This is a genomic window from Paracoccus lutimaris, assembly GCF_003337565.1.
Lineage (GTDB): Bacteria > Pseudomonadota > Alphaproteobacteria > Rhodobacterales > Rhodobacteraceae > Paracoccus > Paracoccus lutimaris.
The window spans coordinates 1-170204 of the sequence record NZ_QPJL01000008.1 but is presented as its reverse complement, the minus strand read 5'-3'; the positions used below and the strand labels follow the sequence as shown (position 1 = coordinate 170204).

The 170204-nt window shown below is 65.2% G+C and carries 135 protein-coding genes, 4 tRNA genes, 4 pseudogenes and 1 riboswitch; of the genes and pseudogenes, 74 read left to right on the top strand and 69 right to left on the bottom strand.

The features are described from left to right. Window positions 1-462 (top strand): integrase core domain-containing protein (locus DFP89_RS20760; protein WP_245948639.1); only part of this gene is annotated, 462 nt, incomplete at its 5' end. Window positions 463-713: 251 nt separating this feature from the next. Here DFP89_RS20760 and DFP89_RS09645 read toward each other — a convergent pair. Beyond that, window positions 714-1742: an IS110 family RNA-guided transposase gene (locus DFP89_RS09645; RefSeq protein ID WP_114349170.1), complete on the bottom strand. Its 1029-nt coding sequence runs from the start codon at window positions 1740-1742 to the stop codon at window positions 714-716. A 230-nt stretch (window positions 1743-1972) separates the two neighbouring features. Between DFP89_RS09645 and DFP89_RS09640 the strand changes: the two genes are divergently transcribed. The 3 genes and pseudogenes from DFP89_RS09640 to DFP89_RS09630 all read left to right on the top strand — a co-directional run. Then, window positions 1973-2464 carry a hypothetical protein gene (locus DFP89_RS09640; RefSeq protein ID WP_114349169.1) on the top strand — a complete coding sequence of 164 codons (492 nt, stop codon included), beginning with the start codon at window positions 1973-1975 and terminating at the stop codon, window positions 2462-2464. Window positions 2465-2574: 110 nt separating this feature from the next. After that, window positions 2575-2679 (top strand): annotated as a pseudogene (locus DFP89_RS09635) (IS5/IS1182 family transposase); the annotation flags it as partial. Between the two features lie 209 nt (window positions 2680-2888). Continuing rightward, window positions 2889-3344 (top strand): annotated as a pseudogene (locus tag DFP89_RS09630) (transposase); the annotation flags it as partial. Between the two features lie 86 nt (window positions 3345-3430). Here DFP89_RS09630 and DFP89_RS09625 read toward each other — a convergent pair. Continuing rightward, complete coding sequence (locus tag DFP89_RS09625) at window positions 3431-3928, bottom strand: GNAT family N-acetyltransferase (RefSeq protein ID WP_114349168.1); 498 nt, start codon at window positions 3926-3928, stop codon at window positions 3431-3433. 205 nt (window positions 3929-4133) lie between these two features. Between DFP89_RS09625 and DFP89_RS09620 the strand changes: the two genes are divergently transcribed. From DFP89_RS09620 to DFP89_RS09585, 8 genes are all read left to right on the top strand, one after another. Next, window positions 4134-4448 carry a hypothetical protein gene (locus DFP89_RS09620; RefSeq protein WP_114349167.1) on the top strand — a complete coding sequence of 105 codons (315 nt, stop codon included), beginning with the start codon at window positions 4134-4136 and terminating at the stop codon, window positions 4446-4448. Between the two features lie 21 nt (window positions 4449-4469). Beyond that, window positions 4470-5066: a flavin reductase family protein gene (locus tag DFP89_RS09615; RefSeq protein WP_114349166.1), complete on the top strand. Its 597-nt coding sequence runs from the start codon at window positions 4470-4472 to the stop codon at window positions 5064-5066. Next, entirely contained in the window at window positions 5063-5635 is a 573-nt protein-coding gene (locus tag DFP89_RS09610) for an adenine phosphoribosyltransferase (protein ID WP_114349165.1), read from the top strand. Before DFP89_RS09615 ends, DFP89_RS09610 begins: the two co-directional genes overlap by 4 nt. Before the next feature lie 38 nt (window positions 5636-5673). Beyond that, entirely contained in the window at window positions 5674-6624 is a 951-nt protein-coding gene (gene ispH, locus DFP89_RS09605; RefSeq protein WP_114349164.1) for a 4-hydroxy-3-methylbut-2-enyl diphosphate reductase, read from the top strand. Between the two features lie 69 nt (window positions 6625-6693). Beyond that, on the top strand, window positions 6694-7299 hold the full coding sequence (locus DFP89_RS09600) for a glutathione S-transferase family protein (RefSeq protein ID WP_114349163.1): 606 nt from the start codon (window positions 6694-6696) through the stop codon (window positions 7297-7299). Next, window positions 7296-7898, top strand: coding sequence for a LysE family translocator (locus tag DFP89_RS09595; protein ID WP_114349162.1), 603 nt, complete (start codon window positions 7296-7298; stop codon window positions 7896-7898). Before DFP89_RS09600 ends, DFP89_RS09595 begins: the two co-directional genes overlap by 4 nt. Continuing rightward, window positions 7895-8365, top strand: a complete 471-nt coding sequence (gene rnhA / locus DFP89_RS09590; protein WP_114349161.1) for a ribonuclease HI — start codon at window positions 7895-7897, stop codon at window positions 8363-8365. The genes DFP89_RS09595 and rnhA overlap by 4 nt, the downstream gene beginning before the upstream one ends. Further along, window positions 8362-8991: a trimeric intracellular cation channel family protein gene (locus DFP89_RS09585; RefSeq protein ID WP_114349160.1), complete on the top strand. Its 630-nt coding sequence runs from the start codon at window positions 8362-8364 to the stop codon at window positions 8989-8991. Before rnhA ends, DFP89_RS09585 begins: the two co-directional genes overlap by 4 nt. 6 nt (window positions 8992-8997) lie before the next feature. On the opposite strand, the gene DFP89_RS09580 is transcribed toward DFP89_RS09585, so the two are convergent. Genes DFP89_RS09580 through DFP89_RS09570 form a run of 3 tightly spaced genes read right to left on the bottom strand, consistent with a single transcriptional unit; the run spans window position 8998 to window position 11002 of the window. Next, window positions 8998-9321 (bottom strand): VOC family protein, encoded by a 324-nt coding sequence (locus DFP89_RS09580; protein WP_114349159.1) that lies wholly within the window; start codon window positions 9319-9321, stop codon window positions 8998-9000. Window positions 9322-9370: 49 nt separating this feature from the next. Further along, window positions 9371-9772, bottom strand: coding sequence for a group III truncated hemoglobin (locus DFP89_RS09575; RefSeq protein ID WP_114349181.1), 402 nt, complete (start codon window positions 9770-9772; stop codon window positions 9371-9373). Window positions 9773-9829: 57 nt separating this feature from the next. Next, a complete protein-coding gene (locus DFP89_RS09570) occupies window positions 9830-11002 on the bottom strand; it encodes an FAD-dependent oxidoreductase (RefSeq protein WP_114349180.1) in 1173 nt (390 codons plus the stop codon). A 181-nt stretch (window positions 11003-11183) separates the two neighbouring features. Here DFP89_RS09570 and ileS point away from each other — a divergent pair, with 181 nt between their 5' ends. Next, window positions 11184-14102 (top strand): isoleucine--tRNA ligase, encoded by a 2919-nt coding sequence (ileS, locus tag DFP89_RS09565; RefSeq protein ID WP_114349158.1) that lies wholly within the window; start codon window positions 11184-11186, stop codon window positions 14100-14102. Then, entirely contained in the window at window positions 14095-15150 is a 1056-nt protein-coding gene (gene mgrA, locus DFP89_RS09560; protein WP_181870299.1) for an L-glyceraldehyde 3-phosphate reductase, read from the top strand. Before ileS ends, mgrA begins: the two co-directional genes overlap by 8 nt. A 6-nt stretch (window positions 15151-15156) precedes the next feature. Here the strand turns inward: mgrA and DFP89_RS09555 are convergent, their stop codons facing one another. Both DFP89_RS09555 and DFP89_RS09550 read right to left on the bottom strand, forming a co-directional pair. Beyond that, entirely contained in the window at window positions 15157-16473 is a 1317-nt protein-coding gene (locus tag DFP89_RS09555) for a hypothetical protein (RefSeq protein ID WP_342770940.1), read from the bottom strand. A gap of 504 nt (window positions 16474-16977) precedes the next feature. Then, window positions 16978-17229, bottom strand: a complete 252-nt coding sequence (locus DFP89_RS09550; RefSeq protein ID WP_114349157.1) for a DUF2312 domain-containing protein — start codon at window positions 17227-17229, stop codon at window positions 16978-16980. Window positions 17230-17352: 123 nt separating this feature from the next. On the opposite strand from DFP89_RS09550, the gene DFP89_RS09545 reads away from it, so the two are divergent. The 5 genes from DFP89_RS09545 to DFP89_RS09525 all read left to right on the top strand — a co-directional run bounded on the left by DFP89_RS09545 (window position 17353) and on the right by DFP89_RS09525 (window position 21617). Beyond that, on the top strand, window positions 17353-17580 hold the full coding sequence (locus DFP89_RS09545; RefSeq protein ID WP_114349156.1) for a hypothetical protein: 228 nt from the start codon (window positions 17353-17355) through the stop codon (window positions 17578-17580). A gap of 1 nt (window position 17581) precedes the next feature. Then, window positions 17582-18031, top strand: a complete 450-nt coding sequence (dtd, locus tag DFP89_RS09540) for a D-aminoacyl-tRNA deacylase (protein ID WP_114349155.1) — start codon at window positions 17582-17584, stop codon at window positions 18029-18031. Window positions 18032-18280: 249 nt separating this feature from the next. Beyond that, window positions 18281-19744, top strand: coding sequence for a DEAD/DEAH box helicase (locus tag DFP89_RS09535; RefSeq protein ID WP_245948638.1), 1464 nt, complete (start codon window positions 18281-18283; stop codon window positions 19742-19744). An 83-nt stretch (window positions 19745-19827) separates the two neighbouring features. Next, window positions 19828-20406, top strand: coding sequence for a thymidine kinase (locus DFP89_RS09530; RefSeq protein ID WP_114349153.1), 579 nt, complete (start codon window positions 19828-19830; stop codon window positions 20404-20406). After that, on the top strand, window positions 20403-21617 hold the full coding sequence (locus DFP89_RS09525; protein WP_114349152.1) for a cytochrome b/b6 domain-containing protein: 1215 nt from the start codon (window positions 20403-20405) through the stop codon (window positions 21615-21617). The genes DFP89_RS09530 and DFP89_RS09525 overlap by 4 nt, the downstream gene beginning before the upstream one ends. A 61-nt stretch (window positions 21618-21678) precedes the next feature. Here the strand turns inward: DFP89_RS09525 and budC are convergent, their stop codons facing one another. Both budC and ndk read right to left on the bottom strand, forming a co-directional pair. Continuing rightward, a complete protein-coding gene (gene budC / locus DFP89_RS09520; RefSeq protein WP_114349151.1) occupies window positions 21679-22446 on the bottom strand; it encodes a meso-2,3-butanediol dehydrogenase in 768 nt (255 codons plus the stop codon). Between the two features lie 245 nt (window positions 22447-22691). Then, window positions 22692-23114, bottom strand: coding sequence for a nucleoside-diphosphate kinase (gene ndk / locus DFP89_RS09515; protein WP_114349150.1), 423 nt, complete (start codon window positions 23112-23114; stop codon window positions 22692-22694). Between the two features lie 191 nt (window positions 23115-23305). Here ndk and DFP89_RS09510 point away from each other — a divergent pair, with 191 nt between their 5' ends. From DFP89_RS09510 to DFP89_RS09500, 3 genes are all read left to right on the top strand, one after another. Further along, window positions 23306-25165, top strand: coding sequence for an ABC-F family ATP-binding cassette domain-containing protein (locus DFP89_RS09510; RefSeq protein ID WP_114349149.1), 1860 nt, complete (start codon window positions 23306-23308; stop codon window positions 25163-25165). A 103-nt stretch (window positions 25166-25268) separates the two neighbouring features. After that, on the top strand, window positions 25269-26009 hold the full coding sequence (locus tag DFP89_RS09505; RefSeq protein ID WP_114349148.1) for a MipA/OmpV family protein: 741 nt from the start codon (window positions 25269-25271) through the stop codon (window positions 26007-26009). A 135-nt stretch (window positions 26010-26144) separates the two neighbouring features. Then, window positions 26145-26504 carry an SUF system Fe-S cluster assembly protein gene (locus tag DFP89_RS09500; RefSeq protein WP_114349147.1) on the top strand — a complete coding sequence of 120 codons (360 nt, stop codon included), beginning with the start codon at window positions 26145-26147 and terminating at the stop codon, window positions 26502-26504. Window positions 26505-26528: 24 nt separating this feature from the next. On the opposite strand, the gene DFP89_RS09495 is transcribed toward DFP89_RS09500, so the two are convergent. Both DFP89_RS09495 and hemF read right to left on the bottom strand, forming a co-directional pair. Beyond that, on the bottom strand, window positions 26529-27086 hold the full coding sequence (locus DFP89_RS09495; RefSeq protein WP_245948637.1) for a histidine phosphatase family protein: 558 nt from the start codon (window positions 27084-27086) through the stop codon (window positions 26529-26531). Then, complete coding sequence (gene hemF, locus DFP89_RS09490) at window positions 27086-27946, bottom strand: oxygen-dependent coproporphyrinogen oxidase (protein ID WP_114349145.1); 861 nt, start codon at window positions 27944-27946, stop codon at window positions 27086-27088. Before hemF ends, DFP89_RS09495 begins: the two co-directional genes overlap by 1 nt. An 80-nt stretch (window positions 27947-28026) precedes the next feature. Here hemF and DFP89_RS09485 point away from each other — a divergent pair, with 80 nt between their 5' ends. Next, window positions 28027-28440, top strand: a complete 414-nt coding sequence (locus DFP89_RS09485; protein WP_114349144.1) for a hypothetical protein — start codon at window positions 28027-28029, stop codon at window positions 28438-28440. Between the two features lie 2 nt (window positions 28441-28442). Here DFP89_RS09485 and DFP89_RS09480 read toward each other — a convergent pair whose 3' ends face one another. From DFP89_RS09480 to clpS, 3 genes are read right to left on the bottom strand one after another with little or no spacing between them, the layout of a single operon-like run. After that, window positions 28443-29252, bottom strand: coding sequence for an SDR family NAD(P)-dependent oxidoreductase (locus DFP89_RS09480; protein WP_114349143.1), 810 nt, complete (start codon window positions 29250-29252; stop codon window positions 28443-28445). Further along, window positions 29249-30268, bottom strand: a complete 1020-nt coding sequence (locus DFP89_RS09475) for a class I SAM-dependent methyltransferase (protein ID WP_114349142.1) — start codon at window positions 30266-30268, stop codon at window positions 29249-29251. The genes DFP89_RS09480 and DFP89_RS09475 overlap by 4 nt, the downstream gene beginning before the upstream one ends. Window positions 30269-30271: 3 nt before the next feature. Further along, window positions 30272-30589 carry an ATP-dependent Clp protease adapter ClpS gene (gene clpS / locus DFP89_RS09470; protein WP_114349141.1) on the bottom strand — a complete coding sequence of 106 codons (318 nt, stop codon included), beginning with the start codon at window positions 30587-30589 and terminating at the stop codon, window positions 30272-30274. 303 nt (window positions 30590-30892) lie between these two features. On the opposite strand from clpS, the gene DFP89_RS09465 reads away from it, so the two are divergent. After that, window positions 30893-32533, top strand: coding sequence for a D-alanyl-D-alanine carboxypeptidase family protein (locus DFP89_RS09465; RefSeq protein WP_245948636.1), 1641 nt, complete (start codon window positions 30893-30895; stop codon window positions 32531-32533). Window positions 32534-32831: 298 nt separating this feature from the next. Here DFP89_RS09465 and ccoS read toward each other — a convergent pair whose 3' ends face one another. The 8 genes from ccoS to ccoN all read right to left on the bottom strand — a co-directional run bounded on the left by ccoS (window position 32832) and on the right by ccoN (window position 40992). Further along, a complete protein-coding gene (ccoS, locus tag DFP89_RS09460; protein ID WP_114349140.1) occupies window positions 32832-32990 on the bottom strand; it encodes a cbb3-type cytochrome oxidase assembly protein CcoS in 159 nt (52 codons plus the stop codon). Between the two features lie 11 nt (window positions 32991-33001). Then, a complete protein-coding gene (locus DFP89_RS09455; RefSeq protein ID WP_114349139.1) occupies window positions 33002-35200 on the bottom strand; it encodes a heavy metal translocating P-type ATPase in 2199 nt (732 codons plus the stop codon). 1 nt (window position 35201) lies between these two features. Then, window positions 35202-35666, bottom strand: coding sequence for a FixH family protein (locus tag DFP89_RS09450; RefSeq protein WP_114349176.1), 465 nt, complete (start codon window positions 35664-35666; stop codon window positions 35202-35204). After that, a complete protein-coding gene (ccoG, locus tag DFP89_RS09445; RefSeq protein ID WP_114349138.1) occupies window positions 35666-37123 on the bottom strand; it encodes a cytochrome c oxidase accessory protein CcoG in 1458 nt (485 codons plus the stop codon). Before ccoG ends, DFP89_RS09450 begins: the two co-directional genes overlap by 1 nt. Before the next feature lie 280 nt (window positions 37124-37403). Next, window positions 37404-38441 (bottom strand): cytochrome-c oxidase, cbb3-type subunit III, encoded by a 1038-nt coding sequence (gene ccoP / locus DFP89_RS09440; RefSeq protein WP_114349137.1) that lies wholly within the window; start codon window positions 38439-38441, stop codon window positions 37404-37406. After that, entirely contained in the window at window positions 38441-38629 is a 189-nt protein-coding gene (locus DFP89_RS09435; RefSeq protein WP_114349136.1) for a cbb3-type cytochrome c oxidase subunit 3, read from the bottom strand. The genes ccoP and DFP89_RS09435 overlap by 1 nt, the downstream gene beginning before the upstream one ends. An 8-nt stretch (window positions 38630-38637) precedes the next feature. Further along, on the bottom strand, window positions 38638-39363 hold the full coding sequence (gene ccoO, locus DFP89_RS09430) for a cytochrome-c oxidase, cbb3-type subunit II (RefSeq protein ID WP_114349135.1): 726 nt from the start codon (window positions 39361-39363) through the stop codon (window positions 38638-38640). A 9-nt stretch (window positions 39364-39372) separates the two neighbouring features. After that, the gene (gene ccoN / locus DFP89_RS09425; protein WP_114349134.1) at window positions 39373-40992 is read right to left on the bottom strand and encodes a cytochrome-c oxidase, cbb3-type subunit I; all 1620 of its coding nucleotides are present in this window, start codon (window positions 40990-40992) and stop codon (window positions 39373-39375) included. 241 nt (window positions 40993-41233) lie between these two features. Between ccoN and DFP89_RS09420 the strand changes: the two genes are divergently transcribed. Further along, window positions 41234-42070, top strand: coding sequence for a universal stress protein (locus DFP89_RS09420; protein ID WP_114349133.1), 837 nt, complete (start codon window positions 41234-41236; stop codon window positions 42068-42070). 56 nt (window positions 42071-42126) lie between these two features. Here the strand turns inward: DFP89_RS09420 and fnrL are convergent, their stop codons facing one another. After that, window positions 42127-42876, bottom strand: coding sequence for a transcriptional regulator FnrL (gene fnrL / locus DFP89_RS09415; protein WP_114349175.1), 750 nt, complete (start codon window positions 42874-42876; stop codon window positions 42127-42129). A 50-nt stretch (window positions 42877-42926) separates the two neighbouring features. On the opposite strand from fnrL, the gene hemN reads away from it, so the two are divergent. Continuing rightward, window positions 42927-44282 carry an oxygen-independent coproporphyrinogen III oxidase gene (gene hemN / locus DFP89_RS09410; protein ID WP_114349132.1) on the top strand — a complete coding sequence of 452 codons (1356 nt, stop codon included), beginning with the start codon at window positions 42927-42929 and terminating at the stop codon, window positions 44280-44282. Window positions 44283-44364: 82 nt separating this feature from the next. Here the strand turns inward: hemN and polA are convergent, their stop codons facing one another. Both polA and DFP89_RS09400 read right to left on the bottom strand, forming a co-directional pair. Beyond that, a complete protein-coding gene (polA, locus tag DFP89_RS09405; RefSeq protein WP_114349131.1) occupies window positions 44365-47181 on the bottom strand; it encodes a DNA polymerase I in 2817 nt (938 codons plus the stop codon). A 179-nt stretch (window positions 47182-47360) separates the two neighbouring features. After that, a complete protein-coding gene (locus DFP89_RS09400; RefSeq protein ID WP_114349130.1) occupies window positions 47361-47549 on the bottom strand; it encodes a zinc-finger domain-containing protein in 189 nt (62 codons plus the stop codon). 69 nt (window positions 47550-47618) lie between these two features. On the opposite strand from DFP89_RS09400, the gene DFP89_RS09395 reads away from it, so the two are divergent. After that, the gene (locus DFP89_RS09395; protein ID WP_114349129.1) at window positions 47619-48572 is read left to right on the top strand and encodes an ABC transporter ATP-binding protein; all 954 of its coding nucleotides are present in this window, start codon (window positions 47619-47621) and stop codon (window positions 48570-48572) included. 23 nt (window positions 48573-48595) lie between these two features. Here DFP89_RS09395 and DFP89_RS09390 read toward each other — a convergent pair whose 3' ends face one another. Both DFP89_RS09390 and DFP89_RS09385 read right to left on the bottom strand, forming a co-directional pair. Further along, window positions 48596-48970, bottom strand: coding sequence for a histidine triad nucleotide-binding protein (locus DFP89_RS09390; RefSeq protein WP_114349128.1), 375 nt, complete (start codon window positions 48968-48970; stop codon window positions 48596-48598). A 9-nt stretch (window positions 48971-48979) separates the two neighbouring features. Further along, entirely contained in the window at window positions 48980-50557 is a 1578-nt protein-coding gene (locus tag DFP89_RS09385) for a DUF5928 domain-containing protein (protein ID WP_114349127.1), read from the bottom strand. Window positions 50558-50696: 139 nt separating this feature from the next. On the opposite strand from DFP89_RS09385, the gene DFP89_RS09380 reads away from it, so the two are divergent. The 4 genes from DFP89_RS09380 (at window position 50697) to DFP89_RS09365 (ending at window position 54148) form a co-directional block, all read left to right on the top strand. Continuing rightward, on the top strand, window positions 50697-51515 hold the full coding sequence (locus DFP89_RS09380; RefSeq protein ID WP_114349126.1) for a sulfotransferase family protein: 819 nt from the start codon (window positions 50697-50699) through the stop codon (window positions 51513-51515). A 313-nt stretch (window positions 51516-51828) separates the two neighbouring features. Further along, on the top strand, window positions 51829-52035 hold the full coding sequence (rpmF, locus tag DFP89_RS09375) for a 50S ribosomal protein L32 (protein WP_114349125.1): 207 nt from the start codon (window positions 51829-51831) through the stop codon (window positions 52033-52035). 23 nt (window positions 52036-52058) lie between these two features. Then, complete coding sequence (plsX, locus tag DFP89_RS09370) at window positions 52059-53177, top strand: phosphate acyltransferase PlsX (protein ID WP_114349124.1); 1119 nt, start codon at window positions 52059-52061, stop codon at window positions 53175-53177. Next, window positions 53177-54148 (top strand): beta-ketoacyl-ACP synthase III, encoded by a 972-nt coding sequence (locus DFP89_RS09365; RefSeq protein WP_114349123.1) that lies wholly within the window; start codon window positions 53177-53179, stop codon window positions 54146-54148. The genes plsX and DFP89_RS09365 overlap by 1 nt, the downstream gene beginning before the upstream one ends. On the opposite strand, the gene DFP89_RS09360 is transcribed toward DFP89_RS09365, so the two are convergent. Further along, on the bottom strand, window positions 54149-54424 hold the full coding sequence (locus DFP89_RS09360; RefSeq protein ID WP_114349122.1) for a DksA/TraR family C4-type zinc finger protein: 276 nt from the start codon (window positions 54422-54424) through the stop codon (window positions 54149-54151). Window positions 54425-54633: 209 nt separating this feature from the next. Here DFP89_RS09360 and ihfA point away from each other — a divergent pair, with 209 nt between their 5' ends. From ihfA to DFP89_RS09340, 4 genes are all read left to right on the top strand, one after another. Next, window positions 54634-54936: an integration host factor subunit alpha gene (ihfA, locus tag DFP89_RS09355; protein ID WP_114349121.1), complete on the top strand. Its 303-nt coding sequence runs from the start codon at window positions 54634-54636 to the stop codon at window positions 54934-54936. A gap of 3 nt (window positions 54937-54939) precedes the next feature. Next, complete coding sequence (locus DFP89_RS09350; protein WP_114349120.1) at window positions 54940-55551, top strand: MerR family transcriptional regulator; 612 nt, start codon at window positions 54940-54942, stop codon at window positions 55549-55551. 124 nt (window positions 55552-55675) lie between these two features. Beyond that, window positions 55676-55753: transfer RNA gene (locus tag DFP89_RS09345), tRNA-Pro, on the top strand. Window positions 55754-55813: 60 nt separating this feature from the next. Further along, window positions 55814-56887 carry a 2'-deoxycytidine 5'-triphosphate deaminase gene (locus DFP89_RS09340; protein WP_114349119.1) on the top strand — a complete coding sequence of 358 codons (1074 nt, stop codon included), beginning with the start codon at window positions 55814-55816 and terminating at the stop codon, window positions 56885-56887. Window positions 56888-56934: 47 nt separating this feature from the next. Here the strand turns inward: DFP89_RS09340 and scpB are convergent, their stop codons facing one another. The 6 genes from scpB to DFP89_RS09310 form a co-directional block, all read right to left on the bottom strand. Then, on the bottom strand, window positions 56935-57618 hold the full coding sequence (gene scpB / locus DFP89_RS09335) for an SMC-Scp complex subunit ScpB (protein ID WP_114349118.1): 684 nt from the start codon (window positions 57616-57618) through the stop codon (window positions 56935-56937). Next, complete coding sequence (locus tag DFP89_RS09330) at window positions 57615-58448, bottom strand: segregation and condensation protein A (RefSeq protein WP_245948635.1); 834 nt, start codon at window positions 58446-58448, stop codon at window positions 57615-57617. Before DFP89_RS09330 ends, scpB begins: the two co-directional genes overlap by 4 nt. A gap of 72 nt (window positions 58449-58520) precedes the next feature. Then, entirely contained in the window at window positions 58521-59507 is a 987-nt protein-coding gene (gene nagZ, locus DFP89_RS09325) for a beta-N-acetylhexosaminidase (RefSeq protein ID WP_114349117.1), read from the bottom strand. Continuing rightward, a complete protein-coding gene (locus DFP89_RS09320; RefSeq protein ID WP_114349116.1) occupies window positions 59504-60634 on the bottom strand; it encodes an SPOR domain-containing protein in 1131 nt (376 codons plus the stop codon). The genes nagZ and DFP89_RS09320 overlap by 4 nt, the downstream gene beginning before the upstream one ends. Before the next feature lie 70 nt (window positions 60635-60704). Then, complete coding sequence (gene argS / locus DFP89_RS09315) at window positions 60705-62450, bottom strand: arginine--tRNA ligase (RefSeq protein WP_114349173.1); 1746 nt, start codon at window positions 62448-62450, stop codon at window positions 60705-60707. A gap of 86 nt (window positions 62451-62536) precedes the next feature. Beyond that, entirely contained in the window at window positions 62537-64462 is a 1926-nt protein-coding gene (locus DFP89_RS09310) for a cation:proton antiporter (protein WP_114349115.1), read from the bottom strand. Between the two features lie 274 nt (window positions 64463-64736). Between DFP89_RS09310 and DFP89_RS09305 the strand changes: the two are divergent. From DFP89_RS09305 to metK, 3 genes and pseudogenes are all read left to right on the top strand, one after another. Beyond that, window positions 64737-66389, top strand: a pseudogene (locus tag DFP89_RS09305) (DEAD/DEAH box helicase); the annotation flags it as partial. Window positions 66390-66775: 386 nt separating this feature from the next. Beyond that, a complete protein-coding gene (gene lnt, locus DFP89_RS09300) occupies window positions 66776-68329 on the top strand; it encodes an apolipoprotein N-acyltransferase (RefSeq protein ID WP_114349113.1) in 1554 nt (517 codons plus the stop codon). 15 nt (window positions 68330-68344) lie between these two features. Then, window positions 68345-68393, top strand: a riboswitch (SAM-SAH riboswitch). 5 nt (window positions 68394-68398) lie between these two features. Then, window positions 68399-69565 carry a methionine adenosyltransferase gene (gene metK, locus DFP89_RS09295; RefSeq protein WP_114349112.1) on the top strand — a complete coding sequence of 389 codons (1167 nt, stop codon included), beginning with the start codon at window positions 68399-68401 and terminating at the stop codon, window positions 69563-69565. 194 nt (window positions 69566-69759) lie between these two features. Here metK and DFP89_RS09290 read toward each other — a convergent pair whose 3' ends face one another. Further along, the gene (locus tag DFP89_RS09290) at window positions 69760-70386 is read right to left on the bottom strand and encodes a J domain-containing protein (protein ID WP_114349111.1); all 627 of its coding nucleotides are present in this window, start codon (window positions 70384-70386) and stop codon (window positions 69760-69762) included. Between the two features lie 70 nt (window positions 70387-70456). On the opposite strand from DFP89_RS09290, the gene DFP89_RS09285 reads away from it, so the two are divergent. The 4 genes from DFP89_RS09285 (at window position 70457) to DFP89_RS09270 (ending at window position 73737) form a co-directional block, all read left to right on the top strand. Next, window positions 70457-70711, top strand: coding sequence for a BolA family protein (locus tag DFP89_RS09285; protein ID WP_114349110.1), 255 nt, complete (start codon window positions 70457-70459; stop codon window positions 70709-70711). Between the two features lie 74 nt (window positions 70712-70785). Then, complete coding sequence (glpX, locus tag DFP89_RS09280; RefSeq protein ID WP_114349109.1) at window positions 70786-71751, top strand: class II fructose-bisphosphatase; 966 nt, start codon at window positions 70786-70788, stop codon at window positions 71749-71751. Between the two features lie 47 nt (window positions 71752-71798). Then, window positions 71799-73541, top strand: a complete 1743-nt coding sequence (recJ, locus tag DFP89_RS09275) for a single-stranded-DNA-specific exonuclease RecJ (protein ID WP_114349108.1) — start codon at window positions 71799-71801, stop codon at window positions 73539-73541. A gap of 121 nt (window positions 73542-73662) precedes the next feature. Further along, window positions 73663-73737: transfer RNA gene (locus tag DFP89_RS09270), tRNA-Glu, on the top strand. Window positions 73738-73826: 89 nt separating this feature from the next. On the opposite strand, the gene DFP89_RS09265 is transcribed toward DFP89_RS09270, so the two are convergent. Next, window positions 73827-74897: a tyrosine-type recombinase/integrase gene (locus DFP89_RS09265; protein WP_245948634.1), complete on the bottom strand. Its 1071-nt coding sequence runs from the start codon at window positions 74895-74897 to the stop codon at window positions 73827-73829. Window positions 74898-75160: 263 nt separating this feature from the next. Beyond that, the gene (locus DFP89_RS09255) at window positions 75161-75730 is read right to left on the bottom strand and encodes a hypothetical protein (RefSeq protein WP_114349107.1); all 570 of its coding nucleotides are present in this window, start codon (window positions 75728-75730) and stop codon (window positions 75161-75163) included. A 307-nt stretch (window positions 75731-76037) separates the two neighbouring features. On the opposite strand from DFP89_RS09255, the gene dcm reads away from it, so the two are divergent. Genes dcm through DFP89_RS09240 form a run of 3 tightly spaced genes read left to right on the top strand, consistent with a single transcriptional unit; the run spans window position 76038 to window position 78994 of the window. Beyond that, on the top strand, window positions 76038-77312 hold the full coding sequence (gene dcm / locus DFP89_RS09250) for a DNA (cytosine-5-)-methyltransferase (RefSeq protein WP_114349106.1): 1275 nt from the start codon (window positions 76038-76040) through the stop codon (window positions 77310-77312). A 28-nt stretch (window positions 77313-77340) separates the two neighbouring features. After that, the gene (locus tag DFP89_RS09245; RefSeq protein WP_342770941.1) at window positions 77341-77772 is read left to right on the top strand and encodes a very short patch repair endonuclease; all 432 of its coding nucleotides are present in this window, start codon (window positions 77341-77343) and stop codon (window positions 77770-77772) included. Further along, entirely contained in the window at window positions 77759-78994 is a 1236-nt protein-coding gene (locus DFP89_RS09240; protein WP_114349104.1) for a type II restriction endonuclease, read from the top strand. The genes DFP89_RS09245 and DFP89_RS09240 overlap by 14 nt, the downstream gene beginning before the upstream one ends. Here the strand turns inward: DFP89_RS09240 and DFP89_RS20130 are convergent. The 10 genes and pseudogenes from DFP89_RS20130 to DFP89_RS09195 form a co-directional block, all read right to left on the bottom strand. Continuing rightward, window positions 78991-80370 carry a hypothetical protein gene (locus tag DFP89_RS20130; RefSeq protein WP_147273301.1) on the bottom strand — a complete coding sequence of 460 codons (1380 nt, stop codon included), beginning with the start codon at window positions 80368-80370 and terminating at the stop codon, window positions 78991-78993. The genes DFP89_RS09240 and DFP89_RS20130 overlap by 4 nt on opposite strands. Before the next feature lie 3 nt (window positions 80371-80373). Further along, the gene (locus DFP89_RS09235; protein WP_114349103.1) at window positions 80374-82524 is read right to left on the bottom strand and encodes an ATP-binding protein; all 2151 of its coding nucleotides are present in this window, start codon (window positions 82522-82524) and stop codon (window positions 80374-80376) included. 141 nt (window positions 82525-82665) lie between these two features. After that, window positions 82666-83235: a recombinase family protein gene (locus DFP89_RS09230; RefSeq protein WP_114349102.1), complete on the bottom strand. Its 570-nt coding sequence runs from the start codon at window positions 83233-83235 to the stop codon at window positions 82666-82668. A 140-nt stretch (window positions 83236-83375) separates the two neighbouring features. Continuing rightward, the gene (locus DFP89_RS09225) at window positions 83376-83621 is read right to left on the bottom strand and encodes a hypothetical protein (RefSeq protein ID WP_114349101.1); all 246 of its coding nucleotides are present in this window, start codon (window positions 83619-83621) and stop codon (window positions 83376-83378) included. Between the two features lie 542 nt (window positions 83622-84163). Beyond that, the gene (locus tag DFP89_RS09220) at window positions 84164-86449 is read right to left on the bottom strand and encodes a DUF5906 domain-containing protein (protein WP_147273300.1); all 2286 of its coding nucleotides are present in this window, start codon (window positions 86447-86449) and stop codon (window positions 84164-84166) included. A gap of 212 nt (window positions 86450-86661) precedes the next feature. Further along, window positions 86662-87153 (bottom strand): tyrosine-type recombinase/integrase, encoded by a 492-nt coding sequence (locus DFP89_RS09215; RefSeq protein WP_114349099.1) that lies wholly within the window; start codon window positions 87151-87153, stop codon window positions 86662-86664. 6 nt (window positions 87154-87159) lie between these two features. Further along, a pseudogene (locus DFP89_RS09210) lies at window positions 87160-87360 on the bottom strand (transposase); the annotation flags it as partial. Between the two features lie 152 nt (window positions 87361-87512). After that, on the bottom strand, window positions 87513-87884 hold the full coding sequence (locus DFP89_RS09205; protein ID WP_114349098.1) for a response regulator: 372 nt from the start codon (window positions 87882-87884) through the stop codon (window positions 87513-87515). A 4-nt stretch (window positions 87885-87888) separates the two neighbouring features. Then, window positions 87889-88332, bottom strand: coding sequence for a MarR family winged helix-turn-helix transcriptional regulator (locus tag DFP89_RS09200; RefSeq protein WP_114349097.1), 444 nt, complete (start codon window positions 88330-88332; stop codon window positions 87889-87891). A gap of 461 nt (window positions 88333-88793) precedes the next feature. Beyond that, complete coding sequence (locus DFP89_RS09195; protein WP_147273299.1) at window positions 88794-89204, bottom strand: hypothetical protein; 411 nt, start codon at window positions 89202-89204, stop codon at window positions 88794-88796. 548 nt (window positions 89205-89752) lie between these two features. Here DFP89_RS09195 and DFP89_RS09190 point away from each other — a divergent pair. From DFP89_RS09190 to DFP89_RS09180, 3 genes are all read left to right on the top strand, one after another. Then, the gene (locus DFP89_RS09190; protein ID WP_147273298.1) at window positions 89753-90331 is read left to right on the top strand and encodes a helix-turn-helix domain-containing protein; all 579 of its coding nucleotides are present in this window, start codon (window positions 89753-89755) and stop codon (window positions 90329-90331) included. A gap of 53 nt (window positions 90332-90384) precedes the next feature. Then, on the top strand, window positions 90385-90627 hold the full coding sequence (locus tag DFP89_RS09185; protein ID WP_147273297.1) for a hypothetical protein: 243 nt from the start codon (window positions 90385-90387) through the stop codon (window positions 90625-90627). Window positions 90628-90830: 203 nt separating this feature from the next. Beyond that, window positions 90831-91973: a calcium-binding protein gene (locus DFP89_RS09180; RefSeq protein WP_114349093.1), complete on the top strand. Its 1143-nt coding sequence runs from the start codon at window positions 90831-90833 to the stop codon at window positions 91971-91973. Window positions 91974-92145: 172 nt separating this feature from the next. Here the strand turns inward: DFP89_RS09180 and DFP89_RS09175 are convergent, their stop codons facing one another. Then, window positions 92146-94770, bottom strand: coding sequence for a hybrid sensor histidine kinase/response regulator (locus DFP89_RS09175; RefSeq protein WP_114349092.1), 2625 nt, complete (start codon window positions 94768-94770; stop codon window positions 92146-92148). Then, the gene (locus DFP89_RS09170) at window positions 94770-96050 is read right to left on the bottom strand and encodes an extracellular solute-binding protein (RefSeq protein ID WP_147273296.1); all 1281 of its coding nucleotides are present in this window, start codon (window positions 96048-96050) and stop codon (window positions 94770-94772) included. The genes DFP89_RS09175 and DFP89_RS09170 overlap by 1 nt, the downstream gene beginning before the upstream one ends. 552 nt (window positions 96051-96602) lie before the next feature. Between DFP89_RS09170 and DFP89_RS09165 the strand changes: the two genes are divergently transcribed. The 14 genes from DFP89_RS09165 to DFP89_RS09100 all read left to right on the top strand — a co-directional run bounded on the left by DFP89_RS09165 (window position 96603) and on the right by DFP89_RS09100 (window position 131996). Beyond that, window positions 96603-98063, top strand: coding sequence for a ligand-binding sensor domain-containing protein (locus DFP89_RS09165; protein WP_181870297.1), 1461 nt, complete (start codon window positions 96603-96605; stop codon window positions 98061-98063). A 99-nt stretch (window positions 98064-98162) separates the two neighbouring features. Beyond that, on the top strand, window positions 98163-100619 hold the full coding sequence (locus DFP89_RS09160) for a hybrid sensor histidine kinase/response regulator (protein WP_114349089.1): 2457 nt from the start codon (window positions 98163-98165) through the stop codon (window positions 100617-100619). Further along, window positions 100603-101883: a sensor histidine kinase gene (locus DFP89_RS09155; protein ID WP_114349088.1), complete on the top strand. Its 1281-nt coding sequence runs from the start codon at window positions 100603-100605 to the stop codon at window positions 101881-101883. The genes DFP89_RS09160 and DFP89_RS09155 overlap by 17 nt, the downstream gene beginning before the upstream one ends. A gap of 722 nt (window positions 101884-102605) precedes the next feature. Then, the gene (locus DFP89_RS09150; RefSeq protein WP_114349087.1) at window positions 102606-103256 is read left to right on the top strand and encodes a hypothetical protein; all 651 of its coding nucleotides are present in this window, start codon (window positions 102606-102608) and stop codon (window positions 103254-103256) included. 66 nt (window positions 103257-103322) lie between these two features. Continuing rightward, window positions 103323-104006, top strand: a complete 684-nt coding sequence (locus DFP89_RS20310) for a hypothetical protein (RefSeq protein ID WP_181870296.1) — start codon at window positions 103323-103325, stop codon at window positions 104004-104006. 31 nt (window positions 104007-104037) lie between these two features. After that, window positions 104038-104769, top strand: a complete 732-nt coding sequence (locus DFP89_RS21020; protein WP_114349085.1) for a hypothetical protein — start codon at window positions 104038-104040, stop codon at window positions 104767-104769. Between the two features lie 143 nt (window positions 104770-104912). Then, window positions 104913-106475 (top strand): lipase family protein, encoded by a 1563-nt coding sequence (locus DFP89_RS09135; RefSeq protein ID WP_114349084.1) that lies wholly within the window; start codon window positions 104913-104915, stop codon window positions 106473-106475. Beyond that, window positions 106475-116209: a DUF6603 domain-containing protein gene (locus DFP89_RS09130; protein ID WP_114349083.1), complete on the top strand. Its 9735-nt coding sequence runs from the start codon at window positions 106475-106477 to the stop codon at window positions 116207-116209. The genes DFP89_RS09135 and DFP89_RS09130 overlap by 1 nt, the downstream gene beginning before the upstream one ends. Beyond that, on the top strand, window positions 116206-117726 hold the full coding sequence (locus DFP89_RS09125) for a hypothetical protein (RefSeq protein WP_114349082.1): 1521 nt from the start codon (window positions 116206-116208) through the stop codon (window positions 117724-117726). The genes DFP89_RS09130 and DFP89_RS09125 overlap by 4 nt, the downstream gene beginning before the upstream one ends. Further along, the gene (locus DFP89_RS09120; protein ID WP_114349081.1) at window positions 117723-118679 is read left to right on the top strand and encodes a hypothetical protein; all 957 of its coding nucleotides are present in this window, start codon (window positions 117723-117725) and stop codon (window positions 118677-118679) included. Before DFP89_RS09125 ends, DFP89_RS09120 begins: the two co-directional genes overlap by 4 nt. 16 nt (window positions 118680-118695) lie before the next feature. Then, window positions 118696-122718 carry a hypothetical protein gene (locus DFP89_RS09115; protein WP_147273295.1) on the top strand — a complete coding sequence of 1341 codons (4023 nt, stop codon included), beginning with the start codon at window positions 118696-118698 and terminating at the stop codon, window positions 122716-122718. Further along, window positions 122715-124214, top strand: a complete 1500-nt coding sequence (locus DFP89_RS09110) for a hypothetical protein (protein WP_114349079.1) — start codon at window positions 122715-122717, stop codon at window positions 124212-124214. Before DFP89_RS09115 ends, DFP89_RS09110 begins: the two co-directional genes overlap by 4 nt. A gap of 1 nt (window position 124215) precedes the next feature. Continuing rightward, on the top strand, window positions 124216-131199 hold the full coding sequence (locus tag DFP89_RS09105; RefSeq protein ID WP_181870295.1) for a type I polyketide synthase: 6984 nt from the start codon (window positions 124216-124218) through the stop codon (window positions 131197-131199). Beyond that, complete coding sequence (locus DFP89_RS09100) at window positions 131196-131996, top strand: aspartyl/asparaginyl beta-hydroxylase domain-containing protein (protein ID WP_114349077.1); 801 nt, start codon at window positions 131196-131198, stop codon at window positions 131994-131996. Before DFP89_RS09105 ends, DFP89_RS09100 begins: the two co-directional genes overlap by 4 nt. Before the next feature lie 229 nt (window positions 131997-132225). Here DFP89_RS09100 and DFP89_RS09095 read toward each other — a convergent pair whose 3' ends face one another. Then, a complete protein-coding gene (locus tag DFP89_RS09095) occupies window positions 132226-133824 on the bottom strand; it encodes a GMC family oxidoreductase (protein ID WP_114349076.1) in 1599 nt (532 codons plus the stop codon). 198 nt (window positions 133825-134022) lie between these two features. On the opposite strand from DFP89_RS09095, the gene DFP89_RS09090 reads away from it, so the two are divergent. Continuing rightward, a complete protein-coding gene (locus DFP89_RS09090) occupies window positions 134023-134967 on the top strand; it encodes a LysR family transcriptional regulator (protein ID WP_114349075.1) in 945 nt (314 codons plus the stop codon). A gap of 473 nt (window positions 134968-135440) precedes the next feature. Here DFP89_RS09090 and DFP89_RS09085 read toward each other — a convergent pair. Beyond that, a tRNA-Arg gene (locus DFP89_RS09085) sits at window positions 135441-135517 on the bottom strand. 98 nt (window positions 135518-135615) lie between these two features. Here DFP89_RS09085 and DFP89_RS09080 point away from each other — a divergent pair. Beyond that, window positions 135616-136635, top strand: coding sequence for a LacI family DNA-binding transcriptional regulator (locus tag DFP89_RS09080; RefSeq protein ID WP_114349074.1), 1020 nt, complete (start codon window positions 135616-135618; stop codon window positions 136633-136635). A gap of 80 nt (window positions 136636-136715) precedes the next feature. Here DFP89_RS09080 and map read toward each other — a convergent pair whose 3' ends face one another. Beyond that, window positions 136716-137519 (bottom strand): type I methionyl aminopeptidase, encoded by an 804-nt coding sequence (map, locus tag DFP89_RS09075; RefSeq protein ID WP_114349073.1) that lies wholly within the window; start codon window positions 137517-137519, stop codon window positions 136716-136718. Between the two features lie 108 nt (window positions 137520-137627). Between map and DFP89_RS09070 the strand changes: the two genes are divergently transcribed. Together DFP89_RS09070 and DFP89_RS09065 are read left to right on the top strand one after the other, a co-directional pair. Continuing rightward, a complete protein-coding gene (locus DFP89_RS09070) occupies window positions 137628-138368 on the top strand; it encodes a competence/damage-inducible protein A (RefSeq protein ID WP_114349072.1) in 741 nt (246 codons plus the stop codon). Next, a complete protein-coding gene (locus DFP89_RS09065; RefSeq protein WP_114349071.1) occupies window positions 138365-139087 on the top strand; it encodes a GNAT family N-acetyltransferase in 723 nt (240 codons plus the stop codon). Before DFP89_RS09070 ends, DFP89_RS09065 begins: the two co-directional genes overlap by 4 nt. A gap of 19 nt (window positions 139088-139106) precedes the next feature. Here the strand turns inward: DFP89_RS09065 and DFP89_RS09060 are convergent, their stop codons facing one another. The 5 genes from DFP89_RS09060 to cls form a co-directional block, all read right to left on the bottom strand. Further along, window positions 139107-139493: a hypothetical protein gene (locus tag DFP89_RS09060; RefSeq protein ID WP_114349070.1), complete on the bottom strand. Its 387-nt coding sequence runs from the start codon at window positions 139491-139493 to the stop codon at window positions 139107-139109. Between the two features lie 17 nt (window positions 139494-139510). After that, the gene (locus DFP89_RS09055; RefSeq protein ID WP_114349069.1) at window positions 139511-140296 is read right to left on the bottom strand and encodes a DUF6478 family protein; all 786 of its coding nucleotides are present in this window, start codon (window positions 140294-140296) and stop codon (window positions 139511-139513) included. Between the two features lie 9 nt (window positions 140297-140305). Beyond that, window positions 140306-142039: a dihydroxy-acid dehydratase gene (gene ilvD, locus DFP89_RS09050; protein ID WP_114349068.1), complete on the bottom strand. Its 1734-nt coding sequence runs from the start codon at window positions 142037-142039 to the stop codon at window positions 140306-140308. Between the two features lie 100 nt (window positions 142040-142139). After that, the gene (locus DFP89_RS09045) at window positions 142140-142463 is read right to left on the bottom strand and encodes a 4a-hydroxytetrahydrobiopterin dehydratase (protein WP_114349067.1); all 324 of its coding nucleotides are present in this window, start codon (window positions 142461-142463) and stop codon (window positions 142140-142142) included. A gap of 11 nt (window positions 142464-142474) precedes the next feature. Further along, window positions 142475-143902: a cardiolipin synthase gene (gene cls / locus DFP89_RS09040; RefSeq protein ID WP_114349066.1), complete on the bottom strand. Its 1428-nt coding sequence runs from the start codon at window positions 143900-143902 to the stop codon at window positions 142475-142477. A gap of 88 nt (window positions 143903-143990) precedes the next feature. Here cls and accD point away from each other — a divergent pair, with 88 nt between their 5' ends. The 3 genes from accD to DFP89_RS09025 all read left to right on the top strand — a co-directional run bounded on the left by accD (window position 143991) and on the right by DFP89_RS09025 (window position 147357). Next, on the top strand, window positions 143991-144962 hold the full coding sequence (gene accD, locus DFP89_RS09035; protein WP_114349065.1) for an acetyl-CoA carboxylase, carboxyltransferase subunit beta: 972 nt from the start codon (window positions 143991-143993) through the stop codon (window positions 144960-144962). A 19-nt stretch (window positions 144963-144981) separates the two neighbouring features. Next, window positions 144982-146250 (top strand): bifunctional folylpolyglutamate synthase/dihydrofolate synthase, encoded by a 1269-nt coding sequence (locus DFP89_RS09030; RefSeq protein ID WP_114349064.1) that lies wholly within the window; start codon window positions 144982-144984, stop codon window positions 146248-146250. A gap of 243 nt (window positions 146251-146493) precedes the next feature. Continuing rightward, the gene (locus tag DFP89_RS09025) at window positions 146494-147357 is read left to right on the top strand and encodes a Hint domain-containing protein (protein WP_181870294.1); all 864 of its coding nucleotides are present in this window, start codon (window positions 146494-146496) and stop codon (window positions 147355-147357) included. A 47-nt stretch (window positions 147358-147404) separates the two neighbouring features. Here DFP89_RS09025 and zapE read toward each other — a convergent pair whose 3' ends face one another. The 6 genes from zapE to DFP89_RS08995 form a co-directional block, all read right to left on the bottom strand. Next, on the bottom strand, window positions 147405-148526 hold the full coding sequence (gene zapE, locus DFP89_RS09020) for a cell division protein ZapE (RefSeq protein WP_114349062.1): 1122 nt from the start codon (window positions 148524-148526) through the stop codon (window positions 147405-147407). A 72-nt stretch (window positions 148527-148598) separates the two neighbouring features. After that, window positions 148599-149207 (bottom strand): DUF6778 family protein, encoded by a 609-nt coding sequence (locus DFP89_RS09015; RefSeq protein ID WP_114349061.1) that lies wholly within the window; start codon window positions 149205-149207, stop codon window positions 148599-148601. A gap of 250 nt (window positions 149208-149457) precedes the next feature. Then, window positions 149458-150771, bottom strand: a complete 1314-nt coding sequence (locus DFP89_RS09010) for an MFS transporter (protein ID WP_114349060.1) — start codon at window positions 150769-150771, stop codon at window positions 149458-149460. Window positions 150772-150944: 173 nt separating this feature from the next. Beyond that, window positions 150945-152207 carry a hypothetical protein gene (locus DFP89_RS09005; protein ID WP_114349059.1) on the bottom strand — a complete coding sequence of 421 codons (1263 nt, stop codon included), beginning with the start codon at window positions 152205-152207 and terminating at the stop codon, window positions 150945-150947. Beyond that, on the bottom strand, window positions 152204-153832 hold the full coding sequence (locus DFP89_RS09000) for an immunoglobulin domain-containing protein (protein ID WP_114349058.1): 1629 nt from the start codon (window positions 153830-153832) through the stop codon (window positions 152204-152206). The genes DFP89_RS09005 and DFP89_RS09000 overlap by 4 nt, the downstream gene beginning before the upstream one ends. Window position 153833: 1 nt before the next feature. After that, a complete protein-coding gene (locus tag DFP89_RS08995) occupies window positions 153834-154286 on the bottom strand; it encodes a hypothetical protein (protein WP_114349057.1) in 453 nt (150 codons plus the stop codon). A gap of 243 nt (window positions 154287-154529) precedes the next feature. Here DFP89_RS08995 and DFP89_RS08990 point away from each other — a divergent pair, with 243 nt between their 5' ends. Further along, window positions 154530-155942, top strand: coding sequence for a hypothetical protein (locus tag DFP89_RS08990; RefSeq protein WP_114349056.1), 1413 nt, complete (start codon window positions 154530-154532; stop codon window positions 155940-155942). Between the two features lie 21 nt (window positions 155943-155963). On the opposite strand, the gene DFP89_RS08985 is transcribed toward DFP89_RS08990, so the two are convergent. The 4 genes from DFP89_RS08985 to DFP89_RS08970 all read right to left on the bottom strand — a co-directional run bounded on the left by DFP89_RS08985 (window position 155964) and on the right by DFP89_RS08970 (window position 160594). Beyond that, window positions 155964-156911 carry an ATP-grasp domain-containing protein gene (locus tag DFP89_RS08985; RefSeq protein WP_114349055.1) on the bottom strand — a complete coding sequence of 316 codons (948 nt, stop codon included), beginning with the start codon at window positions 156909-156911 and terminating at the stop codon, window positions 155964-155966. 63 nt (window positions 156912-156974) lie between these two features. Beyond that, window positions 156975-158564, bottom strand: a complete 1590-nt coding sequence (locus DFP89_RS20505; protein ID WP_220269825.1) for a zinc metalloprotease — start codon at window positions 158562-158564, stop codon at window positions 156975-156977. Window positions 158565-158643: 79 nt separating this feature from the next. Further along, a complete protein-coding gene (locus DFP89_RS20125; RefSeq protein ID WP_147273293.1) occupies window positions 158644-158952 on the bottom strand; it encodes a hypothetical protein in 309 nt (102 codons plus the stop codon). Between the two features lie 97 nt (window positions 158953-159049). After that, complete coding sequence (locus DFP89_RS08970; RefSeq protein WP_181870293.1) at window positions 159050-160594, bottom strand: M28 family metallopeptidase; 1545 nt, start codon at window positions 160592-160594, stop codon at window positions 159050-159052. 161 nt (window positions 160595-160755) lie between these two features. Between DFP89_RS08970 and DFP89_RS08965 the strand changes: the two genes are divergently transcribed. From DFP89_RS08965 to DFP89_RS08950, 4 genes are all read left to right on the top strand, one after another. After that, a complete protein-coding gene (locus tag DFP89_RS08965) occupies window positions 160756-163023 on the top strand; it encodes a DNA/RNA non-specific endonuclease (protein ID WP_114349053.1) in 2268 nt (755 codons plus the stop codon). Between the two features lie 429 nt (window positions 163024-163452). Continuing rightward, window positions 163453-163542 (top strand) — tRNA-Ser (locus tag DFP89_RS08960). Window positions 163543-163893: 351 nt separating this feature from the next. Further along, window positions 163894-164157 (top strand): DUF6429 family protein, encoded by a 264-nt coding sequence (locus DFP89_RS08955; protein ID WP_114349052.1) that lies wholly within the window; start codon window positions 163894-163896, stop codon window positions 164155-164157. After that, window positions 164154-164540: a hypothetical protein gene (locus tag DFP89_RS08950; RefSeq protein ID WP_114349051.1), complete on the top strand. Its 387-nt coding sequence runs from the start codon at window positions 164154-164156 to the stop codon at window positions 164538-164540. The genes DFP89_RS08955 and DFP89_RS08950 overlap by 4 nt, the downstream gene beginning before the upstream one ends. A 46-nt stretch (window positions 164541-164586) precedes the next feature. On the opposite strand, the gene DFP89_RS08945 is transcribed toward DFP89_RS08950, so the two are convergent. Next, the gene (locus DFP89_RS08945) at window positions 164587-167379 is read right to left on the bottom strand and encodes a BPTD_3080 family restriction endonuclease (protein WP_114349050.1); all 2793 of its coding nucleotides are present in this window, start codon (window positions 167377-167379) and stop codon (window positions 164587-164589) included. A 4-nt stretch (window positions 167380-167383) separates the two neighbouring features. Continuing rightward, the gene (locus tag DFP89_RS08940; protein WP_245948632.1) at window positions 167384-170122 is read right to left on the bottom strand and encodes a site-specific DNA-methyltransferase; all 2739 of its coding nucleotides are present in this window, start codon (window positions 170120-170122) and stop codon (window positions 167384-167386) included. Window positions 170123-170204: the final 82 nt, after the last annotated feature.

Below are 170204 nucleotides of genomic sequence, written 5' to 3'. Positions count from 1 at the left end.
GACCTGAGACACGGTTATGGCCACACGCTGCGCTATTTGGGGGCTGCGCGCGCGGCCATAACCTCAAAACAGCGCTTCTTCCCGACGTGCTACGGCCCGGAATTCATCGCCCAAGCCGTTCGGGACTGGATCGCAGCTGTCGGGGCGAAGACGGCCTATATCGAACCGGGATCACCCTGGGAGAACGGGTATTGCGAGAGCTTCAACGCCCGGTTCCGCGATGAACTTCTGGACGGCGAGGTCTTCTACAGCCTCCGCGAGGCGCAGATCATCATCGAAGAATGGAGGAAGCACTACAACACCAAACGCCCGCACAGCGCATTAGGATACCGCCCACCAGGTACGTGTCGCCGTGCTCAACGGCTTCACTGCGCTCGGCGTCCCCGTCACGGAAGCCGTGGGATAACTCTGTCCGGGGAAGGGAAAACTCTGGCTCTCAGGCGATTTGTGCAACATGTGTAACCGCCCCTTGCGCAAGGGGTAATTTCAGAGCTGCTTTCCGCGCGTCACCGGGTGCTGACATGTGTCCGGCCTCTGATGCGGCCTTGGTCATGCCGCGGGCCCGTATGGTGTTCGAAGGTCGGGTCCAGATCAAAGCCGCGTGCTCAAAGGCACTCTGTTGCACACTGGTTCTCCCGATCCCGTCTCACGACTGTTGCGCCAAACTGCTCCTTGCCCTCTTCCGCTCCGACGTCCTCGCGACCGACGGCTGCTTACGCTGCCACGGCCGGAGACTGGTATACGCCACCGCGGGCCATCAAAGCCCAGACAATCCGCGCCATCTTGTTCGCCAGCGCGACACGCACCAGCATCGACGGCTTGCGCGACAGCATGTTCCCCAGCCATGTGCCGGGTTGAGCTTCACGATGGACGTGGCGCTTGATGATCACGCTGTTGGCGCCAATGATCAGCAGCCGCCTGAGAGACCGCTCGCCCATCTTCGTCGTCGCTCCGAGGCGCTGCTTGCCACCGGTCGAGTGTTGCCTGGGCACCAACCCGAGCCAGGCTGCAAAATCCCGGGCCTTCCGGAAGGTCTCGGGAGGCGGCGCAAGTGTCGCGATGGCCGTCGCGATCAGCGGGCCGATGCCCGGCACCGTCATCAGCCGTCGGGCGACCTCGTTCTCTTTGGCGCAGCGTGAGATCTCGGCATCGAGCCTCCCGATCTGCGCCTCGAGGTGCGCCAAGGATCCGATCAGAACCTGCAGGGTGGCTGTCGCCTCGGCGGGCAACCCGCTCTCTGGATCTTCGACGATGGCGATCAGCTTCGAGGCATTGGCAGCGCCCTGCGGCACAACCTGCCCGAACTCGGCAAGGTGACCGCGCAGGGCGTTGATCGCCTGGGTGCGCTGCCGGATCAGTAACTCGCGCACGCGGAACACCATCGCCGCCCCTTGGGTCTCTTCGCTCTTCACCGACACGAAGCGCATCGTCGGACGCTGTGCAGCTTCGCAAATCGCCTCGGCGTCGGCGGCGTCATTCTTCTGCCGTTTGACGAAGGGCTTCACGTAGGCCGGAGGGATCAGCCGGACCTCATGTCCAAGCTTGCCAATCTCTCGACCCCAGTAATGTGCACCACCACAGGCTTCCATCGCCACGACGCAAGGCGGCAAAGCCTCAAAGAACCCCAGCACCTGCGTGCGCCGCAGCTTCTTCCGTAGCACCGCACCGCCTGCGGCGTCCGCCACATGCACCTGGAACACATTCTTCGCCAGATCGAGCCCGACCGTGATAATCTCCGACATGACCGTCCTCCTTTGTGGATCATCGCAGACCCACCTTGGCACAGAGATGCCGTCGGGGGGCGGTCACATCATCAGAGCCGTGCAAATGCGGACTTGGTCAGCATAGCGATGAAACCTTATAATGGCCCACTCACGCGGGTCAGGCATTTCTAGGCAACCTTGAACGGCCGCAGATACTACTATTACGAGCTTTGGGATATTGGAAAATTCGTCAGTGCAGGGTTGGCGCGATGACCTCCGAGGATTACGCTAATATCGTCCTTTTTGCGGCGGCTCGCCGCAAGCAAGGAGCATTCGACAAGTTTCGCAGCTTCTTCAGGCTGTTAAGACCAGATCCGGGTACCGCATATGAGATCACCGACTGGAAATCCGGCGAGATGGTGCATGAAGAAAGCTCACTCGAGAGCGCCGTTGGATATCTCGATGCCAATCCGGAACTGTGCTTCGATTTCTACCTTAGTGATCCGGATGAAAACATCTTCACGTTCTCCTATCGCCCAGTTGGCCATCATGTGATGAGCATTCCGTATGGCCTGCTCAGCGTCGTTGAGATCAAGGCGTTCATCAAGGAGTTCGATATTCTCTATGCTTGGGGCACCGGCGAGGATAGCCCCCCGCCGGATGACATCGAAGAAATTTACGAGGCTTCCGGTTGCGTAAACTCCCCCTTCGTGCGCTATCGTGACGGAAAGCTCCTACTCGGCAGGGAACTGATCAGATAAGATGCAAGAACCGCGCTGTTGCCAAAAACCGACAAGGACCGGGCCCTATGCTCAGGATCCATTTGTTGCCTGTGAGCTTGTGATTCATCCCCCCAAAAATGAACGGTGACGTGGGTAATCTCCTCCGGCTGACTGATGCGCAGATAGCGCGTCTTCAGCTTTACTTACCAAAATCGCACGGTCGGCCCCGGGTGGATGACCGGCGCGTGCTGAGCTATCAGCCGAGACGGCAATCTGCCAGTGTGACTGGCAACCCACCACGCTCGGCAGGCGGGCAATACGAAAAAAAGCGGACCAAGACGGTCGCTGATCTGCCGCAACGATCCACAGGGCAGGTGTTGCGGGATATACGTGCAGCACTAGGCTCCGGCCCCATCGATCATCCGCTCGCGGCGTGATTCGGCCTCCGCAAGGAGACTGACCGATGGGCAACCTTTTCTGGCTGACTGACGCGCAGATGGCGCGGCTTCAACCTTTCCTCCCGAAGAGCCATGGCAAGCCGCGAGTCGATGACCGGCGGGTGTTGATCGGCATTATCTTCATCAATCGCAATGGCTTGCGATGGCGCGATGCGCCGAGGGAGTACGGCCCGCCGAAGACCCTCTACGACCTTTGGAAGCGGTGGAGCGACAAAGGTGTCTTCGCCCGAATGATGGATGGCCTGGCCGCCGAAGCCGCCGTTCCGAAGACGGTGATGATCGATGCGACTAAAATGCCGGCTGGTTCAGCGATGCTTTGAAAGACAAGGGGAATGGCATGCTTCATTGGTCGGGAAAGCCGCAAGCAGCCCGTCAGATACGACCGGCGCCGCTATAATCGCCGCGACTGCGTCGGGATCATATGCGGCAGATTCACCGATCGGAAGCGCGTCGCAACCAGATAGGACAGACGCCCCATCGCCTTCCTGTCAGTCATCGCACGCGTGGCAACGGTCTTTTCAGACCGAAAACTCTGTGAGTCCGGAGCCTAGGCTCCGGCGTCCGCGATGCGCTCGACATGGCCGCTGACACCGGCCCATGCGCCCTCGACCAGTTCCAACCCCAGCACGCGGTCGGGATTGGTGGGGGGCGGCATCTCGACATCGGCAAGTTTCACGAAACCGAACCGCGCGTAATAGGGCAGATCGCCGACCAGCATCACCCGCTGCCAGCCCATATCGGCGGCGCGGTGCAGGCTTTCGCGCATCAGATACGCGCCCAGCCCCTCTCCCTGCGCGGTCGGATGCACGGCGATCGGCCCCAAAAGCAGGACCGGCTGATCGCCGATCCGCACCGGCCAATAGCGGATGGCGCCGACCGGCACCCCGTATTCATTGCGCGTCATCAGGCACAGGCCCGCGACCGGATCGACCCCCTCGCGCAGCCTGTACGAGGACAAGGCCGTCCGTCCCGGCGCAAAGCACAGGTCCATCAGCGCCTCGACCTCGGGCGTGTCGGCAGGGGATTCGGCGCTAAGTTCGTACATCGGGCTCCGGGATGCGGGCGGGGATTCGGGCAGGTCCGGCGGTTGCGGGCCTTCGCGTAACACGCATGTGCAGCAACGAAAACCGCCTGCTGCGCCCGGATGGGCGAAAATTTCGTGAAGCCCCGCGCGGACGGCAGGAATGCTTGACGCGCAGGTCGGGGACAGTCAGTTTTGATTGCCCGAACCCCATCACGAAGGCCCCGTCATGCTGCGCGAGTTGCCGCCCGAACTTAAGCTGCTGATCCTGAATGCGGCGATCCTGCTGGTCGCCTATCTGGGGCTATATCCCAGCATGCGAAAGATCACCGTCAACCGGATGATGGTGGTCGACATGGTGCTGACCGCGCTGGCGCTGATCGTGGCGGCGGCGCTGTTTCGCGGCAGCGACACGCCGTTTTCGCTGATCCTCTTTCAGACCAACTGGGCGGTTTTCTCGATTCTGACCATGGCGGTCATGGAAATACCGCTGTTTATCTGGTTTTGTCGCAAGCACGGTATCGACATCAGCGGATCCGACTGATCCGCCTCAGGAAAGAGCGCCATGTTCTATCATCCACAGGACGGCCACGGCCTGCCGCATAACCCGCTGAACGCCATCGTGGCGCCGCGCCCGATCTGCTGGGTCTCGACGCGGGGGCGCGCGGGCGACAATCTGGCGCCCTATTCCTTCTTCAACCTGACCGCCTATGTGCCACCGCAGATCATGTTCGCCTCGACCGGGGCCAAGGCGGACCGGGACGGCACCAAGGACAGCGTCAGCCAGATCGCCGAAACCCGGGTCTTTTGCGTCAATATCGCCGATGGCCCGATGAAGGATCAGGTGAATGCCAGCTCCGCCGCCCTGCCCGCCGGCATCAGCGAGTTTCAGGCGGCGGGGATCGAGGCTGCGCCCTGCGAGACCATCGACTGCCCGCGCGTGGCCCATGCGGCGGCGGCGCTGGAATGCCGCGCCACCCGCATCCTGCGCCTTGCCGGAGAGGCGAATTACATGGTCCTTGGCGTCGTCACCGGCATCCATCTGCGCGACGATTGCGTGGTCGATGGCCGGTTCGATCTGCGCGCCACCGGCTGGCTGTCGCGGATGGGCTACAAGGATTACGCCATCACCACCGAGACTTTCGAAATGGAGCGCCCATGACCTCGCCCACTCCACCCAACGGCAAGCGCAATCGCGACACCCGCACGGTGCGCGACTATATCCGCACCATCGTCGATTTCCCGCATGAGGGGATCCTGTTTCGCGACGTGACCACGCTTTTCGCCGATGCGCGCGGTTTTCGCATGGCGGTGGACCAGTTGCTGACGCCCTATGCGGGCGAGCCGATCGACAAGGTCGTCGGCCTTGAGGCACGCGGCTTTATCCTGGGCGGCGCGGTCGCGCATCAATTGTCCTTGGGCTTCGTTCCGATCCGCAAGAAGGGCAAGCTGCCCGGCGCGGTGCTGAGCCAGCCCTATGCGCTGGAATATGGCGAGGCGGTGATGGAGATCCATGACGACGCGCTGCAGCCCGGCGAGCGGGTGCTGATCGTCGACGATCTGCTGGCCACGGGCGGCACCGCCGCCGCCGGGATCAAGCTCTGCGAAAGGCTGGGGGCCGAGGTCGTCGGCTGCGCCTTTGTCATCGACCTGCCGGAATTGGGCGGACGCAAGCTGCTCGAGGGGCTGGGATACGAGGTCCATGCCCTGACCGAATTCGACGGCGCATGATCCTTGCGAGGCGCGCGGCCTGCGGTTAGGTGAGGGCCATGGACAAGAAACCGCCTTTGACCCTTTATCTGGCCGCGCCGCGCGGCTTTTGCGCCGGCGTTGACCGTGCCATCAAGATCGTCGAAATGGCGCTGCAGAAATGGGGCGCCCCGGTCTATGTGCGCCACGAGATCGTGCATAACAAATTCGTCGTCGACAGCCTGCGCGACAAGGGCGCGGTCTTTGTCGAGGAACTGGACGAATGCCCCGCCGACCGGCCGGTGATCTTTTCCGCCCATGGCGTCCCCAAAGCTGTTCCGGCCGAGGCCCGGCGGCGCGAAATGGTCTATGTCGATGCGACCTGCCCCCTTGTGAGCAAGGTCCATGTCGAGGCCGAGCGTCACCACGCCGAGGGCCTGCAGATGATCATGATCGGCCATGAGGGCCATCCCGAGGTGCTGGGCACCATGGGGCAATTGCCCGAGGGCGAGGTCATTCTGGTCGAGACCGTCGAGGATGTGGCGGTAATTTCCCCCCGCGATCCCGCGCGTCTGGCCTTCATCACCCAGACCACGCTGTCGGTGGATGACACCGCCGCCATCGTCTCCGCGCTGAAGGCGCGCTTCCCGGCCATCGTCGGGCCGGCCAAGGAAGATATCTGCTATGCCACGACCAACCGGCAGGCCTCGGTCAAGGCGATTGCCGGGCGGATCGACGCGCTGTTCGTGATCGGGGCGCCGAACAGCTCGAATTCGCGCCGCTTGGTCGAGGTCGGCAGCGCCGCCGGCTGCGCCTATTCGCAGCTTGTCATGCGTGCCGACCAGATCGACTGGCGGGCCATCGAAGGCGTCCGCGCCGTCGGCGTCACCGCCGGGGCCAGCGCACCCGAGGTACTGGTCGACGAGGTCGTCGCGGCCTTTGCCGACCGCTATGACGTGACCGTCGAGCTGGTCGAGACGGCGCGCGAGAATGTCGAATTCAAGGTGCCGCGGGTTCTGCGCGAAGCATAGGGGGCTCTGCCCCCGGCCCGTTGCCGGGCCTCCCCCGGGATATTTGGACATGGAAGAATGGAGACAGACATGAAGCTCTGGTCGATGCCGTCCTCGGGGAACAGCTACAAGGTGCGGCTGCTGCTGGGGCTGCTGGGGCGCGATTGCAACATCATTGATGTCGAATATCTGACCGAGGCGCTGGACCGGGCCAAGGCCTCGGGGCGGCTGCCCTTTGGCAAGGCGCCAGTGCTGGAACTGGATGACGGGCGGCTGTTGCCGGAATCGAATGCGATCCTGTGCTGGCTGGGCGAGGGCAGCACCTTCGTGCCGTCGGACCCGTTCACGCGGGCCAAGATGCTGAGCTGGATGTTCTGGGAACAGAACCAGCATGAGGGTACGGTCGCGGTGCGTGCCGCCCTGCTGAACTATCCGCATCGCCGCGCGCAAGCCACGCCTGAGCGCATGGCCGCGCTGCTGGATCAGGGCCATGCGCATCTGGCGATCATGGAAAGCCGGCTCAGCGCGCATGACTGGCTGGTCGGCGATGCCGTCAGCCTCGCCGATATCTGTCTTTACGGCTATACCCATACGGCGGGCAGTCGCGGCGGATTTGACATGGCGCGTTTTCCTGCGATCAATCTGTGGCTGGGGCGCGTGGCCGCGCTGCCGGGTTACAGGGGGATCGGGAAATGAGTTGGGATTATCTGCTGACGGCCTTCATCGTCTGCGTCTCGCCGGGGATCGGGGTGGTCTATACGCTGTCGATGAGCTTGGGCGGCGGGATGCGGGCCGGGTTCTGGGCCTCGGTCGGCTGCACCATCGCCACCGTCTTTCACATGCTGGTCGCCATGGCCGGGCTGGCCGCCGTGCTCCATACCAGCGCGGTGCTGTTCCAGGTGGTGAAATTCGCCGGCGTCGCCTATCTGATCTGGATGGCCTGGGCGGTGCTGAAGGACCGGGGCAGCATGTCGGTCATGCCAGCCGCGCCGGTTCCCGCGGGCCGCATCGTCTGGCGCGGCATCCTGCTGAATGTGCTGAACCCGAAACTGCCGCTGTTCTTCATGGCCTTCCTGCCGCAATTCATGCCCACTGGCGCAGGTCTGGGGCTGCTGGCGGAACTGGGCGGGACCTTCTCGCTGATCACGTTCCTGGTGTTTCTGGGCTATGCCGGGCTGGCGGCCAGCGGGCGCGATGCGCTGCTGGCCTCGGACCGGGCGATGCGCTGGCTGCGCCGCGCCTTTGCGGCATCCTTTGCGGCGCTGGGGCTGAAACTGGCGCTGGCGCGGGCATGAGCGATCTCTTCGCCTGGACGGATGGCGCTTGCAGCGGCAATCCCGGCCCCGGCGGCTGGGGCGTTCTCATGCGCGCCATGAAGGGCGACGAGATCGTCAAGGAGCGCGAGCTGTCGGGTGGCGAACCGGACACCACCAACAACCGCATGGAGCTGATGGCCGCGATCAGCGCGCTTGAGGCGCTGACCCGCCCCAGCGAGATCACCATCACCACCGACAGCGCCTATGTGAAGAACGGCGTCACGCAATGGATCCATGGCTGGAAGCGCAACGGCTGGCGCACCGCTGACAAAAAGCCGGTGAAGAATGTCGAGCTGTGGCAACGGCTTGAGGCCGCACAGTCGCGTCACAAGGTGCGCTGGGAATGGATCAAGGGCCATGCCGGCCATGCCGAGAACGAGCGCGCCGATGAGCTCGCCCGCGCCGGCATGGCCCCCTACAAGCCCGAGCGGAAGGCGGCCTCGTGACGCTGGAAACGCTGGTTCTGGCGCTTGATTATGCCAGCGTGCTGATCTTTGCGCTGACCGGGGCGCTGGTCGCCAGCCGGGGCCAGCTTGATCTGGTCGGCTTCATCTTTTTCGCGACATTGACCGGGATCGGCGGTGGCACGCTGCGCGATCTGGTGCTGGGGCGCGATCCGGTCTTCTGGATCGACCGGCCCGAGCTTTTGCTGCTGACAGCGGGCGCGGCGAGCGTCGTCTTCCTGACGGCGCATCTGCTGGAGAGCCGCTATCGCGCCATCCTGTGGCTGGATGCCTGCGCGCTGGCCGTGGCAGTGCCGGCGGGAGTCGGCGTCGCACTGGAGATGGGCGTGAACCCGGTCGTCACGGTAATGATGGGGGTAATGACCGGCACATTCGGCGGACTGATGCGCGACGTTGTCAGCAACGAAGTGCCGCTGATCCTGAAGCAGGGCGAACTATACATCACCGCAGCCTTTGGCGGCGCGGTGGCCGCGGTCTTGCTGATGGCGCTGGGTTGCGGGCGCGGTTGGGCGCTGATTGCCTGCGCCGCCGCCGTGATGGCGCTGCGCGCGGGCAGCATGACATGCGGCTGGAAGCTGCCTGTCTATAAGGCGCGGCCGCCGCGCTAGGCGGCCTCAGGTCTCGGACCAGACCGCCATCTCGGTTCCGCCCGGCTCGCGGAACTGGAACCGCCGCCCGCCCGGAAAGCTGAAGATCGCCTTGGTGATCTGGCCGCCCGCCGCGGTCACACGCGTTTGCGCCGCCTCAAGATCGTCGGTCCGCAGGATGACCAGAGGCGGCGCCAGCGGGCCAGCGGCAATGCCGCCCGAGACACCGGCATCCGCCAGTTCCTGATATTCCGGCCCGTAATCGTTGAACCCCCAGCCGAAGGCATCGCCAAAGAACCGCTTCGTGGCCGGCAGGTCAGGAGAGGCGAATTCGATATAGTCGATCTTCATCACGAGGGTCCTTTCCGAATGATCCGGCGATGGTGCCTGCCGCTCTGGCTCAGCGCAAGACCGGCGGGCCGGGCACGCGCTCGCGCAGGTCCTCGACCCCCATGCGCAGGCCCGCGCCGATGCGATGGGCAAGCTGCGACCATGCCTGCGCGACCTCGTCGGGCAGGGTGCGGCGCAGGGTTTCGTCAAACAGCATCAGCCAGGGCGCGAAATGCTGGGCATGGACATCGCCCGCGCGCATATGCGCCTGCATCGGATTGCCGTCGTAATTGCGTTCGTAAAGGATCGCGTTCTTCCAGAAGCGGGCGATCTTTTCCTCATGCTCGGGCCAGTCGGTGACATGGCGGGCAAAGACCGGACCCAGCACCTCATGGCGGCGGATGGCGGCGTAAAAGACCGCGACGACGCGGTCGATCTGGTCGGGGGTCACTGGGAAACGCGGCGGAATCATGGCGCCGATATGGGGGCAAGCGCGGCCGGGTGCAATGCGGCAGCTTGTCATCGCGGCTTACGGCGCATCGGTGCCGGCCAAGGGCGGGATCATCGTGCCCGCGACCAGATGCGTCAACACTCCGCGCACCACGGGCCATGTCGAGAAAGGCGCGAGCAGCCGGTCGCGCAGCACCGGCAGGCGAGGGCTGCCCGACTGATACATCGGGGTGAAAAGCGCGCTCATCCCCTGATAGGCACGGACATGCCAGCGGCGCATGGCGGCGTAATCGGCCAGCGCCTGATCCTTGGGACCACGCAGGGCAAGCGCCAGCGCCAGCGCATCGAGCAGCGCCATATTCGCCCCCTGCCCCAGTTGCGGGCTGGCGCGATGGGCCGCATCGCCGATATGCACCAGCCCCGGCGCATGCGGGCGGCGCAGCGTGCCATGACCGTAGCGCGCGACAACCATCTGCGCATTGTCGCGGATCGTTCCCAGAAACGGCGCCATGTCTGGCCAGAGCGTCGCCACCTCGGCCCGCCAGCTTTCCAGCGGGGTCGTGGGCCAGGCGTCCAGTTCGGCCTGCGGCATCGACCAGAAGACGGCGGCCAGCGGTTGCACATCACCTGGCAGCCGCCCAATCGGCAGCACGCCCGCCATGCGGCTGGCGCCGCGATAGCGCTGGCGTAGCTGATCCATCGGCAGGCCGGTTTCCGGCCATGGCACCGTGCCCCAGATCGCGCCATAGCCCAAGGGCCGCGCCTTCAGCGGCGACAGGCGCGAGCCGGCGCCGCTGGCATCGACGATCAGGTCATAGGGGCCAAAATCGCGCCCATCCGCCAGCATCAGCCGCCGGCCAGCAGCGTCCTGCGGGGTGGATGCGATCTCGGCCCCGGTGACGGTCGGGATGCCCAGCGCCTGCACACGATCCCACAGCAGATGAAACAGCGCCGCGCGATGAATGCCGCGTCCCGGCGCATCGGCGGGATATGAGACATCCAGCGCCTTGCGCCCGCCCGCCTCATGCCCCAGCATCCGGGTGATCGGGCTGGAGAGGCGGCGCAGATCCTCGCCCGCGCCGATCATATCCATCACCGCCAGCCCCACCGGCTGGATCACCAGCCCCGAACCCAGGGGGCGCGGCGCGGCGAAACGCTCGAACAGGGTCAGGTCATGGCCGTCCCGCGCCAGCAGTAATGCGCTGGCAAGACCGCCGATCCCGGCACCGACAATGGCAATGCGAAAACTCATGGCCGGCTTGCTGCCCGAGCGCATGGCCAAGCGCAAGAGCTTGCAGGGACTTCTGGCGTTTCCTATAACCCGGCCCATGTTCAGCAGGTGCCGCATTCAGCGAATTACCCGCCCGGCGGCGTAGGATCCCCTCGCCGTCGGGTTAAGCATGCCTGCCCTGCCACCAGAGGATTCCCGCCAGATGAGCGACACCACCCCGACCGCGCCCGATTACCGCGACACCGTCTTTCTGCCCCAGACCGATTTCCCGATGCGCGCGGGCCTGCCCCAGCGCGAGCCGGAATGGCTGGAGCGTTGGGCCCGGCTTGGTATCTATGACCGGCTGCGCGCAAAAGCCGCGACGCAGGTGGGGGGCCGCAAGCCCTTTATCCTGCATGACGGCCCCCCCTATGCGAATGGCAACCTGCATATCGGCCACGCGCTGAACAAGGTGCTCAAGGACTTCATCACCCGCAGCCAGCAGATGATGGGTCGTGACGCGCGCTATGTGCCGGGCTGGGACTGCCACGGGCTGCCGATCGAATGGAAGATCGAGGAAGCCTATCGCAAGGCCGGCAAGGACAAGGACGCCGTCGACAAGGTCGAATTCCGTCAGGAATGCCGCCGCTTTGCAGAGGGCTGGATCGACATCCAGCGCGAGGAATTCAAGCGCCTTGGCGTGATCGGCAAATGGGACGATCCCTATCTGACCATGGACTTCCACGCCGAAGCCGTGATCGCGGCCGAGTTCATGAAACTGCTGATGAATGGCAGCCTGTATCAGGGGTCAAAGCCGGTGATGTGGTCTCCGGTCGAAAAGACCGCGCTGGCCGAGGCCGAGGTCGAATATCACGACCATACCAGCCACACGATCTGGGTGCGGTTCAAGCCGCAGGCCGACGCGCTGGATGGCGCCTCGGTGGTGATCTGGACCACGACGCCCTGGACGATCCCGCAAAACCGCGCGGTCGCCTATAACCCCGAGATCGCTTACGGCCTTTATGAGGTCACCTCGGTCGCGGAAAACGCCACTGCAAAACCGGGCGAGAAATTGGTGCTGGCCGATGCGCTGGCCGATGCGGTCATGCAGTCGGCCAAGGTCGAAAGCCACCAGCGCCTGCGCGACGTGCCAGCGACCGAATTGGAGGGGCTGATCCTTTCGCATCCCTTTCGCGGCATCGAAGGCGGCAATGGCGAATGGGATTTCGACGTCCCCCTGCTGCCCGGCGACCATGTCACCGACGACGCGGGCACGGGCTTTGTCCATACCGCCCCCAGCCATGGCGATGACGACTATCAGCTTGGCCTGAAATTCGGCCTGCCGATGACCTATAACGTCGAGCCGGACGGCAGCTACCGCAAGGACCTGCCGATCTTTGGCGGCGAGGCCATCCTGACGCCCGAGGGCAAGGAAGGACCGGCCAATGTCAGCGTCATCAAGCAACTGGCCTATGCCGGCGCGCTCCTGGCCAAGGGCAAGGTCAAGCACAGCTATCCCCATAGCTGGCGCTCCAAGGCGCCGCTGATCTATCGCAACACGCCGCAATGGTTCGCGGCCATCGACAAGCCTCTGGACGACGGCATGGGCGAATATGGCGCGACCATCCGCACCCGCGCCCTGACCAGCATCGACAAGCTGGTCAAATGGACCCCGCAGACCGGCCGCAACCGGCTCTATTCCATGGTCGAGAACCGCCCGGACTGGGTGCTGTCGCGCCAGCGGGCATGGGGCGTGCCGCTGACCTGCTTTGTCAAAAAAGGCGCGCGGCCCGACGATGCCGATTTCCTGCTGCGGGACCCGCGCCTCAATGACCGCATCATCGAAGCATTCGAGAAAGACGGCGCAGATATCTGGTATAGCCCGGATTTCAAGGCGCGTATTCTGGACGGCATCGCCAATCCGGATGATTACGAACAGGTCATGGACGTGCTGGATGTGTGGTTCGACTCTGGCTCGACCCATGCCTTCGTGATCCGCGACCGCGCCGATGGCAGCCCCGACGGCATTGCCGACCTGTATCTTGAGGGCACCGACCAGCATCGCGGCTGGTTCCATTCCTCGCTTTTGCAGGCCTGCGCGACCAAGGGCCGTGCGCCCTATCGGGGCGTGCTGACCCATGGCTTCACGCTGGACGAAAAGGGCATGAAAATGTCCAAATCGCTTGGCAATACCGTGGCGCCCGCCGATGTGATCAAGGAATACGGCGCCGATATCCTGCGGCTCTGGGTGGCGCAATCCGACTATACGGTCGACCTGCGCATCGGCAAAGAGATCCTGAAAGGCACCGCCGACAGCTATCGCCGGCTGCGCAACACGCTGCGCTTTGTGCTGGGCAATCTGGACGGTTTCTCGGATGCCGAGCGTGTCGCCGCCGAGGACATGCCCGAGCTGGAACAATGGGTCCTGCACCGGCTGGCGCAGATCGATCATCAGCTGCGCAAGGGCTATGAGGCCTATGATTTCCAAGGGGTCTTCCAGACCGTGTTCCAGTTTGCGACCGTGGACCTGTCGGCGCTGTATTTCGACATCCGCAAGGACGCGCTTTACTGCGACGCGCCCGACAGTCCGCGCCGCCGCGCCGCGCGCACGGTGCTGGACATCCTGTTCCACCGTCTGGTGACCTGGCTGGCGCCGATCCTGCCCTTTACCATGGAGGATGTCTGGCTAAGCCGCTTCCCCGGCGCGGAAAGCTCGGTCCATCTGCAGGACTTCCCCGCCACCCCCGCCGACTGGCTGAACGAGCCTCTGGCCCGCAAATGGGAGGCGATCCGCCGCACCCGCCGCGTCGTCACCGCCGCGCTGGAAATCAAGCGCACCGACAAGGTGATCGGCGCCAGCCTCGAGGCCGCGCCGGTCGTCCATATCGAGGACAAGGCCGTGCTCGAAGGACTGAAATCGGTCGATTTCGCCGATATCTGCATCACCTCGGGGATCAGCCTGACCGCCGACCCGGCCCCGGGCGAGGCCTTCCGCCTGCCCGATGTCGCGGGCGTCGGCGTGGTCTTCGAAGAGGCCGAGGGCGAGAAATGCGAACGCTGCTGGAAGATCCTTCCCGATGTCGGCAGCCACAAGCATCCGGGCACCTGCGCCCGCTGCGACGGGGTTCTGAGCCATGGCTGAGCATCCCGCGCATCTGCCCTATCGCCCGGCGTCTGATCGTTACCAGCGGATGGATTATCGCCGCTGCGGGCGCTCGGGCCTTCTGCTGCCAGCGATCAGTCTGGGGCTGTGGCACAATTTCGGCGAGGATACGCCCCATCAGACCAAGCGCGCCATCTGCCGCGCGGCCTTTGATCATGGCATCACCCATTTCGATCTGGCCAACAACTACGGCCCGCCGCCCGGCAGCGCCGAAGATGCCTTCGGCCAGATCCTGCGGACCGATTTCGCCGGGCTGCGGGACGAGCTGATCATCAGCTCCAAGGCCGGCTACCGGATGTGGGACGGGCCTTACGGCGAATGGGGCAGCCGCAAGTCGCTGATCGCCAGTTGCGACCAGTCGCTGAAGCGGATGGGGCTGGATTACGTCGATATCTTCTATTCGCACCGCGTCGATCCCGACACCCCGCTTGAGGAAACCATGGCGGCGCTGGATCATATCGTGCGCTCGGGCCGGGCGCTTTATGTCGGCATTTCCAGCTATGGCACCCAGCGCACGCATGAGGCGGCGGCGATCCTCAAGGATCTGGGCACGCCCTGCCTGATCCACCAGCCCAGCTACAACATGCTGAACCGCTGGGTGGAGCGCGACGGGCTTCTGGACGCGCTGGACGAGGAAGGCATCGGCAGCATCGCCTTTACCGCGCTGGCGCAGGGCATGCTGACCCGCAAATACCTGAACGGGATTCCGTCGGACAGCCGCGCCGCGCAGGGCAAGTCCCTCAGCCCCGACTGGCTGACCGAGAAAAGCCTTGCCGCGCTGCGCGGGCTGAACGCCATCGCCGAGGCGCGCGGCCAGAGCCTTGCACAGATGGCGATTGCCTGGGTGCTGCGGGGCGGGCAGGTGACCTCGGCACTGATCGGCGCGTCACGGCCCGAGCAGGTCGTGGAATGCGCGGGCGCAGTCGCGAATACCGCCTTCACGCCCGATGAACTGGCCCGGATCGACGCGCTGTCCGATCAGGTCGGCGATATCAACCTGTGGGCGCGATCCTCGGAAGAGGGCTGAGCGACCCTAGCGAAACCACAGCCCTTCGCGGCGCAGGCGATGACGGATCGCCTGCTCGCGCGGGAACGGGTCCTCTGCGGAAAAGAGCGGGCGAAGGACACGCCGCCCCTCGCCGCCGCGGATCAGCCGCTCGACCGCCTCGTCGCCGCGCAAAAGCGGGGCGATCTGCGGATCGGCGGCCAGATCTTCGATCAGCGCCATCACCGCCTCGGATTCGCGGGCGTAAAGCAGCGACAGGTTGCGATAGTGGCAGGTCACCACACCATCCAACCCGTCCAGTTCCGGGCCGGGCCGGCCGCCGCCAAGGCCATGAATGACCAAAGGCAGCGCCACCTGATCCAGCCAGGGGTCAAGGCTTTGACAGGCCAGCGCATCGCCCGGCTCATTGCGGATCGCCAGCGCATATTCCAGAAAGCGGCGGCCGAATTCCTTCGGATCGCCGCCCAGAAACCAGCCCGCATTGAAATACAGATAGCGTTCCCAATGCTCGTCAGGCTGGGAAAGGTCCAGCGAGGACGCGAAATCCAGCCCGAAACGGTCGTAAAGCGATTTCCAGATATCGTGGTAGCCGGGGCCGTAAAGCGGCGGCTCGGGCCAGGTCCCTTCGCGCCGCATCGAGGCCGCGGGCCGGGTGAAATCGATCTCCAGCGCCGCCAGATCGCCGGTCACCAGCGTGTCGCTGTCGAAAAACGCGAAGGGCTCGCCCGGCGGCAACAGCGCAAGCGCCTCGATCTTGTTGCCATAGGGATAGTCCCGGCCGAAATGCGTGGCGGTGAAGGGCAGGATCTCGGCGCCGTAGCCAGCCAGCGCGGCGCGGACCGGCTGCGGCAAAAGCGTGTTGACGCCGGCCCATGCCGCCTCGGGCTGCGGCTCGGCCACGATCAGTCGGCCACGCCATCCCGGCGCATTGCGCCGCAGGCTGGCGGCAAACAGCACCGCCTCAAGCCCCAGTCGCCCGTTCTGGCCAAGGATCAGGATATTGAAATGCGCTATGCCGGCAGGCTCGGGCGCGGCGGCGGCCTGCACCAGCGGGACTGGAGCGATCGGGACTGGAGCGATCGGGACTGGGGCGATCGAGGCGGTGGGGGCGGCCTCGACCGGCGCGGGCACCTCGCGCGCTGCGCGTTTTTGGGCGCGTTCGGCCTGTTTGGCGGCGCGGCGTGCCTCGCGCTCTTCGCGATTGGCGACCTGACGGGCGGCGCGTGCGGCGGCACGATCATCGGCGGTCTTGTCGCCTGCGGCACCGGCCTCTGCATCCGCCTTGCCCGCGCGTTTATCGGGATCGGGCCCTGGCTGTTTCTTGTCGTTTTTGTGTGCCGACATTCCTCCCCCCCAAGGCTTGGAAACCGGCCGGGTCCCCGTCTTGCCGAGTCGGGTCGTCATACCCGGAACGCCGCCGAAACCGCCAGCGCATTGTCACGCAAGGCGCTCAAATCGCAAGTCAACCTGTCCATGTACAGGGAAACCATGCTTTGGAAAGGGCAAACAGGCCGGAATTGGCCAGAAACCCTGGCAACCTCACTAAAAAGGCAGGTTTTCGCCACGCCGCTTTGGATGCACGGTCAAAGATGGCCGTTCAAAGATTTCCTCTTTTCGCAGGTACGGCAAGACCGGGTGGGGTTTGGGCACAGTTCTCACCCGGTCGCTCTTCTTCCAGAATGGACCGAACCGCAACGATTTGTCGAATTGTTCTGATGCGCTCGGCGCGTTCCTGCCGATGCCCCTAGGCAAAATTGCCTATATGACAGTCGTTTCGATGACGGCGGCGGCATCCGCTGCGCCCTGCCCCGGCCCGCGCAAGACGAGAACCGGGGCAAGACAGCCCGTTCAGGCCATGCCCAGGGCGGCCTTGTAGACCTCGAGGATCGCCTCTTGCTCGGCGACCTCGTTCTTGTCCTTCTTGCGCAGGCTGACGATGGTCTTCAGCGCCTTCTGGTCATAGCCGCGCGCCTTGCTTTCGGCATAGATGTCGCGGATCTGTTCCGAGATGTCCTTTTTCTCGGCCTCCAGCTGCTCGATCTGCTCGATGAACTGGCGCAGCTCGTTGGCGGTCACGTTATAGGTCGCGTCATCGGTCATGGTCGCTTTTTCCTTGCATCCTCGATACCGGTCGGGGCCGGCTGCCTGTGGGGCATGGGTCTAGGCGGTCTTGCGGGCGGGTGCAATCGCCGCTAGGGCACCAGCGGCAGACGGAGGCTGATTATGACGATCTGGGACGGGCTGATCTGGGGCGGAACCGCGCTGACCATGCTGGGGCTGGCAGCACTGCTGTGGTGCATCGTCACCGCCGCGCGCGCGAAACGCCAAAACCTGGATGACGAGGCGATGCGCGCGGTGATGCGCCGCGTGGTCGTGGTCAATATGGCGGCGCTGGCCGGCTCGGTCTTTGGGCTGATGTTCGTCGTCCTTGGCATCATGCTGGGCAAGTGACATGCGGGCATTGATCCAGCGCGTCCGGCAGGCCGAGGTCACCGTGGACGGTCGCAGCACCGGCCGCATCGGGCCGGGTCTGATGGTGCTGGTCTGCGCCATGCAGGGCGATGCCGATGACGCGCCCGAAAAGCTGGCCGCGCGCGTGGCCAAGCTGCGAATTTTCCGCGACGAGGCGGGCAAGATGAACCGCTCGGTCCTTGATACCGGCGGTGCGGCGCTGGTCGTGAGCCAGTTCACCCTGGCCGCTGATACCCGCACCGGCAACCGCCCCGGATTTTCCAGCGCCGAATCCCCGGCGCGGGGCGAGGCGCTTTATCTGCGCTTTGCCCAGGCCCTGCGCGATCTGGGCCTGAGTGTCGAGACCGGCGAATTCGGCGCCGACATGCAGGTGGCGCTGGTCAATGACGGCCCGGTGACGATCTGGATGGACAGTGCCGACCGCGCCTGACTTGCGGTATATGACTTACCGCGCTTGACTTTTCGGCTGCCATCCCCCATTTGCGACAAGTTGCCGCCCGCTGCCGCGTGAGCAGCCGACGCCCTGTTGCGTCAGGCCGGCACAAAACTTCCGGTTTCCCATTCACGCGGGGAGGCTTGCGGGCAATGCGTATCCTGCCCGCCCCTCGCAACCTGCCGCGCGATCCGCGCGGCCTCTGCCATGTGCGCCGATACGCGGGCGGCATGGATGAAAGACAGTATGACGAACGAAACTTCGCGCCCGAACCGCTCGGGCAAACCCGCTGGCAAGCCCCGCTTCCAGGGTCAGAGCCACGGCCAGAACAAGCCGCGCGGCGAGCACGGCGGCAAACCGCATTTCCGCAACGACAAACCCAATACCAACCATCGCCGGATGCGCGCCGAACCGGAGGAGAAATTCATCCGCCGCGCCATCCCCGAGATCGACACCCCCTTCACCCGCATGGGGATCGACCCGCGCGTGGCCATCAATCTGGAAGGTCTGGGGATCGAGACCCCCTCGCCCATTCAGGAAAAATCCATCCCCGGCATCGTTGCCGGCCGCGATCTGCTGGGCCTTGCCCAGACCGGCACCGGCAAGACGGCGGCCTTTGGCCTGCCGATGCTGACCCGCCTGCTGAATATCGGCCGCAAGCCCGAGCCCCGGACCTGCCGCGCGCTGATCCTGGCGCCGACCCGCGAACTGGCCACCCAGATCGCCGAAAACATCGACGCTTACGCCGTGGGCACGCCCATCCGGCAGTTCCGCGTCGTCGGCGGCGCCTCGATCAATGTGCAGGTCATGCGCATGGAACGCGGCGTGGACGTGCTGATCGCGACCCCCGGACGCCTGATCGACCTGATCGAGCGCGGCGCGGTCGATCTGTCCCAGACCCAGTATCTGGTGCTGGACGAGGCCGACCAGATGCTGGACATCGGCTTTATCCACGCGCTGCGCCGCATCGCCAAGATGCTGCCGCGCGAACGCCAGACGCTGCTGTTTTCCGCCACCATGCCCAAGCTGATGGAAGAGCTCGCCGACAGCTACCTGACCGATCCGCTGAAGGTCGCCGTGAACCCTCCGGGTCAGGCGGCTGCCAAGATCGAACAGGGCGTGCATTTCGTCAATCAGGGCGACAAGGCGACGCTGCTGGCCGAATACCTCTCCAAGCACATGAATGAGCTGGCGATCGTCTTTGGCCGCACCAAGCATGGCTCGGAAAAGCTGTCGAAGCTGCTGGAGAAATGGGGCTACAAGGTCGCCGCCATCCACGGCAACAAGTCGCAGGGCCAGCGCGAGCGCGCGCTTGCCGGCTTCCGCGCCGGGGAAACCAAGGTGCTGGTCGCGACCGATGTGGCCGCGCGCGGCATCGACATCCCCGAGGTGGCGCATGTCTATAACTACGACCTGCCCAATGTGCCGGAAAACTACGTCCACCGCATCGGCCGCACCGCCCGCGCCGGGCGTGACGGCCGCGCCATCGCCTTTTGCGCGCCCGCCGAGATCGGCGAACTTCGCGCCATCGAAAAGGCAATGAAGGCGCAGATCCCGGTCGTCGGCGGCGAGGTTCCGTTCGAGGCCAGCAAGATGCGCGAACGCGGCGGCCCCGCCGGTGGCCGTCCTGCCGCCCCGGGCGGTCAGGGCGCGCGCAAGCGCCCGGCACGCCGCCCCTCGCGCGCGCCGAAATCGACCCAGCGCGCATAAGCGCGACCTGATCGACGCAAATGTGAGCCGCCGCCCCCTCGCGGCGGCTTGCAGCCTGCGGGCCCTCGCGGCTATCTGCCGCCATGGCCAAGCTTTATTTCCACTATTCCACGATGAATGCCGGCAAGAGCACGCTTTTGCTGCAGGCATCCTACAACTATCGCGAACGCGGCATGGCGACGCTTTTGCTGACCGCCGCCCATGATGACCGCGCGGGCGCGGGCCGCATCGCCAGCCGTATCGGCATTTCCGATGACGCGCTGACCTTTACCCCGGATACCGATCTTTTCGCCCTGATCCGTGATCAGGGCCGGGGTGCGGCCTGCGTCTTTCTGGACGAGGCGCAGTTCCTGACCGAAACCCAGGTCTGGCAGCTTGCCCGCGTCGCCGACGATCTTGGCCAGCCGGTGATGTGCTACGGGCTGCGGGTCGATTTCCGCGGCCAGCTTTTCCCCGGCTCGGCGGCGCTGCTTGCGCTGGCGGACGATCTGCGCGAGGTGCGCACCATCTGCCATTGCGGCCGCAAGGCCACCATGGTCGTGCGGCAGGACGAACAGGGTCGGGCCTTGCGCGAAGGCGCGCAGGTCCAGATCGGTGGTAACGAAACCTATGTCTCGCTGTGCCGCCGCCACTGGCGGCAAGCGATGGGAGAAGAGGCATGAGCCCGATGAACACCACGCGCGCCTATGGCTGGGCGGCGCGCGCCTTTCACTGGACGGTGGCCGTCCTGATCCTTGCCGCGCTTGGGCTGGGGCTTTACGCCGACAACCTGCCGCGCGGCGACGAAAGCGCCTTGCAGGCAATCTTTGCCGCCTTCTCGATCCACAAGACCGCCGGGGTCGCGGTGCTGATCATCGCCTCGGCGCGGATCCTGTGGACGCTGAGCCAGATCCGCCCGCGCCCGCTGCATCCCGAGCGCCGACTTGAGACGCTGCTGGCCGAAACCGTGCATTGGGCGCTGTGGATCGGCATGATCATCATGCCGCTGTCGGGCTGGCTTCTGCATTCGGCGGCGCCGGGCGGGTTTTCCCGCATCCTGTGGCCCTTCGGGCAGCGCCTGCCGCTGGTCCCCGAGGATGCCGCGCTGGCCGAGGGGTTTGCCCGCTTTCACGAGGCCGGCTGGTGGGTGCTGGCGGCGCTGATCGCGCTGCATGTCGCCGGCGCGCTGAAACATGTGCTGATCGACCGCGACCATACGCTTGCGCGCATGGCCGGCAATCCCGACCGCCTGCCCGACCCGCCCGAGCATCACATGTCGCCCGGCCTGCAGCATCTGCTGGCCGCCTGCGCCGCCGTGGCGATCTGGGGCGGCGTTGCGGCCCTTACCGGACAGGGCGAGGCCGAAACCCGGCCGGAACCCGCCGCGACCGCAGCCCAGCCCGCCGCCGCATCAGGCTGGGCGGTGCAGCAAGGCACGCTGGACATTCAGGTCAAGCAGGGCGGCAATGACGTGGCCGGCCAGTTCGGGCAGTGGCAGGCCGCCATCGACTATGCCCCCGAGACGCAAACCGGCCGCGTCGAGGTCACCATCGACATCGCCTCGCTGACCTTGGGTTCGGTCACCGGCACCGCGACCGGCCCGGATTTCCTGAACGCGGGCGCCCATCCGACCGCCAGCTTCAAGGCCGAGATCCTGCCCCCCGCCACTGACGGCCAGCCCCATCTCGCCCGTGGCACGCTGACCATCGCCGGGAAAAGCATTCAGGCCGACCTGCCCTTTGATCTGGTGCTCGAGGGCGAAACCGCCAAGGCCAAGGGCAAGATGCAGGTGGACCGCCGCGATTTCGGCATCGGCGCCGGCTATGCCGATGAAAGCACCGTGGGCTTTGCGGTCGCGATCAGCTTTGATCTGACTGCGACCCTGCAAAAATGAGCCATCCGCCCGCGCGCCTCCCCGCGCGCGGGCGGATGCCCCCCTGCCGAAGCAGGACCCCCTATTGATCGGTAAAGTCCGGCTGCCCGTTCGAGGCCGAAAGCCCGCCATCGACCGGCAGGATCACCCCGTTCACGAAGCTCGCATCCGGCCCGGCCAGAAAGGCGATGACGTTGGCGACCTCGTCAGCCTCGGCCAGCCGGCCCATCGGGATGCGGCGATTGAGGGCGCCTGACAACTTGGGCGCCTGCTGGATCGGCGCGGCCAGCCGGGTATTGGTGGTGGCGGGCGCGACGGCATTCACGCGGATGCCCTCTTTGCCCAGATCCAGCGCCATGCCCTGCGTCATCAGCGAAACCGCCCCCTTCGAGGCGTTATAGCCCTGCATCGCCCAGTCGCCGCGCATGCCGGAAACCGACGAGACATTGACGATATTGCCGCGCGACTTGCGCAAGGCCGGCAGCGCCGCGATCACCATGTTCCGCACACCTCCGACATTGATGGCCATCATGCTTTCGAAATCATCGTCGCCCAGCATGTCCACGGCGCCCGGATTGACCACGCCGGCATTGTTCACCATCACGTCGATGCCGCCGAATTTCGCCAGCGCCGCATCGACGACCTGCCGCGCATCGCCGCGCTTGGCCACGTCACCGGGCGCCACCAGCACGGCAGCATGGTCGCCGATCTCTTCGGCCACCGCGTCCAGCGCGGTATGGCCGCGACCGTTCAGGACCACGTTATAGCCGTCGCGGGCGAAACGCAGGGCGGTGGCGCGGCCGATGCCGGTGCCCGCGCCGGTGACGATGACGGTTTTCTTCTGTGCCATTGGAACACTCCTCTTGCAGCTTTGTCCCTGCTCATGCCGGGGGCGCGCGATCCGCGTGCCTCGTTCCGGCATGGGGTCATGGGGGCGTGTCGGGATGAACTTCAGATGGGGCCGAAGGCGCGGATTTGAACCCGTCAGGCCATGGCGACGTCGCGTCGCCCGATGGGCGCAGGCCTCTGGGCCGGCATGCAAAAGGGGCCGCCCCGGCGGGACGGCCCCTTGCGATTTCAAAGTCCTGGAGGGGCTCAGCCGACCAGTTCAAGACCCGAGAAGAAGAAGGCGATTTCTTCCTTGGCGGTTTCGGCGGCGTCCGAGCCGTGGACCGAGTTCTCGCCGACCGACAGGGCGAATTCCTTGCGGATGGTGCCGGCATCGGCATTGGCGGGATTGGTCGCGCCCATCACTTCGCGGTTCTTGGCAATGGCGTTCTCGCCTTCCAGAACCTGAACGACGACCGGCTCCGAGGCCATGAACTCGACCAGCTCGCCATAGAAGGGGCGCTCTTTGTGGACGGCATAGAACTGGCCGGCCTGGGCGGGCGACAGGTGGATGCGCTTTTGTGCGACGATGCGCAGGCCGGCATCCTCGAACTTGGCGTTGATCTTGCCGGTCAGGTTGCGCCGGGTGGCGTCGGGTTTGATGATCGAAAGCGTGCGTTCGATGGCCATGGGATGCTCCGTCAGATAGGGCGCGGGGGTCCCCGCGCGGGAATTGTGGGCGGCTCCTAACATGCGGACAGCGGGTTGAAAAGCCGTGACGACCCCGGCCCCCGGACCCTTTGGGGAAGTTTGCCGGTCCCGGTCGGGCGCGGACACGCGGGCGATTGACAAGGCCGGTGACGCGGGCCATGCGGGGCGTCATGCTGCGCATCGACGACATATCCTATTCCATCGCCGGCCGGCCGCTCTTTGAGCAGGCCTCGGCCTCCATTCCCAGCGGCCACAAGGTCGGCCTTGTCGGTCCGAACGGCGCCGGCAAGACCACGCTGTTCCGGCTGATCCGGGGCGAGCACGCATTGGACGGCGGCGCCATCTCGCTGCCCTCGCGCGCCCGCATCGGCGGCGTCGCGCAAGAGGCGCCGGGCACCGCGACCAGCGTTCTGGACACGGTGCTGGCCGCCGATACCGAACGCGCGAGCCTTCTGGCCGAGGCCGAGCATGCGACCGACCCCGCCTGCATCGCCGAAATCCAGACCCGGCTTGCCGATATCGACGCATGGTCGGCCGAGGCCCGCGCCGCCACGATCCTCAAGGGCCTTGGCTTTTCGACCGAGGATCAGGCCCGCCCGACCTCTGACTATTCCGGCGGCTGGCGGATGCGCGTCGCGCTGGCCGGCGTGCTGTTCTCGCAGCCCGACCTGCTGCTTCTGGACGAACCGACCAACTATCTGGACCTTGAGGGCGCGCTTTGGCTGGAACGCTATCTGGCGCGCTATCCGCATACGGTCATCGTCATCAGCCATGACCGCGACCTGCTGAACCGCGCCGTCGGCCATATCCTGCATCTCGAGAACAGAAAGCTGACGCTCTATACCGGCGGCTATGACACCTTCGCGCGCACCCGCGCCGAGAAACGCGCCCTGCAGGCCGCCGAGGCCAAGAAGCAAGAGGCCCGCCGCGCCCATCTGCAAAGCTTCGTCGACCGTTTCCGCGCCAAGGCCAGCAAGGCCGTGCAGGCGCAGGCCCGCATCAAGATGCTGGCCAAAATGGAGCCGCTGACCGCCCCCGAAGAGGCGAAGTTTCACCGCTTCACCTTTCCGCAGCCTGACCAGCTCTCGCCGCCCATCGTCGCGCTGGACGGGGTCAGCGTCGGCTATGACGGGCGCGCGGTGCTGAACCGGCTGAACCTGCGCATCGATCAGGACGACCGGATCGCGCTTCTGGGCCGCAACGGTCAGGGCAAATCAACGCTGTCGAAGCTCTTGGCCGGCCGGCTCGAGCCGATGGAGGGACGCATCAACCGCTCGGGCAAGCTGCGCATCGGCTATTTCGCCCAGCATCAGGTCGATGAGCTGGAGCTGGACGAGACACCTCTGGATCACGTCCGCCGGTTACGCCCCAACGAAGCACCGGCAAGGCTGCGCGCGCGGCTGGCCGGCTTTGGGCTGATGGAGGCGCAGGCCCAGACCAGGGTCGGGCAGCTTTCGGGTGGGCAAAAGGCGCGGCTGTCGCTGCTGCTGGCGACGATCGACGCGCCGCATCTCCTGATCCTCGACGAGCCGACGAACCATCTGGACATCGAAAGCCGCGAGGCTTTGACCGAGGCCCTCAACGACTATACCGGCGCCGTGGTGCTGGTCAGCCATGACATGCATCTGCTGAACCTGGTCGCCGACCGGCTGTGGCTGGTCGATCAGGGCGGCGTGGCGCCATGGCAGGGCGATCTGGACGATTACCGCAAGATGCTCTTGCAGGGCGAAGAGAAGCCCAACGGCCGCGCGACGCCCCAGCCCGAGGCGAAAGCGGCCGCAAAGCGCCCCTCGCGCGACAAGATCCTTGAACTGCGCGCCGAGGCCCGCAAGGCCGAGGAGCGCATCGAGAAGCTGACCGCGATGCTGGAAAAGCTGGATGCGATCATGGCCGATCCCGCGACCTATGACGACGCGCAAAAGTCCGAGGCTTTCGGGCGCAAGCATGCCGAGGCCAGCGAGGCCATGCAGCGCGCCGAAAGCCTGTGGATGGAGGCCTTGGAGCGTCTTGACGAGGCCGAGCGGACCTGAATGCAACAGTCCCGGTCTTTGACCGGGAAAAGCCCGCCCGAACCCTTGTCCGGCCCGTGATTCATGTCCATTTGTGCTACGATGTTTTCAGGGGGATTCGCCGATGCGCATTGCTGCTTTCATTCTGGCCTCGACCATGACCCTTCCGGTCGCCGCCACCGCGCAATCGCTGAACATGTTCGATCAGGTGTCCTTCGATGCCGGTCTGGGCGTGAGCTATGGTCCCGAATATATGGGCGCCGAGGATAACGACGCCTCGCCCTGGTTCATCCTGCGCAACGTTCAGCTGGGCGAGGATGGCGAGGAAAAGCAGGGCTTCTCGATCATCCCGTCGCTGAACTATATCGGCAAGCGCGATTCCGACGATTCCGACCATCTGGACGGCATGGACGATATCAGCCGCGCCTATGAGGTCGGGGTGAAGCTGAGCTATGTCTCGGGGCCCTTCACCAGCTATACCCATGTCCGCAAGGGCTTTGGCGGCCATCACGGCGTGGTGGGCGAGATCGGCACCCGCTACAAGCGCGACATCAACGAGCGCCTGACCTTCTGGGCCGGGGCCGAGTTGCAGGGCGCCGACGACCGCTTTACCGACACCTATTTCGGCGTCTCGGCTGACGAGGCGGCGCGCAGCGGCCATGATGTCTATGAGCCCGGCGGCGGCTTCTACGAGGCGAACCTGAACCTTGAAGCGCGCTATATGCTGAACGACAACTGGGCCGTTCTGGGCCGCGCCAAATATGGCCGGCTGCTGGATGACGCCGCGGATTCGCCCCTGGTGCGCGACAAGAACCAGCCCGAGATCAGCGTCGGCATCGTGCGCCACCTGAACTTCAAGTTCTGAACCAGCCACCAAGCCGTCACAGCCCGCCGTGACGGTTGGGGACGCGACGACTTGTCCCGGCGAATGCGCCCCGCGCACTGGACCCGGCGGCCTCCTAGTCCTATATAAACGCTAAGCTTTGACAGGACGCGCCGCATGACCATGGAAAATCTGAAGGAAGGCGATCCGCTGATCGCCCCCTCGACCACCGAGCACCCGCTTTACGACAGCGTGGTCGAGGCCTGCAAAACCGTCTATGACCCCGAGATCCCGGTCAATATCTTTGACCTCGGCCTGATCTATACCATTGATATCAGCCCCGAAAACTCTGTCCGCGTGGTGATGACGCTGACCGCGCCGGGTTGCCCCGTCGCCGGCGAGATGCCGGGCTGGGTCGCCGATGCGGTCGAGCCGCTGCCGGGCGTGAAACAGGTCGATGTCGAGATGACCTTCCAGCCGCAATGGGGCATGGAAATGATGTCGGACGAGGCACGGCTGGAGCTGGGCTTCATCTGAAGCCCCTCCCCCGGATCTGACAACCTAAAGCACCATCCGGTGCTGGCCGTTGCTGACGACATGCAGCGCGCCCTGCATCACCGGCATCTCGCCCAGACGCGACAGCGGCAGGTCCATCGCGATCAGCCGCAGCATGCGCAGGGTGATGCCATGGGTCACGATCAGCGCCGGCCCGGTCAGTTCATGCAGAAAGGCGCGCGCGCGGGCCTCGACCCCGGCAAACAGCTCGCCCCCCGGGGCGCGATCATACCAGTCCAGCCAGCCGCCGGCGGTGACCTCGGGATGCGCGGCGCAGAGCTCGGCCCAAGCGCGTCCGGTGAATTCGCCGATGTCGATTTCGTGCAGGCGCTCGTCCTGCCCGAATGCCTGTCCCGCATAGACGATCCGCGCGGTTTCCACCGCCCGCCCGGCGGTGCTGGCATGACGCGTGGCGGAAATCCCCTGCACCAGCTGCGCCTGTCGCCGCGCCTGCGCGCGCCCCAGCGCGGTCAATGGCGAATCCATGCGCCCCTGCAGGCGGCCTTCGGCATTCCAGACCGTCTGGCCATGCCGCATCAGGTAAAGATCCGGCAAGCCGGCCATCAGACCCATTTCGCCAAGGGCGGCAGGCTCATCAACACGGCTTCGGGGTCATGGCCGGTCGCCAGCCCGAATTTGGTGCCGCGGTCATAGACAAGGTTATATTCGGCATAAAGCCCACGATGGACCAGTTGCGCGTCCTTGTCCGCGGGCGACCAGTCCTGCGCCATGCGGGCCTCGGCCAAAGGCAGGAACGCGGGCAGAAAGGCTGCACCCACCGCACGGGTAAAGGCGAAATCCGCCTGCCAGTCACCGCTATTCAGGTCGTCATAAAAGATGCCGCCGACGCCCCGCGCCCGCCCGCGATGCGGGATATAGAAATACTCGTCCGCCCAGGCCTTGAAGCGATCGTAATAGTCATCGCCATGGGCTGCGCAGGCGAGGCGCAGGGTGTCGTGGAAATGCGCGGTGTCGCCCGCATATTCGATGCAGGGGTTCAGGTCGGCCCCACCCCCGAACCACCATGCGCCCGGCGTCCAGAACATGCGCGTGTTCATATGCACGGCCGGCGCATGGGGGTTCTGCATATGGGCGACAAGGCTGATGCCGCTGGCCCAGAACCGCGGATCGGCCTCAATCCCAGGCACGCCGCGCGCGGCCATGGACTGGCGGGCGGCGGGCGACAGCTCGCCATGCACCGCCGACCAGTTCACCCCGACCTTTTCAAAGACCCGGCCGCCGCGCATCACCGACATGATGCCGCCGCCGCCATCCGCGCCGCGCTGCGTGGGCTTGACCTCGAAGCGGCCGGCAGGCCCTTCGCCCGGACCGCGATCCTCAAGCCCCTCGAAGGCGGCGACGATCCGGTCGCGCAGCGCCCGGAACCAGCTTGCGGCCTCATGGCGTTCGTCCTGCATCTCCATCGCATTGCCCTCTGGAATCGTGAATTGTCCTGCCGCAACGGCCGGCATAAGCTTCGCGCAGACAACTAGAGAACCCGGCCATGACCCGCAACATCCTGCTTGCCCTGACATCCGCGCTGATCGTCGCATCCTGCGGCACCCCGCAAGAGCGCTGCATAAGCCGCAATACCCGCGAATACCGCACCATCGCCGGCCTGCTTGCCGAGGTCGAGGGCAATCTGGCCCGCGGATACGCCTGGGAGGAACGCACCGTCAGCCGCATGGAATGGGACGATTGCGAGGTCATGGTCCGCGACAGCGAGGGACGCCGGGGGTTCATCACCCGCAGCTGCATGCGCAATGTCAGCGACACCGAACGCTATCGGGTGCCGATCGACCCCGCCGCCGAGACCCGCAAGCGCGACAACCTCATCGCCCGCAAGAAGGCGCTGACGCCCCCGGCCATGAGCGCGGTCAATGCCTGCAAGGCCGCCTATCCCGAGGCGGCGAAGTAAGCTCAGAACACCGAGGGCGCCAGCGGATCGCCAAGGCTGCGCCCGCCATCGACGCTGAGGATCTGGCCGGTGACAAAGCTGGACGCGTCGCTGGCCAGGAACTGGACCGTGGCCGCCAGCTCATCCGCGCCGGCAATCCGCCCCAAGGGCGTTGCCGCGATCATGCGCTCGCGCAGCTCACCATCCTCGCGCAGTTTCTGCTGCAGGATGTTCGACATGATGCTGGCAAAGGCCACGCCATTCACCCGGATGCGCTTGGGCGCCAGCGCCGCCGCCAGCGAGCGCGTGGCCTGAGCCTGCGCCGCGCTGGAAATCGAATAGGCCAGCATCTTGGGGTTGGGCCAGTTCGCCGCCAGCGACGAGACATTGACGATGGCGCCGTTCTGCAGCGCTTCGCTGGTATTGTCCTCGGCCTGTGCGACCATGCGCTTGGCGACCATCTGCGACAGGCGCAGCCCCGAGATCATGTTCTCGCGCAGCATGTCGCCCAGCAGGTCCTCGCCCACCGACAGCGGGTCGCAGGGCTGCACCATGCGATGCGCGTTAACCAGAATGTCGATGCGGTCAAAGGCGTCGATGGTGGCCGAGACCAGATTGGCCAGCGTCAGCTTCTGGCCCAGATCGCCGGCAAAGCCGCGCACGGGCCCCTCGCCCTTCATCTGTTCGCCCAACTCGGCCTCAAGCAGGGCCTCGTCGCTGTCGGCGAACATGACATTGGCGCCGGCCTCTTCGAAATGGCGGGCAATGGCCAAGCCGATGCCGCGCCCGGCCCCGGTCACTATGGCGGTCTTGCCCTGGATGGAAAGGCTCATCTGCGTTTCCCTTTCTGTGGGATCCGGCGCGTTCCGAGGCGCGAGGCCCCCGTCGCCGTCAATATCTTGAAGCGGCTGTCTCCGCCAAGTTCGGACACATCCGCGAAGCATTCGCGCAGCACCTGCTCATAGGGCAGATGCCGGTTCGCCACCATCCAGAGCCGCCCGGCCCCGGTCAGCAACCCTGCCGCGCTGCGGATGAAGCCCGCGCCCAGACGCGGATCGGCCGCGCGCCCCTGATGAAAGGGCGGGTTCATGACCACGCCGTTCACCGGCTCAGACAGGCGGAAATCCAGCGCATCGGCCCAGTGAAACCGCGCCCGCGGATCGGTGACATTGCGGCGCGCGCAATCCAGCGCCACAGCGTCGGCCTCGACCAGATGCAGAACCTCAAGGCCCGGACGTTTCAGCATCTCGGCCGAAAGCCAGCCCCAGCCCGCGCCCAGATCGACCATGCGCGTGGGCAGCTTTTCGGGCAGATGCGCGGCCAGCGCCACCGAGGCCGGATCCGGCCCATCGGCCGAAAACACCCCCGGCCGCGTCACCATGCCGGGCGCGACCTCGTGATCGCGCGCGGCCCAATCCTCGGGCAGCCAGCCCGGCTGCGGCATGGTCACGCGAAAGATCTTGCCATGCGCGCGGGACTGGGCCTCATCGACCGGGGCCAGCGCGCGCAGCTCTTTCATTACCGCATCGATGCCGTCGGTCTTTTGGCCATCGATCCAAAGCGAAGCGCCGGGCTTCAGCCGCAGCGCCGCCACCGCAATGCGCGCCCGCGTCGCCGCCCGCGCCCGCGACAAAAAGACGACAGCCGCATCGAACTCTCCCTCGGGCTGGGTTGAGACCTCATATCCGCGCGCCTTCAGCGCCTGATGATCGGCGAAGTTTTCCTGAACGATGGCGATGCGCGCGGCATCGAATACGCCCAGATCGGTCGAGGCATCCGCCCCGATCAATAGCGTGCGTCCCTCGGGCGGCGTTCCGCCGAAGACAAGTTCCAGCCGTGATCCAGCCAATTTCTACTCTTTTTCCATGGTGCATTGCAGCGGGTGCTGCTGCCGGCGGGCAAGTTCCATCACCTGCGCCACCTTGGTTTCAGCGATCTCGTGCGAAAAGACGCCGACCACCGCCACCCCCTTGCGATGCACGGTCAGCATGATCTCGATGGCCTGGGCATGGGTCATGTTGAACAGGCGCTCAAGCACATGCACGACGAATTCCATCGGAGTGAAATCGTCGTTCAGCAGCAAGACCTTGTACATGGGCGGACGCTGGGTCTTGGGGCGGGTTTTCACCGCCAGTTCGACCTCTTCACGGTCACCGGGTCGATTGGACATCTGCGGATTGGTCACGTAGCTTGCAACGGGATGAGAATGGTCTGAGGGCGAATATAGGGGCTTTTGTCCCGAATGATAAGCCCCGCGCCGCGACCGACGCCGTGTCGCCCCCTCTGCGCCCCGTGCCGGCCATGCAACCAAAGGCAGATTGTGGGTGAAAAGCCTGAAACTTACGGTTTCCGTGCCCAGAAAGGCGTGTTATTGTCATTATATTAACGAAGGGTCCGCATATTGAACGGGCCCTCAGAGGCAGAAGAGATCGGGACAGTGAGCAGAATCACAGAGAATGTCCGTTTAGGACTGATGATCCTATTCGCCTGGGCGATGCCTGTGGCGGTCATCGCGGCGCCTTTCGCGGCATTCGTCATGGATGCCCGAACCGGCAAGCAGATCTACAGCCAGAACGCCGATACCCGGCTGCACCCTGCCTCGCTGACCAAGATGATGACGCTTTACATGGCCTTCAACGCCATTGAGCGCGGTCAGGTCCGGCTGGACAGCAAGTTTCTGGTTTCCAGCCACGCGGCATCGCAGCCACCGTCGCGTCTGGGGCTCAAGCCCGGCCAGCGCATTGAGCTGCGCTATCTGATCCGCGCCGCGGCGGTGAAATCCGCCAATGACGCCGCCACCGTGATCGGCGAGGGACTTGCGGGTTCCGAGGCGAAATTCGCCGCCCAGATGACGCAGATGGCCCGCGCGCTTGGCATGAACGGCACGCAGTTCCGCAACGCCAATGGCCTGACCGCCTCGGGGCATTACTCGACCGCGCGCGACATGACGACCTTGGGACGGCGGCTTTTCTACGATTTCCCACAATATTATTCGATCTTTTCGCGGCGCTCGGCGGATGCGGGCATCGCGACCGTCTCCAGCACCAACAAGCGCTTCCTTGACAGCTATGAGGGCGCGGACGGGATCAAGACCGGCTATACCCGTGCCGCCGGCTTCAACCTGACGGCTTCGGCCAAGCGTGGCTCCAAGCGCATCGTCGCGACCGTGCTTGGCGGCACCTCGACCGCCCATCGCAATGCCGTCATGGCCGAACTGCTGGACGCCGGATTTGGAAAGGCCCCCACCCGTGTGCGTGAGGTCAAGCCCGCGCCGCCGCAGCTTATGGTGGAAAAGAAAGTCCGCCGTACGGTACAGGTCGCGCGGAGCCAGCCCGAGGCCAGCCCGGCGCAGGTGCAGCTTGCAAGCTCGGGCCGACCGGTCGCGCGTGCCTCGACCGTCGCCGTGGTAACCCCCGCAGCAATCAGCGCCGCAGTGTCACGCGCCCAGGCCTCGGCCCCTGCCGCTAGCCGCCAAAGCGGCGAGACACTCAGCGCCAGCACCCGTCCGTCGCGCAAACCCAATAGCGCGCGGGTCACCGCAGCGGCCGCCCCGGCGGCAGAAAGTGCCGCAAGCACGCGTCCGGAAACTCGTCCCGAGGAAGGGGATGCGACAGCCGAAACCGCAACCGCCCTGCCCAGTTCCGCAAGGCCGGCCCCTGCCCCGCGCAATGACAAGTCGGCCAGTCTGGACGCGCCGTCACAGGCCGGTTCGCCCTCGCTTTTCGTGCAGGCCGTTCAGCCGCAGCCCGACAACAGCATGGCGCTCTTGTCCTCGCCCGCGCCTGAACAGCGTTCGGAAACGATCATCCTGACCTCGCTTGACCCCGAGGCCGGCGCGCCAGCAGAGGCGACCGAGATCGTGACCCGCGACGGCTCAGGCGGTCGCAACTGGGGTGTGTCGCTGGGCCTTTTCCGTTCGCAGAACGAGGCCGAGCAGTTGCTGTTGCGCACTGCGTTGCAGGAAAGCGCCTCGCTGGACAGCGCGCTTAGCCGCGTCGCCAATACCCGACGGGGGTTTGAGGCGAATTTCGTCGGCATGACCAAGGAAACCGCCGAACTGGCCTGCAATCGGCTTGTTGCCCGCCAGCAAAGCTGCACGGTGATCGGCCCCTGATCCGCTGGATCCCGCGCGGATATCGAGACGGCGCCCTATGTAACGGGCGCCGTATTCTTTTGCGCAGTTGCGATGGCATGGCTCATATCGGGTGCCTGGGTTTGGCGCGGAGTACGGCGCCCTTCGGCCAAGACAAAGCATGACAATCCGCGCAGAGAAGTACGAGCCTCTCGTCACGACGCGTCAAGGCGATCAGCAGCGAGGATGCCGCGCAAAATCGATATGAAGAATGTGGGGGACCTTTCGACAGAAATCCCGCTGACGCGATCACAGCTCCGGTATGCGCCTTGTCACCCGGTCAGGGTTTCGGACGGTCGTCCCATTCCTTGCTGAGGATGCGTTCGGCATCGCCCTTTGGGTCTTCGTATTGCCGGCCGCGCAAGGCCCAGACGAAGGCCAGAAGCCCCAGCGCGCCAAGCCCCAGCGAGACCGGGATCAGGATACCCAGAATTTCCATGACCTCTCCCCTTATCTCAGCCGCAGCGCGTTCAGCGTCACGCAGATCGAACTCAGCGACATGGCCAGCGCGGCCATCAGCGGTGTCGCCAGACCGGCAATGGCAAAAGGCACGGCGACGATATTGTAAAGCACCGAGATGGCGAAGTTTTCCTTGATCCGCGAACGTGCGCCGCGGGCGGTTTCCAGCGCATCAGACACCGGCGACAGGTCATTGCCCATCAGCACGATATCGGACGCAACCCGCGCCGCATCCAAGGCCGAGGCCGGCGAGATCGAGACATGCGCCTCGGCCAGCGCGGCCGTATCGTTCAGCCCGTCGCCGACCATCAGCACATGCGCGCCAGCCACGCGCAATTCGCGCACGGTCGCGGCCTTTTCCGTCGGGGTCACGCCGGCATGCCATTCCGCAAGCCCCAACCGCTGCGCCAGTTCCTGGACCACCGGCGCGACATCACCCGACAGCAGCACCACGCGGCGGCCTGACGCCAGCAACTCGCGGACGCAGCTTTCAGCCCCTGGGCGCAGCCTGTCGGTGAATTCCAGCCGGATCGGCGCCCCCTCGCCCAGCGAAAGCCAGCTGGCCGAGATCTTTCCGGCGCCATGATCGGCGCCCAGCCAGTCGGCGCGGCCCAACCGAACCTCATGCCCCTGCCAGCGCCCGGAAATGCCATAGCCGGGCACCTCGCGCAGGTCCTCAAGTTCGACGGTCGTGGCCCCCGCATCGCGCAGCGCCTGCGCCAGTGCCTTGGAGAGCGGATGGCTTGAACCCTGCGCCAGAGCCAGCGCCACCGGGCGCATCCCGACGGGAATCGCCTCGATCGAGACGACCTGCGGCACGCCCATGGTCAGCGTCCCGGTCTTGTCGAAGACCACGCAATCGACATCGGCCAGACGTTCCAGCGCGGTGCCGTCCTTGATCAGCATGCCCCGCCGGAACAGCCGCCCCGAGGCCGCCGTCACCACCGCCGGCACCGCCAGCCCCAGCGCGCAGGGGCAGGTGATGATCAGCACCGCCGCCGCGACATTGACCGAATGGCGCAGATCGCCGGTCGTCCAGTACCAGCCCAGAAAGCTGGAAAAGGCCAACAGATGCACCAGTGGCGAATACAGCCGCGAGGCGCGCTCGGCCAGCGAAGTATAGTGCCCGCGCGCCGATTCCGCCGCCGCGACCAGCGCCGTCAGCCGCGCCAGCGAACTGTCCCGCCCCGCCGCCGTCACCCGCAGGATCAGCGGCCCGGTCAGGTTGACCTCGCCCGCCGACAGGACCGCGCCGGGCGCGGCGGGCACCGGAACGCTTTCGCCGGTCAGAAGCGAACGGTCGATCTCGGACGTGCCCTGCGCGATCTCGCCGTCAGCAGGGACGCGCGCGCCGGGCAGGATGCGGATCAGATCGCCCGGGACCAGTTCCGCGACCGGCACCGGCTCATCGCCCGCCGGCGTCACGCGAAAGGCGCGGGGCACCTCAAGCGCGGTCAGTTCCTCGGCTGCGGAGCGGGCGACGGCGCGGGTGCGGTAATCCAGATAGCGCCCGATCAGCAGGAAAAAGCACAGCATCACCGCCGCGTCGAAATAGGCGTGATGGCCGGAATGGATCGTCTCATAGACCGAAATCGCGCTGGCCAGGATCAGCGCCAGCGAGATCGGCACATCCATGCCCAGCCGTCCCGCCTTCAACGCCCGCCATGCGCTGGAGAAGAAGGGCTGGCCCGCGAAGACCACGGTCGGCAGGGCGATGGCGCCGGAAATCCAGTGGAACATGTCGCGCGTTGCCGCCTCGGCCCCGGACCAGACCGCGACCGACAGGATCATGATGTTCATCATCGCAAAGCCCGAGACGCCGATGCGCATCAGGATGTCGCGCCCGATCCGGTCGGCGCGGCTGGCGCTCAGCGCGGCGGGGTCCAGCTCATGTGCCTCATAGCCAGTGCGCTCGACCACGGGGATCAGGTCCTCGGCACTCAGGCCCGGGGCGTCCACGGTGACGCGGCGCAGGGTCAGGTTCACGCGCGCGGTCTTGACGCCGGGATGGGCATGCAGCGCGCGTTCCACATCCGAGATGCAGGTCGCGCAATAGATGGTCGGCAGCGACAGGATGATGTCCTCATGCGCGCCGGCACCTGCGGCGACGCGCTGCGCCAGCGGCGCGGCATCGCAGGCCGGACAGGCCGAAAGCCGGACATCATGGTCGTGCAGCGCTGCGTCGGACATCTTATTTCACCCGGTTGCCGTGATAGTGGTCGATGCGCTGGCGAAACACCGTGCCATCGGGCGCCGTGGCGGTCAGATGGATGTTCCAGACCCCGGGCGCCAGTTGCAAAGGCGCGCGGAAGGTGCCGCCGGAATAGCTGAATTCCGGGGTCTGATCCTCGCGCATATGGGTCGGGCGGCCGATGGTCACCTGCAGGTCCTTGACCGGCGCGGGATAGCCCGCCTCGTCGCGGATGGTCAGCACCATCTCGCGCCCGTCATAATCGGGGGTGACGTTCCAGCGCAGCGCGCTTTGGGCCGCGCGGTCGCGGTCAAAGCTTTGCGAGGCGACATAGCTGCTTTTCACCTCGAGCCCCGGAAAGGTGCCCACCGCCAGAAAGGCCATGACCAGATTGACCGCGATGATGGTGCCAAAGGCGGCCAAAGTGATCAGCAGCACGTGCCGGCCGGTCAGTTCGCGCGTCATCATTCCCCCTTTCCGTGAAAGACTGTGCCAATATGGGTCCTGACGCCGCCGGTTGCATCCTCGACCCACAGCGTCAGTTCGGCCTGCCCGCCCGTCGCCAGAGGCGAATCCTTGGCGGCGGTCAGGTAGAGACGCTGGGTAAAGGTGCTGTCGGCCGCGACCGAGGCGCGGTTGCCGGTCTGGCCCTCAAGCGCCAGCACGACGCCGGGCACCGCATTGCCGTCATTATCCGCGACCGAGATCACGAAATCATGCTGGGCGCCCTGCTTGTTGCGCAGCCGCAGCGCGTAGGTGTTGCGGATCGCGCCGTCGGACATGGTGACGAACAGCGGGTTCCGGACCGGCGTCACGTTCAGATCGAAAGGCGAGCGCAGGAACAGCGCCACCACCAGCGCCACGCCGATCCCCGCCCAAAGCGTGAAGTAAAGGATCGTGCGCGGGCGCAGGATATGTTTCATCAGCGGCTTGGGCTGGGCGCCGGCGCGTTCGGCGGTCTCGTCCTTCAGCGCCATATAGTCGATCAGCCCGCGCGGCTTGCCGATCTTGTCCATGATCTCGTCACAGGCATCGATGCACAGCGCGCAGGTGATGCATTCCATCTGCTGGCCGTCGCGGATGTCGATGCCCATGGGGCAGACGTTCACGCAGGCCATGCAGTCGATGCAATCGCCCTTGGTCCCGCCATCGGATTTCGTCGCCTCGCCCTTGTGGATCTTGCCGCGCGGCTCGCCGCGCCATTCGCGATAGGCGACGGTCAGCGTGTCCTCGTCCATCATCGCGGCCTGAATGCGCGGCCATGGGCAGGCATAGATGCATATCTGTTCGCGCGCGAAGCCACCAAAGACAAAGGTCGTCGCGGTCAGGATCGCCATGGTGATATAGGCGACCGGATGCGCCTGCCCGGTCACCAGATCGCGCAGCAGCGTCGGCGCATCGGTGAAATAGAAAATCCACGCGCCGCCCGTCGCCACCGCGATCAGCAGCCAGATCACCCATTTCGTCAACCGCAGCCGCAGCTTGTGGCCGCTCCAGGGCGCGTTCCACAGCCGGACGCGGGCATTGCGGTCACCCTCGACCCAGCGTTCGGTCAGGATGAAAAGATCGGTCCAGACCGTCTGCGGACAGGCATAGCCGCACCAGACCCGACCCAAGGCCGAGGTGAAGAGAAACAGCCCCAAGCCCGCCATGACCAGAAGGCCCGCGACGAAATAGAATTCATGCGGCCAGATCTCGATCCAGAAAAAGAAAAAGCGGCGGTTCGCCAGATCGACCAGCACGGCCTGATCGGGCAGGTTCGGGCCGCGATCCCAGCGGATCCAGGGGGTGATGTAATAGATCCCCAGCGTCACCGCCATGATGATCCATTTCAGGTTCCGGTACCAACCATAGACCCGGCGGGGAAAGATGGGTTCGCGGGCCGCATAGAGTTGTGGCGGGTCGATGTCGGGTTGCGACATGATTGGCTCCTGTTTCGCGTCACCGCAGACTATTTACGAGGGCAAACAGCACTATGATCTGCGTCAAATTAAGAGGCCCAGCCTATAAGGCTACCTCTCATGACGTAACATTGGCCGGATTGTCGCATGCCGACAAGCCATTTGGCGGGCTTGCTAAAGCCCGGCCCGATCGCGCATCAATTGGAACACCGGCCTCTCCTGGAAACGCGCGAACAGGACGGAGAGGCCGGTGCCTTCCGTATCCGGTTCTCCGGATACGAAACGGGTCAGTCCGGGCGGCTTATTCGCCACCGCCCAGACTGTGAACATAGGACGCGACCGCGCGGATCTCGGCCTCGGAGAGACGGCCGGACCAGGCCGGCATCACCCCGAAGGGACCGTCATGCACGATGCGGGTGATCGTGGCCGGGTCCGAACCGTAAAGCCAGACCGCGTCGGTCAGGTTCGGTGCCCCCTGCGCGCGGTCGCCGGTGCCGTCCTCGGCATGGCAGGACACGCAATTGTCGGCATAGACCGTGGCGCCTTCGGCCGCGGCGGCGGCGTCATGCGGCTGCTCGGAAAGCGACAGGACATAGTTCACGACCTGACCGATCTGAGCGTCGTCCAGCATCTGGTCGGTGCCGAAACGCGGCATTTCCGAATAGCGCGTATCGCCGTCCTTGGGGTCGCGGATACCGTGCTGGACGGTGGTATAGACATCGTCCAGCGTGCCGCCCCAGAGCCAGTCATTGTCCAGAAGCGAGGGATAGCCCGTGGCCCCGCCCGCGCCCGAACCGTGGCACTGCGCGCACCAGGTGCGGAAGATCGCGGAACCGGCATTGGCGGTATAGTTCGCCAGATCCGGGTCGGCCGCGATGCCGTCCAGCGGGGTTTCGACCAGCTTGGCCTGGATCGGGGCATTCGCCTCGTTGAAGCGCTGGATCTCGGCCGCGACATTGCTGCGCATGGTCTCGCCCAGAACGCCCTGGGTCGCGCCATGGATCAGCGGGATGGCGGGATAGGCGATCAGATAGCCCACGCCCCAGACGATGGTGGCGTAAAAGCTCCACAGCCACCAGCGCGGCAGCGGGTTGTCATATTCCTCGATCCCGTCCCAGCTATGGCCGGTCGAGGGCACTTCGACCACCTTGCGCACGCCCTTGCGGTCGCGCACCACCCGGGTCATGCCAGAGGGCTTGTGCAGCGGCTGGCCATCCGGCCCTTCGGGCGGATTGGCCGCGATCTGCGCCTCATGGGCCTTATCCGCGGCCTGGCGTTCCAACCCGATCCGGTTGTCCGGGTTCCTGGGGCTGGTGTGCTCGTCGTCGGTATCGGCCATCACTCGACCTCCTTGTCACCCGCGGGCAGCGGGCCTTTCTCGTTACGGAAGATACTTTCCGCAGCATCACGGTGCAGCACCCCGGCGCCCGGCCTGAAGACAAACAGGCAAGCGCCAAGAAAGAACAGCACCAGCGTCAGCAGGATCCAGCTGTCGGCCAGTTCGCGCAGGAAGGAATACATATCCATGGCGGGCCTCAGCGGTTCGGGTCAGGCTGGAAGGTCGAGAAATCGACCATCGTGCCCAACACCTGCAGATAGGCGATCAGCGCATCCATTTCCGAAACGCCGGAACGGCGGTCGAAATTGCGTTGCTGGGCCCCCGGATAGCGCTCTTCCAGCCCCGAGGCATCGGCATCGGGATCGGCCTGGGCGCGGAAATCCTCGATGGCGGCGGTGATGCGCACCTCATCATAGGGCACGCCCACCAGCGCGTCGGTCGAAAGCCGGTCGCCCATGTTCGAGGGGTCGATCTGCCGGTTCAGCAGGAAACCATAGCTGGGCATGATCGATTCCGGCACCACCGCCTGCGGGTTCACCAGATGGTCGATATGCCATTCGTCCGAATAGCGCCCGCCGACCCGCGCGAGATCCGGCCCGGTCCGCTTGGAGCCCCATTGGAACGGATGGTCATACATCGACTCGGCCGCAAGGCTGTAATGGCCATAGCGTTCGACCTCGTCCCGCATCGGGCGGATCATCTGGCTGTGGCAGGTATAGCAGCCCTCGCGGATATAGATGTCGCGGCCCTTCAGCTCGAGCGGCGTATAGGGACGCATCCCCTCGACCTTCTCGATGGTGTTCTGAAGATAGAACAGGGGCGCGATCTCGACGATGCCGCCGATGGTGACGACGAGGAAAGAGAAGACCAGCAGCAAAGTGGCGTTCTTCTCAAGGACCTTGTGCTTTTCAAGAATTGCCATGATCCGTCCTCACTCTGCCGGAACCGCGATGGCGGTCGTCTGCGTCTTGGGCTGTCGTGCGACCGTGGCCCAGAGGTTATAGCACATGATCAGCCCGCCGGTCAGGTAAAGCACGCCGCCAAGGGCCCGCACCACGTTCATCGGGAATTTCGCGGCCACGGGATCGGCAAAGGCGTTCACAAGATAGCCCTGCGCATCGACTTCGCGCCACATCAGCCCTTCCATGATGCCCGAGACCCACATCGAGGCCGCGTAAAGCACCAGACCGATGGTCGCGAGCCAGAAGTGCCAGCTGACCAGCGCCGAGGAGTACAGCCGCTCGCGGCCCCACAGACGCGGCGTCAGATAGTAAAGCGCGCCAAAGGTGATCATGCCGTTCCAGCCAAGGGCGCCGGAATGGACGTGGCCGATGGTCCAGTCGGTGTAATGCGACAGGCTGTTCACGGCCTTGATCGACATCATCGGGCCTTCAAACGTGGCCATGCCGTAGAAGCCGACGGCCACCACCATCATGCGGATGATCGGATCGGTGCGCAGCTTGTCCCATGCGCCCGAAAGCGTCATCAGACCGTTGATCATGCCACCCCACGAGGGCATCCACAGGATGATCGAGAAGACCATGCCCAGCGTCGCGGCCCATTCCGGCAGCGCGGTGTAATGTAGGTGGTGCGGGCCGGCCCAGATATAAAGGAAGATCAGCGCCCAGAAGTGGATGATCGACAGCTTGTAGCTATAGACGGGACGCTCGGCCTGCTTGGGGATGAAGTAATACATCATGCCCAGAAAACCGGCGGTCAGGAAGAAGCCCACCGCATTGTGGCCATACCACCATTGCGTCATCGCGTCCTGCACGCCCGAGAAGAGCGCCACCGATTTCGAGCCGAACAGGCTGACCGGAACCGACAGGTTGTTGACGATATGCAGCATCGCGATGGTCACGATGAAGGACAGATAGAACCAGTTGGCGACGTAGATATGGGGCTCCTTGCGGCGCAGGATCGTGCCCAGAAAGACGGCCAGATAGACCACCCAGACGATGGTCAGCCACCAGTCCACATACCATTCCGGCTCGGCATACTCCTTGGACTGGGTAGCGCCCAGGATATAGCCGGTCGCGGCCAGCACGATGAACAGCTGATAGCCCCAGAACACGAACCATGCGGCGTTTCCGCCCCAAAGCCGCGCCGCCGAGGTGCGCTGCACCACATAGAACGAGGTCGCGATCAGCGCGTTGCCGCCAAAGGCAAAGATCACCGCCGAAGTGTGCAGCGGGCGCAGCTTGCCGAAATTCGTATAGCCATGCATCAGCTCGCTGAAGTTCAGCGCCGGAAAGGCCAGCTGAAAGGCAATGACGACGCCGACCAGAAAGCCGACCACGCCCCAAAAGGCGGTCGCGATCACGCCCGCGCGGACGACCCCGTCCATGTATTGCAGCTCGGGGTGGGGATCGAGCGCGGGCTGCTCATTGCCCATCTGGCGCAAGACCCGGATGAACATGACAGCCGCCGTCACCATGACGATCAGCGCGTTCACAAGATAGGCGGGGTCATCGGGTCGCGCGTAATTGGCCGCGATGGCGGCCAGAACCGCAATCGTGCCAAGCGCGATCAGCTTGATGGTATCCAACATTTATAACTGTCCTTCATCCTGCGCCGGAAGGTCCGAATCGTGGGGCGATTCAGACCGCGAACGGCTTCGGTAGGTTCTTCTATAGTCACACGGTTTCGTGAAACTTTGATCTGGGTCAATCGGCCAAAGACATACAGATGTAAAATACGCTCAACTGGGGGCAGAATGTCGCAGCAAGCCGACGCCAGCCGACAGCCTCCGGTTGCCGGCGCGTCCCGCGCAAACCCGAAAGGAGAGGCCCATGGGCTACAAGACCATTCTGACCGTCCTGACCGATTTCGAGCGCCAGCAGCAGCAGCTTGATTCGGCCATCGCCATGACCCGGCGAGAGGATGGCCATCTCGACGTGTTCTGCATGGGCGTGGATCACACCCAAAGCGGATATTACTATGCTGGCGCATCGGCCTATGTATTTCAGGAATCCATCGACAAGGCCATGGCTGCCGCAGGCGCGCTTGAGGAAAAGGTGCGCGAGCGCCTGCATGCCGAGGATATCCGCTGGTCGGTCGATTCCGCCGTGGCGCAGGTGGGCGGGCTCTCGACGCTGGTCGGCATGCGTGCGCGCTATTCCGACCTCGTGGTGCTGAACCGCCCCTATGGCGATCATGCCACCCCCGATGCCGAGGCCGCGACCGAAGCCGCGCTGTTCGAGGGCGCCGCCCCGATCCTGATCGTTCCCGGCGAGTTGAAAGAGCCCTTCGGCAAGAAAATCCTGATCGCCTGGAACCAGTCGAACGAGGCCATGGCCGCCGTGCGCCGCGCCCTGCCCCTGCTGACCGCCGCCGAAAGCGTCGAGATCACCGTGGTCGACCCCTCGCCCAATGGGCCCGAACGCTCGGATCCCGGCGGCGCGCTTGGCCAGATGCTGACCCGCCACGGCGTCAAGGCCGAGATTTCGGTCCTGGCCCGCACCCAGCCGCTGATCAGTGACATCCTGAATCGCCGCGCGACCGAAATCGGTGCCGACATGGTGGTGATGGGGGCTTACGGACATTCGCGTTTCCGCCAGGCGATTCTGGGCGGCGCGACGCGCAACATGCTGGAAAAGGCCCAGGTGCCGGTGCTGATGGCGCGCTGAGGCGGGCCGGACGAAACGGGCCAGAACCGAGGGCGATTCCCGTGACGGGGATCGCCTCAGCTCAGCGGGCCGCCATCCGAATCATCGCCGCTTTCGATGACCAGCGCCCCGAACGAGGGCACGATGACCCGGCGCTTGCCGTCCAGCTCGATCACCCCCGCGCGCTTGAGCGTGCTCATCTGCCGGCTGACGGTTTCCAGCGTCAGGCCCAGATAATCGGCCATCGCCTCGCGCGTGAGCGGCAGGCTGACAACGATGCGCCCCTCGGGGCGACGGCGCAGCAGCGCCGCCTCGCGCCGGGCGAGGATGACCAGCAGCGAGGCGATCTTTTCGCGCGCCGATTTGCGCCCCAGCAGCAAAAGCCAGTCGCGCGCCGCGTCCAGCTCGTCCAGAGTCATTTCCAGCAACCGGCCGGCGACGCGCGGGCGTTCGCGCAAAAGCTTTTCAAAGGGTTTGCGGCGAAAGCAGCACAGCAGAAGGTCGCTGGTCGCGGTCACCGTATAGGCCGCGACATCGCGCCCCGGCCGGCCCAGAAAGTCGCTGGGCAGCAAAAGCCCGACCATCTGCGTGCGCCCGTCCTCAAGCTGCTGGGTCAGCCCCGCCATGCCCGACACCACCGAGGCCACGAAATCCATGCGGTCCGCGGCCCAGACGACATTCTGCCCCGCCTCATAGCGGCGATAGAATTTCATGTCCTCCAGCTCGCCGAGCTCTTCGCTTTCGCAATGCGCACAGACCGCCCGATAGCGGATCGGGCAGTTCTCGCACGGTGCCTGCGTCGCGATGATGGCGGCGTCGGTAGTCATCTTGATTTGGGTCAATGTCCTGTCGCGTATTCAGGCGATACGATACGCTCATGGAACAGCAATCGCAACTTGAGCGCCTGGGACTATTTGACGCGCGCGTGCCGCGCTATACCAGCTATCCCACGGCCCCGCATTTCACCCCCGCCATCGGCGAGGCAAGCTTTCGCGACTGGGTCGCCGCGATTCCCGCCGGCGCGGCGATCTCGCTTTACATGCATGTGCCATTCTGTCGCAGGCTGTGCTGGTTCTGCGCCTGCCGCACGCAGGGCACCCAATCGGACGATCCGGTGCGCGCCTATGCCGAGGTGCTGCTGAGCGAACTTGAGATGCTGCGCAAGGAACTCGCGCCTGGGGTGCGGCTCTCGCGCCTGCATTGGGGCGGCGGCACCCCCACGCTGATGCCGGCCGAGATGATGCGCCGTGTCGCCCGCGCCGTCCTTGACGCCTTTCCCTTGGCCGAGGGTGCCGAATTCTCGGTCGAGATCGACCCCAATGAGATCGACGACGCCCGCATGGACGCGCTGGCCGAATCCGGCCTCACCCGCGCCTCGATCGGGGTGCAGGATTTCGACCCCGAAATTCAAAAGATCATCGGCCGCGAACAAAGCTTCGAGGTGACGAAGCGCGCCGTGGACATGATCCGCGACCGCGGCATCGCCAGCCTGAATGCCGACATCCTTTACGGGTTGCCGCATCAGGACCCGTATCGCATCTCGGAATCGGTGCAGAAACTGCTGGTGCTCTCGCCCGACCGGGTGGCGCTTTACGGCTATGCGCATGTGCCGTGGATGGCCAAGCGGCAGGTGATGATCCCCTCGGACGCCCTGCCCGACCCGCATGGCCGGCTGCGCCTCTTCGAGGTTGCGCGCGAGCTTTTCCTGGCCGACGGCTATGACGAGATCGGCATCGACCATTTCGCCCGCCCCGGCGATGGTTTGGCACAGGCCCAAAAGGCCGGCGTGCTGCGGCGCAACTTCCAGGGCTATACCGACGACCGGGCCGAGGTGCTGATCGGGCTTGGCGCCTCGTCGATCTCGCGCTTCCCGCAGGGCTATGCCCAGAACGCGCCCGCGACCGGCGCCCATACCGGCAAGATCCGCGACGGCCATTTCTCGACCACGCGCGGCCATGCCTTTACCCCCGAGGATATCTGGCGCGCCCGCATGATCGAGGCGCTGATGTGCGATTTCGAGATCCGGTCCGAGGAATTCATCCGCGACCACGGCTTCACGCAAGAGCGCCTTGCCCAGATCTTCGCCCCGGCCATCGCCCGCTTCGGCGATATGGTCGAATGCGACACAAGGGGCCTGCGCATCCCGCAGCCCGGCCGCTCTCTGACGCGGATGATCGCGCAGATGTTCGACGCCTATGACATGGCGCCGTCCAGCCACAGCTCGGCGATCTAGCCCCCGGCAGGCTGTTTCTTCTTCACTCAAATATCCATGCGGCCGCGCCCAAAAGGCGCGGCCGCAGAATTTAATGCGCCATTCAATGCGCTTCGGCCCAGTTCGCGCCCTGCCCGGCATCGACGATCAGCGGCACATCCAGATGCACGGCAGGCTCCGCCGCGCCCTGCATGATGCCGCGCGCAACCCCGATCAGATCGGAAACCGCGCCCTCCTCGACCTCAAAGACCAGTTCGTCATGAACCTGCAGCAGCATCCGGGCAGGCAGATCCCGGATCGCCTCCGGCATGCGGATCATGGCGCGGCGGATGATATCGGCCGCAGCACCCTGGATCGGCGCGTTGATTGCCGCGCGCTTCGCACCGCCCGCAGCAGGGCCGGATTGGTTGATGCCCGGCGTCATGATCCGCCGCCCGAACAGCGTGCGCACAAAGCCGTTTTCCTTGGCATCGGCAACGGTGCGGTCCATATAGGCGCGGATCTCGGGGAAACGCTCGAAATAGGTGTCGATAAAGGCCTGCGCCTCGGCGCGCGGAATGCGCAGGTTGCGGGCCAGCCCGAAACCAGAAATCCCGTAGATCACGCCGAAATTGATCGCCTTGGCGCGGCGGCGGATCATCGGGTCCATCCCCTCGACCGGGACGCCGAACATCTGGCTTGCGGTCATGGCGTGAATGTCGACACCCTCGCGAAACGCCTGCTTCAGCGCCGGGATCTGCGCCACATGGGCCAGGATCCGCAGCTCGATCTGGCTGTAATCCAGACTGACCAGCCGGTGCCCCGGCGTGGCCACGAAAGCCTCGCGGATGCGCCGCCCCTCCTCGGTCCTGACCGGGATGTTCTGCAAGTTCGGATCGGTCGAGGCCAGCCGCCCGGTCTGCGCCCCGGCAATCGAATAGCTGGTATGAACGCGCCCGGTTTCCGGGTTCACAAAGGTCGGCAGCGCGTCGGTATAGGTCGATTTCAGCTTGGAAAGCTGGCGCCAGTCCAGCACGCGGGCGGGCAGGTCATGGCCTTCGGCGGCCAGATCCTCCAGCACTTCGGCGCTGGTAGAGAATGCCCCGGTCTTGCCCTGCTTGCCACCAGCGAGCCCCATCTTCTCGAACAGGATCTCGCCCAGCTGCTTGGGGCTGCCCACATTGAAGGGCCCGCCCGCCAGCCTATGGATCTCATCCTCAAGCCCGGCCATCTGCTGGGCAAAGGCATTCGACATGCGCTTGAGATGCTCGGAATCGATGCGGATGCCCGACATCTCCATCCCGGCCAGCACCGGCACCATCGGCCGTTCCAGCCGCTCATAGGCGGTGGTGACGCGGTTCGGCGCCAGTTTCGGCCGGAAATGATGCCAGAGCCGCCAGGTCACCTCGGCATCCTCGGCGGCATATTCGGCGGCCTTGTCGATGGGCACCTGGGCAAAGCCGATCTGCGCCTTGCCCGAGCCGATCAGCTCCTTGATCGGCACCGGCTTGTGGTCCAGATACAGCTCGGACAGCTCATCCATGCCATGGTTATGCGCACCCGCATTCAGCGCGTAAGACAGCAGCATGGTGTCGTCGATGGGCCCCATGCGAATGCCATGCCGGGCCAGGATCTTCCAGTCATACTTGATGTTCTGGCCGATCTTCAGCACCGCCGGATCCTCAAGCACGGGCTTGAGCATCGCCAGCGCCCGTTCCAGCGGCAGTTGCCCCGACGACAGCGCACCCGAGCCGAACAGATCCGCCGTCCCGTCGACATGGCCAAGCGGCAGATAGGCCGCCCGCCCCGGCCCGGTCGACAGCGAGACCCCGACCAGACCGGCCTGCATCTCGTCCAGTCCGGTGGTCTCGGTATCGATGGCGACGACACCCTTTTCGGTGATTTCGGCCAGCCATTCCGCCAGCACCGCCTCGTCGCGGATGGTGACGTAAAGGCTGCGGTCGATGGCGGGCAAGTCCGCCTGCAAAGGCGCCGCACCCGGCGCGGCCGGGGCCGCCGGCACCACCTCGGGGCTGGGCGGCACCTCGGCGCCGAAACGCTCGGCCACGCGGTTGGTCAGGGTGCGGAACTCCATCCGGTTCAGGAATTCCAGCAGCACCGCCGGATCGGGGTCGCGCAGCGACAGCTCCTCGTCCGAGACCTCCAGCGGGGTTTCGCAATCCAGCTGCACCAGTTGCTTCGAGATGCGGATCAGTTCGGCATTCTCGATCAGGGTCTGGCGGCGCTTGGGCTGCTTGATCTCCTCGGCGCGCTCAAGCAGCGCTTCAAGATCTCCATATTCCTCAATTAGTTGCGCGGCAGTCTTGATGCCAATTCCCGGCGCGCCCGGGACATTGTCGACCGAATCCCCGGCCAAAGCCTGCACATCGACGACCCGCTCAGGCCCGACGCCGAATTTCTCGCGCACCTCGTCGGGGCCGATGGCCTTGCCCTTGATCGGGTCCATCATGCCGACGCCGCCGCCCACCAGCTGCATCAGATCCTTGTCCGAACTGACGATGGTCACCCGCCCGCCCGCATCCCGCACCCGGCAGGACAGGGTGGCGATGATGTCGTCGGCCTCATAGCCTTCGGTCTCGATACAGGCGATGTTGAAGGCCCGCGTCGCCTCTCGGGTCAGCGGGAATTGCGGCCGCAGATCCTCGGGCAGTTCCGGGCGGTTGGCCTTGTAAAGCGGATAGATCTCGTTGCGGAATGTCTTCGAGGAATGGTCAAAGATGACCGCGACATGGGTCGGCGCATCCGCCCCCCTTGCCTCCTGCACGTATTTCCACAGCATGTTGCAGAATCCCGCGACCGCCCCGATCGGCAACCCGTCCGAGCGGCGCGTCAACGGCGGCAGCGCATGATAGGCCCGAAAGATAAAGGCCGATCCGTCGATCAGATGCAGGTGGTGGCCCTTGCCGAAACCGTCACTCATATGCGCCCCCAAGCTTCTGTCGCGTCACAAGGCCCCGTTCTGCCACAGCCGCGCCCAGGGGCCAACCCCGCCAGCCCCTGGCGTGCCCCTCTCCATCTTCCATGGAAAAATATCCCCGCCGGAGGCACAGCAACGCCTCAACCGGCGAAACGCCCGCCTTTCAGCGCCGGCCTGACGGCTCAGTGGTCGTCATGGGCGTGAGCGCGGTCGATTTCAAAGCGCTTGTCGCAATAGCCGCATTCGACCCAGCCGCTGTCCTGCGCGATGGCCAGCCAGACCCGCGGATGGCCAAGGCCCCGCGCCTCGTCGCCGTCGCAGGCGACCTTCCATGAGGTGACGGTCTGGATCTCGGGGGCCGGAAGGGTCATGGCGGTTCCTTGAGCTCGGGCGACAAAGGCGGTTAAACCAGTCGATATCATAATAACTGCAGCCAGCCGATGCCAGCCCCCCAAACCACGTCCCAGCCCACCCCGAACGCCATCGAGATCAGAGGGCTGACCAAGATCTATGCCGCAGCCGGGGGCAATCCGCCCAAACAGGCCCTGAAAGGGCTGGACCTTGCGATTCCCGCCGGCTCGATCTTTGGGCTTCTGGGGCCGAACGGGGCCGGCAAATCGACCACGATCAACATTCTGGCCGGTCTGGTGCGCAAAAGCGCGGGGCAGGTCAGGATCTGGGGCTTCGATCAGGATGTGAACCCGCGCCAGTCCCGCGCCGCCATCGGCGTCATGCCGCAAGAGCTGAACATCGACCCGTTCCTGACGCCCCGCGCCAGCCTCGAGGTGCAGGCAGGGCTATATGGCGTGCCGAAATCCGAACGCTGGACCGATGAACTGCTGGATCTCGTGGGCCTGAGCGAGCAGGCGGAAAGCTATTCGCGCCATCTCTCGGGTGGGATGAAGCGCAGGCTTTTGCTGGCCAAGGCGCTGGTCCACCGCCCGCAGATCCTGGTGCTGGACGAACCCACGGCGGGCGTCGATATCCAGCTGCGCGACATGCTCTGGCGCAATGTCCGGCGGCTGAACGATCAGGGCATGACGATCATCCTGACCACCCATTACCTCGAAGAGGCCGAGGAAATGTGCGACCGCATTGCCATCATCGACCGGGGTAAGCTGATTCTCAGCGAGGATACCCGGACGCTGCTGGGCCATGCCGATTCGAAAACCCTGATCATCGACACCGGCGAGGCCCGCGCCCTGCCCGCCCTGCCCGAAGGCACCCGGGCCGAGCGGCGCGAGGACGGGCGGCTGGCGATCAGCTATGCGCCCTCGCACATTGCGACTGACGCGCTGATCGACGCGCTGCGCGCCGCCAGCCTGCCCATTCGCGACGTCGCGGTCGAGGCCCCTGACCTCGAAGACGTCTTCCTGCGCCTGACCTCGCATTAGGCGACCAGGCGCAAAAGCCGGCCTCAGCCCGGCTGCACCATCCGGCCCATGGACCGGCCACCCAGAATATGCAGGTGGAAATGCGGCACTTCCTGCACGCCATGCTCGCCGGCATTGGTGATGGCGCGAAAGCCCTGCCCCTGATCCAGATCAACCCCCAGATCGCGGGTCACGCGGGCCACGGCGCGGTGGAAATCGACGATCTCGGCATCCGGGGCATTGGCCGCGAAATCGTCATAGCTGACATAGGCGCCCTTGGGGATCACCAGCACATGCACCGGCGCCTGCGGGCGGATATCGCGAAAGGCCAGCGTATGCGGGGTTTCCAGCACGGTGTCATTGGGGATCTCGCCGCGCAGGATGCGGGCGAAGATGTTGCTCGGATCATAGGCGGGCATGGGAACTCCTCAGTCGGTGAACAGATGGTCGGTCTTGGCCAGACTCAGCGCCGTCTCGGGCGTGACGTCAAGGAAACGCGCCAGTTCGGCGGCATTCTCCTCGGGGTGCCGCGCCGGCGCAATGGCATGGAAACCGGCGAAGCCCATGTCGCGCAGCCGCTCGCTTTCATGCTCAAGATCGGCGCGGACGGTCTGCACCAGCCGGTCCACCACCTCCTGCGAAGCCTGTGCCCCGGCCAGCCCGACGCGCCCGATATGGCCGCGGACATAGGCGTCGTCCAGCTCGGAATCGATCAGCAAAAGCCGGGTCTCGGCCTTGTCGGACATCAGATCCTCGATCAGATGCATCGCTGCCGGATCCAGACAGATGACCAGCCGGTCGGTCTCGAACTGCTCGAACAGCACCCGCAGCAGGGCGCGGCGATGGCGATGACGCTTTTCCAGCGTGGTCTCGACCCCGCCCAGATCGGGCAGATGCGCCTCGATCTCGTTGAACAGATAGTCCACCGCCGGAATCGAGGTCTGGCTGCGAATCGCCGCCGTCAGCCGCTTGGCGACATGCCATTTCTTGGCCACGACCAGCAAAAGCGTGTTGTCGCGCCCCAGGCTGCCCTCGGTTTCCCAGAAGCGCTGCACGAAGCGGCGGCCGATCCGGCCGCGCCCGGTCAGAAAGCGAAACAGCCCCGTGGCCTCGTTCGATATCGGGAAATGCACCCCCGTCGTCGCCCAGAGCGCGCCCAGCCGCTCGCGCAGGCGCAGCGCCTCGGGGCTGATCTTGCGGGCGAACAGATGATCCTGCCCCAGCAAGAGGTCGTAATGGTCGTTATAGAACGCCGCCGGCATGCCGTAATCGGTGAAGACCAGATAGGTCAGGGTGCGGTTGCGAATCTCCTTGCGGGGCACGACATGCGGCACGATCGTCTGAAAGAAGGTCTCGTCCGGGATCCAGGTGGTGGCAAAGAACCGCAGCACGTCGCCGCGCTCGTCGCAAAAGCGCAGCACCTGTTCGATGGTGTGGCGGCGCAGGCACCACCATTGCGACCCGATCCGCACCTGGATATCCGCCGGCGGCTGGCGGGTCAGGCCCAATCGCTTCTGCAGGTCATAGCTGGCATAGAACAGCCATTTCCGTGCGCGCTCGTTGAACCAGTGGCGATAGATCAGCCGTTCTTCCTTGAAGCCGGTCTTGATCCAGTCCGAGGTGAAGAAATCGACATTCTCGATATAGTCGCAATCCTGCGCATCCAGAAAGGCATGGGCATATTCGGCCGACTTGATCGGCATGCAATCGCCCGAGAGCATGTAGAAATGCGTCGCCTGCGGAAAGGCCGTGATGGCCGCGCGCACGGCCTCAAGCGTCGCCGCGACCAGCGACCATTCGCCCCAGCCGCATTTCAGCCGCCGCCCGGCAAAGACCACCGAGGGATTTTCGGCCAGCGCCTGACGGATCTCGTCGAAATCACGGGTCTTGGCGCGGGCGTCGAAATGGATCGCAACATAATCGCCGGCCGCGGTCAGCCGCTGCGCCTGTGCGATGACCCCGCTGGGATCCTTGTGACACAAGAGAATAAAGGCAATACGGGCCATCTGACTGTTTTCCTGCCCGACCGGGGCCGGAAACCTGCTGCGGCAGGTTGAATATCTGCCGGTGATTTGCTTTCTGTCCTTAACGATTTTGACAGGCCGGGCAAGTCGCCCGTCGCGCCGGTGAAGAGGATTACCGCAAATGGGCTTTCCCGGAACATGGATGACCGAAAGCGGAAGCATGGTCTATCGCGTCGTGCCCAAATGCGCCTGCTCGTCGATCGGTCAGATCATGTTCCATTCCGACCATGGCCAGTATTTCGACGGCGACATCCACGATTCGACCACCGGCCTGCACAAGTGGAACCAGCCCGAAAGCCAGCCGCTGATCGAGGCCAGCGTCAAGGCCCACCAGACGCTGACATTCACCTGCGTGCGCAATCCCTATGCGCGCATCCTGTCCTCGTTCTTCGACAAGATCGCCGGCATCCAGCGCAACGGCAACCGCTATCGCGGCAATCTGGTGCCGCAACTGCTGCAGCGCTACGGCGTCGATGTGGGCGGCCCGGAAAACGGCTTCGAATTCGACCAGATCGCCAGCTTCCGCCGCTTCCTGCTGTTCGCGCGCGACACCATCCGCTGGCGCCGCCCGATGGAGCCGGACATCCATTGGTCGGCCATGTCGGGCCATATCGCCACCTTCATCGTGAATGGCGGGCGCTATGACCAGATCTTCTTCACCGAGAAATTCAACGAAGGCATGCAGAAGGTGCTGGATGCCGCGCCAACCCCGGTCAAGCTCGACGTGAATGAGGCGCCCCGCTTCAACGAATCCGAAGGCCACGGCCCCAAGCGCGCCCATCCCGTCAGCGCCTATTTCGATGACCTGTCGCGCCACCTGATCTGGGAAATCTACAAAAAGGACTTCCAGCTCTTCAGGTACGATTTCGACAATCCCGACAACAAGCTCCCGAAAGGCGAGGTCGATCTGGACGAGGTCCACGCCAAGCTCGGCCGCTAGCCCGCCCGAGGCTTCGGAAACGGCCCGGCCCCCGGGCTTCTTTCATGTTCAAATATCCCCGCCGGAGGCCGCGGCGCCGCCGGCGCCGCGAGGTTTCCCCGCCCCCGAACTTTCCCCTTGCAAAAAGGCAATTTCCGGCTATTTTCGCGCGTTCAATTGACCGGTGGGGGGAATCCCGGACCGCGGCCCCCGCTCAGCGATGTCATTCGCGACTTGCGGCCAACGCTCCAGTGGCCTATGCCCGCCGCAGATACGAAACACCAAATCCGGGGCCGCCCCATGGCTTGCCCCCCGAACCACTTGAGGTTGAGACATGGCCGTCCCTCAGAACCGAGTTACCCGGTCCCGCCGCAACATGCGTCGTTCGCATGATGCCCTGGTTGCCGGTAACCCGAATGAATGCACCAATTGCGGCGAGCTGAAGCGCCCGCATCACGTCTGCCCGTCCTGCGGCCACTATGCCGACCGTGAGGTCATGGCCCGTGGCAATGAGGTCGATCTGGACGACGACGCGGCGTAAGCCGCCAGCGCCTCTCTGCGAATATGGCATCTTCCGTCACGTCCTCTGCCCTGGGACCCTCCAAGAGCGGTCCCATACTGGCAATTTCCGTTGACGCGATGGGCGGTGATCGCGGCCCGGCCGCGGTCGTGGCCGGGATGGCCGAAAGCGCCGAGAAGAACCCGGATATCCGCTTCATCGTGCATGGCCCCCGGGCCGAGCTCGAGGCGCTGATCTCGCGCCGCAGTGGGCTGGCCGAGCGTTGCGACATTCGCGATGCGGCCGGCGTCGTGACCATGGATGACAAGCCCAGCCAGGTGCTGCGCAAGGGCGAAGGCACCTCGATGTGGTCGGCGCTCGAATCCGTGCGCTCGGGCGAGGCGGTCGCGGCGGTCTCCTGCGGCAATACCGGCGCGCTGATGGCGTTGTCGATGCTGCGCCTGCGCAAGCTGCCAGGCGTGAACCGGCCGGCCATCGCCTGCCTCTGGCCCTCGCGCAATCCGCAGGGCTTCAATGTCATGCTCGATTGCGGCGCCGATATCCGCGCCGACGCGCAGGACCTGATCACCTATGCGCTGATGGGCATGTCCTATGCCCGCAACGGTCTGGGCCTTGCCCGGCCGCGCGTGGGCCTTCTCAATGTCGGGACCGAGGACCACAAGGGCCGGCCCGAGATGAAGCAGGCGCATGAAATGCTGCCCGCCATCGCCGAGACCGCCAATTTCGACTATGTCGGCTTTGTCGAGGGGGGCGATCTGCCCAGCTCGCGCGTCGATGTGATCGTGACTGACGGCTTTACCGGCAATGTGGCGCTGAAGACCGGCGAAGGCACCGCCAAGCTGGTCGGCGAGTTCATGCGCGAAGCCTTCGCCAATTCCATCCTGTCGAAATTCGCGGCGCTTCTGGCGATGACCTCGCTCAAGCGGCTGCAAAAACGCATGGACCCCCGCCGGGTGAATGGCGGCATCTTTCTGGGCCTGAACGGCACCGTGGTGAAATCGCATGGCTCGGCCGATGCGACCGGCAACGCGGCGGCGATCAAGCTGGCCTATGAGCTGGGCAAATCCGGGTTTCAGGATCGGCTTGCGGCGCGCGTGGCTCAGTCCATCGCGCTGGGAGCCGCGGTTAACGATAAAAAGAGTGACAGTGAGGGGGCGGCCTGATGCGGCGTGCGATCGTCCGGGGGACCGGCCATTACCTGCCCGAGCGGGTAGTGGAAAACAGCTGGTTCGAGGACAAGCTGGACACCAGTGACGAATGGATCCGTGCCCGCACCGGCATCGAGCGGCGCCATTTCGCCGCCGAGGAACAGCGCACCAGCGATCTGGGCATTCTGGCCGGCCGCGCTGCACTGGAGAATGCCGGGCTGAGTGCCGACCAGCTTGACGCCGTGATCGTCGCCACCTCGACCCCGGATCTGACCTTTCCTTCGGTCGCGACCATGGTGCAGGCCGGCCTTGGGATGCGCCGGGGCTTTGCCTATGACATCCAGGCGGTCTGCGCGGGCTTTGTCTATGCGCTGGCCAATGCCGATGCGATGATTCGCGCCGGCCTTGCCGAGCGTGTGCTGGTCATCGGCGCCGAGACCTTCAGCCGGATCATGGACTGGACCGATCGCGGCACCTGCGTGCTGTTCGGCGACGGCGCAGGCGCCGTGGTGCTGGAGGCCGCCGAGGCCGAAGGCGCGTCCTCGGATCGCGGCATCCTGGCCACGGATCTGAACAGCGACGGCCAATATCGCGATCTGCTTTATGTCGATGGCGGCGTCGCCTCGACCGGGACGGCGGGCCATCTGCGCATGCAGGGCAATCTGGTCTTCCGCCACGCGGTCGAGAAACTGGCCGATACCGCGCATCACGCCCTGGACAAGGGCGGGCTTGGGCCGGAGGACGTCGACTGGCTGGTTCCGCATCAGGCGAATCTGCGCATCATCGAGGCGACCGCCAAGCGCATGCAATTGCCGATGGACAAGGTCGTGCTGACCGTCGCCGATCACGGCAATACCTCGGCCGCCTCGATTCCGCTGGCCTTGTCGGTGGCCAATGCGCAAGGCCGCATCAAGCCGGGTCAGGTTCTGGTGGCCGAGGCCATCGGCGGTGGCCTCGCCTGGGGGGCGGTCGTCCTGCGCTGGTGATCAGCGCAGCTGCGAATCCTTTGATCCGCGCCGGTTGATTCCCGCCGATGGCCGCCAGGCCTTGTCATGTCCCGACTGGCAGGCGACACACAGCCGCACGCCGGGCATGGCCTGGCGCCGCGCCTCGGGAATCGGCTCGTCGCATTCATCGCAGAATTCCGCGCTTTCCCGTATTGTGTGCCGGGCGTTGCGCAGCCGCATCCGCTCGATCGCCTCCTGCGTCGAGACGTCGATCTGATCATTCACCGCGTCGTCGCGGGCCCATCCGCCGGCCATGGAAACCTCGTCTGCAAGGCAATATCACTTAAAGATAGGTGTGATTCTCGTGCCGTCAAACCCTGGAGTCCCGGTATTGCGCGGGGTCCTGCCAGTAAGGCGCGAATAATACGGGACAAAACCGGCTGTCTGAGGAACAGAATCGGGGGCCGGTTGTTGACACGCACCGACAAAGAAACCATCCTTTACTCGTTTAATGAGGTTCCGAGATGAGCGATACCACCCTGACCCGCATGGACCTGGCCGAGGCCGTATTCCGTGAAGTGGGTTTGTCCCGACATGAATCAGCGCAACTGGTCGAAAGCGTTCTGGGTCATGTCTCAGACGCGCTGGTGCGGGGAGAGCAGGTCAAGATATCATCCTTCGGCACATTTTCCGTGCGTGAGAAGAACGAGCGGATCGGCCGCAACCCCAAGACCGGTGAAGAGGTGCCGATCACGCCCCGGCGCGTGCTGTCGTTCCGCCCCTCGCATCTGATGAAGGATCGCGTGGCCGCAGGGAACAGGCCCTGACGCATGAGCAAGTCGCCCGACGCCTTCCGTTCGATCGGCGAGGTTTCGCGTCTCGTGGGCGTCGCGCCGCATGTCCTGCGCTATTGGGAATCGCAATTCGCGCAACTTTCGCCGGTCAAGCGGGCGGACGGGCGCCGTTACTACCGCCCAGATGACGTGCGTCTTGCCGCCGGCCTGTGTCAGGTCCTGCGCGAGGAAGGCCTCAGCATCCGCGGGGCCAAGCGGCTGATCTCGGCCGACCGGGGCGCGGCGCTGCGCAATGTCGGCGCGGCGCGTCTGGGCGATACACTGGGCGAGACGACCGAGGCGGCTGCCCCCGCCCCGGTCATCCGGCTGGCCAGCCCGGCGCCCGAGGCGCCCAAGGCCGCGCCCGCCCCCCGGCCGCAGGCGGAAAAGCCCGCAGCCGCCCCCTCCGGCGCGGCCGCGCGACGGCGCAAGCCCGCCGAGACCGCCGGCACGCTGCCGCTTTTTCCCGAATTCGACCGCAAGCCTGCGCCCTCATGGCTCGCCCGGCTAGTCAGCAGCGTCACCACGCTGCGCGCGCTTGAGCTTCATGGCAACCCCCTGCCCGAACAGGCAAAAGCGCTGCGCGACGGATTGCGCGACGCCCGCTAGACCGCATGCTCTTGCGGGCCGACACGACCCATCCGGGATTACCCACAGCAAATCCGGCAAAGGCCGATTTTTCCGCTCTTGGCCCCTTGTGCTGGCCTCGCGCTTCGCTCTATATGCCCCTCGTCGGGCCGTGGCGCAGCCTGGTTAGCGCGTCCGTCTGGGGGGCGGAAGGCCGAGAGTTCGAATCTCTCCGGCCCGACCATTCCGAAAACGCCCATCTCCATGCGGGGGTGGGCGTTTCCCTTTTCACCGGGAGGTGAGCTTGAACGGTGTCCTTCCAGACAGAAGCCTGCGGCAATTGATCGAGACCGGTGCCATCCGGGCCGAACAGCCGATCCTGCCCGAACAGATCCAGCCCGCCAGCCTTGACCTGCGGCTGGGCAACTGCGCCTGGCGGCTGCGCGCCTCGTTCCTCAGCGGGCGCGGGCGCAAGGTCAGCGAGCGGCTGGCCGACTTCGAGATGCACCGCATGGACCTGACCGGCAGCGCCGTTCTGGAAAAGGGCTGCGTCTATCTGGTCCCGCTGATGGAGCGGCTGACCCTGCCCAAGGGCCTCGATGCCGTGGCGAATGCCAAATCCTCGACCGGGCGGCTGGACCTGCTGACGCGGCTGGTGACCGACGAAGGCACCGAGTTCGACCGCCTGCCCGAGGGCTATGACGGCCCGATCTATGCCGAGATCTGCCCGCGCAGCTTTTCGGTCCTTGTGCGCCCGGGGATGCGGCTGAACCAGCTGCGGTTGCGGCAGGGACAGGCGGTGCTGTCGGATGCCGATCTGCGCGTCCTGCACGGGCGCGAGCCGCTGGTCACCGACGAGGCACTTATCGACGAGGGCTTAGGCTTTTCCGTCGATCTGCGGCCCGCGCGGGGCGATCTGGTCGGCTATCGCGCCCGCCCGCATAGCGGCGTGATCGACCTGGACCGGATCGGCGCCTATGCGGCCCGCGATTTCTGGGACGAGTTGCGCACCACCGAAGGCCAGCTGATTCTGGACCCCGGCGCCTTCTATATCCTCGTCAGCCGCGAATCGGTGGCGATCCCGCCCGATTACGCCGCCGAGATGGCCCCCTACCTGGCCATGGTCGGCGAATTCCGCGTCCATTACGCCGGTTTCTTCGATCCCGGTTTCGGCCATGGCAGTGCCGGTCACGGCGCGCGCGGCGTCCTTGAGGTGCGCTGCCACGAGGCGCCCTTTGCGCTGGAACACGGACAGGTCGTCGGCCGTCTGGTCTATGAGCGCATGGCCGAGCGGCCCGAACGGCTTTACGGCACCGGCATCGCCTCGAACTATCAGGGTCAGGGGCTGAAGCTGGCCAAGCAATTCCGTACCGGCTGATTCAAATGCGGAATACTGCATAAATTCATTGCACTATACCGCGATATTCACTCATCTTCGAACAGATCGTCGGCGGGGAGATCGACTCCCTCATCGTCCTCTTCGACCTTCTGGAACATGTCCGGGGTCGCGCCCTCGATATTCGGGCGCGATTCGAGCAGTCCCGCCGCGCGCAGCTCGGCCAGCCCCGGCAGGTCGCGGGCGCTTTCCAGCCCGAAATGATCCAGAAAGGTTTCCGTAACCACAAAGGTCACCGGCCGGCCCGGCGTCTGGCGGCGGCGACCGATGCGGACCCATTCCATTTCGATCAGCTGGTCCAGCGTGCCCCGGCTGACGGCAACGCCCCTGATCTCTTCGATCTCGGCGCGGGTGACGGGCTGGTGATAGGCGATAATGGCCAGTGTCTCGGTCGCGGCGCGCGACAGGCGGCGGCTTTCCACGACGCTTTCCTGCATCAGAAAGCCCAGATCGCCCGCCGTGCGAAAGGCCCAGGCGTCACCGACGCGGGCCAGCTCGACCCCCCGCCCCTGATAGCGGGCGCGCAGGCCCTGTAGCGCCTCGGCGGCGTCGCAGCCGGCCGGCAGGCGGGCGGCGATCTCGCGCAGGCTCATCGGGCTTGCCGAGGCAAAGATCACCGCCTCGACCATGCGTTCCTGATCGGCCATGGGCGGCGGCGGAAAGCGTTGCAGGTCGGGGGCTTCGGCCTCGGTGTCAGAGCTGTCAGAGGTCATTGCGGAGGACGCCTGCGAATGGTGATCGGTGCGAAAGTGTCAGACTGGTGCAGTTCCAGCGCGCCTTGCCGTGCCAGTTCCAGCGTCGCAGCAAAAGTGGCGGCGGTGGCCGAACGGCGGCGCGCCGGGTCGGCATGCCAACCCTCGGGCAGGAACGAGGCAAGCTCGGTCCAGTCGCCGGCAAAGCCGATCAGCCCGCGCACCCGGTCCAGCGCCTGTTCCATGGTGAAAACGTCACGGCGGTCAAAGGCATAGGGGCGGAATTCGTCACGCGTGCGCAGCCGGGCATAGGCGCGCATCAGGTCGATCAGCCCGGCCTGCCAGGCGACCTGCCGGGCGCGGGTGACGGTCTCGGGCGCGCCGCGCTGAAAGCGGTCCTGCCCCAGCCGGTCGCGCCCCATCAGCCGCGCTGCCGCCTCGCGCATGGCTTGCAGCCGCTCCAGCTGGAATGCCAGATGCGCGGCCATGTCCTCGGCCGATGGTCCCTCGGCCTCGGGGTCGGGGGGCAAGAGCAGCCGCGATTTCAGATAGGCAAGCCATGCCGCCATGACCAGATAATCGGCGGCCAGTTCGATGCGCAGCGCGCGAGCCTCTTCGACAAAGGCCAGATACTGGTCGGCCAGTTCCAGCACCGAGATCTGCATCAGATCGACCTTTTGCGTGCGCGACAGCGTCAGCAAAAGGTCCAGCGGCCCCTCGAAGCCCGAGACATCGACGACCAGCACCTCTTCGGCGCGGCGCTCCTCGACGCTTTGCGGCGCGAGGCCGGGCAGATGCGGCGCCTCGGGCGGCGTATCGGGCACCGGCGTCAGATATGGGACCTTGGTCATCAGCAACCCGGATGCGAGGGGTGGGCGGAAAGCCCGCGCAGAATCGGCCAGACGCCCGGCATAGTCAACAGATCAGGCCGCCAGCCCGCCCAAGGCGGTCAATTCGGCCCGCAGCGCCCCGGCATCGGCCAGTTGCGGTTGATGACGCAAGGCCAGCGCGGCCTCGGCGCGTTCCGTCGCGCGCACGGTCATGCTGCCGCTGGCGGCGACGATGTTGTCCATCTGGGCAAGGGTCTCGTTGCAGGACAGGACCAGATCGCAGCCGGCGGCGATGATCGCCCCGGCGCGTTCGGCCATGGTCCCGCTCAGCGCCTGCATGCCGATATCGTCCGACATCAGCAGCCCTTCAAAGCCCAGATCGCGGCGGATCAGATCGATCACCGGGCGCGAGGCCGTGGCCGGCGCGTCGTCAATGGCGGTAAAACGGATATGCGCGGTCATCGCCATCGGCAGATCGGCCAGCGCGCGGAAGGGCGCGAAATCACTGGCCATCAGCTCGTCCAGGGTCGCGTCCACGACCGGCAGGTCCTTGTGGCTGTCCACGCGCGCCCGACCGTGCCCCGGCATGTGCTTGACGACGGGCAGAACGCCCGCCGCCAGCATGGCATTGGCGGCGATACGGCCCAGCCGGGTCACGGTATCGGGGTCCGAGCCAAGGCAGCGATTGCGCAGAAAGGGATGCGTGTCGTCGCGGGCGATATCCAGAACCGGGGCGCAATCGGCGTCGATGCCCATGTCGCGCAGCTCTTGCGCCAGCAGGTGATGATGCAGCCAGATGGCGCGGTCGCCATTCGCGGCCTGATCCAGCGGCGCCGGCCAGTCGGTCCAATGCGGCGCGCGCATGCGCTGGACGCGGCCGCCCTCCTGGTCGATCAGCACCGGGGCGTCGCGGCCCACGGCATCGCGCAGATCGGCGGTCAGGCGGCGCAGGCGCTCGGGCGTGTCGATATTGCGGCCAAACAGGATGAAGCCCCAAGGATCGGCCGAGCGGAAGAAATCCCGCTCGGCCGCCGTCAGGTCGGGGCCGGCAATGCCGCCCAGAATCGTCGCGCCGGTCATTTTGCCGTCGCGGGAATGCAGTCGATGCCCTCGGCGATCAGCGCCGCGCAGAAGCGCCGCGCATCGTCCTTGGAGGCAAAGCCCGAGGCGCGCAGCCGCCAGAAGGCGCGGCCGTTGGTCTCGTGTTTCTGGATCACCATGCCCTTGCCCGAGAAGAGCGCACCGAACTTGCCCGAGACACGGTTCCATTCGCCCTTGGCCAGCTTGTCACTGTCAAAAGCGCCGATCTGGACCAGCGTCGAGCCGGAGGCGACACGCACCGGCGGGGCCTCTTCGGGGGCGGTTTCCGGGGCAGCGGCGGGGCGGCTTTCCGCAGCAGCGGGGGCGGCCGCGGCCGGTGCGACGGCGACAGCGGCGACCATGCGACGCGGACGCGGTGCCGGACGGGACGATTGCGCGACAAGGCCCGGCGGCACGGTCACCACCGCCTCGGCCAGCGCGGTATTGATCGCGACCTCGCGGGCCTCGTTGCCGGCCAGATCGGTCACGACCTCGTTCACGGCGGCCTCGGCCGCAGGCGCGTCCGAGATAGGGGCGCTGGCGACGGTATCAGGGGGAAGCGGCTCACCATCGGGGCGGGCGATGACGCGGGCGGCATCGTCCAGCAGCGGCAATTCGACCGGATGCGAGGGTTCCTGAGCGGTCGCGCCCAGCTCGCCCATGGCGACGTCCTGACCCTCCAGCGCCGTCGGCTGCGGCGCGATGGCGACGCGATCGACGGAGGCGGCCTCAGAGCCAGCGGCGACGGAGTTCACCGCCATGCCGGTGCGGTCGGTCAGCTCGCCGCCGGGATTGTCGGGCGCGGTGCGGGCCTCGCCCTCGACGGCGCGGATGACGGGCACGCCCGAGACATCGCGCACGACCAGCTTGAAGCCCCAGACGGCAAGGATGACAATCAACCCGACCGAGACCAGCGCGCCAACATAATGCGTCAGCCGCGTCAGCCGTCCCAGAAGCGAGGGCGCCTCGGCGACCGCCTCGGCATAGGCGTGATGGCGATGGTCGTCCCATCCGTCATCCTGCCAATGCTCGTCATGACCCTGATGGCCATGGGGATAGTCCTGCGCCAGCCGTTGCGGCTGCGACCCTTCAAACCCGCCCGAGGAGCGGAAATCTACTACCGTCATTCCTGCCTGCCTGCCGGTTGATCCGACGCTGCTCGTTTATCTGCTCGATCCCCGGCAGGGCACGCCTTTGTCAGCGCATTTCTTTGGCCGGAGTCACCCCCAAGATACCAAGACCGGCTGAAATGACAACGCCAACGGACCGTGCCAGCGCGATTTTCGCCGCCGTCGTGGCAGGATCGCCATCCTGCACGAAACGCAGCGAGGTCTCGTCATTGCCGCGGTTCCACAGCGAATGCAGGTCGGACGCGGTATCGTAAAGGAAAAACGCGATCCGGTGCGGCTCATGCGCACGCGCGGCGATTTCGACGATGCGTGGCCATTCTGCAACTTTCCGGGCCAGTTCCAGCTCAGCCGAATGGTCCAGACGCGAGAGATCCGCCCCCGCCAGCGCCGCATCAGAGGTGTCAACACCCATCTCGGCGGCCTTTTTCAGCACCGAATTCACCCGCGCGCTAGCATATTGCACATACCAGACCGGGTTGTCCTTGGACTGTTCCAGAACCTTGTCAAAGTCGAAATCCAGCGCCGCATCGTTCTTGCGCGTCAGCATGTGAAAACGCGTCACGTCCGCGCCGGCTTGCTCGACCACGTCGCGCAGGGTGACGAAGGTGCCGGCGCGCTTGGACATCTTGAAGGGCTCGCCGTTCTTGAAAAGCTTGACCAGTTGGATCAGCTTGATGTCCAGCGGCACGCGGCCATTCGAGAGTGCCGCGACCGCGGCATTCATGCGCTTGACGTAACCGCCATGGTCGGCGCCGAAGACGTCGATCAACTCGTCAAAGCCGCGATCGATCTTGTCCCAGTGATAGGCGATGTCGGGCGCGAAATAGGTCCATGCGCCATCCGATTTCTGGATCGGCCGGTCCACATCGTCGCCATGCGCGGTCGAGCGGAACAGCGTCTGTTCGCGCGCCTCCCAATCCTCGGGCAGCTTGCCCTTGGGCGGTTCCAGCGTGCCGCGATAGATCAGGCCGGCGCTGCGCAGCCGGTCGATGGCAGCCTCGATCCGGCCGGTGCCGTAAAGCGCCTTTTCACTGGAGTAGACGTTCATTTCGACGCCCAGCATTGCCAGATCCTCGCGGATCATGGCCATCATCGCCTCGGTGGCGAAATCGCGGATCTCGACCAGCCATTCGGATTCGGGCTTGTCGATCAGGCTGGTGCCGTATTTCGCCTTCAGCGCCTCGCCCACTGGGATCAGGTAGTCGCCGGGATAAAGCCCCTCGGCGATCTCGGGATCAAGGCCGTTTGCCTCGCGGTAGCGTTCATAGGCCGAGCGTGCCAGCACATCGACCTGCGCGCCGCCGTCATTGATGTAATATTCGCGCGTCACGTCATTGCCGGCGAATGCCAGCAGGCTGGCCAGCGCATCGCCAAAGATCGCGCCCCGGGTATGGCCGACATGCATCGGGCCGGTCGGGTTGGCCGAGACGAATTCGACATTGACCTTGCGTCCCTTGCCCATGTCAGAGCGACCGTAATCGGCGCCCTCGGTCAGCGCGGCGCGGATGACGCTTTGCCATTCGGCGGCGGCAAGGCGCAGGTTCAGAAAGCCCGGTCCCGCCACCTCGGCCGAGGTGATGCGCGGGTCGGTGGCCAGCCGCGCGGCCAGCGCCTCGGCGATGTCGCGGGGCTTCTTGCCGGCGGGCTTGGCCAGCACCATGGCCGCATTGGTCGCCATGTCGCCATGCGCCGGATCGCGCGGCGGCTCGACCGTCACCGCGGCGGTATCAAGACCGGCGGGCAGTTCCCCCGCCTGTTCCATCTGGGCAAGCGCGTCGATGACCAGCGCGCGGATATCCGAAAAGAGGTTCATGGCTTCCATCCGTAAGATCGTCCGGGGATAGCCCTTGCCATGAGGGAACGTCAACCGGGACGGATGCGGCACCGGGGGGGGCAGGTTCAGTGCCCGGGCCGCCTGCCCTTCTCTTCTGCCTCGGCCTCGGCATCGGCATCGCGAAGGATGCGGGCCTCGACGCGGGCGATCTCGCGGGCGCGATGGCTCAGCTCGGCCTCGTGGCGGATCTTCTCGACCGTCTCGGGCGGGATCATCGACACGATCCGGGTGCCGGGCCGGCCGTCGATGCGCGCTGGATCGCGGATGAATTGCAGCCTGCCGCGATTGATGACGACCAGCGGGATCACCTCGGGCCGGGCCTCGCGCCAGTCTTGCAAGGTGTATTCCTCGGTCAGGCGGGTGGTGCGAAAGATCCAGCCCTCGGCGATCAGGTCCAGATATTGCTCAAGCGTGCGGTTGCCGTTGATGTGCTGGCCGCCGAGCTGCTTGGGCAGGGCGTGGCGGGCGATCTCCTCCTTGTGGCGGGCCAGTTGCCAGATCGCGTCGCGGCCCAGTTCCGGCGCCAGATCGGTGGCCACCAGCGTGTTATAGGCGTCGTTGTCCGAGGCCGCGAGCAGGGTCGTATAGGCGATGAACTCGATGCTGTCCTCGGCCGCCTCGGACAGGATGTCGCCGTGGAAATAGGGCACGCCCACGGCGCGCGCGGTCAGAAGATGGGCGCGGTTCGGATCGGCGATCAGCACATTGACCCCGGCCTTTTCCAGCGCCTGCGCGAGGCCGGTGGCAAAGACCGAGCCACCCAGGATGACCAGCCCCGGACGCTCGCCCGCCGTCAGCTGCAGGGCGCGGGCGATGGGGGCCAGCGTGAAGCCGTTCAGCACCACCGTCGCCAGCACCAGCACGAAGGCCAAGGGCACCATCATCACCCCATCCTCGATCCCGTCCGATACCAGCCGCGCCGCGAAGACCCCCGAGACCGCGACCAGCACCACGCCGCGCGGTCCGGTCAGCGCGATCAGCAGCTTCTCCTGCCACGGCAGACCGGTGCCCGCCAGCGACAGCATCACCGTCAGCGGCCGCACCACCAGCATCACCACCAGCACGAAGGCCAGCGCCCGCCAGTCCAGCATTTGCAGCGTATGGAACTCGACCCCCGCCGCCAGCAGGATGAACACGCCCGAGACCAGCAGGATCGTGGCGCTTTCCTTGAAGCGATAGATCTCGGCATAGCTGGGCAGCTTCGCATTCGCGATCACGATGCCCATCACCGTCACCGACAGCAGGCCGCTTTCCGGCAGGACCATGTCGGCGCCCGCAAAGACCATGATCACGGTCACGAACAGGACCGGAACCTTCATGTATTCGGGCACCAGATTGTGGCGGAAGGCAGCGACGATGCCATGGCCGCCCGCCAGTCCCAGAAGGCTGGCGAAGACCACGCCCTTGACCAGCACCCAGGCCGCGACGCTGCCATCCATATGCGCATGGCGCACCAGAACCACCAGCACGGCAAAGACCGCCGCCAGCGCGCCAAGCGCGTCGTTGACGATGGCCTCCCAATGCAGGGCCTGCGCCGGGCGGGTCTGTAGCCGCGCCTGACGCAAAAGCGGCGCGATCACCGTCGGGCCAGTCACGATCATGATGCCGCCAAAGACGATCGAGGTCTCCCAGCTCAGCCCCGCGACCCAGTTCAGTGCCAGCGCCGAGAGCACCCAGCCCAGTGGCGCGCCCAGCAGAACCAGCCGCTTGACGACCGGGCGGGCATCCCCGAGGCGGTGAAAGTCCAGCGTCAGCCCGCCTTCGAACAGGATCACCGCCACCGCCAGCGAGATCATCGGGTGCAACAGCTCGCCGATGTCGCGCTCGGGGACAAAGATGCCGGTGACGGGCCCGAGAATCAGCCCCGCGACCAGCATCAGCACGATTCCCGGCATGCGGAACCGCCAGGCCAGCCATTGCGCACCCACGCCCGCGATGCCCACGATGGCAAAGGCCTCGATCGGGTTCAGCGCCCCTGCTTCAGACACCATTCGCGCCCCCATGCTCGCATCACCCAGCCATCCGACTCAACACCGCCGGGACCTCCGCCGTTCCCTTGGACCGGACAGACTTGTCGGAAATCCTGCATCAGATTGACGCAGGCGGGATTTTCCGCTAGTCCCCGCCTGTCTGCAATCCGGCAGACGACACAGGGGCGTGCGGAAATTGCGTCCCGAACCGCCGAGGTTTTCCGGGTTCCGGCACGACGGCGATGGACGCAAGAACGGCGCGGGTCAGTCCCGCGCATTGATACGAAAGCCCCCTATGACCAAATTTTCCGATCTGAAGCTTGACCCCAAGGTCCTGAAAGCCGTCTCCGAAGCCGGCTATGAAAACCCGACGCCGATCCAGGCCGGGGCGATTCCCCCCGCATTGGAAGGGCGCGACGTCCTTGGCATCGCCCAGACCGGCACCGGCAAGACCGCAAGCTTCACGCTGCCCATGATCACGCTGCTGGGCCGTGGCCGGGCGCGGGCGCGGATGCCGCGTTCGCTGGTCCTGTGCCCGACGCGCGAACTGGCGGCGCAGGTCGCGGAAAACTTCGACACCTATGCCAAGCATACCCGCCTGACCAAGGCGCTGCTGATCGGCGGCGTCAGCTTTGGCGAACAGGACAAGCTGATCGACCGCGGCGTCGACGTGCTGATCGCCACCCCGGGCCGGCTGCTCGATCATTTCGAGCGCGGCAAGCTTTTGCTGACCGGCGTGCAGATCATGGTCGTCGATGAGGCGGACCGGATGCTCGACATGGGCTTCATCCCCGATATCGAGCGCATCTTCCAGCTGACGCCCTTTACCCGCCAGACGCTGTTCTTCAGCGCCACCATGGCCCCGGAAATCGAGCGCATCACCGACACCTTCCTGCATTCGCCCGAGCGGATCGAGGTCGCGCGCCAGGCCACCACCAGCGAGACGATCACCCAGAAGCTGGTCGAGATCACCCCTACCCGCCGCGACCAGTCCGCCAAGCAAAAGCGCGAGCTGCTGCGCGCCCTGATCCGCGCCGAGGGCGAAGGGCTGAAAAACGCCATCATCTTCTGCAACCGCAAGACCGATGTGGATATCGTCGCCAAGTCGCTGAAAGCGCATGGTTTTGACGCGGCCCCCATCCATGGCGATCTGGATCAGCGCCATCGCATGGCGACGCTGGACGAATTCCGCGAGGGCAAGCTGCGCCTGCTGGTCGCCTCGGACGTGGCGGCGCGCGGTCTGGACATTCCGGCCGTGAGCCATGTCATCAATTTCGATCTGCCCAGCCATGCCGAGGATTACGTCCACCGCATCGGCCGCACCGGCCGCGCCGGGCGCGAGGGCACGGCGATCTCGATCGGGACGCCGGCGGACGAGAAATACCTGACCGCCATCGAATCGCTGGTCAAGCAGACCCTGCCCCGGGTCGAACTGCCCGAAGGCTTCACGCTGTCCGCCGCCGCGCAAGAGGCGCCGCGCGCACCCCGCGAGAACGGCCGCCGTGGCGGGCGGGATCGCGACCGGGATCGGGGCGAGCGTGGCGAGCGTGGCGAGCGTGACCGCAGCCGCCGTGGCCGCCGCGACGACAGCGAACAGCGCCCCGCGACGGACGAGACCAAGACGGAAGCCCGCGCCGAATCCCCGGATCGCCGCAATGATCAGCCCGAGCGCCGCCGCGACCGCGAGGATCAGCGCCCGGACCGCCGCGAGGACCGCAATGACGCGCGGCGTGAGGATCGGCGCGATGATCGCCGCGAGGAGCGTCGGGGCGATCGCCGTGACGATCGTCGTGATGATCGGCGGGGCGACCGCCATCAGGTGATGGGCATGGGCGATCATCTGCCCGAATTCATGACCCGCAGCTTCCGTCCCTCCTTCGTGGAGCCGGCCGAAGAAAAGCCCGCTGCTGCAGCGGCCGAAAAACCCGCCGCAGTGGCGCCCGAGGCCATCGCGACTCCGATCGAGACCGCCGTGCCGGTCGAAGCTTCAGGCGTGGTTGAAGCCGTCGAGCCGGCTGCCGAGGCGCAACCCGCCAAGGAAAAGCCCGCTCGCAAGCGCAAGCCCCGGACGACCAAGGCCAAGGCCGACGCGACCGAGACCCCCGTCGAGGCAGCAGGGACCCCCGCTGAAGCCCAGCCGCAGGCCGAGGCCGCGACCGAGGATGCCGCCGCACCGGCCGAAAAGCCCAAGCGCAAGGCGGCAAAGGCACCAGCCAAGCCGCGCGCCCCGCGCAAGACCAAGGCCAAGGCTGACGCTGCCGCTGCGGATGCCCCCGCAGCCGAGGCAGTCGCCGCCGCGCCGACCGAAACGCCCGCCGAATCCTGAGCCGACCGATGGCCGCTCTGGCCCGGCTTTCCACGCCTCCCCGGTCAGGGCGCCCTGCCCTGATCGCCCTTCTGGCCGATACCGGTCTGGGCGCGCTGGCGGCCTTGGGCCAGGCCCCCTGGGATCTGTGGTATCTGAGTGTCACCGCGCTGGCGCTGATCTTGTACCGGATGGCCCGGGCATCAGGCCCACGCGCCGCCGCATGGCATGGCTTTGCCGCAGGGCTTGGGCATTTCGCGCTGGCCATGTTCTGGATCATTGAGCCCTTCTTCGTCGAGCCCGAGGTTTACGGCTGGATGGCCCCGTTTGCGCTGGGTCTGATGGCCGCTGGCGGGGCGCTGTTCTGGACCGTGCCCGCATGGCTGGCCGCGCGCCTGATGCCCGGCTTTCCCCGGCAAGGGCTGGGCTTTGCCGCGCTGATCGTGGTTTCGGACTGGCTGCGCGGCTGGATCTTCACCGGCCTGCCATGGGCGCTGACAGGCCATATCTGGATCGACACCCCCGCCGGGCAACTGGCGGCGGGACTGGGGGCCATCGGCCTTTCCGCCCTGACCATGCTTGCCGCCGCCCTGCCGCTGGCCTTCTGGCGCGTGGCGCAACCGGCGTGGCGGGCGGCCCTGCCCGGCACGATCCTCGCGGCCCTTCTTATCGCCGCCGTCTGGACCGGCGGCATGGCGCGGCTTGCGCAGCCCCTGCCCGCCGATACCGGCCTGCATCTGCGGCTGGTCCAGCCCAATGCCGCGCAAGCGCTGAAATGGGACCCCTATTGGTCCGAGGTGTTCTTCCGCCGGCTGCTTGACCTGTCGGCCGCCCCCGACCCCGGCCGCCCCCCCCCCGATGCGGTGATCTGGCCGGAAACGGCGGTGAACTTCCTGCTGGAGCAATCGGGTACCGCCGCACAGGATATCTCCGCCTTTGCCGGCGCCCCGGTCATCCTTGGCATCCAGCGCTCCGAGGGCAGCCGTTACTTCAACAGCCTGACCGAGTTCTCGGCCCTCGGCATCGGCCCGGTCTATGACAAGTTCCACCTCGTCCCCTTTGGCGAATACACGCCATGGGGCGACGTGATGGCGCGCTTTGGCATCCGCGCCTTTGCCGCCCAGCACGGCTTTGGCTATTCGCCCGGCCCCGCCGCGCAGGTGATGCAGTTCGAAGGCCTGCCTCCGGTGCAGCCGCTGATCTGTTACGAGGCGGTCTTCTCGCGTCACCTGATCGCGGGCGCCGAGCGTCCCGGTTGGCTGTTGCAGGTCACCAATGATGCCTGGTTCGGCAAGCTTTCGGGGCCATGGCAGCATCTGGCGCAGGCGCGGCTGCGCGCCATCGAATCCGGCCTGCCGCTGATGCGGGCGGCCAATACCGGCATCTCTGCGGTGATCGATGCGCGGGGCCAGTTGCGGGCAACGCTGGGTCTGGATCTTGCCGGACGGATCGACGCGGTGCTGCCCGCCGCGCTACCGCCGACGCCCTGGTCCCGCTGGGGCGACTGGCCTGTGCTGGCGCTGATCGGCCTTGGTCTTTTTCTTGCGCGGCAACGTCGCAGGTTGACGCCGGGCGCCGGCTGATCTAACGCGGGCCGTCGACCGTCACAACGGCTTCCTGGCGTGGCGGCGTAGATTCAATGGAGCATTCCCATGGCCAGACAGAACTATGTATTTACCTCGGAATCCGTGTCCGAGGGGCATCCCGACAAATTGTGCGATCAGATTTCCGATGCGGTGCTGGATGCGCTGCTGGCCGAGGACCCTGCCGCCCGCGTCGCCTGCGAGACCTTTGCCACCACCGGCACCGTCGTCATCGGCGGCGAGATCGGCCTGAGCAACAAGGCCAAGCTGGGCGAATATATGGGCCGGATCGGCCAGATCGCCCGCGATACCATCCGCGACATCGGCTATGAGCAGGAAAAGTTCCACTGGAACACCTGCCACGTCCATAACTATCTGCACGAACAATCCGCCCATATCAGCCAGGGCGTCGACCGCGACGGCGCGGGCGATCAGGGGATCATGTTCGGCTATGCCGTGAACGAGACGCCCGAGCTGATGCCCGCCCCGATCCAGTATTCGCAGGCGATCCTGCGCCGGCTGGCCGAGGCGCGCAAATCCGGCGCCGAGCCGACCCTTGGCCCCGACGCGAAATCCCAGCTGAGCATCCGCTATGAGGACGGCAAGCCGGTCGAGATCACCAGCCTTGTCATCTCGCATCAGCACCATGACATCGCGCAGACCTCGGACGATATCCGGGCCATCGTCGAACCCTATATCCGCGAGGTCCTGCCGGCCGGCTGGCTGACCGACAAGACCGAATGGTGGGTGAACCCGACCGGGACCTTCGTGATCGGCGGTCCCGATGGCGATGCCGGCCTGACCGGGCGCAAGATCATCGTCGACACCTATGGCGGCGCGGCACCGCATGGCGGCGGCGCCTTCTCGGGCAAGGATCCGACCAAGGTCGACCGTTCGGCCGCCTATGCCGCGCGCTATCTGGCCAAGAACGTGGTCGCCGCCGGTCTGGCCGAGCGCTGCGTGATCCAGCTGAGCTATGCGATTGGCGTAGCCAAGCCGCTGTCGATCTATGCCGACACCTTCGGTACCGGCACCGTCCCCGAGGCCGAGATCGAGCGCGCCATCGCCCGCGCCATGGACCTGACCCCGCGCGGCATCCGCGAGCATCTGGACCTGTGCCGGCCGATCTATCGCCGCACCGCGGCCTATGGCCATTTCGGCCGCGCCCCCGAGGCCGATGGCGGCTTCTCGTGGGAGCGCACCGACCTGACCGAGGCGCTCAAGCGCGAGTTGTGATCGCCTGATCGGGAAGTGGGGGCTTTGCCCCCGCGCGTTCCGCGCTCCCCCAGGATATTTCGACATGAAAGAAGAAAGGGCCGAGGGTGCGAACCTTTGGCCCTTTCTTCTTTCATGAACAAATATCCTGCGGGGGAAGCCGCTCGGTCGCCAGACCGAGGGGCGGCGGGGGCGCAAAGCCCCCGTCTTTCGTCTCAATCCTTGAAGCTGCGACTATCCTTGATCTGGTCCCAGGCCCAGACCACCTCTTGCAGGCGATCTTCGTCCGAGCGGTCGCCACCGTTCATGTCGGGGTGAAGGTCCTTGACCAGAGATTTGTATTGCTTGCGAATCTCGGCACGGGTCCAGCTGTCCTTGGCCTCGAGGATTTCAAGCGCCTTGCGTTCGGTCGGCGGCAGCTTGCGCGTGCTGCGGTTGCGGACCTCGGGGTTGGTGCCGTTCGCGCCGAGGATCTCCAGCGGGTCGTCGATGCCGTGGCGCGCCCATTTCTGTTCCTGCGCGGCACGGCCAAAGGGCTTGGTCGGGCGTTCCCAGACGGTTGCATTGTCCAGAAACTCCTGAAACTCGGCCTCGGACTGGCCCTGAAAATAGTTCCAGTTGGCGTTGTACTCGCGCACATGGTCCTTGCAGAACCAGAAGTAGTCGTCGAGGTTGCGCGGATTCTTGGGGGCGCGGTACTGGCCGGGCTCGTTGCAGCCCTCTTTGTCGCAGCGCCGCGTCGAGGTCTCGAAGGCGCCGGACATGCCGCGTCGGCCCTTGGCCCGGCGCTTCTTGTCCGAGGCCGCGGAAATGTCGAATCCGAACGGGTCGCTATTGCTCATCTGCCTGCCTTGTCCTGATCGGGATAGGCAGTTTAGGCTATTTCGCAGGACATGAAAGGGGGGCACACGAATGATTGCCGATGAAATGCGTGAAAAACTGACCGGGCTCGCGCCGTCCCAGCTTGAGATCATCGACGAGAGCGAGAGCCATCGCGGCCATGGCGGCTGGCGCGAGGGCGGAGAGACGCATTTCCGGATCCGCATGAGCAGCCCGCGCTTTGAGGGCCTGAACCGCGTCGCCCGCCACCGGCTGGTGCACCAGACGCTGGGCGATATCGTGCCGCGCATCCATGCCCTTGCGCTTGAGCTCAGCGAAAGCCGTTAGCGCCGTCAGGCTTGCCGCAACCCCCGGCGCCGCGTAGAAGCCAATCTGACCCGAGAACACAAGGATATTGTCGCATGACCTCGCCCAAGGATTTCAACGACCGCATGCTGTCTCTGGGCCTCGCGCGGGTCAGCGAAGCCGCCGCCCATGCGTCAGCCCTGCTGATCGGCCGCGGCGATGAAAAGGCCGCCGATCAGGCCGCCGTCAACGCCATGCGCGAGCAGCTGAACCTTCTGGACATCAAGGGCGTCGTCGTCATCGGCGAGGGTGAGCGCGACGAGGCACCGATGCTTTACATCGGCGAAGAAGTCGGCACCGGCCAGGGCCCCGAGGTCGATATCGCGCTGGACCCGCTGGAAGGCACGACGCTGACCGCCAAGGACATGCCCAACGCCCTGACCGTCATCGCCATGGCCCCGCGCGGCACGCTGCTGCATGCGCCCGACGTCTATATGGACAAGCTGGCCATCGGGCCGAACTATCCCAAGGACGTGGTCAGCCTTGACATGACGCCGTCCGAGCGGGTGCGGGCGCTGGCCAAGGCGCGCGGCGTCAAGGAAAGCGACATCACCGTCTGCGTGCTGGAACGCCCCCGGCACGAGGATCTGGTGGCCGAAATCCGCTCGACCGGCGCCGCGATCCGCCTGATCACCGATGGCGACGTCGCCGGCGTCATCCATTGCGCCGAGGCCGAACTGACCGGCATCGACATGTATATGGGCTCGGGCGGCGCCCCCGAGGGCGTGCTGGCCGCCAGCGCGCTGAAATGCATGGGCGGGCAGATGTGGGGCAAGCTGTTGTTCCGCAACGATGACGAACGCGGCCGCGCCAAAAAGGCCGGCATCACCGATCTGGACCGCATCTATTCCCGCGACGAGCTGGTCACCGCCGACGTGATCTTTGCCGCGACCGGCGTCACCAACGGCTCGATCGTGGCCGGCGTCAAGCGCGAGCCGCATTACCTGCAAACCGAGACCATCCTGATGCGTTCGAAAACCGGCTCGGTGCGGCGCATGATCTATCGCAACCCGGTGAAGTAAACCGGCACAGGCTTGAACAGCGGGCGGTCATGGGGGATGAAGCCCTCATGACCGCCTTTCTTTCCGTCGAATCCTCCCTGACCGGCCGGCTGTGGCGCGGCCCCGACGCCGCCCTTGAGCGTGCTGCCGAGGCCCTCGCGCAGGAGAGCCGCCTGCCCCTGCCCGTGGCCCGGATCCTTGCCGCGCGCGGCGTGCCCGCGCATGAGGCGCCGGGCTTTCTTGACCCCAAGCTGCGCGACCTGCTGCCCGATCCGCTGAGCCTGCGCGACATGGCTGCGGCCGCCACCCGCATCACCGACGCTGCACGCGCCGGACAGCGCATCGCCATTTTTGCCGATTACGATGTGGATGGCGGCGCCTCGGCCGCGCTGCTGATCGACTGGCTGCGCCAGCAGGGGCGCGAGGCGACGCTTTATATCCCCGACCGCATCGACGAAGGCTATGGCCCCAACGCCCCCGCCATCGCCGCGCTGGCGCAAGAGCATGAGCTGATCATCTGCGTCGATTGCGGCACGCTCAGCCACGAGGCGCTGGCCGCCGCCGCGCCCCGCGACGTGATCGTGCTGGACCACCATCAGGGCGGCGAGACCCTGCCTCCGGCGCTGGCGGTGGTGAACCCCAACCGCGCCGATGAAGATGGTGCGCTGGGGCATCTTTGCGCGGCGGGCGTGGTCTTTCTGACGCTGGTGCAGTGCAACCGCATCCTGCGCGAGGGCGGGCAGTCCCAGCCCGACCTGATCGGCCTGCTGGATCTGGTGGCGCTGGCGACGGTTGCCGATGTGGCGCCGCTGATCGGCGTCAACCGCGCCTTTGTCCGGCAGGGACTTGCCATCATGGCCCGGCGCCAGCGACCGGGTCTGGTGGCGCTGTCGGATGTGGCGCGGCTTGATTCGGCGCCCAACGCTTTTCATCTGGGCTTTCTGCTGGGGCCGCGCATCAATGCCGGCGGGCGCGTGGGACGCGCCGATTTGGGGGCGCAATGCCTGTCCTGCACGGATGCCACGCGGGCCGCGAAATATGCCGCCGAACTGGACGAGCTGAACCGCGACCGCCGCGCCATCGAGGCCGCCGTCCGCGAAGAAGCCCTGGCGCAAGTCGAATCGCGCGAGCCCGGTCTGGTCGCCTGGGCCGCGGGTGACGGCTGGCATCCCGGCGTCGTCGGCATTGTCGCCGCCCGCGTCAAAGAGGCGACCGGCCTGCCCTCGGTGGTGATCGGAATCGAAGGGGGAATCGGCAAGGGCTCGGCCCGCTCGGTGCCCGGCGTCGATCTGGGCCGCGCCATCCAGCGCCTTGCCGCCGAGGGGTTACTGCTGAAGGGTGGCGGCCATGCCATGGCGGCCGGCCTGACCATCGAGGAAGCAAAGATCCCCGAGGCCATGGCGCGGCTGTCGCAATTGCTGGCGCGCGAGATGGCCGAGCGCTCTGGCGCGGGCGAGCTGCGCATTTCGGGGCTGATGGACCCGGCGGGGGCCACGGTCGAGCTGATGCAGATGCTGGAACGCGCCGGCCCCTTCGGACAGGCCGCCCCTGCCCCCAGATTCGCCTTTGCCGACCAGCTGATCGACAGCGCCGGAACCATGGGCGACAGCCATCTGCGCCTGCGCTTCCGCAGCCCCGGCAGCCCGGTGCTTGAAGCCGTGGCCTGGGGCGCGATGTCCGGCCCGCTTGGTCCGGCGCTGCTGGGCGCCAAGGGCCGCCGCTTCCATCTGGCCGGCAAGCTTGAGCTTTCGCAATGGGGCGGGCGTGAGCGCGTGCGGCTGCGTCTGGACGATGCCGCACCGGTGATCTGAGGGATTTTAGCGAGGCGTGGAAAAACTTTATCGCAAGATGATTTTTCCGCTTGCAGCCCCCCGATAGCTGGCCTAAACACCGCTCCACGCCGCAGGGCACAGCCTAGCGGAAACAGAAAGTGGCCCGTTCGTCTATCGGTTAGGACGTCAGGTTTTCAACCTGAAAAGAGGGGTTCGACTCCCCTACGGGCTGCCACTTCAAATTTTTTCCAAACAAAATCAGCAGCCTAGCAGTCGGTTTTGTCCCACCGCGTCAAGCGGGGGTCAAAAGTGGGACACTTTCGTTCAGCTTTTAGTCCCGGTCAGCTTTGCCAGCGCGGACTCCGCGCGAAGTTTTTGCGATGCAGCCTTAGTGTATCTCGTAACCTCCTTGCTTGTCTGGTGGCCGGTGATAGCCATGATCTCAAATTCGGTGCAGCCCAGTTCCGCCAGCCGCGATGCGGCAGCCTTCCGCAGCCCGTGAGTCGAGCAATCAGATAACCCGGCCTTGTCGCACCATTCCCGCATCCGGTTGCCGAATCCGGCAGCCGTGAAGGGCTTGCCGTATGCCGTCGCCAGAAAGGCCAGATCGCCCGTTGGGGATGCGTCAAGGATGCGTTGCAGTTCCGGGATGATCGGCAGTTCCAGCCTGACAGGCCGGTTCTCGCGCCCCTTGAACTGCGTAAAGGTCAACCAGCCGCCGCGGACGTGTTGCTTGCCGAACTGCACCAGATCGGAACGCCGTTGCCCGGTGTAGAGCGCCAGCGCCAAGGCGAGCCGGGCGGTTGTGCCGACAGGGTGAACCTTCTCGAACTTCTCGATCTCTTCCAGGGTCCAGCTATGATAGCCGTCGCCCTTGGATTTGAGCGGTTCCACGCCCGCAGCCGGGTTCGCGGCCAAATGCTCGTAAAGCACCGCGAACTTGAACACCTGCTTGAGCGCCTTCAACATCGTGTTGGCTGCCTCTGGCGTTGCCACCAGTGCATCCCGACGCATCCGCAGATGCTTGGGTTGCAGTTGATCGAACGGCAATTCCCCATCCGGGACGGTCTTGCCCTTGGGGACATTGTTGCAGAACCGTTCCAGCGTTGCGCGCCGGTCCTTCTGCGTCTTGGCCCCAAGTTGCTTGAACATCCCCGACGCGGTGTATTGGGCCACCAGCCAACGCATAGTGCCCTTCTGGATCGTGCCGGGAACGGTCTTCGGTTCGCCCTTTTTCTTGGGCGGTGCTTTCAGCGCGGCTTGATACTCGCGCCAGAAGTCAGGCGAGCCTAGCAGCCCGTGCAGGCGGATTTTCCGACCGTCTTTGCGCAGGTAAACGCGGACGTTTCCATGCCGGTCGGTATCTTCCACCACATATTTGATTCTCACTTTCATACAACTCTCCATGGGGTCAGTCCCATGGGTTCGCATTGTCGGTCGACACGTCGCTACCGGGCAAGCAGTCAATTGCAGCGTCCAGCGCCCGCACGTCCCACAGGACGCGCCCGTAGACCTTTTTCGGGCCGGGCATAAAACCGTCGCCCATCATGCGGTCAAATGTAGTCGGGGACACCCCGGCATAGGCAGCCGCTTCCGGGCGCGACAGAAGCCGCGCGACGGGAAGAGGCAAGGCCTTATGACGTGCAGTCGTGCCCAAGTTAAAACTTGCCCACGACTGGCACGATCTTTTCGAATAGTGCAGTCAGGTCGATAGAAACTATAGTTGCCGACCGAGCGCGTCCGAACAGGCGGTCGACATCTACCGAAGTCTCTCTTGGAGAAACATAGCGCGCAGCTATGCCCGCATCGCTCATGTATCCTGAGCGTTGCAGCGTCAGCTTCAACGTCCATTGTTCGCCGGATGCAACCCCTCGCACGGCGGTCGATAAACCGCCTTGATAGATGTATCCCCCGCCGCCTTCGATCCGCGCCGAGTCCGGCTGCTCGCCAATTGGATTGTAACGTTCTGCCTTCCTCAATACTTCGGTTGCGATCTTCATATCCATGGAAAGGCTAAGAAATTCGCACAGGATCGCGGCACGGTAGACTTCCGACTTCGGGAAATGCAGCGTTCCACGCCCGTCCACTTCGCGTCCGTGTTTCAAGTGTCCTTTTTTGGCGAGATAGCGAACGCGATGTTGAAGGTTGTCTCGATCGTCCGTTGCGAACTCCAGCGCATCAGCCAGGACCTCTCCAATCCTAGAGGCGGAAAACTGATCTTCGGCCATTTCTGATTCCTGAACGTAAGGTCGTGTCAAGCACATGTCTAGCACATGTGCTTGAGTATATCAAGCACATGTGCTCAATTCCGCTAACGGAACTCGGGACACCGTGCCCTGCACGCCCGGTTCGTAGCTAGAGACGCGAAAGACCAGCAAGCCATTGCGCCAAACCGTCAGTGCGAATGAGGCAAGAGGTGGGTAATCGGTTGTTTACCTTTAAGCGGCAGTCTCAGTCGGAAATTCCTCTTTTGTTCTTGCTTCTGTGTGTCGAATGCAGCAAGGATGACAAAAATCGACCCAGAGGGACCGCCATATGCTTGATGAACCCCGTTCCGACTTCTCCCGTCTGCGTGAGCGCGCAGGCTTGTCCGTAGAGGCCCTGGCCCCGCTCACCGGCTATTCCCCGGCGACCCTCTACCGTTGGGAGCGGGGCGAGGCTACGCCAAGGCAAGCCGCGCTCGTGGTGCTGGAAGACCTCGTGAACAAGCGAGGAGCGACCGAACCCGAGAAGCCTGCCTTCCGTTTCATTGACCTGTTCGCGGGGATCGGCGGGATTCGCCGAGGGTTTGAGCCTTTGGGCGGCAAGTGCGTCTTTACCTCTGAGTGGGACCGCTTTGCCCAGACCACCTATGCGGCGAACTTCCCCCATGACGATCACGAGATTTCGGGGGACATAACCAAGACCGAGGCCAAGGACATTCCCGAACATGATCTGCTGCTTGCGGGCTTCCCATGCCAGCCTTTCAGCATCGCAGGCGTGAGCAAGAAGAATGCGCTGGGCCGTGCCCACGGCTTTGCGGACGAGACTCAGGGAACGCTTTTCTTCGATGTTGCCCGGATCATTGCGGAACACCGCCCGAAGGCGTTCCTGCTAGAGAACGTGAAGAACCTTGTGAATCACGACAAGGGGCGCACATTCGAGGTGATCATGCGGACGCTGCGCGACCTGGGCTATCATGTGCCGACGCCGCGCGTGATCAACGCCAAGGGCTATGTGCCCCAGCATCGGGAGCGCATCCTGATTGCGGGGTTCCGTGAGGAGTGCGATTTCTCCTTTGACGATCTGGACGTGCCTTCCCCCCTGAACGGGCCGAAACTCGGGACGATCCTGCACCCGGAGGACGGTTCCGAGAAATCACCCGACAAGCATTACACCGATGCCAGCGGCAAGGTGAGCGACAAATACACCCTGACCGATCACCTCTGGCAGTATCTGCAAGACTACGCGGCCAAGCATCGTGCTGCCGGGAACGGCTTCGGCTTCGGGCTTGTGGGAAAGGGAGACGCGGCGCGCACCCTGTCGGCGCGGTATTACAAGGATGGATCGGAAATCCTGATTGACCGGGGCGAAGGACGGAACCCGCGCCGCCTGACCCCAAGGGAGTGCGCCCGCCTGATGGGATTCGACAAACCCGGCGAGTCCAGTTTCATCATCCCGGTTTCCGACACGCAGGCATACAAGCAATTCGGGAATTCGGTAGCGGTTCCGGTAATCGAGGCCGTGGCCCGCCACATGCTGCCTTACATCGCGGCGGAGGCGGCACAAGACCAAGAGCACCTGCAAAGGCGGTTGCCCCTCATTGGCTGACGTAGTGGACGCCGCGACCCGTTCGCGGATGATGGCAGGAATACGAGGGAAGGACACGCGGCCCGAAATGATCCTGAGACGGGGCCTCCATGCCCGGGGCTTCCGTTACAGGTTGCACGACCGGCGCTTGCCAGGTTCGCCCGATCTGGTGTTCCCCGGACGCCGCACTGTTATCTTCGTTCACGGGTGCTTCTGGCACGGGCACGGCTGCCACATGTTCCGGCTGCCCGCCACGCGGCGTGAATTCTGGGAAGCGAAGATAGGAAGCAACCGCGCCCGGGACGAAGCTGCCGAGGCCGCTCTTCTGGCCGATGGGTGGCGGGTGCTGACGATCTGGGAATGCGCCCTCAAGGGCCGGGAGCGACTGCCTGTGGACGAGGTGCTTGACCGTGCGGTGGATTGGCTGACCAATGGCCCGATAAAGGAAACGATTGCGGGAGGGGCGAATGGCAGTCTCTGATTTCACGGATTGGCTCGGGGTTTTCTGTGCGCCCGGAATCGCTCTTTTCGTGAAGCGCCTTTCGGGCAATGACACCCTCGCCAACGGCGCGCATCAGGCAGGCCCCTACATCCCGAAGGATTTCCTCTTCCGCATCTTCCCGATGATCAACCGGACGGACGAGAAGAATCCCGATCACCGCTTCGAACTTGCCGTCGACTCCCACATGGATGCCCGGGAAGTGCGGGTGATCTATTACAATTCGAAGCGCCACGAGGGCAAACCGAATGGACGCGACGAAACCCGGCTGACCAACTTCGGGGGCAGTGCATCGGCGCTGTTGGACCCGGAAAGCACGGGCGCGCTTGCGGTCTTCGCATTTCCGTTGGACGAGAACGGCACCGCCACAAGCTGCCACGTCTGGGTATGCCGCCATGAGACCGAGGAAGATATTGCAGAGGAGCGGTTCGGGCCAATCGAGCCGGGGCGCTTTCTTATGTGGTCCCCCGCACAACCCGGGCTGTTTCCGCCCTATGCCGCCGGACGCGCGAGTTGCTGGCTTGAACCCGCTGAGATTCCACCTGCGTGGCTGACGCAGTTCCCGACCGGGGTAGAGATCGTGCGCAAGACAGTAGAACTTCGCCCTGAGCATGGCACCCCGCCCGACAAGCGACTTCTGCGCCGCCGGGAGTGCGAGTTTGAAATCTTTCGCAGCGTGGAAGAGGCAACAGAGCTTCCCGCGATCATGGCGGGCTTCGCCACCCTCGACGGCTTCATTTCCCGGGCACAAACCATCCTCCAACGGCGCAAGGCGCGCTCAGGGCGCTCACTGGAACTGCATACCCGGGAAATCCTGATCGAGGAGCGGTTCCGGGAAGGTGCGGATTTCGAGCACGGGCCGCAATCGGAACCGGGGAAACGACCGGACTTCCTGTTCCCTTCGCAGGCGGCGTATCGTGATCCAAATTTCCCTGCCGCCCGCCTTCGGATGCTGGCCACCAAGACCACCTGCCGTGACCGCTGGCGGCAAGTGTTGAATGAGGCAGACCGGATTCCGGTGAAACACCTCCTGACCTTGCAAGAGGGCGTTTCCGAGGCGCAGTTCCGGGAAATGACACAGGCGAAGGTGCAGCTTGTGGTGCCTGAACCACTGATCGGCAAGTTTCCTGCAAGCATCCGGGCCGATATTCAGACGCTTGAAAGCTTCATGGGTGATCTGCGTTTACTCGCAGTCGCTTCTTAGTCGTCTGGACTCATGGTGAGAATTCCGGGCCTCGATATGTGCCGAGCAAATTCTTGGGTAAGCTTTGATGTCAACTCTTCTCTCAGCCGATAGGCCGCTTTCCAACCCGCCACTTGGGCGCGCGTCGCACTGAATGTGCAATTCAAGAAAACAGATAGCTTTCCAGGAACCAATCTTTCACCAACAAGTATAGCTGGCGTCTTCCACTCCAACCCTGACTTGGAACTCTTTCTAGCATGTAGCTTAGCGTTATTTGCTTTTGAACCGTCAACATTGTCGAACGGCCACTCAAGCCCTAGAAGGTAAAGGAGCGGCCCATCCTTCGGTTGTGCCTGATCACAAGACGCGCCGATCTGTATCAGTCTAAGTGAGCATTTCGACCAATCCTCTTTGTGCATCCCGAAAACGGTATCAAGGCATAGTTTTTCAACAGTAAGGTCAAATAGATAGAGTAGGGCTTGAGTTTCATTTTCAAAAGGAAAGGCGACTACCGCTCCCAAGTCACTGGGTAGTATTGGCGCGCTGCTAGGAGACGATGCCCTTGAAACGTGGATGGCGGTGTTGATTGCGGCTTGAACCCGAACTGCGGCGAACTTGTCCTTATGGGGCACGAGAGCGGATTTCCAAGAGTCTCCCGCGTCGCCTTGTGGATCATGCTCCGTAACTCTGTCCGCGAGGATGGGAACCAGCACATGATTTATCGCGTCTCGCGGGTTCTCCTCCGCACGATCTATTCCCGCTCCGGCCTGTGCCAATCTATAAAGCACATTCCCGAGTTCAGTCCCAAAATCGTCGGATGAACGCTTTTCGAAGGACACAAGATCAACGATAGATCGGAGAACGGCACCAGCGGCGACGGCAACATCAGTCTCCCAGCTAAGGAGAGCTTTCATCTGCGGGCTTCGCGACATCCTTTCTTGAATATCAGCCTGAAGCTTTTCAGGCTCCTTTATCGTTCCGTCATTGGTGTCGATGTAGTCACCCTTTTGAAGTGCTGCGAAGAAGACTGGCAGGTAGCGAGCATCATCACCGGTGAAGCGTTCAAAGAGGTTGGCTTTTAGGGCATCCAGATCGGGTTCTTCGGCCCAGAGCACTAGTCCATATGGACCGCTGTCCGGACAAATGACACGTGTGATAACATCTTGGATTGCCGTGAACGCCACCTTGTTGTCCGCCGTCCCGAACGTGGCCCCGGTCACTAGGTTTTGGTCAAGAAAGAGAATTCGAGTCCCAGGCAAAGGTTGCCAATCACCAACAGCCTCGTCGTCATAGAGTTTTGAGTGGCAGTCCAGTCGGAGGGTGTCCAGCGTCTGCTTTATCCCATTTAGATGGTGTTCTTTGTCATCTACGACAACAAATCTTGAATGCAAAAACATCGTTTAGACTTTCAACTCAGCAAACTGAAGCGCGATCACCGCACCTTCAAAATCGTCTGGAACATCAACCTGTGAATGATCAGGAAACAAAAGTGAACCGTCATTTAGCTCCATCACCATATTCGCATAGTATAGACCCATGCCCATCCCTTCCGGCCTCCGCGTATAGAAAGGGCGAACAAGTTCAGACGGTGCGTCACGGAAGCCCGGGCCGGTATCAGCTATGATGATAGCAGGACCTCCGTCGAAGTCTTCGTCAATTCCGATGTAGATTGCCCGCCCAGTTTCCTCTTCATTGGGCCACTTCGCTCGCATCCAATAGATTGCGTTGTCGATAATGTTGGTTATCGCACCAAGCGTAAGTCCGAAGGAACATGAGACAGTGACTTCAGGCGCGTCCTCTTCCACCGCAGGGCACTCCAATTTCACATTGTGATGCCTGAAACGTATCCGGTTCAAGTCCCTCGCTCTCTTGATTAGCTTTCGAAGATCGACGGGCTTGCGATCCTTCTTCCGCAGCAGGTCGGAAAACCCGTCCAAGAGCTTCATCATCTCTTCAACCTGAGATGTGACAGCCTCTAATTCCGGATGGCTTTCCATGTTCTTGTAGAGCGACCGAACTCCCTGCTCAATTTCGTGAAAAACGACAGCAAGGCTGGTGCCAGATATTCCCGTTGCGAGAAGCCGATTTTTCATTTCGACATACTCGTGCTCAATCCGGTCCAGAAGTGGATCAATTTTCCCTGAAAGGTTGTTCTTACTCGCGATAACGCGAATTTTCGAGACCGGCTCCATGATGCTCTGGACTTCAGGGTCTTGGGCTTCTCCAAGGAGTTCCCTGATAGCTTTTCGGTCGACTTCACGCTCTCGTTGAAGGGGATCAATTGCGCCCAAAACGAGTTGTCGGAATCTTTCGTAGGCCTCATTTTCAATGAAGCCCTCCCGGTTTGATTTCTCGACCAATCCTGGGCTGCTATCTTGGTCTATGGACACATGGCCAACAACGATGTTGCGGCTCAGTCCCCGAGTCGGATTGTTGACGCGTTTCAGGTCAAGCCCAAGCCAATCGTTGCTCCGCTCGCCGTAGTCGTAGACCCGGATGCCATCTCGATAGACGCGAATGCCGCCGTTCTCATCCAGGAAATCCTTGATGAGCTTCGTCTCGCCCATTTGCTTCGCGATCCGTGGCGTCAGGTCAAAGACATAGAACTCCCCGGAAATTGGACCTATTCCCTCGATCGACTGCAAGTCCGCAATGACCTTCCGCATTGTAGACGGCTGAGACTTTCCGCTAAAAAGTGGGTCGTCGTCATCTACCTCCAGAGGCGGCACCAAGAGTGAAACCTCGTTTTCTTCGAGGTCTCTGGCCTTTCGCTGGATTCCGGGAATGCCCCGGAAGCTGTAATGATAGCTGAAGTTCTCCCCGTCAAAATCAAATGTGTATTTCCAAGGTGCCCGTTTCAGAAGCTCTGAAGGGTCAGGCAGTCGCTCGATCCACTGTGGCACATCAGGGACTTGGAGGGTTGCTTGGAAGTCGTCACGCTCAACTTGCCCGAACGGCGAAGAAATCGATGTGATCTGGCGATATAGGCGGCGCACTTCTCCTCGGGTCCACCGCTTCTCACGCAATTCAGAGATTTGCAGTAGCGTTCCAGTTTTCTCCCCTGTGAAGACTTCAGGGTCACGCACCTCGATGTCGACTTCGGCGTCCGAAAGGAACTCATGCGCAATCATCTTGTTCCAGTCGATATCGACAACAACTTCTTGCGAATTTTCGGCTCTCGTCACCATCTGAATTTTGTTTCCGAGCTTGTGGACAGATAGTCGACCGAGTCCTTTGGAGCCAAGTGGCAAGCGTCCTTTTGCAGTTCGCTTTTTCTTCTCCAACTGTCGCTCTTTGTGGTCGTGGGCAATCACGAGCCAAATATCTCTCACAGTTTCAAGCGACATGCCGGTCCCGTCGTCCGTCACGCGGATCGTGGGCACTTCGGTTCCAATACCGGCGATTTCCACTTCAACCTTTGAAGCATCCGCATCGTAGGCGTTTTTAACTAGCTCGAACACAGCAAGCCTCGGGGTGCCGATTAACTGATCCCCCAAATGCTGAAGTAGTCGTGCTCGTGGTCGAAATCGCCTGTCAATATCTGCTTGCATCGAGTTCTCAGGTTGAACGCCTTTATGGGGCTATGTCTGTCGTTTGGCGCACTACTGCCTCATTTGCCTCTCCGGGTAGCTTTTGGCTGAAGAGGATCGCTTCAGGGGGCCAGGTGACGCAAAGCCCATTTGCCCCATGAATCAGGACGCAGCTTCAAGATATCGGTAAACACTTGAACGCGCTACCCCGAGCGCCTTGGCAATCGCTGAAGGGGTCATGCCTTTGGCTCGCATGGCGTTCACCATTTCCCCGTCTATGGTCGCGGGCCTGCCCTTGAAGGGCGAGTCCGCGCCCTTGGCCAGCGCAGCGTCTATGCCTTCCCGTTGCCGAGCCTTGCGGATTTCGGTCTCGAACTCTGCCACGGCAGACAACATGGTGAAAAACATGCGTCCCTCGGGGGTGGTCGTGTCGATAGCCTGTTCCAGCACCCGCAGCCCCACGCCCTTGCTGGTCAGCGTGTGGGCGATGTTGTGCAGGTCGCGGGTGGACCGTGCCAGCCGATCAAGGCGGGTGACAACGAGCGTGTCCCCCTTGCGAATGCCCCGCGTCAGAAGGTCGTCCAGCGCCTGCCTGCCGTCCCGCTTCGTGCCCGTGGCCTTCTCGCTGTAGAGGTGTTCGTCGCTGACGCCAGCCGCCTTCAACGCGGCAAGCTGAACGTCCAACTTTTGCCCGACCGAAGAAACTCGCGCGTAACCGATCAATTCGCCCATGATGGTTCCCTTTGTCCTAATAGGCTATCCGATAAATCGGTAGCGTCCTAAAATTGATTCCACAAGTCTATTCGGACACATTTGGGAGACTTTCGCGTGTCCCGCCCGTGTATACTCAAACGGGACACGTCAGGCTCAGGTCAGGCGAAGTAGTTCGGCGCGTTGGCCGGTCGACGCCACTTGCCAGGCTTGTTCTTCATCTTGATCGGGAAGCGCTTCTTTTCATCCAAATACTTTTCGTATTCGGACAGACGTTGCTTCTTGTGGTGCCCTTCGCTGAAATGGGCCTCGGCAACGAATTCGTCGCAGCGGCGGCAGAACCACATTTCAGGGTCGCCTTCCTTTTGGTCGCCATGCAGGTAGTGCCGTTCAGGTTCTTCGGTCATTTCTGGGTTTCCTATGCTGTGATTGAGTGTGACCCATCTTGGCTTTGGGTCCTTCCGGGGTGGCGGTGCGCTGGGCGGGAACACCGATCCGCCCTTCGCGCGCAGTTTCGATTTCGCGGCAGTGAGCCTGTCTGGTGGCCCACGCTCCCGCGAGTGCCACCGTGGCGAAAATCCGATGATCGAGTCGTGACGATCCAGCCCGGTCCAAGTGGTCCTGACGCCGGTCCCGGCAAAGCGCCGCGCAAACCATTGAAAACGCTGCGTGGTCCACGCGGTCCAAGCGGTCCACGCCCTTTGCAGTTGATCCGCGCTGTGCCATGCCGGTGCCCGCCCATGCCACACGCCGCCGTCACCCGAAGCCATACCGCACAGAGCGAGTAGAAATCTGCTTGGACCGTATGGACCGCTTGGACCAACCCCTGTTTTTGTTGGGAATTTTTTGGGCAGCGCACTTGGACCAAAGCAACCGGGCGCTTGGACCGCCTGGGCCATGATCTGGGCAGATGGGCAGGATTCAATCTGCGAAGATGGAACAGAACCGATCATCGGTCCCACTCCATTTCGCCGCCGATGAAAGCCGCAAACGCGGCCCGGCACTCGGGCAGAGGCGGCACAACGTATTGGCGTTCCCGTCCACCCGAAACCCGCGCCCGCAGGTCTTGCAGCCCGCCGCACATGGCCCGCAGTTTTTCACCGAATTGCTCGGCACTCAGCGCGTTGCCGTGCCAGCGCCGCCCTTCAAGCCAGGTCTCATATTCACGCCGCAGGGTTGCGCGGGAAATGGTGATTGCAGCGCACTCCCAATCGGGTCGGTCGTCGGTGAAATCCTCGGGTGCAAGGTTCCCTTCGCTAAGCCGGTCGTGCCACCACGCTTCCACGTTGCGTAGCCCCTCCAGCTTCTGCCGGGTCAGCCCCGCCGTCTCGGGTGGATTCCGCACATCGAATCCGGTCAAGTCATAGCTTTGCAGGAAGTGCAGCAGCGCACCCGCGCCACCGGCTGAATGCTCTTTCCAGATCGCCGCGAAATAGGCGGTGTCCTTGGCTCGGGCGGGCGACACGTCCAGCACGAAATAGCGCCGCTCGCCGGGCGTAGCTGGCACAACCCAATCCTCATTCGAGGTAATCAGCAGCCGGGCGAAGTGGTCGATTTCGTATGGGTCAATACCCTTGCGCTCGATTTGCAGGGTCGGGCAGGTGATCAGGTTCTTGAGAACCCCGCCGCCCGCCTTGTCACCGGCCCAGAACCCTTCCTCAAGGTGCAGCAGTAGCCCGTTTTCAAGGTGAGCGTTGAACCGTCCAGTGAGGTGGTCGGGCTGCGCAATTTTGACGTGGTGCCGCCGTCCGATCAGCGCCCCGAGATAGTCGCCAAAGGTATCCTTGCCCGCACCCTTGGTGCCGCGCAGGACAACAGCGGTTCCCGGTTTCTGTTCCGGACGCTGGACCAGGTGAGCCATCCAGCCCAGAAGCCAACGATATTCCCGTTTGCCGCCGTCGCAGATCAAGTCCAGGACATGGGCAAGGAAATGGTCGCAGGATGCGTCCGGGTCCGGCTTCACCGCCCAACCTCGCCAGACGTTGTAGGCACCGGCTGGCGTTTCCTTGGGGTTGAATACCAACCCGCCCTGATAGGTGCGCCGTGAAGGGTGCCGCATCCAAGCTGAGGTGACGGGTTCGGTGCGTTTCTCGCCGGGCACCTTCACGCGGTTGTTCGCGTTCAGCTTGTGAAGTTCCTCGGGCGAGTAGACCTCGACGCTGCCAGCCACCTCCCGCACGATCCTGAACTTTCCGCCCATCATCACGGCGGCATGATCCCGGTTCAGCGCGGTGATTGGGTTTGCCTTTCCCGCCTCGGGCGGGTCATCATCGAAATCGTCCATGTCGCTCAGCACGGTCGACAGGTCTTCGCCCGCGTTCCGATCCCACGCCCGCTGCACCTGCCGCGCGTCCTTGGCCCATTTGGCAAGGGTCGGGTCTTTCGCCAGTTCCGCTTTGAAGGCATCCAGGTCCAGCCCCGCGCGGCGGCACTCGCCCGCGATGCGGAAGGCGCGGCCCGAACGGGACTCGTCCTTGGGCGCGGTTGCTGGTGCATCGCCCTTGAAGCGCGGCCCTGCATCGGTGATGAGCCATTCCAGCGCCGCCCGGTCGACCGTCTCGATTGTCGCGGGCGCGGAGTCGAGGCGTTTCCCGGTGACGGTGAAATAGCGGTTGCCCAGATGCAGGGCGATTTCATGGTGACTGCCGCGCGAAAACGACTTGCCCCATTTCGTGCCCATGATCGCCCGAAACGGTTCCAGATCGGCGGCGCGGTAGGCAAAGAAGACCTTGGCCCCGGTGCCGCTCGGGCTGACTTCCGCATAGGATGCGAACCGCGCCAGCACTTCCGCTGCCCACGGTTCCAGATCGCCAAGCAACCCAAGGCAGCTATCGAGGTCAATCCCGCCGAACTGCAGATCGCCTTCCCCACCAAGGAACAGCCCGACGCCCTTGAGCCGTTCCGCTGGCAGATCGGCGGCAACCGCGTCAGCCCGCGTCCGGGTCAACCAAGTGGCAGGATCATTCGCCCGCGCCATGCGCTGAGGCGATGAATAGGGAACTTTGGTCCAGCTTTCGCCTCGCCGTTCCTCCCGCCATGCGCACCAGCATTTGGAAGCGTCCAGCGCAGGCCACGCTTGAAATTCGGGGTTGTTTTTGCTACTGTTTCCGAAGGCGATTTCGTGAGCCGCCGAAGTTTTAGCGCCGCTGCGGGGACCAGCCGCAGCGGCGTTTTCCATTGGTGAAGGGTAGTCCGCGAACAGGTCGCTGAGGTCAGTCGAAGACAGGTCTTTCATAGTGCAGTTCCTTTCAAGATTCAGGCACCGCCCCAAACCATTTGGGACGGTGGTTTTTGTGAATCCGAACTGCTAGGCCGCTGAAATGGTGGGACAAAACCCGCGAAGAACTGCGAAATTCCTTGGGAAAAGGTCAGTGTCCCACCGACCGCAACCCGTTGAATTCACGCGCTTTCCGCAGCCCCCTACGGGCTGCCATCTTTCTCGTTAAGTTATTGTTTTTCATCATGATTTCCCGCACTTCCGTCCAACGCGAAAGGGAAGTTGGACACATTTCCCAGTTTGGCAAACCCACTGTCCGCCAGCTTAGCCCTGTTTGCCTTCTTCGTATATGTATCGGCCTGCTTGGTGTCTTTGTGGGCCAGATAGGACGCGATCTCCCAGTTCGTCGCTCCTGCGTCTACTAGTCTGGTAGCCCCGGCCTTACGCAACCCGTGGAGAGAGCCGGGCACCTGTGCCTCGACGCAACGATCACGGAACCAGTTACCGAGTGTCTCGGACTTGTAGCCTATCGGCCTCGCCTCCTGGGTGATGAATAGCAGCCGATGCTTCGGGAGATTCGCCAGCTCTTCCGCGAGTTCGGGAAGGATCGGTAGGTCAGCGGCTACCGAAGTCTTGGTACGCTTGTAGGCAATCCGCGCCCTGCCGTCCTTCTGGGTAACATGTTGCCAACCTAACCGCTCTGAACTAGGCCCCAGACTCATTGATGGTCAAAGCCAGAACATGACGGTTGCGGCGAGTGCGAGGGCGGAGAGGAAGGTCTTGGCGCACCTGTCGTAGGGGGTCGCGATCCGGCGCCAGTCTTTCAGCCTGCCGAACATGATCTCGATCCGGTTGCGGCGCTTGTAGCGTCGCTTGTCGTAGCAGACGGCCTTGCGTCGTGACCTCCGACCCGGGATGCAGGGGCGTATCCACGCAAGGTCGCCGTCCGGGTTCGTTTTCGCGTTCTCGGGGCCTTGTTTCACCCTCCCCGTCCTTCCTGGATTCATCCCCGAGAGTCAGCGCGAGGGCTGGCGAAGGCGAAAGCGCATCGCTTTGAGCACGACCGGCAAAGCGGATCGCATCAACCGCAGAATTGCCGGATGATCGCCTGAATCTCGCGACGCGAAAACGGCTTTTGCAGGAATCCGTCTATCCCGTCGAGCGCGCCAAGCCATTGCGTCGTCTCGACGCTGACATCGCGGCTGCCTCCGGTAATCAGGACGACGCGCACATCAGGGCGTTTGTCATGCAGCGTCGTCAGGACAGTCTCGGCCGTACCCTGCTCCAGCCAGTAGTCGACAAGCGCAAGGTCCAGCGTTTCGTTTCTGTCGATAAACGCGATCGCGGACGCAGCATCCTGACAAACAGCGACCTTATGTCCGTCATTTTCCAGCAGTGAGCGAAGCGGGTCGCTGACCGTTGGACTATCTTCGAGCAGCAGAATGGAGGCCATTTTTCTATTGTCCTGCAATATCTTGCGGGATCAGCTGTTTCACGGCCGATGCCAGCGCCCGTTTTTCACTTTCCTCCAGCCTGTCGATACGCTCGGCCACGGACAGCAGCGGATCCGCCTTCAACTGGCTCCAGCCCGTCTCGGAAAGACTGAGGATCCTGCTGCGCCCGTCCAGGGGGTTGTCCTGCTGCACGACATATCCGCGCGCCATCAAGGTCTTGACCGCCCGGGCTACCGGCGCGTGCGTCATCCCAAGAAAGCTGGCCAGCCAGACTACCGTAGAGCGGTCTTCACGCGCATGGCCCAGATATCGCAAGATCGACCATTGCAGCGGCTGCACTTCCGATGAGCGCTTGTTTTCATAGGCGTTGCGGAAAATCTTCTCCAGCAATACCGCTGAAGCAAAGGCCCGGCTGTCCAATAGATTTACGCGCGCGTCGTTGGCCATCTTGCCGCCACCATAACATACGTCCCGTAGCTATAGCCTACCGCAAAACCTTACAACGCCAAACGCGTTCCGGATGCGTTCACACCGCGAACCGCCTTGCGGTACGGCGCCCGGGCTGACCTCTCGTGTCGCGATCCGCCTTGGCGCAGCGGGCGCGACTCCCGGCTGCTACAATTTTGACGCGGTCTGGATCAATTGTGAATCTGGCCCTGCAAGCGATTGCGGGGTTAACCTTAAGAGGCTCGTCAGTCGAGATGAGCCGAGCAAGGATCGGACTACCGTGCCCCAGATGTCGGAAAACACGGAAAACTAGAAAATCTGCCAGATATCCCTCACCCGGGCTCGTCAAGTCGGACCTGGGTTGTCTGGAAACAGATCGGAACCGTGACGTCTGTCATAACTTTGCTGCTGACTGCTACAGCAGGCGGCTGGTCGCCTCCGCAAGACGACCAGCCGGAGAATCACCCGATCATTGCGACATGACGCGAAACCATCAGGAGGGCCAACCAACGCAAATTCGCAAACATCTCATTTACATCCAGTAGCACCACCACACACTCAACAAGACTTGCAAATGACTGCCTGCCGGCGGGCTTCCCATTTTGATCCGGCTTCTCGGCGGTCTGCGGCCTAAGCTGCAGGCGGATCGTGACCGAAGCCAGGACATGACCTTTGCCGATCTCCGGGGTCAAGGAGATCAAAGACACGAAAACGCAGGAATCACCAGGCTCGAGCCAGCGTCCGTATGGCGCTGAGCGCCGCTGCTGGCCCTGCGGCATCTGGGCTGGCCGCCCGCTCGGCGCAATGGCTTCGAGCGGAAACGCGCTGGCGAATTCGCGTTCATCGTTCCGGTTCGTCATCAGGCGTGGCAAGAGCTGCTTGCTTCACGCCTTTTCTCCTGCGATCCGAAAACCCATCCCCCAGCCTTTCCCGCCCCGAATCAGCCAGATCTGGCGTCGGCGGGCGACCGCATCCGGCCAATCTCAAGCCGGGGGCAGGCCCCCACCTCGCCTGGTATGCGCTGACACCCTGACGGGGTGACGCCCCCTCCCCACCAGAAAAGCCACCGAAAAGCTCTGCCTGAACAGTGCGGTTACAAGGCGGCGAAGCACAGGAAAGGCAAGCAAGCCGACGACCGCGTGCGTCAGCAGAGAATCCGGCCCCGACCTTGAAGGAATCCGTTGCGGGTCTTGATTTTTGTCAAGTTGCGTGCTACTAGCACGTATATAGTTTAACAGTATTCGCCCGGTTATTGCGGAACGCACGCCGAAAGAAGGTTGTAGCAAAAACCATAACATCGGCGCCTCGGTTATAGGCACAGCATTCCGCTCGCGATGGACGAACAAGCTGCGTTTGCAGGGCTTCCAGAGACAGGAATGGCCTGCGACCGACGAAACCGAACATGAGGCAAACGACGATCATGAACGCGCGCCTGCATCAAAAGATAACGGAACTGATGACGAGCGAAGTTGCACCCAGTGACTGCTCCCCCGCATCGGCCTTGCCGGTTTTTGGCCAAAACCTGCGCCTCCTGACCTCGCTCAAGGGCAGTCAGGCCAAAGCGGCAATGGATCTTGATATCGGGCGCATCCAGTACCAGCGCTATCTGCGTGGCAGCAGCTTTCCAAAGCCACATATCCTGAAAAAGATCTGCGACTACTTCCGGGTCGATGCGCGGATCCTGATCGAACCGCTGACCGAGGATCTGCTGCTGGAAATGTTGCAGGCGCGAGGTGGCGCCGCCCGGTCGCCATACCGGGACGAGTGGCTCCTGGCTTCGCGGCTCGGGACCAGGAATACGCTGATGATCCGGGTGCGCTGGATGGGGGGGCTTATGCCGCGCGGCATTGGCGCGGCCTCTGCAAGGGCGCCACTCTTCACCGGCTGCTCAAGACCCCGAGGCAGGATGGTGCCCTGGTCATATGCAGCCATGCGCCGGGCACGGTCCGTGAGCCCGGAATCTCGTTCAGGAACCACGAATATCGCGGGGTCGGCCTGAAACCAAAGCGGAATGACCCTGCCCTTCCACGCTTTTCGCCAAGGTCGTCGAAAATGATATCGGCGCCCCTTGCGACACTCGTGTCAACATCGGGACATTTATCCGGAATGCTTGCCCGGTTTGCGGCGATCAACCGCGATGGATTTCCGGATATGCCCCGCCTTTCACGAGGCGCGATCGAAAGGATCGACTCGTCCAAAGGCAACCTGTGCAAACAGGCCAAGATCGGAACCTTCTTCGATATCGACGAAGTTCCCGAAGTTTTCGCCGATCTGTTGAGATTAACGGTCGCTTAGAGATTTTCCAGTACAGCGCTGATGACGCCTCCCCGTTCCCGACGGCAGCGAGCTGCCGATTGGACCGGTCCGGGTTTGCAAATTCAAGCGCCGATTTCGGCGATTAACCCCGTCGGATCCCATCCGGCGAAACGTGTTTCTCAAGTTAACGGGTCAGACGGTTCTGACCCGAAGGTAGAAAATTTCATATGAGGAGCATATAAATGCCCACCCACGGAGACGACCTGATTCGCTGGAGCTTTGCCCATGGTTCGAGATTCATCGACGGGCTCGGCGATAATTTCGACCCCAACTATTATGCCAATCAAAGCCGGGATGACGGATTTGCCTATGGCGATCTGCTGCGGCTGGATGGCGGCGCGCTAAGCGTCATAATGACTGGTTGGGATTCCGGCTATGCCTATGACCGGAGCGCCAATACCGCCACTCGCGTGACCTTCAGCGGCATCGAGCAGGTCTATGGCGGCAATGGCAACGATGTCTTCCGTGCCGGAGGCATCACCCAGGCCCTCGACGGCTGGCGCGGTGTCAGCTTTTTCGGCGGCGGCGGCAACGACAATATCGTGACGTCGCGTTTCGATGACTTCGTCGACCCCGGCGACGGCAACGATATCGTCAGCTGCGGCTATGGCAGTGACCATGTGGACGCATCCCGCGGCAATGACACGATCAACGGTGGTCCGGGCGGTGACAATATCCGCTGGGGCGGCGGCGATGCCAGCTGGCTTTCGCCCGGGGATGATGTCCTGACCGGCGGCGAGGGCTACGATCTTGTCAATCTGTGGGCCCATTACGGCTCTGCGGACGGCACGCCGGGTACGACCGTCGATATTGACGTGATCCGGGCCGACGGCGCCATGACCGGCACCGGCACCGTGCGGATCAACGCCGCCGGTGACACCGATACCGCCAGTTTCCGCGGCTTCGAGCTGGGCTGGACCCATCAGGGCAACGACACCATCGATGCCAGCGGCGCGCAGGTCCTTGGCGATCGTGGCATTCTGTGGGGCGCGCGCTGGGGCGACGACCGGCTGACAGGCAGTTCCGGCGATGACACGTTGGAGGGCGGTCCGGGCGCGGATATGTTGCGCGGCGGTGCCGGCGATGACCTGATCGTCTGCGCGGACAGCTTTTACGATCTCGGCGCGCCCGGCGATGGCGAGATGGACACGATCATCTTCCGGGCCGGCGACGGGCACGACACGGTGACCGGCTTTGATGCCGGCCTTGACACCCTTGATCTGGGGGGCGCGTCCTACAGCGCCCGAGAGACCGCGAACGGCACCCTTCTGACACTGGATTCTGCCAACACGATCCTGATCTATGGCGTGTTCGACATCCTGTGATTTCATCCGTCAGGACGCCGCCGCGTGCGGCGTCCTGACACCCCTCGCGGCAGGTTCGCTCCAGCGACGGGGTCAGGGACCTTGCCTATCGGCCGCGGATTTCCCCGCATGCGGCAATATCCCAAGTATCGGCCTGCGGATCGTCCGCTAGCCGCCGGACGCTTTGCGCCGCCTATCCCTTGCCATCCAGATCCGACATGAAGGCCTTGATTTCCTTGATCAGCTCGCTGAACGGGTAGGGTTTTTTCATGAAGCGAACATTGTCGTTTCCCGACATCAGCTGGGCAAGGTTCTCGCGCCCATAGCCGCTGGTGACGATGATCCTGGTGGCGGGCGCAATCTTCACGATCTCGGCCATCGCCTCTGCGCCGCTCATCACCGGCATGTTCAGGTCGATGATGACAAGGTCGATACTGTCCTGCCCACGTCTGAACCTGTCCAGACAATCGCGGCCATTTTCAGCAAGAATCACATGACAATTCGCGTGTTTCAGCAGCACCCGGGCCGTTTCGCGCAAGGTCGCCTCATCATCGGCAAAAAGGACGGTCAGCCCACCATTCCGCGGTAGGGTGTCATCCGAAGCGGCAACCGCCTTCTGGACGGCGTCCGCCGGCGAACAGGCTGGCAGGATCAGCGTCACCACGGTTCCCGCCTTCGGCGCGGTCGTGATCCTGATATCACCGCCGTGATTGCGGATGGTTCCATAGGCCGCCGGCAGGCCGAGGCCGACACGTTTGCCGGGCTCTTTGGTGGTAAAGAACGGCTCGAACACATGCGGCAGGTCCTTGTCGGCAATGCCCTTGCCCGAATCGCGGATGCGAATGGCGATATAGCGATCGACCCGGCCACGCTCTGGCAGGATCTCGCGGGCCGCGTCGGCGGCCAGATCCGCGATCTCGACCTGCACCAACCCGGCGCCCTCGATCGCGTCGACGGCATTCAGCAGGATGTTCATGATCGCGGCTTGCAGGACGCTGTCATCACCCAGCACGCTGGGGCCAAGGCTTTGATCGGTGATTTCGAAGGCAATCCGCTTGTCCGTGGTCCTGCGAAGCAGCTGGATGCATTCCTCGGCCAGCTGATGCAGGTTGACCGGCACCTTCTTGGGAGGTTTCATCTGCGCAAATTGCATCAGTTGGTCCGTCAGCCCCGCCCCACGGCGGACAAGACGCGCGATCTCGTCGATCTGGCCAAAGAGCCCGGGGTCACGGCCGGCCGCCTCGCTGATCGAGATCAGGTCCAGATTGCCCTGAATGCCGGCCAGCAGATTGTTGAAATCATGCGCGACGCCGCCACCCAGAAGCCCAAGCGCCTGAAGCTTTTCGGTCTGGCGCAGCGCGTTGCGCAGACGGTATTCCTCGGTGACATCACGAAAGACCAGAACCACGCCCACCGTTCGCCCATGCCGGTCGCGAATCGGGGCGCCGGAATCGGCGATCTGGTATTCCTTGCCGTCGCGCGACAGCAGCAATGTCTCATTGGCAAAGCCGATCACCGCATTTTCGCGCAGCACCCGCTCGACCGGGTCGGCGGCCTTGGCGCGGGTCCCGGCACTGACGATATGGAGCACCTCGGCAAGCGGCCGGTTTCTGGCCTCATCGGGGGACCAGCCGGTCAGTGAAGCCGCCTTGGGGTTGATTTCGACCACCCGGCCCTCGACATCGGTCGAGATGACCCCGTCGCCGATCGAATCCAGCGTGATCCTGAGCCTTTCCTCGCTGAGCCGCATCGCGTGGCGGACCTGATCCAGCTCGGTTATATCGATCACCAGCGCGACGATTTCCTCGATATCTCCGCTGAGAGATTGATGAATGTCATATGACACCAGCAACTGGCTGTGCCCGCTCCCGGTCTCGCCTTCGACCTCGAATTTCTGCGCCGATTGCAGCCGGGTCGCTTCGATCTGCCGCTGGATATTCTGCCACGCCTCCTGCCCCAGCACCTCGGATATCATCTTGCCGCGAATTTGCGACATATCCGAGAGGCCGACGAATTCCAGATAATTCCGGTTCGCCGAAAGATATGCCCCATTGGGCGAAAAACTGAAAATCGAGGCGGGCGCATTATCCAGTACGAATTGCAGTTCCTTTTGCGTGTTTGCCAGATGCCGGATTGCGGGGCGCAGAAATCTCAGCCAGATCGCAATAAGGCAGGCCGACATGATCACCACCAAAGCGGTGGTTTCAATATAAAGCAGCCGCAGCAGAAATTGCGACTGACTGTCAAGAAGGCGCATCCGCTCAAGCAGCGGCGCCAGATACCGATCCCCCTTGATGGAAATGACAACATCCGCCGGCCAATAGACAAAACCGGTGCTGAAGCCGGCATAGGGCGCGTCGCGCATTTCGATGGCGCGTTGCGCAAGCTCGGGATGGGCGCCGAGCGCGCGCAGCTGCTCGTCCTGGATGTTCTGGCCGAACTGGAAGACGCTGCGCAGCAGATGCGAGCCGTCAAGCGTGCTGCGAAAAGCCTGCTCGCTTCGCGCCCCGGCCTCGATCAGCCGGTCGAGATTGGCCTGTATGTCCGCATAGAGTGCCGGGTTGGCGATCTGGTCCCGGGGATTGCCGATCACGAACTCGATATTGCGCGAAATCTCGCGCCAGATCTGAAGCAGGTCGAAATTTATGATCTGCAGCTTGTTCATCGACAGGATGGTCGCGGACATGTTGTAGGCGATGACCACGCCCGCGACGACGATGCCATAGGCACAAAATGCCCAGATATCGGCCGGGTTCTTCGGAGGCTGCGCGCGCAGCCATCTGCGAAACCTTGCACCAGGGCTGTCGGGGCCGCGCATCAGCGATCAGCCGGGGCGGGTCTGTCCCGCTGGTTCATGAGGTCGATCGCCGTGATCAGATCGGCGGTGATCGGCGCCGCATCCGCATCGGGATCCCACCAGGCCGGCCGCAGGATGCTTGCGGCGATATCCAGCGTCTGCAGCCATTGCGAAGCCGTCAGCAGCATCTTGGTGTCCGCCATTTTCCAGCTTTCCATCGAGGCCTGCGAACAGGCATCCATCTGGCGGGCATCCGACCCGCGATAGGCGGGGATGCCGCCCTTGCGCAGGATATATTCCTGCCTGACTTCGGGGGTGATGACGGTCTCGATCAGCCGGTTCTGACCGGCAATCACCTCCGGGTCCTCGGTGGTGACGAGCGCGATCGCGTCGAATGACCAGATCACGTAATCATTGCCGGGCGCGGCCGAACAGTGGACGGCCGGATTGCGTCGCAGCATCGGCGCCACGAAATCCCCCAGAAAAGCGGCGAAGGAATCGCCGCTGGCGACATGCTCGACCACGTTCGCCCAGTTCAGATCGCGCGACAGCGGCGAGGCATAGGGACGCAAGGCAAGAAATATCTCGGTCGATCGTCGCAACTGCGGCTCATACTTCCTTGCCGAGCCGGTCCCGGCCAGAAACTCGCCCATCTCCTCAAAGGTGAATTGCTCGGCCATGATCGAGGTGATGAAGAATCGCATCTGCCATCGCTGATCCGAAAAGACGACGGCATGAACGCCATTTTTCCTGAGAGCGGGCGCCATGTTCAGCAGCTCCTGCCAGCTTTCGGGCATGGCCAGCCCCAGCCGCCTGAGGACATCGGCATTATAGAGCATCCGGTTCTGCAGATGGATCCCCAGCGGCAAAAGCCTGGTTGAATCGCCTTCCCGGACCCGCTGATAGATTTCGGGGATCAGCTCATCGGAAAATGCCCGGTTACCGACCCGGTTCGGGAAAAGCCGGAACAGTTTCTGCTCGAACAGATCCTCGGCCTGATTGCCGCCAAGCCAGAACAGGCCGCTGGGTGGAACGCCCAGCGCCAGACGCTCGGCGAACTGTTCTCTGACCCCAATGAAATTCGTCGAGACCCGGCTTTCGCTCCAGTCAACGCCGCTGGCCCTGACCGGCTCGCTCAGCGCGCGCAGGGCATATGCCTCTTCGCCGGTGGCCCAAAGATGCAAAAGCTCGAAGCGCGGCCTGACCTCATCTGCGCGAACCCGGGCCGACAGCAAGGCACTGCCAGCCAGCGCATAAAAGAGCACAGCGATCAGCAGCCGCCGCCCCGGCCCTGCCCGCAAGACGCAAAAAATCGTCCGAATGAACCAAATCAGGTGAACAGACGATTGACGCCGTTCAGTATCCCGGTCCTCGCCTGCGGTGTTCATCAAGCAGTCGCGATTCATCTGGCGTCATCTGCTTATGAGATGCGGTTGACGATTCTGGATATTATCAGATCGCTGCCATCTTGTCGGCAATACTGTGACCGCCGCCCCCCGTCCCGGCGAAAATGACCGCAGACCGGAATCCGGCCGCGTTTCAGCCGTGTCGGTGAATAAAAACAGGGGATTGCATCAAGCTTCGGTCCGATCCCCCAGCGAGCCATGGCCGCAGTCTTGACAAAGCATCCGCCGGTGACAAACTCGGACGCGTTGTAGCAAGTCTTTTCTCGACGACGACCCGAGTGCAAGTTGTGATGCCGAACTGTCGGCATCCGTCAAGCGCGGAGTTATGAGATGACGGCCGGGGGTCTATGGCGCGTTCGGCCTGTTTCAGGCGTCGGTCGCGGCTGGCTGCTTTCCGCGACCTCAGCTTATTCTTCAGGTTTATTGACCTTGCGGCCATGGGCCAGCTTGGCTTGGACGTATCTGGCCCGGGCCTGCCGGCTGGCGGTTTTCATCGCCCTAGCGACATCGACCACCGCCGGGGCCTATGAGGCCATCCGTTTCGATCGGCTCAGCGCCGATGACGGGCTGTCCAACAACGATACATTCACCATCGTGCAGGACCGGATGGGCTTTATCTGGATCGGCGCGCGCTATGGGCTGAACCGCTATGACGGCAGTTCTGTCGTCCAGTATATTCACGACGAAAAAGACGAACACAGCATCAGCGACAATTTCGTCCAGCATCTCTTGGAGGGCGCCGATGGCGCGATCTGGGCCGGCACATGGGGCGGCGGGCTGAACCGCTATGATCCGGAAACCGATCGTTTCACCCGCTTTCGCCATGACGATGACGACCCCGCCAGCCTCAGCAACGACAATGTCTGGTCCTCCTACGAGGATCGCAGCGGCACGCTATGGGTCGCGACCGAAAACGGGCTGAACCGCTTTGATCCGCAAACCGGCGGCTTCACGCATTTCCTGCACGATCCGGATGATCCAAAGAGTCTGTCGAACAATTCGGTCACGACGGTGCGGCAAGACAGCGCAGGCACCTTCTGGGTCGCGACCTATGGCGGCGGCCTGAACCGTTTCGATCCGGCACGCGGCAGCTTCACCCCGTTCCGGAACGATCCCGCCGATCCGGACAGTCTCAGCAACGACAATATCTGGAACTTCCATATAGACCAGAATGACGTGCTGTGGCTTGGCACCGAAGCTGGCCTGAACCGCTTTGACCCGCGGGACGGCCGGTTCACCGCCTATCGCTATGATGCCTCGGATCCGGACAGCCTCAGCAATGACACGGTCGCTTATGTCGCCGATGCCGGGAATGGCCGGCTGTGGGTCAGCACCACGGGCGGCGGCGGCAATCTCTTTGATCCGGCGACCGGCAAGTTCCGGCGCTTTCTGTTTGACGCGGCCGACGACCTGAGCCTCAGCTACAATCTGGCATGGTGCGCCACGCTTGACCGCAGCGGCGCGCTATGGGTTGCGACCACCAACGGGGTCAGCAAATACGATCCGGGCGCCCATCAGTTCGACACCCGCCGGCCGAACGCCGCCGATCCCAGGACCACCGCCTATAGCGACATTCAGGGCTTTTACGAGGATGCCGATGGCGTGTTGTGGATCGGCTCCGGCACCAGCGGGCTGAGCAGGCTCAATCCCGATGACAGCGTCGCGATCACCTACAAGCATGACGATGCCGACCCGACCAGCCTGTCCGGCAATGCGATTGCCGATGTCGAGGGCGACGCGAACGGATACCTGTGGGTCAGCACCGATAACGGCCTGAACCGCTTTGACCCGGCCACCGGGCGCTTCATCCGCTTCCGCAACGACCCCGATAACGCAAACTCGCCGCAGGGAAACAATGTCACGGATCTCGAGATCGACGAGACCGGCGCGGTCTGGATGGCGATCTAAGGCTACGGCTTCGCGCGGCTTGATCCGGCAACCGGAAAGTTCGACCGCTTCGACTTTGACGAACGCGAACCGGCCGGGCTGTCGACAAGATGGATCACGATGATGGAGTTGGCCGCAGATGGTTCGGTCTGGGCCGGCGGCGATGGCGGCCTGTCCCGGTTCGACCCCGCTACCCACCGCTATACGAATTTCACGGGCGGCGGCGCGGGCGGGCTGAGCAACAGCATCGTCCTTGATATCTTCGAGGATTCCCGGCAGGTGATCTGGGTCGCCACCGGCGATGGCCTGAACCGCTTCGATCCGCAGACAAACAGCTTCACCTCGTTTCACAAAAAGGACGGACTGCCAAGCAATCAGGTGATCGGCATCATCGAGGACCTGAACGGCTATCTGTGGGTCAGCACCAATAGCGGCATTTCCCGGATCGATCCCCGGACCAATACCTTCCGCAACCATGATCCGGGCGACGGGCTGGTGAATGACCAGTTCAATGCGCGTATCGCCGACAGGACCCGCGACGGCAGGCTGCTGTTTGGGCGCGAGTCAGGCTTTACCGCCTTCGATCCCGACACGCTGCAAGACAATCAGAACGTTCCCCCCGTCGTGCTGACCGACTTTCAGCTGTTCAATGAATCGGTGCGGCTTGGCGAGAACTCGGTTCTGGATGTCCAGATCGGCCTTGCCGACACGCTGACGCTGTCCCATGACGATACGGTTTTCAGCTTCGAGTTCGCGGCGCTCAATTACCGCCGCCCCGAAAAGAACCAATATGCCTACAAGATGGAGGGCTTTGACGGCGACTGGCGTTTCACCTCATCCGCCCGGCGCTTTGCCACCTATACCAACCTCGACCCCGGCAGCTATGTCTTTCGGGTCAAGGCATCGAATGATGACGGGCTTTGGAACGAAACCGGCACCGCCCTGCCGATCACCATCCTGCCGCCATGGTGGATGACGGGATGGTTCCGGGCGCTGGTTGCGATGACCCTGCTTGGCGCGACCGCCAGCGTCTTTCTATGGCAGCGGCGCGCCGGCCTGAGACGCGAGCGGGTCCTGCAAAGGCTGGTGACCAGGCGCACGCATGAGCTTGAGATCGCCCGCGACGAGGCCGACGCCGCCAACAAGGCCAAAAGCCTGTTCCTGTCCAGCATGAGCCATGAGCTGCGCACCCCCCTGAACGGCATCCTTGGCTATGCGCAGGTCCTGAAGCGGCGCGGTCTGGGCAGCGCCGTCGATAGCGGGCTCGACATCATCCATCAAAGCGCCGCGCATCTCTTGACGGTGATCAACGACATTCTGGACCTGTCAAAGATCGAGGCGGGCAAGCTGGACCTCTACCCGCGCGAGGTGAACCTGCCCGTATTCCTGCGCACCATCATCGCCATCGTCCGCGCCCGGGCCGAGGCCAAGGGCGGCGTCGATCTGTCCCTCGAGGCGCTCTCGCCGCTGCCCGAGACGGTGACGGCCGATGAAACCCGGCTGCGGCAGGTGCTGCTGAACCTGCTCGACAATGCGGTCAAGTTCACCGATGCCGGCGCGGTCACGCTGACAGTCGACAGCAAACCGGCGCATCTGCCCGGCCATGCGCGCCTGTCCTTCGAGGTGCGCGACAGCGGCAAGGGCATCCCGCCCGGGATGCAGGCGCTGATTTTTGAACCCTTCGCGCAGGTGCCCGATACCGAACGGCTGGCCGAGGGCACGGGGCTTGGCCTGCCGATCTGCCGCAAGATCCTGCAGATGATGGGATCGGATCTGGCCGTGGAAAGCCCCTCGCCCTACAGCCAGGCCAGCGAAGCCCCGGGATCGGTCTTCCGCTTCGAGGTGCTGCTGCCGGTGGTCGAACGGGCGCTTGCACCGCAGACATCAGGCGCGCGCCACATCGCGGGTTATCGCGGCACCCGGCGGCGCATTCTGGTGGTCGATGACAAGCAGCAGAACCGGCAGGTGCTGACCGACATGCTGGCGCCGCTGGGCTTTAGCATCGAAACCGCGGTGAATGGTCAGGACGCGGTCAGTGCCGTTCTGGCCGACCCGCCCGACATGGTGCTGATGGATCTGGTGATGCCGGTGATGACCGGGTTCGAGGCGATCCGGCAGATCCGCCAGAACGAGGCGCTGCGCGAGTTGCCCATCGTGGCGGTGTCGGCGAGCGTTCTGGACCTGAACGAAAGCCTCAAGGTCGGATGCCAGGATTTTCTGGCCAAGCCGGTCAGCTTCGACAAGCTCATGGAGGTGCTCGAAGAACTGCTGAAACTGGACTGGATCGTCCGGGACGCGCCGCGTGATGGCGATGCCGTGTTGCCAGCCCCCGCGGACAGCGACCGGATCGTTACCCCGCCGCCCTTGACGGATATCGCCCTTCTGCGCGGCCTTGTGGAGGATGGCGATATGCGCGGCGTCATCGCCTGCGCCGCCCGGCTTGCCGAAGACAGGCCGGACCTGTCGGCATTTTCCGAGGCCGTAACGCAGATGGCCACGCGCTTTGAAGATCGCAACCTGTTGAGCTTCATCGCGAAATTCGAGGCGGAGGGAGAGGTCGATGAATATCGGGCTTGACGAAATCGACCAGCAAGCGCGACAGGGCGCAGCCAGCGGGCGGGGCGCGCGGCCTCCGACAATCCTGCTGGTCGATGACTCTGCGGAAAACCTGAAGGTCGTGGCGACCCTGCTGGAGACCGAGGGCTACGATATCCGCATCGCCCGCGATGGCCGCATGGCGCTGGAGCGCGCTGCGCGGATCATGCCGGACCTGATCCTGATGGATGCGCTGATGCCGCTGATCGACGGGTTCGAGACCTGCCGCCGCCTCAAGGCCGATCCGCGGCTGCACCAGATCCCGGTGATCTTTCTGACCGTGCTGAACAGCCCCGGGGACCTGCGCAAGGCCTTCGATATCGGTGCCGTCGACTATATCATCAAGCCGATTCAGGAGCCCGAACTTCTGGCCCGCGTCCGCACGCATCTGACGGTTCACCGCTTTCAGCAGGATCTGGAACGAAAGGTCGAACAGCGCACCCAGGAGCTGATGGTCGCGAACCGGAAATTGCAACAGGAAATGGCCCGGCGCTGTCGGGCCGAGGAGCATCTCAGACATATCCAGCGCATGGAGGCGCTCGGGCAGCTGACCGGACGGATTTCCCATGATTTCAATAATATCCTTTCGGTGATCTCGGCGGCCAATGATCTGCTGGTCAAACGGCTGCGGCATGCGGGCCTGTGCCTTGACGAGACCGAAGTGATCGGGAATGCGGTCGATCGGGCCGCGCGGCTGATCGGCCAGTTGCGCGCTTTCAGCCGGCGCGAGACGCTGCATCCCGAGATGATCAATCTGAACGACATCATTCGCGGCATGGAGGACATGCTGCGGATCGCCGGCAGCGAAGGCATCGTCCTGCGGATATCGCTCGACCCGGATCTGCGGCCGGTTCGCGCCGATACCGCCAAGATCGAGCAGATCATCATGAATCTGGTGGTCAACGCCGTTCAGGCCATGCCCGACGGCGGCAATCTGACATTGGAGACGCATACCGCCACGGTCGGCAGGGATCGTGCCGCCACGCTGGGGGTCGAGGCCGGCGACTATGTCGAACTGGTTGTCGCGGATACCGGCATCGGCATGGACGAGGCGGTCCGCAGGCGGATCTTCGAGCCCTATTTCACCACGAAGGACCCGGAAACCGGCTCCGGGCTTGGGCTTTCCACGGTCTATGGCATCCTGCGTCAAAGCGGCGGCGGCGTGCGGGCCGAAAGCGAGCCGGGCAAGGGCGCGACCTTCCGGGTCTATCTTCCGGTCTGCGCCGTGGCCCCGCCCTCGGCCTGACTGCGGGGCCCTGCCCCGCCCGGCCGGATCCCTTGCGCCATCTGGAACAGGTCTGCACCGTGACGCCGCTCTGCCCTGCGGCCCCTGAAATCTGCTCGCCCTGCCGTTGCAGCAAATTGGGCTGCCTGAGCCTCGGCGCGATCCCCTCGAGCCCGTCTCGCCCTCGCGGCCATCTCTGGCCGCTCGCGAAACCGGGACGATCGTATCGACGCGGATCGGCCGTTTCGGAAGCGGCTGCGACGCTTCGGGCGGCGCCCGGGTGCAAGCAGATCCGCGGCAAAAATCTTTTGCGTTGCCTCGCGAATCGTGCAATCTTTGGTAGAGCATTGGCATCGTAAGGAAATGATGCTCCCCTCCCAGACCATCCCGTAGAGGTGGCGGGAAAAACCGCTAGATGGAAACAGGTGAAAGACATCGCAACGGACCGTTGGCGCGTAGCGCTTGGGATGTGACGGTGCTGACGTGGAATGACGCATGCTCTCCGATCAGGGGTGGGATGGCGATCGGTCCCGCCGCAACCTTTAGTTGCGTTGCGGCCTTATCTCATACGTTCCGCAGCAATGCGGAGTGGTGTCGTTAATAGTCGCTTTTTTTGAAAGCGCGGCACGAACGTCGCCCGCTGAGGTAGCACAATATCACAATCATGGCGCGCGCTCGTCCTCGCCTTCCGAACATTTGTCCGGGGGTCCGGGACAGGGTTGCCTGACACGAGGAATTGGCGGATGAGCGGATTTGCAGAGCTGTCGGCTTCCGACCGCATGGAATACGAGTCCACGCTGAAGCGGTTCGGTCTGACCGTGGACAATCTCAACTACAAGGGCACGCTTTCGACACAGGATTTCGGCGACAAGCTTGTGCTGTCGGCCGATCCTTCGATCTCGGCGATCGAGCCGACAATCGTGCCCTACAACTCCTTGGCCGAACTCAAGGCGATGATCGGCAGGGCTGACAGCGATTACACGGACGGGCCCTTCAGTGATCGCCTGCTGGATTACCCCGCGCCGCTGGATCGGGATCGCGTTCACGCATTGATGGCAACCCGCAACGAATGCGATTTCGACTATCAGGTCACCCGGGACGAATTGCACGCGCTCTACAGGGCCGCGCAGGCCTATATCATGGGCAACTCGCAAAAGCTCAAGACGCATGAGCCGATCCTGAACAAGCGTTTCGGCACCGGCTCGGTCGCCGTGCTCGCCGTCGAGGCGCTGGTCGTCAAGGCCGGACATCCGGTGATTTTCGCGCCCGATCCGAACGATCCCAACAAGATCTTGTGCCCCAACTTCACGTCGGTCACGGTCGAAAATGGCGGCCAGATCATTGTCAGTACAAAGATCCAGATGACGACCACCACCTTTACCGCTGCAGACTGATCGCATGGGGAAAGGGCGCACCCGTACCGGGTTCAGGCGCATGCCCGACAAGGAAGAGGTTTCGGAATGACCGACAACACAAAAACCTTCAGCTTTATCGGCGGGCCCGGCACCCCCGGCACCGACCAGGACCAACCCGGACCCACCGGCCAGAATGGCGGACAGGGCAACAGCGGCGCCAGCACCAGGGACAAGAACGGCAATTACACCTGCAGCACGCAACCCACGCAAGGCGGACCCGGTATTAACGGCGGCACCGGGCTGAATGGCGGCGATGCCGGGCCCGGGCTCGACAGCGCGCCGGCGTCAATATCACTTGGCCTCATCACCGGCATCGTCACCATCGAGACGGGCGGCGGCAATGGCGGCACGGGCGGCAAAGGCGGCCAGGGCGGCCGGGGCGGAGATGGCGGCCCACCCGGCAACAATCCGGACGGCTGCACGAACGCCACCACGGGTCCCGCCGGCATGGGCGGAAAGGGCGGCACAGGCGGTAAGGGCGGCAATGGCGGCAACGCCGCAACAGTGATGATCACGGGCCAATTGCAGATCGGTGCCGCGATTGTCTTCAACAACAATCACGGGGCTCTCGGCGGCGGCGGCGGCGCGGGCGGCGCGGGCCTGCCCGGTACGGGGACCGGCGGCGGCGGCGACCTGGGTGGGGGCAATGGCGGCCCAAAAGGCGACAAGAACGGGACGCCTGGTCAGGTGGTGTTTAACAACAAGCCGGTCCCCCCCGGCGGATCCTGAGCCGAGAACCCGCCCAAAGCGAGAGGATGACATGCAAAGCACAGACAACGATACGCCCATGCCGCAGATCCTGATCCTCGGCGCCGATGGTGCGAATGGCGAACCGGGCAGCATCGGTATGGATGGCGTGAACAGCAAGGAAACCAATACCGGCCAGAACGGTGCTGATGGCACGCCGGGCTGGTTCAGCTGCCACTGCGCTACGGATGGCACCAAGGGCGCCGACGCGGTTTCTGGCGGCGGCCCGGGCGGCAATGGCGGCAACGGCGCACGGCCCGACAGCTTTGTGCTGACCGCCTTGCGCTATATCGGGCCGATCCGCATCTACTCGCGCGGCGGGCAGGGCGGCAGGGGCGGAAATGGTGGTACGGGCGGCAGCGGTGCCGGAGGCGGCAATGGCGGCACGAACGCGTCGTCCTGCGTTTCCAATGGCGACTGTCGCCCGACCAGTGGCGGCCAGGGCGGCGATGCCGGCAATGGCGGCATGGGCGGCCGCGGCGGCAATGGCGGTCCTGGTGGCGACATCGAGATCCGCTTCAGCGGCCAGCAACCCGTCAACGTCCTTGGGCAGAGCTTCGGCGGCACGGCCGGCTGCCCCGGAACTGGCGGCATGAGCGGCACCCCCGGCCAGGGCGGCTATGGCGAGATGATCGCTGGCAAGAAGGATCTGGCCCTGCCGGGCCGTGCCGGCATCAATGGCAGCGACCTTGGCGGAGGTGAGGTCGGCCATGCCGGCACGGTGACGCTGCTACGGGTGAAATAGCGCTTCGGTTCGCTGTCCCGCCGCAGCCTTGAAAATCGTCTTGCGCCGGATGCGCGCGACATACCCGAGACCGGCGTTCTCCGATCCGCCGGCCGATCCGTCGACCCCGGGCCGCATCGCGGCCCCCAGAATGGAGCGCCGCGATGACCACCCTTAGCCCTGACGATGCCGCATCGCTGGCGCAGCTGGCGGGCGCTGCGGCACGCGACCTGTCGATCGGCGCCGCCCTGCCGCCCGGCTGGTCGGTATTCGAGACATTTCCGAATGCGCCGCCGCCGCTGGGCCCGGACACGACCGGCGCGCAGGGCTTCATTGCCAGCGGGGCGTTGCCCTCGGACCCGGGCACGCAGGTCACCGTCATCGCCCTGGCCTATCCGCTGCAAAGCTACGCGGCCTGGAGCAGTGCCACCGTGATCGGCCGCCCGGCGGGGTTGCTGCCCCTGCCTGCGGGCGTGTCCGACGTGAACGCCAATGCGATCGCCCCGGCGGTCGCGGGATACGCAGCCCTGCGCGACGAATTGTGGCAGGCCTTTGCCCGCACCGCGCCGCGCGACGTGATCGTTACCGGCACGCAGCTTGGAGCGGCGATGGCCGCGATCGGCGCCATCGACCTGCGGCCCGGCCAGATCGGCCCCGACGGCACGACCAAGGGGCCGGCCGCGAAATCGCGTTGCGTCATGCTGTCGGCCCCGGCACCGGGCGATCAGGCACTGGCGCAGCTGCTTGCCGCCCAGACGCAAGCCGCCTGGACGCTGAGCACCGCGCATCTGGGCGTGAGCATCGACACCTTTCCGGGCGCCCCCACCGATGGCGCCGTGGTCGCCGGCACGCCGATGGCTATCCCCGCGCGCACGCTGGCTGCGCCCGGGCTGATCTCGGACGCCGACACCTGGGTGCAGCGCGACAGCGATGCCTATGTCGCGGCCCTGGGCGGCGATCCGGTGGATCTGGGCACCGTCGCCGCGCAGATGGCCACGCAAGCTGCGTTCGACGTGCTTCGGGCGGCCACGCTTGCCGATCTGATCGGCCTGCCCTACCTGCTGTCCGGCTATCCCGGGCTGCGTATCGCGGCGCCGATGGTGCCCTATGCGCTATCCGCGCCCATCGCCAATGGCCCGACGATCTGGGGGGTCTCGGCGCGCGCGCCCGGTACAGCCGCGCTGCTGTTTCGGGACGCGGTCGGCTGGCAGGAATTCGACACGCTGACCTGTGACTACAACCCGGTCGCCACGCCGTTCTCGGGTCCGGAATGGACCACGGCCAAGATACATTCGGGCGCCGCCACGCTTTTCGGCACGCTGCGCGCCGCCATCGCCGCCGAGGCAGGGGCGGCGCTGAAGGCCGATGCCGCGACCGTGCTTGATTTCGCCGGCCATGGGCTGGGGGGGGCGGTGGCCGCCCTGGCCGCCATCGACACGATCCAGACGCTCAACCCGTCGCAGACGCCGCGGGTGTGGATGTTCGGCGCGCCGGTCTTCGGCACCTACGACTTTCTGACGCTCGCGGCGAAGCTGGTCGGGCCGACCACGATCAGCCTCAGCCGGCTGACCGACTTTCTGCCCCGGATCCCCTTCGCCTTCGGCAATGACGGGCTGGGTCAGCCCGTGTCCTTGCTGGGGCGGCCCCGCATCACCGATCCCGATGGGCACGGCCTGTCGGGATATGCCAGCCTGCTCAGCCCCCGCCGCGCGCCAGAGGTCATGTGATGGACGACGACGATCCCCGCCTGCGCCTGGGCTATATCCCCCCGCGCCGCCGCCGGCAGACCTCTCGGCGCGGCAAGCTGCGCCGCCCGCAGCCGACGATGCTGCCCGCCCCCCGCAACGCGGCCATGTTGCGCGGCACCCCGGCCGACAGCGTCTGCTTTACCGGGCTTGACCCGGCATTGGCCAGCCTTGGCCAGCTGATCGGTGTGCTCGAGCCGGGCGCCGAGGCGGACAGCGCTTGCCTGAACGCCGCGTGGTTCGGCGACCCGATCGGCAATCTCAGGACGGCGCTACGCCAGAACCCGGGCCAGATCGCCGGGCTGATGACCGAGCTTCTGGGTTCGGCAGCAGGTCAGGCCATGGGGCTGCCGGTCAAGGATCCGGCGCTTCTGGGCACCTGGTATCCGCTGATCACCCCGGACCCCAAGGCCGCGCGCGGGCTTTATATCGTCAATTACGAAAGCGGTGGCGATCAGGTGTTCGGCATCGGCATCCTTGGGCAGTTCAATGTGCCGTCCTCGGATCCGGTCGTGACCATCGAGGCCTGGGGACTGGTGCCGGTCCTGAAGATGGGCGCGGGTGGCGTGGCGCCGGTGCTGACCGAGGCAGGCTTCCCGATGAGTCTGGGCGTGGCGGTCGAGGGGGCCGGCGATGCCTCGGGAACACGCAAGCCGCTGTTTTCACTTGAAGGCATCTCGTTCGACGGGGTCAAGGTCAACGTCCTGATCGATGTCACGGCCCCCCAGGTGACAGCCGATGTCGTGGTGCTGCGGCTGCAGCTGCCCGGCGAGACCGCCGCCAGGAACATGTCGCTGGCGGATATTGCCGCGCTCAGCTCGTTGCAGATCCAGAACACCATCGCCGCACTTTTTGTCGGCGCGCTGTCGCAAATCTCGGCCGGGGCGGCGGACGAGGCGCGCTATCTGCTGCCGATCCTGGGCATCAACGGCACCGTGCCGGGGCAAAAGACCACCCTGCCAGAACTGGATTGGGGGCAGCTTCTGGACATCGCGATAAAGGGCACGGGCGACGTCGCGCAGCCGTTCAAGGATTGGTTCGGCGCGCTGACCGCCAGTCCCGACCTTCTGGGCACCTGGCTGACCGCCATCGGCGGTGCGATGGGTGCGGATGCGCCCAAGGCCAGCGGCTCCGGCAGCCGCGCCAGCCCGCTGGCGGTGCAGCTGACCCAGATTTCGGGCATCGGGGCACTGTCCTTTACCATGGGGTCGACGGTCGCCCAGGATGGCACAAGGCAGATCTATCCCGGCTTGCAGTTCCTGGCCGATCCCAAGGCGCTGGGGAGTTCTGACGCCGTGCTGCGCCTGACCGCCCAGGCCGAACTGGCCGAATTCTCGATCGGCCCGGCGGCGTTTTCCTTTGGTGCGCCGTCCTCGCTGGACTTCTCGCTGGGTGTGGCACTGACCAACAAGGATCTGTCCAAGCCGCTGGTCTCGGCCGAGGGCTACGGCGCGGGGGCGATCCGTGCGGGGGTGGCGCTGTCGGCGGCGACATGGCCCTTGCCGCAGATGCAGCTGCTGGATCTGGTCACCCCGGATGGAAGCCATGACAATGTCAACCTGCTCAGCCCTTCCGAGCTGGCCCGCGAGGCCGAGAAGGTGCTGCCCGGGCTGATCCTGTCGCAGCTGAAAAAGATGCTGGGGATCGGCACCGCCGATGCCATTCCCTTCGCCGATGGTCTGGCGGCGTTGATCGGGGTCACCGCGCCCGAGGTCGAGGGCGGAACCTGGCCCGCCGATCTTGCGCCGCCCTTTTCCGCGACACGGATCGCGGGTTCGATCTTTCAGCCCGTCGATGCCATCGGCAGCTATTACCGCGATATCCTGACCTCGTCCGAGACGATCAACGGGCGCAAGGCCTTTTCCTATATCGTCGAAGAGGTCGCAGGGCTTTTGCAGCAGGCGCAAAGCGGCAAGGTCAGCGTGACGGTGACCGGAGAGGGCACGCCGCAGAACCCCTGGTCGGCCGCGCTGACGCTGGATCAGACCACGCTGCCCGCGCATCTGACCGCCTTTACCGCGCCCGCGACACAAACCGGCCAGCCGGTGACGCAGCTGGTCATCGGCATGACCCTGGCGCCGCAACTGACGCTTGCGGGCACGAAAATCGAACCCGGCGTGACCTTTGATCTGGTCTGCGTCGATCTGCCCGATGCCGGGTCCAGCGCCGCGCTCAAGGGGGTGTGGGCGCCGCTGATCGCTGCCGGGCTGCGACTGCCGGACGGGTTCAGCTCGCCCGAGATGGGCGGGGCGGTCTTCAGCATCGGCCCGTCCGAGGCCACCGGCAGCTTCAGCCGCGACGACGGGCTATCGTTGCAGCTTGTCGTCAGCGACCCCGTGCTGACCATCGACGGCCAGACCATCAAGCTGGGCGAAACCCTGAACCTTGCCGATCCCGCCGCGCTGCAAGCCCTGGTGGAGAACGAAATTGCCAGCTTCCGGCAAATGATACCCGGCTTGCTGGGCGTGGCGCTGCTGAAGACGGGAACCCGGCCGGGCATGGCGGTGGCGGGCGCGATGGGGCTGTTGCCGCAGATCGACAAGGCAACGGGCTTTCCCAAGGGTCTGGCATGGCCCGCGATCGCGCCGCTGCAGCTCGACAGTTTCGCCGATCCGTGGCCGGCGCTGCGCGGCCAGCTGGGCCATGCGCTGGCCGATGATGCCACGGCTGGCGCGGTCCTATCCCTGATCGGCTGGAGCCTTGATGCCAGCCAGACCGCCGCGACCCTGCTTCCCGGCTCGCTGGCCTATGACAATCCGTTCCAGGTGGCTCTGCCCGGATCCGTGGCCGCATTGCTGATCTGGTCTGGCCAACCCGGGAAATCCGTCGGCCTGAGCCTCGGGCGCGATCTTGCGGGCAGTTTCGCACAAGGCGCTGCGCAGATCGACGCGCTGACCCGGCTGCGGCTGGACCTGCTGGATTTTGACCTGACCTCGGGCAAACCGGTGGCGGACAGCACCGTGCCGGGCTTCAGCATCACGTCGACCCTGTCATGCAAGGGCAAGCCCTTGGTGGATGCCGGCGCGGCGGGGTCTCTGGGCAGCCTGAGCCTGGGCATCCTGGTGGCTGCCGATGGTGCCGGTACGGCCAGCATCACCCCCATCGTCACCCTGACCGATGTCGTCCTGCCGGGCGCGACCACGCCATCGACACTGACATTCGACCAGATCACTGCCCCGGATTTCATGCCGCGCGCATTGTCGGCGGTCCAGACGCTGCTGAATCAGGCAGTCTCGACCGCCGCGGGCGCCGCCGCCAAAAGCGCGCTGTTTAACGATGCCTACACGTTCCTGTCCTTGCTGGGGCTGGCGCAGCCGCGCAGCGGCGACAGCGACCCCTACGGGATCAATCCCGATGGCTGGCAGGGCCTGATCGCCGACCCCGAGGGCTTTGTCACCGCGGGCTTTGAAACGCTGCTGGTCGATCCGGCCACGCGCAGCCGCTTTGCCACCCTGATCGGCGATCTGCTGGGGATCACGCTGCCGACGGTGAACCCGGCCATCCTTGAGGTGCTGAGCGCGCTTGGCATCCTCGGGGCGGGCGATCTGGGCTATCCGCTGCGTCTGGACCGGCTGGTCGCGCTGGTCCGCAACCCGGTTCAGGAACTGGTGGCGCGGCTGACCGGACTGCTGTCCGACCCGCCAGCGCTAAGCCAACTGAGCAGCCGGCTTGCGGCGGTGACAACCCCCATCGCGGCCGGGCCATTCGTGATGACGGTGGCGGGCGGCAACAAGATCAGCTTCGCGATCGCCCCCGAGCTTGCGCCGGTGCTTGCCGGCATCCTGAAGCCGCAGGGCAGCGTGACGCTAAATCTGGCCACGCCGTCGCTGAGCGTGGATCTGGGCGGGCGCATCGTCCAGCTGGGTCTGGGGCCGGAAATCACCATCGGCTTCAACCCCGCCGCGCAGGGCCCGGTTTCCGAGGCAACCCTGGCCGCGACCGCGCCCGAATTCAGCTTTGGCATCGGTTTTGGCGATGGCACCCGGCCCGCGCCCGATCCGCTGATCCTTTATGCCGCGCTGGCCGCGAACGCGCCGCCGCTGCCCGACTTGCAGGCGCAGCTGGCCCGGATCGTGCCGGCCTATGCGCTGTCGACACTGGCCACGCTGGTGCTTGAAGGTCAGGTGCTGGCGAAATCGCCTCTGGCGCAGCAGGTCTTCGCCGGTCTGGGCCTGGCCGAGAATATCGGCGGCGTCTGGCGCATGCCCTCGCTGCTGGGACTGGCCCAGAACCCCAAGGGGTGGCTGCTCTCGAACGGGATCCTGGGCGAGAACGGCCAGTTCGACGTGGCGGGTTTCGCCCGCTGGCTCAGCGGTTTGCCCAAGGTCGATGGCCCTGCCGGACTCTCGGTCGTGCCGCAGGCGGATGGCGTCGGCATCGCCGGCCTGCCCTATGGGTTCGCGATCTCGCTGACCGGCAAGGGCGATACCGCGACATTGGCGCTGGGATCGCAGAAGATCACCATCGCCGATGGTTCTGCCGCGCTTGAGGATCTGATGATCGGCGTGCAGCTTGGCGCCAACGCGGCGCCCGGCATTGTCGGCGCGCTGCGGATCGAGGCGACGCCGGGCGGCATCGACCCGATCTTTGCCGATATCGGCTATGATAACGGCTTTGCGCTGACCATCGGCCAGGGCACGCCCACCGGCACCGGGCTGATCGCGGCCCATGACGCAGCCGAGGCGCAGCTTGCGCTGCAACTGCTGCCCTTTCAGGGCTTCGGCTCGCTGGTCGAGCAGACGGCGCGGCAATTGCCGGCCAAGCTGATCGCCGAAGCGACGCCCTATCTGCTGGACGGGTTGCGCAATGCCGGCGCCAAGGATTTCGCCGATGCCCTGCAAACCGCCGGGACCGAGCTTGACGTGCTGGCTCTGGTCAAGGCCATCAGCAACGTGCCCCAATTCACCCCCGAGAATGTCGAGACGGCGGCACTGGACTGGCTCAGGGCGCGGCTGAGCGACACCGGCGCCCCCAAGACCGCGGATGCCGTCAAGACCCTGCTGGCACTGGTGCTGGGCGATGCCGTCCAGACCAGCAACGGGCTGGTGACCTATCAGCCCTCCAAGGATCTGCCGCTGATCTTTGACGCGGGGGTGGCCGGCACCGGCGACGATGCGCAGATCGGGCTGTGGGTGGAACTGGACCTGCCCGACCTGGGACGCATCCGCCCGCGGATCGGGCGTACCGGCATCGGCATTCCGCGCAGCGGCGCGATCACGCCGCAATTCAGCTTCGGCATCGACGTCACCGTCGCCTTTGAAGGCGATACCGGGCCGCAATTGGCACTGGGGCTGACCGACAGCAGCGGCGGCGGCCTGCCTGGCCTTGCCCTCAGCTTCGACCCGCTGGGATCGGCCTCCGGCGCGGCCGCCTCGCCGCTTGCCCGGCAATTGCTGCCCGAATTCTTTCCCGCCGCCAAGGGCGACGGCAGAGACCTGTCGGCGCGCTTCGAGGCCTGGGCGCTGCAGGTGCTGACCGAGGTGGTGCCGCGCTATGTCGGCGCCGTGCTGCTGAACCAGGACGCGGTCTCGGGCTGGCTGGGGGCGCCGCTGTTCGGTGCCGCCGGCGGTCCCAGCCCGGCGGATGTGTTGGAAGGCGCCAAGGTTCTGACCAAGGCGGATGGCCGCTATGCGCTGGCGCCGATCTCGACTTTCCAGAACATCGAGCCGCTGGAATTCACCGCGAATTTCCTGCGCGCGCTTCTGGCACAAGAGCTTCGCGTCCTGAGCTTTGGCCCCGACAACAAGGGTGAGCTGTGGATCGGCCCCAATTCGCAAGACAGCAGCGCCTATGGCCTGCGCGTGGTGGCTCCGGGGCTGAAGGTGCCGAAACTGGATTTCGTCACCCTGCAACTGGGGGCCGCCGATGCCGCCTGGATCGCCGCCGCAGGCGGGCCGACAGGGCTGAAACCGGGCATCGGGCTGTATCTGCCGATCCCGGACGTGAACGGCAAGCCCAAGCCGGAATTCGACAGGTTCGAATTGAATTTCGTCAATCTTGGCATGGACTTCACCGGCGCGGCCGGGCGGCCGCTGGTGGACTTCACCCGCTTCCAGCTTGGCGGCGTGTCGCCGCGCGCCTTTGTCGATCTGAACCTGAATGGCAGCGCGGCGCCAAAGGTCAGCTTCGGCGTCGCCGCCGGCCTGGACGATATCGCGATATCGGTCGCGCCCACATCCGTGGTGCAGGGCAGCGGCGGCAATGCGGTGGCGCAGAACCTGCTGGGCGCGGGCGAGGACAGCGGCGATGCCGGCAAGGACAACACCTCCGCCACAAACCCCGCCTTCACCGTCTTCGGCGCCTATGCGGGCAAGCCCTTCGTGCAACTGACCCGTGCCGGCGCGGCGGCCAACCCGATCATCATTCCCGTCCAGCGCAGCTTCGGACCGCTGAACGTGGTCGATGTGGGCTTTGGCTGGGAACAGCCCGATGCCCGGCTCGACCTGCTCTTCGATGGCGGGCTGTCGCTGGCCGGGCTGGAGGCGGAGGTTCAGGGCCTCAGCGTCGGCATCCCGGTCAAGAGCATTACCGATCTGGGCAGCTACGCGCTGTCCCTTGAGGGGCTGGGCATCTCGTTTCGCGGCGGATCCGTGGTGATCGAGGGCAGCCTCGAGAAGTTCGACGGCCCGCCGATCTCATATGAGGGTGCGCTGGTGGTGCAGGCGGCGGGCTTTGGCATCACGGCGCTGGGGGCCTATTCGCTGCTGCCGATCACGGCGGATGCGGACGGCCCGACCGCGCCCAGCCTTTTTGTCTTTGGCGCATTGCAGGCACCCCTGGGCGGCGTGCCGGCGTTTTTCGTCACCGGCGTCGCCGCAGGCTTCGGCGTCAACCGCTCGGTCACGATTCCGCCCGTGGGGCAGGTTCAGGATTTCCCGCTTTTGCCCGGCAAGTTCGGCGCCAACACCTCGCTCAAGGATGCGATGGCCAAGCTGGCCGAGGTGGTGCGGCCCGAACTGGGGCAATACTGGCTGGCCGCCGGGCTGACCTTTTCCAGTTTCGAGTTGATCGACGGCATGGCGCTGATCTTTGTGCAGTTCGGCCGCCGGTTCGAGCTGGATCTGGTCGGTCTGGCCTCGGCGCCGCTGCCCAAGGGACTGTCCAAGGGCGAAGCGCTGGCCTATGTGGAACTGGCGCTGAAGGCGACCGTGATCCCGGACCAGGGTTTTATCTCGGTCGAGGCGCAGCTGACGCCCAATTCCTATGTGCTGGCGCAGCCCTGCAAACTGACCGGCGGGTTTGCATTCATGCTGTGGCTCAAGGACATCACGGCTGCCGACGGCACGCCGATATCCGCCGGACAATTCGTGATCACGCTTGGCGGCTATCACCCGGCCTTCAAGAAACCCTCATTCTATCCCGACGTGCCGCGGCTGGGACTGGAATGGCTGATCGATGTCAGCGTCGGCAAGGTCTCGATCTCGGGCGGGACCTATTTCGCGCTGGTGCCCACGGCGATCATGGCCGGCGGCTATCTCAAGGTGCTGTTCGAGGCCGGGCCACTGCGCGCCTGGCTGAACGCGGCGGCGAACTTCATCATCCAGTGGAAGCCCTTCTACTACGAGGTCGATATCGGGGTTTCGATCGGGGTGGGATTCAGATGCAAGATCGGCGGGGTCTCGATCACGCTTTCGGTCTCGCTCGGGGCCGATCTGATCCTGGAAGGACCGCCGACCCACGGCAAGGCCCATGTCAACTGGTACATCATCAGCTTCAGCATCCCCATCGGCGAGGCGCAGAACGCCACCAGCCCGAACCTGCTGGACTGGAGCGCCTTCGAGAATGGCTTCCTGCCCGCGGCGGCGTCACCGGCCCCGGCCCCTGCGCCCGCCGCGGCCAAGCTTCTCGCCACGGCGACAAACGACACGGCGGCAAACGACACCGCGCCGCGCCAGCCGCTGAAGCTGGCAGTCGTCACCGGCCGGCTGGGCGGTTCCAATGCACAGGACAAGGATGCAAGCTGGCTCCTGAGCGCGGTGCCATTCTCGCTGCGCGTCGACACGGTGATCCCGGCCAGCGAAGTGACCTTCGCCGCGACCAAGACCGTCCTTGCCGGTCAGAGCATCGGCATCCGGCCAATGGGCCAGCAGCGGATCAGCGCGCCTCTCAATGTCAGCATCACCGGTCCCTCGGGCGCCCCCGTGGATCTTGATGCCCGCGGCGTCGGTCTGAACGCGGTAACGGGCGGTGCCCCGAATGCGATCTGGTCCACCGCCGCGCTGAACAATCAGCGCGCCCCGGACGGCAACGATCTGGTGATCCCGAATTCGGTGATGGGGCTGCTTCTGAACGCGGCCTCGTACCAGCTGACCGGCACCATCCCGGCCTTTGCGCTGACCAACCTGAAATACGATCTGGCCAAGAACACCCTGCACCTGCCGCTGGCCGACGCACCCCAATACGGTCCCGCCGCCGCAACAAGCCAGATCAGTGCGATCACCCGCATGAAGCAGACGATCATGGCGGCACCGACGATCGCGAACCGCAATGCCGCCTATGCCACCTTCCGGCTGGCCAATCTTGATGCCCCGGCCGACCCGTCGCTGGCGGTGATGGCCAGTTCGGCCGATCTGGTGGTGCAGGCGCCGCCGGTTCTTGCCCATCCCGGCATCTATCAGGCGCCGGCACCGGCGCCGACACGCAAGACGCCGCGCCCCGCAGCGGTTGCCGCAGCCCCCCGGCCTGCCGCAACCTCCGAGCGGGCGGCGGCGGCATTCGCGCCAAGACTGGTCGCCGTCATGCGCAGCCACATGCTGGACGCCCCCGCCAACAGCGCCCACCCGGCACTGACAGCACAGGCGCAGCGGATCGCCAGCCATGTCGCGCAGGTGTCCAGCGCCCATGTCGCCGAGGCGCCGGTGCTGCCCGGACACAGCGCATTGTGGCTGCTGGATGCGCGGCAGCCTTGCGAAATGGCGCTGACCGGACCCGGGCAGGCGCGGGTGCTGTGCCTCGATGCGGACGGGGCGATGCTGGCGGACCGGATCGTTCCGGCCCAAGGCGACAGCCTGTCGCTGCCCCCCGGCACCCGCAACCTGTTGCTGCATCCCGCGACCGAAGAGATGGACGGCATCGGCTGGCAGCTGGATACGCCGCTTTTCCAGATCACCCCGCATCTGGCGGTGGGCGCGGGATGCACGCTGCGCACGCAAAACGCCCTCCACCCGCCTTTGCGCAATCGCCGGGCGCCGCATCGCGCGATCGAAGCCGAGGAGCTGCTGCTTCTGAACCGCGTCACCGGCGCCGATGGCGCATTGCGGCGCGGCTGGGTGCAGACCGTCTTGCCCGGCTCGGTCGTCAGCGTGACCGTCATCACCGATCTGGACACCGACGAGGCCGCCGCCCGGCTGCAGGTCTCGGCAAGACGCGATGCGGTGCCGGGCCTCGCGGCAACCCGGATGCTGCAAGCCGCCGAGATCACCCCACGCCCCGGCGGCAGCGCCGCGCGTTTCGACATCGCGGGCACCGCCGAGGACGGCGCCAGCCTCAGCCTGATCACGCAACTGACCGGCGGCGAAACCGGCGCGCTGCTTGCGGTGATCGGTCACGTGGCCCGACCCGAAGCACCTGCCGCAGCCCCCGCGACATTGCTGGCCAGAACGCCTGGGACCGACGATCCGCAGGGGATCGCAGTCGCGCTGCGGCCCGGCAACGGCGGCATGCCACTCGCCCCCGACCTGATCCCCGGCCAGACCGAACGGAGGCAGCAACCATGAGCGATCCGATCATTTCGGCCCCGGCCACGGTCGGCCCCGGCGAGATCCAGTTCTATGACCGCATCACCCCGCCCTTCACCGCCGGATCCCATGTGCTGACGGTCACCCAGACCGTCACCGGGATCGTGGGCGAAACCACGGATCCCGTCTTTCCCGCCACCCAGCCCTTTGAAATCGCCGCGCCCCGGTTTCGCATCGATCCGAGCAGCATCCAGCAGGTCTTTCCGCCCGCCGATCAGGCCGGAAGCTATGACGGCGTGCTGCCCAGCATGGTGTTCAAGGAATTTGCGCTGCCCTGGATGCGGCTTCTGAGCCCGACCGCCACGCCCGACGACCCCTGCCCCTGGATCGGGCTGCTGACCATTGCCGAAGCCGAGATGCCCGCCCCGCCCGGCAAGTCCGGGCCAAAGGATCCCAAGCTCAGCTATCCCGCCACCATTGCCGTCTCGGCGCTGGTCAAACCGGCCGAGGCCGATGTGCTGCCGCCCGCATTGGGCACGATCCTGCCCTCGGAGGGCGATACGGTCGTGACCGTGGACATGGATCTGGACTATTTCACCGGCATCGCGCCCACGGCCGGGGATTTGGCCTATCTCGCCCATGCGCGGGTGGTGAACACCGACGGCAAGGTCATCCTCGGCATGGATGAGGACGGGGCCTTCTCGGTCGTGACCGGCAACCGGATCGCGCAGAATGGCGGCAGGAACACGGTGCTGCTGGTGTCCTATGAAGGGCATCAGGACCATCTTCCCGGCGGTCCCGCCATCGGCAAGGCCTATACGAAGATCCGGCTCGTGGTGCTGGGCAGCTGGAGCTTTTATGCCAACGAAACCCCGGGCGGCTTCCTGCAGCTGATGGAGCAGCTCTGCATGAAAGGCGGCGGCGGGGTGGATCTGCTGCGTCTGCCGCAGGCGCCCTCCGGCGATGCCTGGGCGCAAGAGGCGCTGGCCATCGGCTATGTGCCGCTGCAAAACGACCTGCGCGACGGCGAGGTGGCGACGGCGCTTTATCGCGGCCCGCTGGTGCCGGCGCCCACGCAGGTGAACGACAGTTACGGGCCGTTCTACTTTTCGGACCACGCCATCCATTACGATCCCGACTATGGCGTCTTCAACCACGCCTATGCCTGCGCCTGGCAGGTCGGGCGGTTGCTGGCACTCTCTGACGGGGCCTTTGTCCAGGGGCTGATCAACTGGCGGCGGGACTATGCCCAACGGCTTGCGGCCTCGACCAGGGCGGCAGAGGTCAGCGCCCCGCTGAGCCTGGCGCTGACTGCGCAGGCGAGCGCATCCGCCGATGCCCCCGAGGCGATCCGGCACCTGTTTTCGGACCGGTTTGCGGATCTGGCCGACGCTATTCCCCAGATGGTGCCGCGCAGCCGCGTCGCCGCCCCCGCCGCCCCCGCCGCCATCGCCCCCGCCGCCATCCTCACGCCCAAGGACGCGCTGGCCGATCCGCTGCACCTGCTGCGCGACCTTGTCCAGGCCGGCGCGACCAAGAAGGAATCCGGTCCATGAAATCGACCTTCAGCTCTGCCCGCGCCGTCAGCCTGCAGCAGCGCGACACCACGCGCGTCGCGCAAGGGGCTGCGGCAGCACAGGGTTCCACGGTCCGGACCGGCGCGGCCCCGACCGCGCCCGCCCTGCCCCGGCAACTTCTGGACTGGCTGACCCAGCTGACGCTGCTTTACGGCGTGCCCTTCGAATATCTGGTGGCGGATCCGCGCCTGCTGCCCCCCGAATCCATGCGCTTCTTCCATATCGACCGCAACTGGCTGCAGCGCAGCGTCGATGGCGCGCTGTCCACGGCCACGCTGTCCACCGCCGAGGCGATTTTCAACGAAACGCTTTTCGAAGCTGTCTATGCCGAGATCGAGGCCAATCAGCAGGCCCTGCGCGCCACGCTGCGTGGCAAGCCCCTGCCCCAGGAGGTCACGGTGCCGGCGGCCTATACCGGATTTCTGTTCCGCTCGGTCGTCGTCTCGGGCTGGCCGGGGCTGGAGGTCCTGGCCAGCCGGGAGGGCAAGACCGTCGAGCTGGTGCGTATGGACCGCTTGTCCGCGACGATCCTGCTGGTGATCTTCGCCGAACAGCCCGACTCGGTCAGCTTTATCGAACCCTCGGAGGGGCTGCATTTCGGCCTGCTGCCCGTCGCCGGCACGCCCGGCGCCTGGCAGGTAAACCTGCGCGGTCTGGGCCTTGGGGGATATGTCGCGGGCACGCAGATCGCGCAAAACAGCGAGAACCTGACAGGTCCGGTCATCATGCGCGATGGCACGGGGCAGCCCGCCGGGGTGGTGCGCGTCGCCGACACTGCCGCAAAGCTGGCGGCGGCAATGCCCAAGGCCGCGCTGCCGCCCTCGGGCAAGCTCAGCGCGGCGGGCTTTGCCCTGCAAATGGTGCGCGGGGCTGGACGGCAGGATTACACCGCCAGCGCCACGGCACTTTGCCCCGCGAATGGGGGCCAGTGATGAAGGGATACACGCCATGAGCCAAGGCCCTACCCCCGTCAAGGCTCCGGTCTGGCCCGGCCCAAGGCTGATCGTGCCGATGGCCGTCGACTGCCTGCTGGTCGGCGCGCCCGATATCCAGGGCAGCAGCTGGGCGCGGACGCTAATGAACTATCAGGCGCTCAGCCTGGGACTGGCCGATGCCGCGCCGCCGCCCTTCACCCCGGTCGAGGATGCCGCAAAGCCGCAGGTGGGCGCGCATCTGGCCTGGACCCTGCCCTATGCGCTGCGGCGCGGCGCGGCGCCCGACGACGCAGCCGCGCCAGACGCGGACGAGGCCGGCCAGCCGCGTTTTCCGCTGATCCCGAACCGGTGGCTGGTGCTGCGTGCGCAATATGACGCGGCCGGCGGACCGCCGCAGCTGAAGGCATGGGTGATCCTGGCGGACCATCTGGAAGCGGCAAGCGGCCAGATCCCGCTGACCGTCAGCCAGTACCCGCTGCCCGCCGCGCCGGGCAGCACCGGCATCCTTGGCCTTGCGCAGGACATCTCCGACTGGGACGGCACCCAGTCGAACGATCCCCCCGCCCTGACCGCCATCGCGCCCGGAAATACCTCCTGGGTGGCGGCCTATGACAATCTTCGCAACGTGCTGACCATGCATGATCCGCTGGCAACCGCGGCGGCGCGCTACGGCTATTCCGTGATCGGCTGGTATTCCGATCCAAGCCAGGATCTGTTGCATGACATCGACACCTCGTCGGTTCAGGCCTGGCGCGCGGCCGTGCAGAGCACGTTTCAATGGGCGCTCGGCCCGACGATTTCGGACGTGCGGGCGGCGCAGACCGACTGGCTGGCCTGGGCCAAGGCGCGCGGCGTCGACAATGGTGCGCCCGAGGCCGGCCTGCCACCGCAGCTTGATCAGGCAATCACCCGCTGGGAGGCCTGGCGCATGGCCAATGGCGAGGCCGGTCCGGTTCCGGACCTGCCTAGCCAGATGATGCTGGCGGGGATGTTGCTGAACGTCGACTGGCAGGGGGCCGATATCGCCTATGGCAGCGGCGCCCCGGGGGGCGGCAAGACCCCGCCGCAACTGGCCGTGGGCAATACCGCGACCGAGGCCATCGCCGCCTGGATCGCCGAAACGCTGGTGACCCAGGGCAAGGAGGCGCGCTCGACGATCCCGCTGATCGAGCGCGCCATCGAGGCATTCCAGGCCGGGCTGCTGAACGATCTGGAATCCGATCCCGGTCAGACCGAGGCCGATCTGCACGCCCGCGAATTCGCGGCCCAGGGCTCGCGCAACATCTGGACCGTTGTCCGCCCCGAGGTCGGTCAGGGGACCGACCAGAATGGCGGCAATGCGACCGTGCCGCTGACACCGGACCAGACCGACAAACTTAGCCAACTCAATATTTTGCAGCGCGAAGCTGACATTCTGCAAGAGGGTCTGGCGACCCAGCAGTCCGAGTATTTCGCGCTGCTGTGGAAAAAGCGCAATATCCCCCGCAGCGCCGCGCCCGAGGTCAAGAGCAAGCTGACCGCCGCATTGACCGCGATGGCCGCAGCCATCACCGCCACGCAGGCCGAGCTTGACAGGCGCAGCGCCCCCAAGACCGGCGAGATCGCCCTGGCCGAGGCGGCGCTGCTGGCGGCGCTGGCGGGGATGTACGAGATCCGCCGGATCAGCGGCTCATCCGCTTACCAGCCCAATGATCCGGTATTTCTGGTGGCGGGGTCCGGCGGCAGCGCGCAATTCGCCGCGCCAGGGGTCTATGACGAGGATGACAGCCTGACCTGCCGGATCACCGGCCAAAGCATCACCGGATTGGACCTCGTGCCGCTGGGTGCCGGCATCGCCTCGCTTGACGCGGGCGCGGTGCTCGACGCAGCCGTGCTGCCGGTCGGCGATGCGCTGCCCAAAGAGGTGCCCGACCTGTGGATCGAACTGCTTTTCAGCGATCCCGGCGCCGCGCCATTCCTGGCCAGCCGTGCGCTGGCGCTTGGCGGCGGCGGCTCGACCCCGGCCCAGATCGCGGCGCTGGCCGCCAAGATCGTCGGCATCCAGCAGGCCCCCTGGCTCGCCGAGCTTTCGGGTTCGGCCTCGGCCGCGGCATTGGCGCAGGCGGCGGGCCTCACCGGGCATGCGCCCAGCGCGCCGGCCGTGACCTTTCGCAACGGCCAGCCCTGGACGCCGGTCTTTGTCGACTGGCGCGTCAGCTGGGCGCCCGACGGCGACGACTTTGCCACCATGCTGGAGAAATGGGAGCTGGGACCCGAGGATTTCGTCTGGAAGGGCGGCCAGGTTCAGCCCCCCGCCAGCCCCATCATCTTCGAGGCGCGCACCGTCTTTGACCCGAAGGTGGCGCAGAACATCGCCGCCCGGCTGGCGACGTTCAAGACCGACAGCGACTATGATCAGCTGCCCAAGTTCACCCGCGATGCGCTGGAAAACATGGTCGGGTTGATGCAGCGCGCCGATCTTTTCACCCTTGCTGCCAGCGGGGTGACACAGCAGCTTCTGACCCGTCTGAGCGGCCCCAATCAGGACGAGACCGATCTGGACGCGCTGCTGGGTTCGGCGCCGGTGGGCTATCTGCCAGTCCCGGGCAGCGCAACCCCGGTGAACGGCACGCTGCCGGTCGAGCCCTATTTCGCGCTGCGATCCGGGCATATGACGCTTCTGGACGTCTGGATCGTCGACAGCTGGGGGCAGATCCTGTCGGGCAAACCGCCCAATGTCGCGCCCTCGTTGCCGATCACCGACGTCATCCGCGCGCAAAGCGTGCAGACGCCGGTCTTCATCGCGAACGGCCAGGACCAGAACCGCGCCTATATCCAGCTCGCGCCCCGGATCAGCGATGCCTGCCGGATCGACTTGCAGCTTCTGGATGCTTTCGATGACACGCTGCCCTCAAATTCCGCCGATCGGACCAGCCCGGTCTGCGGCTATGTGATCCCCAACAATCTGGACATCGCGCTTGCGGTCTTTGAACAGGACGGCGGCAGCGGCGGCTCGGTGCTCAAGATCCAGACGGAAAGCACCGCGACCCAGCCCTCGTCCACCGGCCTGCGCTGGCAATCGCCGCCCGGCTCGAACGCGGCGCTTGGCGCCGGGCCAACGCTGGGCAATCCGCATTTGCAAGCGCTGGTGACGGGGCTGCTTGACCAGGGGCTGACCGAGGGCGGAAGCGCGCTGGACGCGATGTTCGACCATATCGACAGCGTGCTTTGGGCACTGGCACCGCTGGGCATGCCGGGCAATGGCGCCGGCACGCTGCTGGGGCCGCCACTGGCGGTGGTGCGCGCAAGGATCAGCGCGGCGATCGCGGGCTTGCCGTCCTACAACCAAAGCTGGGGGATGACCGGCGACAGCTATGTGGCGCAGCAGGGCGGCAAGCCGGTCTTCGCGCCGAAACCTGTGCCGGTGATGGCGGTCACGATGCCCGCGCGGCTGGGCGATACCGGGCTCAGCAGCAACGGGGTGATGGGCTATTTCGTCAATGACGATTACACGCGCTTCTATGCGGTCTATGGCGCGGGCGGGCAGACGGCGGCGGTCTCGAGGGCGCTGCGCGGCGGCCCGGTGCCCCTTGGCGGCCTGACACGGCTTTTGGGAAATGCGGGCGCCGCAACCAGCGGCTATGTCGAAACCGGCCATCTGCTGGAACTGCCGCTTGACGGCACGCCCATCCATCTGACGATGCTGGTCGATCCGCGCGGCCGGATCCCGGTCACCAGCGGCTGGCAGCCGGGCCAGAGCCAGGGCCTGCCCCCCGGCCCCGTTGCCGCGGCGCTGGCCGCGATGGTGGTGGATTTCCGCGCCGGTCCGGTCCTGACCGATCCGCATCGCATCCGCATGCCGCTGCCTTCCGAAGTGCGCGGCAAATGGGCCTGGGCCGCGCGCGCCGATATCACCGGCTGGGCGCCGGACGAGCCGGTCACGGCCAGCACCCCCGGCGCCAGCATGGGCACCGTGCCGCTGCATCTCTCAGAAGGCTGGCTCAGTCTTTCCGGCGCGCTCACCACGCCCGGCAGCGATAAGGAGAATGACGCATGAGCACCGATCACGCGGCACCGAAATCTGCACCGGCCACGGTTTCCGGTGGCGCCACGAAACTCGAATATGCCGTGGCACCCCTTCAGGTCGTGGCGGGCAGCGAGCAGACGCTGACGCTGACGGCCACCAATCCGGCGAGCGGCAGCCGGATTACATTCGTACCCGGACCGCAAGGCGACGAGATCGTGCTTAACATTCCCGCGCCGCCAGCCAAGACCGGTGCCGCGGCGCTGACGGACAAAGTGACCTATACCGCGAAATCGCAAAGCGACGGGTTCATCGCCGGGGTGCAGCCCGGCGAGGTCAACAGCATTGCCATTCTTCCGCTGGGCCAGACGATCCTGGCGCCGGGGCAGACCATCGAGATTACGCTGAGCCCGGTCCAGATCAGCGCCGTTCCTGGTCCGGTCAGCCTGGGCATCACCGAATATATCGGCTCGGACGAGGCCAGCACGACGCTTGACCTGACCAAGAACCAGATGGGCCTGCAAATCACCGCCTGGCTGAGCAAGCAGATCGCAGGCAAGGATGAGGTGGTGACGCTGTACTGGGAATCGGCGGGCGGCACGGTCGTCGACATTGCGGGGCTGGATGGCGGTGACGGCACGCGCAGCTTTCCGGTACAGGGCGCAACGCCGCCCTATCCGGGCCAGCTCAGCTTTGCGCCCGGCGGCGCGGGCAGCATGGTGCTGACGCTGACAGTGCGCACCGGCGACGGCCAGAAGACCGCCTCGACCTCGGTCACGCTGACGGCGCGCGCGCCCTATCTGCCACGCTTTGCCGCGACGCCCGCCTCTGGCGCGACGCTGCGGGTGGACGACAAGGTGACGCTGGACTGGAGCGTTCTTTACGCCCGCGCGGTGGTGCTGACCACGCCCTCGGGGGCGGGTCCGCAGCTGGTCCCGGCGCAACCCTTGCGGCAGATGCAGCGGGTGCCGGGCGACGATGCGCAGCACGGGGCGGCGGCGATCTCGGACATTCCGGGTAGGGTGGAATATATCCTGACCGCCACCGGCTATCCGCCCCAGAGCCAGGCCCGCATCAGCTTCTCGCTGGCGCCGGTGACCTTTCTGTATTTCAAATACCTGCAACGTGACGCCACCGGCAAGCTGTTGCTGCTGTCCTTTGGCATCGACCCGATGAGCTGGGGCGGCCAGAGATTGATCCTGGGCGATATCAACAGCTTTACCCTTTACCAGCCGGGCGGCGCATCCGAGACCTACTATATCGGCGCCTCGGACATGACGCATCCGCAGATCCTGTATTTTAACACCACCGCCGCGCCCGCGGGCGGTACGGTGACGGTGGCATGGCAGACCGCCAACCTGACCAAGCTGGTGCTGGACCCCGGCGGGACTGAGATACCCGCCGCCGAAATCGCCAACGGATCACGGCAGGTGCAGGTGCCCGCCGACAATCAGGTAAAGCTGACCGGCACGGCCGCCAATGGCCAGACCGTCCCCAGCACCCTGTTCGTCCAGGCGGCGACAAGCTGAGATGAGGGACGCGGGCGACCATCCCGTTCCCGCCGCTGCGGCGCAAAGCGCCCCGCAAAGCATCGCCGCGCTTTTGCACATGCGTGCAAGCGAGACCCCGGACCGGATCGCGGTGCAGATCCTCAATGGCGACATCGCCGGCATGGAAACACTTTCCTATGCCGAACTTTGGGACCGGTCGCGCGCGGCAGCGGCCGCCCTGTCGGCGGCCTGCCCGCAGGGCGGCACGGTGCTGATGGCGCTTCCCACCTCGGCCGCCCTGGTCACGGGGTTTCTGGGCGCGATCCTGGCCGGGTTGCGCCCGGCGATCCTGCCCGCGCCCCGGCCCGGTTCCGGGCGGCATGCGGCGGCGACGGACAGGATCCTGCGCGTGGCCGCCGAACGCGGCCGGGCGCTGATCTGCCCGACGCCGGACGGTCGTGACACGCTGATCGCCGCCGGCCTGCGCGACAGCGACGCGATCCGCCTGCTGGTCCCGAGCGAGGGCTTCGACCGTCCCGGCGCCCGGTCCTGGACGCCCGAGCCTCCCCCGGCCGAGGCGCCCGCCTGCCTGCAATACACCGCCGGCTCGACCCGGAAGCCGCGTGGGATCGTGCTCAACCATGCCAATATCCTTGCCAATATGGCCGATATTCAGGGGACCTTTGACTCCGGCCCCGGGACGCGGGCGCTTGGCTGGCTGCCGCTTCACCATGACATGGGGCTGTTCGGCCATCTGATCCAGCCGATCTTTGCCGGCGGCATGACAGTGCTGGCCCCGCCCGAGTGGTTCATCCGCGACCCCCTTGACTGGCTGCGCGCGATCTCCGCGCTTGGCATCACCCATACCGGCGGTCCGCCCTTTGCCTGGCACCTGCTGAGCCGGGCGCTGGCCGAAGGCGGCGCGACCGGGCTGGATCTCGGGGCGCTGCAGGTTGCCCATGTCGGGGCCGAGCCAGTGCATCCCGGCCCGCTGTGCCGCGCGGTGACGGAACTGACCCGCCATGGCATGCGCACCGACGGCTTCCTGCCCTGCTACGGCATGGCCGAGGTCACGGTCTTTGCCGCCGGCCGCCGCTTTCCCGGCAGGCATGGCGGCGTGGTGCGCTATACGCCCGGCGCGTCGATGACCGTGCGGATCGCCGATCCCGAAAGCGGCGCCGACATTGCCCCGGGCGAGACCGGCGAGATCTGGCTGTCGGGCCCTTCGGTCGCGCGCGGCTATGACGGCAATCCCGAAGGCACCGCCGCCGCCTTTGTCCAGCATGACGGGCAGCATTGGCTGCGCAGCGGCGACCTTGGACGGATGACGCCGCAGGGCCTGAGCGTCACCGGGCGGCGCGACAACCGGATCATGTCTCGCGGCGTCACCCATCACGCCGAGGATCTGGAGGCGACGCTGCATGCCCGCCTGCCGCGTCTGGCCCATGCGCCGCTGGCGGCCGTCGCGCTGAGCAGCCCCGAGGGCGAGGGCGTGGCCGTGGTCGCCGAAATTCGCGCCACCCACACCGAAACCGAGACCCTGCGCAACGACGTCATCGCGGCGCTGGCCGAGGGGCACGCGCTCTCCCCCGTAAGGATCAGCTTCGTCCCCCCCGGCGCATTGCCCCGCACCACCAGCGGCAAGCTGCGCCACAATGAGATCGCGGAGCTGCTGAAATCGGACCGGCTGCAAGTGCCCGCCCCGGCCCCGGCCCGTCCGGTTGCCGATGCCCGGGGGACGGCGCCCGCCCCGGACGCGCTGCAATCATCCGATATCCGCCTTGCCATCACCGGCATGGCCTGCCGGTTTCCCGGCGCCGACGATCCCGAAACCTTCTGGCAGCGGCTGCTGGACGGCGACGACCTTGTCACCGACATTCCCGCCGCGCGTTGGGATGTCGAGGCCTATCACGCCGACAACCCCGCCACGCCGGGACGCATGAACACCCGCCGCGGCGGCTTCATCGACGGGGCCGATCTGTTCGATGCGGCCTTCTTTGGCCTGTCCGACCCTGAGGCGGCCGAGACGGACCCGCAGCAACGGCTGGCGCTGGAGGTATCCTGGCGCGCGCTGGAACATGCCGGCATGACCCGCGAAAGTCTGCGCGGTAGCGCCACGGGCGTGTTTCTGGGCATTTCGACCACCGATTATGCGCATCTGCAAATTCGCGCCCGCCCGGATCTCAGCGCATTCTCCGCCTGGTCGGGTCTGGGCACGGCGCAAAGCATCGCCGCCAACCGGATCAGCTTTGCCCATGACCTGCGCGGCCCCAGCATCGCGGTGGATACCGCCTGCTCGTCCTCGCTGACCGCCTTGCACATCGCCGCCGGCGCGCTTTTGCGCGGCGATTGCGAGACTGCGCTGGTGGGCGGCGTCAACCTGATGCTGTCGCCCGGCACCACGGTGGCACTGGCGCAGTTCGGCATGCTGGCCAGCGACGGCGCCTGCAAGGTCTTTGATGCGCGCGCCGATGGCTATGTCCGCTCTGAGGGCTGCGGCTTCGTCGTGCTGAAGCGACTCCAGCGCGCGCGTGCCGACGGGGATCGGATTCTGGCGCTGATCCGCGCCACCTCTGCCGCGCAGGACGGCCACAGCAAGGGCATCACCGCGCCCAATCCCGAGGCGCAAGAGGCGCTGATCCGTCAGGCGCTGGACCGGGCCCGGCTTGACCCGGGGCGCGTGAACTTTGTCGAGGCGCATGGCACTGGCACCGCCCTCGGCGACCCGGCAGAGCTGGAGGTGCTGCGCCGCACTTATGGCGTGGCCGCCGGTCCCGCATGTCGGCTGGGGTCGGTGAAGGCCAGCGCCGGGCATCTGGAGGCCGCGGCGGGCATCGCCAGCCTGATCAAGACCGTGCAGGTATTGCGTCACCGGATGGCGCCGCCGCAACTGCACTTTCACGAGCTGCCCGGCACCATCGACCTGCGCGCAAGCCGCCTGCGCATCCCGGTCCAACCCGAAGCGCTGCGCCCGGCGGCTGGCGTGCCGCTTTGCGCCGCGGTCAGTTCCTTTGGCTTTGGCGGCGCATTGGCGCATGTGATCCTGGAAGCGGCTGAAGCCGCCCCCGTAGCGCCCCAGACGACGACCGACGCGCCATTGCGGCTGCTGCCGGTCTCGGCCCGGAGCGATCGGGCGCTGGCGGGCCTGACCCGCGATCTGGCCCGCTATGCCCGCAGCTGCACCCCCGGCCCGCTGGCGCCGCTGGCCCGCACGCTCAGCCGGCACCGGTCGCATTTCCCCCGGCGCGGTTTCGTGCTGGCCCGCGACCTGCCCGGCGCGGCGCAGGCGCTTGACGCCGGCCTCTCGACCGGCAGCGGCGCGATCTCCGAGCTTCGCCCGGGGTTTCTCTTCACCGGTCAAGGCGCGCATCTGGCCGGCCAGGGCACCGGGCTCGCGCGCCGCTTCCCGGTCTTTGCCGAGGCGCTGCGGGCATCGGCCGAGGCCTTGGCCCGCGCCGACCCCTCGCTGCCCGGGCTGACGGATATCCTGTTCGGCGACGGCGCGCTGCTTGGACGGACCGATCTTGCCCAGCCGGCGTTGATCGCGCTGTCCCACGCGCTTGACCGGCTCTGGCGCAGCCTTGGCGTGGTGCCCGTGGCCATGGCCGGCCACAGTCTGGGCGAGATCGCGGCCTGCCTGTCGGCGGGTGCCCTGGACCTTGACGGCGCCATGATCCTGGCGCTGCGGCGCGGTCGGCTGATGGCCGGGCTGCCCAGCCCCGGCGCGATGGCGGGCGTGGCACTGCCCGCCGAGGCGCTCCGCGCAAGGCTGAAGGACTGGAACCTGCCCGGCCTGACGGTCGCGGCCGAAAACGGCCCCGCCGCCAGCAGTCTCGCCGGCCCCGAGGACAGCCTTGCCCGGGCGCTTGACCGCCTGTCGCAGGACCGGGTTGCGGCGCGCCGGCTGGCCACGCCGGTCGCCTTCCACTCGGCGGTGCTGGACCCGATCCTTGACCCGCTGGAACGCGCCCTCGCCGAGATCCCCGCATCCGCGCCGCAGGCGCTGGTCATCTCGACGCTGACCGGGGCGGCGCTGACCGGGGCGCCGGACGCGCGGCATTGGCGGCAGCATGCGCGCCAGCCGGTGCGCTTTGCCGCCGCCCTGACCGCCCTGCAGCAGGCCGGCTGCACCCATCTTGTCGAGATCGGGCCGGGTCAGGTGCTGACCGGTCTGGCCCGCGCGGCCCTGCCAGGCACGCCGGCCCTGGCCAGCCTGCCGGCCCTGCCCGGCGGCGATACGACCGAGGAGGCCGCGCTGCTTGGTGTCGCTGGCGCGCTTTTCGCCGATGGCGCGGCGCTGGACTGGGCCGGGCTCAACCTGCCCACGGACCCGGCCGCACGGGCCGAGGACGTGCCCGGCCACCCGTTCGAGCGCCGCCGCTATTGGTTCGACATGGATCTGTCCCGGCCCGGGACGGCCGAGGAAACCCCGCTGCATTCCGTGCTGCGCTGGCCGCTCTGGCAGGCGCCCGCCGATCCCGGGGGCACGCATCGCCCGCTGAGCGCGGACGCGTCGCGCAACTGGCTGATCGTCGGCGACGGGAACGGTCTGGCCGAGGCGCTGGCACGGCAGCTTTGCGCGCGCGGGCGCCGGGTGATCCATCTTGGCCGCGCCGGGGGGGCCAAGCCCTGGACCGTTCAGCGCGGCGACATGCGGGGCCTGCTCCGCGTCGCCTTGCCGGACCGGCCAGAACCGGAAGCCATGACCAGGGCGCTGATCGACGTGCTGGCCCGGCGCATCCCCGGCGGGGCGACCCGCTGGAGCGTGCTGGTGCCCGCAGCGCTGGACATCACCACCACGCTTTCGCCCGAACAGGACGAGGCGCAGCAGCATCGCGACGGGATCGGCCTTCTGACCACGCTGGTACAGGCATTGCGCGGCGCCGGGCTGACCGGGCAGATGTACGTACTGACCCGCGCCGGGGTGCAGACCGCGCCCGATGCCGCGCCGGAACCTGCGCAGGCCGCGCTCTGGGGCTTTGGCGCGACACTGTTTCTGGAGCATCCCGACCTGCGCGGCGGGATGCTGGATCTGGAAAGCGACACCGGGGCGGCACAGATTCTGGATGCGCTGGACCTTCCTGACCTGCCGGGCATGGTGGCCTTGCGCGCCGGCCTGCCCCATGCACCCGAACTGACCCCCGCCGATGGATTGCCCGGGGTCCCGCCGACGCTCGACCGCCATGGCAGCTATCTGGTGACGGGCGGTCTGGGCGGGCTTGGCCTCGAGATCGCCGTCTGGCTGGCGCGGCGGGGCGCGGGCCGCGTCGTGCTGATGAGCCGCAGCGCCGACGCCGGCGCCCGCGCCACCCATGCCGCGCGCATCGCCCGGATCGAGGCGGCCGGCGCCGAGGTGGCGCTGATTTCCTGCGATACCGGCGATGCCCCGGCGCTGCGGCGCTGCCTTCAGGCATTGCGCGCCGACACCCGTCCGCTGCGCGGGATCGTCCATGCCGCCGGGCAGAACTGGCTGGGCCGGATCGCCGACACCCCGCCCGAGCGCATGCTGGAAACCATGCGTCTCAAGGCGGGCGCGGCGCTTGTCCTGCATGAGGCGACGCGCGACCTGCAACTCGATCTCTTCGTGATCTGCTCGTCGGTCTCGGCGCTTTGGGGCTCGGTCGAGCTGGCGCATTATGCCGCCGCCAACCGCTTTGCCGATGCGCTGGTCGAAATGCGCCGGGCGCAGGGCCTTGTCGGCACCTCTGTCAATTGGGGGCCATGGGCCGAGGTCGGCATGAGCGCGCGCCCCCGCGAGACCGAGGTCGTCACCGCACTTGGCCTGCCGCTGATCCCGCCCGGCGACGCGCTGGCAGCGCTGGAACAGGCCCTGACCGCGCCTGACGCCGTGCAGGTCATTGCCCGGCTGGACTGGCAGCGCTTCGGCGCATTCGCGGATTACAGCCTCTGGCCGGGGCTTTTCGCCCCCCTTCGCCGCGCGGCCGAGGCCGGGCGCGGCAGCGCGACCGCCGCACGCCATCTTGCGGCCGAGCTGCGCGGCCTGCCCGAACAGGCGGCCCGCAAGCGGCTTGTCGCGGCGATCCGGCGCGAGCTGGCGGCGCTGGTCTATCTGTCGCCCGGACGCGAGATCTCGGAGGAGGAACCGTTCAACCTTCTGGGCATCGACAGCCTGACCGCGATCAGCTTCGCCTTGCGGCTGGAGGCGCAGACTGGGGTGAGCCTGCCGCCGACGCTGGCCTATACGCATCCGACCATCGCCGATGTCACGGATTTCGTGCTGGCGGGGTTGTCGCGAATGACCGAGCAGGACACCGAAGGGCCACCCGCCCCGACCGGGCGTGGTGATGCCACCCCGGCGCTTGCCGCACGGCCGGCGGGGGTCTCGATGATCTGCCTGCCCTTCGCCGGGGCCTCGGCCGCCGTCTTTGCGGACTGGCGGGTTCCGGGTGTCACGCTGCGCTGCGCCGAACTGCCCGGACGCGGCACCCGCTATCGTGAGCCCGCGGCACCGTCGATCGAGGCCTTGGCCGAGGATCTGGCGCGAGAGATCGCCCGGACCGGCGGCTCGGAGGTGATCTACGGGCACAGTTTCGGCGCGCGGCTGGCCTTTGAGACGGCGCGCAAGCTGCCCGGGACCGCGCGGCCGCGACTGCTGGTCCTGTCCTGTCTGGGGCCGCAACCGCCAGCCCCGGGCGGCGCGCCGCTGGACGGGCAGGATGCCGACGCATTGGCGCGACACGCCCGCGACTGGCATGGCGACGCCGCGGACTCGGCCGCGTGGGGGCGGTTGCTGCCCGGGTTGCGCCATGACCTGGCGTTGATGGCGGATGCCGGGCCCGTCAGCGGCCCAGCGCTGGCGGTTCCGGTTCTGGTGATCGGCGGTCGCGACGATGCGCTGGCGCCACCCGACAGCCTGATCGGCTGGCAGGCGCATGTACAAGACCGCTTCTCGCTGACGCTGCTGGCGGGCGGGCACATGCCGTTCCGCACCGATCCGCAGGGCTTTTTCGCCACGCTCGCCGCCGCCATCCGCGACCTTTCGGACAAGGAGCCGTCCAGATGACTCGTCCCGCCGCCGCCCCCGCCCCCAGCCTGCGCACCGGCGATGCGCCGCCGCCCGCCGGTGCGCTTTGGTACTCGGCCTTTGGCGGGCGCTACAATGGACCAGAGCCTGGCTGGTTCGAACGCGAGGATTTTCCCTGGGTGCGGGAGCTGGAGCGGGACTGGACGACCATCCGCGACGAGCTGCTGGCGCTGGCGCGGCGCGATGGCAGCCGGCTCGGCGTCTATTTCAACCATGCCATGGCGTTTCCGCCGAAATCCTGGCGCACCATGGGCCTGCTTTTCTGGAGCTGGCGAATGCATGGCAATATCCGCGCCTGCCCGCAGACAATGGCAGTCCTGTCGCGCCTGCCCCAGGTGACCAGCGCCTCGCTCAATGCCTTGGCGCCGGGATCGAACATCAATCCGCATCAGGGTGACACCAACGCGGTGATCCGCATCCACCTGCCGCTGATCGTGCCCGCCGGCCTGCCCGATTGCGGCTTTCAGGTGGGCGACGAGGCCCGCGCCTGGACCGAGGGCCAGGCATTGCTGTTTCTGGATGCCAAGACGCATTTTGCGTGGAATCGCAGCGATGCAATGCGCTACGTTCTGGTTCTCGATGTTTTCAGACCAGAGTTCAGCGCGCAGAAGGCGCAGGTCTGCGCCAATGTCCTGGCTTCGATCGCCATGCAGGGGATCTATCAGCGCCTTCCGGCGCTGAACCGGCTCAGCGGCGGGTTCCGGCTGGCGCTGCACGCCATGATGCGCGGCGCGCTGCGGATCATCCTGCCGGTGCAAAACCGGCTGGGCCGCTAGGATCGGCGTGCCGGTCAGATCGGAACACATCGTCCCGGCCACCGCGGCGCCCGCCGCTCGATGATCATCTCTGGCAGAGCAGGCTTGCGCGCGGCGATGCCGCCGCCGGCCCCGCTGTGCCGTGCGACGACGTCATGGCGCGCGATGCTTGCCGTGCTTTTTTCTTTCTTGCCGAAGCGCCCGAACGACCGATGCCGTCAGCCGACCCATGCCGGCCGATGGCGAAGGTCTAGGCCTTTGCATCCTCAAGGATCATCCTGGCCGCCTTTTCGGCGATCATCAGCGTCGGCGAGTTCGTGTTGCCGCTGACGATCGTCGGCATGACCGAGGCATCGGCGATCCGAAGGCGACCCAGCGCGCGCATGCGCAAGCGCGTATCGACGACCGCGCCTTCGTCGCTTCCCATCCGGCAGGTGCCGACCGGGTGAAAGATCGTGGTGCCGATGTCGCCCGCCGCACGGACCAGATCGTCGCGGCTTTCGAAGGCGTTGCCGGGCCGGTATTCCTCGGGGCGAAACTTCGCGAAGGCGGGCTGCGCGGCGATCTGCCGCGTCAACCGGATCGACCGTGCGGCAACCTCGCGGTCACCCTCGGTCGAAAGATAGTTCGGCCGGATCGCGGGCGCGGTCCGGAAATCGGCGCGCTTCACATGGATCGAACCACGGCTTTCGGGCCGCAGATTGCAGACGCTGGCCGTGATGGCGGGAAAGGGGTGAACCGCATCGCCGAACTTGTCGAGGCTGACCGGCTGGACATGCCATTCAAGATCCGCCGTGGCCTTGTCCGGTCCCGAGCGGCTGAAGATGCCGAGCTGGCTGGGCGCCATGGCCATCGGACCCGAGCGTTTAAGCAGATATTCCATGCCGATCATCGCCTTGCCGATCAGGCTCGAGGCCTTTTCATTCAAGGTCGGCACGCCGTGAACCTTGTAGATCAGGCGCAGCTGCAGGTGGTCCTGAAGGTTCTCGCCGACCCCCGCCACCTCGACCCGGGGCGCAATGCCGGCCGCGTGAAGCACATCGCCGCGCCCGACCCCCGAAAGCTCCAGGAGTTGGGGCGAGCCGACAGCTCCGGCGGCAAGAATGGTCTCGCGCATGGCGCGTACCTCCTTGCGCTGGTTCTCGTGGTGAAAGACCACCCCGCGGACTTCGCCCTCTTCGATCACCAGGCTCTCGGCCTGGGCACCGGTCATGACGCGAAGGTTGGGCCGGTTCTTCGCCGGCCGCAAGAAGGCCTTGGACGTGTTCCAGCGAATGCCGCTGCGCTGGTTGACCTCGAAATAACCGGCGCCTTCGTTGTTGCCCCGGTTGAAATCGTCATTGCGCGGGACGCCGAACTCAAGCGCCGCGTCGCGGAAGGCATCAAGCACATCCCAATGCAGCCGCGCCTTCTCGACCCGCCATTCGCCGCCCGCGCCGTGCATCTCGCTGCCGCCGAGGTGATAGTCCTCCTGCGCGCGGAAAAGCGGCAGCACGTCATCCCAGCCCCAGCCCGTGCAGCCGGCCTGCCGCCAGTTATCGTAATCCTGCGCCTGGCCACGCATATAGATCATGCCGTTGATCGAGGAACAGCCGCCCAGGACCCGCCCCCGCGGATAAAGCAGCGAACGTCCGTTCAGCCCGCGCTCTTCTTCGGTCCGGAAACCCCAGTCGGTGCGCGGATTCCCGATGCAGTAAAGATAACCGACAGGGATGTGTATCCAGGCATAATTGTCCCGTCCGCCGGCCTCGAGCAGCAGAACACGAACCTTGGGATCCGCCGAAAGGCGGTTGGCGAGAACGCAGCCCGCGCTGCCCGCCCCGATAACGATATAGTCGTAGCTTTCCATCTGGCGTGCTTTCAATATCTGAGGCAACATGCGGCAGCCGCTCAAGCAGGTGGCCTGACCGCATCCGGAACGTTGCATTTTCGATAGCTGTGCAGGTCTCTTACCCCGCCCGCAAACCAATGATGCCGAAATCGGCTTATGCATACAAGCTGGCAGCCGTGATTGATTTCTCACATCACGTGAACGAAAATGAACAGCATGGCGCAGTTCAATTGGGATGACATCCCGTTCTTTCTGGCTTTGGCGCGCAGCGGGCAGCTGACCATGGCCGCCCGGCAGCTGGGTTCGTCGCATGTGACCGTGGCACGACGTGTCGAGCGGCTGGAGAACGCCCTTCGCCAACGATTATTCGAGCGCAGTTCAAAGGGTTACAAGCTGACGGCGAGTGGACGCCGCCTGGTCGAGACCGCCCGGCACATGGAGGAGGCTTCGGCAGGCATCTCTCCGGGCGAGGCGCCTGGGCGAGGTCTGACCGGCAGCTTTCGGGTGGCGGTGCCCGAGGGGTTCGCGAGCTTTTTCACCGACCGCATGCTCAAGGCTTTTGCCGCGCGTTTTCCGGCTCTTTCGCTTGAGCTCATCACGCTCACGCAGGTCTTGTCGCTGTCGCGGCGCGAGGCCGACCTGACCATCACCCTGGATTCCGTCACGCGTGGCGCTTATCGATCGGAGCATCTGGCCGACTACAACCTTTGCATCTATGCCGCGCGGGACTTTCTCGCGGGAATGCCGCCGATCAGAAGCCGCGAGGATCTGCTGAGCCAGCGCTTTGTCGGCTATATCGAGGAAATGCTTTTCGCGTCCGGCCTCGACTATCTGGACGAGATTCATCCCGCATTGCGGCCGACATTCAAGAGCTCCAGCATCTTCAGCCAGTTGACCGCCACGCGGCGGGGCTTGGGACTGTGCGTCCTGCCCTGCTATCTGGCCAGGGATTGCGATGACCTGGTTCCGGTCCTCGCCGATCAGCTCTGCCTGCGGCGGACCTATTGGCTGACCTGCCATTCCGATGCCCGCCAGATGCAGCGCGAACGCAAGGTGATCGCATTCTTCAGCGACGAGATCGCGCGGCATTCGGACGTGCTTCTTCTGCCGGACCGGAATGCGGCCCCTGCCGCCCAGGTCAGGCATCCCGGCTTGAAATAAGATCAAGGCGCATCGCCGCCTGTGAGGCCACGAAGCCGGCCGATATCGCTGTTGGCATCCGTACGCGGCCGTCCAGAAGCAGGGGTTGCAACCATCCAATAACCCCATGGTGATCGGCGGCGACATACCGGTGGGCGTCCCGCAAGGGAAATCCCCCCTCGCGAGGGACGAATCGCCAAAGCCGATCTGGTCTCGATCATCGCCACTCGCGACGACAGGACACTCGGAGGCATGGTGCCCGGAGGCGGAGACCGGTTCGGAAACGGATGCCCGAACTTCCTCGAACGACGCGCTTGTGGAGATCGCCCGGCATCTTGGCCACAGCAACCCCAAAGTGACGCGCGGCACCTACGGTCAGTTCAGCCCGGACCACCTGCGTATGGCGGCAGGCGCGCTGGACTTCGGCCGCATCGCTCCGGTTCATCGATCCAGAGGGCGAGCCCCTAAATGAACCATACCGACTTGAATTTTCATGGTGACCCCGACAGGACTTGAACCTGTAACCTGCCCCTTAGGAGGGGGCTGCTCTATCCAGTTGAGCCACGGGGCCGCCGCAGATGCTTTTGCCAGCGGGCCAGGAAAATGGCAAGCTTGCCGCGCCGCGCCGGACACGATAACGGTAACATGATTGCGGAGCAGCATTTGCCAATGAATATGAAAAGACCTCGCCGCCCCTTGACCCTGCGTGATGTCTCGGAGGCGTCGGGCGTGTCCGAGATGACCGTCAGCCGGGTGTTGCGCAACCGGGGCGATGTTTCCGCCGCGACGCGGGAAAAGGTGCTGACCGCCGCCCGCACCCTGGGCTATGTCCCCAACAAGATCGCCGGCGGTCTGGCCAGCCAGCGCGTCAATCTGGTCGCCGTGGTCATTCCATCGCTGTCGAACATGGTCTTTCCCGATGTGCTGGGCGGGATCTCGGCGGAACTGGACGATACCGGCTTACAGCCGGTGGTGGGGGTCACGAATTATTCACCCCCGCGCGAGGATGCGGTGCTTTACGACATGCTGTCCTGGCGCCCCTCGGGGGTTATTCTGGCGGGGCTGGAACATAACAAGGCCGCCCGCGCCATGCTGGAAAACGCCGGCCTGCCGGTGGTCGAGATCATGGATGTGGACGGCACGCCCATCGATTGCGCGGTCGGCATCTCGCACAAGCGCGCCGGGGCCGAAATGGCCGAGGAAATCCTGAACGCCGGCTATCGCCGCATCGGCTTTATCGGCACCCACATGCCCGAGGATCATCGCGCCCGCAAACGTCTGGCAGGGTTCGAGGCGCGCCTGGGCGAGGCGGGCATCGCACTGGCGGCGCGGGAGTTCTATCAGGGCGGCTCGTCGCTTCTGAAGGGGCGCGAGCTGACCGAGCGCATCCTGAGCCGCGAGCCGGATCTGGATTTTCTGTATTATTCCAATGATATGATCGGCGCGGGTGGGCTGATGTGGTGCATGGAACAGGGCTATGACATTCCGGGCAAGCTGGGACTGGCCGGTTTCAACGGGGTCGAGCTGTTGGACGGGCTGCCGATGCGGCTGACCACCACCGATGCCCGGCGCATCGATATCGGGCGGCGCGCCGCGCGCATCGTCGCCGGCAAGGAGCCAAAGCCCGAGGATGGCGTCGTGGCCTTTGCCCCGACCTTCCTGCCCGGGGACACGATCCGCTCCCGTTGAACGCCAAGCGCGTCAAAGGTGACGGCGGCCCCTGTTGGCGCCGCCGCATGGATATTTGGGCATGAAAGAAGCTTTGAGCCTTAGTCCAGATCGGGGAAGAATTTTCCCGCGGGCGAAAGGGTGAAGATTTCAAAGCCGGTGGCGGTGACGCCGATCGAATGCTCGAACTGCGCCGAAAGCGACTTGTCGCGGGTGACCGCCGTCCAGTCATCGGCCAGCACCTTGGTTTCCGGACGGCCAAGGTTGACCATCGGCTCGATGGTGAAGAACATGCCTTCTTCCAGCACCGGGCCTTTGCCGGGGCGGCCGAAATGCAGGACGTTCGGCGGCGCGTGAAAGACCCGGCCCAGACCGTGGCCGCAGAAATCGCGCACCACCGACATGCGGTTGGCCTCGACATAGGACTGGATAGCCCAGCCGATATCGCCGAAAGTGGCGCCGGGGCGGACGGCTTCGATCCCCTTCATCAGGCTGTCATGGGTGACCTGGATCAGGCGCTTGGATTTCACGCTGGCCTTGCCCGCCACATACATGCGCGAGCTGTCGCCATACCAGCCATCGGCGATGACCGTCACGTCGATGTTCAGGATATCGCCATCCGACAGCACCTTGTCGCCGGGAATGCCGTGGCAGACGACATGGTTGACGCTGATGCAGCTGGCATGCTGATAGCCGCGATAGCCGATGGTGGCGCTGACGGTGCCCAGTTCCACCACCCGGTTGCGGATGAAATCGTCGATGGCGCCGGTGGTGGCGCCGGGCTGGACCAGCGGCCCGACCTCGTCAAGGATCTGTGCCGCGATCCGGCCGGCCGCGTGCATGCCGGCGAAATCTGCCGGCTCGTGAATGCGGATCCCCTCGCGGGTCTGGCGTACGTCGTTCATGGCGTCCTCATCTGGCTTGGCACAGAGATAGTCCGAAGCGGCCACTTGTTCCAGCCCTGCGGGCGGACCTATACATGCCCCAAGGTCACGTACGCGACAGGAGCCGCCATGCAATCGGACAATCCCACCGCCGCCATTCTCGTCATTGGCGACGAGATCCTTTCGGGCCGCACGCGCGAGGGCAATGCCCATCACCTGTCGCAGGTCCTGAACAGCATCGGCATCGACCTGCGCGAGGTCAGGATCGTCTCGGACGATCAGGACCAGATCGTCGAGGCGATCCGGGCGCTGGACAAGTCGCTGGGCGGGCGCTGGGACATGCTGTTCACCTCGGGCGGGATCGGGCCGACGCATGACGACGTGACCGCCGATGCGGTGGCCGCGGCGTTCGGCGTGGGCATCGAGATCAACGAAGAGGCCCGCGCCGTCATGACCGCCCGCTGGCAGGCGCGCGGCGTCGAGGTGACGGGGAACCGGCTGCGCATGGCCCGCATCCCGCTTGGCGCCAGGCTGATCGCCAATGCCCATTCCGCCGCGCCGGGTTTCCATATCGGCAATACCTATGTCATGGCCGGCGTCCCCGAGGTTTTCCGGGTCATGGTCGAGGCCATCATACCCGGACTGCCGACCGGCCGCGCCTCGGTCAGCGAGGCGGTCGAGGTGATGCGCCCGGAATCCGACGTGGCCGACGGGCTGCGCGAGGTGGCCGAACGCTATCCCGACCTGTCGCTGGGCTCATATCCGTTCCAGCGCGAGCAGCGCTATGGCACCAGTCTGGTCATCCGCGGGCTGGACGGTGCGCGCGTCGCCGCCGCCATGGCCGATTTGCATGCAAGGCTGGCGCTGTGACACCGGGCGATCCAGATCTGGCGCGGGCCTTTGAAACCACATGGCCCGCTGCCGAATATGCCGATGCCGGCGCCTTTCGCGTCGGGCGCGGCCATGGCGCGGGCGGGCGGGTCAGCTCGGCCCGGGCGCTGCGGCCCGATTGGGACGAGGCCGACATTCCGGCGGTCGAAGCGATCCATCGCCGCTGGCGGCAGCGGGCGATGTTTCGCCTGCCCGACTGCGACGACGCGCTTGCCAAGGCGCTGATCGCGCGCGGCTATCAGCGTCAGAACCCGACCGCGATCATGGCGCTGGACTGCGCGGCGCTGCGCGACCGCGACGTGCCGGGCATGACCGCATTCACGATCTGGCCACCCTTGGCGATTCAGGGCGATATCTGGGCTGCGGGCAATATCGGCGCGGCACGGCAGGCGGTGATGCCGCGGGTCGCCCTGCCCAGGACCGCGATCCTTGGCCGACACGAGGATCGCGCGGCGGGCGCGGCCTTTGTCGCCGTGGACGGGCCTGTCGCCATGATCCATGCCATCGAGGTCGCGCCGGGATTCCGCCGCAAGGGGTTGGCGGGCTGGCTGATCCGCAGGGCCGCCACCTGGGCCGATGCGCAAGGTGCCACACGGCTGGGGCTGGCCGTCAGCCGCGCCAATACCAGCGCCCGCGCGCTTTACGACCGCATGGGCTTTGCCGAGACCGGCGGTTACGCCTATTGGGCGCGGGACTGAGCCCGCCCCTGGCCCCGGCCTAGTCCCGGGCCAGCCGGCGCAGTTCCTTCTTGACCAGATCAAGCTCGCTGCGCAGCAGGTCCAGTTCGGCCCGCAGGTCATCGTCAAGCAGCGCCCCGGCCACCATGGTCAGCCTTCCCAGCGGGATCGCGCCCGGCGCCGGCGCGGGCGGCGCGTCATTCTCGGCCATATCCTCGTATAGCAGAAAGGTCTGCACCCCGTCCGACAGCCGCTCGGCGGGGATGGCGGCGGCGACGCGCCAGCGGCCCTCGCCCTCTGGCGTGACGCGGGCATTGGCGACAGGCGCGCCCAGATGGACCAGGATCAGCCGCCCGGGCGGCGTGCCGCGCATCAGCATGCCCTGCCAGATGCCGGCCTTCAGCCCCAGTGATTCAAACTCGCGCATCAAGGACCTTTCCCGGATCAGAACTCTGCCCGCAAATGCCGGGACAGGACCAGCTCATGGATTTCAACCGCGCTCATGCGGGGGGATTCAAAGATCAGGTCCAGCCAGATCTTTTCCAGCCGCCGCTCGTTCATCTCGGTATAGGCAAGGTCGAATTCGATGACCTGCCGGCTTTGCAGCCCCGCTTCGAGATCGGCGAATTTCCGGGGGATTTCCTCGGTATTGGGGCCGTGGCCGATATTGAGCCGGGCATAGATGCCGATCGGACGCTCGACCTCGATGCCGGTTTCCAGCCGGATGACATGGTCGCGGGTCAGCCCGGCCAGCGCCTCGCGCGGCAGCTCGATCGCGACCGACAGGAAGCTGCCCGAAAATCCGAAAACCTCAAGCCGCAGGCCAAAGGGCGACAGGTCGGTAACACCCGGGCTGCGCACCTGTTCAAGGATCAGCGCCCGTTGCGGGCAATCGTGCCAGACCGTCGCCTGCGCGCCAAGGCTGGCGCCGGATGCGGGTTCGGCAAGACCGCGCGGGGTGATCGGCCCGGCCATGAAGCCCGGCCGCCAGCGCCAGTCAGTGCCGCCCGGCAGACTGAGCGCATCCAGCGCCCTGCGCGAGACCTGCGCGCGGCGGTCCGTGCCCGACAGGAACCGGTTCAGGCTGCCGCGCAGGCCCAGAGCCTCGTCCCGCAGCCGGTGCAGTTGCGCTGCGCCGATCCGGTCGACATTCTCCGACAGCTCGCCCCATTGGCGATGCGCCCGCTCGCGTGCCTTTCGTTCAAGCCACTTGCGTGGACGCATCCCCATGCTGATGCCTTACTGGTCCATATAGACGTGGGTTTCCTCGGCCGCGCCCGGATGGGTCACGGCGCCGTAGCGCGCCTTGCCGACCAGCCGCGCATATTTCCACAGCGCGCCCGACGCATAGTCGGTGGCGCGCGCCCCGGTCCATTCGGCACGGCGCTGCGCCAGCTCGTCATCCGACAGCGCCACCGAGATCTCGCCCTTGACGGCATCAATGGTGATCATGTCGCCATCCTTGAGCAGCGCGATAGGGCCGCCATGCGCCGATTCCGGCCCGACATGGCCGACGCAGAAGCCGCGCGTCGCACCCGAGAAGCGGCCATCGGTGATCAGCGCCACCTTCTTGCCCATGCCCTGCCCCGAAAGCGCGGCGGTGGTGGACAGCATCTCGCGCATGCCGGGGCCGCCGGCCGGGCCCTCGTTGCGGATGACGATGACCTCGCCTTCCTTATATTCGCGCTTGGTCACGGCATCAAAGGCCTCTTCCTCGCATTCAAAGACGCGGGCCGGGCCGGTGAATACCTGCTGTTCAGCGGTCATGCCGGCGACCTTGACGATGGCGCCATCGGGGGCAAGGTTGCCTTTCAGGCCGACCACGCCACCGGTTTTCGACAGCGGCGTTGCGACCGGGTGGATGACCTTGCCGTCGATCTCGCGCTCCACAAGGTCCAGCTCCTCGCCGATGGTCTTGCCGGAGGCGGTGATGCAGTCTTCGTGGATCAGGCCGGCGCGGCGCAGCTCGCGCATGACGACCGGCACGCCGCCCGCCTCGTAAAGATCCTTTGCGACATAATCGCCGCCCGGACGCAGGTTCACGAAATAGGGCGTGTCGCGGAAGATGTCGCAGACGTCGAACAGGTCGAAATCGATCCCCGCCTCATGGGCGATGGCGGGAAGATGCAGCCCGGCATTGGTCGAGCCGCCGGTGCAGGCGACGACCCGCGCGGCGTTTTCCAGCGCCTTGCGCGTCACCACGTCACGGGCGCGGATGTTCTTTTCGATCAGGCTCATCACCGCCTCGCCCGAGGCAAGGCCGTATTGGTCGCGGCTTTCATAGGGCGCGGGCGCGCCCGAGCTGTTCATCAGCGCAAGACCGATCGCCTCGCTGACGCAGGCCATGGTATTGGCGGTATATTGCCCGCCGCAGGCCCCGGCGCTGGGACAGGCCACGCGCTCCAGAATCTCCAGTTCGGCATCCGACATATTGCCGGCGGCGTGCTGGCCCACGGCCTCGAACACGTCCTGGACGACGACATCCTTGCCGTTCAGCTTGCCCGGCAGGATCGAGCCGCCATAGATGAACACGCTGGGCACGTTCAGCCGCACCATGGCCATCATCATGCCCGGCAGCGACTTGTCGCAGCCCGCAAGCCCGACCAGCGCGTCATAGCAATGGCCGCGCATGGTCAGTTCGACCGTATCCGCGATCCAGTCGCGCGACGCGAGCGAGGAGCGCATCCCCTCATGCCCCATGGCGATGCCGTCGGTGACGGTGATGGTGGTGAATTCGCGCGGGCATCCGCCGCCTTTTTTCACACCCTGCTTGACCGATTGCGCCTGACGGGCCAGCGCGATGTTGCACGGCGCCGCCTCGTTCCAGCAGGTCGCCACACCCACCCAGGGGGAATGGATTTCTTCCTCGGAAATGCCCATCGCGTAGAAATAGCTGCGATGCGGCGCGCGCGCCGGTCCTTCGGTGACATGGCGGCTGGGAAGATGCGACTTGTCGAAGCGGGTGTTTTTCATGGCGTATCCCTCTGGCTGCGACTTGGATAGGGCCAGCCCGCCCAAGGGGCAAGGGGGCGGGGTGCCGAAAACCCCGGCAAATATGGCAGCAATCCTGCCCCTATTCGGCCAGCCGGTCCAGCCGGGCCGCCATGATCAGGTCGTTCATGGTCACGCCCCCCGCCGAATGGGTGGTGAAGGTGACGCGGGCAAAGCCCCAGCCAAAGGCAATGTCGGGATGGTGGTTGGCGGCCTCGGCCTGCCACGCGGCAAGATTGGCCAGCTGCGCGGCACGTCGGAATGTCTTGAAGCGCCAGTCGCGGCTGATCGACTTGCCGTCCGGGGCCAGCGCCCATCCCGGCAGGCCCCCCAGATGTGCGGCCAGTTCCGCCGGATCCAGCGCCGGGGCGCCGTCGACGATCTTTCCCGCAGCCAGATCGGTCATCTTGCCCCCTTTCACAGGATCGGCGCGGCCAGCGCCAGAAGGTTGTTGCGCAACCGCTTCCAGACCGACCAGTCGCGGATTTCCTCAAGATCGACGGGGTGGGCGCGGTCGATATAGGTCTGCTGGCGCTGATCCAGCGCCTCGGTCAGATCGCCGCCCAGAAACAGCATGTTCATTTCATAATTCAGCTCAAAGCTGCGGCGGTCCATGTTGGCGCTGCCCAGCATGGCCATGCAGCCATCCACGGTGATGATCTTGGCATGCAAGAGCCCGCCCGGGAACAGCATCAGCTTCACCCCCGCCGCGACCAGCCCGTAATAGAACCCCTCGGAGGTGGCCTGCACGACCAGCGAATCGTTGCGGGCGGGCAGGATCATGGTCACGTCGATGCCGCTGCGCGCGGCGGTGCGGATCGCCGAATCCAGCGCGCTGCCCGGCACATAATAGGGCGTGGTGATGGTCAGCCGGCTGCGCGCGGCATAGATCATCGTGGTCATCGAATCCGACAGCGAGCCATGGCGGTTGTCGGGCCCGGTGGCCACGACCTGCGCGATCTCGCCCGGGGCGGCGACCGGCGGGGACATGCGCAGGATGTCGCCCAGATCCTCGCCGGTATAGCTCATCCAGTCCTGCAGGAAGATCGCCTGCATCTGCCGCACGACCGGCCCCTCGATGCGCAGGAAGACGTCGATCCAGGGCGCGAAGCGCGGCTTGACCGCGAAGGCCATGTCCGAGCAGTTGCGGCTGCCGGTAAAGCCGATCTCATGGTCGATGACCACGATCTTGCGGTGATTGCGCAGGTCCATGCGCTGAAACAGCAGCCCGATGACCGGCATGCCCAAAGGCAGCGCCTCGATACATTCGCAGCCGGCGGCCTTCATCTGCGCCCATGCGTCCGAACGCCCAAAAGCGCGTGAGCCATAGGCATCGATCACCGCCCGCACCTTGACGCCGCGCCCGACAGCGCGGATCGCCGCCTCGGCCACCGACCGGCCCGAGACATCGTCCAGCCAGATATAGAACAGCATATGGACATGCTCGCGCGCCTGATCGATGGCGGTGACCAGATCGGCGATGGCGCTGTCATCCTCGGGCAGCAGGGTGGCGCGGTTGCCGGCCACGGCCTCGAACCCGCCGATGGCCCGATTCGCGGCGATGATCGGCGCGGCAAAGACCGGGGGGTTGCGCACCTGCTCGGGGCTGGGTTGCCACAGGCCCGACAGGAAACGGCGCACGCTGGCCATGGTCGAGACCTCGGCGCTGCGCATCCTGATTTCGCCAAACAGGATATAGGCCAGGATTCCGACCAGCGGCACCAGTTCGATGATCAGAATCCACGAAAGCCGTACCGTGGGTTCAAGGCGCGGGCGCAACAGCACGCGCGCGCTGACCAGCAGCGCGGCGGCGTAATGGGTAAAGGCAAGCATGTCGGTCCACATGGCCGCATGAAAGCGCGGCCCGAGCGGAATTGCAATTCGGTGTCGTTTTGCCTATCTCAGCCCCTGAACCCAGCGTTAGGACCCGTCGATGAACTGGATCACCAACTATGTTCGCCCGCGCATCAATTCGCTGTTCTCGCGCCGCGACGTGCCCGAGAACCTGTGGACCAAGTGCCCGGAATGCGGAACCATGCTGTTCCACCGCGAACTGGCCGACAATCTGAACGTCTGCAGCAATTGCGACCACCATCTGGCGATCACGCCCCGCTCGCGCTTTGCGGCGCTGTTTGACGGCGGCGTCTTCAACGAGGTCAAGGTGCCCGAGCCGGTCGCCGACCCGCTGCAGTTCCGCGACCAGAAGAAATATCCCGACCGGATGAAGGCGGCGCAGAAATCCACCGGCGAAAAAGAGGCCATGCTGGTCGCCGAGGGCGAGATCGGCCGCACCCCCATCGTCGCCGCCGCGCAGGATTTCTCGTTCATGGGCGGCTCCATGGGCATGTATGTCGGCAATGCCATCATCGCCGCCGCCGAGCGCGCGGTGAAGCTCAAGCGCCCCTTGGTGCTGTTTTCGGCCGCTGGCGGCGCGCGCATGCAGGAAGGCATCCTGTCCCTGATGCAGATGCCGCGCACCACCGTCGCGGTCGAGATGCTCAAGGAAGCCGGCCTGCCCTATATCGTCGTCCTGACCCATCCGACGACCGGCGGCGTGACCGCAAGCTACGCCATGCTGGGCGATATCCAGATCGCCGAACCCAATGCGCTGATCTGCTTTGCCGGCCCGCGCGTGATCGAGCAGACCATCCGCGAAAAGCTGCCCGAGGGCTTCCAGCGCGCCGAATACCTGCTGGATCACGGCATGCTGGACCGGGTGACCCATCGCAAGAAGCTGCGCGAGGAGCTGATCTCGATCCTGCGCATGGTCATGCGCCAGCCCGCCCCGATCGCGGGCGACCTGCCGGCGCCGGGCAATATCAAGACCGCCGCCCTGCCCGAGGCGGAACTTGCCAGCGCAGGCGCGACCCCGCCTGCCGTCGAAGCCGCCGGCAAGACGCCCTGACCCGCAGCGGCCGACAGCGATGACCACATCCGACGCCATTCTTGCACGGCTCATGGCCCTGCATCCCAAGGTCATCGACCTGTCGCTGGAGCGGATGCTGCGCATCCTTGACGCGCTGGGAAATCCGCAGGACCGCATCCCGCCGGTCATCCATATCGCCGGCACCAACGGCAAGGGTTCGACCCAGGCGATGATCCGGGCCGGGCTGGAATCGGCGGGGCTGCGGGTCCATGCCTATACCTCGCCGCATCTGGCGCAGTTTCACGAACGCATCCGGCTGGCGGGCGAGTTGATCACCGAGGCCGATCTGGCCGCCACGCTCGAGGAATGCGAGGCGGCGAATGGCGACCAGGCGATCACCTTTTTCGAGATCACCACGGCGGCGGCATTCCTGGCATTCTCACGCGTCCCGGCCGATTACACCCTGCTTGAGGTCGGGCTGGGCGGGCGGCTGGACGCCACCAACGTCATCGACGCGCCGCGCCTGACCGTGATCACCCCGGTCAGCATCGACCACACCCAATATCTGGGCGAAACCCTGGCCGAGATCGCGGGCGAGAAAGCCGGCATCCTGAAACGCCGCACCCCCTGCATCGTCGCGCCCCAGGCCCCCGTCGCCCGCGAGGTGATCGAGGCCAGGGCCGAGCGGCTCTTTGCCCCGCTCAGCATCGGGCGTCAGGACTGGGACAGCCGGCGCGAGGGCGACAGCCTGATCTATCAGGACGATCACGGGCTGATGGACCTGCCCCTGCCCGTCCTGCCCGGCCCGCATCAGATCGTGAATGCCGGCACCGCCATCGCCGCGCTGCGCGAGCTGGGCTTTGGCCGCATCGAGGCCCGCGCCGCCGTGGTCGAGGCCGAATGGCCCGCCCGCATGCAGCGCCTGACCCGTGGCCCGCTGGTCGATATCGCCCAGGGGGCCGAGCTGTGGCTGGACGGCGGCCACAACCCCGCCGGCGGCGAGGCGCTGGCCCAGACCCTGGCCGGGATGGCGAGAAAACCCACGCATCTGATCTGCGGCATGCTGAACACCAAGGATGTCGCGGGCTATATGCGCCCGCTGGCGGCGCAGGCGCAAAGCCTGACCGCCATCGACATCCCCGGAGAGCCAAACACCCTGCCCGCGACCGAGACCGCCCGCATCGCGACGGCAGCCGGCCTGCCCGCCCGGACCGCCCCCGATGCCGCGACGGCACTGCGGCAAATTGTTGCAGAATCACCCCATGCCCGGCTATTGGTCTGCGGGTCGCTGTATCTTGCGGGCCATATCCTGCGTGAGCACGGCTGAATGCCGGCCGATCGCCGCTATTGGCATCAGATAATTGTATATTTAGTCAGTTCAGAAATGATCTGGCCGAGTTTTCATTGCTCGCAGCGGTTGCAAAGATCATTCTTGCCTGCATGGCGCACCCTGCGCTAAGGAGCGACCGCGCATGCGGGATGGGAGTGCCTGAATGGTGTTTCTGGGAAGAGTATCATGCCCTCGTTAACGATTACGCTTTATGCAACGACAGTCGTCAATGGAATCGTCATGGCCGACTCGACGATCACCACCCTCACCATCCCCGAAATATCGGTGGACAGTCTGGTGGACCGTTTCGAATGGGGGGCATATCTCAACAGCCCCAATGGCCATATCGCCGGGAGTACGACACCGCCGATGCTGTTCGATGCCGGCTCGACCGGGAACGTCATGAACGGCACGCTCTATTCGCCGGTCCGCTATACGCAGGGAACCAATCTTGGCGGCAGGGATGGCGTCCTGCGACAGCTCGACAAAAGCGGCTACCAGGTTTCGCCCACCGATCTCAGCATCTGCTACCTTGCGGGAACGCTGATCGCGTCCCCCCATGGCGAGGTTCCGGTCGAGACGCTGCGGACCGGAAACCTGGTGATGACCCGCGACCGTGGTGCGCAGCCGCTGGTCTGGACCTCCTCGACCCGCGTCACCCGTGAGGTTCTTGACCAGGCCCCGAACCAGCGCCCGATCCGCATCGAGGCGGGCGCGCTGGGGAACGGACTGCCGCGCCGAAGCGTCGAGGTCTCGCCCCAGCACCGCGTGCTGGTGCGCCATGGCGGGCGCGAATACCTGATCTCGGCCCGGCATCTGATGATGGCGGGGGTGGCTGGCGTCAGCGTGCGGCAGGATGACAGCGAATTCACCCTGGTCCATATCGCCTTTGCCCAGCACGAGATCGTTCTGGCCGAAGGCGCCGAGATGGAGTCGTTTTTCACCGGTCCGATGGCGGTGCGCGCGCTGGGTCTGGCGCAGCGGCTGGGCCTGTGCATGGCCTTCCCCGAACTGGCGCAGGGCGAGAACCGGATGACCCCTGCCCGCCCCTTCATCAAGTATCGCGACTACGCCAGGATGCTGGCGGCCAGCTCGGCGGCCTGAAGAGGCGCGCAGGTCCCAAAGATCCTGATCCCGGACGGCCCCCGCCCCTAGGCGGGCCGCTCGGCCTCAGGCCGGCCCCAATCGGCATCGCGCATCTCCCGCAGGCGGCTGGCGGTGCGCTCGAACTCAAAGGCGCCCTCACCCTCGGCATATAGCCGCTCGGGCTCGTCGGCGGCGCTGGCGATCAGCCGCACGCGGGCCTCATAGAGCGCGTCGATCAGGGTCACGAAGCGCTTGGCCTCGTTATAGTTCGACATGCTCAGCCGCGGGATGGCGTCGATGAACAGCACATCCACCGCCTGGGCAATCGCCAGATAATCGGCCGGGCCCAAAGGCTTGGCGCATAGATCCCAGAAACTGGCCCGGGCCGCGCGACCGCAATGGACGGGCAGTTCGACCTTGCGGCCCTTGATGTCCAGAACCAGCGGCGCGGTCGCCGCGCAATCGGTCAGATCGTCCCAGAGCGTGTCCATGCCCACCCGCGCCGCGTGATCGGCGGGGATGAACCAGACCTGCCCGCCCTCGTCCCGGTTCTGGCGGTGGTCGGTGGCGCTGGCCAGTTCGACGACCTGCATGCGTTCGCGGATCAACCCGATAAAGGGCAGGAAAAGCTGGCGGTTCAGCCCGTTCTTGTACAGATCCTCGGGCACCCGGTTCGAGGTGGTGACGACCGTCACCCCCTCCTCGAACAGGACCTGGAACAGCCGCCCCACGATCATCGCATCGGCGATGTCGGTGATCTGCATCTCGTCAAAACACAAAAGCCGGACCTGCTGCGCCACCGCCAGCGCCACGGGACGCACCGCGTCCTGCTGGCCGGATTTGCGCACGCCCTCCAGCGCGGCCTGGATTTCCTGCATGAACTCGTGGAAATGCACCCGGCGCTTTGCGGCGATGGGGGTGGCCTCCATCAGCATGTCCATCAGCATGGACTTGCCGCGCCCGACCCCGCCCCAGAGGTAAAGCCCCTTGACCGGGGTCGCGGCAGCCGCCGGAGTATTGCCCATCAGCTTCGAGAGCCAGCCCGATTTCGGCATCGAGGCCGGAACGGCCTCGGCCAGGGCGCGGGCAACCCGGTCCAGCGCCGGCAAAACGCCGCGCTGCGCATCATCGGGGGTCAGCAGGCCCGAGGCGACCCGGGCATTGTAAAGTTCGGAAACGCTTGCCATGACCGCCCCCTGCCAAAGAAAGAACCGGCCCGCAAGGGCCGGTTCGGGTCGTATCACAGATTTCGCGGATGCTCAGCGGCCAAGACGCGAGTATTTGCCGCGCGGATCGGCACCCTTGCCCAGCCAGTTCTGGGTAACGGCGGCGACATGGTTCACAATCTGCACGCGCTGGGTATTGCGCGCCGCATCGGCATCGTCACCGGCCTTGCCGACCAGCGCCGGGAATTCGGCCTTGATGTTCTGCGGCTCGGTCAGGGCAGCGCCGCTATGGGCGTCAAAGACCTGCACGGTATACTGGATGTTGTGAACGCCCACGGTGTGCATCCGGCGCACGGTCGGGGTGATGGCGTGGAACTGGGTGATGGTGGCGACGATGCGCACGCCCTTGCGGCCATGCAGCGCGCTGCGGGCGCCCCGCTCGATCCCTTCCTTGATGATGGCGGCGGCCTGCGCGTGGCGGTCGCCGGCAGGCTCGCCATGCCAGACGATGTCGAAATCGGGCGTATAGCCGTCGACATCGCTGGTGGTCAGCGAGGCGGGGGCAGAGACATCGACCGCAGCCAGACGCCAGCTTGCCGATTGCGCGGGATCGACCTGCTCATAGGCGGTCTCCCAGTTTGAAGTGGCGCAGCCGGCCAGGCTCAGCGCCAGGCCAAGGGCCAGAAATGTCGGTTTCAGCATCAATCAGTCCTCTTTCACAACGGAAAATGGCATAAGGAAATGGCGCCCCCCCGGTTGCGCGCAAGGCGCGGAAATGACCGGATCGACGGGGTCGATAGATGGCATCCGGATCGTCCCTCCCTCACCCGCTTGTCCCATGGGATACGCCCGTTTCGCAGGGCGCAAGACAGGTCGGGTGGGGGCAGAATAATGCAGACATTCCAATGTGCAAGGGGTTAGATAAAAACTGCGGCAGCACGTCACATGGGCGTCACGAGATCGCGCGGTCCCGCGTTTCGGCCGGAATGACCAGCGTCACCAGCGCCGCCAGCAGCAGCAATGCCGCAAAAACCCCGATGGCGACGCCAAAGCCCCGCGCCACCACCATGCCCAGCAGCGAGGGCGCCAGCAGCCCGCCGACCCGCGCCACAGCACTGGCCGTGCCCATGCCGGTGCCGCGCAGCCCGGTCGGGTAAAGCTCGGGCGTATATGCGTAAAGCGCGCCCCATGTGCCCAGCAGGGCAAAGCTCATCAGCAAAAGCGAGGCCGCGACCAGCCATGGCCCCGTGGCGGTGATGAACAAAAGACAGCCCGCGGCGCTGAGGATCAGGAAGATCTGCAATGTCGGCTTGCGGCCCCAGCGCTCGACCCCATGCGCGGCCAGCGCATAGCCCGGCACCTGCGCCAGTGCCATCAGCAGCAAAAAGCCATAGCCGCGCACAAAACCAAGGCCGCCCTTGACCAGTTCCGAGGGCAGCCAGACAAAGACCCCGTAATAGGACAACGAGACCAGAAACCAGGTCGCAAAGATGCCAAGGCTGCGCCGGCGCAACGCGGGCCCGAACAGGCCCTGATCCGCGCCCGGCGCGGGCAGCGCGGCCAGACGGTCCTCATCGGCAAGGGGGTGGCTGCCATTCGCGGCCAGCACCCGGTTGACCACCGCGCGCGCGCCGGCCTCGTCACCCTTGCGCAACAGATACATCGGCGATTCCGGCACCCAGAGCCGCAGCCAGATCCCGATCAGCGCCGGAAAGGCCGCGACGGCAAAGATCCAGCGCCAGGCATCGGCGGCGCCGGCCAGATGCGCGAGCCAGGCGGTCAGCGCGATCACGATGGTGCCAACCGCCCAGAAGCCCTCAAGCCAGACCAGCCAGCGGCCGCGGTTCTTCGGCGGCAGGAACTCGGCCATCATCGCGTAATCGACGGGCAGCGTGCCGCCCACCGCCATGCCGGTCAGAAAGCGCAGGACCAGAAGCGTGGCGAAATCCGGCGCAAAGACCGAGGCAAGGCCGAAGATCGCGTCGCAAGCCACGGTCAGAAGCAGGACCTTGCGCCGCCCGACCCGGTCGGCGATGCGGCCAAACAGCGCCGCCCCCGCGAACATGCCCAGAAAGAACAGTGTGCCGGTCTGCAAGGCCTGCGGCACGGTCAGCCCGAAACTTGCGGCAATCGAGGCGGCGGTAAAGCCGATGGCGATGACCTGCATCGCATCCGCCGCCCAGACCAGCCCGAATATGCCCAGAAGGCGCCGCTGGAAATCTCCGGCACCGCCCTGCGTCAGGGCCTCGTCGATGGTCAGGTTCATGCGCGCCTCTGCCTTGCGAATCGGCGCCAGTCTTTTCAGCCTGCGCCGCCATGTCCATGCAAAACCTGACCGCACCGTAGATTTCCGCAGCAGCACGGGCGTCTGCACGCCATCAGAAAAAAGCCCGACCGGCGATCTGGCCGGTCGGGCGCGCGCGCATCCTTCAGCGAAGCTCAGGCACCGGCATCGGGCTGGAACAGGTCGCCCTGCAAGCTGCCGCGAAAGCCCGGCAGCGAACGCCAGAGCGTCTCGCCGGAAACGAAGCGGCTGGGGCGGCTGTGGCTTGCGAACAATGTCGTGCGATGCGCCGACATCGACAGCCCCGACGCATCCGTCATCGCCGAGCAGTCCTGCACCTGATGGGCAAAGCGCAGCCAGGCCGCATTCGGGTCGGCCAGCGTCAGCGTGACGCTGTTGCCCTGAAGATCGGCCACGGCGCTGACGATGCCGCCTGCCGCCTCGAAGCCGTAATGCGGACAGGTGGCGGCGCCGCCATAGGCGTCGTAAAGCCCGACCCGCTCAAGCAGCGTCTCGCCCGGGCGCAGCGCGAAGCTGACCGTGACGGAGGCGCCGGACTTCGCGACCGCATAGGTGATGTTCCAGTCATTGCCCGCCTCGACCTCGGCGATCGCCCATTCGCTGGTCTCACCGATCAGCGTGCGCACGCGGCCATCAATATGGATGTTCTGATCCATGATCGCATAGATGCGCTGCCAGCCGGCGATGATGCCGCCATGATCCAGCGCGATGCGGTATTGCACGCCCGGCGTGGCGTAAAGATCGGCCAGCGTGTTCACGTCGCCGCCATTGACCACCACCACCAGCCGCGGCGCCGCCCCGAAGAGATCCAGCGCCTGCGCTACGGTCGCGCCATGGGCCGCCTCGAAATCGGCGCGATAGTCCGGGCCGGGCTGGTCCTTTGCCGATGAGCCCTGAAACAGGAACGTATAGGGGCAGCTGATCGCCACACCGAACGCATCGGCCAGGCGCTTGCTTTCGCGCATCCAGTAAAGCTGGTTGCGCCCCAGCGGGCTGGCGCCGGTCGGGATCCATTCATGGATCAAGCGCCCGCCATAGCCGTGATCGGCGATCACCACCCCCCGCTCGACAAGGCCCAGATCGCGTTGACGTGCCGCCCGCGCATGTTGCAGCGTGAAAGCCGGCGAGACCAGCCGCAACCCCGAGGCCGCGGCAAAGCCCCGGGCCTGCACGCCCTGGTCGATATTGTTCAGCGCGGCACCGGCCCAACCCGCACCATTCACGCCGACCAGCGCGCCCTGGGTGTCGATCATGCCATAGGTGTAGTAGACCTGCTCGGCCGCCGCCGCGTCCAGCGCGGCCGCAATCGCCGGCGCATCGTTGCGCGAGCGGTTTTCACTTTGCCCATAGACGGGCATGATCTCCAGCGACGTGACGGTCGGCCTCGGGGCCGTCACTCCCCCTGCTGAAAATCCTCGTAGACCTCGCGCATGGTGACGGGCCAGGCCTGGCCCTCGGCGCGGCCGACGATGGCTAGGCGGTGGATGGTGCCGTTCACATAGCGGCCGGTCAGCACCCGGGTCAGGTCCGGATCGGTGATGCCCGCATGGGCCGCCGAGACATCGCCGCCGGCGACATTGATCCCGCCGACCAGATTCAGCACATCGTCAAGAAGCCCGGCGACGATCACACGGCTGCCATAGAAGACCGATCCCAGTATGATGCCGACGGCGGAATCATCCTGCCCGACGACCTGCAGCCGGCCGGCATTGTCGCGCAGCTTCACATGCCCGCCCGCGCCCTCGAGGATCTGGCCTACGGTCGTGCCATAGCTGGTCAGCGTGCAGTCGACCACGGCAAAGAGGCCATCGGTCATCGGCTGCCCGGTCAGCGTCTGCGATTGCAGATAGCAGCCATTGCCAAAGACAAAGCCCGAGGCGCTGCGCTGGATCGCGGCCCCGCTGCCCTCCTTGTGAAAGACATAGCCGCCGGTGCCGCGCGCGGTGACGGCGGTCACATCCGTTGCGCTGCCCGTAAAGCTTGTCGCGGCGTCGAAATAGGCCAGCGTCTGGGTGTCGTAATTGACGGCCGGACCGGTTGGCGGCGCCTGAACGGTCAAAGTCGCGCTTTGCGCGGTCACGCTACCGGCGCTGTTGGCCCAGCTGACGGTCAGGACATAGACGCCCGCGCCGGACAGCTCCATGGTCAGCGCGCCCTGATCGAGGCTGGACCTGATCGAAACGCCGTCACGGGTAAAGTCCCAGCTCGGCGCCGGTGTCGGCTGCCCTGCCGCAGCCCCCAGATCCAGCGTGATGCTGTCACCGATCACCGCCGTTGCCGGCAGGATCGCGGGCTGGCGGGTGATGCTGGGCGCGGTGTCGCCGGGCTGCTCCTCGGCGGCGGTCAGCGTGGCGGCGACGGCCGCGGCCGAACCGGCGCGGTTGCTCCAGTCCACGGACAGCCGGTAGGTGCCCGGCCCGGCCAGAGACAGGGTCATCGCCTCGGGATCGACGCTGCCCTTGATCGACAGACCGTCGCGGGTGATGTCCCAGTTCGCGTCGGGCACCGGCCTGCCCTGCGCCGCACCAAGATCCAGCGTGACGGTATCGCCGATCGCCGCCCCCGCCGGCACGATCGTGGGCTGGGTGACGATGGCCGGCGCCGCATCGGGAAGTGCCGCGGCGACGGTCAGCGTCACCGCCTCGGCTGTCGCCGTGCCGGCGTCATTGCTCCAGCTGACGGTCAGGACATAGGTGCCGGGCGCGCTCAGCGTCAGCGCCATCGTGCCGTCGTCCAGCGTCGCGGCGATCGAGACGCCGTCATGGGTAATATCCCAGGTGGCGCCGGCCACCGGATGGGCCTCGGCCAGACCGAGGTTCAGGGTGACGGTATCGCCAAGCGCCGCCTCTGCGGGCAGGATCGTCGGCTGCTGGATGATGACGGGCGCCGTGGCCGTCACCTCGCGCGCGATCAGCGTTCCGCCTGCGGCATCCATCAGCGCCACCAGTTCGCCACCGGAATAGATGCGCGCGATCCCGTCAAAGACGGTGCGGCCGATACCGCCATGAATGGAGATCGGCATGTCAGGCCCCCTTCACCAGAACGAGGTCGCTGGCGCGGCGCTGCGATTCGGGCAAGGCCTCGTACTCGCTATAGGCGGTGACGACGATCAGCCGCGCGATGCTGGCATCCTTCGCCGCCTTGAGGTTCTGCGCGCTGGTCTTTTCCAGATCGCCCAGGGTGATGTCCAGATCCAGGGGGATGAACAGCGACTTCGCCTCGAAGACCTTGGCGACAAACTGGTTGTAGCCCTCGATGGTCCAGGTGGTGCCGGCGGTATCGCCTTCGCCATTGACGATCAGATCCATGGACCATTCGCCGGCGGCGCCGGTCGTGGCCTCGACCTTTTGCGTCACCACGCGGATGCCATTGTCGAAAACGTCGGATCCGTTCAGCGTGGCGATGATCTTGCCCTCGGCGATCGGGGCGAGTGTGGCATCCATCAGGATGCCCCTGACTGTGGCTTTGTTCGGCATATCTCTTTCCTCTGCTCATTCCGAAGGGCGCGGCCATTATCGGGCAGCTTGCCGGCAGTTGCCGTTCAAGGCGAAGCAACGCCCGCAGGCACGGCGTCCCCCTGGCGGATCGGCATTTGACATGGACGCCGGTTCCGGCGATTCTGCTGGTCCGACCGGGGCATCCCGCACCGGAAACCTCAGCCCGAGCGCCGGCGATGTGCCAGTTTGCCAGATCCCTGACCGCCCCTACCGGTGCGCGAGATGCCCTTGCCTGACAGAGCGCGGCTTGCATGGCTGACCGGCGTCCTGCCGACGGCGGTTATGCTTTGCGTGATCTGGGTGGAATATGGCGGCGGCGCGCCCGCAAGCCTGCTGGCCGGCATCTTCGCGCTGGCCGCCGTCGCGGCCTTCAGCCTTGATGCGCGGCCCTCGCGGCTGGCCTTCGTGGTGATCGGGGCGGGGCTGGTGATCTGGGCGGCGCTCACCCATGACGACTGGCAGGCGGGGACCACGGCCGCCATCCGCAGCGGCTGCCTGATCGTGGCGCTGTTCACCGCGCTGTCCGCGATCCGCAGCGCCGCCGTATCCTCCGAGGAAATCGTCGAGACCGGCCGCTTTCTGGCCCGGCAGCCGCCCGGCCTGCGCTATCTGGCGCTGACCATCGGCGGGCATCTTTTCGGGCTGATCCTGCTTTACGGCTCGATCGCACTGCTGGGATCGCTGGCCACCGAAAGTGCCGCAACCGAGCCCGACCCCGAGATCCGCCGCCACCGCACCCGCCGCATGCTGATCGCGATCCAGCGCGGCTTTGCGGCGACGCTATGCTGGTCGCCCCTTGGTTTTTCCATGGTCATCAGCATCTCGCTGGTGGCGGGGGCGCGCTGGAACGATGTCGTCCTGCCCTGCCTGGTCAGCGCCCTGCTGCTGATGCTGGGCGGCTGGGCGCTGGACACCGCCTTCAAGCCGCGCCTTGCCCATCCGCCGCCGTCCCGCGCGATCGAAAGCGGGCGCTGGCTGATCCATCTGCGCCCGCTTCTGCTGCTGCTGGGCGTGGTCGTCGCCGGCGTCGTCACCCTGCATCTGCTGACCGGGGTCGAGGTGGTCGGCGCGGTCATGTCGCTGGTTCCCGCCGTCGCCATCATCTGGATCTTCATTCAGCGCGCCCCCGCCGGCGCAGGTGCGCTGGCCTATACCGGCGGGCGCATCGCGCAATTCGTCACCCGCGAATTGCCGGGCTATCGCGGCGAGATCCTGCTGCTGTTCATGGCCGCCTTCATCGGCAGCCTCGGGTCGTTCCTGCTGGTGCCGCTAATGGCGCAGGCGGGGCTGGACCTGTCGGCGGTGCCGCCGCTGGTGATCCTTGTCGCGCTGATCTGGGTGATCCCGCTGACCGGGCAGCTGGGGATGAACCCGATCCTGTCGGTCTCGCTTATGATCCCGCTTTTGCCCACCCCCGAGGCAATGGGCGTCAGCCCCACGGTCGTCGTCGCCGCCATCACCGGAGGCTGGGCACTCAGCGGCGTGACCTCGCCCTTCACCGCCTCGGTCCTGCTGGCGGGCGCGCTGGGAAAGGTGCCGCCGCGTCAGGCGGGGCTGATCTGGAACGGGCCCTATGCCGCGGCGATGGGCGTGGTGCTGTCGCTATGGGTGCTGCTTCTGGCCAATCTTCTCTGACCGCCCGTCCCGCGCCCTGCCTCAGCGGTCATGGGCGCGGGCATGGCGTTCCAGCGCGGCAGCGATGGCCTGCGGGATCGGCTGCCCGGTGCGGTCGACGCAGAACAGATATTCGCCGGCCGGGTTGATCTCGAAAAAGACATATTCGCCTTCGGGGGTCAGCCGGAAATCGGCGGCGCCGAAGCGCAGCTCCATCCGCCGCATCATTTCCAAGAGCTTCCCGCCCACCTCATCGGGCAGGTCATGGGGGAAGACCTCCGCGCTGCCGATCCCGCCGCGGTAATCCACCTCGTATTCCCTGGTCGAGCGAAAGGCAGTGGTGAAGATCTCGCCGTCGATCACCGTCACCCGCAGGTCCAGTGCCAGGGGGATGTATTCCTGAAAGATCACCGGCGCAAAGCGCACCGCATCGATCTGGCGCAGCTCCTCGGGCCCGACCTTCAGGGTCGCGCGCGGCGCCTGCGGGATATTGCGGAACGCCTTGCGGATGACGCCGGTCCGGGCATGGGCCTCGACAAAGGCGCGGGCCTCGTCGGGACCGTTGGTCACCAGCGTCTCGGGGATGCGCAAGCCGACCCGCCCGGCAAGGCGATGCTGATAGACCTTTTTCAGCGCGCGTTCATCCGCATGGGGCGGGTTCATCCAGAAACACCCCATGCCGTGCCACAGCCCGTCCAGCGCCTCGGTACATTCCGACCAGGCAAAGGTGCGCGAGACCTCGTCCGTCAATGCCGGATCAAGGGTGAAGCTGCGGATGCGGCGGTGCCAGACCGCGCCGACCTCGTCCAGCGCCAGCCGGCGGCCGTCGGGCAGGTCCAGAAAGAAGGCATCGGCCTGCGCGCCGGCAAAGGCATGCATCCGCATCAGCGAGGGAAACCAGCCCAGATCGATGATCTCATGAGGCATGGTCAAGTGCTGGACCACACGACGCACATGTTCGTTGTCCACAAAGGAAATGATCAAGATCACCGCAAGCCCGCCCTGTCGGAAAGGGGGAAACCCGGACCGGGCCGGGTTTCCCGATGCTGCATGTCATTGCCCGCCAAGCTGCTGCCAGGCCTCATAGGCCTGTTGCCAGGCGCTCAGCCCCTGCTCGTCCAGCTGCCCGCGCTGATAAAGGCCGGCATAGCTTTGCAGGATCGTCGCGTAATGGGCCAGCAATCCGGCCTGCGGATCCGGCGCATGCTGATGCGCCGCATCCTGCGAGCCGCTCGTGCCCAGCACGAAGGGGGTCGCGCCGGGTTGCTGCCCCTGCGCACCGCCGAAGGGCACGTTGACCACGGGCGTGCCGACAAAGGGCGGCTGGAATGGCGGCTCCATCGCGCCCTTCGGATCGACGGGCGGCTCGAATACCGTTTTCGGGCCAGGATCGAAGGGGCCGTCCTTCGGAAGATCCTTGCCGAAATCCTTCGGAGAGTCCTTACCGAAGTCCTTGGGCCGATCCTTGATGAAGTCTTTGGGCCGGTCCTTGGGAATATCCTTCGGAGAGTCCTTGCCGAAATCCTTGGGGCGGTCCTTGATGAAATCCTTGGGCCGGTCCTTGGGCAGGTCCTTCGGGATGTCCTTCGGGATGTCCTTTGGCGGATCCTTGGGCGGATCTTTGGGGAAATCCTTGAACGTGTCCTTTGGCGGTTCCTTGATCTGGTCCTTGATGACGTCCTTGGGCTGTTCCTTGATCGGAATCTTGGGTGTCAGACCGCTGCACGAGATCGATTCCCCGATCGCGCTGCGCGGCCCGTCCAGACAGGCATGCATCCGCGTGACCTGGCCCTCGGTGAACATGAACATCGCGCGGTCATCGACATAATCCATGTAATTCATGAACATGTCGCCATTCGGGCCATTGCTGCACGAGATCGTCGGGAAGGTCGGCACCTCATAGTTCGGGCCGCCCTGATTGGGTGTGTCATCGACGAAATCCGACCCCGAGCAGCCGGTGCCGTCATCGCCCCAGATATGGCGCAGGTTCAGCCAATGGCCGATTTCATGCGTGGTGGTGCGGCCAAGGTTGAAGGGCGTGGCCGCGCTTCCGGTGGTGCCAAAGCCGGTATGGGTGATGACCACGCCATCGGTCGCCGCCGGGCCGCCCGGAAACTGGGCATAGCCCAGAAGCCCGCCCGAAAGCTGGCAGACCCAGATATTGAGATATTCGTCGCTGGGCCAGGCATCCGAGCCGCCGGTCGCGGCGCGTTTGACCGCATCATCCGAGCCAAAGCTGTCCCGCGTCGTTTGCACGCGGATCACACCGCTATGGGGATTGTTCTGCGGATCGCGCGTGGCCAGCGCGAATTCCAGCCTTCCATCCGCCGCCAGCGCGGAAAAGGCCGCCGGAACGCCGGAAACATCCGGGTTGCGCTTGCGGAAGTCGCGATTCAGCACCTCGATCTGGCTGTCGATCTGCGCCTGCGAGATGTTCTGCGCCGTGGTTTTCCACACCACATGCACCACCACCGGGATGCGGGTGCAGCCGGGGCGCAGGACCATCATTCCCTCGCGGGCGCGGAAGGCCTGTTCCTCGATGCGGTCAAGACGCCGGGCATAGCTCGGGTCGGTGTCGAGAAGGCGGCGATGCACCTGCATCGTGCCGCATTCGCGTCTGGTCGGAAGGTTGTCCTCAGTCATCTGACTACTCCAATATGATAGGCCCCTCCACCCGCCGAAACGGCGGCGGCCTGCATTTCATGGTTCATCGACGCAAGGATCAGCGCTTTTTCAGGACAAGACGATCATCCGTCAGTTCGCTGATGTCGTAATCCCCGCTCCAGCCGGGCAATGCGACATGCAGCGTCCGACCCTCGCGGCTCCAGGAGCCGGCGCTTTCGGCGACGGGCGCGTCGTTCGGGCCCGCCGCCTTGCCCGTCGCCGCGCCCGAGCTGGCCAGTTCAAGCCTGCGCCTGACCCGGCGCGAGGGCGGCAGAATGTCGCTGGATGGCCGAAAGACCATCACGTCGCCGCCGCTCTCCTCGTGGATCTCGACCCAGTCGCGACACAGTTCCGCCTCGTCTTTCATGGCTCCCGTCTCCTTGCGGCGGCACATGCCGCCCTTCAGCCTTTCCGGCTCCGCCGGCGTCCGGGTCGCGGGTGCCGGCTGCGCATCGACCCTGCCGTCATCGCGGCTGGTCGAGTTGGCCACAGGCAAGCAGGGCAGACTGCCATTCGGCCCGATCGCCCGGGCTGAGCCGGCCGTCGCGGTTGAGCCGAGCATATTGCGCAAACAGCGCCTGATAATGCCCGGTCACCTGGTTTCGATGAACTTTCGCGCTTGCCTCTGCCGGCGAGACCCCAGCCCCGCAGCCGCAGCCGCAGCCGGCGGGCGGGACCGGCAGGTTGCCCGGCATGCCACCCGGCACCGTATCCGGCTGGCTTGCCGCCGCAATTCCGGCCTCGGCGGCCAGCCAGCCCGCATTCATGCGCAGGACCTGGGTGGCGTAATCCATATCCAGCCGGTCCAGCGTGTCATGGCCCGAATGGATCGCCTCATTGGCACTATCCGCCCCCTCGATGGTCAGGACGGCCGGAATGCCGGCCTCAATGAAGGGGACATGGTCGCTGGCAAACGGATTGAGCGAGGTCTGGATTGCCAGCGTGGTATGGGCCTCGGCCGCCTCGGCAAGGGCGTCGATGATGCCCTGGCTCAGCGCCGCGCCCTCAAGCATGACCGTCGGCGGCTGGCTGTTGACGCAGCCGATCATGTCCATGTTCAGCACCGCCCGGATGCGGCGGCGCTCGGCTTCGGGAAGCTCGGCGATATACTGGCGCGACCCCAGCAACCCCTGTTCTTCGCCGCCAAACAGGATGAAGACGAGATCATGGGCAAATTCATGCGGCGCCATCGCGGCGGCCAGCGTCAGCACACCGGCCGCGCCGCTGGCATTGTCATCGGCACCGGGCGCCGCCGCCGACGCGCCGCCACCGTGATTGACGGAATCAAGATGCGCGACCACCAGCACGGCACCGGCCTGGGCGCCGGTTCCCGCCTTGGTCGCGATCACGTTCAGGCTCGCCGCGCTGCCGACGGCGATGCCGCTGGTCCTTGCGGCCAGGCCGAGCGCCTCGAACCGGGCACGCGCCCATTCGGCGGCGGCGCGGAAATCGGCACTGGTCGAAAGCCGGGTGGTGAATGAGGCAAGCCGCGTCACCGCCGCCTCAAAATCGGGACGGGTGACCGCCGCGACCGCCGCCATGACCGCAGGGGCCGGCAAGCGGTCGACCCCGCGCCGGGGCCGCGGCGCATAGACCACGGCATTTTCGGGCAAGGGACGGATGGCAAAGAGCGGGGCGCGGCTGTCTCCCAGCTCTTGCGCCTCGGCGCGATCGAATTCGACGATCAGGTAGCGGCCCTTGTCCGCCAGCACATGCGCGTCTGGATAGGCGTTCTGGAACCCGCGGCCGGTCTGCATGACCAGATGCAGGTCGGATTTGCGCCCTGCATCCGAGGGGCTGGCAATCTCGAGCCGTTCGGCAATCGCGTTCCATTTCCCGTTCGCCGAGCAGACGAACATGTCACCGCCCAACCCGACCCAGAAGCCGCCTTCGGCCTCGACCGCCCTGCCCCGTTCGGCGGTTTCGCGTGCATTATCAATGCCGGTTGCCGCTTCGGGCAAGGCGTTGGGAAAATTTCTGCCGGCGAAAGGTAACAATGCAAACTTCATCGGGCCGATCCCCCGTGAACGTGCCGAGATGATAAACCAAATCAGGTCGATTCTCAAACGCAGCGGGGACCGAGCGCGTCGTTTCTGGTGCGAAGCGCTACGAATTCGTGGTAAATCTAAAGGGATTATTTTCAAAGTCATTGTGACGCGGGGAGGCAGCGATGGGCAAGGAAGACGACTTCGATCCCGGTGCGCTAGATCGGGCGCAGCAGGCATTGTCGCGCTGGCTGGCCCGGTCCAAGGTTCGCGATGGCCGCAGCGAGGCCCTGCGCGAGGGCAAGCCCACGCTGGCAGACACCCCTTCGCGGCTGGCGGCGCGGGTCAATGTTCTGGTGGACGAGGTTCGGCGCGCGGCCGAGCCCTGGCACATGCCGTCGAACCGGGTGCTGCGCGGCCTGGTCGAGCGGCCAACCCCGGTCGTCGCCGAGGAACTGACCGACCAGATCGTGAATGAGGCGCTGATCGGCACCGCCGATTTCCTTTCGGTCGAGTTTCTCGAACGCGGCGCGCTGGCGGCCCGCAGCGTCGGGCGCATCCTGATCGAGACCCCCGGCGCGCGGCAGGCGCTTGGCACGGGCTTCATGGTGGGTCCGGGGCTGCTGCTGACCAATCAGCATGTGCTGACCTCGGACCGGCGGGCCGCGCGCTGCGCGCTGCAGATGGATTACGAGCTGCGCCTGTTCGGTGCCCCGCGCGCGCCGCAGGAATTCGCACTGCAGCCCGACAGGTTCTTTCTGGCCGACGAGGAACTGGACTTTGCGCTGGTCGCGGTGGCCGGAACCAGCACGCTGGGCATGTCGCTGGATGATTACGGCTGGCTGCCGCTGAACGAGGCGCAGGGCAAGATCTCGATTTCGGACAAGGATCACGTGAACATCGTCCAGCATCCGCGCGGCGCCGAAAAGCAGGTCGTCCTGCGCAACAACCGCGTGCTGGACATGCGGACGGGCAATGACCCCAAGGACGAGATGATGGGATCGTTCCTGCATTACGAGGCCGATACCGACAAGGGTTCGTCGGGCTCGCCGGTGCTCAGCGACACCTGGCAGGTCGTCGCGCTGCATCATTCGGGCGTGCCGAGACCCCATGACAAGGGCGGCTGGCAGCGCAAGGACGGCGGCCAGTGGCGCGACGGCCAGGATCGCGAAGAGGATATCGACTGGGTCGCGAATGAGGCGGTGCGGGTTTCGGGAATCGTCGGCGCGATCAGGCTGGCGGCGCTGGAGCCGGCGGTGCGGGTCTTTGTCGACACGGCGCTGGCCGCCCGGCCGCCCGCGGGCTGGTCGATGCCCGGCCGCAAGGAAAGCGTGGTGCCGGACATGGTCGCGGTGGCGCCGCCGCAACCGGCCATGCCGGCGGAAGCCGCACCCGATCCGGCGGAAGGGCGGCAGCAGGTGATCAGTCTGGATATCCCGCTGCGGCTGACACTCTCGCTTGCGGCGCAGGTGCAGGGCAGCCATCTGCTGGCCGGCGCCGCGCCCTCGCTGCCGACACGGCCCGCGACCGCCTTTCTTGAACGGATCACCCCCGAAGAGATGGCCGATCGGCCGGGCTATGATCCGGATTTCCTTGGCTTCAACCTGCCGCTGCCCGGGACAAAGGCCAAGCCCCGCTTTGGCGGCGCGCTGCCGATCTCGCATCCCTCGCGGCCCGGGGACCGGCAGGAGTTGCGGTATCACGGCTATAGCGTGCTGATCTGCGCCGGCCGCCGGCTGGCCTATCTGTCGGCCTGCAATGTCGATTTCCTGGCCCGGGTCGAGGTGTCTTCGAACGAGGGCGGCGGAAACTGGCGTTTTGATCCGCGCATTCCCCGCGATGCGCAGTTGGGCAACAGCTATTACCTGAACAATGACTATGATCGCGGCCATCTGTCGCGCCGCAACGATCTGGCCCGGGGTCCGACCCGCGATGCGGCCATCGCCGCCAACAAGGACAGCTATTTCTGGACCAATTGCGCGCCCCAGCATTACCTGCTCAATCAATCGACCGATTTCAGCGGTGCCGATCTTCAGCTTTGGGGCGATCTCGAGAACCACATCTCGGCCCAGGGCGCCAAGCTTCGCCGCTTGTCGGTGTTCAACGGGCCGGTATTCGGCACGGCGGACAAGCCGCTGCGGGACGCGCTGGTGCCGCTGGCTTTCTACAAGATCGTCGCCTGGAGCGATGCCGATGGTCCCGGTGCCGTGGGGTTCGTCCTCGAGCAGGCCGATCTGATCGAAACGCTGCCCGAAGAGCGGCTCGACCCGGGCATCTTCTCGATCCGCCAGCGCCGGATCGAAGCAATCGGTGCCGAGTTGGACATCGACCTGTGCGACCTGTCGGCACTTGACCGGATGCCCAAACCGCGCAGCCGCGGCAAGAGTGCCACAAAAGAGGCCTTTGCCCGCGACGGAATCGAGATCACCTCGGTGGCGGATATCCTGCTTTGACGCCGAGTACCCCGTCCGGCTGCGAGCGGCAGCGGGCGAGGCGCTGACCGTCGCGCGCTCCCGCGCGCCGGGCCTCGGCAGCGTGGGGTTCTCGGTCATCGGCGCGATCTGGAACCGGCGCAAGCCTGTATCACAACCAGGTCACATCGACATACAGTGCGGCCGCGATCGCGCTGTTCCCGTGCCGTTTCGCGAGGTTGTGCGGCCCGTCGCGCCCATTTTTCGCCCGGCACCCTTGATCGGCATGGCCCGCAATGCCGTCGCACCATCTGCAGCATGCTGGGGCGGTACACCCTTGATGGGCGTTTCCAAGATGCGCTGGGTCAGGAAACCGCGAAAAGCAGAGGAAAATCGTGGCGATATGCGACCGGTGACAGCCAATCCAAAAACCCCTTGTTTCCTTGTTCCTTGCCCCATATACGAGGCGGCGGAGACGTGGCCGAGTGGTCGAAGGCACACCCCTGCTAAGGGTGCAGACGGGGAACCGTCTCGAGGGTTCGAATCCCTTCGTCTCCGCCACTTGACCTTGCGAAAGCGTTCTCCCGATCCGGCTGCGGCCGGATTTTTCCGTTGTTTTCGAGGGTTATGTCGGAAGGGCTTTGCACTGGCGTCCTCGCCACAGCAGCCGGACACGTTCTCTAAGGGCCCATATTCTCCGGACCTCTCGACTGCGCCCATTCAGTGTAGAGCCCCTAACTAGTTGAAAGTATAGGGACAGTTCCTCTCGCCACCTGAACACTTCGATGTCAGTGGCACTTGGGGAACGGAACAGGCGTCCAACCCGTTCCTTCCCCCTCCAGCCACGCAAATCCATACCGCCATTGAGAATTTTCGGGAACGACGGCATCCTTTCGGTGAAGGAGTCCATATATGGCGGAACCGAAGCTCGACACCGATAAGCTCGACGATGCGGCGCTGGCGATCCTCAGCCTGACGCTGCATGACGGCAATCGGGTCTGGAAAGGGATCGACTGGTCGATCACCGACCGGCTGCATGCCAAAGGGCTGATCCACGATCCGATCGGCAAGGCGAAATCTCTGGCCCTGACCGAAGCCGGACTGGCCCGAGCGGAGTCGGCTCTCGCCGAGTTGTTCGTGAAGCGGTCGGACGATCCAAAGAGGTCGGAACGATGAAACCGGTCGACGAGGAGCGCATCGCCGCCCGGCTGGCGAAACTGATGGCGATGATCTGTGTGCGCAACACGGGGATCGAGAAACTGCACGCCGGGACCGTCCCGGTCAGCCACACGGGTGACTGTTCGGACGTGTTCATCACCGATGCCGACGGCCGCCAGATTCCATGGCCTGATGCTTCACACATCGACGACGACCAGATGCGAAGCCTGATGCGACAGATCGTCGACCGACTCTACACCTTTCACCTCAAGGTTGACGATCAGGAGTTTCGCGATCATCTTGACCGTTGGCTGACCGTCGCCGAACGATGGGACGAACCGAAGCTGGATGAGGCCTTCCTTGCGACCAACACCGGCGGGGAAGCCAAACTGCCGAGATAGCCATTCGCGGTCAGGTCGGGCTTCGACGGATGGTCGCCGGATCCCACTATGAAACGGGATCCACAACGGCTGAGTGCTTCGTGACAATGTCCTGAATTTCCGCGGGTTTGAACGCGACATCCCATGCCCAATGGCCGAACCCGCCCGCCGCGTTGACCGCCTTCACCCACTCGTGCAACGCGTCCCGCTTGGCCTTGTTCTGGGGGCTGTCGGTGCCCTTGATCTCAAGCGCCAGAATGGTGCCGCTGGCAAGGCGCACGAGGAAATCCGGAACATACCGGCGCCGTGAACCGGCCCACATGTAGTAGATCTGGAAGCCGAGATGATCGTTTTTGGCGTAGGCGATGACGTCTTCGCGCATCTCGAAGATGTTCGCGGCATGTCCCTCCCAGGACGAATCCCCGACCAGGTGGCTGATATGCGACTTGGTGGTCGGAAAGCACGGCTTGGTGGTGTACCAGGTCCGCATCAGGCCGGTGGCGCCGATCGGGTTTTCCTCGTCGAACACCGGCGTCAGGCGCTCCGTGTTCTGCTCGGTCACGTTGCTCAGCACATGCTGAACGACAAGGTCGATGTTGAGTGCGATCAGAATCCGCCGCCGAAGCGGGTCGGAGTGGAACAGCGACGGGATGTCGAGGCGGTCGGAGTTGAGGAACGCCTCGACGATCCTGACCAGCTGCGCCGCCAGATACTCGTGGCTACCCGAAAAACCGTGGCTGAGTTCGGCGAAGGCCTTTCGTGCTGCCTGAAAAACAAGACGTTGCAGACGGAAGCCGTCTGGCAGCTTCTCGAGGTCAATCGCTGTCACCTTGCCCATGTCGGTCGCGCCGCCGAGCGCCGGAGCCAGTTCCGCGCTGATCGGCGTGCTGGCGGGGTCGAGCACGAGCGGTGTCACCTTACCCCAGTCCATGGCAAGTTGCGGTCTCACGACCGTTTCAACCCGCAGCACGTTCGGCCAGCGAAGCTCTAGGTTGGCCCGCTCGGGCACGACTTCGATCTGGGTGGTCGGCTTCGGAGGCGGCGGAGCTTCCCCGCCTTCGCCTGTTTCCGAAATGGAAAGCGGCACACCGAAGACGTTGACGTATTCGGGCAGGAACAGGCCATTCTCGTCCGTGTCGTAGGACACCCGACGCAATCCTCGCCCGACGACCTGTTCGCAGAGCAGCTGGGATGTGAAGGCGCGGAGACCCATGATGTGCGTGACGTTCTTGGCGTCCCATCCCTCAGACAGCATCGCGACCGATATGACGTTCTGCAGGTCTTGTCCGGCCGCTCCCCGCTTCCCGACATTGTCCACGATCTCGCGCAGCAGTTCTTCCTTCTTCAGGGCGCGGAACTGCTGGCGGCGGGTCTCGGGGATGGTCGCGGCGTCGATGATCGCCTTCAGTCGCGCCTCGTAATCCTTGTCGGATGTCGCGGTCTCGCCGATCTCAGCCTTCTCCAGCACCTTGGAATCGACCCGGAGCGTTCGTGTCGGTGCGTGCAGTTCGGGCCAATGCGCATCGCCCTTGTTGAAATAGGTCTCGATGCGGGCTGCGGTTTCGGTGCGGTTGCAGACCGTCAGCATGACCGGCGGGGAATGATGCCCGGCCTCCTGCCATTGCGCCCGGGTTTCCCGCCAGTCGGCGCCGAGCAGCGTATAGGCGTCCTGGACCAGCTTTGGCAGCGCCTCATGCGCTTCGGCCTTGCGGTTCAGGTCTTCGGAAACGGTCGGGTCGCGGTAGATGTGGTAGAGCTTCGAACGCAGCGTCTTGGCATCCGGAACCGCATCGTCGCGGACAACGACGCGCGGCGTCTTGACCAGCCCGGCCTCGATCGCGTCGTTCAAGCCGAAATCCGAGATGATCCAGTCGAACAGCGCCGTGTCGGTGCTCTTCTTGCCAGTCGGCGCGAAAGGCGTGGCCGAGAGGTCGAAGCAGCGCTGGATGCGCCGGGTTTTGTGGATGCGGTCGAGGCCTTCGATCCAGCGCGTTGCCTCGTCGAGGTCGATGCCATGCTCCTCGGCATGCTTCTTGCTGATCTTCACCTCGGGCGGCTTGCGGTAGGCGTGGTGCGCCTCGTCGTTGATGACGATGATATCCTTGTGCGCCGCCAGCTTGCCCAGCACGCGCCGCGTGAAGGCCTCGTCGGACTCGCGCCCTTTCTTCACCACGGATCGCTCCGCTTCCTTCAGCGGCATCAGCGTGTGCCAGTTCTCGATCAGCACCTCCGCATGGTTCAGCTTCTGGCGCAGGGCCTCGGACGGGCACAGGTTGAACTCATCATAGTAGCTGCCCTCGCTGGGCAGCAGCACCTGCAGCCGCTCCTTCACGGTCAGGCCGGGCGCCACGATGAACACCGCGCGGCTGAAATCCTTGTTCCGCTTCGGATAGGTCAGCGCGTTCAGCACCTGCCAGGTGATGATCATCGCCATCACCGTGGTCTTGCCCGCGCCCGTCGCCATCTTGTTGCAGAGCCGCTCCCACACCCCGCCATCGCCGGGGATCGCGATGCCCTGCTTGTAGGCCTCGGCACCTTCGACCCACCAGATCAGCGTCTCGATGGCCTCGAGCTGGCAGAAGTAGAACGGATGCTGCCGCGCCTCGCGGTCGTGCCAGTGCTCCAAGAGCTTGCGGGTGACGATGGTCACGCCGGGCCAACCGTCGTCGCGCCATTGATCCACGCGGGTGCGGATCGTGTTCACCAGGTCCAGCACCTCAGTGCGCTTGGTGTTGTTGCGCGCGTCAAAGACCTCGTAGCTCGCTGGGCGTCGCTCAGGCTTGATCTCCAGCTTGCCGCCCTTGGCCTCGACCCAATGCTGGCCTGGGCAGACGAAGGGCGAATTGATGATGAGGGACATGGGCTTATCCCTCCAGCGACATGATCTTGAGCGACTCTATCCCGCGATCATCGACGATCTTGACCGCGATCCGGCGGTTCTCTCCCGCCTCGAAGGGCAGCGAGACGGTGCCGTGGAACTGCTCCAGCAGGTCCTCGTCCAGTTCGGCCCGCACGGTCTTGCGCAGGCGGTTCCAGCCGCCCTTCGCATCCGCCATCGGGAAGAACACCTGATGCGGCATCAGCGAACGATTGTCGTAATCCACGTCAAGCGACCACATGGCGATCTGCTTGGTGCCGCCCGAGACCAGATCGCCCTTGCGCGGATCGAAATAGTCGAAGCCGTTGACCTGCACCTCCCACAACCCGTCCTTGCGCTTGCGCAGGTCTACATCGGGCTGGCCCATCAGCCAGAACGACTGGTTGGAACTGCGGCCCTTCTTCAGATCCTCGGTCAACAGGTCGGTGTTCATCTGCGCCTTTAGAAGCGTTACGCCCGGCCAGTTCACCTCGTCGATGTCCTTTGCTGCCTCGGGGTCGAAGGTGAAGGCGCAGAACAGGATGAACTTGGGCGACGGGCGCAGGGTCTCGGCCTCGGTCAGCGCCAGTTCCACCTGCCGCTGCTCCAGCGCCGCGTGTTCGGGGCCGAAGCTGACGACGACGCGTTCGCCCGTCTCGGCCAGCGATCCGCTGGCGTGGATGTGCTTCAGCCCCGGCAGCGTCTCGAACTCGGCGAAGCGAAGCATCGCGCCGCCCTTGCCGCGCACGCCGGTCTTCAAGAGTTCGTCGCGCCACAGCGCCTGGCGAGAGGTCTCGCCGGAGCGGGCGACGGTCTCGTTGGCCTCTTGCGGGGACAGGCTGTCGTCCAGCGACAGGACGGTCGGCGCCGGCACCGCCTCGACCGAGAAGGGCCCGCAGATGCGCAGCTTGGATCGGTCGATGCGCGGCTTGTCGTAGAGCGTTTCCTGCTCGGCATGGTCGGCGATGGACTGGTCCATGCGGCGCTGCATCGCCTGACGGGCGGTGTGGAAGGCATCGAATGGCGCGCGGGCAGCCTCGGGCCAATCGTCGGGCCAGTCGAAGGGCACCTCCCATTCGTGCAGTGTGTCGCCCTTGGCGAAGTCCACCGGCTTGCCCTTGCGCGCGCCCTGCGTTGGCTTGAGCGGCCTCGGCGGGGCGGCGATCAGCGCTGCGTTGAGGCTCTCCAGCGCCACCGTGATCTTGGGGTGGTCCTCGTCGTAGATCGTATCGATATCGGGGTTGTTGGCGATGCTCTTGAGGGTGATGTGCGGCACCGTCTCATAGTCGAACCCGCCACCAAGCCCCTCTTGGCTGTAGCGGAGCGCGTAATAGTCGAAGCTGGCGGTCATCAGCCGCTGCTTGGCCAGCGTAATCGCGACGCGGGACGTGTCGCAGGTGATCCAGCGCCGCCCCCATTTCTCGGCGACGAAGGCGGTAGTGCCGGAGCCGCAGGTGGGATCGAGCACCAGATCGCCGGGATCGGTGGTCATCAGCAAGCAGCGTTCGATGACCTTAGAATTGGTCTGGACGACATAATTCTTGGGATCGCCGAAGCCTGCGGTCGTAGTGTCGTCCCAAAGCCTATTTATGGGAAACTTTGGAAAATCGTCGATGAAGCGGACATAGCGAAGGGTATTTCCAGCCGCGTAAAGTTTTCGCGCTCGACCGAGCTTCTGCATGCCGTCGCGTGTAGTCTTCCATCCACTCTTGGTGTTTGAGAAAATCTGCCCATCGAATTCCCAGTCAAAGAATTGCGGTCCACCCGAGCTCTGTGATGTCAGATTATCGGGCGTAAATGCTCTTGCGTCTGGACTATCCTCGTCGCGAAGGCGGCGACGTTCACCGCTTTCGTCCTGCATCATTGAATAGCCAGAGCCGCCATCACCTCCGACCTGCTTGTCGCGATAGAGTTGACGATATTTCACCTTCTGCCGGTCTTTGGCGTACCAAACGAGGTAATCGGAGACCTCCGCAAGGACCTCCGTCCCCCCCGTGGGACTTCCTGCTCCAGACGTCTTCTTGAATGTGATAATCCCTACAACCTGTTTGGCCCCAAACACCTCATCCATGATTTCTCGGACGTGATGCAGGTTGTCATCGGATATTTGCATGAAAACGGAACCGGAATCCGCAAGCAGTTCCCGCGCCAGCATCAGCCGGTCGCGCAGATAGGTGAGGTAGGAGTGGATGCCGAGTTCCCAGGTGTCCCGAAATGCCTTGATCATCTCGGGCTCCTGGGTGAGGTCCTCGTCCGAGCGGTCCTTCACGTCGCGCTTGTTGGTGAAGGGCTGAAAATTCGACCCGTATTTGATGCCGTAGGGCGGGTCGATGTAGATCATCTGAACCTTGCCGCCCATGCTCTCCTTGGTCAGGAGCGAGTTCATGACCAGCAGGCTGTCGCCCGCCACCAGCCGGTTCGACCAGCCCTTTTCGTGGTGGTAGAAATCCAGCGCCTGGCGCAGCGGCAGGTTCTCGAACGGCGCTGCGAACAGGTCCGGTTGCCGCCATTGCGTCGCGGAATCCTTCCCCTTCAGCCGCGTCGCCGCATTGGCAAGGATCGTCGCCGGGTCCACCCGTTCATGGACATGGAGCGAGACGGTATCGACTTCGACGCTCGTCCGCTCCGCCTTGCCCGTCCAGTTCAGATAGGGCGCCTGCAGCCGCTTCAGTTCCTGAAGCGCGTCCTTCATCCGCTCGGCATCGCCTGAGGCCAGTGCATCGTCGATCAGCCTGTTGATTGCCACTGAGATTTGACCCGGCATTGTCACCGAGAACTGACCCACCCAGTGGTTATGTTCTGCGTGTTATGATGGCGTCAATGCTAGT

Coding starts and splice junctions, on each gene's coding strand:
- dtd (WP_114349155.1), top strand. CDS start 17,582: ATGCGGGCATTGATCCAGCGCGTCCGGCAGGCCGAGGTCACCGTGGAC.
- zapE (WP_114349062.1), bottom strand. CDS start 148,526: ATGGCAAGCGTTTCCGAACTTTACAATGCCCGGGTCGCCTCGGGCCTG.
- recJ (WP_114349108.1), top strand. CDS start 71,799: ATGACCGCCTTTCTTTCCGTCGAATCCTCCCTGACCGGCCGGCTGTGG.
- ndk (WP_114349150.1), bottom strand. CDS start 23,114: ATGGCCATCGAACGCACGCTTTCGATCATCAAACCCGACGCCACCCGG.
- ccoG (WP_114349138.1), bottom strand. CDS start 37,123: ATGTCGCAACCCGACATCGACCCGCCACAACTCTATGCGGCCCGCGAA.
- DFP89_RS09525 (WP_114349152.1), top strand. CDS start 20,403: ATGAGCCCGATGAACACCACGCGCGCCTATGGCTGGGCGGCGCGCGCC.
- DFP89_RS09125 (WP_114349082.1), top strand. CDS start 116,206: ATGAGCGATCCGATCATTTCGGCCCCGGCCACGGTCGGCCCCGGCGAG.
- DFP89_RS09015 (WP_114349061.1), bottom strand. CDS start 149,207: ATGCTGAAACCGACATTTCTGGCCCTTGGCCTGGCGCTGAGCCTGGCC.
- ccoO (WP_114349135.1), bottom strand. CDS start 39,363: ATGGCAATTCTTGAAAAGCACAAGGTCCTTGAGAAGAACGCCACTTTG.
- DFP89_RS09485 (WP_114349144.1), top strand. CDS start 28,027: ATGACCCGCAACATCCTGCTTGCCCTGACATCCGCGCTGATCGTCGCA.
- DFP89_RS09045 (WP_114349067.1), bottom strand. CDS start 142,463: ATGACCGATCTGGCTGCGGGAAAGATCGTCGACGGCGCCCCGGCGCTG.
- DFP89_RS09240 (WP_114349104.1), top strand. CDS start 77,759: ATGGCAGTCTCTGATTTCACGGATTGGCTCGGGGTTTTCTGTGCGCCC.
- argS (WP_114349173.1), bottom strand. CDS start 62,450: ATGAACCTCTTTTCGGATATCCGCGCGCTGGTCATCGACGCGCTTGCC.
- ccoS (WP_114349140.1), bottom strand. CDS start 32,990: ATGGAAATTCTGGGTATCCTGATCCCGGTCTCGCTGGGGCTTGGCGCG.
- DFP89_RS20310 (WP_181870296.1), top strand. CDS start 103,323: ATGACCGACAACACAAAAACCTTCAGCTTTATCGGCGGGCCCGGCACC.
- DFP89_RS09510 (WP_114349149.1), top strand. CDS start 23,306: ATGCTGCGCATCGACGACATATCCTATTCCATCGCCGGCCGGCCGCTC.
- DFP89_RS09395 (WP_114349129.1), top strand. CDS start 47,619: ATGCCAGCCCCCCAAACCACGTCCCAGCCCACCCCGAACGCCATCGAG.
- clpS (WP_114349141.1), bottom strand. CDS start 30,589: ATGTCCAATCGACCCGGTGACCGTGAAGAGGTCGAACTGGCGGTGAAA.
- dcm (WP_114349106.1), top strand. CDS start 76,038: ATGCTTGATGAACCCCGTTCCGACTTCTCCCGTCTGCGTGAGCGCGCA.
- nagZ (WP_114349117.1), bottom strand. CDS start 59,507: ATGACCGGCGCGACGATTCTGGGCGGCATTGCCGGCCCCGACCTGACG.
- plsX (WP_114349124.1), top strand. CDS start 52,059: ATGGCATCTTCCGTCACGTCCTCTGCCCTGGGACCCTCCAAGAGCGGT.
- DFP89_RS09255 (WP_114349107.1), bottom strand. CDS start 75,730: ATGGCCGAAGATCAGTTTTCCGCCTCTAGGATTGGAGAGGTCCTGGCT.
- ilvD (WP_114349068.1), bottom strand. CDS start 142,039: ATGAAAAACACCCGCTTCGACAAGTCGCATCTTCCCAGCCGCCATGTC.
- ccoN (WP_114349134.1), bottom strand. CDS start 40,992: ATGTTGGATACCATCAAGCTGATCGCGCTTGGCACGATTGCGGTTCTG.
- lnt (WP_114349113.1), top strand. CDS start 66,776: ATGGCCGCTCTGGCCCGGCTTTCCACGCCTCCCCGGTCAGGGCGCCCT.
- DFP89_RS09200 (WP_114349097.1), bottom strand. CDS start 88,332: ATGGCCAACGACGCGCGCGTAAATCTATTGGACAGCCGGGCCTTTGCT.
- DFP89_RS09110 (WP_114349079.1), top strand. CDS start 122,715: ATGAGCACCGATCACGCGGCACCGAAATCTGCACCGGCCACGGTTTCC.
- DFP89_RS09095 (WP_114349076.1), bottom strand. CDS start 133,824: ATGGAAAGCTACGACTATATCGTTATCGGGGCGGGCAGCGCGGGCTGC.
- DFP89_RS09555 (WP_342770940.1), bottom strand. CDS start 16,473: ATGTCGGCACACAAAAACGACAAGAAACAGCCAGGGCCCGATCCCGAT.
- DFP89_RS20125 (WP_147273293.1), bottom strand. CDS start 158,952: ATGAAAGACGAGGCGGAACTGTGTCGCGACTGGGTCGAGATCCACGAG.
- DFP89_RS09500 (WP_114349147.1), top strand. CDS start 26,145: ATGACCATGGAAAATCTGAAGGAAGGCGATCCGCTGATCGCCCCCTCG.
- DFP89_RS09435 (WP_114349136.1), bottom strand. CDS start 38,629: ATGGATATGTATTCCTTCCTGCGCGAACTGGCCGACAGCTGGATCCTG.
- DFP89_RS09220 (WP_147273300.1), bottom strand. CDS start 86,449: ATGAAAGACCTGTCTTCGACTGACCTCAGCGACCTGTTCGCGGACTAC.
- DFP89_RS09030 (WP_114349064.1), top strand. CDS start 144,982: ATGACCACATCCGACGCCATTCTTGCACGGCTCATGGCCCTGCATCCC.
- DFP89_RS09190 (WP_147273298.1), top strand. CDS start 89,753: ATGAACGCGCGCCTGCATCAAAAGATAACGGAACTGATGACGAGCGAA.
- DFP89_RS09135 (WP_114349084.1), top strand. CDS start 104,913: ATGACCACCCTTAGCCCTGACGATGCCGCATCGCTGGCGCAGCTGGCG.
- ileS (WP_114349158.1), top strand. CDS start 11,184: ATGAGCGACACCACCCCGACCGCGCCCGATTACCGCGACACCGTCTTT.
- DFP89_RS09025 (WP_181870294.1), top strand. CDS start 146,494: ATGGCCGACTCGACGATCACCACCCTCACCATCCCCGAAATATCGGTG.
- DFP89_RS09310 (WP_114349115.1), bottom strand. CDS start 64,462: ATGGTGTCTGAAGCAGGGGCGCTGAACCCGATCGAGGCCTTTGCCATC.
- DFP89_RS09610 (WP_114349165.1), top strand. CDS start 5,063: ATGACCTCGCCCACTCCACCCAACGGCAAGCGCAATCGCGACACCCGC.
- DFP89_RS09130 (WP_114349083.1), top strand. CDS start 106,475: ATGGACGACGACGATCCCCGCCTGCGCCTGGGCTATATCCCCCCGCGC.
- DFP89_RS09060 (WP_114349070.1), bottom strand. CDS start 139,493: ATGCGCGAGTTTGAATCACTGGGGCTGAAGGCCGGCATCTGGCAGGGC.
- map (WP_114349073.1), bottom strand. CDS start 137,519: ATGAACGACGTACGCCAGACCCGCGAGGGGATCCGCATTCACGAGCCG.
- DFP89_RS09615 (WP_114349166.1), top strand. CDS start 4,470: ATGTTCTATCATCCACAGGACGGCCACGGCCTGCCGCATAACCCGCTG.
- hemF (WP_114349145.1), bottom strand. CDS start 27,946: ATGGAGATGCAGGACGAACGCCATGAGGCCGCAAGCTGGTTCCGGGCG.
- fnrL (WP_114349175.1), bottom strand. CDS start 42,876: ATGACTACCGACGCCGCCATCATCGCGACGCAGGCACCGTGCGAGAAC.
- DFP89_RS09570 (WP_114349180.1), bottom strand. CDS start 11,002: ATGAGTTTTCGCATTGCCATTGTCGGTGCCGGGATCGGCGGTCTTGCC.
- rnhA (WP_114349161.1), top strand. CDS start 7,895: ATGAGCGATCTCTTCGCCTGGACGGATGGCGCTTGCAGCGGCAATCCC.
- DFP89_RS09505 (WP_114349148.1), top strand. CDS start 25,269: ATGCGCATTGCTGCTTTCATTCTGGCCTCGACCATGACCCTTCCGGTC.
- DFP89_RS09120 (WP_114349081.1), top strand. CDS start 117,723: ATGAAATCGACCTTCAGCTCTGCCCGCGCCGTCAGCCTGCAGCAGCGC.
- ihfA (WP_114349121.1), top strand. CDS start 54,634: ATGAGCGATACCACCCTGACCCGCATGGACCTGGCCGAGGCCGTATTC.
- DFP89_RS09580 (WP_114349159.1), bottom strand. CDS start 9,321: ATGAAGATCGACTATATCGAATTCGCCTCTCCTGACCTGCCGGCCACG.
- DFP89_RS09180 (WP_114349093.1), top strand. CDS start 90,831: ATGCCCACCCACGGAGACGACCTGATTCGCTGGAGCTTTGCCCATGGT.
- ispH (WP_114349164.1), top strand. CDS start 5,674: ATGGACAAGAAACCGCCTTTGACCCTTTATCTGGCCGCGCCGCGCGGC.
- DFP89_RS09330 (WP_245948635.1), bottom strand. CDS start 58,448: ATGACCAAGGTCCCATATCTGACGCCGGTGCCCGATACGCCGCCCGAG.
- DFP89_RS09100 (WP_114349077.1), top strand. CDS start 131,196: ATGACTCGTCCCGCCGCCGCCCCCGCCCCCAGCCTGCGCACCGGCGAT.
- DFP89_RS09230 (WP_114349102.1), bottom strand. CDS start 83,235: ATGGGCGAATTGATCGGTTACGCGCGAGTTTCTTCGGTCGGGCAAAAG.
- DFP89_RS08995 (WP_114349057.1), bottom strand. CDS start 154,286: ATGCCGAACAAAGCCACAGTCAGGGGCATCCTGATGGATGCCACACTC.
- DFP89_RS09400 (WP_114349130.1), bottom strand. CDS start 47,549: ATGACCCTTCCGGCCCCCGAGATCCAGACCGTCACCTCATGGAAGGTC.
- DFP89_RS08945 (WP_114349050.1), bottom strand. CDS start 167,379: ATGTCCCTCATCATCAATTCGCCCTTCGTCTGCCCAGGCCAGCATTGG.
- glpX (WP_114349109.1), top strand. CDS start 70,786: ATGACCTCGCCCAAGGATTTCAACGACCGCATGCTGTCTCTGGGCCTC.
- DFP89_RS09600 (WP_114349163.1), top strand. CDS start 6,694: ATGAAGCTCTGGTCGATGCCGTCCTCGGGGAACAGCTACAAGGTGCGG.
- DFP89_RS09090 (WP_114349075.1), top strand. CDS start 134,023: ATGGCGCAGTTCAATTGGGATGACATCCCGTTCTTTCTGGCTTTGGCG.
- budC (WP_114349151.1), bottom strand. CDS start 22,446: ATGGCACAGAAGAAAACCGTCATCGTCACCGGCGCGGGCACCGGCATC.
- DFP89_RS09150 (WP_114349087.1), top strand. CDS start 102,606: ATGAGCGGATTTGCAGAGCTGTCGGCTTCCGACCGCATGGAATACGAG.
- DFP89_RS09535 (WP_245948638.1), top strand. CDS start 18,281: ATGACGAACGAAACTTCGCGCCCGAACCGCTCGGGCAAACCCGCTGGC.
- DFP89_RS09530 (WP_114349153.1), top strand. CDS start 19,828: ATGGCCAAGCTTTATTTCCACTATTCCACGATGAATGCCGGCAAGAGC.
- DFP89_RS09360 (WP_114349122.1), bottom strand. CDS start 54,424: ATGGCCGGCGGATGGGCCCGCGACGACGCGGTGAATGATCAGATCGAC.
- DFP89_RS09160 (WP_114349089.1), top strand. CDS start 98,163: ATGATGGAGTTGGCCGCAGATGGTTCGGTCTGGGCCGGCGGCGATGGC.
- rpmF (WP_114349125.1), top strand. CDS start 51,829: ATGGCCGTCCCTCAGAACCGAGTTACCCGGTCCCGCCGCAACATGCGT.
- DFP89_RS09285 (WP_114349110.1), top strand. CDS start 70,457: ATGATTGCCGATGAAATGCGTGAAAAACTGACCGGGCTCGCGCCGTCC.
- DFP89_RS09625 (WP_114349168.1), bottom strand. CDS start 3,928: ATGTACGAACTTAGCGCCGAATCCCCTGCCGACACGCCCGAGGTCGAG.
- DFP89_RS09385 (WP_114349127.1), bottom strand. CDS start 50,557: ATGGCCCGTATTGCCTTTATTCTCTTGTGTCACAAGGATCCCAGCGGG.
- DFP89_RS09245 (WP_342770941.1), top strand. CDS start 77,341: ATGATGGCAGGAATACGAGGGAAGGACACGCGGCCCGAAATGATCCTG.
- DFP89_RS09350 (WP_114349120.1), top strand. CDS start 54,940: ATGAGCAAGTCGCCCGACGCCTTCCGTTCGATCGGCGAGGTTTCGCGT.
- cls (WP_114349066.1), bottom strand. CDS start 143,902: ATGTGGACCGACATGCTTGCCTTTACCCATTACGCCGCCGCGCTGCTG.
- DFP89_RS09365 (WP_114349123.1), top strand. CDS start 53,177: ATGCGGCGTGCGATCGTCCGGGGGACCGGCCATTACCTGCCCGAGCGG.
- DFP89_RS08950 (WP_114349051.1), top strand. CDS start 164,154: ATGAAACCGGTCGACGAGGAGCGCATCGCCGCCCGGCTGGCGAAACTG.
- scpB (WP_114349118.1), bottom strand. CDS start 57,618: ATGACCTCTGACAGCTCTGACACCGAGGCCGAAGCCCCCGACCTGCAA.
- DFP89_RS09465 (WP_245948636.1), top strand. CDS start 30,893: ATGATCCTATTCGCCTGGGCGATGCCTGTGGCGGTCATCGCGGCGCCT.
- DFP89_RS09290 (WP_114349111.1), bottom strand. CDS start 70,386: ATGAGCAATAGCGACCCGTTCGGATTCGACATTTCCGCGGCCTCGGAC.
- DFP89_RS09575 (WP_114349181.1), bottom strand. CDS start 9,772: ATGATTCCGCCGCGTTTCCCAGTGACCCCCGACCAGATCGACCGCGTC.
- DFP89_RS09545 (WP_114349156.1), top strand. CDS start 17,353: ATGACGATCTGGGACGGGCTGATCTGGGGCGGAACCGCGCTGACCATG.
- DFP89_RS09265 (WP_245948634.1), bottom strand. CDS start 74,897: ATGAAAGTGAGAATCAAATATGTGGTGGAAGATACCGACCGGCATGGA.
- accD (WP_114349065.1), top strand. CDS start 143,991: ATGAACTGGATCACCAACTATGTTCGCCCGCGCATCAATTCGCTGTTC.
- DFP89_RS08955 (WP_114349052.1), top strand. CDS start 163,894: ATGGCGGAACCGAAGCTCGACACCGATAAGCTCGACGATGCGGCGCTG.
- DFP89_RS09225 (WP_114349101.1), bottom strand. CDS start 83,621: ATGACCGAAGAACCTGAACGGCACTACCTGCATGGCGACCAAAAGGAA.
- DFP89_RS20505 (WP_220269825.1), bottom strand. CDS start 158,564: ATGACTGAGGACAACCTTCCGACCAGACGCGAATGCGGCACGATGCAG.
- DFP89_RS09215 (WP_114349099.1), bottom strand. CDS start 87,153: ATGAGTCTGGGGCCTAGTTCAGAGCGGTTAGGTTGGCAACATGTTACC.
- DFP89_RS09010 (WP_114349060.1), bottom strand. CDS start 150,771: ATGAACCTGACCATCGACGAGGCCCTGACGCAGGGCGGTGCCGGAGAT.
- DFP89_RS09640 (WP_114349169.1), top strand. CDS start 1,973: ATGACCTCCGAGGATTACGCTAATATCGTCCTTTTTGCGGCGGCTCGC.
- metK (WP_114349112.1), top strand. CDS start 68,399: ATGGCCAGACAGAACTATGTATTTACCTCGGAATCCGTGTCCGAGGGG.
- DFP89_RS09320 (WP_114349116.1), bottom strand. CDS start 60,634: ATGACGGTAGTAGATTTCCGCTCCTCGGGCGGGTTTGAAGGGTCGCAG.
- DFP89_RS08990 (WP_114349056.1), top strand. CDS start 154,530: ATGCCCTTGCCTGACAGAGCGCGGCTTGCATGGCTGACCGGCGTCCTG.
- DFP89_RS09000 (WP_114349058.1), bottom strand. CDS start 153,832: ATGCCGATCTCCATTCATGGCGGTATCGGCCGCACCGTCTTTGACGGG.
- DFP89_RS09105 (WP_181870295.1), top strand. CDS start 124,216: ATGAGGGACGCGGGCGACCATCCCGTTCCCGCCGCTGCGGCGCAAAGC.
- DFP89_RS09115 (WP_147273295.1), top strand. CDS start 118,696: ATGAGCCAAGGCCCTACCCCCGTCAAGGCTCCGGTCTGGCCCGGCCCA.
- DFP89_RS09550 (WP_114349157.1), bottom strand. CDS start 17,229: ATGACCGATGACGCGACCTATAACGTGACCGCCAACGAGCTGCGCCAG.
- DFP89_RS21020 (WP_114349085.1), top strand. CDS start 104,038: ATGCAAAGCACAGACAACGATACGCCCATGCCGCAGATCCTGATCCTC.
- DFP89_RS09380 (WP_114349126.1), top strand. CDS start 50,697: ATGGGCTTTCCCGGAACATGGATGACCGAAAGCGGAAGCATGGTCTAT.
- DFP89_RS09155 (WP_114349088.1), top strand. CDS start 100,603: ATGAATATCGGGCTTGACGAAATCGACCAGCAAGCGCGACAGGGCGCA.
- DFP89_RS09185 (WP_147273297.1), top strand. CDS start 90,385: ATGATATCGGCGCCCCTTGCGACACTCGTGTCAACATCGGGACATTTA.
- DFP89_RS09495 (WP_245948637.1), bottom strand. CDS start 27,086: ATGGCCGGCTTGCCGGATCTTTACCTGATGCGGCATGGCCAGACGGTC.
- DFP89_RS09175 (WP_114349092.1), bottom strand. CDS start 94,770: ATGCGCGGCCCCGACAGCCCTGGTGCAAGGTTTCGCAGATGGCTGCGC.
- DFP89_RS09450 (WP_114349176.1), bottom strand. CDS start 35,666: ATGACGCGCGAACTGACCGGCCGGCACGTGCTGCTGATCACTTTGGCC.
- DFP89_RS09420 (WP_114349133.1), top strand. CDS start 41,234: ATGGGCTACAAGACCATTCTGACCGTCCTGACCGATTTCGAGCGCCAG.
- mgrA (WP_181870299.1), top strand. CDS start 14,095: ATGGCTGAGCATCCCGCGCATCTGCCCTATCGCCCGGCGTCTGATCGT.
- DFP89_RS09205 (WP_114349098.1), bottom strand. CDS start 87,884: ATGGCCTCCATTCTGCTGCTCGAAGATAGTCCAACGGTCAGCGACCCG.
- polA (WP_114349131.1), bottom strand. CDS start 47,181: ATGAGTGACGGTTTCGGCAAGGGCCACCACCTGCATCTGATCGACGGA.
- DFP89_RS08965 (WP_114349053.1), top strand. CDS start 160,756: ATGGGCAAGGAAGACGACTTCGATCCCGGTGCGCTAGATCGGGCGCAG.
- hemN (WP_114349132.1), top strand. CDS start 42,927: ATGGAACAGCAATCGCAACTTGAGCGCCTGGGACTATTTGACGCGCGC.
- DFP89_RS09070 (WP_114349072.1), top strand. CDS start 137,628: ATGCAATCGGACAATCCCACCGCCGCCATTCTCGTCATTGGCGACGAG.
- ccoP (WP_114349137.1), bottom strand. CDS start 38,441: ATGGCCGATACCGACGACGAGCACACCAGCCCCAGGAACCCGGACAAC.
- DFP89_RS09645 (WP_114349170.1), bottom strand. CDS start 1,742: ATGTCGGAGATTATCACGGTCGGGCTCGATCTGGCGAAGAATGTGTTC.
- DFP89_RS08970 (WP_181870293.1), bottom strand. CDS start 160,594: ATGAAGTTTGCATTGTTACCTTTCGCCGGCAGAAATTTTCCCAACGCC.
- DFP89_RS09235 (WP_114349103.1), bottom strand. CDS start 82,524: ATGCAAGCAGATATTGACAGGCGATTTCGACCACGAGCACGACTACTT.
- DFP89_RS09595 (WP_114349162.1), top strand. CDS start 7,296: ATGAGTTGGGATTATCTGCTGACGGCCTTCATCGTCTGCGTCTCGCCG.
- DFP89_RS09390 (WP_114349128.1), bottom strand. CDS start 48,970: ATGCCCGCCTATGATCCGAGCAACATCTTCGCCCGCATCCTGCGCGGC.
- DFP89_RS09620 (WP_114349167.1), top strand. CDS start 4,134: ATGCTGCGCGAGTTGCCGCCCGAACTTAAGCTGCTGATCCTGAATGCG.
- DFP89_RS09080 (WP_114349074.1), top strand. CDS start 135,616: ATGAATATGAAAAGACCTCGCCGCCCCTTGACCCTGCGTGATGTCTCG.
- DFP89_RS09055 (WP_114349069.1), bottom strand. CDS start 140,296: ATGGGGATGCGTCCACGCAAGTGGCTTGAACGAAAGGCACGCGAGCGG.
- DFP89_RS09455 (WP_114349139.1), bottom strand. CDS start 35,200: ATGTCCGACGCAGCGCTGCACGACCATGATGTCCGGCTTTCGGCCTGT.
- DFP89_RS09480 (WP_114349143.1), bottom strand. CDS start 29,252: ATGAGCCTTTCCATCCAGGGCAAGACCGCCATAGTGACCGGGGCCGGG.
- DFP89_RS20130 (WP_147273301.1), bottom strand. CDS start 80,370: ATGTTTTTGCATTCAAGATTTGTTGTCGTAGATGACAAAGAACACCAT.